The 230,686-nt window shown below is 45.3% G+C and carries 187 protein-coding genes, 2 pseudogenes and 1 riboswitch (1 of these 190 cut by a window edge); of the genes and pseudogenes, 147 read left to right on the forward strand and 42 right to left on the reverse strand.

Annotated elements, in window-relative coordinates; translation table 11 throughout:
• Positions 1–868, reverse strand: partial view of a beta-propeller domain-containing protein gene (locus AC1DLM_RS01930; RefSeq protein ID WP_477568911.1) — the 5' portion only. Its footprint begins 1,481 nt before the window's first position; only the first 868 of its 2,349 coding nucleotides appear in the window; it begins with the start codon at positions 866–868; its stop codon lies off the left edge, out of view.
• A 190-nt stretch (positions 869–1,058) separates the two neighbouring features.
• Here AC1DLM_RS01930 and AC1DLM_RS01935 point away from each other — a divergent pair, with 190 nt between their 5' ends.
• The 5 genes from AC1DLM_RS01935 (at position 1,059) to AC1DLM_RS01955 (ending at position 7,824) form a co-directional block, all read left to right on the forward strand.
• A complete protein-coding gene (locus AC1DLM_RS01935) occupies positions 1,059–1,904 on the forward strand; it encodes a metallophosphoesterase (protein WP_477568912.1) in 846 nt (281 codons plus the stop codon).
• A 319-nt stretch (positions 1,905–2,223) separates the two neighbouring features.
• Complete coding sequence (locus AC1DLM_RS01940) at positions 2,224–3,081, forward strand: SDR family NAD(P)-dependent oxidoreductase (protein ID WP_477568913.1); 858 nt, start codon at positions 2,224–2,226, stop codon at positions 3,079–3,081.
• Complete coding sequence (locus AC1DLM_RS01945; RefSeq protein WP_477568914.1) at positions 3,068–4,609, forward strand: AMP-binding protein; 1,542 nt, start codon at positions 3,068–3,070, stop codon at positions 4,607–4,609. Before AC1DLM_RS01940 ends, AC1DLM_RS01945 begins: the two co-directional genes overlap by 14 nt.
• Before the next feature lie 446 nt (positions 4,610–5,055).
• Positions 5,056–5,757 carry a DUF421 domain-containing protein gene (locus AC1DLM_RS01950; protein ID WP_477568915.1) on the forward strand — a complete coding sequence of 234 codons (702 nt, stop codon included), beginning with the start codon at positions 5,056–5,058 and terminating at the stop codon, positions 5,755–5,757.
• 525 nt (positions 5,758–6,282) lie between these two features.
• On the forward strand, positions 6,283–7,824 hold the full coding sequence (locus tag AC1DLM_RS01955; RefSeq protein ID WP_477568916.1) for a peptidoglycan-binding domain-containing protein: 1,542 nt from the start codon (positions 6,283–6,285) through the stop codon (positions 7,822–7,824).
• Positions 7,825–8,116: 292 nt separating this feature from the next.
• On the opposite strand, the gene AC1DLM_RS01960 is transcribed toward AC1DLM_RS01955, so the two are convergent.
• The gene (locus AC1DLM_RS01960) at positions 8,117–9,427 is read right to left on the reverse strand and encodes an amidohydrolase family protein (RefSeq protein WP_477568917.1); all 1,311 of its coding nucleotides are present in this window, start codon (positions 9,425–9,427) and stop codon (positions 8,117–8,119) included.
• A 158-nt stretch (positions 9,428–9,585) separates the two neighbouring features.
• On the opposite strand from AC1DLM_RS01960, the gene AC1DLM_RS01965 reads away from it, so the two are divergent.
• From AC1DLM_RS01965 to AC1DLM_RS02005, 9 genes are all read left to right on the forward strand, one after another.
• Positions 9,586–10,014, forward strand: coding sequence for a MarR family winged helix-turn-helix transcriptional regulator (locus AC1DLM_RS01965; protein WP_057313981.1), 429 nt, complete (start codon positions 9,586–9,588; stop codon positions 10,012–10,014).
• A gap of 201 nt (positions 10,015–10,215) precedes the next feature.
• Positions 10,216–11,316, forward strand: a complete 1,101-nt coding sequence (locus AC1DLM_RS01970; protein WP_477568918.1) for a WD40/YVTN/BNR-like repeat-containing protein — start codon at positions 10,216–10,218, stop codon at positions 11,314–11,316.
• Between the two features lie 268 nt (positions 11,317–11,584).
• On the forward strand, positions 11,585–11,689 hold the full coding sequence (locus AC1DLM_RS01975; protein ID WP_441987817.1) for a YjcZ family sporulation protein: 105 nt from the start codon (positions 11,585–11,587) through the stop codon (positions 11,687–11,689).
• Between the two features lie 166 nt (positions 11,690–11,855).
• On the forward strand, positions 11,856–11,954 hold the full coding sequence (locus tag AC1DLM_RS01980; protein ID WP_441987818.1) for a YjcZ family sporulation protein: 99 nt from the start codon (positions 11,856–11,858) through the stop codon (positions 11,952–11,954).
• A gap of 437 nt (positions 11,955–12,391) precedes the next feature.
• On the forward strand, positions 12,392–13,249 hold the full coding sequence (locus AC1DLM_RS01985) for an AraC family transcriptional regulator (protein ID WP_441987819.1): 858 nt from the start codon (positions 12,392–12,394) through the stop codon (positions 13,247–13,249).
• Positions 13,250–13,397: 148 nt separating this feature from the next.
• Positions 13,398–13,883: a hypothetical protein gene (locus AC1DLM_RS01990; RefSeq protein WP_477568919.1), complete on the forward strand. Its 486-nt coding sequence runs from the start codon at positions 13,398–13,400 to the stop codon at positions 13,881–13,883.
• Between the two features lie 371 nt (positions 13,884–14,254).
• Positions 14,255–14,851: a hypothetical protein gene (locus AC1DLM_RS01995; RefSeq protein WP_477568920.1), complete on the forward strand. Its 597-nt coding sequence runs from the start codon at positions 14,255–14,257 to the stop codon at positions 14,849–14,851.
• 198 nt (positions 14,852–15,049) lie between these two features.
• Positions 15,050–15,280 carry a hypothetical protein gene (locus AC1DLM_RS02000; protein ID WP_477568921.1) on the forward strand — a complete coding sequence of 77 codons (231 nt, stop codon included), beginning with the start codon at positions 15,050–15,052 and terminating at the stop codon, positions 15,278–15,280.
• An 83-nt stretch (positions 15,281–15,363) separates the two neighbouring features.
• Positions 15,364–15,909 carry a nucleotidyltransferase domain-containing protein gene (locus AC1DLM_RS02005; protein ID WP_441987823.1) on the forward strand — a complete coding sequence of 182 codons (546 nt, stop codon included), beginning with the start codon at positions 15,364–15,366 and terminating at the stop codon, positions 15,907–15,909.
• Between the two features lie 258 nt (positions 15,910–16,167).
• Here the strand turns inward: AC1DLM_RS02005 and AC1DLM_RS02010 are convergent, their stop codons facing one another.
• From AC1DLM_RS02010 to AC1DLM_RS02030, 5 genes are all read right to left on the reverse strand, one after another.
• Positions 16,168–17,016: a MetQ/NlpA family ABC transporter substrate-binding protein gene (locus tag AC1DLM_RS02010; RefSeq protein ID WP_477568922.1), complete on the reverse strand. Its 849-nt coding sequence runs from the start codon at positions 17,014–17,016 to the stop codon at positions 16,168–16,170.
• 28 nt (positions 17,017–17,044) lie between these two features.
• Positions 17,045–17,707 (reverse strand): methionine ABC transporter permease, encoded by a 663-nt coding sequence (locus AC1DLM_RS02015; RefSeq protein ID WP_477568923.1) that lies wholly within the window; start codon positions 17,705–17,707, stop codon positions 17,045–17,047.
• Positions 17,698–18,729 carry a methionine ABC transporter ATP-binding protein gene (locus AC1DLM_RS02020; RefSeq protein ID WP_441987850.1) on the reverse strand — a complete coding sequence of 344 codons (1,032 nt, stop codon included), beginning with the start codon at positions 18,727–18,729 and terminating at the stop codon, positions 17,698–17,700. Before AC1DLM_RS02020 ends, AC1DLM_RS02015 begins: the two co-directional genes overlap by 10 nt.
• A 686-nt stretch (positions 18,730–19,415) precedes the next feature.
• Positions 19,416–20,339 (reverse strand): response regulator, encoded by a 924-nt coding sequence (locus AC1DLM_RS02025; protein ID WP_441987826.1) that lies wholly within the window; start codon positions 20,337–20,339, stop codon positions 19,416–19,418.
• 4 nt (positions 20,340–20,343) lie between these two features.
• Entirely contained in the window at positions 20,344–21,615 is a 1,272-nt protein-coding gene (locus AC1DLM_RS02030) for an ATP-binding protein (RefSeq protein ID WP_477568924.1), read from the reverse strand.
• 264 nt (positions 21,616–21,879) lie between these two features.
• Here AC1DLM_RS02030 and AC1DLM_RS02035 point away from each other — a divergent pair, with 264 nt between their 5' ends.
• From AC1DLM_RS02035 to AC1DLM_RS02050, 4 genes are all read left to right on the forward strand, one after another.
• A complete protein-coding gene (locus AC1DLM_RS02035) occupies positions 21,880–23,145 on the forward strand; it encodes a cation:dicarboxylate symporter family transporter (RefSeq protein WP_477568925.1) in 1,266 nt (421 codons plus the stop codon).
• Positions 23,146–23,169: 24 nt separating this feature from the next.
• On the forward strand, positions 23,170–24,594 hold the full coding sequence (gene aspA / locus AC1DLM_RS02040; protein WP_477568926.1) for an aspartate ammonia-lyase: 1,425 nt from the start codon (positions 23,170–23,172) through the stop codon (positions 24,592–24,594).
• 84 nt (positions 24,595–24,678) lie between these two features.
• On the forward strand, positions 24,679–26,256 hold the full coding sequence (gene pckA / locus AC1DLM_RS02045) for a phosphoenolpyruvate carboxykinase (ATP) (protein ID WP_477568927.1): 1,578 nt from the start codon (positions 24,679–24,681) through the stop codon (positions 26,254–26,256).
• A 301-nt stretch (positions 26,257–26,557) separates the two neighbouring features.
• On the forward strand, positions 26,558–26,815 hold the full coding sequence (locus tag AC1DLM_RS02050; protein ID WP_477568928.1) for a hypothetical protein: 258 nt from the start codon (positions 26,558–26,560) through the stop codon (positions 26,813–26,815).
• Between the two features lie 98 nt (positions 26,816–26,913).
• On the opposite strand, the gene AC1DLM_RS02055 is transcribed toward AC1DLM_RS02050, so the two are convergent.
• Positions 26,914–27,156 carry a hypothetical protein gene (locus tag AC1DLM_RS02055; protein ID WP_477568929.1) on the reverse strand — a complete coding sequence of 81 codons (243 nt, stop codon included), beginning with the start codon at positions 27,154–27,156 and terminating at the stop codon, positions 26,914–26,916.
• Between the two features lie 143 nt (positions 27,157–27,299).
• Positions 27,300–27,659, reverse strand: a complete 360-nt coding sequence (locus AC1DLM_RS02060) for a winged helix-turn-helix transcriptional regulator (RefSeq protein WP_171644879.1) — start codon at positions 27,657–27,659, stop codon at positions 27,300–27,302.
• Between the two features lie 153 nt (positions 27,660–27,812).
• Here AC1DLM_RS02060 and AC1DLM_RS02065 point away from each other — a divergent pair, with 153 nt between their 5' ends.
• The 18 genes from AC1DLM_RS02065 to AC1DLM_RS02150 all read left to right on the forward strand — a co-directional run bounded on the left by AC1DLM_RS02065 (position 27,813) and on the right by AC1DLM_RS02150 (position 49,434).
• Complete coding sequence (locus AC1DLM_RS02065) at positions 27,813–28,544, forward strand: NADPH-dependent F420 reductase (protein ID WP_477568930.1); 732 nt, start codon at positions 27,813–27,815, stop codon at positions 28,542–28,544.
• An 80-nt stretch (positions 28,545–28,624) separates the two neighbouring features.
• Entirely contained in the window at positions 28,625–29,185 is a 561-nt protein-coding gene (locus AC1DLM_RS02070) for a sigma-70 family RNA polymerase sigma factor (RefSeq protein WP_441992278.1), read from the forward strand.
• A 240-nt stretch (positions 29,186–29,425) separates the two neighbouring features.
• Positions 29,426–29,851, forward strand: coding sequence for an SRPBCC family protein (locus tag AC1DLM_RS02075; RefSeq protein WP_441992279.1), 426 nt, complete (start codon positions 29,426–29,428; stop codon positions 29,849–29,851).
• A 208-nt stretch (positions 29,852–30,059) separates the two neighbouring features.
• Entirely contained in the window at positions 30,060–30,587 is a 528-nt protein-coding gene (locus AC1DLM_RS02080) for a methyltransferase domain-containing protein (RefSeq protein WP_441992280.1), read from the forward strand.
• A 392-nt stretch (positions 30,588–30,979) separates the two neighbouring features.
• Positions 30,980–31,540 (forward strand): hypothetical protein, encoded by a 561-nt coding sequence (locus tag AC1DLM_RS02085; protein ID WP_477568931.1) that lies wholly within the window; start codon positions 30,980–30,982, stop codon positions 31,538–31,540.
• Between the two features lie 767 nt (positions 31,541–32,307).
• Entirely contained in the window at positions 32,308–33,321 is a 1,014-nt protein-coding gene (locus AC1DLM_RS02090; protein WP_441992304.1) for a response regulator transcription factor, read from the forward strand.
• Positions 33,318–35,102, forward strand: coding sequence for a sensor histidine kinase (locus AC1DLM_RS02095; protein ID WP_171633617.1), 1,785 nt, complete (start codon positions 33,318–33,320; stop codon positions 35,100–35,102). The genes AC1DLM_RS02090 and AC1DLM_RS02095 overlap by 4 nt, the downstream gene beginning before the upstream one ends.
• A gap of 82 nt (positions 35,103–35,184) precedes the next feature.
• Entirely contained in the window at positions 35,185–36,651 is a 1,467-nt protein-coding gene (locus tag AC1DLM_RS02100; RefSeq protein WP_477568932.1) for a sulfatase family protein, read from the forward strand.
• A gap of 102 nt (positions 36,652–36,753) precedes the next feature.
• Complete coding sequence (locus AC1DLM_RS02105; protein WP_441992283.1) at positions 36,754–38,271, forward strand: type 2 periplasmic-binding domain-containing protein; 1,518 nt, start codon at positions 36,754–36,756, stop codon at positions 38,269–38,271.
• Between the two features lie 22 nt (positions 38,272–38,293).
• Complete coding sequence (locus AC1DLM_RS02110; RefSeq protein ID WP_441992284.1) at positions 38,294–39,190, forward strand: ABC transporter permease; 897 nt, start codon at positions 38,294–38,296, stop codon at positions 39,188–39,190.
• Position 39,191: 1 nt separating this feature from the next.
• Positions 39,192–40,046: a carbohydrate ABC transporter permease gene (locus AC1DLM_RS02115; protein ID WP_477568933.1), complete on the forward strand. Its 855-nt coding sequence runs from the start codon at positions 39,192–39,194 to the stop codon at positions 40,044–40,046.
• Between the two features lie 22 nt (positions 40,047–40,068).
• On the forward strand, positions 40,069–41,391 hold the full coding sequence (locus AC1DLM_RS02120; protein ID WP_477568934.1) for a sulfatase family protein: 1,323 nt from the start codon (positions 40,069–40,071) through the stop codon (positions 41,389–41,391).
• 23 nt (positions 41,392–41,414) lie between these two features.
• Positions 41,415–42,962, forward strand: coding sequence for a sulfatase family protein (locus AC1DLM_RS02125; protein ID WP_477568935.1), 1,548 nt, complete (start codon positions 41,415–41,417; stop codon positions 42,960–42,962).
• Complete coding sequence (locus AC1DLM_RS02130; protein ID WP_477568936.1) at positions 42,959–43,210, forward strand: hypothetical protein; 252 nt, start codon at positions 42,959–42,961, stop codon at positions 43,208–43,210. Before AC1DLM_RS02125 ends, AC1DLM_RS02130 begins: the two co-directional genes overlap by 4 nt.
• Before the next feature lie 9 nt (positions 43,211–43,219).
• Positions 43,220–45,205 carry a glycoside hydrolase family 3 C-terminal domain-containing protein gene (locus AC1DLM_RS02135; RefSeq protein ID WP_477568937.1) on the forward strand — a complete coding sequence of 662 codons (1,986 nt, stop codon included), beginning with the start codon at positions 43,220–43,222 and terminating at the stop codon, positions 45,203–45,205.
• A 75-nt stretch (positions 45,206–45,280) separates the two neighbouring features.
• Positions 45,281–46,912 (forward strand): sulfatase family protein, encoded by a 1,632-nt coding sequence (locus AC1DLM_RS02140; protein WP_477568938.1) that lies wholly within the window; start codon positions 45,281–45,283, stop codon positions 46,910–46,912.
• A 133-nt stretch (positions 46,913–47,045) separates the two neighbouring features.
• The gene (locus AC1DLM_RS02145) at positions 47,046–48,023 is read left to right on the forward strand and encodes a formylglycine-generating enzyme family protein (RefSeq protein WP_477568939.1); all 978 of its coding nucleotides are present in this window, start codon (positions 47,046–47,048) and stop codon (positions 48,021–48,023) included.
• A gap of 802 nt (positions 48,024–48,825) precedes the next feature.
• Entirely contained in the window at positions 48,826–49,434 is a 609-nt protein-coding gene (locus AC1DLM_RS02150) for a DUF1349 domain-containing protein (protein ID WP_477568940.1), read from the forward strand.
• Between the two features lie 94 nt (positions 49,435–49,528).
• On the opposite strand, the gene AC1DLM_RS02155 is transcribed toward AC1DLM_RS02150, so the two are convergent.
• Positions 49,529–50,617, reverse strand: a complete 1,089-nt coding sequence (locus AC1DLM_RS02155; RefSeq protein WP_477568941.1) for a Gfo/Idh/MocA family protein — start codon at positions 50,615–50,617, stop codon at positions 49,529–49,531.
• A gap of 63 nt (positions 50,618–50,680) precedes the next feature.
• Complete coding sequence (locus tag AC1DLM_RS02160) at positions 50,681–50,971, reverse strand: hypothetical protein (protein WP_441992293.1); 291 nt, start codon at positions 50,969–50,971, stop codon at positions 50,681–50,683.
• Between the two features lie 140 nt (positions 50,972–51,111).
• Here AC1DLM_RS02160 and AC1DLM_RS02165 point away from each other — a divergent pair, with 140 nt between their 5' ends.
• The 3 genes from AC1DLM_RS02165 (at position 51,112) to AC1DLM_RS02175 (ending at position 54,015) form a co-directional block, all read left to right on the forward strand.
• Entirely contained in the window at positions 51,112–51,381 is a 270-nt protein-coding gene (locus tag AC1DLM_RS02165; protein WP_441992294.1) for a hypothetical protein, read from the forward strand.
• A 126-nt stretch (positions 51,382–51,507) separates the two neighbouring features.
• Positions 51,508–51,963 carry a VOC family protein gene (locus AC1DLM_RS02170; protein ID WP_441992295.1) on the forward strand — a complete coding sequence of 152 codons (456 nt, stop codon included), beginning with the start codon at positions 51,508–51,510 and terminating at the stop codon, positions 51,961–51,963.
• A gap of 615 nt (positions 51,964–52,578) precedes the next feature.
• Positions 52,579–54,015, forward strand: a complete 1,437-nt coding sequence (locus AC1DLM_RS02175; protein WP_441992296.1) for a PAS domain S-box protein — start codon at positions 52,579–52,581, stop codon at positions 54,013–54,015.
• A gap of 50 nt (positions 54,016–54,065) precedes the next feature.
• On the opposite strand, the gene AC1DLM_RS02180 is transcribed toward AC1DLM_RS02175, so the two are convergent.
• Both AC1DLM_RS02180 and AC1DLM_RS02185 read right to left on the reverse strand, forming a co-directional pair.
• The gene (locus AC1DLM_RS02180; protein ID WP_441992297.1) at positions 54,066–54,650 is read right to left on the reverse strand and encodes a TetR/AcrR family transcriptional regulator; all 585 of its coding nucleotides are present in this window, start codon (positions 54,648–54,650) and stop codon (positions 54,066–54,068) included.
• A 4-nt stretch (positions 54,651–54,654) separates the two neighbouring features.
• A complete protein-coding gene (locus AC1DLM_RS02185) occupies positions 54,655–55,242 on the reverse strand; it encodes an alpha/beta hydrolase (RefSeq protein WP_477569063.1) in 588 nt (195 codons plus the stop codon).
• A 496-nt stretch (positions 55,243–55,738) separates the two neighbouring features.
• Here AC1DLM_RS02185 and AC1DLM_RS02190 point away from each other — a divergent pair, with 496 nt between their 5' ends.
• Positions 55,739–55,969, forward strand: a complete 231-nt coding sequence (locus AC1DLM_RS02190; RefSeq protein ID WP_441992299.1) for a hypothetical protein — start codon at positions 55,739–55,741, stop codon at positions 55,967–55,969.
• A 40-nt stretch (positions 55,970–56,009) separates the two neighbouring features.
• Positions 56,010–56,450 (forward strand): SDR family NAD(P)-dependent oxidoreductase, encoded by a 441-nt coding sequence (locus AC1DLM_RS02195; protein ID WP_477568942.1) that lies wholly within the window; start codon positions 56,010–56,012, stop codon positions 56,448–56,450.
• A gap of 49 nt (positions 56,451–56,499) precedes the next feature.
• Here the strand turns inward: AC1DLM_RS02195 and AC1DLM_RS02200 are convergent, their stop codons facing one another.
• Positions 56,500–57,303 carry a hypothetical protein gene (locus tag AC1DLM_RS02200; RefSeq protein ID WP_477568943.1) on the reverse strand — a complete coding sequence of 268 codons (804 nt, stop codon included), beginning with the start codon at positions 57,301–57,303 and terminating at the stop codon, positions 56,500–56,502.
• 492 nt (positions 57,304–57,795) lie between these two features.
• Here AC1DLM_RS02200 and AC1DLM_RS02205 point away from each other — a divergent pair, with 492 nt between their 5' ends.
• Complete coding sequence (locus AC1DLM_RS02205; protein WP_477568944.1) at positions 57,796–58,380, forward strand: phosphotransferase enzyme family protein; 585 nt, start codon at positions 57,796–57,798, stop codon at positions 58,378–58,380.
• 294 nt (positions 58,381–58,674) lie between these two features.
• On the opposite strand, the gene AC1DLM_RS02210 is transcribed toward AC1DLM_RS02205, so the two are convergent.
• Positions 58,675–59,583 (reverse strand): helix-turn-helix domain-containing protein, encoded by a 909-nt coding sequence (locus tag AC1DLM_RS02210; RefSeq protein WP_477568945.1) that lies wholly within the window; start codon positions 59,581–59,583, stop codon positions 58,675–58,677.
• A 146-nt stretch (positions 59,584–59,729) separates the two neighbouring features.
• On the opposite strand from AC1DLM_RS02210, the gene AC1DLM_RS02215 reads away from it, so the two are divergent.
• From AC1DLM_RS02215 to AC1DLM_RS02230, 4 genes are all read left to right on the forward strand, one after another.
• A complete protein-coding gene (locus tag AC1DLM_RS02215; protein ID WP_477568946.1) occupies positions 59,730–60,638 on the forward strand; it encodes a DMT family transporter in 909 nt (302 codons plus the stop codon).
• A gap of 39 nt (positions 60,639–60,677) precedes the next feature.
• Complete coding sequence (csaA, locus tag AC1DLM_RS02220; RefSeq protein ID WP_171634731.1) at positions 60,678–61,010, forward strand: chaperone CsaA; 333 nt, start codon at positions 60,678–60,680, stop codon at positions 61,008–61,010.
• A gap of 312 nt (positions 61,011–61,322) precedes the next feature.
• On the forward strand, positions 61,323–61,985 hold the full coding sequence (locus tag AC1DLM_RS02225) for a FusB/FusC family EF-G-binding protein (protein WP_477568947.1): 663 nt from the start codon (positions 61,323–61,325) through the stop codon (positions 61,983–61,985).
• 439 nt (positions 61,986–62,424) lie between these two features.
• Positions 62,425–62,919 (forward strand): hypothetical protein, encoded by a 495-nt coding sequence (locus tag AC1DLM_RS02230; RefSeq protein WP_477568948.1) that lies wholly within the window; start codon positions 62,425–62,427, stop codon positions 62,917–62,919.
• A 223-nt stretch (positions 62,920–63,142) separates the two neighbouring features.
• Here AC1DLM_RS02230 and AC1DLM_RS02235 read toward each other — a convergent pair whose 3' ends face one another.
• The 4 genes from AC1DLM_RS02235 to AC1DLM_RS02250 form a co-directional block, all read right to left on the reverse strand.
• The gene (locus tag AC1DLM_RS02235; protein WP_477568949.1) at positions 63,143–64,297 is read right to left on the reverse strand and encodes a DUF4179 domain-containing protein; all 1,155 of its coding nucleotides are present in this window, start codon (positions 64,295–64,297) and stop codon (positions 63,143–63,145) included.
• Positions 64,294–64,821 (reverse strand): RNA polymerase sigma factor, encoded by a 528-nt coding sequence (locus AC1DLM_RS02240; RefSeq protein ID WP_477568950.1) that lies wholly within the window; start codon positions 64,819–64,821, stop codon positions 64,294–64,296. The genes AC1DLM_RS02235 and AC1DLM_RS02240 overlap by 4 nt, the downstream gene beginning before the upstream one ends.
• Positions 64,822–65,076: 255 nt before the next feature.
• Complete coding sequence (locus AC1DLM_RS02245) at positions 65,077–68,139, reverse strand: amino acid adenylation domain-containing protein (protein ID WP_477568951.1); 3,063 nt, start codon at positions 68,137–68,139, stop codon at positions 65,077–65,079.
• An 84-nt stretch (positions 68,140–68,223) separates the two neighbouring features.
• Positions 68,224–69,966 carry a methyl-accepting chemotaxis protein gene (locus AC1DLM_RS02250; protein WP_477568952.1) on the reverse strand — a complete coding sequence of 581 codons (1,743 nt, stop codon included), beginning with the start codon at positions 69,964–69,966 and terminating at the stop codon, positions 68,224–68,226.
• A gap of 154 nt (positions 69,967–70,120) precedes the next feature.
• Positions 70,121–70,205: riboswitch (cyclic di-GMP riboswitch) on the reverse strand.
• A 429-nt stretch (positions 70,206–70,634) separates the two neighbouring features.
• Here AC1DLM_RS02250 and AC1DLM_RS02255 point away from each other — a divergent pair.
• From AC1DLM_RS02255 to AC1DLM_RS02265, 3 genes and pseudogenes are all read left to right on the forward strand, one after another.
• The gene (locus AC1DLM_RS02255; RefSeq protein ID WP_477568953.1) at positions 70,635–70,985 is read left to right on the forward strand and encodes a YciI family protein; all 351 of its coding nucleotides are present in this window, start codon (positions 70,635–70,637) and stop codon (positions 70,983–70,985) included.
• Positions 70,986–71,005: 20 nt separating this feature from the next.
• Positions 71,006–71,203: pseudogene (locus AC1DLM_RS02260) on the forward strand (sigma factor); the annotation flags it as partial.
• A 111-nt stretch (positions 71,204–71,314) separates the two neighbouring features.
• Complete coding sequence (locus AC1DLM_RS02265) at positions 71,315–72,214, forward strand: RNA polymerase sigma factor (protein ID WP_477569064.1); 900 nt, start codon at positions 71,315–71,317, stop codon at positions 72,212–72,214.
• On the opposite strand, the gene AC1DLM_RS02270 is transcribed toward AC1DLM_RS02265, so the two are convergent.
• Positions 72,211–72,354, reverse strand: coding sequence for a hypothetical protein (locus AC1DLM_RS02270; protein WP_477568954.1), 144 nt, complete (start codon positions 72,352–72,354; stop codon positions 72,211–72,213). The genes AC1DLM_RS02265 and AC1DLM_RS02270 overlap by 4 nt on opposite strands.
• A gap of 112 nt (positions 72,355–72,466) precedes the next feature.
• Positions 72,467–73,216, reverse strand: coding sequence for an SDR family NAD(P)-dependent oxidoreductase (locus tag AC1DLM_RS02275; RefSeq protein ID WP_477568955.1), 750 nt, complete (start codon positions 73,214–73,216; stop codon positions 72,467–72,469).
• Between the two features lie 147 nt (positions 73,217–73,363).
• On the opposite strand from AC1DLM_RS02275, the gene AC1DLM_RS02280 reads away from it, so the two are divergent.
• The 3 genes from AC1DLM_RS02280 (at position 73,364) to AC1DLM_RS02290 (ending at position 76,385) form a co-directional block, all read left to right on the forward strand.
• Positions 73,364–73,567: a hypothetical protein gene (locus AC1DLM_RS02280; RefSeq protein WP_441991399.1), complete on the forward strand. Its 204-nt coding sequence runs from the start codon at positions 73,364–73,366 to the stop codon at positions 73,565–73,567.
• 205 nt (positions 73,568–73,772) lie between these two features.
• Complete coding sequence (locus AC1DLM_RS02285) at positions 73,773–74,039, forward strand: hypothetical protein (RefSeq protein ID WP_477568956.1); 267 nt, start codon at positions 73,773–73,775, stop codon at positions 74,037–74,039.
• 219 nt (positions 74,040–74,258) lie between these two features.
• On the forward strand, positions 74,259–76,385 hold the full coding sequence (locus AC1DLM_RS02290) for a pectate lyase family protein (protein ID WP_477568957.1): 2,127 nt from the start codon (positions 74,259–74,261) through the stop codon (positions 76,383–76,385).
• Positions 76,386–77,296: 911 nt separating this feature from the next.
• On the opposite strand, the gene AC1DLM_RS02295 is transcribed toward AC1DLM_RS02290, so the two are convergent.
• The gene (locus AC1DLM_RS02295; RefSeq protein ID WP_477568958.1) at positions 77,297–77,581 is read right to left on the reverse strand and encodes a hypothetical protein; all 285 of its coding nucleotides are present in this window, start codon (positions 77,579–77,581) and stop codon (positions 77,297–77,299) included.
• Between the two features lie 80 nt (positions 77,582–77,661).
• Here AC1DLM_RS02295 and AC1DLM_RS02300 point away from each other — a divergent pair, with 80 nt between their 5' ends.
• The 10 genes from AC1DLM_RS02300 to AC1DLM_RS02345 all read left to right on the forward strand — a co-directional run bounded on the left by AC1DLM_RS02300 (position 77,662) and on the right by AC1DLM_RS02345 (position 85,646).
• Positions 77,662–78,105, forward strand: a complete 444-nt coding sequence (locus AC1DLM_RS02300) for a hypothetical protein (protein WP_477568959.1) — start codon at positions 77,662–77,664, stop codon at positions 78,103–78,105.
• Between the two features lie 233 nt (positions 78,106–78,338).
• On the forward strand, positions 78,339–78,821 hold the full coding sequence (locus AC1DLM_RS02305) for a spore coat protein (RefSeq protein WP_477568960.1): 483 nt from the start codon (positions 78,339–78,341) through the stop codon (positions 78,819–78,821).
• A gap of 153 nt (positions 78,822–78,974) precedes the next feature.
• Complete coding sequence (locus tag AC1DLM_RS02310; protein ID WP_477568961.1) at positions 78,975–80,339, forward strand: arsenic transporter; 1,365 nt, start codon at positions 78,975–78,977, stop codon at positions 80,337–80,339.
• 15 nt (positions 80,340–80,354) lie between these two features.
• Positions 80,355–81,023, forward strand: coding sequence for a DUF2642 domain-containing protein (locus AC1DLM_RS02315; protein ID WP_441991405.1), 669 nt, complete (start codon positions 80,355–80,357; stop codon positions 81,021–81,023).
• 24 nt (positions 81,024–81,047) lie between these two features.
• Positions 81,048–81,371, forward strand: a complete 324-nt coding sequence (locus tag AC1DLM_RS02320) for a hypothetical protein (RefSeq protein WP_477568962.1) — start codon at positions 81,048–81,050, stop codon at positions 81,369–81,371.
• A gap of 204 nt (positions 81,372–81,575) precedes the next feature.
• The gene (locus tag AC1DLM_RS02325) at positions 81,576–82,490 is read left to right on the forward strand and encodes an aminoglycoside phosphotransferase family protein (RefSeq protein ID WP_477568963.1); all 915 of its coding nucleotides are present in this window, start codon (positions 81,576–81,578) and stop codon (positions 82,488–82,490) included.
• A 100-nt stretch (positions 82,491–82,590) separates the two neighbouring features.
• Entirely contained in the window at positions 82,591–83,637 is a 1,047-nt protein-coding gene (locus AC1DLM_RS02330) for a YkvI family membrane protein (protein ID WP_477568964.1), read from the forward strand.
• 29 nt (positions 83,638–83,666) lie between these two features.
• Entirely contained in the window at positions 83,667–84,203 is a 537-nt protein-coding gene (locus AC1DLM_RS02335) for a GNAT family N-acetyltransferase (RefSeq protein WP_477568965.1), read from the forward strand.
• Between the two features lie 88 nt (positions 84,204–84,291).
• Positions 84,292–84,669: a VOC family protein gene (locus AC1DLM_RS02340; protein WP_477568966.1), complete on the forward strand. Its 378-nt coding sequence runs from the start codon at positions 84,292–84,294 to the stop codon at positions 84,667–84,669.
• Between the two features lie 431 nt (positions 84,670–85,100).
• Entirely contained in the window at positions 85,101–85,646 is a 546-nt protein-coding gene (locus AC1DLM_RS02345) for a Rieske (2Fe-2S) protein (protein ID WP_477568967.1), read from the forward strand.
• Positions 85,647–85,727: 81 nt separating this feature from the next.
• On the opposite strand, the gene AC1DLM_RS02350 is transcribed toward AC1DLM_RS02345, so the two are convergent.
• Positions 85,728–86,174, reverse strand: a complete 447-nt coding sequence (locus AC1DLM_RS02350; RefSeq protein ID WP_477568968.1) for a DUF4395 domain-containing protein — start codon at positions 86,172–86,174, stop codon at positions 85,728–85,730.
• Between the two features lie 85 nt (positions 86,175–86,259).
• Complete coding sequence (locus tag AC1DLM_RS02355; protein ID WP_477568969.1) at positions 86,260–87,033, reverse strand: helix-turn-helix domain-containing protein; 774 nt, start codon at positions 87,031–87,033, stop codon at positions 86,260–86,262.
• Positions 87,034–87,190: 157 nt separating this feature from the next.
• On the opposite strand from AC1DLM_RS02355, the gene AC1DLM_RS02360 reads away from it, so the two are divergent.
• Together AC1DLM_RS02360 and AC1DLM_RS02365 are read left to right on the forward strand one after the other, a co-directional pair.
• A complete protein-coding gene (locus tag AC1DLM_RS02360; RefSeq protein ID WP_477568970.1) occupies positions 87,191–88,000 on the forward strand; it encodes a phytanoyl-CoA dioxygenase family protein in 810 nt (269 codons plus the stop codon).
• Between the two features lie 63 nt (positions 88,001–88,063).
• Complete coding sequence (locus AC1DLM_RS02365; RefSeq protein WP_477568971.1) at positions 88,064–89,191, forward strand: LacI family DNA-binding transcriptional regulator; 1,128 nt, start codon at positions 88,064–88,066, stop codon at positions 89,189–89,191.
• A gap of 87 nt (positions 89,192–89,278) precedes the next feature.
• Here the strand turns inward: AC1DLM_RS02365 and AC1DLM_RS02370 are convergent, their stop codons facing one another.
• Entirely contained in the window at positions 89,279–89,458 is a 180-nt protein-coding gene (locus tag AC1DLM_RS02370; protein WP_441991416.1) for an SGNH/GDSL hydrolase family protein, read from the reverse strand.
• Positions 89,459–89,690: 232 nt separating this feature from the next.
• Between AC1DLM_RS02370 and AC1DLM_RS02375 the strand changes: the two genes are divergently transcribed.
• From AC1DLM_RS02375 to AC1DLM_RS02405, 7 genes are all read left to right on the forward strand, one after another.
• Entirely contained in the window at positions 89,691–91,292 is a 1,602-nt protein-coding gene (locus tag AC1DLM_RS02375; RefSeq protein WP_477568972.1) for a type 2 periplasmic-binding domain-containing protein, read from the forward strand.
• An 88-nt stretch (positions 91,293–91,380) separates the two neighbouring features.
• The gene (locus tag AC1DLM_RS02380; RefSeq protein WP_477568973.1) at positions 91,381–92,337 is read left to right on the forward strand and encodes an ABC transporter permease; all 957 of its coding nucleotides are present in this window, start codon (positions 91,381–91,383) and stop codon (positions 92,335–92,337) included.
• A gap of 36 nt (positions 92,338–92,373) precedes the next feature.
• Positions 92,374–93,261 carry a carbohydrate ABC transporter permease gene (locus tag AC1DLM_RS02385; protein WP_171634674.1) on the forward strand — a complete coding sequence of 296 codons (888 nt, stop codon included), beginning with the start codon at positions 92,374–92,376 and terminating at the stop codon, positions 93,259–93,261.
• 18 nt (positions 93,262–93,279) lie between these two features.
• On the forward strand, positions 93,280–94,290 hold the full coding sequence (locus AC1DLM_RS02390; RefSeq protein WP_477568974.1) for a zinc-dependent alcohol dehydrogenase: 1,011 nt from the start codon (positions 93,280–93,282) through the stop codon (positions 94,288–94,290).
• 142 nt (positions 94,291–94,432) lie between these two features.
• The gene (locus AC1DLM_RS02395) at positions 94,433–96,169 is read left to right on the forward strand and encodes a sensor histidine kinase (RefSeq protein WP_477568975.1); all 1,737 of its coding nucleotides are present in this window, start codon (positions 94,433–94,435) and stop codon (positions 96,167–96,169) included.
• Between the two features lie 26 nt (positions 96,170–96,195).
• Positions 96,196–97,848, forward strand: coding sequence for a response regulator transcription factor (locus tag AC1DLM_RS02400; protein ID WP_477568976.1), 1,653 nt, complete (start codon positions 96,196–96,198; stop codon positions 97,846–97,848).
• Positions 97,849–98,548: 700 nt separating this feature from the next.
• Positions 98,549–100,915 (forward strand): helix-turn-helix domain-containing protein, encoded by a 2,367-nt coding sequence (locus AC1DLM_RS02405; protein WP_477568977.1) that lies wholly within the window; start codon positions 98,549–98,551, stop codon positions 100,913–100,915.
• A 56-nt stretch (positions 100,916–100,971) separates the two neighbouring features.
• Here AC1DLM_RS02405 and AC1DLM_RS02410 read toward each other — a convergent pair whose 3' ends face one another.
• Positions 100,972–102,429, reverse strand: coding sequence for an esterase-like activity of phytase family protein (locus AC1DLM_RS02410; protein WP_477568978.1), 1,458 nt, complete (start codon positions 102,427–102,429; stop codon positions 100,972–100,974).
• A gap of 215 nt (positions 102,430–102,644) precedes the next feature.
• Here AC1DLM_RS02410 and AC1DLM_RS02415 point away from each other — a divergent pair, with 215 nt between their 5' ends.
• Positions 102,645–103,430, forward strand: a complete 786-nt coding sequence (locus AC1DLM_RS02415; RefSeq protein WP_441991424.1) for a TetR/AcrR family transcriptional regulator — start codon at positions 102,645–102,647, stop codon at positions 103,428–103,430.
• Positions 103,431–103,609: 179 nt separating this feature from the next.
• Here AC1DLM_RS02415 and AC1DLM_RS02420 read toward each other — a convergent pair whose 3' ends face one another.
• Entirely contained in the window at positions 103,610–103,909 is a 300-nt protein-coding gene (locus tag AC1DLM_RS02420) for a hypothetical protein (protein WP_477568979.1), read from the reverse strand.
• A gap of 395 nt (positions 103,910–104,304) precedes the next feature.
• Between AC1DLM_RS02420 and AC1DLM_RS02425 the strand changes: the two genes are divergently transcribed.
• Both AC1DLM_RS02425 and AC1DLM_RS02430 read left to right on the forward strand, forming a co-directional pair.
• The gene (locus tag AC1DLM_RS02425) at positions 104,305–106,215 is read left to right on the forward strand and encodes a leucine-rich repeat domain-containing protein (protein WP_477568980.1); all 1,911 of its coding nucleotides are present in this window, start codon (positions 104,305–104,307) and stop codon (positions 106,213–106,215) included.
• A gap of 21 nt (positions 106,216–106,236) precedes the next feature.
• A complete protein-coding gene (locus AC1DLM_RS02430) occupies positions 106,237–108,345 on the forward strand; it encodes a stalk domain-containing protein (RefSeq protein ID WP_441991427.1) in 2,109 nt (702 codons plus the stop codon).
• A 56-nt stretch (positions 108,346–108,401) separates the two neighbouring features.
• Here the strand turns inward: AC1DLM_RS02430 and AC1DLM_RS02435 are convergent, their stop codons facing one another.
• The 3 genes from AC1DLM_RS02435 to AC1DLM_RS02445 form a co-directional block, all read right to left on the reverse strand.
• Positions 108,402–109,940: a stalk domain-containing protein gene (locus AC1DLM_RS02435; protein WP_477568981.1), complete on the reverse strand. Its 1,539-nt coding sequence runs from the start codon at positions 109,938–109,940 to the stop codon at positions 108,402–108,404.
• Between the two features lie 795 nt (positions 109,941–110,735).
• Positions 110,736–111,521 (reverse strand): ABC transporter permease, encoded by a 786-nt coding sequence (locus AC1DLM_RS02440; RefSeq protein WP_441991448.1) that lies wholly within the window; start codon positions 111,519–111,521, stop codon positions 110,736–110,738.
• 62 nt (positions 111,522–111,583) lie between these two features.
• A complete protein-coding gene (locus tag AC1DLM_RS02445) occupies positions 111,584–112,474 on the reverse strand; it encodes an ATP-binding cassette domain-containing protein (protein WP_477568982.1) in 891 nt (296 codons plus the stop codon).
• 343 nt (positions 112,475–112,817) lie between these two features.
• Between AC1DLM_RS02445 and AC1DLM_RS02450 the strand changes: the two genes are divergently transcribed.
• From AC1DLM_RS02450 to AC1DLM_RS02535, 18 genes and pseudogenes are all read left to right on the forward strand, one after another.
• The gene (locus tag AC1DLM_RS02450; RefSeq protein ID WP_477568983.1) at positions 112,818–113,747 is read left to right on the forward strand and encodes an ABC transporter permease; all 930 of its coding nucleotides are present in this window, start codon (positions 112,818–112,820) and stop codon (positions 113,745–113,747) included.
• 14 nt (positions 113,748–113,761) lie between these two features.
• Positions 113,762–114,649 carry a carbohydrate ABC transporter permease gene (locus AC1DLM_RS02455; RefSeq protein ID WP_312886353.1) on the forward strand — a complete coding sequence of 296 codons (888 nt, stop codon included), beginning with the start codon at positions 113,762–113,764 and terminating at the stop codon, positions 114,647–114,649.
• A gap of 104 nt (positions 114,650–114,753) precedes the next feature.
• The gene (locus tag AC1DLM_RS02460; RefSeq protein ID WP_477568984.1) at positions 114,754–116,319 is read left to right on the forward strand and encodes a DUF3502 domain-containing protein; all 1,566 of its coding nucleotides are present in this window, start codon (positions 114,754–114,756) and stop codon (positions 116,317–116,319) included.
• 270 nt (positions 116,320–116,589) lie between these two features.
• Positions 116,590–117,567, forward strand: a complete 978-nt coding sequence (locus AC1DLM_RS02465) for an ABC transporter permease (protein ID WP_477568985.1) — start codon at positions 116,590–116,592, stop codon at positions 117,565–117,567.
• Between the two features lie 3 nt (positions 117,568–117,570).
• Positions 117,571–118,467 carry a carbohydrate ABC transporter permease gene (locus AC1DLM_RS02470; protein ID WP_477568986.1) on the forward strand — a complete coding sequence of 299 codons (897 nt, stop codon included), beginning with the start codon at positions 117,571–117,573 and terminating at the stop codon, positions 118,465–118,467.
• A gap of 56 nt (positions 118,468–118,523) precedes the next feature.
• Entirely contained in the window at positions 118,524–120,128 is a 1,605-nt protein-coding gene (locus AC1DLM_RS02475; RefSeq protein ID WP_441991435.1) for an extracellular solute-binding protein, read from the forward strand.
• A gap of 91 nt (positions 120,129–120,219) precedes the next feature.
• Complete coding sequence (locus AC1DLM_RS02480; RefSeq protein ID WP_477568987.1) at positions 120,220–121,980, forward strand: hypothetical protein; 1,761 nt, start codon at positions 120,220–120,222, stop codon at positions 121,978–121,980.
• Positions 121,981–122,304: 324 nt separating this feature from the next.
• Positions 122,305–127,731: an S-layer homology domain-containing protein gene (locus AC1DLM_RS02485; RefSeq protein ID WP_477568988.1), complete on the forward strand. Its 5,427-nt coding sequence runs from the start codon at positions 122,305–122,307 to the stop codon at positions 127,729–127,731.
• A gap of 77 nt (positions 127,732–127,808) precedes the next feature.
• The gene (locus tag AC1DLM_RS02490) at positions 127,809–130,538 is read left to right on the forward strand and encodes a hypothetical protein (protein WP_477568989.1); all 2,730 of its coding nucleotides are present in this window, start codon (positions 127,809–127,811) and stop codon (positions 130,536–130,538) included.
• A 74-nt stretch (positions 130,539–130,612) separates the two neighbouring features.
• Entirely contained in the window at positions 130,613–132,925 is a 2,313-nt protein-coding gene (locus AC1DLM_RS02495) for a helix-turn-helix domain-containing protein (RefSeq protein WP_477568990.1), read from the forward strand.
• A 422-nt stretch (positions 132,926–133,347) separates the two neighbouring features.
• On the forward strand, positions 133,348–133,524 hold the full coding sequence (locus tag AC1DLM_RS02500) for a TerD family protein (protein WP_477568991.1): 177 nt from the start codon (positions 133,348–133,350) through the stop codon (positions 133,522–133,524).
• Positions 133,514–133,720, forward strand: a pseudogene (locus AC1DLM_RS02505) (TerD family protein); the annotation flags it as partial. The gene AC1DLM_RS02500 and the pseudogene AC1DLM_RS02505, both read left to right, overlap by 11 nt.
• A 102-nt stretch (positions 133,721–133,822) precedes the next feature.
• Positions 133,823–134,437: a vWA domain-containing protein gene (locus AC1DLM_RS02510; RefSeq protein WP_441991449.1), complete on the forward strand. Its 615-nt coding sequence runs from the start codon at positions 133,823–133,825 to the stop codon at positions 134,435–134,437.
• 182 nt (positions 134,438–134,619) lie between these two features.
• Complete coding sequence (locus AC1DLM_RS02515; protein ID WP_477568992.1) at positions 134,620–136,986, forward strand: bifunctional diguanylate cyclase/phosphodiesterase; 2,367 nt, start codon at positions 134,620–134,622, stop codon at positions 136,984–136,986.
• A gap of 24 nt (positions 136,987–137,010) precedes the next feature.
• Positions 137,011–138,360, forward strand: a complete 1,350-nt coding sequence (locus AC1DLM_RS02520) for an ABC transporter substrate-binding protein (RefSeq protein WP_477568993.1) — start codon at positions 137,011–137,013, stop codon at positions 138,358–138,360.
• 54 nt (positions 138,361–138,414) lie between these two features.
• Complete coding sequence (locus AC1DLM_RS02525; RefSeq protein ID WP_477568994.1) at positions 138,415–138,942, forward strand: hypothetical protein; 528 nt, start codon at positions 138,415–138,417, stop codon at positions 138,940–138,942.
• Between the two features lie 13 nt (positions 138,943–138,955).
• Positions 138,956–139,471, forward strand: a complete 516-nt coding sequence (locus AC1DLM_RS02530; RefSeq protein WP_477568995.1) for a DUF402 domain-containing protein — start codon at positions 138,956–138,958, stop codon at positions 139,469–139,471.
• 33 nt (positions 139,472–139,504) lie between these two features.
• Positions 139,505–140,296 carry a Nif3-like dinuclear metal center hexameric protein gene (locus AC1DLM_RS02535; RefSeq protein WP_477568996.1) on the forward strand — a complete coding sequence of 264 codons (792 nt, stop codon included), beginning with the start codon at positions 139,505–139,507 and terminating at the stop codon, positions 140,294–140,296.
• Here the strand turns inward: AC1DLM_RS02535 and AC1DLM_RS02540 are convergent.
• The 4 genes from AC1DLM_RS02540 to AC1DLM_RS02555 all read right to left on the reverse strand — a co-directional run bounded on the left by AC1DLM_RS02540 (position 140,284) and on the right by AC1DLM_RS02555 (position 143,949).
• On the reverse strand, positions 140,284–140,475 hold the full coding sequence (locus tag AC1DLM_RS02540) for a hypothetical protein (RefSeq protein WP_477568997.1): 192 nt from the start codon (positions 140,473–140,475) through the stop codon (positions 140,284–140,286). The two genes, AC1DLM_RS02535 and AC1DLM_RS02540, sit on opposite strands and share 13 nt — an antisense overlap.
• A 1,174-nt stretch (positions 140,476–141,649) precedes the next feature.
• The gene (locus AC1DLM_RS02545; RefSeq protein ID WP_477569065.1) at positions 141,650–142,177 is read right to left on the reverse strand and encodes a hypothetical protein; all 528 of its coding nucleotides are present in this window, start codon (positions 142,175–142,177) and stop codon (positions 141,650–141,652) included.
• 108 nt (positions 142,178–142,285) lie between these two features.
• Positions 142,286–143,620: an FtsW/RodA/SpoVE family cell cycle protein gene (locus AC1DLM_RS02550; RefSeq protein WP_477568998.1), complete on the reverse strand. Its 1,335-nt coding sequence runs from the start codon at positions 143,618–143,620 to the stop codon at positions 142,286–142,288.
• Positions 143,617–143,949, reverse strand: coding sequence for a PadR family transcriptional regulator (locus AC1DLM_RS02555; RefSeq protein WP_477568999.1), 333 nt, complete (start codon positions 143,947–143,949; stop codon positions 143,617–143,619). Before AC1DLM_RS02555 ends, AC1DLM_RS02550 begins: the two co-directional genes overlap by 4 nt.
• A 210-nt stretch (positions 143,950–144,159) precedes the next feature.
• On the opposite strand from AC1DLM_RS02555, the gene AC1DLM_RS02560 reads away from it, so the two are divergent.
• The 31 genes from AC1DLM_RS02560 to AC1DLM_RS02710 all read left to right on the forward strand — a co-directional run bounded on the left by AC1DLM_RS02560 (position 144,160) and on the right by AC1DLM_RS02710 (position 188,062).
• A complete protein-coding gene (locus AC1DLM_RS02560; RefSeq protein ID WP_477569000.1) occupies positions 144,160–145,008 on the forward strand; it encodes a DUF2935 domain-containing protein in 849 nt (282 codons plus the stop codon).
• A 170-nt stretch (positions 145,009–145,178) separates the two neighbouring features.
• A complete protein-coding gene (locus tag AC1DLM_RS02565; protein WP_056623312.1) occupies positions 145,179–145,955 on the forward strand; it encodes an ABC transporter ATP-binding protein in 777 nt (258 codons plus the stop codon).
• Positions 145,956–145,975: 20 nt separating this feature from the next.
• Positions 145,976–146,788 (forward strand): ABC transporter permease, encoded by an 813-nt coding sequence (locus tag AC1DLM_RS02570; protein ID WP_477569001.1) that lies wholly within the window; start codon positions 145,976–145,978, stop codon positions 146,786–146,788.
• 43 nt (positions 146,789–146,831) lie between these two features.
• Positions 146,832–147,689 (forward strand): ABC transporter permease, encoded by an 858-nt coding sequence (locus tag AC1DLM_RS02575; protein ID WP_441991011.1) that lies wholly within the window; start codon positions 146,832–146,834, stop codon positions 147,687–147,689.
• A 22-nt stretch (positions 147,690–147,711) separates the two neighbouring features.
• On the forward strand, positions 147,712–149,307 hold the full coding sequence (locus AC1DLM_RS02580; RefSeq protein ID WP_477569002.1) for an FAD-dependent oxidoreductase: 1,596 nt from the start codon (positions 147,712–147,714) through the stop codon (positions 149,305–149,307).
• Positions 149,304–149,645: a 4Fe-4S binding protein gene (locus tag AC1DLM_RS02585; RefSeq protein ID WP_477569003.1), complete on the forward strand. Its 342-nt coding sequence runs from the start codon at positions 149,304–149,306 to the stop codon at positions 149,643–149,645. The genes AC1DLM_RS02580 and AC1DLM_RS02585 overlap by 4 nt, the downstream gene beginning before the upstream one ends.
• Before the next feature lie 180 nt (positions 149,646–149,825).
• Entirely contained in the window at positions 149,826–151,430 is a 1,605-nt protein-coding gene (locus tag AC1DLM_RS02590) for an FAD-dependent oxidoreductase (protein ID WP_477569004.1), read from the forward strand.
• Complete coding sequence (locus AC1DLM_RS02595; RefSeq protein WP_477569005.1) at positions 151,427–151,762, forward strand: 4Fe-4S binding protein; 336 nt, start codon at positions 151,427–151,429, stop codon at positions 151,760–151,762. Before AC1DLM_RS02590 ends, AC1DLM_RS02595 begins: the two co-directional genes overlap by 4 nt.
• A gap of 45 nt (positions 151,763–151,807) precedes the next feature.
• Positions 151,808–152,860 (forward strand): ABC transporter substrate-binding protein, encoded by a 1,053-nt coding sequence (locus AC1DLM_RS02600; RefSeq protein ID WP_477569006.1) that lies wholly within the window; start codon positions 151,808–151,810, stop codon positions 152,858–152,860.
• A gap of 34 nt (positions 152,861–152,894) precedes the next feature.
• On the forward strand, positions 152,895–153,509 hold the full coding sequence (locus AC1DLM_RS02605; RefSeq protein WP_477569007.1) for a nitroreductase family protein: 615 nt from the start codon (positions 152,895–152,897) through the stop codon (positions 153,507–153,509).
• 4 nt (positions 153,510–153,513) lie between these two features.
• Entirely contained in the window at positions 153,514–154,767 is a 1,254-nt protein-coding gene (locus AC1DLM_RS02610) for an MFS transporter (RefSeq protein ID WP_477569008.1), read from the forward strand.
• 320 nt (positions 154,768–155,087) lie between these two features.
• Complete coding sequence (locus AC1DLM_RS02615) at positions 155,088–156,443, forward strand: ABC transporter substrate-binding protein (protein WP_477569009.1); 1,356 nt, start codon at positions 155,088–155,090, stop codon at positions 156,441–156,443.
• A 137-nt stretch (positions 156,444–156,580) separates the two neighbouring features.
• Entirely contained in the window at positions 156,581–158,335 is a 1,755-nt protein-coding gene (locus tag AC1DLM_RS02620) for a sensor histidine kinase (protein ID WP_477569010.1), read from the forward strand.
• A gap of 8 nt (positions 158,336–158,343) precedes the next feature.
• Complete coding sequence (locus tag AC1DLM_RS02625) at positions 158,344–159,975, forward strand: response regulator transcription factor (RefSeq protein ID WP_477569011.1); 1,632 nt, start codon at positions 158,344–158,346, stop codon at positions 159,973–159,975.
• A gap of 434 nt (positions 159,976–160,409) precedes the next feature.
• Positions 160,410–162,257, forward strand: a complete 1,848-nt coding sequence (locus AC1DLM_RS02630) for a GH32 C-terminal domain-containing protein (protein ID WP_477569012.1) — start codon at positions 160,410–160,412, stop codon at positions 162,255–162,257.
• Positions 162,258–162,281: 24 nt separating this feature from the next.
• Positions 162,282–163,214 (forward strand): carbohydrate ABC transporter permease, encoded by a 933-nt coding sequence (locus tag AC1DLM_RS02635; RefSeq protein WP_477569013.1) that lies wholly within the window; start codon positions 162,282–162,284, stop codon positions 163,212–163,214.
• A 19-nt stretch (positions 163,215–163,233) separates the two neighbouring features.
• On the forward strand, positions 163,234–164,070 hold the full coding sequence (locus AC1DLM_RS02640; RefSeq protein WP_441991024.1) for a carbohydrate ABC transporter permease: 837 nt from the start codon (positions 163,234–163,236) through the stop codon (positions 164,068–164,070).
• 33 nt (positions 164,071–164,103) lie between these two features.
• Entirely contained in the window at positions 164,104–165,087 is a 984-nt protein-coding gene (locus tag AC1DLM_RS02645; RefSeq protein WP_477569014.1) for a carbohydrate kinase family protein, read from the forward strand.
• Complete coding sequence (locus tag AC1DLM_RS02650; RefSeq protein ID WP_477569015.1) at positions 165,084–166,583, forward strand: glycoside hydrolase family 32 protein; 1,500 nt, start codon at positions 165,084–165,086, stop codon at positions 166,581–166,583. The genes AC1DLM_RS02645 and AC1DLM_RS02650 overlap by 4 nt, the downstream gene beginning before the upstream one ends.
• Positions 166,584–166,682: 99 nt before the next feature.
• Positions 166,683–167,813 (forward strand): glycoside hydrolase family 88 protein, encoded by a 1,131-nt coding sequence (locus tag AC1DLM_RS02655; protein ID WP_477569016.1) that lies wholly within the window; start codon positions 166,683–166,685, stop codon positions 167,811–167,813.
• Positions 167,814–168,494: 681 nt separating this feature from the next.
• Positions 168,495–169,454 carry an ABC transporter permease gene (locus tag AC1DLM_RS02660; protein ID WP_056623360.1) on the forward strand — a complete coding sequence of 320 codons (960 nt, stop codon included), beginning with the start codon at positions 168,495–168,497 and terminating at the stop codon, positions 169,452–169,454.
• A gap of 18 nt (positions 169,455–169,472) precedes the next feature.
• Entirely contained in the window at positions 169,473–170,354 is an 882-nt protein-coding gene (locus AC1DLM_RS02665; protein ID WP_441991028.1) for a carbohydrate ABC transporter permease, read from the forward strand.
• Positions 170,355–170,478: 124 nt separating this feature from the next.
• The gene (locus tag AC1DLM_RS02670) at positions 170,479–172,050 is read left to right on the forward strand and encodes an extracellular solute-binding protein (protein WP_477569017.1); all 1,572 of its coding nucleotides are present in this window, start codon (positions 170,479–170,481) and stop codon (positions 172,048–172,050) included.
• A 101-nt stretch (positions 172,051–172,151) separates the two neighbouring features.
• Positions 172,152–178,436 (forward strand): fibronectin type III domain-containing protein, encoded by a 6,285-nt coding sequence (locus AC1DLM_RS02675; protein ID WP_477569018.1) that lies wholly within the window; start codon positions 172,152–172,154, stop codon positions 178,434–178,436.
• Between the two features lie 178 nt (positions 178,437–178,614).
• Positions 178,615–180,414: a sensor histidine kinase gene (locus AC1DLM_RS02680; RefSeq protein ID WP_477569019.1), complete on the forward strand. Its 1,800-nt coding sequence runs from the start codon at positions 178,615–178,617 to the stop codon at positions 180,412–180,414.
• A gap of 18 nt (positions 180,415–180,432) precedes the next feature.
• Complete coding sequence (locus AC1DLM_RS02685) at positions 180,433–181,521, forward strand: response regulator transcription factor (RefSeq protein WP_477569020.1); 1,089 nt, start codon at positions 180,433–180,435, stop codon at positions 181,519–181,521.
• Between the two features lie 197 nt (positions 181,522–181,718).
• Positions 181,719–183,059, forward strand: coding sequence for a glycoside hydrolase (locus AC1DLM_RS02690; RefSeq protein WP_477569021.1), 1,341 nt, complete (start codon positions 181,719–181,721; stop codon positions 183,057–183,059).
• Positions 183,060–183,144: 85 nt separating this feature from the next.
• On the forward strand, positions 183,145–183,384 hold the full coding sequence (locus AC1DLM_RS02695; protein ID WP_441991034.1) for a hypothetical protein: 240 nt from the start codon (positions 183,145–183,147) through the stop codon (positions 183,382–183,384).
• A 553-nt stretch (positions 183,385–183,937) separates the two neighbouring features.
• Positions 183,938–184,651, forward strand: a complete 714-nt coding sequence (locus AC1DLM_RS02700; protein WP_057308850.1) for an ABC transporter ATP-binding protein — start codon at positions 183,938–183,940, stop codon at positions 184,649–184,651.
• A 17-nt stretch (positions 184,652–184,668) separates the two neighbouring features.
• Complete coding sequence (locus tag AC1DLM_RS02705; protein WP_477569022.1) at positions 184,669–185,889, forward strand: ABC transporter permease; 1,221 nt, start codon at positions 184,669–184,671, stop codon at positions 185,887–185,889.
• Positions 185,890–186,028: 139 nt separating this feature from the next.
• Positions 186,029–188,062: a Na+/H+ antiporter gene (locus AC1DLM_RS02710; RefSeq protein WP_477569023.1), complete on the forward strand. Its 2,034-nt coding sequence runs from the start codon at positions 186,029–186,031 to the stop codon at positions 188,060–188,062.
• 63 nt (positions 188,063–188,125) lie between these two features.
• Here AC1DLM_RS02710 and AC1DLM_RS02715 read toward each other — a convergent pair whose 3' ends face one another.
• Positions 188,126–188,758 (reverse strand): DUF2306 domain-containing protein, encoded by a 633-nt coding sequence (locus tag AC1DLM_RS02715; protein ID WP_477569024.1) that lies wholly within the window; start codon positions 188,756–188,758, stop codon positions 188,126–188,128.
• Positions 188,759–189,012: 254 nt separating this feature from the next.
• Here AC1DLM_RS02715 and AC1DLM_RS02720 point away from each other — a divergent pair, with 254 nt between their 5' ends.
• The 6 genes from AC1DLM_RS02720 to AC1DLM_RS02745 all read left to right on the forward strand — a co-directional run bounded on the left by AC1DLM_RS02720 (position 189,013) and on the right by AC1DLM_RS02745 (position 194,599).
• Complete coding sequence (locus tag AC1DLM_RS02720; RefSeq protein WP_477569025.1) at positions 189,013–189,231, forward strand: hypothetical protein; 219 nt, start codon at positions 189,013–189,015, stop codon at positions 189,229–189,231.
• A 298-nt stretch (positions 189,232–189,529) separates the two neighbouring features.
• Complete coding sequence (locus AC1DLM_RS02725; RefSeq protein ID WP_477569026.1) at positions 189,530–190,225, forward strand: hypothetical protein; 696 nt, start codon at positions 189,530–189,532, stop codon at positions 190,223–190,225.
• Positions 190,226–190,349: 124 nt separating this feature from the next.
• Positions 190,350–191,636, forward strand: a complete 1,287-nt coding sequence (locus AC1DLM_RS02730) for a hypothetical protein (RefSeq protein ID WP_477569027.1) — start codon at positions 190,350–190,352, stop codon at positions 191,634–191,636.
• A 5-nt stretch (positions 191,637–191,641) separates the two neighbouring features.
• Entirely contained in the window at positions 191,642–192,508 is an 867-nt protein-coding gene (locus AC1DLM_RS02735) for a sugar phosphate isomerase/epimerase family protein (RefSeq protein WP_477569028.1), read from the forward strand.
• A gap of 17 nt (positions 192,509–192,525) precedes the next feature.
• Positions 192,526–193,005: a DinB family protein gene (locus AC1DLM_RS02740; protein ID WP_477569029.1), complete on the forward strand. Its 480-nt coding sequence runs from the start codon at positions 192,526–192,528 to the stop codon at positions 193,003–193,005.
• 106 nt (positions 193,006–193,111) lie between these two features.
• Positions 193,112–194,599, forward strand: a complete 1,488-nt coding sequence (locus AC1DLM_RS02745) for a protein adenylyltransferase SelO (protein ID WP_477569030.1) — start codon at positions 193,112–193,114, stop codon at positions 194,597–194,599.
• 553 nt (positions 194,600–195,152) lie between these two features.
• On the opposite strand, the gene AC1DLM_RS02750 is transcribed toward AC1DLM_RS02745, so the two are convergent.
• The 3 genes from AC1DLM_RS02750 to AC1DLM_RS02760 all read right to left on the reverse strand — a co-directional run bounded on the left by AC1DLM_RS02750 (position 195,153) and on the right by AC1DLM_RS02760 (position 200,277).
• Positions 195,153–196,631, reverse strand: a complete 1,479-nt coding sequence (locus tag AC1DLM_RS02750) for an oligosaccharide flippase family protein (protein ID WP_477569031.1) — start codon at positions 196,629–196,631, stop codon at positions 195,153–195,155.
• A 222-nt stretch (positions 196,632–196,853) separates the two neighbouring features.
• A complete protein-coding gene (locus AC1DLM_RS02755; protein ID WP_477569032.1) occupies positions 196,854–198,470 on the reverse strand; it encodes a response regulator transcription factor in 1,617 nt (538 codons plus the stop codon).
• A complete protein-coding gene (locus AC1DLM_RS02760; RefSeq protein ID WP_477569033.1) occupies positions 198,463–200,277 on the reverse strand; it encodes a sensor histidine kinase in 1,815 nt (604 codons plus the stop codon). The genes AC1DLM_RS02755 and AC1DLM_RS02760 overlap by 8 nt, the downstream gene beginning before the upstream one ends.
• A 183-nt stretch (positions 200,278–200,460) precedes the next feature.
• Between AC1DLM_RS02760 and AC1DLM_RS02765 the strand changes: the two genes are divergently transcribed.
• From AC1DLM_RS02765 to AC1DLM_RS02780, 4 genes are all read left to right on the forward strand, one after another.
• Complete coding sequence (locus AC1DLM_RS02765) at positions 200,461–201,804, forward strand: ABC transporter substrate-binding protein (RefSeq protein WP_477569034.1); 1,344 nt, start codon at positions 200,461–200,463, stop codon at positions 201,802–201,804.
• Positions 201,805–201,893: 89 nt separating this feature from the next.
• Positions 201,894–202,775 carry a carbohydrate ABC transporter permease gene (locus AC1DLM_RS02770; RefSeq protein WP_441991049.1) on the forward strand — a complete coding sequence of 294 codons (882 nt, stop codon included), beginning with the start codon at positions 201,894–201,896 and terminating at the stop codon, positions 202,773–202,775.
• Positions 202,776–202,785: 10 nt separating this feature from the next.
• Entirely contained in the window at positions 202,786–203,610 is an 825-nt protein-coding gene (locus AC1DLM_RS02775; RefSeq protein WP_441991050.1) for a carbohydrate ABC transporter permease, read from the forward strand.
• Positions 203,607–205,328: a glycoside hydrolase family 66 protein gene (locus AC1DLM_RS02780; RefSeq protein WP_477569035.1), complete on the forward strand. Its 1,722-nt coding sequence runs from the start codon at positions 203,607–203,609 to the stop codon at positions 205,326–205,328. The genes AC1DLM_RS02775 and AC1DLM_RS02780 overlap by 4 nt, the downstream gene beginning before the upstream one ends.
• Before the next feature lie 80 nt (positions 205,329–205,408).
• Here the strand turns inward: AC1DLM_RS02780 and AC1DLM_RS02785 are convergent, their stop codons facing one another.
• Positions 205,409–207,769, reverse strand: a complete 2,361-nt coding sequence (locus AC1DLM_RS02785) for an immune inhibitor A domain-containing protein (protein ID WP_477569066.1) — start codon at positions 207,767–207,769, stop codon at positions 205,409–205,411.
• A 584-nt stretch (positions 207,770–208,353) separates the two neighbouring features.
• On the opposite strand from AC1DLM_RS02785, the gene AC1DLM_RS02790 reads away from it, so the two are divergent.
• Complete coding sequence (locus AC1DLM_RS02790) at positions 208,354–208,839, forward strand: GNAT family N-acetyltransferase (RefSeq protein WP_477569036.1); 486 nt, start codon at positions 208,354–208,356, stop codon at positions 208,837–208,839.
• Positions 208,840–208,863: 24 nt separating this feature from the next.
• Positions 208,864–209,355 (forward strand): dihydrofolate reductase, encoded by a 492-nt coding sequence (locus tag AC1DLM_RS02795; RefSeq protein ID WP_477569037.1) that lies wholly within the window; start codon positions 208,864–208,866, stop codon positions 209,353–209,355.
• Between the two features lie 34 nt (positions 209,356–209,389).
• Here the strand turns inward: AC1DLM_RS02795 and AC1DLM_RS02800 are convergent, their stop codons facing one another.
• Positions 209,390–209,695, reverse strand: a complete 306-nt coding sequence (locus tag AC1DLM_RS02800) for a magnetosome magnetite crystal formation protein family (protein ID WP_477569038.1) — start codon at positions 209,693–209,695, stop codon at positions 209,390–209,392.
• Positions 209,696–209,895: 200 nt separating this feature from the next.
• Positions 209,896–210,870, reverse strand: a complete 975-nt coding sequence (locus AC1DLM_RS02805) for an aldo/keto reductase family protein (protein WP_477569039.1) — start codon at positions 210,868–210,870, stop codon at positions 209,896–209,898.
• A 724-nt stretch (positions 210,871–211,594) separates the two neighbouring features.
• On the opposite strand from AC1DLM_RS02805, the gene AC1DLM_RS02810 reads away from it, so the two are divergent.
• The 10 genes from AC1DLM_RS02810 (at position 211,595) to AC1DLM_RS02855 (ending at position 227,745) form a co-directional block, all read left to right on the forward strand.
• On the forward strand, positions 211,595–212,557 hold the full coding sequence (locus AC1DLM_RS02810; RefSeq protein WP_477569040.1) for an ABC transporter permease: 963 nt from the start codon (positions 211,595–211,597) through the stop codon (positions 212,555–212,557).
• Between the two features lie 27 nt (positions 212,558–212,584).
• Positions 212,585–213,463, forward strand: a complete 879-nt coding sequence (locus AC1DLM_RS02815; protein WP_477569041.1) for a carbohydrate ABC transporter permease — start codon at positions 212,585–212,587, stop codon at positions 213,461–213,463.
• 108 nt (positions 213,464–213,571) lie between these two features.
• A complete protein-coding gene (locus tag AC1DLM_RS02820; protein WP_477569042.1) occupies positions 213,572–215,170 on the forward strand; it encodes an extracellular solute-binding protein in 1,599 nt (532 codons plus the stop codon).
• 82 nt (positions 215,171–215,252) lie between these two features.
• Positions 215,253–216,266 carry a response regulator transcription factor gene (locus AC1DLM_RS02825; RefSeq protein ID WP_477569043.1) on the forward strand — a complete coding sequence of 338 codons (1,014 nt, stop codon included), beginning with the start codon at positions 215,253–215,255 and terminating at the stop codon, positions 216,264–216,266.
• Positions 216,266–218,071 carry a sensor histidine kinase gene (locus AC1DLM_RS02830; protein WP_477569044.1) on the forward strand — a complete coding sequence of 602 codons (1,806 nt, stop codon included), beginning with the start codon at positions 216,266–216,268 and terminating at the stop codon, positions 218,069–218,071. Before AC1DLM_RS02825 ends, AC1DLM_RS02830 begins: the two co-directional genes overlap by 1 nt.
• A gap of 1,104 nt (positions 218,072–219,175) precedes the next feature.
• Positions 219,176–222,829: a chondroitinase-B domain-containing protein gene (locus AC1DLM_RS02835; protein WP_477569045.1), complete on the forward strand. Its 3,654-nt coding sequence runs from the start codon at positions 219,176–219,178 to the stop codon at positions 222,827–222,829.
• A gap of 33 nt (positions 222,830–222,862) precedes the next feature.
• Positions 222,863–223,900 (forward strand): SGNH/GDSL hydrolase family protein, encoded by a 1,038-nt coding sequence (locus AC1DLM_RS02840; RefSeq protein ID WP_477569046.1) that lies wholly within the window; start codon positions 222,863–222,865, stop codon positions 223,898–223,900.
• Positions 223,901–223,940: 40 nt separating this feature from the next.
• Entirely contained in the window at positions 223,941–224,711 is a 771-nt protein-coding gene (locus tag AC1DLM_RS02845) for an SDR family NAD(P)-dependent oxidoreductase (protein ID WP_477569047.1), read from the forward strand.
• Positions 224,708–226,768: a heparinase II/III domain-containing protein gene (locus AC1DLM_RS02850; protein ID WP_477569048.1), complete on the forward strand. Its 2,061-nt coding sequence runs from the start codon at positions 224,708–224,710 to the stop codon at positions 226,766–226,768. The genes AC1DLM_RS02845 and AC1DLM_RS02850 overlap by 4 nt, the downstream gene beginning before the upstream one ends.
• Before the next feature lie 95 nt (positions 226,769–226,863).
• Positions 226,864–227,745, forward strand: coding sequence for a TolB family protein (locus AC1DLM_RS02855; protein WP_477569049.1), 882 nt, complete (start codon positions 226,864–226,866; stop codon positions 227,743–227,745).
• Between the two features lie 10 nt (positions 227,746–227,755).
• On the opposite strand, the gene AC1DLM_RS02860 is transcribed toward AC1DLM_RS02855, so the two are convergent.
• On the reverse strand, positions 227,756–228,472 hold the full coding sequence (locus AC1DLM_RS02860) for a helix-turn-helix domain-containing protein (protein ID WP_477569050.1): 717 nt from the start codon (positions 228,470–228,472) through the stop codon (positions 227,756–227,758).
• Between the two features lie 197 nt (positions 228,473–228,669).
• Here AC1DLM_RS02860 and AC1DLM_RS02865 point away from each other — a divergent pair, with 197 nt between their 5' ends.
• Together AC1DLM_RS02865 and AC1DLM_RS02870 are read left to right on the forward strand one after the other, a co-directional pair.
• Positions 228,670–229,437 (forward strand): phytanoyl-CoA dioxygenase family protein, encoded by a 768-nt coding sequence (locus AC1DLM_RS02865; protein ID WP_477569051.1) that lies wholly within the window; start codon positions 228,670–228,672, stop codon positions 229,435–229,437.
• Positions 229,438–229,918: 481 nt separating this feature from the next.
• Positions 229,919–230,593 (forward strand): PDDEXK family nuclease, encoded by a 675-nt coding sequence (locus AC1DLM_RS02870; protein ID WP_477569052.1) that lies wholly within the window; start codon positions 229,919–229,921, stop codon positions 230,591–230,593.
• Positions 230,594–230,686 lie beyond the last annotated feature (93 nt).

A 230,686-nucleotide genomic window follows, 5' to 3' on the forward strand; every position in this document is an offset into this window, starting at 1 on the left:
GCCCCAACACGATCAGATGCGTATCGTCCACGTAGATTTCACTCGGTTGGAACTGCGTGTTTGCAGTGTTCGCCGCTTGGGGGAAATCAAGGATACTCAGCACTTTCATCTGATCTGCCGGATACGCTTGGGTGACGATGATCCGCTGCTTATTCACGGTATAAATGTACGTTCCATCTGACTTGACGACATCCGATTCATCCACACCTTGCACTTGCACATTCGTTCCAGAGTACTCGGGTGACACGGATTTGGCCGAGTCCTGGACGGCGACACCAGCACTGCCGGGGGGAGCTGGCGCAGAGGATGTCGTGGAAGATTCAGCGATGGCAGATTTCATCATGACAACATTTGTGCGCATCCCGTTGCTTTCATTCTGCGTTAATAGGGTAACTAAGTGATCATAAGTACCGACAACCGGCAAGCTGTCAGCTTGCTTGGTGATGTTAACGGAGCTGCTTGCTGAATCCCAGCGGACAATCTGATTTGCGCTTTCCATGAAGAAACGCAGAGGTACGTAGAGGGAGTCATCAACGATTTGTGTGACGCCGTTCATGGTAGTTGCTTGCCCATTAACATCGKCATAGTCGGAATTTAGGGGCAGCTTCAGCTCGTACCCATCGCGTGTAACAACGGCAGCTCGTTCAGCTTCAAGCCACGTTACTTCCATGTCTAAAGCGGTTGCAAGATCGCGAACAGGCGCCATTAGAATGCCATCCATCATACGTGGCTGCTGGGAGAAAGCGATCGGTTGACCTTCAAGCTTGACAATCGTTTCCTGACCAGCCTGCGTAGAGACAGGTGTAAAAGCGGATGTTAAGAGGATCGCGGTCGTTAGGAGGCCTGCGGCCAAAACCTTTTTCTTCATTTAGCTCATCCTTTGCTTCGTTATTGTAGGTTTCCATTATTTTTATCTGTATCCACTAAACGGATGGCATTAAAAATTTGTTGCATACTTTTGGAAATATTTTTATGGCGTCTGACAATGGTAGGTGGAGTTAAAATAGCAAGATAGCCCCCATTTGTTATATGATTGAGATATGGAAAATAAAGAGAAAATGAGTCGTCGTTCCTTTTTGAAAAAGGGTTTGCTGCTGGGTGGAGGTCTGTTATCAGTCCCCCCGTTAAGTTATGGGTACGCCACGTGGGTTGAGCCCCGTTGGTTGCAAGTGGAGCGTATTTCATTGGCTTTTTCTACACTGCCAGAAGCCTTCAAGGGATTGCGGGTAGTGCAATTCAGTGATTTACATTTTGGGTTTCATCTGGATATTCAGCAATTAACTAAGGTTATCGAGGTCATTCAGGCGGAAAAACCAGACATCGTATGCTTCACCAGTGATCTCGTCGATTATGAGATTGGTGGGCAGGGTCAAGAAATACGCGATGTTTTGAAGACGATCACAGCAACTTACGGCTGTTATGCCGTGCTCGGCAATCACGATTATTATGGCGATGTTGACGAAGTGGCGGATGTGTTAGAGGGTGGTGGGTTTCACTGCCTGCGTAATCGGGGACTACGCATTCAGAAAGACGGCCAATCCATATGGATCGCCGGCGTAGAGGATATGTGGGAGGGCGTTCCTAATCTTAAAGCGGCGATGCAGTCTGCAAAAAAAGAAGAGTGGGTACTCCTATTATCCCATGCACCGGATTATGCCGATGTTGTTGCGGCTGCGGGAGCCGTCCATTTGCAGCTTTCGGGGCATTCCCACGGTGGTCAAGTAAGACTCCCGATCATTGGGCCACTGGCCTCTGTGCCGTATGGCGTCAAATATCCCTCAGGACTCTATCGTGTAGGGAACAAGCAAGCCCTTACGCTTTACACGAATCGAGGGATTGGCGTGTCGGTTCGTCCGATACGATTCATGTGTCGTCCTGAGATTACGGTGTTGACGTTGGGGTAAGGCTTGGTCGGGCAGCTAGATCGCGCCATGCCCTGTGTGCGAAATAACGGGAGAACCTACAGTTAATTCCGTGAGATTCTTCGAATTTATGGGAATAACTGTAAAAAATACAATTAATTTCAAACGATTGCTTCAGAAACAGCAGAAACACGAAAATTAGCTACATATTTTACAGTTAAATCTGAAATTCAAGTTGAAATCTGAAAAATAACTGGAGGTTATCCAGTTATTGATGTGTGTAGTTGATGCGGCGGGGGAACTTACTCCAAGTACATCCCCTCATCCGATTTAAGCCCCAATTAAAGAAGGTAGTGAAATCATGCCAAGAGCTAGCCTACACAGTCTTCTCTCAAATCTCCTATTCCCACCGACGAAATTAAACAAACAGAAGCTAGAGCGCCAGCTAGCAGGCAAAACGGTCCTAATCACCGGTGCCAGTTCCGGAATCGGAGAGCAACTTGCGTATCTGCTATCCGAGATGCAGGTTCATCTGATCTTGGTAGCCAGACGAGAGGCGAAGCTCCTAGCCATGAAGAGTGAAATCGAAGTGAAAGCGGCAGCCCACGTAAGTGTGTTCCCTGCGGATCTTCGAGATCCGAAAGACATGGAGGGATTGCTGACCTTTCTCCATCAACTGCCAGATGGGCTCGATATCGTCATCAGCAATGCGGGGCATTCAATCAAGCGTTCCATTCGGGAGTCGTTGGACCGTTATCACGATTTCACGCGTACGATGGCGATTAACTATTTCGTGCCGGTTCAACTATTGCTCTCTATTATACCGCTGCTTGAGCAAAATCAAGGACATATCATTAACATTTCGACGGTCAATGTGATGCTTATTCCTATGCCTCATTGGGCGGCGTATCAGGCATCAAAGTCAGCTTTTGACACGTGGTTTCGATCCGCCGCACCTGAGCTGAACACGATGGGGATCGCCACGACCTCGATCTATCTCCCGCTTGTAAGAACGCCTATGATTCTGCCAACCGCAGCGTATCACAAATTACCCGCCATGTCCCCAGAACATGTCGCTAAGATGATCGGTAACGCCATCTATACCAGAAGGCAAACGTTCAAGCCGTGGTGGTTGATTTTCGGAGGGCTAGCTTCCTTACTTTTCAGAACAATGCCTAGATTATCGAGGAAAAAGGGTAACGGCCATGAGGATGTTTAAACTAATCTATGTGTTGGTTCAAATTAGGCTGTTCTCGCTGGTTGCGGTGTTCCGGTTAGCCTCCGCCATCTACGCATCGGGTACGAATCTGATGGCTCTGCTGCAATTTGCAGCTAAAACCTACGGTGATAGAATCGCGTTAGCGGATGAGCAGGAGACCTTGACGTATAGTCAATTGTTTGCACAATCCAAACAGCTTTCGGCCCAATTGGCGAGGGAATACCAACTTACTGGTGGTAAGAGAGTGGGTTTCTTGTGCAAGAACCATGCCTCTTTGGTGAAAGCCATCTATGCGGTTTCTTTTACAGGGGCGGATATCTATCTACTGAATGCGGAAATGAGTAAGGATCAATTGCAGGGGATTCTGGCGAGGAAAGATTTTCACCTTGTGGTCTATGACGACGAACTAAGCGCTTTGCTAGAGAAAACAACGTACACGAATGCCAAATTACCCAGTTATCATCCGATCTCATCTGCGATCAATAACTTAGCTGTTACAACTAGTTTTGAAAAAAGAAAACAACGCCGAGCGTCTTCCGGGAAATTAGTGCTGCTGACAGGTGGAACAACAGGCAAAGCCAAAGAAGCGGCACATCAACCATCGCTATTCAATTATTTGGATCCTTTTGCGGGATTCCTGACCCGATTGCAAATCCTGAACAAGCATACTGCCTATATTGCGACGCCGATTTATCATGGTTATGGGGTAGCGGTGTTGCTCCTTTTCTGCGCTTTGGGCAAAAAAGTAGTCATTCAACGCGGATTTGATGCAGAGAGAGCCTGTCGATTGATTCGGGAGCATCAGGTTGATATCGTAACGGTAGTTCCTTTAATGGTTCATAAAATGTTGAAAACCAACGCAGACGATTTGAAATCGCTTTCTTGTATAGCTTCAGGCGGAGCTGAGCTCAATCCGAAATTGGTTCAAGAGACGCTAAGTCAATTGGGAGAAGTACTGTACAATCTGTACGGCACGTCGGAAGCGGGTTTGAATATCATTGCAGTTCCGAAGGATTTGACCTACTCCGCCCACACGATTGGCAGGAAGATTAGCGGTGTTCATGTAAAAGTCATGGATGATCAGAAAGTAGAAACTCCAGTCGGCGGCGTTGGTCAAATATGTATTCGAAACAAATGGTCGATGCGAAACAAAGTTAGTAGATGGATCGAAACCGGCGATTTGGGCTATCGGGATGAGAAAGGGTATTACTTTTTGCGTGGAAGAGTAGACAGTATGATTGTTTCAGCGGGGGAAAATGTGTTTCCGTTCGAGGTGGAACAAATCTTGCTCACTCACCCTCTCGTCGAGGATGCAGCCGTTATTGGGGTTGCGGATGAGCTTTTTGGGCAGAGGTTAAAAGCGTGGGTCCAGTTGGTACCTGGTGCAGATACGACAAAAGAGGAACTCCTAGATTGGCTGCGCGCTAGAGTAGCACGATTTCAGTTGCCCAAAGAGATCAGCTTCGTCGAGCATTTGCCCTATACACCTTTAGGGAAGTTGGATAAAAAAGCGTTGAATAAGAAATGACCACCACAGGATGTTGTTGTGATGGTCATTTTTTTAGAGAAATGGTCTGAACGGAGAACATGGCCTAGATTCCACCAGGAAAATGGCTAAGAGATCAAACAGAACTAATGGGAGAAGAAATGGTAGGAACGAGATATGTGCTTTCTTTCCATTGCGTGTTTGTTTCAAATAAACCTTGTTCCCGTCAACTTTCACAATCGTGCCACGGTAAGTGCCGTGTGTCGTTTTTATCGTAACTTCTCGATTGAGGTACTTTTTACAAATCAAATAAGAGTCGGATCGCGTCAAAGGAATACCCCCTTTCTAGCTGTATTACTCTAGTATATGCCCGTCCCATAGAACTAGTGTGTGTGTTTAGATATTCAGCATACTTTAATAAGGTTAATTCTCAATATGTGGTATTATTTGTTATACAAATCTATTGAATTTATATTCCGAAGGGAAAGATGAAGGTGGATACCACTCTTTATGTAAGTATCGGTGTCAAGCTTACGGTCGCTTTGATAGGACTGTTGATCATGACCAGGCTGCTGGGAAAAAAAGAGATCTCCCAATTGACCGCCTTTGATTTCGTTTCCTCTTTAATGCTCAGTGAACTGGTCGGCAATACGATTTATGATGATGACATTCATCTTAGCCATCTACTATTTGCTCTGATTATCTGGACGCTTCTAGCGCTAGGGTTGGAAAAGTTTATCGCACGATTCCCCAGACTTTCCCGGTATGCTGCGGGAACGCCGGATCTGATTATCCGGGACGGTGTGATTGACTTCAAGGCCATGAAGCGCAACAATCTCGATTTCGCCCAATTGGGCATGCTGCTTCGGGAAAATAATATTTTCTCGCTGCGCGAAGTGGCCTACGCCTTGTTCGAGACGAACGGCAGCATCAGCGTGCTGCTCCAGAAGGACCCAGAAAAGATCAGCGGCAATGCCAAAAACCAGCAGAGCACCGTCAGCCTTCCCGCCYACATCATTGAAAACGGCAGCATCAATGAAGATACATTGAAGCGCCTCGGGCGAGACAAGAATTGGGTGGAGCAGCTTTTGCAGCTAAGTGGAATTACGGATCATGAGCGCGTGCTTTTCGCGGAATGGTCGGATTCGAGTGGTTTGTATTATCAGCTAAAGGAAGATAAAAAAGCGTAAAAACAAGTGAGTGAAGGACACAAGTTGCAACGTTTGAATTTGGTCCTACGAGCAATAACCCGAATGTTCCATTAGGTAAGTACACTACTCTCGTTGATTACAATAAAGCTACGAATGCTATTACTCTGACAGGAGTCAAATGGATTATCCAACCATCCAACTATGAATTTGTTAATTTTGTAGGTAGCATTTCCGGCGACTATATCAATGGCTCAGTAAATTCGGTCAATAAACAAGCAGTTGGTACTTTCAGTATTAAACTTGTGAAATAGATCACGCATCATTCTAAAGAACGAGTTAAAATCAAGTGTGGCAGTCTAGAGTTTTGGACTGCTATTTTGTATTTTATGAGACTCAGTCTACTCTACTTATTTATATACAGTTGACGATTTTCCGTACGACTGACGGTTTATGATCAAAAATAAATAGATTTGGCAATATGTAATATAAAACAACGAGCAGCATAGCGTAATTGGAATCATACCCAAACTAATGGCCAAGTCATAATGCAAAGGGGTACACATCATGTTCTTCTCGGTAAAACAAAAAGCGGCTGCTATCCTCGCAACTGCAGCGCTTATTATGACAGCATGCAGTGAGAGCGAGCCAATAAAGCCTCCTCAAGATGCAGAAAAGGATAAGGCATCGGAGCAGATTCGTCTGGCTTTGAGAAATCACCCCGATTTTCACGTTTTCAAGACAACCTATGGAGATTATTTGGGCTGTCCCAGCAGCGGTTTCGGGCCAAGTGTGGTCCACCTGAAATCTTCCGGAAGTGTATATACGATGAACGGCATAGCCCGGGGCAATTACAAGAATCTCCCTAATTACGAGGGCGAACATCTTAGCGAGTATCTTTCCGCATGCTCTAGCTCACCTGAGGAAATGGAGCAGCATCCGGTTATTGTAAAAGCTTCGTCTGAACAATCAGATCAACCTTCCGAACAGGTCAAGCTGGCTATCGCAACACCTGTTGCAACCGATGAAGATATGGAGAAGGCTAAAGAGTTGATACCACCTGGAACTAAGCACGAACAGCTTGTTTTGGATGAGGTTTCGAAAGGGTATATCACTCCTAAAGAAATAGAAATCTACTTATTTATGAAAAACCGTTTTGAAAATTATATCGAGAAGGACGGAAAATACGATATCGATAAGCATGATCCTTTGGTTTATAAAGATGCGGAAGCGGCATTCGGTCTACCTATGGAAAAAACTAGTGACATCTATTGGCGAGCCGACAACGTCTTCGGTGGTAGGAAGCCCAAGGAAAGCATACTCTTGGACTCCAAGAACATTCCAGTCGAAATCTCAGTAGACAGAATCGAACTTACGCCTAAAAAGGAGTTAGAGGTAACTGTTTCGAATCAAACGAAAATTACTGGAACATTACCGAACATTAATTTGACATTCGATCTTTATAAAAATGGCAAAAAAGTTGGATTTGAAATCGTTTGGTTAGAAGAATTAGGTACTGGTAAGAAGATGTATACGAGTCTACCTATCCGTCATGATTTCRATACGGTTGARGGCAGGCTGTATATGAACGTAGATGAGATGAAAAAGCGCGGACTAAGATCTAACATTGAGATTGGCAATAAACGAGGTGACCCGGTCGTTCAATTGTTGCAATTAAAGCCCTTTAATGTCTTAACCAGTAAGGAGGTCGTTCTTCCCAGGGAAGAGGCCATTCCCGTTCAGGTTACAGCGGAGGAAAAGAAGCCGATCGAGAGCTCAAAAACAGCTGAGAGAACCAAACCTGCAGAGAGTGCAAAGCCAGCCGTCACTCCAAAGCCGTCAGAACATCCACAGGTTCCGGTATTGCCTGAGGGAGTGCTGAAGCCCGGATCATCGGGTGCTAAAGTGAAACAATTACAGGAAGCGCTCTTGCTAGTCGGAGAGCAGCTTCCTGTCAGCGGTGCGGACAGTTTCTATGGAAAAGAAACGGTCGAAGCAATCAAATCAGTGCAAACAAAGATGCAAAAGAAGGCGGACGGTATATATGGAGAGGAGACAAGAAAAGCTCTTCTTGCACTTTTGATAGCTGGAAAAGCTCAAGCACGCTGACAAGTATTGAATTATTTAAATCATAACCTTCCCACTCTAAAATAAAGGGGCTGCTGTTTAGGCTGCCCCTTTCATCATAATGTCCAATAAAATTAGAGATCTTGACTGAAAAAATGGCGTGTGACAAGAATATGATCCGTTTGCCGAACCAGGCCAAGAATATCGTCCGATTGCAGACAAAGAGACATAATAAATATACGGTGGGTCATTCCACTAACGGGCAGTTTAATTACAAAGTCGAATAGCAAGGCACTCTTCGAAGTAGAGTGCCCGCACAAAAAAGTAGAAATAATTACCTTTGTTTTTGTACACCTTTGAACCATATAGCTTTAATAGATAGGGTATCCGAGATATTGGTAGTCGGGTCGCCATTGACCAGCACTAGGTCAGCGCGCGCACCTTCGGCAATACGGCCACGATCATTAAGACCGAATCTGCGGGCCGGTTTCGAGGTAGCCGATTGAAGTGCTTCTATTGGAGTGAACCCGGCTGTAACCAGTAATTGCAATTCATGATGTACGCTGGCTCCATGAGCAAGGCCGCCAAGATTCGGAACGGGGACGGGGGCGACATCCGTCCCGACCAGAATATCCACACCGGCCCTGTGAAGATCCATCACATTTTTAAAGCTATTTTCTATTTTGCCTTGCGGGAAAGTATTAAAGCTAGAGTTCAAAATATCGATCCAATCCGGACTTAATTTGGAATGAACACGTGGGTCATTCGCCAATTGCGATGCTGGGTTCCCAAGAATGGATGAGTTCAAAACCAAGCACGGTGTAACAAACGCGCCAGAATCGACGATGGATTGCACTAGCTCCGGCGTGTAATCGGGCCTGTCGATAAACAGGTGGCCCAATCCGTCTACGCCAAGATCGATGGCGGTTTGGGAAGAATGAGCAGTCAAGACGTGGGCGATGACGACTTTATCGAACTTATGGGCTTCTTCCACCGCTGCTTTTAGAATTTCGTCGCTTAAAACAGGCAGTCCAGGAGCGCCCATGACAGTTCCTTCTTCAATCATAATTTTTACATAGTCGGCTCCATTCTCCACCTGGGTATGTACATGTTTAATCGCTTCTTCCACCGTTGTTACTTGCGGCACTTCCTCGTGATCGTGGGCGTAAGCGGCTAGCATAGCTTCCCGGTCTTCCTTCGATAACTTCTCCAATTCCTTTAATACGAATTCTGGAATCTCATCCCCATCTGGCAGCAATTCATCCGGGTGACCACCAGGAGCGGTGACTGCCGTACCTGCAGAACGGACATCAGCGATATCTTCCGTATTTTTCAGTTGGATCGCACGTCCTCTTTCTGTAAAGTCACCGTTCATTTCGAGTTCTGTCGTCACACCGAAGTTTAATGCATCCCGTAATCCACCGATGGAAGTATGAACATGCGCATCAATTAAGCCGGGCAGTAATGTTGCATCCTTAGCATCGATGATTGTTGCATTCGCCGGAATGTCTCCACCTACTGCAACAATGGTTTCCCCATTGATGACAATACTCCTTGATTCTATTACTTTTTCTCCATCGAAAATACGCACATTCGTAATAGCAGTAATTTTTTCTGCAGATGAGCTTTGGACTACATTCTTCATATTGTTATTCCTCCTTGGATAAGCCTAGAAACAATTTGAAGTATAACTGTTAGGAAACTAACTGTCAATAAACTAATATTTAATTGACATGAAAGCTCGATGTTTGTATAGTTTACTTACTAACAGTTAGTTTTCTAATAATACGAGGAGGAACGTTCATGAAGCCTCACAAGAATACGCCTTATCTGGATTTGTTTCAGGTTATTGGCCTTAAGTTAAAGAAAAAAGCGGACGAGAGCATAAAAGAGCTAGGGTTAAACGCTCAACAAGGAAAAATAATTGGCTATATCTACGAGAACCAAGAAACTGAATTAATTCAGAGGGATCTTGCTGATCGGTTTCATCTACGCGGGGCTAGTATCACAGGTATGCTTCAAGGTCTTGAGCAAAGAGGATTCATCGAGCGGAAAATCCCAGTCAATAATGAACGACAAAAAAATATTTATGTTTTGCCAAAGGCCGTTGAATTGATCGAGGACTTTAATGAATCCTTTCAAAAAGTGGAGGACGAAATCGTTCAAGTCCTTTCTGAAGAGGAGAAACAAATCTTAAAGGAATTGTTGATTAAAATTAATGAACGCTTATAATCGCGCTTGGAATCTACCCGATAGATTGGGTACTTAATTGAACTAACGTGTAACGTTACTACAAACAAACCCAGGAGCAGATTGCCGTGGCAGCTGCTCCTTTTGTCATTAGCGTGCATGGAAAATGAAACCTTTCTTAGGTATTAAAACGTCTAAATATACAACAAGTGTATCAGGGTTGGTATTAAAGGAGAGTGATGAATGAGTTTGAAAAAGTTTATTTTAGGTGCTTTGGTTTGTGTTGTTCTTGTTGGGCTATCGGCATGTTCTAAAGATAACGTTCAGCAGCAATCACTAAATATAACCCAACCACAGTCGCCAACGACAAATACTCCCGCAACAGTACCTATCGTGGTAGGGACTTCATCATCATGCGATATTGCTCCGAAACAACTAACTCTGGCCGGGAAAACGTATCTTCTATCGAATAACGCCAAAGCGGATGAAGGACCAATGAAACTAGCGTACATCAAGTGCGAAAAAGGGACATTTACGATGGGCGATGCAGATAATGGTTACGTTATATTTAGCGCGGGTAAAACTAATGATATCTACTTGGCGGGAGGACGCACTGAAAAGGGGCTTCATCAATTTTATTCCTTAGAGGAAGCAGCTCAATCCCCAGGCTCTAACAAAGCTAATGCAAATCCTACACCACTGTCTACAACATCTAAAGTTGCTGCCTCGGATTCGATGCAACTCATTGGCACCTACTCAAATCAGTCCGAGCAAGTATCGCTTTATAATTCCACAGATGGCATAGTCGTGAAAAGCAGTTCAGATAAAGGGAAAACATGGAGCGACGCTGTACCATTACCGTTCAAGCAAGATTGGGAGAAGCAAATCCAAGCTGGTAATGTGTATACTTCGCTTCTATCCAGTTCATCACCAAGCAGGATCTTATTAACTTCGGACCCAGCCTTAGGACTCATGAATAAGTCGTTATATGAGTCGAGTGACAACGGTAAGACATGGATTTTCATTAATGAAGTTTCTCTAGTTATCGATGGATATGTTACGGGAATCTCCTTTCGCTCACCGACCGATGGATGGATTTCAGCTACCTATCACCAAGATACAGCCATGGTCCCTCTATATCGCACGAAAGATGGGGGAAAGACATGGTTACTCCAAAATATCCCGATACCGAAAGGATATAAATATGGAAATACCTATGCTCCAGTATTTGATATAAATAACGCTCAATCGGGAACGTTGAAAATCGAGTTTGTCAGCGATACAAATAAGGATGTATTTGAATTTATAACGAAAGATGGCGGGGAAACTTGGGTTAAAAAATAAACACTTACTTTTAGGATCAATACCGTAAACAAAGCGAGCAGGAAGCCGTGGCAACCTGGCTCGCTTTGTTGCGCTAACGGCGAACGATAGTAATTGTTCCACGAATACCTCCGCTTTCCTAAACAAAAAACCGTCCTTTAGAGGAACGGATTATTTTGTGTTTTTTTACCTTCCAGCAAGGAAGCCCTGGCATATGTCCAATCAATCACTATGTACCGAGCGTATGATTATACCGTAATGAAAATTTACTTGAGGGGAATGAGTAAATATGAGTGGTGCAAGTTGTGCAGGTTATGGTGGAGGTAGCAGCGCAGCAGCTGTTTTGGTTCTTTATGTTCTTTTGGTAATTATCTTAATGACTTTTGCAATTTAAACCAACATCACAAAAATACACAAACGGTCTTTTCGCGAAATAGATGCGATTACAGACCGTTTTTTTCTCGTTGTTTAAATGAGGGTGACGTATGTCCAATCAAAAACTATGTACCGAGCGTATGATTATACCGTAATGAAAATTCACTTGAGGGGAATGAGTAAACATGAGTGGAGTAGACGGTTTTCATCATCATCGTACAAGCGCATTTGTCTTGGTTCTTTTTATTCTTTTGGTTATCATCACATCAGCTTTTGTATGGTAATGCCTTAACCAACATCACAAAAAAACAAAAACGGTCTTATCGCGAAATAGATGCGAATACAGACCGTTTTTTTCTCGTTGTTTAACCGAGGGTGATGAATGAGTTGTTGAGTGGGTTGGCAATATCAATATATGGTCAAGTGAATGATTCCGCACTAGGTCTATACCGCCACTTCGATACCCATTTCAATTGCTCCTTCCAACAATCAGCTGTGTACACTAACTGCAAGCGATTTCTGGAACACAAGTTTGTTACGCTAACGGTGAACTGTAGTTGAAAGGGATCATCGGCTGCCACGCAGTCAGAGGACCTTTTTTTAGTTGAAGGGATAGTTTTTGGTAACTGAATTTTTCGCAAAAAAAATCAAAAAATGCGATTGATTTTTGTATATAATCTGCTTAGATATATCAGGGATATACGAGAAAGGAAAACATTTAATGGATTATTTTACTCAGATCCGGCAAGTAGTCGCCTATTTGGAGAATAAGTTGACTGATGAGATTACGTTAGCAGAGGCAGCAGAAGTGGCAGGTTTTTCGCAGTATCATTTTCATCGGATTTTCCAGACATGGGTCGGTCAATCGTTAGCAGAATACGTAAGGAGACGCAGGCTTACGCAAGCTTCTTATGATTTGTTAAGGACAAAGTATTCCATTCTCGATGTAGCGGTAAAGTATCAGTTCGAATCTCAGGCTTCTTTTTCACGTGCGTTTCGAAAAATGTTCGACGTAAATCCGGGTGGGTACAGAAAAGTAGGCAAACGGCTTCAGAATAAAGAGGAACCAATTATCTCTGCAGAAAGGCTTAAACATCTATATGGAGGTATGCCGATGGAGATCAGAATCGTTGAAAAGGCAGCTTTTAAAGTGGTTGGGATGAAAGTGGAAACAAGAATGTCAGAAAACAAAATACCAGGGTTATGGGCACAATTTCTAGAACGGATTCATGAGGTGAAACACCGTTCGAACGTGCACGATACGTACGGGATTAGTGAGTACAGTGACAATTATGTTGATGAGTGGTCTAATTATTGGGCTTGTGTTCCTGTCCACTGCATTGAGGAAATACCTGAAGGAATGGTCGCTAAGACTGTATCCGCCGCCATCTATGTTGTAGTTACCCATAAAGGCAAACTTCAGACGATGGGTAATGTGTTTGATTATATTTACACAACATGGCTGCCAAAGTCAGGCTACGAGCTTGATGAAAAGGATAGTTTTGAATTATACAGTGAGCGTTTTTTAGGTGGTGACAATGAGGAGTCGGAGATAGATCTGTACATTGCAATAAAATAATGTCTGAAAAATTTAAATAGCCCTGTTCATTCAACAAACGGGCAGAATAGTTACAAAAAAAGGTAATAACTTATTGATAGCGAATGTATTGAGTAAGATTTCTATTCAATTACTAAAAATCGATTGCAAAAAAGAGGAGAAGAGTAAAATGAAGAGTCTTTTCTTAAATCAAGCAATTGAAAATATAAACACCATTAATTGGATGAATAATCATGAAAGAACCGAAGAAGAGTGTAAAATAGACGTTTTTTTTGTCAAGGAGTTTTTCAAGCGATTGTCTCTTTTTCTTGATTTTCTTTCGGTGGAATCAAAATACCCATATATCGATCCAGTTAAATTGATCAATAAGGAAAGTAAGATTGATTATGATAAGGTTTTTGAGTTATGTCCCAATCTCATTAAAGCACCAAATGGAGTAACTCAAGCGTTATGCGTGAATCATGTTATTTGGAGTTCATTAGCAGATGAAGGAGATCCAATTGTAATTCAATTTAATGATCTATTCAAACCGTTAATTGATCTTTTTAATGGTGGAGGATCTTGGAGAACTCATCATGGCATGTTAGATATAAGCAATAAATTTCTTTGTTTCCTCTCAGATTGGAAGGAATATAAGACGATTGAGTTACACTAACGGAAGACGATAGCTCAATAAACATCAGGAGAAGGCTGCCGACAGCAATGATCGGCGGCCTTCTCCGCTAACTGACAGGATATCAAAAAAGGTTTTCTTCAATTTTTCGGGAAATTATTACCTATTGTATTTATCTTAGATGCATAACGGAAGGGGTTATAAATTTGGAAAGTCTATTACTCCCCCAAGAAAAGTTTAACGAAAAAAGAGCAGGCAGCCTAGTCGGTACAATAACAGCTGTGTCGGAATATCTTAGATTGCTTTATGCACTGATTGGGAAGTGTAGAGACAGCAGTGGGTCATGGACTTCTCAGAATTTTTCMGCGAACAGTCCATACGGGATTTGTACTTCATGTAATGGAACCGAAACCGTGATTGATATTGATCCCGCCCGAATGATCGCATCCGAACTATCCCTAAAACATGGTGCCGTGCTTCTTTGGGCAGGTACGATTTGTGCGCCGGTGTTCAAAATCAAAGCATTGGCCAAGATGATCGGGATTGACTATGAAAAGCCGCTTGCCGAGCAGGATAGGCGATTTATGGATATTTTACTTTACGGTTACAAGAATGACCCTGTTTCCTATGTTTACAAAAAGAAACAAGCGACAAGTTTCTACCGCGGATGCGTTGCCGATTTGCGATATATGCGAGATGCGGGAACGAAGAGTAAGGGGAACCTTAGGGTGATCCGTTTCTTCTCCAAGCAAGTCCAATGCGCCGGATGTAACGGAAGCAAGATGGCACCTGAATTAATAGCTACAACGATACAAGGTCAATCGATTGTAGATACTCTAAGATTGCCGATACAGGAATTGTTGCTGTTTATTCGAGGTTTACCCCATTCACTCGACGTGCATGAGTTGAAGGTTTCTAGCCAGGTGAAGGATGAAATTGAATTACGGTTGGTCTACTTAAATAAAATTGGGCTTAAATCTCTGATGATTCACGAAGGAGACAATGCGTGACTCATTCACTCAACTAACGGGACACTATAGCTCCATGACAACAGGCTACCGAATTTATCGGTAGCCTGTTCAACTATCGGGCAGGATAGCAGAAAAGTTATAAAATGGAAACTTTTCACTCGTTCCCTTCGTCTTATTTCTAGAACTAAATGATGGGATGCGTTTTTGCGGTAAACATTAGTTTGGAGGGTATTGGAGATGGTTATGAGAAGAGTTTCATACTTTTTCTTTTTTATTATTGGAACGGCTCTGATTGTTATGGGAGCATTACCGTCTGTCTTTGCATTTCCATACAGCGATGGACCCAATTCAGGACCATCAAACACATGGGAACTTGCTCTAATGATTTCTTACGATGGATGGATATGGTTTTTAGTTATTGGACTTGTCTTATCAGTTTTTTCACTTCTTAAAATAAGAAGGCAATAACAGAAGCATCTGTTTACAAAATTGGTTATTTTGTGATGTTCGTAAATAATGAAATCCCTGCCAATTAAAATCGAGGTGTTTTTGTGAGCGACCTGATAAATCCACATTTCGGAACTCAAACAGAGTCACAATTACAGGTGTTAAACGAAATCAGTGCAATATGTGCATCGATCGAATGTAAGTTCTGGTTGCGTGGCGGGTGGGCAATCGATTTTTTACTTGGTAAGGTCACCCGTCCACATGACGATATAGACTTGATAACATGGATACAGAACCGAGAGCAGTTAGAACAGGCTCTTGCCGAAGCTGGCTTTGAACAGACACCTGTGAATGAGCAGTTTCGTGGTAGGCAGTCCGATTTCCGTAAGGATGACGTAGACATTACTTTTGGCTATATAACCAGTACCAATGATGGAAGTCTTATTATGAATGGCTTACCCGAGTGGGTATGGCGTTCTGATTCCTTGTTACTACAAAGTCTTATGTTGAAGGGCATAACGGCTCTTGTCTTAAGCCCAAGACAACTTTTGGAAGAAAAAGAGGTATACGAACAAATTGGTAGGAAGCCTAGACCAAAAGACGAAGATAGCAAAAAGATATTGCATCGAATAATAGCAGAGTTAAATTGACAGTTTATCTTATGGTCAAATTGTACTTTGTGTTTAGATACATTTGCGGTGAACCGTACCAAAGATGACAGGTCAGGATTACGCTAACGAAAGCTATAGTTTAATAGCAGAGGCGCTGCCGCGTGGCAGCGACTACTTTCTCTTTCATAAAATCTTTGATCAAAAAACATTCTTTAAGCATAAAAAACTAACAAAAAAGCTGTTCCTTAGGCTTTTAAGACCATAAGGAACAGCTTTATGTTTGGATCGAAAGGTTGCTTAGAACGCAGGCACGATTGCGCCTTTGTATTTATCTTCAATGAATTTTTTCGTGTCAGCGGAGTTCAATTCCTTAGTAAGCTTTTGCATCGCTTCGGAATCCTTATTGTCCGGACGGGAAACGACGATGTTCACGTAAGGTGAATTTTTGTCCTCGATGAATAAAGCATCTTTCGCCGGATTTAGATTCGCTTGAAGTGCGTAGTTCGTATTGATCAGAGCCAAATCAAACTCACCGATTGTACGTGGCAGCATCGCAGGGTCTAATTCTTTGATCTGAATTTTCATTTTGTTTTCTACGATATCTTTAACCGTACCTTTGATGCCAACGCCGTCCTTCAGTTTAATCAACCCGTTTTTCTCCATCAGTGAAAGCGCACGGCCGGCATTAGAAGGATCGTTAGGAATAGCGACTGAAGCGCCATCTTTCAATTCTGTTGCTGACTTCACCTTTTGGGAGTAAGCGCCGAACGGTTCGATGTGCACGCCAACTACTTTCACGAGGTTTTGCTTTTTATCAAGGTTATATTGATCTAGGTAAGGCTGATGTTGGAAAAAGTTAGCGTCCAATTGTTTTTCAAACACTTGTACGTTTGGTTGAACATAATCGTTGAACTCAATAACTTCAAGATTAACGCCTTGTGCTTTCAATTTCTCTTTCACACTATTCAAAATTTCGGCATGAGGGACTGAAGATGCACCGACTTTAAGTGTAACTTCTTTTGCAGCCGCTGGAGCAGCAGATGCCGCTGGGGCTGAACTTGCAGGCGTTTCAGTGGCTTTCTGTCCGCATGCTGCAAGTGCAAGCACAACGAATAGAGCCATTAAAGATAATGAAAGTTTCTTCATGATAAAATTACCTCCATATTAATGTGTTTTATTTGCGGTTAAATTTGGCTACCAAACGGTCTCMTATCATTTGCAGGAGCTGAACGAATAGAACGAGAATGACGACGGTCACGATCATGATATCGGTACGGAACCGCATGTAGCCGTAGCGAAGTGAGAGATCCCCAAGCCCGCCGCCACCTACGACACCTGACATGGCCGAGTAGGAGAGCAGGGCAACAGCCGTCACGGTAACGGCTGAAATCAGACCCGGGCGCGCTTCCGGCATCAGGACGCGCCAGACGATTTGCCACGGCGTAGCGCCCATGGACTGCGCGGCTTCAATGACGCCGCTGTCGATCTCGCGCAGCGCGGTTTCAACCAGCCGCGCGAGAAACGGCGCGGCTGCGATAACGAGAGGCGGGATCGCGCCCTGCACGCCGATGGTTGTGTGCACGATGGCCTTTGTGATCGGAAAAACCGAAATCATCAGAATCACGAAAGGAACAGAACGAAGAATGTTTACGATCAGCGAGAGCACTCCATAAAGCGGCAGATTTTCCAGTAGCTGCTCTTTGGAGGTAAGAAATAATATGATGCCCAGTGCCATACCGATGATAACTGTGAATAAGAGAGACCATCCGAGCATTACGAGTGTATCGCCAGTTGCTTTCGTAATTTCGGACCAGTTAATGTTCCAGGTCATATCCATGCGTTGAGCACCTCCACGTCGATTCCTTCTTGCTCAAGTTTGGCAATTACTGAATCGATTTCTTCTTGGTGTCCGCCTGTCAATTCCACAACCAATTGACCATAAGGGACACTTTTCATGGAAGAAATAGTACCCTGAAGGATGGCAAAGGAAACATTCGTCGACTTGACAGTTTCGAATAAGATAGGCTCGTATGTTTTGGCACCGATGTAGGTAATCCGGATTACCGTTCCGTGCTTTTCTCCCTGACTCTCCATCTGATCCTGATCTGAATGTTGTGCGAAATCCGAAACTTGTCCTACGAACTCCTTCGTAACTGCATGCTTAGGCTTCAGGAATACATCAAGCACTTTCCCGGTTTCTACGATCAAACCTTTCTCCATAACAGCAACACGGTCGCAGATCGCACGAATAACCTGCATCTCATGTGTGATGAGAAGAATCGTGATACCAAGCTTTCGATTGATATCAAGCAGCAGTGCAAGAATGGCATTCGTTGTCTGAGGATCGAGCGCTGATGTCGCTTCATCACAGAGTAGAATATCCGGTTGATTGGCCAAGGCTCTTGCAATGCCGACACGCTGCTTCTGTCCACCTGAGAGCTGGCTTGGATACTTATGTGAGTGTTCCTGCAAACCGACTAAATCGAGAAGCTCAATAATTCGGGACTGAATCGCTACTTGCCCTATCCCAGCCAATTTCAGAGGAAAGGCAATATTTTCAGCAACGGTCGATGAAGAGAGGAGATTGAAATGTTGGAATATCATCCCGATTTTGCGTCGTTTCGTTTGCAGCTGGCGAGAATCCAACTTTGTCATTTCTTCACCATCTATACGAATGCTGCCAGAGGATGGTCTTTCCAGTAGATTTACACAACGCAGCAATGTACTCTTCCCTGCACCGGAATGTCCGATAATGCCGAATATTTCTCCGCGATCGATATGTAATTGGATCCGCTGGATGGCCGGTATACGTCCCGGAATATCCTCATATACTTTTTGTAAATTTTCGATATGAATCAGGATGAATACCCCCTATTCCATGCAAATATTGGTGATTTTATATTTTGACCAACGGTAGATCATTTTATAAGAAATTGCAAGAGGATACAACGTCTAAAATATGGAAGACAAATGTTCACTACTTTATAAAATAGACAAGAAAAGGAGATGAAGGGGACATGATCCGGAAATTGACAAAATTGAAATCATCGATAAAGAATTAGATGGATACTCAAGGATAAAAGGCAACAGAAACATGCAGCGATCTCCTAATGGAGAAAATGCTGCATGTTTTTTTATTATCTTTTTATTCGGCTGTTGCACAATGTGCTTCAACCCATTTAAAGGAAGACTAGACAACATTCAGATCAATCATACTAGGATCAAATTCTTTTCAGGGGATGTGCTCATGTATAAGATGTTCTTTCACTTCAAGGCAATCCAATTGCATGAGCTGGAGATCCGCTGTCTACCAAACCAGATACTGAGTTCAATCAAGGTGGATATATCGAGCGTGGGACTTCGGGGAGAATATGCATGGCAACGAAACAAAACGATGTGGGTAACGAGGCGGCGAAGGAAGAACAAAAGGTATAATTGGTTTGAAAAGGGTACCCTGCCGAGAAGTGGAGGGTATCCTGTCTATCAATTGGGCTCGCACCGCGATTGCTGAGTTCTCCATTCTGACCCTTTGGCGTCCAATTTCATCAGCTCATTAATTTTCTTGATTCTAAATAAAGGACCTGAATAAACTTTTTTGTGTTCTGCCGGATCAAACTGAGCGCTGGAGATTCCTCATTTTCTAGTGCTCTCATTTTTTTGCGGATATCACTCAAGTCAAAAAACTTTGTAGAGTACTGCTCGAACTTAGGATTCGAATAATCAATTAATCCTAGGGATGCTAAGTGGGTTAGTGCTTGGTTTACCGCTCGCCTCACCCGTTGTTCGGCCGCTTTGATCTCTTTTTTCAAGTCGGTGTTGGAAGCGGAGTGGCCTAGTTTTTTCAAGGCGATTTGATGGTAGATGTCATGAAGCTGAGGAAAGCCTTGCTCCTGTGGATGATTAGACTCATAACGGTACAAATAATCGAGCATTTCCAGCAAGTCTTTGCTGCCTGCTTCTCCAATAAGTCCTAGGTCAGATAACATGTAGTTACCGCATGTTGTGATGTTCTTATCGTTAGAAGACGGCTCTTTCCCCGTTAATGCGCCACTAAAGCCGACAGCACTGAGCGATTTTTGGATATTTCGAAGGGATTGGTGCATGCGAAGCAAATCAGAAACCTTGCGAATAACGGCGATAACTTCCAAACGGTTTAAAGGCTTAGTGATATAATATTCAATTCCGCAGGCATATGCCTTGACTATCATTTCTTTCGACTCTATTTGAGAAATCATAATGATTTTTCCTTCGAAGCCGCCGGATAGCTTACGAACGGTCTCAATGCCATCGCGAACGGGCATAAGTAAATCAATAAGCACGATATCTACTTGCTTGAGTTCGAGCAAAGTATTATCAACATCAGCCCCGTCAGGAGCTTCGCCTACAATACTTCCTAAATCCTCATCTTCGATAATTTGTTCAAGCATGGAACGTATAGCCGGATCGTCATCGATAATAAAATAACGCATTGCGCTACACCTCCTTTCCTATTTGGCTAATCGGCAAAGTGATGGTGAAAACAGTGCCTGCGCCCTCGCTGTTGTCTTGAATTTGGACGTTTCCAAGTAAACGCTCTGTTTCCTGCTTCACATATACTAAACCGATACCCGTCGAGGGATTGCCTGCCTTATCGAATTTGGTAGTAAAGCCGGGCATAAAGATTTTCTCCCGATACTTTGGCTTTATTCCCGGACCATTATCTGCGACACGGAAAACGATCACGTCCTTGTTACGTTTAACCCCTATTCGGATAATACCCTGTTCCTCCAACGCTTCAACGGCATTGGCAACCAAGTTATTGAACAAAGACAAAGTGGTGTACACATGGCACAAAGGAAAGATACCCTCGGATTGCATTGTGAAATCGATCTTTTTGCCAAGTGACTGGGCATATTTCTGATTGGAGCGCAGGACGATATCGGCCAGTTCTTCCATCGGCATATATTCGCTATCGTGCGATATCAGACTGGATAGACCTGCATATATCCGTTGATTGTCCTTTTTGATTTCATGAACTTCACCGGCGATCCGGAGAGCTTTCTGAGCTAGATCTTCAGGGAAAACATGCTGCGCATCTTGTAACAATTGATACAGCTCGTAGCTGTCACGGGCGATATTTTCTGCGTTGTGCATCGTTTTCTTCAATTGAATGGTTTCCTCGTAAAGCTCGGTTATAACCATGAGCATCTTCTCGTTTTCTTTACGTTTCTGTTCTTCGGCCGCTTTCGACTGTCTCAATTTAACCAAATTGAAAAAACCGAGAACGAAAAAACTCCGGAAAAAAGCTATGAGAATAATTTGATTCCAGGTTGCGAAGGTGGTCGGTTGTTCTGTTGCCGAATAACGCAGCAAAAGTTCCACCGACGTCGCGGCGAGTTCACACGCCACCCCAAGTGCTCCAACCAGAAGTGGTCGGTTATGACGACGATTCATTCGAACTGCCGCGAAGGTAATAGCATAGGTCAAATAGTAAAAGAATACCGGATAATGATGCTGAAAAGCAGCTCCCCAGTTCCAATGTGGTTCCATTGCCAACATAAGTCCCATGCGAAAGATTGTAACCGAACTGCCGACAAGTAATCCGGAGATAAGCGGTGAGGGAGAACGGAGCCAGAGTAGGAATAGAAAAAAGGCGGGGGTCCCCAAGCTTACCCGAAAATCAGTATGGAACGGGTAAAAATTCAATTCGCCCATGATCGGAACCGAAATAACCATCAGTGTTACAAGAAGCCATTTTTCTTTCAAAGCGGTTTATCAGCCTCCTTTCTTCACAACTTRACAGATTTTCGACATCATTTGTATTATTCCTCCATGGTGTAGATACTCCCTCTTTTCATTATTCCAAAAACAAGATGAATAATTCGATAAAGGATGGACCAAAGAATTTTTGCTCAACATGTAGATTTATATAGTTTGCTGTAGGTTCCCCGTACAATAAACTCATTCAAGACATTATAAATTTACGAATAAAAGAAAGCGCTTTACATTTTTCGGAAAAGGGGAGTAATTATGAAAAAATTTGGTTTGGCTTTTCAAATCTTGCTTGGCCTTCTATTAGGGATTATTGTCGGGGCCATTTTCTATGGTAACCCGAGCATTGAAAGTTATTTGAAACCCGCGGGAGATATTTTCATTCGTTTGATTAAAATGATTGTCGTACCTATCGTCGTTTCTTCTCTAATTGTCGGAGTAGCGGGAGTGGGAGATATTAAAAAGCTTGGAAGAATTGGTGGGAAAACGCTTCTTTATTTTGAAATCGTGACGACGGTTGCTATTATTTTCGGCTTGGTCATAGCGAATATCTTTCACCCTGGAGCCGGAATCAATATGGCTGGTCTAGCTAAGTCAGATATTACGAAATATGTTGAAGCGACCAAACAGGTGACTAGTCACAGCTTCGCTGACACATTTGTCAATGTCGTTCCGAAAAACATCTTCGAATCATTAGTAGCCGGAGATATGCTGGCCATTATTTTCTTCTCTGTATTGTTTGGTTTGGGCGTTGCCGCGATTGGCGATAAAGGAAAACCGGTGTTATCTTTTTTCCAGGGTGTTGCCGAAGCGATGTTCTGGGTGACGAACCAAATTATGAAATTTGCGCCAATCGGTGTTTTTGGTTTGATTGGTGTAACCGTATCCAAATTCGGTGTCGGCTCTTTGATTCCACTGGGGAAATTAGTGTTTGCCGTGTATATCGGCATGATCCTGTTTGTAGTTCTCGTGCTTGGTTTAATTGCTAAGCTTTGCGGTACCAGTCTTATTGCAATTATTCGCATATTAAAAGATGAACTCATTCTGGCTTACTCTACAGCAAGCTCCGAAACGGMACTTCCTAAGATGATGGAAAAAATGGAGAATTTCGGCGTACCGAAAGCAATTACATCATTTGTTATCCCGATTGGATATTCGTTTAATTTGGACGGGTCCACATTATATCAAGCGATAGCGGCATTATTTATTGCACAAATGTATGGGATCCATATGTCGATTAGCTCTCAAATCATGTTGATGCTTGTCTTGATGCTCACTTCAAAGGGAATTGCTGGTGTGCCAGGCGCTTCGTTCGTCGTCCTCCTTGCCACACTCGGATCTGTTGGGATTCCCCTTGAAGGTCTTGCTTTTATCGCAGGTATCGATCGTATTCTGGATATGGCCCGGACAGTAGTCAATGTCATTGGTAATTCAATGGCCGCGGTGGTCATGGCTAAATGGGAAGGCCAGTACGACAAGAACAAAGGCAAGAACTATTTAGAGTCCGTCAAAAAGGCTGCGTAAGAAAATAACAAGGGGGAAACGACAATGACAACAGCCCAGCAAAGAGTAGAAAAAGACTTTCTTGGATCTAAAGAAGTTCCGCTCAGCGCCTATTACGGCATTCAAACATTGCGTGCAGTAGAAAATTTTCCGATTACAGGCTACCGCATACATGAAGAATTGATAGTTGCGATGGCAACCGTTAAACATGCGGCCGCTGCAGCAAACATGGAAATTAGGCAGTTGAATCCACAGATTGGGCAAGCGGTTGTGCAAGCGGCACAGGAAATTATGGACGGTAAATGGCATGATCAATTTATTGTCGATCCGATACAAGGCGGAGCAGGAACGTCTATCAACATGAACACCAATGAGGTCATCGCCAACCGGGCGATCGAGATTCTCGGGGGAATCAAAGGCGATTATTTCAAAGTTAGTCCCAATTCGCATGTGAATATGGCCCAATCGACCAACGATGCTTTCCCGACGGCGATTCATATTGCAACACTTTCTTTGATTGAAAAGCTGCTAGTGACGATGGAGGAGATGCTCACAGCATTTCGTAAAAAAGCCGTACAATTCGACGGGGTTATCAAAATGGGGCGGACACATCTCCAAGATGGCGTGCCGATCCGACTCGGACAGGAATTTGAGGCCTACAGCAGAGTCCTCGAACGAGATATTAAGCGAATAAAACAAACTCGCGGCCATCTATATGAAGTCAACATGGGTGCAACAGCCGTCGGAACCGGCCTGAATGCCGATCCCCGCTACATTAAGCGGGTTGTGGAATTGCTCGCTGAACTCAGCGGGCTGCCCCTTACTAATGCAGATCACCTAGTGGACGCAACTCAAAATACAGATGCCTATACCGAGGTGTCAGCCGCATTGAAAGTTTGCATGATCAACATGTCTAAGATTGCCAACGACTTACGATTACTCGCCTCCGGACCGCGTGCTGGGCTCGGGGAGCTGAATCTGCCTGCAAGGCAACCTGGTTCGTCCATCATGCCAGGCAAGGTCAATCCAGTCATGGCTGAGGTCGTCAATCAGGTAGCGTTCCAGGTCATCGGGAATGACCATACGATTTGTCTTGCTTCTGAAGCGGGGCAGCTCGAGCTTAATGTGATGGAGCCTGTTCTCGTGTTCAATTTGCTTCAATCGCTCAGTATGATGAATCAAGCCTTCAAAGTTTTCCGTGTACATTGTTTGGAAGAAATCGAAGCAAACGTAGAGCGCTGCAAAGAGTATGTGGAGAAAAGTGTTGGGGTCATTACCGCGCTCAACCCGCATCTGGGCTATGAAGTCGTAGCAAGGATCGCGCGTGAAGCGATTCTGACCGGCCGTCCGGTTCGAGAGCTATGCCTCCTATATAATGTCTTAACGGAAGAAGAGCTCCAAATCATTCTTGATCCTTATGAAATGACGAACCCGGGTATCGCAGGAGCGGAGTTATTGGGCAAGAACTAAAAGGATATGAAATCGATAAAGAACTAACCACTCTAGGCCTATAGCCGCAATGATTGGATAACACAACGAAGGGAATTGATAAATATGGATGACAAGCTGCCGCAGTTGAAAATAGGTATAACATCTAATAATTTGTCCGTATCCGAGCTAGTCGAAACAGCATTGGAACGGAAGGAAGGGGTTCTTGCTTCCACAGGAGCCTTGCAAGTTTACACAGGGAAATATACCGGACGTTCTCCCAAAGACAAGTTCATTGTGGAGGAGCCTTCTGTCATGGATCACATAGATTGGGGGGCTGTGAATCAACCTATCTCACAGTTTCAGTTCGAGCGGCTCTACCAAAGAGCGCAAGACTATATGGCAGATAAGGATTTGTTCGTATTCGACGGCTATGCCGGGGCGGATTCAGAGAATCAGTTACCCATTCGCATCGTGAATGAATATGCTTGGCATAATTTATTTGTCCGGCAGCTTTTTGTTCGTCCGACAGAGGAAGAACTGCTTACCCATCATGCGGAGTTCACCGTGATCGCACTGCCAGGCCTAAAAGCTGATCCAGAGGTAGACGGTACGCATTCTGAAACATTTATCTGTCTTTCCTTTGAAAAGAAATTGGTTCTCATCGGAGGGACCAAGTATGCGGGAGAGATGAAAAAATCGATTTTTAGCGTTTTGAATTATTTGCTCCCTTTCCGCGGCGTTCTTCCAATGCATTGTTCAGCAAATGTGGGCGAGAAAGGCGATGTGGCTTTATTCTTTGGGTTATCCGGTACAGGGAAAACGACGCTTTCTGCCGATCCAAACCGCCGGTTGATTGGGGACGATGAGCATGGCTGGACCGATCAAGGGGTCTATAACTTCGAAGGCGGATGCTATGCCAAGTGTGCCAACCTATCCGAAGAAAAGGAACCGCAAATTTGGCAGGCTATTCGTTACGGTACGGTTTTAGAAAATGTCGTACTGGACCCAGGGACAGGCAGGGCAGATTATAACGATACTCAGATAACCGAAAATACGCGTGCCGCTTATCCAATCGAGGTCATTCCTGGTGCAGTCATCCCAGGGAAGGCGGGTCATCCGAACGTCATCATTTTCTTAACAGCTGATGCTTTCGGGGTGCTGCCTCCTATTTCCAAACTAACGAAGGAACAGGCGATGTATCACTTTTTGTCAGGGTATACGTCGAAGCTAGCAGGTACCGAAAGAGGAGTAACGGAACCGGAGGCGACATTTTCCACTTGCTTTGGGGCGCCTTTTCTTCCGCTCCATCCAACTGTGTACGCAAGGCTATTGGGAGATAAAATTGAGGAGCACCAAGTTAAAGTGTATTTGGTTAACACGGGATGGTCCGGTGGTCCCTATGGTGTAGGTAATCGGATGAATTTAACTTTCACTCGTGCGATGATAACTGCTGCTTTGAATGGAAGTATCGAGCAAGCGATGTTTACTGCTGATCCGATCTTTGGTGTGCTCTGTCCCGATTTCGTAGAAGGGGTTCCAAGCAAAGTTCTTGTTCCCCGTCATACTTGGGAGGATCAAGAGGCGTATGAGAAGGCCGCTTTGGATTTGGCTGAACGGTTCACTCGCAATTTCGAGAAATTTTCCGATATCGAAAAAGATATTAGTAGAGCTGGTCCAAAGTTTCTATCTAAATGGAGGTAACTGACTCAAAACAGCTAAATTTCTCCATAAACGGCTACGCTGTCCTTAGAGGACGGCGTAGCCGTTTATTTTATTTATGGGATCAAGTGCTAGTCACGAGCAAATGACAAGAACTTGATCTCATTCCCGACAGATTTTTGTTGGCCAATGAATCGATTGCCATTACTCAACTATCGGGCAGTTTAATTCAATCGTTACTAAAATAACTAACGAAATTCATTCCAAAAAAGTAAAATAATAGAACGGAATTTATTGTTGTTGTATAATTAAATTAGAACATCGAAGAGGAGGGTGATAAGATATGCTACAACAAACTTCGGATTATTTATTTATGGGTTCATTAATTTTTTTGGTAATTACCGTCCTGCTATTTTCCTCTGGGAGTAACTATTTCAACACTTGGAATGCGACAGGTGCAGCAACCGACTTACAAATGAATCACGACCATAAAAAAATGGTAAATGCACAGCACAGCCGGTTAGTAAAACTTTTAAAATCATATCTCTTATGGATTCCTGTTGCTGGAATGATTGCTTCTGTTGTGCTCTCTAAAATTTAATGAAATAAAAAATGCACAAGCTTGGTTGCCAATTTGGTACCAAGTTTTTAATTTCACTTATATTATTGATGTCTCTTCAAGTCGCATATGTGCTCCCACTAAATACTTGCATTATTATTAAATGATGAGAGCCGCGATGAGCTTGCACCCTTATTTCCAATTTTTAATGCCGCACTTGATTCATTCGAAAATAGAATAGGGCGCTTGGTGAGGACAACACCTCGAAAATTAATGGCTTGTGCTGCGTGTTTCTCCTTGGCAATGTCGATGCCTATGACCAGAGTGGTAGTGGAGATTCGTTCTACACGTTGATTTTGGGAATTAATTGGATTAGACTTCATAATAACGCCTCCTAAGGTGAGTTCTGAGGGCTGCAACCCAGTACATACTCATCCTAGCGAGGCGTCCTTTTTTCTGCAAGTTCAATCTACTAACACCTACAGGAATGTTAACGGGCAGTTTAAATTAAAAATATCCAATATGATTAATCTATTTTGTCTCCAAACTTCTTTCCGAATTCCTCCATTAGATCAATAATTGGAATCAATTGCTCCCCTTTTGATGTTAACGAATACTCAACACGCGGAGGTACCTCGGGATAAACTTTGCGATTAATTAAGCCATCCGCTTCTAATTCTCGGAGTTGCTTGGTTAGAGACCCTTGTGAAATTCCCCATAAAAGAGTCTTGATTTCATTGTATCGATGCGATTTTAACTTTAAAAACCAAAGAATCAGATACTTCCAACGCCCTGAAAGCATGTTTTGGGTATAGGCAATGCCATATATTTCTCTGTGATCTTTCTTGCATTCTTCATTAAATCCATCTTTGCTTATTCTAGACACCTTTCCACCTCATTCTGCTGTTAGGTACAAAAAAGAGTACTATGGCATTATTTATTGCCTTCTTCAAAAATGCGAGCAATGCATTTATATTAGTGCATGTATACAAATTACTCAATCGACTCAATATTAAAATAGAAAATAGGAGGAATAAAAATGAGGTTTGGAATTATAGGTGCAGGACCAATTGGGTCAAATATTGCGGAAAAATTGGTTAGGACTGGACATGTTGTCAAGATTGCAGATGCTCGTGGGATTGAACGCTTGGAAGGGAAAAAACTTACAGGAATACCTGTGAACGTAGAAGATGTAATTAAAAATATAGATGTTCTTATAACATCTATCCCTTTCCACGCGTTGCCAAGCATTCGCAACTTTGTAGATAAAGCTGGAGAGGATGTAATCATTGTAGACACTTCAAATTATTACCCTTTTAGAGACAATAAAATTGAAGAAATTGAAAACGGGATCGTTGAAAGTGTTTGGGTATCCAATCATTTAGGTAGACCTATCATTAAAGCTTTCAACAACTTCTTAGCCTATACGTTAGAACATCATGGAACTCCCGAAGGGACTATTGGACGCATTGCCATAGCGATTGCTGGAGATGACCTATCCCATAAACAAATAATAATGGGTGTAGCAAACGATCTAGGCTTCGACTCTGTAGATAGTGGCTCTTTAAGCGATTCGTGGAAACAACAGCCAGGAACCCCTGCGTACTGCACAGAACTTACAAAAGAGGAACTAATCATAGCCTTAAATAAAGCGAATAAAGAAAAAGCTCCATTTCTGCGTGATAAGGTGATGGAAAAGCTGTCAGCTTCTCCAGGTGCATTATTAATTCAAGATGTTATTAAAGCAAATAGAGAAATATTCAATTCTTAATCTAGAAACCCTTATTGACGTTATTGACGTTAAATGATGTTAGGAGGACGTTTCAAGTAGATCGACCTAAGGAGGCGAAGATGAACGAAGCCGCTTTTGATATGAAGTTATTTGAGAGCTACAAGCCGGGGTTAACCTCGTATTGTTATCGAATGTTGGGATCCATTGATGATGCGGACGATGCTGTACAGGAAACCTATATTCGGGCATGGCAGAGCTGGGATCGATTCAGGCAGGATTCATCCATTAAAACATGGGTCTACCGCATAGCGTCGAACTTATGCCTGGACAAGCTGAGGCAAGCGAAGCGCCGTACGCTTCCGGTTGACCTGTCTGACCCAGATGCTCTCGTTCGCAAGGATACCCTTCAGCTCTGCTTTATCGCACTCTTGCAAACCTTGCCGCCTCGTCAACGCGCGGTTCTTATTCTTAAGGATGTCTTTGAATGGTCTTCGAAACAAATTGCGGAAACGTTGGGAATGTCGCCGGCAGCGGCGAATAGCGCCCTACAACGAGCAAGGGAGACGATGGACCGAACGCGGCTTCGCTCCGACGAATTTAGTAAGATGAATGTCAATCCCGACCAGAATCTTCTATTGCGGTATGTGGAAGCATTTGAGCAATTCGATATCCATGCGTGAATGGCGGTTATCCCGCTCTGGCACAGTATGTGCCGGGTAAGGAGGCATCCATCCTGGTGCCTTGGGGTATTCACGTGATTGAAGTGAAAGATAATCGGATATTCCATGTTCAAAATTTTATAAATGCAAAATTTATTTTCCCGATTAGGGCTTCCGGAACAAATAGACCGATGAATTCGGAGATTGGCATTCGTCTATATGAATGAGAAACAAAATTCCCGTAAAGAGGTGTCCTTCACAATGGAAACAAGCAATTCAACGAAAGTAACCGTAGAGACTGTCGTTCAAGCCCCTGTAGCAAAAGTATGGAGCTATTGGACCGAGCCGGACCACATTACAAAATGGAATCAACCTTCCGAGGAATGGCATGCGCCAAGAGCGGTGAATGATTTGCGAGTAGGCGGCGAATTCCTGACAAGAATGGAAGCGAAGGATGGCAGCATGGGTTTTGATTTTAGCGGAATTTACGACGAAGTGAAGCTGCATGAGACGATTGCCTACACATTAGGAGACGGACGGAAAGTGGATATTGCGTTCGTTGATCAAGGGGAGACCACGAAGGTCATTGAAATCTTTGATCCGGAGAGCACTCACCCCGTTGAATTCCAGCAGGCGGGTTGGCAAGCGATTATGGATAGTTTCAAACGATATACGGAAGCATCATAAGAATAACGAAACGCGTTCTGCCTCCAAAAGACGGCAGAGCGCGTTTTGTTTTGAAATGATATGTAGTTCAGCCTGTTCAAGTAACGGCAGCATAGTTAAAAGACCATTGTTCAAGTATGGGTGCATCACAAGTTACGGGCGTAGACTATTCTGAAGAAATGTTAAAGGTGCTTCACAGAACTGTAAGGACTGGAAAAACGTAACGTTTATGCAAGGAGATGCTTATGATACGAAACTTCCTGAGAGTGAGTACGATATAATTTTAGAGAGAGCGTTAATTCACCATCTAGTTGACTTGAATAAATGTTTTAAGGAAGCAAATCGTATTATGAAGAATAAAGGCATTTTTATAGTTCAAGATCGGACAGTTAAGGATTGCTTAATGCCTGGAAACGAAAACCATCTTAGAGGTTATTTTTTCGAGAAATATCCCGAGTTAGTTAATAAAGAAATTGCTCGTCGACATGAATCTATTCATGTACGAAATGCACTAGAATCTAATGGATTTAGACTGCTTAGCGAAAATCAGATATGGGAGACTAGACGTAAATACAATGATGTTAAATCATTACACCGAGATCTTCATGAAAGAACAGGTCGTTCAATTTTGCACGAGCTAACGGACAATGAACTTAATGAACTAGTATTGTATATTGAAAGTAAAATTGATGGAACACAACTTCCGATAATTGAAAAAGACTCTTGGACGGTGTGGTTTGCTGTAAAAATAAGTTAAGATGTGAATGTTAGCTTTTATAAGCGATTATGCTGCATGCACTGCTAAGCTAACGACGAGAAAGATTCAACTAACTGGAAATGTTAACGCTGCGATGGAACCGATCCATCGCTTGTTTTCGTTTCTGGCTCCACTTAACTAACGGGCAGGATGTCGTCGCTTAGTGAGGTCCTACTGGTATCTTGTCTTAAATCCATAAATAGGAGAGAAGTGTAGTCGTTCTGATTCACGTAGCAAGTAAGTTAAACATTTCATGAACGATTCAAAACAGGATGGCAGTGTTTTGGCATATTGAATCCTACTATCACCGCAAAAAATTATACGCAGTAAATAGCCATATGATGTCTAAAGAGATTGTGACACAATCAAAAAAATAAAAAAGGGTGTGAAATATGAGAAAAATATTATTGGTTTGTATTATGATAATGTTGATGCTAGCATCGGCTTGTGAAAATGTTGAAATGACATCAAATCAAAATACTTCTAGTAAGCCTAAACTTTCCGAATATTGTAATCAAGAAATTATAAATTTGGATAGTGAAACTGAAAAATATTTCTATGGAACTTGGAAAGTTGAGAAGCTTTTAGGATTTKCAAATTCATATAATGATGCTTCTGAATATCCAACAGGGCAAAAATTTATTGGAGATGAAATTATAATCAAAAAAGACTTTTTTTCATCAAAAGGACTTAAAAACTATAATATTTATCAATATGAATTAAAAAATCCATTAAATAAGATTACAGCGGCATGCGATAACTCTGACTCTTTTTATAGATTATATAAAGTAGTTATCCCAGACTTAAATATAAATGATGTAGTAAAAGTAATAAATATAAGTGACCCTTCTACAAAAGTTAACATAACTCTAACTTTTTTTGTTGTTAATAACAACAGGCTTATCATGTTATCAGAGGCAACTATTTTTGAGCTCAAAAAAATTACTGATTAAATAAATTAAGGTTATGTAATAAGTTCTGTGATAATAGAATAGAAAAATATTTTTTTAAAAAGGCGGGTGCTTTTTTGTTGAAACAACAATCTTATTTTTAAATTACGGAAAAGAAAGAATATATGGTTTATGATACTTCAGGTTGTTTACGTTGGTCCTTTTGATGGACTTAATAGCTGGCAGAAGAATTTATCTCAATGGAACAATTACGTTATCGACAAATAAAATAAGTCAATAAATAAAAAAATAGAGTAAGGCAGTAGACCTGAAACAGGCGTATAGTAAGATACGATTCGGACGTAAATGGAGGGGAAGTATCCAACTGAGTTTCCGTTAATCCGGTTTATACTCCTGCTAGGGCTGCACTGTTAACCGGAAAGTTTACACATCAAATTGGAATGGCTTCGATGTCGACTCACAAATTCACTCGGGCCGTTAGCAGCTCGGCTTTATCAGGTAAGATTGTATGTTTAGATGATTGCCATCTTTTCGGGCTGGATGAATTACGTCGTCTTGATGAAAATGGATTAAATCCTGGTTATGATGAAAATTTATCATAGCCTTTTTTAAATTCTATTAAGACTTTACTTGCAAATATCCTGCCTCACCACTTTAGTACTACTATATATGTAAAACAGTCAATGATTGTAGTATATTATGACGGCAAAGCATGAATATTCCTTAGCAGAAATAGAGACCCCCTGAATAGGGTATTACTAAACGCAAACGCTATCAAAGGAATCGGCAGGAAGGAATGGGTGACATTTATGTATCAAGTACTTGTTGCGGAAGATGAATTCTGGATCCGAAATCAGGTCATTGAGTTGATTGAAAGGGTTGAAGGATTTAAAGTGATTGGCGAAGCCAGAGACGGCGAAGAAGCGTGGAACCTAATGAATGAGTTGTGGCCACACGTGTTGATAACCGACATTATGATGCCGAAGATGGATGGGCTCTCACTGCTGCAAAGAGTGTATGAATATCAAGTATCTGTTGTACCGATTATTATCAGCGGGTATGACAACTTTTCCTATGCCCAAGAAGCGATGAGGTATGGGGTTGCAGAGTATGTCCTTAAGCCGATTTCAGAAGAGAAAATAAAGAAAGCCCTTACAAACTCCGTGGAAATTATGCAGCGTACGCACCGACACCGGGAACATTGGCTTCACATACACGAATTTATTCATAAGCTGGATACGTTTGATCAGCCAAAAGCTTGGCGGGAATTATCTGAGTTAATTAAATCCGTGTTAACTGTCAAGAATGCAGCACATGGTGAAAAAATGGGAATGCTGCGTATCTTATCGGACAAGTTATATGAACAAACCGGCCATACAGCGGAAAGACCGGAATGGGCTTCCTTAGACGGACAAGATAAAGAAGCGGTTCTGAAATATTTTTATTCCTTATTAGAGAATTGGTTTCGGTATATGGAAACGGCTCCGACTCAAACAACGAATCTGATTATGAAGAGAGTTCAAGAGTTCGTACAGAAAAATTATATGAAGGAAATTACGCTGTCTCAAATTGCTGAAATTGCGGATTTAAGTGTTTCGAGGTTTTGCGTCATATTCAAAAAGAATACCGGAGATTCGTTCGTCAACTATTTGAACCAATATCGAATCGATAAGGCGAAACAACTGCTGCTGCTTGAGACGGATTTGAAAATATATGAAATTGCCGATATGGTGGGCTTTTCGACGCTTCCGTATTTCAACCGCCTGTTTAAAACGGTAACAGGGCTATCGCCGAACGAATATAAAAGGAGTCTGGGACTATGAGGCTGGGGTTGTTTCGCATTTCCTCCCTTGCAGCAAGAATGTTCACCATTTTCATGTGCTTGTCCATTCTGGTCGTTGTCTTAATGACCAGCTTTTCTTATTTTTTCTACAACAAAGCGGTGAAGCAGGATTTCAAGACGATCACGGGAGAAGCCTCTGAGCGCCTTAGCCATCACCTCGAGTTTTATTTGAAGTTAATGTCGCAATCGTCAACCACCCTAATCTCGACGGAGCTGATTCAGAGGTGGCTGGAAGGAGCCTCGCCCTTATCCCGGGATGAAGTCGCCGATATGCAAAAGGAAATGGAATTATATACGTCTTTTCATTTTTCGGAGATCGTCAACCTCTACTTGGTTTCGGCTGACAAGCGAGTGGTTGCGCTGAATAAAATCGACACTTCGTTTACCGATGCGCCATGGTATCAGGAGATTCCGGCAAACCATACGAAAACACTGCCTACGTATAAAGTTTCCAGAAACGAATTGCCAGTTATGAGCATGCTCATTCCCGTATACAGTTCTCAAAGTGTAACCTTCCTAGGAAACCTAGTTATCGAGTTCACTTTGGCCGAAATCAACGCTACGTTCCAAAAATCTACATTAGGCAAAAGCGGCTTCTTCTTCATCCTTTCGCCGGAAGACGACGTTATCTATTATCCGGACGAAAGGTGGGTCGGCTTTCCTCGCAGCAAAACGGATTTGGCTAAGCTTTCCCTGAAGCCGGACGGCCAATCCAGCATTCAGGAATGGAATGGCAAACGATCGCTCGTTCATGTGACGAAATCCGAACAAACCGGCTGGTATATCGTTGCGATCGTCCCGTATCAGGAAATCGCGAGCGGATTGAATACGGCTATCAACTCTTCCATCGTCACCGTTGCCATTATGATTCTCTGTCTTATCCTGATTATTCCACTAGTGCTGAGGCAGTTTGTCAGCCCAGTCAAAAAAATGAAGTCCGCTATAGAGAAAGTAGCCAGAGGAGATTTAAGCGTGCGCTTGGAGCCGATCTCCGACATCAGTGAGTTTCAAATATTAAGTCACAGCTTTAACAAGATGACGGAGCAACTGAACGATACGATGCGTATGGTAGCCGAACTGGAAATGAAGGAAATGAAGCTGCAATTGCATCAGCAGGAGGCCACCATCCAGGCGCTGCAAAACCAGATCAATCCCCATTTACTCTATAATACGCTGAACATCATCAGCGGCATTGCATGCCTAGAGGGAAATCCGTTAACGGAAAAGCTTTCCCAGAATTTGGCCGATGTATATCGCTACGCGGCGAGCTTCGCCAATATGGAGGTAAGGCTAAAAGACGAGCTTTCCATTCTGACGAAATATTTGGAAATTATCCATATCCGGTTTCCCAAAAACTTTGAAAGCAAAGTCGTGATCAACGAAAAGTTTTTAGACTGCCGAATCTTGAAGCTGACGCTGCAGCCAATTGTGGAGAATGCCGTAAAATACGGGGTCGAGCCGCGCGGAGGGAACGGGGCGATCATCGTCACCGCCTATGCCGAAGGCAATGATTTGATCATCGAAATCGCCGATAACGGCCCCGGCATTGACGAAAGCAAGCAGCAAAGCTTTGAACATTTGCTCGCGATGAAATTGTCCGAAGATTCGGAGCTTCAACGTGAGTCACTCGGTCTGCCCAATGTCCATAACCGCATTCAGCTCAAATATGGCCGTTCCTACGGAGTCTCGATTCACTCTTTTCCGGGTAGAGGCACTGTGATCGGCATTCGAATTCCTTTGGAGAAAAAAATAAGTCAATAAATAAAAAAAACGGGTAAAGAAATAGGCCGGGCAGAGCGGGTATCGTAGGTAGCGGGATACCTATGAACCTAGGAGGGAACGTATGCCGCAGACTATGAAAAACATCATTTTGCTTATGACCGATCAGCATCGGCTCGACCACGTCAGTTATCACGGATTGGGCCGGATGGCAACGCCAAATATCGATCGTATCGCCGAAAGCGTCGGGTTTACGAATTGCGTCTCCGTCAATCCGGTCTGCACGCCGGCCCGTTGCGCTCTGTTGACAGGCAAATACACGCATCAAATCGGCATGACCGCGATGTCGGGCGATTTATCGCTGCAGCATCCGACCTACCCGCGTGCGCTGCAGACCACCGGCTATAAAACGTACGGAATTGGTAAATTCCACTGGCTGCAGGGGTGGAAATTCGGCTGTCCTATCGGACAAGGTCATCCGCTCACCAGCATCAAGGAGGAGATTCGCGGGTACGGCTTTGACGAGGTTTGGGAAGCTTCTGGCAAGCAACTCGTGAGTCGCAACTACTGCGATTATGCGGAGCACCTGGATCGTCAAGGCTTGCTGGAATCGTATCGGGCGTTCAACGACAGGAGCGGCAAAAACGGCAACGACGCCGAAACCCAAAATTTCAGCGGAGAACCGTTCCCGTTTGGCGAGCACAATTACATGGATATCGTCATCGGCGACAAGATCGTGGAAGCGATCGAGCATCGGCCTAAGGATATCCCGTTTTTTGTTTTTGGATCGTTCGTCGGACCGCATCCGCCTTATGATCCGCCGCAATCGTATCTGGATCAAGTTCCTTACGAAGAGATCGCCGATTTTCTTCCCGGCCCGAAGGGGCAACTTACCGTTGAAGCCAAGAAACGGCTGTACAACATGCGTCGGGCCTACAAGGCGATGATCGCGGTCATCGACGAGCAGATCGGACGTATCTTCGCGAAGCTGGAGGAAGCCGGCATTTTGGGCGAAACCGTCATATTGTTTACGGCCGACCATGGCGAAATGATGGGGGATCACGGCCGCGTGCAGAAGCAGTCTCCTTACCATGCTTCCGCAGTTGTGCCTACGGCGATCCGCCATCCAGACTATTTGTACAGGAAGCTGAATGCTTCACCGGTAGAGCTGACGGATCTGACGGCAACGATTCTCGACATCGCTGGCATCGACTCGAAAGCGGCGCTCACTAAAGACTGGCCAGCTTTTCACGATCGGGTGCCTTGCCGCTCGCTGCTGCCGATCGTCACCGGGCAAGCCGAACGCGTTCGCGACTATGCTTTCTCGGAATGCGCTGGGGAGTGGCAAATGATTCAGTCGGACCGCTATAAGTATGTCCGCATGCTTCAGTACGACGATCCCGACCACGTGCCGGAGCAATTGTACGATCTCCAGGAAGATCCGCAGGAGCTGGTCAATGTGATCGGTCATCCGGCTTATGCGAAAGCAGCGGACTGGTGCCGCAGKCGCCGGGATTTCGTGCTCGACCGTACGCCCRCCGCCCAGCTGCAATGGGCTCCAATAATCGGGGATCACGGTGCAATAAAATGAGACAATAAATAAAAAAATCGGATAACGTTAATTCGATAAGATGCTTGTATAGTAAGTGGTGTGATCAAGATCACATCGATACCTTCAAGGGGGAATGAATAAATGAAGAAACTCGCCGTAATCGCCTTATCTTCATTACTGGCAGTAAGTGTTGTCGGCTGCGGGAAAGCAAGCGATACAACTGAGCCAAAATCGTCGGGAGAAGCCAAGGGGGCGGATACTTCCAAGAAATTGACGATCAGCCTCCTTGCGCCAAGCTTTGCCGGCGGCGGATGGCCGAGTGATAATGCCATTATACAAAAGCTGGATGAGAAGCTGAATATCGAATTGCAAATTCAGTGGGTACCCGCCGATACAGTGGCCCAAAAATTAAACGTTATGGCTGCTTCCAACAGCTTCCCTGACGCATATTGGGTTCAGCAAAACGAATTTATCAAATGGCGGGATAAGAATATTTTCATGGATATCAAGCCGGTCTTGAGCCAGTATCCGAATCTTTCCAAGCAAATTACTGCGGAAGCGTTGCAGCTCAATAATCCGAAGGATAAATACTACGGACTGCCCTATTATATCCAGGATACCCGGGATTCACTAGCTATCCGGCAGGATTGGCTGGACAAGCTGGGATTGAAAATGCCGACGACCGTCGATGAGTTTGCGGAAGTAGCCACAGCCTTTGCAACCAAAGACCCAGACGGTAACGGTCAACAAGATACAAGCGGATTTTCGTTCGGTTTCTTGAACAACAAATTTACCGGGGCAGGGCCAATCATGGCAGCATTTGGTCTCGGCAACGAGTGGATCAAAAGCGGCGATCAGCTGGTCAACTTCAAAACACAAAACAAGGAAATGAAGCAGTTTGTTACCTATTTAAACAAGATGTACCAAAGTGGAGCTTTGGATAAAGACTTCGCTACCAATAAAGTCGCTGATCACAAGGACAAATTTGTAGCCAACAAGGTAGGGATCGCGGAATTTGTCCCTGGCGAGTTGTTAACTACTTCGTTCCAGACGTTGAAAAAAGCGCAGCCTAACGCCGCGATCGCGCAAGTGATTCCGCCAAAAGGTCCTGATGGAAAGCAAGGTACCACGACAAACTCGATGACTACGGCAAAAGTTGTAATCAACAATGCCATCGACAAAGACAAGCAGCAGCGCATCCTCAAGATGTTGGATTATATGGTATCCGACGAAGGTTACGACTTGATCAAGAACGGTATTGAGAATGTGCACTATAAGTCGGATAACGGAAAAATCGTCAAGCTGGACGCTTATGACAAGGAACGCCCGCAACTGCTGTCGATATGGTTCTTCCGACGTTTCGACCCGCTTATTCAAATGCACAAATGGGAGGATCCGAATCTTGTGAAGCAGCTGGAGGCCTGGAACGCGAATAATGCCAAGTATCCTTGGCAGAACCAAGGAGCCGAAGTACTTACGGAATCCCAGTCTAAACTCGGCCCGAATATCGATCAGAAGTGGATCGCGGCCATAACCAAGATCATTATGGGTCAAGCGCCAGTGGACAGCGTCGACCAAGCGGCAGCCGATTGGCTCAAGAATGGCGGCGAGCAAATTACGAAGGACGTTAATGAAGAGTACAAGAAGCTGAAAAATTAACGGTTGGAGTTGATTCGTTCTTATGCGTAACATTGGGAATCGCAGTATACCGCTCTACCTCATGATTCTGCCCGGACTGCTATTTTTCTTGTTGTTTCGCTATATTCCGATGGGGGGGCTAGTCCTTGCATTCAAGGACTACGACCCGCTTAGCGGATTTGCAAGCAGTCCGTGGGTTGGCTTTGATAATTTTCGCAAGCTGCTCGTCGATCCGGATTTCTGGATTATTCTGCGCAATACGTTTGTGTTAAGCGGCATTAATTTGATTTTCTTCTTCCCGGTTCCGATTATTATGGCGCTTATCTTGAACGAAGCTAGATTGCCGTGGGTGAAGAAAATCGTGCAGACGACGATTTACATCCCGCACTTTGTTTCTTGGGTCGTTGTCGCCGGCATTACCATCGTTTTATTTGCCACACAGGATGGCGGCATCAACAAGCTGTTGGTGCAGAACGGACTACCGCGATTTGAGCTTTTGACCGATCCGTCTTACTTCCGTGGCTTGTTCTTATTTCAAAATATTTGGAAGGAAATGGGCTGGAGCACCATCATATTTCTTGCCTCTTTAGCCTCTGTTGATCCAGGGCTATATGAAGCGGCTTATGTCGATGGTGCAGGTCGCTGGCGACAAATGTGGCATATCACGCTTCCGAGCTTACGTTCTATTGCCGTCATTTTGTTTATTCTTCGATTGGGACAAGTGATGGATGTTGGCTTTGAACAAATTTTGCTTTTGCAAAACTCTTTGAATCTGCAAGTGTCTGATGTTTTCGATACGTTTGTGTTCCGGAACGGGGTTCAACAAGGAGAGTTCAGTTTTACGACAGCAGTAGGATTGTTTAAATCGGTTGTCGGCTTGATTCTTGTGCTGTCGTTCAATTGGATTGCCAGGAAGTTCGGGGAGGAGGGGGTTTACTAATATGAAAAAGGCAAACTTTTTGTTTGATGGTTTCATCTATCTGTTACTGATTGTCTGTTTTCTCTTTATCGCTTTTCCATTTGCCTATGTATTATTCAGCTCCTTCTCCTCGAACAGCGAATATTTGACGCGCGGATTTTTTATCCTCCCGCATAAGTGGACGATTAATGCGTACGGGTATTTGCTGATGAATAAAAATTTCCTTCAATCTTACCGAAATACGTTTGTGATCACGATTTGCGGAACGGCCATCAGCCTGCTGTTCACGGTATTAATGGCTTACGGCCTGTCTAAAAGCTGGCTCAAGGGACGCAAAGTGCTGAATATGATGGTGTTGTTCACGATGATCTTCAACGGCGGCATGATTCCGACTTACTTGATCGTGCGGCAATTGCACCTGCTCAATACGTACTGGGCCCTATTTTTGCCAGCAGCGATCTTTCCGTTTCTCTTGATTATTATGCGCAGCTTCTTTGCCAGCGTTCCCCTTGAGCTGGAAGAAGCGGCAAGAATGGACGGTTGCGKGGAGTGGCTGCTTCTATTCCGCATTATTTTGCCGCTGTCGCTGCCTTCGGTCGTGACAATCGGGCTTATGTACGGGGTCGCTCATTGGAACAATTATTTCCAAGCCATTTTGTATTTGAATGATTCCAACAAATGGCCGGTACAAGCATTCCTGCGTCAATTTTTGCTCGACTCCGATACCGGGATGCTGACCGACATCGGCGGGTTCGAATATGGGCCGCCGGTCAAGATGGCCGCCGTTATTGCGACAGCTTTGCCGCTCATCCTGATCTATCCGTTCGTACAAAAGTATTTTAATAAGGGCATGATGGTAGGATCTGTGAAAGGATAAGAAATTCAATGAGGAGCCCACTATGCGAAATATAATCATGATTGCAACAGATCAGCAGCAAATGCAGGCCATGAGCTGCGCCGACCCGAGCTATCGCACGCCCAACCTGGATCGTCTCGCCCGCATGGGCGTCAGGTTTACGGGGGCAATCAGCACGTCAGCCCAATGCTCGCCTTCAAGAGCGACATGGATGACAGGTAAATATCCTCATCAGGTAGGCGTTAACAATATCGGCCATATGTTGGATCCGAACGAGTGGGGAATCGCCAAAGAATTCAACGCTCACGGATTTGAAACGAGTTATTTCGGCAAATGGCATCTTGGCCTGACGCCAGCCGATCACGATTTTCAGATTACCAATTACCGGGTTGACGGACTGGAGCTGGACGGCGCGAACGAAGATCCGCGGTTTCACAGCTACAAGGATTCCGTTACGACGATACAAGCGATCAATTATTTGGCGGACTACCAGAGCGAGAAGCCGTTCTTTATGACGGTATGCTGGTACATGCCTCATCCGAATGCTCCGGAGGATTACCCGTTTGAATACCTCCCGCAGGATGCTGCCGCATTCTCGAAAGAGCTGATGCCGGTGCCGGAAAGCTTTTACAAAGACGATTTATCTACGAAGCCGGCATTCCAAAGAGAGCGGGCTACAAAAAACGAGTCAGTGCTAACTGAGGAGATCGTAAAACGCGATGCGTGGCGCTATCGCGCCATGCTGAGTTTAATGGACCGTAATTTGGGTCGTTTACTGAACCAACTCGAAAGCAAAGGACTGCTGGACAATACAGTGATCTTATTTACCAGCGATCATGGAGATATGCAGGGTGCGCACAGGCTGCGCTTAAAAGGAGTCATTCCTTATAAAGAGCTGTACAATGTACCAATGATTCTTTATGTCCCGGGAATGAAGCCGCCTAGGAAAGTGGTTCCAGATCTCTTTTCCACAGCAGCGGTTCCAGGAACGCTGCTGGAAGCGGCAGGACTTCCGGTTTCCGAGCATTTTGAAGGCGGATCGTTTCTACATCTACTACAGAGGGTGGAACGTCCTTCGGAGGAAAAAGTGTTTTTCGAGCACTACAAGGCATATTGGGGATACCATCCGTTCCGGGGCATACAGACGGCGAAGTGGAAGTATGTGTTTTATTACGAAGAAGGCTTTGAGGAAATGTATGACCTAGTAGAAGACCCGGACGAGAACGTCAATATAGCGGACAGACTTGATGTCGATGAGATTCGACGAGAGCTCAAGAACGCGGTAGACCGCTGGTGGGATGAGACAGGAGCACTGTCCCGGGAGCCGATTATCGACGAAAACAATCCGTGGGGTAAAGATATTTAAGGACGATGGGAGAGGTTGGGAAAATGAGAATCTTATTTTTGGATTTGGATTCACTGAGCCCGGATCATATGGGCTGTTACGGATACGAACGGAATACGACGCCGAATATTGACAAAATCGCAGCCGAAGGCGTGCGGTTTACGAACTATTACACGTCCGACGCCCCGTGCGCCCCTTCCCGGACCGCGCTTATGAGCGGCAAGTTCGGCATCATTAATGGTCTTGTTGGCCACGGCGGAACCGCGGGTGACATGAAGCTGGAAGGAACGGAACGCGAGCTAATGGGCAAGCTGTCGCGCGGAGGCGCGCTTCCGACTTACTTGGGAGTGGGGGCCGACCTGAACACAGTGCTCATTAGTCCATTTGCACAAAGACATTCGACTTTCCATTTTTACGCCGGTTTCAATGAAATTCTGAATACAGGCAGATACGGCAACGAATCGGCCGAGCATGTAACGCCGGTCGCTCTGGATTGGATTGACCGGAACGCCAAGAAGGACGACTGGTTCCTGTATATCAATTACTGGGATCCGCATACGCCATACCGCGCGCCTTCGGAGTTCGGCAATCCGTTCGAGAACGAGCCGCTGCCAGCATGGCTTACGGAGGAAGTGCTCGAGAGGCACAAGCAAATGGTCGGTTCCCATAGCGTGAATGAATTGAACATCGATTACCGCAACAAAACCTACGATAACCAAACGAGTCCGGTATTCCCAAGGCACCCAGGGGACATTCAAGACATGGACGGCATGAGAACGATGATCGACGGCTACGATTGCGGCATCCGTTATATGGATGAGCATCTGGGCCGGTTGTTCGCCTCTTTGGAAGAGCAGGGCGTCATGGACGATCTAATTATTATCATTTCCGCCGATCACGGCGAGAATATGGGGCAATTGGGCATTTACGGGGAGCATGCAACCGCTGATCAGGGTACCTGCCACATTCCAATGATTATTCGTTGGCCGGGCATGAAGCAGGGAATCGTGGATGACGGGCTGCATTACCATCTCGACCTGCTGCCGACGCTGGCGGACATGCTGGGGACTCCGGTCGTGCCCGACTGGTGTGGTGCCAGCTACGCTCCTGTCCTGAAAGAAGGAACGGACTGCGGACGCGAGTATTTGGTCGTCTCACAATGCGCGCATGTCGTTCAGCGAAGCGTTCGCTTCCGGAATTGGATATACATTCGATCCTATCATGACGGATTCCATCTGTTCGATGAAGAGATGCTGTTTAATCTGGACGAAGACCCGAAGGAACAGTTCAATGTTGCGTCCGAACATCGCAATGTTTGTATGGAAGCAGTCTATTATTTGAACCAATGGCATGACGAGGCGATGCGCCGGAATAGCGACGCCGTAGACCCACTGTGGACCGTGATGAAAGAAGGCGGGCCGTTCCATGCCAGGGGCTATCTGCCTGGGTATGCCAAGCGGTTAGAAGAGACAGGCCGAGGTCATCTTGTGCCTGAGCTCGTGCGCAGGCATCCCGGCGAGTTCCCGCAAGAGCCGAATACAGTCATGGCGCAGTTCCAAGCAAAAATTGGCGCCAAAATGGCGGGGAAATGAGGAGCAGACTGACAATGGACATTGATCATATCATCCGCAAGCTGACGGTTGAGGAGAAGATCAGCCTGCTCGCCGGAGCATCGTTTTGGACCACACAAGCAATCGAACGGTTGGGGATTCCTTCCGTCACTTTGACTGACGGCCCCCACGGGCTCAGACTTTCGACCGGTTCGGACGTAGGAGATATGTTATCCAATACGAAGCCAGCCACTGCCTTTCCAAACGAAGCAGCGATGGCGGCTACGTAGAACGAGCAGTTGGTCTGTGAGCTCGGCGCCGTGATCGCTGAGGAATGCCAACACTACGGCGTAGGCATTCTCCTCGGCCCCGGCATGAACGGCAAGCGTTCTCCGCTCGGCGGGCGCAACTTTGAGTATTTCTCCGAGGATCCGTACCTAACGGGGAAAATGGGAACTGCCTTCGTACAAGGCGTGCAAAGCGGCGGCGTTGGAACGTCCGTGAAGCACTTTGTCGCCAACGAACAAGAAATGAACCGGATGGTCGTCAGTTCGGAAGTGGACGAGCGCACCTTAAGGGAGATGTATTTGCTGCCTTTTGAAATGGCGGTAGAAGAGGCGAAGCCTTGGACGGTCATGTGTGCTTACAACAAAGTAAACGGCACCCACATGGCAAACAATGACAAGTATCTGAACGGTGTTCTGAAGCAGGAATGGGGCTTTGATGGGCTGGTGATGTCCGATTGGGGCGCTGTTGTGGACAAGGTACCGTCCGTACAGTACGGTCTGGATTTGGAAATGCCGGGACCCGGCCTTCGCAGTGAAGAAGTGATGGAGGCGTACCTCAGTGGAAAGGTGACGGACGCGCAGCTTGACGATCACGTCCGCCGGGTTCTTACGGTCGTGCAGAAGGTACTGGATAACAAGCGAAACGTCCCATCAATCGATGCGACACGCCATCATGCGGTTGCCCGCAAGGTGGCGGAAGAAGCGATCGTACTGCTGAAGAACCAAGACGCAATGCTACCTATTACCAAGCATGCCAAAGTGGCGGTACTGGGCAAGTTTGCAGAAGAGCCCCGTTTCCAAGGCGGCGGCAGCTCCCATATGAACCCGGCAAAGCTCGATATTCCGCTTCAAGAAATCTCCAAATATGCCCAGGTTACATATGGAGCGGGTTATGACGAAACGGATGACAACGAAGCGCTTATCAAAGAAGCTGGCAAGCTGGCAGCTGGGCAGGACGCCGCGATCGTTTTCGTCGGAACAACGGAGAAAATCGAAAGCGAAGGATATGACCGTACGGACTTGAACATTCCGCGCAGTCATACGCGGCTGATCGAAGAGGTTTCGAAGGTCAATCCTAACGTTATTGTCGTAGTCAATAGTGGCTCGGCAACCAATATTGGTGCGTATGATTCACAGGCAAAAGCAATCGTTCAGGCGTGGCTGCCAGGCCAGGCGGGAGGTTCGGCGATCGCAAACGTTTTGTTCGGCGAAGTAAACCCGTCAGGGAAGCTGACGGAAACGTTCCCGATCGCTGTGGAGCATAATCCGTCCTATCTTACTTTTCCAGGTAATATTAACCGGGTGAATTACTCGGAAGGCATCTTTGTCGGGTACCGTTACTACGATACGAAGAAGCTGGAGGTGAAATATCCATTCGGATACGGTCTTTCCTATACGGAGTTCGAGTATTCGAATTTGCGTCTGTCAAATGGCAGCTTGAAGAACGGCGATGTGTTGAAGGTAACAGTGGATGTGAAAAACGTAGGCGGGCGCGCCGGCAAAGAGGTCGTTCAGGTGTATGTGAACGACGTGAAGTCGTCCGTGAAGAAAGCTGATAAGGAGCTGAAGGGCTTTGCGAAGGTTGAGTTGGCCCCAGATGAAACCCAGTCCGTTCAGATTGAATTGAATGAGCGCGCTTTCTCCCATTGGGTGGAGCATTTCGGCAAATTTGCCGTCGAAACCGGCGAGTTTCACATTCTCGTAGGCTCCTCTTCTCGCGATATCCGCCTTGCTGAGACGATCGAGTTCACCGCTTCCGAAGATACGAGAGAGCCGCTAACTGTTCTGCACTCCCTTCATGAATGGATGATCGACGACCGTCATACGGATAAAGTCCAGTACGTGATGGATCAAATGAATCTGACGGAAGAGAGCCCTATGTTCCCTATCTTCCTTGGTATGCCGATCCGGACCCTGATCGCTTTTCTTCCACGGCGTTTCGCTGCGGAGCAGGATGCGGTCGATAGGATCTGCACAATGTTCGGAGTGAATCAGTAAAAGTAACAAATCGTTCGTCGCGCAACCCTTTGTCAAAAAGGGTTGCGTTCCTATTCTCAGTAAAAGAGGGATGTTATGGACAGACCCAATATTTTGTGGATCTCGCTCGAAGACACTAGCCCGCGATTCGGCTGTTACGGCGATTCTTTAGCAAGAACTCCCAACATCGACAGCCTTGCACAGCATGGGACTCTGTACTCTCATGCGTATGCGGTTGCCGGTGTGTGCTCCCCTAGCCGGTCGGCTGTCATCACAAGCATGTATCCGACATCGATCGGAACGCATCATATGCGGACCGAGCATACGAATCCTTATATGCCGGAGCTTCCGACCCCGTATTTTGCGGTTCCTCCGGCCCATGTCAAGACGTTTACGGAGTATTTGCGCGCGGACGGCTATTTTTGTACAAATAATTTTAAGACGGATTATCAATTCGCTTCGCCTTTAACGGCATGGGACCAAGACGGGAAGGAAGGCCATTGGCGCCATCGGGAGCCGGGCCAGCCGTTCTTTGCCGTGTTCAACCATATGCTAACGCACGAAAGCAGTATGTGGGGAAATATGATGCGGAAATATGTTCACCCTGATCAGGATAACGATGTGACGCTTGCTACCGACCCTGATCAAGTTCAGATTCCACCTTACTTGCCCGACACGCCGAAGTCGCGTGAGTCACTCGCCAAGTACTATGACCTCATTGCCGAGGCGGACGATTATGTCGGTGAGCTGTTACGGCAGTTGGAGGAAGACGGGCTCGCGGACAATACTGTCGTATTTTTGTGGAGCGACCACGGCGAAGGTCTGGCCCGCGCCAAACGCTGGCCTTACGATGCGGGAATCCGCGTTCCGCTTATTGTCCGCTRGCCGGGCGTGGTGGAAGCGGGGCGGGTCAGTGATCAATTGGTTAGTATGATCGATTTGGGAGCGACKGTGCTTTCGCTGGCGGGAGTAATCCTTCCCTGCCATTTGCAAGGGCAGCCTTTCTTAGGTCTCAAGCAGGACAAACCGCGAGATTATGTATTCGCCACCCGCGACCGGTATGACGAATCGTACGACATGGTGCGCGCCATTCGTGACAAGCGGTTCAAATACATCCGGAATTATTACCCGGAGAAGCCTTATCTGCAGTGGATCAAGTTCAGCCACCAGCATCCGATGTTCCAGGAGCTGTGGAGGTTGCATCTTTCTGGTAAGCTGGAAGGGGATACGAAGCTCTTCATGCAGAACAATCGGCCTGCCGAAGAGCTATACGATTGCATGGAAGATCCTTACGAAATCCGCAACCTGGCGGACGACCCGAAGTACAAGGATGACTTGGAACGGCTGCGGAGCGCGCTGGACGAATGGCGKAGCAAATACGACGTATGGGGCGACGTGCCGGAAGAGCGGATGGTGGCACAAATGTGGCCGGGCGGCGTGCAGCCGGTTACTGCGGTGCCGATCTTCATCCCGATTAACGGTCATATACCAGGGATAGTTCCTTGTTCTCAAGGAACCTTTGATGAACAAACGGCAGTTATGCTGCATAACGCAACCCAGGGCGCATCCATAACTTTTACGACGGAGGAAGGTCCGAATCCGCGCTGGAAGCTGTATACCGGCCCCATTATATTGAATCAAGGAGCTATCACCATTCGTGCGAAGGCGGTTCGAATCGGCTATAAAGATAGTGAAGAAGCGATCGCTTCTTATGAGATCGCGTACTGAAAGCAATGAATGTGCAATCGAAATCAAATGCGTGTATGTGATTTCGATTGCAATAAGAGGAATATACATCCACCGCATTGAATTTGGGAAAGCATAATGATGATTCCACTCGATAGAAAGTGAGGCTTTAACTATGAAAGATCCGAATAAGCCTTCCTGCTGCTCTGCTTCCAGAAGTCAGGCTTCCTTGAAGTTCATCCCTGATGTGAGGGGAAAAGAAATTGAAGCGAATCAGGCTTGCCCACCAACTCGACCTGCCAAAGAAGATATGATTTACTTACCGGGCGGGGAGTTTCTGATGGGGACAGACGATAGGGAGGGCTTTCCCTCGGATGGGGAAGGTCCTGTTCGAGCCGTCACCATTGATCCGTTCTATATCGATTCGTATACGGTAACGAATTCGGAATTCAAGAAGTTTGTAGACGCTACAGGGTATGTAACAGAGGCGGAGAAATTCGGATGGTCGTACGTCTTTCATCTGTTTGTACCCGGAACTGGAGTCAACATTATCGGTTCGCCTAGACAAACGCCGTGGTGGCTGGGAGTCGAAAGTGCCAGCTGGCGTGCTCCGGAAGGGCCTGGCTCTGGCATCGAAGAAAGGCTCGACCACCCGGTGATTCATATTTCATGGAATGACGCGGAAGCTTACTGCAGATGGGCTGGCAAACGACTGCCGACAGAAGCAGAATGGGAATTCGCAGCCCGCGGAGGACTCGTTCAGAAACGATATCCTTGGGGAGATGAGATCAAACCTGGCGGCAAACATATGTGCAATATTTGGCAGGGGAAATTCCCAGAAAAAAATAACGCTAGTGATGGATTTGCCGGGACGGCGCCAGTAAAGTCCTTTGAGGCGAATGGATTCGGCCTATATCAAGTGGCCGGCAATGTGTGGGAATGGTGCGCGGATTGGTTCAGCACAAACTTTCATGTGAACGCTCCGCGGGTTAACCCTTCAGGTCCCCCGAAGGGGACGGGCCGTGTCATGCGCGGCGGTTCCTATTTATGCCATAGATCCTACTGCAACCGCTACCGCGTAGGGGCCCGCAGCAAAAATACACCGGATAGTTCGACAGGCAATATTGGCTTTCGCTGTGCTGTTGATGTTTAGGTTGTGATTAGATGGCGTAATCGAACTTGATTTATTTAAGTTGAAAAGCGGTGAAATACCTGGAGATACTCCTATCAATGATGTTGTTAAGTTAATCAACGGTTGCTTCGGCAGCCGTTTTTGTTTGCTCAGTTAATGGGTAGGTTAATGCAACTTAACAAATAATGGTAACGTATAAATGATAAACGATTACGGAGGTGTAGTATGTTTTTTATACTTGTTTGTTTAATATTCGTCGCTGTTTCAATTGCCGTTCTAAGTAAAACGGGAGTACCTTACCCTTTTTCTAAGGGAATCGCGATAGCTACTGGTTTATCCCTGTTAGCAGTTGTTTGTCTTGCCCAAAACTATACTCAAAGCTTAATTCCTGTGGCTAACGATGGGATCGCAATATCAAACCAGATAGCTTATTTGATAATAGGTGAAGACGGCTGGTCACTGGACTTGTTTAGGAGGACGTTTAAACAATCCATTTACTTTACTCTGATATTATTTGTAACGTATCCGTTGATTCTTGTGGTTGAGTCAAAATCCATATCACGACGAGCTATGGGATTGTGATTACGCTCCCTCGAAACGGACAGGGAAGTAATAACGGTTGGATTATCTTAACGGCTGCTATTTCTGTCTCCATTTTCACCGGAAGCAGTAATTACTTTAAAATATTGTCTGCAGCTCCTAGATAATCACGGAGAAATGTAATAAGAGATTTGAACAAAATAGTTTTCCCCTCTGTTATAATAATCACACTAGATATACACTATGGTATATATATGATATGGATGGGTGGCGATGGTTAGGTATGAGTCTTTTTAATAACTGTGTAGGGAAGAGTCTAAATGCTTCTCTTAAATGGATGAACGAACCACATGAATGGGAATTTTCTGAACAAAATTCACTTATGATTACCGCTCCACCTCGTGCAGACTTCTTCCATAACCCAACACAGGAAAGTAGAAAAAATTCTGCTCCATTCCTATATACCACAACAGATTCAAATTTCATTTTAACCACACKGGTTAGCGTAGACATACGTGACCGGAATGACTCGGGCTGCCTTATGGTAATGGCAGACGAGAATAACTGGGCTAAGTTATGTTATGAGGATTTTAGAGGTCGACCTTCCATTGTTAGTGTTGTAACTAAAGATATGTCGGATGATTGTATCGGCGACTATGTCGGGAATACAAACCCTTTCTTAAGAGTATCTCGATATGATAATTGTATAGCTTTTCATTACTCTCTTGATGGTAATGAATGGGCATTAGTGCGGTATTTTGGAATGAGTAATATCCATAGTTTAAAAGTCGGTGTAGTTGCCCAGAGTCCAGTTGGTGATGGATGTGTAGTACAGTTCGATTACTTACATCTTCTTCCTAATACGAATGTGGATGTAAGAAATATAAATTAATCTAATACGATTAAAAAGTAATTCGTTATGTTAAGGCTCACCTTATCACTCTAATGGAGAAAAGAAATGGCACCCGAATGGGTGCCATTTCTTATTATTCGTTATCAGCCCACGGTTGTCGAGTCGACACTACTGTCTCTCCGGTTCTAATCGCTTGCTCAATCAGCATGCCGATATAGTGGTCCTGAGAAGCTTCCGGAAGACCATAAAATCCGGGTCCGCCCTCGGCATAAACCGCCATCTTCTTTAAACAGGCTGCAATAGCAATTTCATCGTCATATAACCGTGCAGGCATGAAGGGATTTTCATATACCCATTGTTCTCCCGCCATAATTCCTTTAAGGAAATAGCCTTCCGCGTTCTCATACTCACCTTTATTGATGCGCTTTAATTCCATTTGAATCTGTGTACAGGATGGGTCTTGTATGCTAATCCGATTATCAAATATTTCCCCTCGTTCCCCCCTAATACATAAGTGGTTTGAACGGGTCCATGAGCGATGTTGATCCTTAGTGAAATCGTAAATCCCCAGCTTTCCACCAAAATCCAACCAAGCTATATCTCTCTCTGACTTGATTAATTTATCTTCTGTTGGCGGACCACTTCGGTTCGGCCCAGCGACCCAATCGGATTCAAATCGCATTCCCTTAATACGGACATCTTCATAGCGCACACCTAACATTTTCCGTATTAAGCTTACTGCATGATAGAACTGAGATATGGACACTGTCACTTGATTAACATTGCCTAATTGTCCAGACTTAATAATCTTATGTCGGGCTTCTTGGATAGGATGGAATTGGTATTGTTCTGCAATTTGAATTCGCGCGCCTTGACGGGTAAGCTTGTTGTGCAGCTGCAGCAACCCATCCAGATCAGGTGCAGGAGGTGTTTCTGCAAGTACAGGAATTCCCCGTTCCGCCAACTGCAGCATGTAATCGATTGCGGCCGATACGTTAATAGATAGTACAACAAAATCTGGTTGTTCATTTTCCAAGAGCTGATCCAGTGTCCGATAAGTAGTCACTTTCCATAAGTCTTCCATCCCTCTTCCCTTGGATTCGTCACGAATAACCATTCCGCTAATACAAAATTGTTCTGGAAGAGCCTGTGCAATTCTTAGAAAATACTGTGAGCGAAAGCCTGCACCGCCGATAATGCTGAATGTTATTGGTTTCCMCATCCATTACACCGCCTTCTTAAGTCGTAGCTTCGTTGTATCAAATATAAATTTCATAGTCAAGCTTTAGAATCTAGCAACGAGCGGCTTATCCGGCTGCACCCACATATCTCCGGCCCAAGTATGAAGATGGTACCACCGTTCGCTTTGCGTATCTGTCCATTGTTCGAATGCATCTACAGTTTGAGCCGATAGCACCCCGAAGGTTGGGAAAGGCATTGTTGGAAACAGATAGAGCCTTACGTCCTTCAATAGATGGAGCCGTTGATTGATTGGCTCAGCCCCTAGAGGCTGTGCAAAATCCGGCTGAATCCAGAAAGTGTTGCCATCTTGAGACCAAAAGTAAAAAAGTTCCATCAATTATCTTGATGATCTCGATACCCATTTTTATTATTATTCAATGTTACTTTTGGAATGTAAACTATAATGACTATGTAAAAAGTTATTTGTTCCCAAGTAAAATATTTGAATGTGAATATGAAGATGAACTTATAAACATGGCAATTCCTCTTCCTAAAAGAACTGTATTTAAAGGAAAACAAAATGTTTGTTCTCCGTTTTATTTGACCTATGTAGATGAACGTGATTTTAAATCCTTCTATCAGGAAGAGTTAAACAAGCTAAAAGAAAAAGGTACAATTCAAGACTATAGTGATATGGAAAACAACAAATTTGCAGTGAAATTGTTATCAGGTTCAAGTATAGAAATTATACACGAAACTGAAAATTCTAATCTCATTATCATAAAATATGAAAAACAGAGGTAATGCAACTGCTCAAATCAACGATATATAAATCTGGGAATTTAATTATTCGGAGGGAATTGGTAATATTGATAGAATAAATATGAAGATGATCAGGAAATAAATTTGTACACATAAGGAGATAAAACTATGGAAAAAAACAAATTACTAAGAATGGACAATGTTGGCATCGTTGTAGAATCCCTTGATGACGCAATCTCTTTCTTCGAAGAGATTGGCTTGAAGCTCGAAGGGCGAGCTACTATCGAAGGTGAATGGGCTGGTCGCGTAACCGGGCTGGGTTCACAGTATGTAGAGATTGCTATGATGGTTACCCCAGATGGCCACAGCCGAATTGAACTTTCGCGATTTCTCACCCCACCTACGATATCAGATCACCGAACTGCTCCTGTAAATGCCCTCGGTTATCTACGCGTCATGTTCGCTGTTGAAGACATTGACGAAATGGTATCCAGACTCGTCACTAAGCATGGTGCTCAGCTTGTTGGCGAAGTGGTTCAGTACGAGAACTCGTATCGGCTCTGCTATATTCGTGGAAATGAAGGAATTCTAATAGGTTTAGCGGAACAACTAAGTAATAAATAAGTGACGTTTAAAAGAAGACTTAACTGAAATGAATATATTAGATGTCGTCGTTATGCTAGTTGACAAAATACCTGTGGTAGGTTTAACTGAATAAAAATCAATACACGAATTGTGCCTATGATGAGAATCCAACTCGGAGGCGTTTCCGTCAAGAGCATCATGCAAATGATGTTCCTAAGTTAGCCGGTCACGACCGTTATCGCGGAACCAAGAGGATCGAACAGCTATGTTCGATCAAGTTGGGTGGCACCGCGAGCAAACGCTCCTCGTCCCAATAAGACGAGGGGCGTTTTTGCGTTTTCACAAATTAAAGGAGGTTCGTAACAATGTATCGTATTAACAACTTCAATCCGGCTCCGGCAGCTCTTCCTCTTGAGGTCCTGAACCAAGCACAATGCTGTTCCTTATCAAGCTTGTAAAGATCTCGCTGAGTTCATGATAGATTTTCAAAAGCGTAAAGGGTAAAGTGCAGTACTTTGTTTGGGGCTTGCTTCGCGGCAGGTCCTTTTTTGTTTATTAAAGTGCCGGAAGTTTAATGTTACCTTATCAAGTGATAGAATGAATGCAAAAGCATTGCAATTCCTTGTAATGTAACTGCTTAATCGGAGGACCCAGATGTTATCTCATTTCAATGACCATAGTCTTTTTTTTCGTGCATTTGAGAAATCTTCAATTGGAATGGCTTTGATATCTTGTGACGGAAGTTTTTTACAGACGAATCCATCTCTATGCAAAATGCTAGGATATAGCGAAAGTGAATTCATAAATCTCGTTGTTACGGCTGTCAGCCATCCTGAAGATGTAGAAGCTGATCTGGAAATATGGCGTAAATTGGTGCAGGGCGAAATAGATGGTTATCACATAGAAAAAAGGTATGTTCATAAATCGGGGAGTCTATTGTGGGGGCTTCTAAATGTTACTACAGAAAGGAATGAACAGGGAATTAAGGGTAATGACATATTCATTTGTCAAATTGTAGATATAACCGAACAAAAAGAGAAGGAAGAAGAGTTCAAGAAGATTGAAGAACTGCACAACCTTATTTCTGAACATTCACAGGACGTTATTTTGCGTTTAACTCCAGACGGAATGATCTCATATGCCTCGCCAGCTATCCGCCACCAGATCGGATATGCTCCAGATGAACTTATCGGAAAATATGCCTATGATTATTGGCATCCAGATGATATGAACGGTGGCTGGTTACGGCGAGGTAATTCCGATCATTCGGATAGCAGAATATTTATATATCGTCTTCGGCATAAAAATGGCCATTATATTTGGCAAGAATCACACTCCAAAAAAATTAGAAATGCTGCTGGAGATGTTCAACATGTTATCAGTATGGGGCGTGATATAACAGAACGGATACATTCCGAAGAATTAATCCGCAGATCAGAGAAACTTTCCTTAGTTGGCGAACTTGCAGCTGGGATTGCCCATGAAATTAGAAATCCTTTGACCAGTTTACGAGGTTTTATGCAAATGTATGTGAAAGAAGATATGGATGGTACAAAGAAATTACGTAATGAAGTCATGTTATCAGAAATTGATCGCATCAATGAAATTGTAAGTGAGCTTTTAGTGTTAGCGAAACCTTCAAATGAGGCATTTGAATTAAGGGACTTGGTTCATATATTAAATCACGTTACCAGATTATTTGAAGGACAAGCAAACCTACATAACGTTCAAATAAAGATAGAGTTAGATGACAATTTATCATTCATTCAGTGCCAACGCAGTATCAATCAAGTATTTATCAATGTTTTAAAGAATGCCGTTGAATCCATGCCTAAAGGTGGAGAAGTGTCCATACAGGCCAATCAAATGAACGATAAAATATATATTCGAATTAAAGATAAGGGTTATGGAATCCCGCAAGAAGAAATAACCAAGATTGGAAATCCATTTTTTACTACAAAAGAAACAGGAACAGGGTTAGGATTAATGGTTTCAATGAGAATCATCCAAAATCATAATGGGACTTTGCGAATCGAAAGTGAAGTTGGGAAAGGAACGATGGTAGAAGTTGTTTTGCCAATCGTTAGATAGCAATATGCTAGTGAGGGATTAGGCCTTGACGATGTTTGACGATGTTTCTATCATCTCTTTTCAACAAATCTCAACAGCGTATCCACTTGGGGAGTCACATATCCGTTGCCTAAAACCATCACACCGGAAAGGATTGTCAAGTAGCTTGCGATCAATTCCTCTAGATCCCCATCCACGACTTCCCCTTTTTGTTGCCCTTCCTCAAACAAGGGAAGCAAACGTTTGACGTAGACATCTACAGGGTATTTTTGAATTAGTTGGCTGACTTCTTCAGGAACCTCTTCAAAATTCCGTGCCCGATGGAGCAGCATAAAATACGGAGCGCCGCTCTCATCGAGCATGCCTTGTGTGAAGATTTTTATTTTTTCGATCGGAGATCCCGTCAATTGGCTCAAATTGTCCATTTCTTGCATCGATGTTTCAACTGCTTCGCGGACTAGAGAGGTGAATAGTTCTTCTTTCGTTTTAAAATAATGGTAGAACAGCCCGTGGCTCACGCCTGCTTCTGCGGTTATCATGCTAATTTTCGTACCAGGAAGGCCGCGCTGGGCAAAAACTTTGACTGCAGCCGACGTAATCTGCTGTTTGCGTTCTTCGTAAATTTTTTGAAGTTGATCTTCCTTTAAGCGCGGCATGTAGTTAAACTCCTTTGGGAATATGAAAAAAGTGGGTGAGCAGGTTCACGATTTGGTCAGGCCCGCCGTCATTCTCAGGACCGAAATGGTCCAGTTTGTTCACAGTTTCCAATGTCGATCGGGCAATTGTTCGGTTTAATTCATTCATCATTTCTTTCGTAGAATCTGAGCTCTTGCCCCCTTGAATCAACAATACATCCGCATGGATACTGTTGTAATTCGGATAAGAAGAAGAGAACCGCTGCACTTCACGATGCTCAAGTAAATTTTGCTGAAGTAATTGAGCGGTTTTACGCCAATGGTCTCCGCGTACCATGAGCCTCAAGATGAGTTTGGCATACCAATAGGGGAACCGCGTTAAAGGGGTATGGCCCATCTCTCTCACGAAATGTGCAAATGCGCCAAGTCGATCATTCTTGAGCATCGCCTGCTCATAACGCAGCATCCAAGCATCGTCCATCGGATTAATCAGCACGCCAGGTTCGTACAAAGCTACTTTGGTGAATGAAGCGTCCATTCTAGCCAGTTCCAGAGAGACAAGCCCACCATAACTATGTCCAATCAAATAGTCGGCGCCTGTCGCTTCGCGGATGGCTTGAACATCTTCTCATTCTTTATTCATAGCATACTCTAAACCCTGAGGACCACTCAAGCCCCTGCCTCTTCGATCCATGAGGTGAACGGTAAAAGAGTGAGAGAGCGCAATCGCTAAGCGGGTATAGTCATTAGAATCCCTTAATGCAGCATGGACAAGTATGATCCCAGGACCCTTGCCGATCGATTTGTACCCAATCCGTGTTCGGTCACTCGATAGGATCTCGTATTGGAGAAACATGCCTTGCTTATTGGGAAAATTCTTTTGAGGTGGACATATTATTTGACCTCCTTTTATTGAATGACTGTATCAGTCAATTAAATACTCCTCCTCTAAAAAGCCATTGTCTGTCAATGGCTTTTTAGAGGAGGAGTATGCGTCAGCTGTTATTATAAAAGTATACAATCTGATGTATGCGATATAAAATGGTATTAATCCCTAAATATGGGTGGGACAAAATAAAAGGTGATCATCATGTTAAAAGGAGCTTCTTATGGATCATAAAAAAAATTTGCTCTACGGAGTATTTGCGGGAGTTGTACTTCTTTTGTTAAATAATTCTATTGCCAAAAGTACAATACAAAATCTCTTTGATAGCATGCCAATCGCTTATATTACAGTTAGATGCATGCTCAATATTTTGTCTTTTATTGGTATTTTAACGGTGGCTTTTTGTTCAATAGAATTGATATTAGAAGTACATAAATTCAGAAAGCAACGATGACCTTAATCCACGTCGTCGTCAACAAACCGTTGGTGGAGGCATGTTTATCAATATTAGTTCTTTCATGGGATTCACAACGGCAGTTCCACTTGGCTCCTTGTATAACATGTCTAAATTTGCACTAGAAGGCTTGACGGAAGGGCTGTATTACGAGCTCAAACCGTTGAATATCGAGCTTCGTCTCATCGAACAAGGCGGCTCTACTGGCAACAATTTTAAGAATAACATCCGATGGAACAAAGACGAGAGTATCACGGCTTATGACGACCTAATGAATAAAATTACCACGTTGATGAATAGTACGGATAGCAGCAATTTGGATGATCCGCAAATCATCGTCGATGCCATCGCCGCTCAAGCAATCGGAGAAAGCAAACAATTCCGTACGGTCATTGGTGAGGCAGGTAATAACTTGTTGGCGCTGCGGAAGTCGCTTCCCATTGAGGAATACCTGGAAACGATGTTGCAAAGCTATAAATAATATTTGATAAGTAGCGGCCGATCCTAGTGGATCGGTCGCTTTTTTAAGATTAAGCTGCCTCTTTAGGTTTTCTCCAGTACCAAAGGGTGCTAAAGATGAGATAGAGCGCCATGACTGCCGCAAGCAGTATTAAAGCGAATTCCGACATGTTCGCCATGGAATCAAGCCAACCGATTTTTTTCATGACGAACAGACTAATGTTAAACACGATCCCAATCAGCAGTATCGACCATATGGATGAAAGACGTACATAGATGGATCCATAAATGAATCCTAACGCTGCACCCAGAAGCTGCATCGCGATTCCACCCGGCTGCAACGCCGCAATAATCAAAGCGATGACTAGAATTGGCCAGAATACGGGAACCTGTTTCCGGGCTTCGTTGAACATGATACCGATGAACAGGATCAGCTCAAGTGCAGTGGTGAGGACAGAGGAAAGTATCATGTAAACGAAAGGAACAGAGGCGAAATATTCTTCTGTAAAATCATTGAACGTTGGAAGGTTGTAGGAAAGAAGTAGTTTCATGGAGGCAGCATTCAATAAAGTGAACGCCAGCCCCATTGTTATCATGTGAATCGAAAAGCTCAGTTTGATTGGCGAAAAGCTGCTAAGACTCCAAAAGTTCACCGGTGTCTGTTTCAAAATCCGATATTTAATGGCATAAACAATTGCGGAAAGAACGATCGTAACTACAAGTACCATGAATACCTGGATGGGGATGTTTTTTCCTTGTCCGAACTGCCCCCATCCTAATACAGGATCAATGACGATATTGTAGAGGCAGATGACTAAAATGATGACCATCACATAGAGCAAGTAATTTCCCAGCATCGATACATATCTCTTCATGAGAATCGCCGTCCTTTCAAATATGGTAAATAACGCTATGCCATAACGCTAATCGAATATATTTCGAATATTTCCAAGGTATAGGATGATAGCATAACGTTATCTATAACTTGAAATGAGCATGGTGATGCGCTTCGGATTTCGAGCTCGCTGTATGTGCCATTATTCTAATTGTATTTACGACCCTTATTTTAATGAGAGTAATTCAAAAATTTCCGAGATAGCAGAGAAGTTGAAGTATAATACGCCTGCCAATTTCATTCGTTATTTCCGCARGTTGGAGGGAACGACGCCAGGTCAGTATCGTGATCGCTTTTTACAGAAATAGAGGGATAGAGAAGGGCTTGCCTTGCGGCGGCTCTTTTTTTGTCCATTCAAGTAATTGGATAATTTAGTAATAATTATTTTCAATCATTTTTTATCAAGCAATTCATTATTAATTTGTTATTATTTAATATGGGTATGTAATATACATGCTCCGGAATTATTTAATTGGAGGAGATTCATATAGAAAGTTCTATTAAAGATAAATTTACAAAAGAAATTTTTTTAGAGGCAGCAGGTCGGTTTGGCATTAACTTTGCAGATACTATAGAACTTGACGGTTTTCAAAATTTTGTGTTTTTAGGGAAACGTAAATCTATAGAAGTAATATTAAGGATTGCTCATAGCTCACATAGGAGTAAGGATATGACTCTTGCTGAGATTGAGTTTATTTCATATCTAGCGGATTCCGGATTGATGGTATCGAAAGCTTTACTTTCTAATCAAGGTGAATATGTTGAAGTTATTGAAAATGTTGAAAACTCTTTTTTAGTGACTGCCTTTGAATTCGCTCCAGGCAGAAGGGCTGAAATCTGCGTCGAAAGTGATATCTTTTATGAACGAATTGGGAGGTTTACCGGTAAGATGCATAAGCTATCTAAAAAGTTTTCTCCTATTCAAAAAAGGTATGATTGGAATGACAATCCAGCTATTACAGAATTTCAAAAATATGTACCTAATGAGATGCTTCAAAAGAAACTTGAGTTATATATAAGTCAAATTCAATCATTATCAAGAGACAGTGATTCGTAAAAACTAGAAAAGCAATATCAAAACGTTTTTATTCAAACTTTTTTCAAGGATACACCAAGGAAAATACATTAAGCCGTAGTTCACTAGAAACTATTCCGTTATTTATTAATTTAAGGCAAGCTATCATTATTGGTCTTAAATACCGTAGTCTTGATATGGGGAACTTTGTTAATTGGAATGATTATAATAAAGAAGCATTAACGTTTAATGTCAATAATTTAATCAATGATATTCCGTTTATTGACTTGGATTTTACAAGTCTTTGATGATCACCTGCCAAACTTGTGATTCCCGTCATTCTTTTTCGATTGTATAAGTCTGTTCATTTCTAATTTTTCTGAACTCCTTAGGAGTTAGGTTATGATGCTTTTTAAAAGACTGAATAAAGTGATTGGGATTATTGAAACCAACTCGCAGTGCGATTTCAGTTATTGTATAGTCAGTTGATAGTAACAACTCGCAGCTTTTTTTTATACGATAGGTAACCAAGTAGGAATACGGAGTCATATGGATGCTTTTTTTGAAACCGCGCGTGCACTCCGATACACTTAAATGCGCTACATCAGCTATTTCCTTCAATGTCAAATTGTTAGAATAGTTTTGGTGAATAAAGCTAAGCATCAATTGCAGTCGCTCTTGTTGGAGTCTGTTGTATTTAGACGACTCCTCTGAGGATAGAGGAAAATTTGATATAAGAATTAACCATAACTGAACCGTTTTAATGGAAACCTCATACTCCCATCCCCAGCTTTTTTTCGACTCAAATTCTTTTTTCATACCCCAAAGAATTTGTAGAATTTGATTATGCCATTCCATATCCCCTTTGATTTCTAAACTTAACAAGAAAGATTTGGTATACGGAAGTACATATTTTTTTTCCATGGCACTATCGGAATAAAAGGCGAGCAACTTTTCTGGGAAGTTAAAACTAACATATTCACCATCTTGGTTAAGGTTTGTAACAATGTGAAGAACGCTCTTATTAATAAAGATGGCCTGACCCGTTTCTAAATCATAATTGATTCCGTTGACTTGTATCGTTAGTTTCCCCTTGGTCACTAAAGTAATTTGTAGTTCTTCATGCCAATGTAGATCGTTAACGCCTCTGCCTTTGGGAATCGATCCATGATTGGTATGCGTATACATGATGTATGGAAATGCATCGTCAGGATACTGAATGGTTTCGTGTAATTGTTTTTTCAAAGTGAACCTCCGTATTAGACGATATTTCGATATAAATCAAGGATTTAATTGCACAAAATAGACGTTGGTGATGATATTATTATATCCAGCTAAGGCTTATCATACAATTCTGTGCACAGGGATTGTCTCTACATCCTGGAGGATATATGGTTAATCCAAATAATTCACCTTTACTATTTCATCCGTTTATTTTGTTAATTATCAGTATATTATCCGTTTCGATCTCTTCCATCCTGATAAAATTTTCAGATACACCTACTTCTGTGGCTGGGATGTACAGATTGTTTATTTCCGTCATCATCATGCTCTTTTTTGTACCTTGGAAGAGGGTTCGCTCTACTGAGATGAATAAAAAAGATTGGACTATCGTTATTTTAGCTGGCATTTTTCTAGGGTTACACTTCTTATTCTGGATGGAATCATTGGTCTATACCGCAGTTGCAAGCTCCATGGTCATCTTGGCATTACAGCCGTTATTTGTTATGATAGGTTCCTACTTTTTGTTCAAAGAACATGTTAATCTGCTAACCGTTTTTTGCTTGATCGTTGCTCTTATGGGTTCAATCGTTATTGCATGGGGAGACATAGGGATTTCGAAAAATGCGCTAATTGGCGACGGATTATCGTTAATAGGCACATTCTTCGCTTCAGCCTATCTATTGGCGGGGCAGAAAGTAAGCCGAAAAATCGATACAAATGTATACAGTATTTTCGTCTTTTTTATTGGTGGTACCGTCATGCTCGTCTACAATTTGATAAATAATTTCTCATTAATTGATTACGACACATCAGATTGGACTTATTTTTTGTTGCTTGCAATAATCCCAACTATTTTTGGACAATACATTTTTAATTTTTTGTTAAAGTCAATTGGAGCAACGACTGTCTCGGTAGGGATTATTGGAGAACCGGTTCTTGCCATAATTCTTGCGTATGTATTACTAGGTGAAACAATATCTTCATTTCAGTTCTTAGGCGGCATGATGACCTTACTCGGTATGGGAATGTATTTTTGGTTAAAATCTTTAAAGTACAATGTTCAAAATAGTAAATGAATAGTTAAAAATTCTTTTAGTTGAGTAGGGGGATGAACGATGGCAACGATTGATGATTTTTTGAAACTCGATATTCGTGTTGGAACGATTACTGAAGCGGAGTTTTTTGCAGAAGCAAAAATACCTGCGATTAAACTCCAAATTGATTTTGGACCAGATATCGGAATCAAAACGTCGAGTGCTCAAATCACTAAACGTTATAAAGCTGAAGAGATTATAGGGGAACAAATCATTGGAGTAGTTAACTTTCCCGCTCGATCTATTGCGGGTTTCCGATCAGAAGTATTAATTCTTGGAGGAGTACCGGAAAAGGGGGATGTAACTCTCTTGAAACCAGATATTAAATTGCCTAATGGGACACCTATCGGTTAATTAGGGGATTTTACTAGAGGAATATATTTCAAAAATATAAAGCGCGCTCGTAAGCAGTATATTGGGATTTATTCCATTGGGCGCAACACTTGCGGTAGAGTAGGACCTCCCTTATAATTTAAATCTATAAGGGAGGCGGTAAATATGGCAAATCATTTTGCCGGAATAAGAAGCGACTCATGCAGAGCCTTTCATTAGGGCGATCTTTGCATGGGGTGATTCGTTTATGGTGATCGCCCGAGAAAAAATCGTTTCTAATCATGGGGCTTTGCAGCTTATTTTATTTTCATCAAAAATAAGGGGCTGAAAGCTATGAGTCAACCATTCATTAGAAACCATCAATACAACGAGATTAAGAAACTGATCGGTCAGTTACAAAATGCCTGTAATTCCGTTACCAATTTGAAAGTGGTCGAAGCGGTTCGCAATGATACAGAAGTCAAGATAGGCGGATTGTTTTCGGATCTAACTGATTTGCAAAAACAATTGCTTGTGAACCTGAAACAGCTACAAACCACTGCGGACTTTCAGCGATATCTGCATGCCTTGGAGCCTTATTTAGCGGAGGAATATGCGCATGTGACGGAGAATCAAATAAAGAAACTTTTCCCTAAGCACAAGAAACTGAAAATACCTGATCTTAAAGGTATCACTTATAGATTCGCGACATACCTGGGCTGGACCGATATTGCAACGAATAAATTATTCATTGTTTATGATTTGAACGGAAAGCTAATCGGCATTGAAGGGAAGTATACGCCGACTAATAAGAAAGGCGTTTGCTTTGTGTGCAATCGGCATACGGAGATCGCGCTTTTCACTGCTGTGACGAAGTGGAAACCGGAAGGTGCATCGCCAGATTATTACAGGGCCATAGGTAATTATTTGTGCGTGAATAGCGAGGTTTGCAACAAGAACATAACGGATGTCGAAGTATTAGAGAAATTCATTCATGGCGTGTTGGTCGGCCCGTAACAGCCGCGAAGCATGAATATTATGTATGTTATTCAAAGGAATATAGCAGCATATAAAGACAAAGCCACTCCTGTCAATGGAGTGGCTTCTTTGGATAGAAATGCTATGTCGGCAAACAGCTAATGAGGCAAACTGTCTGCGCGCTCAAGCAACTTCTTGCTTGGATTTTATACTTGCTGTTGCAAAAAGGGTGGTCGTTCCTTTGACTGTCCGTAGCATTCCGGGCATAGCTATCACTCCCTCAATTCGATTGGTCTGTTCTCACAATATATGTGGGACCAAAAGACTCGGTGTGGGTGAATAGCTAGAAGGCCAAGCTATTCATAGCCATAGGATCAGACTTGCCAATGAAAGTATGAACCTCCAATACGCTAACATACATACACTGTACTAAGTTGGAATACATTACATTAATCAGCGGTGTTGAGGAGGGGTAGCGTTGAGATATACTGTGCAATATATACCTCTAAGTAAGATTAAGCAGGAAAGTACCGATACGAAGACCTCGCCACGTAAGAAGGAGTTAAAAAAAGTGGCACAGGACCTTATGCAATTGTTAATTGTGCAAAAAAGCAAGAAAGATGGTGGATATATTATTCAAGACGGACACCATCATTTCGCTTTCCTCCAAAAGCACACAAATAAAAATCGGGCTGTGTGTCTTGTAGATGAAAGTAAGATTTCAGCTAACTTTGGAAATCTTGTCAATCGATTTCGAAAACGACAAATGCCTTATGAAGTTCCTTACCTAAAACCAAACCGGTTTGAAATCAACAGTTGGACGATTATTCGTAAATTTTTAAAGCAAGAACCACGTTTCCGAACGCTATCCCGAAGACAGCAATTGAAGGTCATCCGGCTAGGTATTCAATATAGGAAAACAACGATTCAATCTATGAAAGCCAAAGTAGAAGACATCTTAAAAAGGCGCTAGCCAATTCAAATTCGTATAAAAAAGTAAATATTTGTTACATGATTGAAATCTTATTTTCATCTTGCATTAATCATTCGGGATTATAATAAAAGACGACCCCCTTTTAAAATATAAAACTTAGACCCGCGGCCCGTTGCTGTGGGTCTCTTTTTTGCTTTTAAAAGTAAAGGGAGGATTGCGTGCTCCGTCTTTAGTAGGTTTGCATACCCTTTTTACAGATGAACTATTGCACCGAAAGTACAGTCTCTAGCTCAGGGATGTATTCCTTGACTATATTTTTGTCTTCCCACCGACCTATAACCCCAGCTGGGGCTTGACCTTCGGATACGACTAAGTACGGTTTGATGGTTACGGTACGCGGTAGAGTCTTGAAAGGTTCAAAGAGAATAGTATAAGATTCGCTAATGTGGTGAGAACCGATGGGCTTCAGTTGAACGCCATGTTCATCCACAATGTCATACTGAAGAGCGATGATGCCCCCGTTAGCACCCTTGTATTTCGAAGGGATAGAAGCGAGCATTTCTTCTATGCTCTGGCCCGGTTTGGTTCTGTACGCAACGGATAACTGCGTTGTGATTGGGGTGATTTCCAGCTTACTGTTCTGCAAGTTAATGTTATCATGATGCTTGATCTCCTCTGAAGTTAGAACGGTAGCAGGCGTTGATTTTGCAACAGGCAGAACGAATTGGAACGGGACATCGTAACCCTTTAACGTTACATTTACAGTCAAGTCAAACTGATCAGGGAACTGGACAGTCTGGTTAGTGCTAGTAGCGCTGGTAACTTGAACGACTAGGCTGGAAGCAGTCTCACCGTCCATGAATTCGTAACCCCAGTTCAGAGGTTGGCCTTTATAAAGGACCTCAAACTTATCTAACGCCCCTTTATTGGCATCAGAAGGCGGTGAATTGGGCTCTAAAGCTAGAAGGTTTCCAGGAGTGGTTACGTTCATAAGAATTCGAGTCCCGTCAAATAATAAAGTTGGAATATTCATAGTCACCTTGCCATGGGTTACGCTTTGGTTTACGTTTGTTATGAAATCTTCTGCTTGTTGAAGACCGGGATCTCCGTTTTTTTCGCCCCATAATGAATAGATTTGTCCTAGAACCGGAATTTGCTTGAGTGCATCAGCCATTGCGGGCGATACAAAGCCGGAAGCAAGGAGTGTAACTCCCAGGATTGCAGCGGCTGTAGTGGAAACCCACCATTTATTAAAAGTTCTTGATACATCTCTCTTTCTCTGAATGGGGAAAATGGAATTATCGGTTTCCCTGATGATTTGGTAAGTCTCATTCAGCTTGGAGCGGGCAATATCAGATAACTGATCGGGAAGTAGGCTTTGGCAGTTCCTTAATTGTTCTTCTAACTTAGTGTTCACGATGTCGCAACTCCCTTTTCTTGATTGATTTGAGATGAATGCTTTAGCTTTTTACGGGCGCGATGCAGCCGGGTCTTCACCGCTACCGTAGAAATTTCGAGAATGTTGGAAATTTCACTGATCGGCATGTCCTGTAGGTAATGAAGGAGAATGACAATCCGTAGGTTCTCCTCAAGATGTTGAACGGCATCCCATAATTCGATTTTCTCATAATCCTTGGAAGTGGAAGGGACGTCGGGAAGCTCTCCGGAAGGGAGGGCTCTTGAGCTGCTTTTGACCATTTTGTTGCATTCATTAATCAGAATTCGGAAGATCCACGTTTTGAAAAAAGCGGGCTCTCTGAGTGTATGGATGGACTTAAAGGCTTTAAGCATCGTCTCCTGCAGGGCATCTGCACAATCTTCGTCTTTGTTGACGATGGACCTTGCAGTTCTATATAAAGGTAATTCTATCTCTTGCATCAACTGCATGAATGCTTCAGGGTCCCCAGCTTTGGCTTTGATGACAATAGGATCTAATTGCAAAGGTTTACCTGCTTTCTTGACTAGTAATTGTAGTATGTTCGTAACGTTACGTATATATTAGATCGGTTAGGTAGCAAGAAGGTTACATGGTAATAAATAACGGATTCAAGTATAGCACCTTTATAATAAAAGTCGCTCCCCCTTTTATGAAATAAACGTAGACCCTCAGCACGTTGCTGAGGGTCTGCATGGTAAATAGATTGGATTTCATTCAATTAGGAATAGGAAGGGCTGAGCACAATTTGATGTTAGTTGCTACGGTTTGGGGAAATATCCACGATCAACTCCATGCTCTACCAATGCGGCTACCAAATTCCTCAAGCTTGGCAGGGGAGTTAAGGAACCAGCTCTCTGAATGGAGCTCTCGCAGCCATAAACGTACGGTGAGGTTCTAACTCCGTCGCCTTCCAGTAAAGGAATGGCTAATTGAACGGCTTCCTTACTGATGTTGTTGCCTGTTGTGATGACCCACTTTTCGAACTCTTTTTGCGGTAAGAGGTCAATGGCATACCCTAGTTCTCTCAGCGCTTCAATGAATGCATCATAATGTGCTTGAACCGGATTACAAATGTGATAGATTTCAGCGAATGTACGCTGCTTCATTAAGGAAACCATAAAGCTGCTTGCAAAGTCGATGGGGGAAATATCCATATGTGCGTCTACGACAGGTGCTTTACCTAAAAGCAGGAATGCCTTGATCATACGATAGAAATAGTTTTCGTGGATATTTTTTTGAAAGCGACCGGTCACGCTGTGGCACGACAAATTGCCTGCTCGATATATCGAACATGGCAGCCCCCCACTAATGGCTTCAATGACACATTTTTCTGCTAAAAGTTTACTGTTTGTATATACATTTTCCAATTTTAAGCTATAAAACTCCTGGAAATTTTGCGATACCGTTTCCCAATATCCTGATGATGCCATATCTTCTGGTATTCCTATTGTAGAAATGAAGTGGAAGGGGACAGTCGGCCTATCGTATACCAATTTCAGCAGGTTTTGAGTGCCAATCACATTGGTTGCATGAAAATCATCCATACTGCCAAAATGTCTAACATCCGCACCAGCATGGATAATAGAAGTAATTTTAGTAGAAACAAACTTGCGTTCTTCGGCGCCTAAGCCTAAGTCAGCATTCACCAAATCACCCTCGAGTACGAAAATCCTGTTCGTATACTTGGCAAAAAACGTTTGACCCCAATAGGAGTCCAAGGTTTCCCAAACCCGGGAAATTCCGTTATGGCCAAATTTGGGGCGAACCAGCAGGTGGAGGTTGGCTTCAGTGGTTGTTAACAACTCATATATCAGATGTGAACCCAAATACCCTGTTGCCCCAGTTAGCAAGATGTCCGAACCTAAACCGTCTTGGCCATTCATCTCCACCTTTGGAAGAAGCGGCAGCTCCCTAAGTGTTTTGTACTCGGTGACAGGCGTTTCTTTAGCTTCGTCAGTATCGGTGGATAACGTAGAAATATAGGCAGCCAAATCTTTCACCGTTGGATGTTCATACAAATTGTTCATCCGCAAGTTGAGGTAATCCAGCTTTAGACTCGATAAAACCGCCATAACCCCTAGAGAGTCTCCACCGATCTCGAAGAAACTTTCGTTGCGACTGACTCGCGCAAGTCCTAAAATTTCAGACCACACGGATGCAATGGCACACTCTAATTCGCCAACCGGCTCTTCATAAGGAATATTCGTCTCCGCAAGATCGATGTTATCCATGGCGAGCAGCTTTTTTCTGTCTACTTTGCCTGTTGGCGAGAGCGGTATTTCCTTCAGGCTATAAAAAAAGCTAGGAATCATATAATAGGGAACGTACGATTTTAAATGCTCGCGCAACTCAGCGCTGGATACACGGGATTTTGAGGAGTAGAAGCAAGAAAGATGCTTTACTGTATTGTTATCTTGGATAGCAACTACGGCTGCATCGAGAACGGAAGGGTGCTTGGACAAAGCGTTCTCAATTTCTCCAATTTCAATGCGGAAGCCACGTAGTTTTAATTGTCCGTCTTTACGGTATTGAAATTCGAGATTGCCATCGGATAGCACTTTGACGATATCGCCCGATTTATAAACTTTGGAGTTAGGAGCGCTGCTGAACGGGTTAGGAATGAAAACTTCGTTCGTTTTGTCAGGGAGATTCAAATATCCTTTGGCGAGGGCAAAGGTTTCAATGAAAAGCTCTCCTTCTTCGCCGACTTCGGCAAGCGTCCCGTCAGCTTTAACTACATAAATTTTGTAATTGCCGATTGGGGAGCCAATAGGGACAGTTATCGAATTGCTGTTCCAATAGTCCGTTATCTTGAAGGTCGTTGTAACGACGGTGCACTCTGTTGGTCCATAAGCGTTAAAAATGACGATATCCATGCCAAACTTGTCTTGGAACTTGCGTACATGGTCGGAGAGTAGTGCTTCCCCGCCTACGGTAATGTTTCTTACAGTCTGCCACATAGATTTGGGGCTGGAAATAGTTGTTTCGGATAGGCGATTAAATACAGATGTGGGAATACAACCAATGATAGTAATTTTTTTGCTTTCAAGAAGCGACAAAAAAAGCTCAGGCGTCAATTGCTCTTCCTTCGTTAAAATGACGAGAGTTGCACCATTGAGCAAGCAGTTAAACGTATCCAAAATGGAAGCGTCAAAACTAAATGTAGAAAACTGAGTGAGTACGTCTACGCTTGAAATTTCCAATTGTTTGGTGAACGTATTCCAGAGATTCACGACTCCTCGGTGAGCGATCAGTGTACCTTTTGGATTCCMGGTGGAACCTGAAGTGTAAATCACATACGCCAAATCATCCGGAGTGATGTTTGCATCCTCGAAACTGGTCTCGTCTTTCTCCAAACAATTCTCTATCGAAATGGGGGTATCGACACCTAACGTAAGACATAACTCTGCAGCGCTTTCGAGGTGGCTCATCTTCATAATGAGTTGTTTGCAACTAGCATTTTGTACAATATACCGATTGCGTTCGATAGGATGTTCCGGGTCAATGGGGACATAAATGCCGCCCATTCGCAATATCCCAAGAATGGAAATGACGGTTTCGGGACTGCGCTCCATATAAATACCGACAAAATCACCTTTGCGGCAGCCGGCATTGGTCAATGCGTTCGCAACCTGAGCGCTCTTTTTGAACAAATCTGCGTAAAGAATTTCATTGTTACCGTGAGAGATTGCTGATTTACTTGCATACCTCGTTGCTACGCGCCGAAAGATGGATGATATCGTTTCTGTTGCTGGGTAGGCTTCGTACGTATTGTTGATTTGGCTGTAAATGGACGGTATTTCTGTGACGAAATTAAGCATAGTCTCTCTCCTCTATGTTTGAACTATGTTATTGGAACGGATTACACAACGACAAACGTTGTGTAATCCGGAATTCCTAACCATTTATTTCATCTCTATTTCAAATTTACCTACCATATCGCTCAATTCCTCTGCAACCGTGGAGAGCTTGCTAGCGAAAGTTGAAATGCTTTGTAAGGAAGATTCCTGAGTCAGAACCGAATCCATAATTTTGTTTGTACTTTGTGCTGTTTTTCTGGAAATACCACCCAATTCGCCCATCATGGCAGTCACCTGCTCTGTACTAGCAGACATTTCTTGTGTAGCGGATGAAATATCTAGAACCTGATTAGATACGACCTGCGATGCGTCGAGAATATTAGTAAAGGATTCACCTGTGCTTTTGGCAATTTCCATCCCTTTTTGGGTTTCATTTGTACCTTGCGTCACGAACGTAACTGTGTTTTGTGTTTCCGATTGAATGTCGGCAACAAGAGTTTCAATCTGACTTGTCGAATTTTTCGATTGATCAGCAAGCTTACGAACCTCAGCGGCTACAATTGCAAAACCTCTGCCATGTTCGCCAGCTCGAGCGGCCTCAATACTTGCGTTTAAAGCAAGTAGATTGGTTTGCGCAGTTAGGTCTTTAATGAGATTGAGAATATTACCTATCTCCTCCGATTTCGATTCAAGGAGCTTGATCGTGCCTGCGGTAGAAATCGAGTTCGTATTGATGCGACCCATTTGATCCGATATCGTCTGAGCGGCCATATTGCCTTCTTCGGATAGATTTTTCATAGCATGAGAAGCATTGGCAACTTCGGTCGCGTTTTGAGCGATGACTTGCAAAGAAGCTGCAATTTCTTCAACTGATCGTCCGCATTCTTCTGTAGAATTTTTTTGCTGGTCGACATGCGTATTCATGTCTCTGATTTCTGTTGTGATCAGCTCAATGCTGTGACGATTGTCTTCAGTGATGCTGAACAGTTCGTTGGAAGCGTCGGATACACTGGAAGCTGTTTGTTTAATACTTGATAATATTTCACGAATATTAGAAAGCATCATATTGAATTTTTGATTTAATTCGCCGAAACCGCCGTTTTCCTCCAATGTGAAATTGAACTTTCCGATAGAGGCTTGTTCAATTCCACGCATTAATTGGTTGATCGGCATAAGCGTTCTTCTTGCCACCCAATATTGCGCCCCGTTGCAAATCACCAAGGCGATTAAGAGTAAAATGATCGAACTCAGGAGGAACGACTTTTGAGCATCGGGAATCACTTTTGCGTCTACATCCACGCCAAAGTAAGCTGCAACATTGCCACTATCGTCAATAATTGGGTAAAGAACGCTGACCCAAGTGCCGTAATCATCTTTATAGTAAGAAGTGAAGGTCTCGGTTTTGGTTTTCAACATGTCTTTCAAACCGTTGACGATCCCTTTCGGTTGCTCATACATATCTCCGATGTTCAAACCTGCTTCTTTAAAAGCTTTAACAACGTGACTCGGGAACGAAATCAACGATGTTTTATTCCCATCCGCTAACTCAACCCCAAATATGTAAGCTTGCGCTACATTGGCATTGAAGGCAGTGTAACTATCAAATAGCTTGGTTAATCGTTGCTGCTCGCTTGCTTCATAGCTTTTATCACGTAGTGCACCCTGGACGTCTTTATAGGATATACCTTGTGCCCACACGGATGTCATATTATGGGTCTGCGTTCTCAAAGTATCTGTTAAAATTTGATTCTGAAAATAAGCGCTGATGGAAATAAGCACTACCCCGATGACTAGCAAATTCAACATCGAGAATAAAAGATTTTTGCCGAAATAGTTCTTGGTCTTCAATTTAACTGCACTCCTTAGATGCTATTTGTATTGACATAAAACGCTATAATCTGTGAATATCCCCCCATTCTTCGACATTTTTTGATAATTTCAGTAGGGATAGAGGCATAAAAAAGCCTATCCCAAGGTGTTCGGGATAGGCTTACTATCACAAACTGGCGGTTTGGCAGCCATAGCTTCGAAGCTTTAGGCCCATAACTTTGCGCCCTTACCTTTCGATAAGTTTGCCATTTACAGTTAAAATATCTGACAATTTATGACTATTATAAATTATTGATACATTACTGTAAATACCATGTGTATATATGTATTGTAAACAAATTGTGACATATGCGACTTTCAGGTGATACATAAGGATCATAAGACGACTTGTCACATAGGAAAATTGCATCAGGTGTTTCAACTGTAGAAGCGGCCTTCGCCACTCGTAGCCCGTTGTTGATTCGAATTATGGATACATACGAGACTGTAATCACCTACGGAACTATCCTAATATGTGGTATTATTTTTTTACATAAGTAGGAAGAAGAAAGATTTATTACATAAGGAGAACGATTAGTGATAGTGCAAAAATATTTTTGCATGATGTAGAAATTCATCGATCTGGATCGTCATTATAGTGAAGTCATGAAACAACCCCATTATGAATGTTGAGAGGAGCAATAACCATGAACTACACACTGCTTATGTATGAAACGACAGAGGATTTCGCCAAACGAAATGATCCGATTCACAAGGAGGCATATGCCGCAAGCTGGGCCCATTATGTTAAAGCAATGCTCGATTCCGGCATTGTTGTAAACGGTGCAGGTCTGCAGGCACCGGAGACCGCGACTACGCTTACCTTCAGGGGTGGTGAAATGTTGGTTCAGGATGGGCCGATCACCGAAACCAAGGAGCATATTGGCGGTTTGATGGTTATCGACGTGCCGGATATGGATACCGCATTGGAATGGGCGGCACGGTGTCCCGGCAGCTCGGTTGAAGTCCGCCCTAACTTGCACCCGGTTACGCTATGAGCGCTATGCATGCTGAGCAAATGATTGAACAGACGGCCCGTGATTCCTACGGCCGTCTGGTTGCTTTTCTGGCTATGCGCTGGCGTGACCTAGCCGCAGCGGAGGATGCGCTTGCCGACGCTTTTCTGGCCGCGCTAGAATCATGGCCTGCGACCGGAGTACCAGATAAGCCGGAGGCCTGGTTGCTAACGGCTGCGCAGCGCCGACTGATCGACGGTACCCGGCATGCCCGTGTGCATGCCGGTGCGGAGCAGACTTTGATCGCGATGGCGAATACTACGCAGCAATGGCCCGAACTCGAAGCGTCTTTTCCTGATGAACGGCTCAAGATGCTGTTTATTTGCGCCCATCCCGAAATTGATCCAGCCGTGCGCACACCGCTCATGCTCCAGTCCGTCCTTGGCCTTGACGCAGCCCGCATTGCTTCTGCTTTCGTTGTTAAGCCTGCGACGATGGGGCAGCGGCTTACTCGTGCGAAAGCGAAACTGAAGAGCGACGCTATTATTTTCGACATGCCCGGAAAGGACGAATGGCCAGAGCGTCTTAAATCTGTGCTTGAAGCTGTCTATGCAGCTTATGGAAGTGGCTGGGATGATGTGGTCGGCGTAGATCCACGTCGGAAAGGACTGGCCGAAGAAGCAATTTTCATGGGAAGATTGGTCTTACAGTTTATGCCAGGGGAACCGGAAGCGTTGGGGTTGATGGCGCTTATGCTGCACTGCGAAGCACGCCGCCATGTGCGGCGCAATGAGGCAGGTGACTATGTTCCGATAACCGAACAGGATTATTCCCGTTGGTCAATCACGATGATTGAGGAAGCGGAGCATTGCCTTCGTGTTGCCGCGCAAGGGAACCGCATCGGGCGGTTCCAGCTTGAAGCGGCGATTCAATCCGTGCATGCCCAGCGTGCCTGGACGGGCCGAACGGAATGGGAAGCAATCGCGTTGCTGTACGAGGGGCTCGTGGGTATCGCTCCAACGATCGGCGCAATCGTCGGCCGAGCGGCAGCCGTTGCTGAGGCGCGTGGGGCCGAAGTGGGGATGGCACTGCTGGAAAAAATGCCGACCGAAGCAGTCAAGAGCTATCAACCTTATTGGGCACTGAGCGCCCATTTGCTCAAGCGGATGAAGAGGTTCGAAGAAGCTCGAACCGCATACGGCAGTTCCATCGGACTGTGTATGGATCCTTCCATTCGCGCGTACCTGGAGAAGCAAGCTGGAGAATGTTAGTCAAGTCTATCTTCTCTAGCTTCGACTTCGCCATTCATTTGATCGGCATAGGCACGCATCAAATCGTAATCGTGATTAAACTCGGATTCTGCCGTGCGTGAGTCTTCTTGCTCTTGAGGGAATGTTGTCTCATCCTTCAAATTGCTCCCCCCTTCCTTTATTAGGGATTAGGATTACCTATATCCAATTTGTTATCCATTCCCTGTCATGGAGCGATTTAGAAAGCAGATAGACAGTTAGGCATTTAGGCAGTTATTCCTCTATGTACATCATTTTAACGGTCATACCGCCATCTATCGTCAAGTTCTGGCCCGTAATGAATCCAGCCTTCTCGCTAGCCAAATAAAGACAAGCCTCTGCAACATCTTCTGGCCTGCCTACTCGGCCTACTGGATGCTGGCTTTTATCCACTTCCGTGTGGGAAAAGGTGCCCTCATCCCTTACTTCAATCCACCCTGGAGATATCGCGTTGACACGAATACCGTAGCCGCCTAAACTGATGGCCATCGCATGGGTCAGTGCAGAGATGCCTCCCTTGGAGGCTGAATATGCCTCGGTATTAGGCTCAGACATAACAGCTCTAGTCGACGAGAGATTAATGATGGCGCCGCCACTTTCTTGTGATTTCATGATGCGGGCTGCAGCCTGTGAGCAGTGAAAAGTACCTCCCAGATTTACGGAAATGACCCGCTGAAACTGCTCAGCGCTAAGCTCCAATACATCGGTATTGTGCATGATCCCTGCATTATTCACCAACACATCGATGCTTCCCAAAACGGAAGACGTACGTTCCATCCATTGCTCAACCTCCTCAATCTTGGAAACGTCGACCTTCATGAAGAGGGCATCATCCGTAAAATGGCGCAGAAGCTCTATTGTCTCTAATCCTCGATCTTGATGAATATCCGCTATGGATATGCCATACCCTTTTTGTGCAAAAGAAAGTGCAATGGCTCGTCCGATGCCCTGACCTCCACCGGTAATGACAGCGATTTTTCGCATATGAATCACCTCTATCTCTATTTTCCAACAGTGTAACACAACTGCTGCTTTAACATACCTGTCTCCTCTTGACTCTGACACTAATGTTAACGTTTATACTGAGATTATCTCGAGTAGAAATCTGCCTGAAAGGAAGTAGGATACGTTATGACGATTACGCAACAAGAAGAAATCATGATTAAAGCTCTTCGTGAAGCAGCATTGCCTCCATTATTTGTGCTCATACGAATTAGAAATGAGATTGCAAATGACACTATCAATGTCGAGGAGAGCCGTAGAGATGACGTGGTGAAAACATTAGAACAATACATCGCTCCACTTTGGGAAGATTATCATAAAGATCGAAAATGAAAGCCGCTGAAGGATGACGGTAGATAACAAGGATATTGTGAACGTCGCTCCGGAAGGATGCGGTGGCAAGTCGATCTTTTGGATCTTATTGCTATTGCACAGAGACCCTCAGCCTATTGTTGGGGTCTTCTTTGTCATTTAAGGAAAAATATGGTATGTTGTGAATGATTGGAATACCGTATTGACCAATAGGAGTGTGGTGACAATGCAACAGACTTCTGATTATCTGTTTATGGGTTCTTTAATTTTTTTGGTAATAAGCGTCCTCATATTTTTTGTGGGAAGTGGAGGCATGTCTAGTTATAACAATGTTTCCAATGCCACAGGTGCTTTAACCGATTTACAAATGAATCATGATCACAAAAAAATGTTGGATACGCAAAACAATCGGTTAGTTAGACTTTTAAAATCCTATCTATTTTGGATTCCTGTCGCAGGAATCATTGTTTCTATTGTGTTATCTAAAATGTAGGGGGCACGGATCCCAGTATTTTGAAGAATTGTAGGAAGTATCATATTTCTCTCCAATAATCATTAGCTCAGAAAAATGGAAAATATGAGCAAATGATTGTTTCGGAACCTCTTTCCAAACTGATAAGCTGAGTCTGAGCTTGGATGAGGCAAGGGGGGATGCGTAAACTTGTAAGCGGTTTCTGATACGTTATAACAATATTACGTGGGAGGAATTACATTGAAAAAAAGTGTTTCAAAGGTAACGAGTTATGTTTTATTGTTTGCTTTGGCGCTATCTATTATCGCAAGTGGAGTGGCGAGTAAAGCCGTACATGCTATCGGTGTTTCGATTACGGGCAGTGGAGGCTGGAATGAGACGGCCTTTGTAGAATGGTCACCTGTAAGCAATGCTCAAGGCTATAATGTATATGTTAAACCTGCAAGTGCTGCAGATTCGCAATATAAACAAATGGACACGCAATTAATCCGACAATACCCTTCCAAATGGAGAGCTGATGCTGTAGGGCTTGCAGCTGGAAATTATGTAATGAAAGTGGAAGCCGTACTGTCAGATGGTTCAAAAGAAAGTACGGTTACAAATACGCTATCCGTAACGGCACATGACAGATCTGGTTTTGCTTTTTCAAATGACTCACCATTCGGCACAGGTTCAGGTGCTTATAATGATGATGGAACACTTAAGAATGGTGCTCAAGTTATTTATATAACATCTGCGACTGCGCAGACAGTAACACTTGATGTGATAACAAGCAGCTCAGGTACAAAAACAACAGGTGTTGGTCTAGGTGCAATTATGGCACTAAGACAAAAAGGGTATGATAAGACACCACTTGCCATCCGATTTATTGGAAAAGTGACAGATGCCAACATGAGTGGACAGCTTAACAGCAGTGGATTTCTTCAAGTAAAAGGTAACGCCAATTATGCGGAAATGAATATTACCTTAGAAGGTATTGGGCAGGATGCTTATGCGTATGGATGGGGATTCTTACTTAGAGCTGTTGGTAATGTAGAAGTAAGAAACTTTGGTATAGCGTTATTTCCTGACGATGGCGTTTCACTTGATACAGGTAATGTGAATGTTTKGGTGCATAATAATGATATTTTATATGGAAAAGCAGGCGGAGATGCTGACCAAGCAAAAGGCGATGGTTCAACTGACCTGAAAAAAGGATCAACGTATCTTACAATCTCATACAATCACTATTGGGATTCTGGAAAAGCAGCGCTAGTCGGTTTTGATGATTCGGCAGAATTCTTTGCAACATTCCATCATAACTGGTTTGATCATTCAGACTCTCGTCATCCACGTATACGAACAGGATCTATTCATATCTATAATAACTTCTTTGATGGCGTCTCCAAATATGGTACGGGTGCTACAACAGCAAGTAATGCCTTTGTAGAATCAAATTATTGGAGAAATGCTCATAACCCAATCATGATTTCTTTACAAGGAACGGATATTAAAGATGGTGTTGCTAATGGCACATTCTCCGGTGAAGCAGGAGGCATGATAAAAGCCTACAATAATACAATTGATAATCCGAATAGTCTCATTTATGCAAATTCCAACGCAGGAACAGCTCCAGCTAATGCAACATCATTTGATGCCTACTTAGCTTCATCTAGAAATGAAACAGTTCCCAGTTCATACAAAACATTAGTAGGTGGAACAGCTTATAATAACTTTGATACATTGAAAGATACGGGAGTAACTGTAGCGAATATTGATGCTGTAAGCACTGTTGAACAAGTGGTTACCGCAGAAGCTGGACGCCTAAATAAGGGAGACTTCACATGGGATTTTGTTGATTCCGTTGATGACATTTCGTCCACCCTAAATTCACCACTGATGACCAAAATACTAAATTACACATCTCAACTTGTATCAGTAGGTGGTAATTCAACACCGCCAACGGGTACTCCAGCACCAACGTCTACACCAACAACTACACCAACAACTACACCAGCGCCAACAACTACACCAACACCAACGTCTACACCGGGAACATCCCTTGTTCATAACTTTACGACAGATGGCAAAACAAGCAGCTACTTCACAATTGTAGGGAACCTCTCCACAAGTAAGGGAACAGTGGTATATAATGGTTTAACACTAACGCAATGTTTAAAAATGGAAAGCTCAACCAGTGTTGGGTTTACCACAACAACGGCTAAAACTTTAACATTAGTGTTTAATCCAGCAAACGGACTCAAAGTTAAGATAGACGGAACAAGTTATGCAATGACCAATGGCATTGTCAGTGTTTCACTTGCGCCAGGCGCACATACCATTATCAAAGAGGATGTTACAAATCTTTATTACATGAAGCTAGAATAGAAGCTTATAAGTGCTGCCGACAGTATCGCGATATTCGCATATTGTTGGTAGTTTTTTTTATTTAACCAACGGACCAGATTTAATTAAAATTGTCCCTGATAAAAAATCCCCTATGTAGGGGATTTTTTATTTCAATTGCCAAATCAACAAGACTAGGTCATCTAGTCAAAGTCATTAGTACCCGTCTCCCTAAAAGGTTGTGCCTTCAAAAAGCTAGGATTCTGGGCACTATTCCTATTAAGTTCTGGAATTATATCATTTTTAAACGACCTAGCATAAAGCGCCGTCGGAGGCTTTAATATACCATACAAGCCAATTCCCGAAAGAATAAGTATACAGATGATAAACATGGGATACCTCCTGTTCGTCGAATCGTAACTAATCACACTTCACGTATATTACCTGACAAATGACATGAATCGATATTTATACTGCATGTATATGTCACGTCATTGAGAGCGATCTAGGGTATGGCCCGTATTTCTTCTAAATATCAATTATAATTCTTAAATTGTATCAAAATGTGCTATTTCACTAGAACAGGCTATTTTATAGGTTCATACACTGTTATTGCAAACACCCACATAGATAAATGTTCTCTAGTAACTAATGCCTAATTTTCTGGAAGGAGAGGTACGTCATGATTAATCGATCACAAGTATTTTTTAATCCTAAAGCTTTTGGTACGAAACCGTTTCGTATTGAAAAAGTTGTTGCTAAACTTAGTCCATCCAAAGTTAATGAAAAGGCAGACATCTCCCAATCGCAAGATAGTGGCTTGGAAGAACTTTGTATATTAGGCAAACGAAAAGACCCAGGTCATTGTACAAAGCATAAGAGAAAGAATAAAAAAGCATGCCACAAAGCAAAAAGAAGGCATAAATGCAAAAAACATCATTGTAAGCGATGCCCTAGGGGAGAAAGGGGATCAGCAGGACCAGCAGGACCAGCAGGGCCACCAGGGCCAGCGGGGCCACCAGGGCCACCAGGGCCAGCGGGGCAGCCAGGACCAGCAGGACCAGCAGGGCCAGAAGGGCCAAAAGGACCGAGGGGACCAGAAGGACCAAAAGGACCGAAGGGACCAGAAGGACCGAAGGGACCAGAAGGACCAGAAGGACCGAAAGGGCCAGAAGGGCCAGCAGGACCTCCAGGATCCTCAGGGCCGCCAGGACCACCAAAGCCACCAGGACCACCAAAACCTAAACCGCCAGGACCAGGTAAACAGGATGACAGGTCTAACAACGGGGGTTGCAAATGCTGTCATGGTGCGGATGGCATGCAAAACCTTCTAAGTCAACTCAAGGACAAACAATTGAAAGAATTGCACACATTAGACTACTCTAATGGGAAATATTCGAATGCGAAGATTATTTCTGCCGAAAACCACCTATTAAATTTCACAAGTAACGGAATAGAATACTTCGTACCTACACATCTTATTGCTGGCCTAGAGATATGGACGGGGGATTTCGACAGTAAGTTGATGAATGATCAAGAAAGCAGCGATAACAGTGAAAGCTCAGCTATGATGGGCCTGTTCAAGCCATTAGTCGGTAAGGCTAAAGTTGATTTCAATACGTTAGCTGAACAGTTAAATGATGTATCCAATGCGGCTGTTATCGGACTTATCGAAGGAATCGTCGTATTGTCCACGCGAGATACCGTATATGTCGTTGCCTTAAGCAGTATTTCCGACGTTTCTAATATCAAAAATATGTAATTCTAAGAAAATAATAATCCCCTCAGTTACTTATGAGACACGTTTATTTAAGTGTAAACGTGTCTCTATTGATTGGAGGGGTCTATGTTTATATCCACGTACAAATACCCTCTAGTGATATACGTGGAGTTTATCAGAGGCGGGGCATTCGTTTAGTACAAACCATTGCTAGGTGCGTATATATACATCATGCAAGAACAACTAACCACTACCTGAAGGGGGAAATGATTACCATGGCATTTGATTATTCTGTATTGATGGGAAAACAAGTAAGACTTGATCGTGGGGGCCCTGAGTCTCGGCAAGGTGAGATTGTTGCAGTAGGGTTTGATTATGTTGGTATCTATAATGAGAAGGATGGACTTATTTATTACAACACAAGTCATCTGAAGAGTCTTACAGTAAATACGAAGGACGCTGTGGAGTACTTGACAGCTACACCGACTAGTCCTGCAACATTGAAAATTATGGAAGCAGACAATTTTGTTAGCTTATTAAAAGGTATGAAGAATCTTTGGTGCCAAGTTAACCGTGGAGGGCATGAAAGTATTCAGGGTGTTATGGCTGATGCGAGTGATGATTTTATTACCATGGTTGTAAATCATGAATTGGTCACTATTTTTAACTTTCATATTAAAAGCATATCTTATGGTGTTAAAAAAGAAAATCAAGAGGAAAAAAAGGAACAAAAGCAAGATAGCAGCGAAAAAAAATAATCCATTTCTGAATTTTATAGTAGGTGGGAGGAGGGGGAAATTTGCTGACCATTGTAATCCTAGCTGGATCGACATTATATAAAATTCTCACCCTCCCTGTCATTGTTCTGAATCTTGGACCATCATCTGCCAGCCCTTGTGAGGTGCAAGCACATGTTTGATATTACAACTGCGGTAATCTTCATTGTTTTTTTTACCGTTACGTTGTTGATAATTTGGAGGCCATTCGGTATTAACGAATCTATTCCAACAACCCTTGGTGCTTTGATTTTCCTGGCATTAGGAATTGTTCCTCTTACAGGTGTATACCACATCGCTTCCATTGTGAGTGGGGCTAGCATAACCATTATATCAACAATTGTAATGTCTATTGTTTTGGAGAGCATTGGGATTTTTCGGTGGGCAGCTATTAATTTGGCTGTTCGGGCCAAAGGGTCAGGTCGAGCACTCTTCTGGTACATTAATATATTATGTTTTCTAATGACCATGTTTTTTAATAATGACGGAAGCATCCTAATTACAACCCCGATTATCATCCAAACCTTATCTATACTGAACTTAAAAACTAGGCAAAAAATTCCTTATCTCGTATCTGGCGCATTAGTTGCTACTGGAGCAAGCGCACCTATCGGCGTTAGTAATCTAGCAAATCTGATTGCGTTAAAAACAGTTGGTTTAGATCTTAACACATATACAACAATGATGTTCATACCTGCCATGACAGGGATTATTACAATTACCTATCTGCTTTTTTTATATTTTAAGCGCGAGATTCCTGTGAAAATTATGACCTTGCAGTCCAACTCAATAAGCACGATTGTACACAATAATTCTTCGACATTTCACCCCCTAAAGGTAGATCCAGAGGAAAAAGGATATATTGATTGGGGACTGTTTCGTATTTGCATCCTTGTTGTTATTCTAATTCGTTGCAGCTTTTTCTTGCTGACCCCCTTTGGGGTTGCAACGGAATGGCCAGCAATTATTGGTGCAATTGTTCTAATTATAGTTAGGTGGATACGTAAAGGGATTGGCCCCAAGGATATTATTGTAAAAACGCCCTGGCACATTCTAATTTTCGCTTTCAGTATTTATGTCATCATTTACGGGCTTCATAATTCAGGTCTGACGGATTTTCTCGTACAGTGGCTTGGCGGAGCGGTTGCCCAAAATCACTTTAATGCCATTTTTGTTATGGGTATTTTGCTTACTGCTATGTCCAATTTGTTTAATAACCTACCTTCAATTATGATTGGTACCTTATCTTTGCAAAATATGGGTTTAGACACATTTACTATGCATACTGCCTATTTGGCGACAGTCATTGGTGCAGATATCGGTTCATTATTGTTACCGATGGGGACGCTAGCTTCACTGATATGGATGCATATTCTGAGAAAACATCAGATAAGGTTTACTTGGAGCCAATATATCAAAGTGACGATTATGATCATTCCTATTGGTCTTTTTATAAGTCTTCTATGTTTATATGCATGGACGGGCTGGTTATTTAAGTGAAAGGAGGTGACATTGATGGACCTTTTTCAGAAGAAGATAGGAGCGGTAATTGACGTTGAACTGCTAGGTGATAAATGGCACACTGGCATTTTGGTGGATGCGGGGCAAGACATCCTAGTTATATATAATGGAGAACGCTATATTTATATTCCTTCTTTTCATATTCTAAATGTCAGTATGAATACCAAAAAAAGTTCAACGGACTTCTCCGCTCTTACTGAAAAACCAATCAATAGTGACAAAATTTCATATAGAAAAATGTTGATGAATTCCAAGGGTGTATTTACAGAAATTTTTGTTTCGGGGTTTCAGCCTGTACATGGTTACATTACCCATATCATGACAAATTACTTCGAATTCTATTCCCCCGTGTACAAAACGATGTTTATCCCATTAATCCATTTGAAATGGCTTATTCCGTATAGTGACTACCATACACCTTACCTTCTAGATAAAAATTGTTTTCCTGTAAATCCTTCCGATTTGCCTCTATCACGCTCCTTCGAGGAACAACTAAGAAAGTTGGAAGGCAAAATAGTCGTTTTTGACTTGGGGAGAACCCCCAATAAGATAGGATTACTTAAAGAAATTGAAAACAATATCGTTCACATGATTACAGCGGAAGGCAAGACCTTTTATACGAATATACAACATATTAAAAGCGTCCATTCGCCGACCATGTAACTATAAAATTAGGAGGTAATGCATATGCCTGGAGGGAAAGGTCCTGGTAAACACGGCCATGAGCACGGTGAACACAAGAATGAGAATGGTAATAAAGAACAAGAAGTAAAAGAAACAAAGGAAACGAAAGAAACAAAGGAAACGAAAGAAACGAAAGAAACGAAAGAAACAAAGGGAAAAGAACAAAAAGAGGGAAAAGGCGGTAAAGAAGGTAAAGAAGGTAAAGAAGGTAAAGAAGGTAAAGAAGGTAAAGAAGGCAAAGAAGGCAAAGAGGGCAAAGAGGGCAAAGAAGGCAAAGAGGCAAAGGGCAAAGGTAAGGAAGAAAAAGAAGGTAAAGGCAAAAAGTAGGAATGGTGTTAGCATAATTTTAAGAAAACCACTCTCTGACTCTGATGAGGGTGGTTTTTTACTCGTATAATAGTCTCAGCTAATTCCCCCGTAGAACTTGCTGGCATAAAAGGTAGTGGCTATCTTTATATCGTATTGTGTAATTTTTGGAAACCGAATAAAATTGTCTTATTGTGAAATTTTCTCAACCAAAGGAGCGTTTCAATGAATTTATCTGATCTTCAGAAGCATCTACCATCCCTGCAAAACGTGACTGAAATTACACGGATTACGAAAGGATTCTCCTTTGACAGCAAGTATTTCATATATGAAAATAGCGAAACGCCTCAATATGTATTACGCACGGCACCACTGAAGCAGCTGCAAAAAAAACGATCAGAACTTGAAGTTATTGCTAACGTATTTGATCGCGGGGTAAAAACTTCGAAACCCATACAATTCGGTGCGATCGAGTCACTAGATATTTGTTACATGCTGCTGAGCTATGTGGAAGGGGAGGATGCTTTTGATATTTTGCCTTCCTTGTCGGATGATGAACAATACCAAATTGGCCTACAAGCTGGGGAAGAGCTGCGTATCATGCATGACATACCTGCCCCTCACATAGTTGAAGACTGGTATAAACATAGATTCTCAAAACATATGCGTCAATATGAAACTTATCGCAATTGCGGAGTTAAGCTTGCCGAAGAGGATGCGATCATCTCTTTTATTAATCAGAATGCGCACTACATGGTCAATCGCCCCAATCGCTTTCAGCATGATGATTTTCACACGAGCAATCTACTCATTCACAATCGCAGCTACGCGGGGGTCATTGATTTTAACCGATACGACTGGGGGGACCCATACCATGATTTTTTGAAAATCGCCTACTTTAGCCGCGAGGTTAGTATCCCGTTCTGCAGGGGGCAAATACGAGGTTACTTTAATGGCACTGTTCCAGATGAGTTCTGGCATTTGTATGCGCTGTACACGGCTATGATCATTTTCCCCACAGTAACTTGGACGCTGCAGGTGGTTCCCGAGCAACTTGAATCCATGTTGGGTAGAATTCGGGTTGTGTTAGATGATCATCAAAACTTCAAAAAGTGTATGCCCAAATGGTTTACTTCGTGAGTTAGTAAATAGCAACAGTTAGCTCCTGTCAACTGGCATATACAAGCTCTTCTTACATACAATGGAGATGTACAAGATACCGCTTGACTATGGGGGAGCTATGAAGCCAAAAACGCTCATGATTTTACAAATCGCCGCAACGTATATGGGGACTGTGGTGGGGGCGGGATTTGCCTCGGGGCAGTCCATTATGCATTTCTTCACCATCTACGGAGCCTACGGCGGAGTTGGCATAGGGATTGCAACGGCTTTTTTTATATGGATTGGGACGAAAATGATGGTCCTCGCGCATCGACTTAAGGCATCTTCTTATCAGGAGTTGAACGATTATTTATTTGGCAAGTTATTTGGCAGAGTCGCGAATACCTTGACGTTTATCATCTTATTCGGCGTGACCGCTGTGATGATGTCGGGGACTGGCTCTATTTTCGAGGAGCAGCTGAGACTGCCCTATCAATTTGGGGTCATCATTAGTATGTTGCTATGCTACTTGATCATGAACAAAGACATGCATGGGATTCTAGCAATTAATTCGTTTGTGATGCCGTTGATGCTTTTTTTCATGGTGCTTGTGATCATCCGAGTTGTTGGCATAGATGGGATTGGGGAAGCGACGAATTGGCAAGAACAAGAAGTAAGCTCCCATTTGAAATGGATCATGAGTCCACTTACGTATGTCGCCTTAAATTTTGCCTTTGCTCAAGCGGTCTTGGTGCCGTTAGGTAGTGAGGTGCAGGATGAGAGCATACTGAAGTGGGGCGGTCTGTGGGGTGGCATTGGGCTTGGTGTTATGCTATTGATCAGTCATTTTGCGATACATTCGCGGATGCCGGAGATTTTGAATTTTGAAATTCCGATGGCAGAAATTATACGAGGTTTTGGACGGTTCTTCCATGTCCTATTCATCGTCGTTATTTACGGGGAAATCGTTACGACGTTAATTGGAAATGTGTTCGGCATCACCCGACATATTGGGCGTAAATATCCCTTGCCGCGTAATTGGGTAGTTCTGGCTATTTTGCTGATCTGTTTATTAATCAGTCAGGTTGGTTTTACTTCGCTTCTTACGTATTTATACCCACTCTTTGGTTATATGGGGATGATTCTGCTTATTTTTCTAATAGTAAGGCCTATGCCTAGTAAATAATTAACATCATAGATGAAGGAGCTTTCCTAATGTTGGTTCAAAATATAGCTAATTTGGAAATCCGCCGTTTAGGGCACAGGGATGTTCCAGCTATTCATGCCCTTATGGTTGATGTTGTGTCTCGTCTTGCTTCACAAGAACATTTCGCGATGGGCGATGAACAGTACTTAAACACGCATATCGAGGAGAAAGGTGAAACCTACGGTGCTTTTCTAATTGGGGAGCTTATGGCTTATTCCATTCTGGCGTTCCCTGGTTCGAGTGAAAGCAATTTGGGCAGGGAGTTTGGGGTACCTGAGTCAGATTTATCTTACGTAGCGATTCTCGATGCAACGATTGTCCACGAAACCGTTCGTGGCCGGGGATTGCAACGCTATTTCCATGAATTACGGGAACAACGTGCCCGAGAATGCGGCAGCCGATACCTCTATTCCACTGTTCATCCCGACAATGTGGTGAGCAAACATAATTTAGAAGCGGCAGGGTTCCTCCTTCAATTTACCCGCCCGATGTACAATGGGAAGCCAAGGCACTGTTATGCCAAATGGTTAAATGGGACAGGTTAGTTGAAGTGAAGGGTAATATTCTGTACAATTAACGTGTCAGTGAAGTAGACATAAAATTACCAAATCTATTTGAGACGGAGAATGGACAATGATTACTAAAGTCGGTCAAATTATGCTGTATGTGAATGATCAAGACGCATCATTGAAATTTTGGACGGAAAAATTGGGGTTCATCTTTGTTTCTGAAGAAAATCATGGGCCTATGAAATGGTTCGAAATTGCTCCAAAGAATGATGCCCAAACGAGTATCATACTCCACAATAAAGAGCTTATTGCCCAAATGCAGCCGCAACTAAACCTGAACACGCCTTCGCTATTGTTTTTCTCTGATGATCTTGAAAGCCTATATGCCGAATTCAAAGAGAAAGACATTACCGTTGGTGACCTTGTAACAATGCCTACGGGAAGAGTGTTTAACTTCGCGGATGACGAAGGAAATTACTTTGCAATTCTGGAAAAGAAATAATTTTTCCTATCATGTATAAATGGCATTCATTTGGGCAATACTAGCTTTTATTGCGTAAAATGAAATTAGAAGTAAACCTGTTTACCGGATAATGTTCGAATTATAAAATGTATCCATATTGGAATGAAAATTGTTGAAGTATTGCCTGCAATATGTTTAATTTCTCCTTTCGGATAAACGCAAGAATGAAGAAGCTGTGATCATAGATCCAGCTTTTTTTTGTGCTTTCCAAGGATTGAATGGGAAGAGTCAGACAAAACCTCTTGTCATATGTTAAAATAAGGAAAAGTTAGAAGCGAATAGAACGTCAATCGGAGGTGTGCAATGATTTCCAGTTTATTAAAATGTTCACCAGAAGGTAGAGTTGGATAGCCCTTTGTGTAGACATGTTTTGTTTCACATAAGTCACAAGTGAAGGAGTTGACCTTCGTATGATGACCCATTTACCGCGAAAGATCACAAGAAGAGCTTTTTTGAGCACATCAAGTAAAGTTGTCCTGGGCGTATCTGGCGTGTTGCTTGGGGATACAGCGTTGTTTTATTACGGAGCGGTTCATGGGAAAAAGCTGGATGATCCAGCCACACGGAAGATTCCGTCTAGTTTCGTAAAGGTTGGCGCAGTAGAGCAGCTGCAAGCGATGACTGGCTATGAGAAGGTTTTTTATACCGCTACGATTGAAGATGCCTGGGTAAAGACGCCTAAGCAGGGCTTCGTCTATGTGACCAAAGATGAGCGCGGCGCACTTGTCATCCTTTCACCGGCATGCACGCATCTGGGATGTTCGGTGGAACCAGCTACAGAAGCGCAGCGAAGTCGGAAAAAGGAGCTCTTCTTCTGGTGCCCCTGTCACGGAGCCGAATTCGATATCGTGGGAACGTCTGTCGGCATGGGGCTGCCGGAATTAGAAAGGTATAAACCAATTCTCATCGAAGGTGATGTGTATGTGGATATTTCGACCCCTGAGAAGCGAGGATGATTGTATGTATAAAAAAAGGAGCTTTGCGCAGCCGCGCCAGCTCCTTTTCCACTTCTGAAACAGCCTCTTCAGTATGACTGCTTATGCATTTCTTCTTCGTGCCCAAAACCGCTTCCATTGAAAATAGATGAAGCATCCGAAGCAGAATCCACATAAAGCCAGCACAACGGCTAGGGTAAGCATACTTAGTGCGATATAAGCGAGTGTCGTGATATTTAAAAGCAAAGCCGTAAGGGTAACGATGAGAAATAGGATAGCCAACAAGTTGTTGAAACGAAGCAATTCGCGGCTTTCTGTTCGTGTGCTAACTGGAAAAAGTGGAGAGAACAGCCGCACGAATACATTGTATTTCACGCCATAAGTACGACTAATCAGCTGAACAAGTAACGGTAGGACGAGAATCCATAACTGCTGACTGAGAACACTGACCAGTATACTTAGCAAAATTCCTAGTTGATTACCCCGCACCCGATGCAAGGGAACTTCATCTACACAATCGTAATCGCCACGCCAAAGTTGGGTTGTCATCGTCATCCCTCCATTCACTATGAATAGTTATTATGATCATTATACATTAATTCATAGTAATCTGATAGGAATAAATTGAATTGTTTTATCGCGGACTTTTCATAAACATACTCGGGGTCATGCCTTGCCATTTACGAAATTGATTCGTGAAATGGTTATAGTTTTGAAAACCAACGTCGTAACAAACGTCCGAAGCTCTGCGTCCCGTATGGGCTAGCATCATAACGGCTTGTTGGATCCGCATGCGATTCAGTGTATCAATAATGGAGTAGCCTGTGCTCTCTTTGAAAAGGTGAGATAATCTCGACGGGGAGAGACCGACGGTCTGCGCAAGATCTTCAAGCCGAATCTGTTCGCGCATCTGCTGGGAGAGTAGATGGAGAACTTCTTCAATGCGGGGATCCATTTTGCTGATGTTTTTCTGCGCCATGATCAGCAGGATTTCCCGCAAGGAGCTGCAACAGAGCTCGAACCAATACTCGCCGCGTTCCCGCGAATCCGCCAAAATGCGGGAGAAAGCTAGGTAAATGCGCTCTTGGATGGACTCGTTCTCGATCATGACGAGGAGCTGATTCTCCTGAGGAAGCAAGTTGGTTTCAGAAAGTGTGGAGGGGAAATGCGCCCATACGAATTGCCAGGTATGGTTTGTCAAAGTGCCATAGTGTTGGGGAGTTCCAGGGGCTAATAAAAGGAGGGCCCCCTTCTTACAGATATGTTCTGTACCTTGGTAATTTACAAAGCCAGCTCCTTCTAGTGTGAAAATTAATAACCAATCATCCCGACCTTGAGGACGTTTAGTCACATACGAATCTGATTCTATGTAATGGCCGGCGAACAACCCATTTGCATCCAATATCATGTTGGATAATCCCTTCTTTACCTGTTTAAGATAGATTTCAGTATAACATGAAATAGCAGGATTGTAGGAATCATTAGCAAGATTAATACTTCTATGTAACCGGTTATTTCGATATGCTAAAGACAAAGAAATAAAGGTTCACTTGGAGGGAATAAGGATGATACAATCACTAAATAAATTGACAACGGCACAAAAACAGCATTTTGAGACCGAGGGTTACGTGATCGTGAAAGGGTTATTTTCAGAAGCAGATTTGGCTAAAATTGATGAAACCTTCGAAGCGATTAGCGATCAGACGGTTCCAGGATATTTTGAACCTGATCGATCGACGGAGGTCGCCGACCCGCTGAAACGCTATCCGCGTGTCATGCACCCGCATCGGTTTAATGAGACTGCGAAAGCGTACATGCTGCATCAGCCCGTGTTAGATGTTCTAGCAGATTTGTATGAAGAAGAAGCACTAGCTGCGCAAAGTATGTTTTATTACAAACCGCCAGGCTCCCGGGGGCAGGCGCTTCATCAGGATAACTTTTATTTGCAGGTGGAGCCAGGCAACTGTATTGCGGCATGGACAGCTATTGACGCGGCTGATGAGGAAAATGGCGGATTGCTCGTTGTTCCGAAAACGAATGCCMTCGAAATCTCATGTCCCGACATCGCAGATTCGAAGGAATCTTTTACGACCCACTACGTGAAGCCGCCGAAGGACGAGAAGGCTATGCCGGTCATCATGGACCGGGGGGATGTCCTCTTTTTCAATGGCAATCTGATTCATGGTTCTTATCGAAATAAGAGCAAGGATCGCTTCCGCCGCGCGTTCATCTGCCATTATGCCAATGCCTCCGCGACGCATATTAGCAATCATTATCGACCTTTGTATCGAGCCAATGGGGAAGCTGTCTCTTTGGAGATTAACCCGAGTGGCGGTCCTTGCGGCGATGAATTTGAGACGGTATACCCACATTAATTAAGATTAACGGATGACAGGAATCGTTCTTAGGACATAGTTTATGTCCTGGGAGCGATTTTTTTGCAGAGGCGCGGGGATTCCATTGGATTTCGCTTGACAGGCTTATTAGATCACTTTAATCTAAAGGAGCAAGTTAAACGTTTAACCGATGGAGCTGAAACACATATGAGCAGACCCAAACAAGTCACAATTGTAGAAGTGGCAGCAGCAGCTGGGGTATCGATTGCCACGGTCTCCAATGTGCTGAATAGAGGAGGAATCCGTTCGTCGAAAGAGACGATTCGCAAAGTCGAATTGGCGGCCGAGCAATTGGGATATCGACGCAATACCATGGCAGCAGGGTTAAGTCGGAACAAAACTTTTGAAATTGGCCTCATCGTTCCTGGGTTGACGAGCTATTACGGACGGTTAGCGGAGTATTTACAATTGGAAGCCCACCATGCGGGCTATCATTTATCCGTTTTTTCTTCAGGAGGATTCGATCCGACCATTGAACGAAGAAATCTAGAAGTGTTACTACAGCGAAGAGTGGATGGACTCATCTGTCATGGTTTAGCGATGGGAAAGGATTCCACACGCGCAATCGTCAACAGCGGAACGCCTCTGGTGCTCATTAATGGCTGGGGTTGGCCCGAGGATATTGCCGTTGGTGCTGTAAATTTAGGCTTTGCCGAGGCATGCAGACAATCAACGAAATTGCTTGTGGATCGTGGCTGCGATGAACTCATCTACGCGGGCAGTAAGATCTCGAATGTGATTGATGAACAGCGTCGGCATGGATTTCATCTGGGTTTACAGCAACTGTCCGTGGAGATTCCTCATCGCATCGTCGAAATGAAGGGACTGGACGTGGACGCATTTCTCCAAGAGGTGGTAGCGGGGCCAGCGCAGCGAACGGGGATCATCGCTTTTGATGATCATGTTGCATTAAAACTGCTTTCGGCTGCCAATAGACAGAAGATCAACTTCCCGAACCGACTACAAATGATCGGCATTAATAACGACTACATGGCTATGCATAGTTACCCTGGCATCTCTAGCTGGGACATTCCTTATGAGCTACAGGCGCAACAGGCTATCCATAAATTGCTTCATAAGTTTGGACATACCGTAGAAGCCAGCGAGGAGCGAGAATTTGAAGTTCCGCTTGTTTTTATAGAACGAGAAACAACTCGCATCCAAGCATAAGGAAGAGACCTGACATGTGGACTACCCACGTGCCAGGTCTTTTTGTTATAAGTATTCCTTCAGCAACGCTTGGAACACGGGATCAAGTCACTTCGCCATGCGTTGGAAGCCAAGGTCTGTCGGATGAACACCGTCAACCGTACAATCACTATAATCGTCGCCAAGCAGTGACATGCCATTAAAGAAGTGAAGCTGGGCGTCACCTTTTTGTTGCAATCGAGCAATGATGTCTTGTTGGACCTTTTTAGTTGCATGAGCGATTTCCAAACACCCTTACTTGCAGTAATGCCAGCGTAAGGGTGTTTCTTATTATGTAGCATAAGGTTAAAATTGTAGTATAAATTTTCCAATAAAGATCTGTATTTTAACCACTATTTCTTGAATGCGTCTGCTAGTTTCACTAATGGGTTGGTTCTATACTAAGAACAAGTAAACGCTATCATGAAAATAAAGTGAGATAAGAGTTTACGGAACGTATATAAATAGGAGGGGTAATGAAATGAAGAAATTAGTAGTTATTGGTCTCGCTGCTACAATCGTTACGCTTACAGGTTGTTCAGATAGCAAAACGACAACATCGACAAGCACGCCGACAGGATCGACCAATGCGTCTGCTACGGCTAAACCTGAGAAGCTGACGTTGAACTGGTCCGTCATTAGCGGAAATCTTGCGAATGTGAATTTGCCTGCCGCAGACAAAGATTTTGTTAAGAAGGCCATTGAAGAAAAGTTTAATGTTGATCTCAAGATAGATTATATGATGAACGGTAAAGAATACTATGACAAGTTGAATGCAACGATGGCTGGCGGCAATGTGCCAGATATGTTCATCTCTGGTGGTGCAGAGTCCCAAAAGTATATTTCGGATGGAATCACTGGTAACCTTGCCCCATTCTTAACGAAAGCAGCTGTACCGAACTATTTCAAATGGGTATCTGAGGATGAAGTCAATGCCTACCAGATTAAACAAGGTGAATTCTTCCGCGGTATGAATATATTCCCACGTAATACGTATGCAGCTTGGCATATTCGGCAGGATTGGTTAGATAAGCTTGGATTGAAAGCGCCAAAAACATACGACGAATTAACGAAAGTCATGGTAGCCTTCACGAAGAATGATCCAGACGGTAATGGTAAGAATGATACGTTTGGTTTCTCAGCAGCAGGAAATGGTGCTAACTTGCCGTTTGATTTCCCGCAATGGTTGAATAACGGTCTTGTAGCTGACTTCATGATTGCGAACAATACGTATATCGATAACCGGACGGATCTTAAAGTAGAGAAAGTCATTGATCAAGTCGTGGATTGGATTAATCAAGGCGTTGTAGATCCGGACTGGTTCTTGAATAAACCGGGTGCACAATTGGATAAAGCGTCACAAGGTAAAGTAGGTATGTTCTTCTCTGGAGATAAGACTACCATCCTAGATAGCAATCCGACAAGCGTGGCGAATCGTTCTAAAGCATTAGATCCTAAAGCGAATTGGGTACCGATCTTCCCGCTAGATCAGCCGATTATTTGGAAAAATAACGTTGCAGTTGACACGATTTTGATCAGTAAAACAACAGCTCAGAAAACACCTGATAAAATTAAACGTTCCATGGAAATTCTGAACTGGTTGACAGGCGATGAAGGCTTCTTATTAACACATTATGGTCAAGAAGGCAAACATTACACGAAAGATGGTAAGAAAATTACGTTGAATGTTGCTAATTTCGAAGCTGATATTGCGAAAGCTGGCAACTGGTTAAATGTGTACAATGCTTTTGTACCTGATGAGCCGAAGGTGCTAGGATACGAGCTAGTAGATCCACGTATTAATGATCACGACCGTGCTATTCTGAAGACAGTTGAGTCTTACCCTAAGCATGATGCATTGCCTCCGGTTAGCTTGGTTCCGCCAGCTGGCATTAACATTGGTGATTTCCGTAAAGAGATGAGTAAATACCATATCAAAGGTGTTCTTGAAGATAAGAGTGGCAAGAACTGGCCGCAGTACCGTGAAGAGCTCATGACCAAATTCAAAGGTAGAGATATATTCACGGAGTACACGAAAATTTTGAATACAGCATTGAAGAATAAGCTTAACGATTTTAAATAAGAGAGTGAAGGCATCGAAGGGAACCCGGCGTTGTTCGTGGGTTTCCTTCTGTCTTCGGTCTGATAGAGACAGCTAGGAGGAGATGGCGATGGCGGAAACCATAGCTGCTAAGAACGATATAACGATAGCTCCACGCACGAGAGAAAGTAAATGGAAAAGTGTGTATCGCAGTAGATGGTTCTATCTCATGATGATACCAGGCCTTCTCTATTATGTCATATTTCATTATGCCCCAATGGCAGGCACGCTAATTGCTTTCCAGAACTACAATATTATGAAGGGCATTTGGGGAAGCCCTTGGGTTGGTTTCGATAATTTTCGAGTGATCTTTGATAGTCCTGATTTCAAGAGAATCCTCAGAAATACATTGGAAATTAGTATTCTCAAAATTATTGGCAGCATGATACCCGACGTGATCTTGGCAATAATGTTAAATGAAGTTAGAGTTCGCTGGTTCAAGAGATGGGTACAAACGATTACCTATGGTCCTTACTTCTTGTCATGGGTCATCATTTACGGCTTAGTGTTTTCTTTCCTTGCACCGAGTTCAGGGTTAATCAGTACGTTTGTGCGTGATATGGGTTGGGGACAAATTGATTTATTAACGAATAAAGACTTCTTCAGGCCACTACTAATTATCACTGAAATATGGAAAAATACTGGATTCGGAGCCATTATTTACATGGCTGCGCTGGCTACTATTAATCAAGAACTTTATGAGGCTGCCGTGGTCGATGGTGCCGGACGCGGACGACAGCTGTGGCATATTACATTGCCGGGTATCCGAGATGTATTTGTACTCCTGCTAATCATTCGAATTGGCGGGATCTTGGATGCAGGCTTTGATCAGATTTTCATATTCTTGAACGCACGTGTCTATGACACAGGAGACATCATCGATACGTGGGTTTATCGCTACGGTTTTGAACGGTTGGAGTTCGGTGTAGCGGCGGCGATGGGTGTTTTCAAATCCTTGGTCGGATTGATATTGGTACTCAGTGCGAATAAGGTAGCTAAGAAAATGGGAGGATCAGGCATATGGTAATGTCTTGCGTGATCCTTGAAGGGGAGTGGAGCTCTGATGTCATTCATCATTCATAAAACGAAAAAAGATAAAGTTATTGACGCGTGCATCTATACGGTACTTACCGTAGCCGCTTTGGTTACGTTATTCCCCTTGTACTATGTCATCATTGTATCCTTAACTCCTTATATTGAGGTTTTGAAAAACGGGGGCTTCGTCATATGGCCAGAGCATTGGACCTTGCAAGCCTATAAGGAAGTGTTCCAGTCGGCTCGTATCCCGCAAGCCTTGAAAATCACAGTTTTCATTACGATTGTGGGGACAACACTGAACCTTGTTGTGACTACGCTGCTTGCGTATCCACTAGCCAAGAAATCAGTTCCAGGACGCAATTTTATTCTCATGGCGATTTTCTTCACGATGATCTTTAGCGGTGGTATTATTCCGCTTTACATGGTGGTGCGCAGTATAGGGTTATATGATTCCGTCTGGGCACTCATCGTGCCAGGCATGGTATCAACCTTCAATCTACTGATCGTGAAGACGTACTTCGAGAATCTTCCCGTTGAAGTAGAAGAAGCGGCTAGAGTAGACGGTTGTGGCGAATTAGCAACGTTATGGCGAATCGTTCTCCCCTTATCCGCTCCGATTATGGCGACCATTGGACTATTCTATGGGGTTACGCATTGGAACGAGTATTTCAAAGGGATTTTCTATATCTCAGACAAAACGTTAATGCCGATGCAGGTTGTACTTCGAAGTATGATTCAAACGCCGAATATTAGTACCGAGCTATCGCTGAATTCCTTAGTCTTGGATGCTTTGCCGCCAGAAACGATTAAGATGGCGGTTGTCGTTGTTGCTACATTACCAATGCTAATTATTTATCCATTCCTGCAAAAATACTTTGTAAAAGGTACGATGCTGGGCTCCATTAAGGGATAGAAAAAGAGGGAATATCCAATGAGAGTTGTCTATACAGTGAAGGGCCATATCGAACTTCTAGATCAGGAGGCTCCAACCATAGAGGACAATTATGTTATAGTGGAAACCATTTGCTCAGCGATTAGTCCTGGCACGGAAATCATGCTGAAAGACACGACGACCGTACCCAGTACACTTGGCTATAGTGCAATGGGCAAGGTGGTTGAAGTCGGAGAAGGTGTAACACATGTACAAGTGGGGGATCGCGTTGCTTGTTATGGTTCCCCTTTTGTCCGTCACGCCGAGCTCCTGAAAGTACCTAAGAATCTTGTCATTCTTTTGCAGGATCAGGTTAGCGATCAAGAAGCCGCTTATGTTGGCCCTGGGGCGATTGCGATACATGCGCTGCGCCAAGCGGATTTGCGCTTCGGTGAATCTGTTCTCGTCGTAGGATTAGGTATACTGGGGCAGATCATTTGCCAAGTTGCTGAATCGTCAGCATATGAAGTGTTCGGATTAGATCTAATGAAGGAACGTGTAGAAAAGTTGATCGAATTCGGTTCACCCAATATGTATAACAACGAGGATGAGATGACTCGTCACATGACGCAACTGACAGGTGGCATTGGTGTGGATGTTGTCATTCTATGTGTCGGTGGTGGTCTCAGTGGGATGATCGACAAAGCACTTGGTTGGATTCGTGACAGAGGCAAAATCATTATAGTTGGCGATGTAGCGATGTCGTTCAATCGTGAACAGATGTTTCAGAAGGAAGCTCAACTGCTCATCTCTCGTGCAGGCGGGCCAGGTCGATATATAGTTGATTATGAGCAGAGAGGGATTGATTATCCCATTGGTTATGTACGTTGGACAGAAGGTCGCAATATGGCCGAATATATGCGATTGTTGACGCAAGGGAAGATTAATATTGCTCCACTCATTACGCATCGTCTGCCACTGGCGCGAATAGCGGAAGCCTATGATCTGTACAGTCATTCACCGCGCGAGGTGCTTGGCGTCGTTGTTACTTATATAGGGGAAATGGCATAGTTTTTTAAAGCCCTCGTTGATCGAGGGCTTTAAGTATCTTGATATGGGCCAATTCGTTCTCTGCTACTAGTTAATTAGCTGGGAATTTTTTATACTTAGAGAGTGGTAAGAGAATGAGGACTATGCGGAGGAGAAGACTAGCATGATTCGTCGCTTAAAAGGGAGAAACTTGATTTCCAGCGTCAGTACGAAGCTCTTCATTCTTACCTTTATGTCCGTTATTGTTCTATTCCTGATTATTGGGATTTTCGGTTACCAACGATTGTTTGAGCCCATTAAGCAGAATAATGAGAAAGCGCTGCAAAGCTCTGTTGTCCAAGTGGAGAACTATATTAAGACGTTAATGAATAACATCCAGAGTCAGTTGATTTTCTTATCCACTCCTGCTTTATATGAAGTAGGTGAGCCGGATTTCACGAAGCTTATTGAAACCATTTTATCGTACCAAATGGATCTGCTTCATAGTATTTATGTAATTGATGAGGATAAGGTCCGAGTTAGCGCTCCCTATGGTTATCAGTTCTATATCGATGGGCCAAGTATTGCCGAAATCAAATATCAGACGAGTACGACAGGTTTCTGGTGGAGTGCACCGCATTTGATTAATGATCATTATGTCATTACCGTGTCTAAGCGCATTGATAGTGGTCGTTTCGTTGCGATGGATATTAACCTAGGTGCGTTGATCGGACCCAAAATKCTGCAAGCAGAGCAAGGCACGGATCGACGCATTTATATATTTACTAGTGATGGGGAATTTCTCTCTACCAATACGAATCTGGTCTACCCCAAAGTGTATGTGAATCATTTGGAAATGAAGGATGCTTTACAGAAGATCACGCAATCTGCTAGGAATTCCTTCGACACCGTGAAGACTTCCACTGGGAACTATATGGTACTAAGCTCGAATCAGAATCAGTGGGATTGGTACGTATTCTCGGTTATCGAGGAGTCTCAAGCCTATCCGTTAATTAATTCGTTGAAGCAGCAGTTTGTATTTGTGGTATTCATCGCGATTATCCTTGCGTTTATTCTATCTGTATGGATAACAAGCTATATTCGGAAACCTGTGACGGCGATTACACGGCAATTAAAAGCTGCTGCGCGTGGTGAACTGGAAGCTCGCATTACACTGAATCGTAATGATGAGTTTATGCACATCGGTAATAGCTTTAATGGCATGATGGACAATATTCAAACGTTATTCAATGAATTACGCGTCTCTGAGGAGAAGAAACGACATCATGAACTCAAGGTACTCCAGTCGCAAATTCATCCTCATTTCCTGAATAATACGCTCAATGCAATCTATTGCTTAGGTGAGACGGGACAAACACAGGAAATGTGCGAGATGATCCGCTCATTGATGGGCTTGCTGCAATATTCGACGGATAAAGTTGGCGATGTTGTAACGGTCGCAGATGAATTAACGCAATTGGACAATTATGTGCAGATTATGAATCTTAGGTATGGGGACGTTTTTGAGGTGGATATTGCCGTACCTGAGATATACAACATGACACCGATCCCTAAGCTAACGCTAATTACGTTGGTCGAGAACAGTATTTTCTACGGACTCAGTAAGGATGGGGTTAATCATATTATTGTTTGTGGCAAAGAGCATGAGGGAGCTGGCGTAGTGCTGGAGGTCTCCGATACAGGTCCGGGGATTGCGCCGGATAAGCTGAAGCTGCTGCTAGAGGATACAGGTGCTGCCAATGCGAATAAAGGGTTAAACAATTTGGGCATGCGGAATGTCCAAGAGCGATTGCGGATGACATTCGGGTATCAGTATGGGCTGCATTTCCATAATGAACCGGATGAGGGGTTAACGGTAACGATTCATCTGCCGGCCGGAGAGCCGAGAGAGCAAGGATAGCGTCGGGGAGAGGGGACGAGACGATCATGCTGAAAATACTGATGGTGGATGACGAGAAATGGGTAAGGGAACGCTTTGCTCAGCGTATTCCTTGGTCAGACGGGGGATTTACGTTCATGGGCGCGGCTTCAAGTGCCAAGGAAGCAATCAGCATGATCGAGCGGGAAGTGCCCCATCTGCTGCTCACGGACATAACGATGCCGAATATGAACGGACTAGAGTTAGCTGCCTATGTGCGGAAAAGGTGGCCGCGCGTCCGAATCGTTATTTTGACGGCTTACGGTGAGTTTGAGTATGCGAGGCAGGCGATTGAGTTAGGTGTGGATAACTACTTAATTAAGCTCGCGCAAACCCCTGAGCAAATCCTTGAAGCTTGCCGCAAGGTGGCTGAGGACCTGGAGCAAGAGATTGATATTGATCACAAGCTGGAGATGCAGCTTAAGCTCGAACGGGAGAAAGAGTGGGCGCGGAAACGCCAATGGACAGAACGGCTGCTGGAGGGCGAGGGAAGTATGCATGAGCTTCCAGTGCCGAGTGAGTGGCTTGCGGGTTTGGAATCCGCGAGTTATGTGACGAGTATTACGATGGGTTGGCGTGTGACGGGGGATGCGGGGACAAGTGCAGAGGGGAGTATGGAGACAAGTGCGAAGATAGCTGCTGGGCAAGCCGGCCCATCTGTGGAGGAACTCGTGCATCTGCAAAGCCAGCTAGCCGAAGTACTTGAAGCTAAACTGGATGCACAGATGTTAGGCGATGGTAATGGCGTGGCTATCCTACCCTTGCAACATAGCCAATTACTACTGCTAATCGGGTCGAAGCGCGAGGTGCCTGCCTTTCATTTGAATCAGCTAGCAAGAATAGTGCAAGAGACGGTAAGTAGCTATGCTCCTGTGAAAAGCCTCGTTCACATCGGATCTGTTGAAGAATTAGAGAAGCCAAAATGGACAGGGAAACAACTAGCTGACCTTATGTGCAAAGGCAGGGATGGACTGGCTGCGTATTTCTATTCTGAGGGTGAGAAATCATCGATCGTCGTGCTTCGACGACTCGATGCGCAGCAGACGAGGGAGTGGACGGCGGCTGTCGTCAAGACTCTACAGCGTGAGAATGTAGAGGCCTTCCGGGAAGCTGTATCCGTGATGATCACGCTCGGCGTGCCACCGGTTCATCCGGGGGATTTGCTCCGTCTGACGAGACAAATGCTGCAACCTGAACTTGTGCGGCTGCCAGACGCAGTCGTTGCTAGGTTAAGTGGCATCGATCGGCTGACGACGTGGAACACGTACTGTGAGTGGTGGTTGGCAACCATTGATGCCATCTGCGAATGGTGGAATCAGCAAGCCCAGCCTCCTGTGACTGTACGCAAAGAGATCCAATGGATGTGCCGCTACATTCGCGAGCACTATCAAGCGGATTTGCAGCTGGCAGAGCTTGCCAAACTCGTTCATATGCATCCCTCGTACGCGGGTCAGATGTTCAAACAGGAGATCGGCGAGAACTTTTTGGAATACGTGAATCGGGTTCGTATGGAGAAAGCAAGCGAGATGCTGGAGCGGACCACGATGAAAATATATGAAGTATCCGGCGCAGTCGGCATCTCCGACTATCGCTATTTCTGTAAATTGTTCAAGAGCTATACGGGGGTTACCCCGACGCAGTATAAGAGTAAGATGGGGTGAGTGGTGGAGGGGCGCTTGCGCCCCTGAGCACCTGGCATGCCTCGGCCTCGTTCACGTAAACACCTCAGTCCCACGGTTACTATAACAACGCCCGTTCCACAGTAACAATAACAACCTACGTCCCGCGGTCGCCATAGCACCGCACTCTACGTTCACCATAGCATCACCCCGTCCCCGTTCACACCTTCTACCCAGTAATAAATGTATTTCATGTAGCTAATTTAGCCATTTTAGTGGAAATATGAGGAATAGATGGATTTTATGTAGCTAAATATCCTCTTTAGTGGCATATTGGTCAGATTGATAGAAATTAGCTGTATGTTTTCCAGTTTTACTGAATTTGGAGCGAAATTGTTGAAATTTAGATGTAGTTTTTCCAGTTATTTCAACTCTCTCTCGAAGCACAATGGGGGAGTATTTTCGGAGCACGACGAAGAGCCAATTAGACTGGTAGTTTGGATGCTCAGCAGTGATATATTCGTGTTAAAGTGCACGGAAAGCTGCAATGGTGGTGTTTAAGTTAGGTGAGTCGGTGGAGCATGTGTGGTCGGTGAAAGTGTTTAAATAGGATGAGCTAGGCGTATAAAATGAGACAGTCCCTATGATGCAAATCAGTAGGGACTGTTTTTGTTGAAAGCGTTATAATAAGGTACATGGGATTCGTGCCTAATATTGTTTAGACATAAGGGGGGGAACTGGCATGAAACTTTGGAGATTCGTTCAGGAGAAGAAGTATTTGCTGCGCATTTTTCTATGGATCAACTGCATTATCCTGCTCATTTTACTTTCATTTTCTAGCTTGATCTATGTAAATGTGGAGAAAAATGTGTTTCAAAGCGAATACGAAGGAAGTCAAAAGCTCTTGTCCCAAATGAAGTACAATATCGATTATTTGGACACGATGATCAGTAAGCTTACCTTCTCTACATACGGCAATAATGATGTGAAGGCGCTCATGTATTTGAATGACGAAGAAACGTATGATCATATGAATACGATTAATAAACTGAATGCGACCGTCGTTGCCAACTATCCATTCGTTCAATCGGTTTATGTCTATAACAACCATAAGAAGCTGTATTACTCCACATTTGGTGAGCTGTACCATAAGGATGCTGAATTAGATAAGGTTCTCGCGGAGAGTCCTCATATTACGCCATTGAAAGCGATTGTGCGGAAAATGCAAACCGGTGGCAGTAGCGCCAAACCTACCTACGATACGGTGCTGAGTTACGTCATGTTTGAAAATGTGGATGAAAAAGGTGTGATGGACGGCGCCATCATTCTCAACGTGAAATTGGACTGGCTCGTCGATAACATTCGAACGATTAACCAGTTTGATTCGCGAACGCAAAGCGATTTATACATTTTAGACAACAAGAATCAATTTATTGAAACCGATACCACCCCTTTGATCGCGGACAAGGCCTCGGCCGTTACGATTAAGCAAGCCTTTGAAACGTCAGTTTCCCAAGATCGGATGCATGCGGGAGAGCCGGCTGGATTTTACGAATCCAAAGTGAATGGTGAGAAGTTCATCGTCTCTTATATCTACTTGGAAAATACGGGATGGACGCTGTTGGAAGCGAAGCCGTATAAAGAAGTGTACGCCAATCTGAGGCAGCTGTTGGATACGATTTTGTTTATTACGGTAGCTGTTTTTGTCGGGGCGCTGCTMTTAACGTTATCTGTCTCTCGTGGCATATATCGACCAGTGAGAAGACTGATGGAACAGACATCGCTCGGTGGATCGGGACGAGATGGTTTCCTAAAGCCTGGAGTGAAAGACGAGTTCTCCTATTTGACCGAGGTGTATCGGAAGTCGAGAGAACAGCTCTATGAATACAACCTCGAGAAGAATAATAATACGAGCATCATGAAGATTTACTTTTTGAAAAAGCTGATGTCAGATAGCTACAGTATGAATGCAGCTGAATTTGAAGATGTACTGAGGCTGTTGAATGATGCCCTAACGAAAGATAAACCGTTCTTAATCTGTGTGTTGCGCATCGATGAGTACAAGAAATTCCTAAGCCATAAAAGTTTGGCAGAAAGGGAGTTGCTGCGCTTCGCGATCGCCAATGTCACGACGGATGCCATATCTCAAATAGGGATGGTTGCCCAAACTGTGGATATGAAAGACGACTCATTCACGATTCTTTTGAACACGGCTGAAGGTCAAATGGATTCCGTGGAACAAGTGGAACAAGCGCTGCGGGAAGCGCAGAACTACATTGAGAAGCACTACCATATCTCTTTTTCGGCAACGGTCAGCAACGTCATTACGGAATATACAGCGATTGCCGCCGCCTATAACGAGACCTTGGCTAACAGTTCTTATCGGTATGTGTTTGGAACGAAATCTGTGATTACACAGGTACGTATTGACGAGAATACGGGGAGTGTGGATGTAGAGCAAGTATTGGCGTTGGTGAGCAAATTTACAGATGCAGTGCCTAAGGGGCATGCAATCAAAACAGAAGAAAGACTGCGCGATGTATTCGCTCATATTCGCAAACTGGACTATGGCAGCATCATGCTGGTCAGTATGCAGGTAGTGCACCATTTGAAGAAGACGATTTTTGAGATGAACCGTACGAGTAAGGAGCCAATTGCTGTTCCCGCTAGGCTGATGAGTCGCGAGCTGTATGRGGAGGAAACGATTGAGCAATTCGAGGGACTTCTGTTGGAAGCGGTACGCGCCATTCATAGTGAAGGTGAGGAGAAAGGCATCCAAGGCAACCAAGTTGTCGCCGACACGATCAAGGAAATCATCGATTCCAACTATTTCGACTCTTCTCTCTCCGCTGCAAGTATTTCTGAAATGATGAGACTGCCTGCTTACAAGTTGAGCAAAATATCCAAGATTCACCTCGGGATGTCGATTCCCGAATATATTAATCAGGTGAAGCTGCATAAAGCGGTGGAATGGATGGAGAACTCCAAGCTAAGCATTCAGGAGATCATGCAACGAGTAGGCGTAGAGAATGAGAGTTATTTCTATAAGCTATTCAAGGCAAAGTTTGGGATGACGCCAAGGGAGTATATGGCAAAGCGCATGCGATGAAAGAAGAAGACCCGGAAGTCCATGATTGGATTTTCGGGTCTTTTCGTTGATGTAACCTATTTAATTGTGTATGGCAGTTTAAATGTCCAAAGAAGTGTACCATTTTCTGGTGTCGTGCTGTCAATGCCGAAATCGTTATCGTTCGTAATGGCAAGCGTATCACCATTAATGAGCGAAACACCTTCGATTTTTTCATAAGGGAACTTGAATGCTACTGCATCCAATACGGTACGCTTCGTCGTAGGCAGAATGTTATTGGCTTTCAGATCTGCAATCGTCATTTGCTCAAGCGTTTTACCTGCTGCTGTCGCACTGTCGTACTTGCCAATAACATTGGTTGCTGTTGAAAGGTCAATGGCATAAATGCGCTTCAACTGTGCTTTATCGCCAGAGAATTTATCCCGCTCATCGATTAACAGTGTGTTCTCGTTCACGACAACCATATCGGAGATGACGATATCGCCTTGAACAAGATCTTTAAATTGCTTCGCATCMTCTAGGACGTATACAAACTCAGCAACAGGGTTAAGAGTTGCGAGGTCAAACTTAATAATCCGAACCTGACGTGAATTGTCCATGGCTTTATCTGGATTACGAAGCGCGTTTTGCATAGCCATGAACATGTATTTGCCATCAGGTGTTATGCCAACAGCTTCAGCTCCACGGTTCTGGCGAAGTTTGTTGTACACTTCTGGCAGCGTCTCACGGGAAGGCACAAGCGGAGCAGATGCCTGACTTGCCCAACCTTTCGGCACAATACGCTCAATGATCGTACCGTCACGTTTCACATGGACAATGGATGGACCATATTCGTCGGAAATCCAGAAAGAATCATCCTTTGGATTGTAAGCTAAGCCTTCGATATCAAGGCCGTACGGGTCGTAAGCTAATACTTTCTCGCCTTTTGCATCGTAAGGCTCTTCATCGCGACCTTTAATATTTGGCAGCCCAGTAATCGTAACTTTACCAGACACAGGGTCAGTACCTGCTAGCTTCAAAGGGAACTTGTCTAAAATATTGATTTCACCTTTACTTACTTCGATTTTATAAATCGTTGGTGTATAGTCTGGCATTGGGAATGTTCGCACTGTTTTACCATTGATTGTAGGTTGACCGTTAGGCCCGCGATCGGCCGTCGTATAGAATACATTATCAGGGTCTCCTGGAAGGTGCGTTAATGATGATCCCACGCCCATTTTAATACCTTCTGCAAGATTGGCTGCCTTCAGCTCGTATTTACCAGTCAAGACAGGCTTGTCCGTTAAAGATACACTGTTACGGAACTCATCCCAATCCACATATTTACCCATGGCTTCCGATAGTGCGCGAACTGGCATGTACAAACTGCCGTCCAAATTTACAGCTGGTGCTGATGGTTGAATGACTTGTCCATTACTCGAATAGGTTACATTTTCAGAGGTTACGCCGTTCACTTGCTGAGCAGTTACTGTTCCCGAAACTGCCACTGGAAGAGTAAGCAGTAAAGATGTTAATACGATCCATTTACGTTTCATTAGTAGTAATTCTCCCCTCGGTATTATCCGCATTTCTCTTAACTTCTTACTTATACCAAAACTATGTAAGGGTCGTGTAAATTACATATTACGGAATTGTAAATTTTTAGATTGTTGTCTTAGGTGCATCGACTAATCAATCTAGATGCGATTGTGATATACTGTATACGATGTATACATTTTCGGAATGCAAGGATAATGGAGGCTTGAACAACATGGAGATCGGTGACGAGATCGATGATGAAATTATACAGAGCTTACCGTCAGGTGTAGCTCTTAGCTGGGGAATCGTGAAGCCGTCCCGTAGAGGGCCCAAAGGTGAACTCAGCATCAAAAAAATCGTTGACGCGGCGATTGCCATTGCTGACAGCGATGGACTTGCGGCAGTGTCGATGAGCAGGGTAGCCCAATCGTTGGGATACACAACGATGTCTTTGTATCGCTACATCACAAGTAAGGAAGATTTGCTCGTGCTGATGCAGGATGCGGTGTGTGACATCCCGATTCCACCGGAGGTGCCAGGTAAGCCGTGGCGCGAGGAAATGGGGGAATACGTCTGGGCTTGTGTAGATGTGTTCCGCAAACATGCGTGGTATGGCGATATTCCTATTACGAGTGTTCCCCTCGCGCCAAACAATCTTCAGGTGATCGACTGGATGTTGAGAATCATGCGGGATTTTCCGCTGAACGATTTTGAGAAGATGTCATTTCTACTGCTCATCAGCAGTTATTCTAGAGCATGCGGTCTGATCGCGCGGGATATGGATAAGGCGATCCGTGATGGCGCGAGTCCGGAAGCATTTAGTGGGGTCAATTACGGCGCAGCACTGAAGCAATTGGTCAAGCCAGATCGTTTCCCCCATCTGCATCCCATCTTGATGGCAGGTGCTTACACGGATGAGGTGGAGAACCCGATCGGCAACGATCTGGATTTCGGACTTGAGCGGATCTTGGATGGGATTGAGTGTTATTTGAGGCAGAAAAGAGTGGGGCAGGGGTAACCTGTCCTCGACCCCGGAGCCACCCCACCCCAACCCGCAAGCCTGTTAGGTTACTCATTTAAGCGAATAGATGGATTTCCTGTAGTTAATTCTTCGTAAAATTGATACAAATGGAGAATAGATGGATTATGTACAGCTAATTTCCGGAAATTTCGCCCATACGCTTAGTTGGGGGAGAATTAGCTGCGTGTTTTCCATCTATTACGATTTTTCAGGTGAATTGTTCTGAAATAGCTGTACAATTTCCAGTAAACACCACAGCCACCACCACCACCAATACCAGCACGATCACCAGCACCAGCACCAGCACAAATACCACCACCAACACCAATACCAGCACAAATACCAGCCCCAGCACCAACATCAACACCAATCACAATCACAGCCCCACCACCAGCCCCAGCACCACCACCACCAGCACCAGCAACCACCAGCACCACCACCAGCACCACCACCAGCCCCAGCACCAGCCCCAGCAACCAACACCAATCACAGCCCCCATCACCCACTCATAGTCGAGGCGCTGTTTTTTTTGGGTAAAGGCTGTTCCTGCGAATAGCGTTATGCGATAACGTTATTTCGGTTAATAGCACATTTTCAAGGAAAATAGAATGATGGCATAACGCTATTTCTACTTTAAAGTAGTAAATGAGCAGTAAAGGGACAATAACGTTATGCGATAACGTTAAATGGGTATATTCAGCCATTTTCTACGAGATAAGGCGATGGCATAACGTTATCTACCTGAACGGCTTATTGATGTGTCTACATTTAATAGATTGGATAATTTGTAATATTTAGTATACTGATGGGGTTTCGCTCTACTATAATGGGGAGAGGTTTTAAGGTGAATTTTAAATAGGAGGATAAGATCTTGAAACTAATAAAGAAATATATGTGGCTTGTTGCAGTTGTTCTATTTCTTATATCCATAGGGCAATTCATGGGGGGTTCTAGAACAGTCCATGCGGAATCGATAACTGTTGTAACGATTGAGGATCCCGCTTTAGATGCGTTAATTCGGAAACAGTTGAAACTTTCAGACGCGTCTATTACAGAGAAGGATATGTTGTCACTACAGTCGATTTCGGGAGCAAGTTGGTTAGGTATCAAAAGCCTAAACGGTCTGGAATATGCCAAAAATCTAACCTCTATTCGTATGGGAGAAAATAAGATTTCCGATTTAACGCCGATTGCTAACTTAACACATCTCGAATCTCTTGATTTTAATCATAATGAATTAACTGATATTAGCGTTTTAAGTGGATTGGTTAATTTAAAAGATGTAACCTTGTACGATAATAAAATACGCAATCTGGAGCCTCTAAGAGGACTAACTAAACTCGAAATATTAACTCTTTACGGTAACGATATCTATGACTTATCTCCTTTACAAGGTTTGGTGAACCTAACTTCGTTGCAAGTTTCTTTTAACCACATTAAAGAAGTTTCCTCTCTGTCGCGCTTGATCAATTTAACTTCGCTATACATAGGCAGTAATGAGATCGAAGATATTAGCATGCTGAACAAATTGACGAAACTAACCTCACTTTCAATCAGTCGTAATCACATTTCAGATATCCAAGTTATCCAAAACATGCCGGGGCTTACCATCCTAAGTTTTGATGACAACCCAGTTAAGGATTTTACCGTTCTCCAAAATCTAAAAAAACTGTATTGGCTCAATCTTTCCAACTTTGGAATCGAAGATCTGACTTTCTTGCAGGACATGCATAGTTTAACTAGGCTCGATCTGTCTAAAAATCATATTCGAGATATTAGACCGCTAACGAAGTTGACTTCATTAGAACATCTGAACGTAATGAATAACCAAATCACTGAATTGAATCCGTTGTTACTTATGACGAACTTGTCGGACTTACAACTCAGCTATAATCCAATTACCGATATTACGCCATTAGTGCAATTGCATAAACTATCAACGCTATTTCTGGATAGGGTTCCGGTGCAAGACTTTTCAAGGCTTGGGCAATTGACATCTCTTACTTTTTTAACATTGGGATACAATGGTCTCTCTGATATCTCTTATTTATCTAACCTGGAGCGATTAAACTACATTTCTCTTAACGGAAATAACATCCAGAATCTAACATCTTTAAAGAATCTTCGTCGATTGGTGAGTTTACATGTATCCAATAGTAATGTCACTGATATTTCGGGAATTAAGGAGTTTTCAACCTTATCGGATCTAGACGTGAGCTTCAATCAGATTAAGGACATTTCGGCTTTAACAAAGCTTGTGAACTTAACGGAGGTATACCTGGCTAACAATCAGATCACCAATATTGAAGCACTGAATGACCATCCAAAACTGTGGGAGATTCACGTTGGGAACAATCCACTTGATGATAGATCGCTAGAATTTATAGAGACTGCTAAGAATCGTGGTGTTGTCATTTCACATGGCAATGAGCTTACCGTCATGATCAATACGAATATTCAAAGCTTTTCTAACGATGAGAAACCTCTGCGTGAAGAGGGGAGTGTCTTACTTCCGATGCGTCGAATTTTCAACGCTCTAGGCGCAAGTGTGACGTGGGACGAGCAAACGCGTACGGTCAAAGCGACGAAAGGAGATAAGGAGGTACAATTAACGATTGATTCGAAAGAAGCATTCGTTAATGGCCGTGTCATTCAGCTAGACATTGCCCCTAAGATACAGAATGGAACGACGTTCGTGCCAGTCCGTTTTGTCAGCGAAACGCTCGGCGCTAAGGTAGAGTGGGATGAGAAGAATCAAACGGTCGTAATTGTAAGCAAGTAGAATGAAATGGAGGTATGAACAGTGACATATAAAATTATTGCTATTGCTTTAATCGGGATATTATCATGGAGCAGCTTGGTCCCAACTCAGACATATGCTGCATCGCCAGAGGTTAAAATCGAGGATGCTGTTCTCGAAAAGGAAATTCGGGCAGAGCTGAAACTAGAAGAAGGTACGGCACTGGATTATACAAATTTACAAAAACTAACGTCCCTATATCCGAAGGGGAAAGAGAAAATTAAGAGTTTAAAAGGTCTGAATATGGCACGTAATCTGGAACAATTATACTTGCCTAATCAGGAAATTACTGATATCAGTCCGCTAAGTAGTTTGTATAATTTAACGTTTCTTGCTATTAATAATAATCAAATTCAAAATGCTTGTCCGATCGCGAATCTGTCTGACTTACAAAAGTTAGTCATTTCTAATAATCAAATTGAGGAAATTGGGTGTTTTTCTCGCCTGACTGGTCTGACCGACTTACTGGCCAGTAACAATAAAATTAAGACTATTCAACCACTTACCAAACTTAAGCTTGGATGGCTGGATGTCTCAAATAACCCAGTAACAGATATCTCATCGATCGGCGTAATGAATAAACTACGTCAAATCTATGTTACCAAAGATTCTCTTAATGAAAAGTCTAACGCGCTGTTGGAGCAATTGGAACAATCAGGAGTTGCGGTAAATCGGGCTTCTGCTTCATCGGACAAGGTATCAGGCATATCCGTATTAGTGAACGACGACCGCGTTCTGTTTGATCTTGCTCCATTGGTAGATGCGGGGACGACTTTGGTACAGTTCCGACCTCTTTTTGAAAAGTTAGGTTTCGTTATTCAGTGGGATGGGACAACACGAACGATCCAAGCGGAGAAGCAAGGAGCGAAGATTGCTCTACAGGTGGATAATCCAAAGGCTACTTTAAACGGCGATTCCAATACGTTAACTGTTGCGCCGAGAAATATCGAAGGCAGTATTTTTGTGCCAATCCGGTTTGTAGGAGAAGCCTCCAAATTTGTTGTGACTTGGGAAAGCAGTTCGAAAACGATTTATCTTCAATCTACTCGAGATATAGTTACCCCTGATAAGAAGTTAAAAGCAACATTAGGTGGGAATTGGCTGAGTCTAACGCCTCCAGCTAACGTTAAATACCAACTATACGCGGGAAGCGGTAATAACGCTTTGTTATCTTCATCAGAATCAAAGTCACTATTCGAAGAGACTCTGACACTAGATGATTATGAAGCGGGTATAAAAAAAATGTTGGAAGATCAGAAGATCACTAAATTTTACGAGGAAAAAACATTGAAAACGAATGGGTTGAATGCACGGCAATTTGCCTATTCAAAGAGAGGAACGAAGGGTGAAGATCTTACAGTTACCCATACAATAGTCGACGGGACGTATAGTTTTTTCAATGTTATTCTCGTTTCAGGAGAACTCGTTTACTCAGAAGTAAACAAAGACTATCAAAATATCTTACAATCTTTAGAAGAAATAAAAACACCCTATCAGTTAAGCAAGGAGAAGTTTGGTCAGCTTAAGCCTACTGAACGACTATTAGATGCAGGGCAATATTATCGGAAATTAGGTTTTTTTGAAAGTGTTAAGGGACTGTCAAGTCAAGAGTTTGATAACAAAATGCTGGAACTACAAAAGAAGTTTACAGATTGGAATCCTTTCGATTCTAGCGAGTATTACAATGATTTAGCAGAACTCTCTCTTTTAATAGCAGATGAAGACCGTGTTTGGGTAGAGGATTGGGATTTAGATGTCGGTAAGGGAAAAGATGCTTACGTAACTACGTTAGGGCAGTGGAGCAAGATATCACGTGGGGCATTTCAGCCGACTGATATAAAGGAAACATGGGAAGCAGAAGAAGGGCCAATTACCGTTAGCTTTAGGTTGAATGGTCAAGAGCGAGTCATTCATCCTGAGCATGTGGGTAGTTATATGAATACCTATGGTTTACTCAAGGAAATAAATGACATGATTAAAGCAAGTGGATATCAGTTCGCTGCGGTGGAGAATGATGATGAAGAGGTTATGGTGATAGCCTTAAAGGCGGAAGAGAAAATGAAACTGCAACAGGATCGGTACATTGATTTCGATTTCATCACGTTTGACTAATACAAAAGTTAATACACCAAAAAGGCCATCCTCCAATAAGAAGGAATGGCCTTTTTTCATTTCGTGACGATGTTTACTGTATGTGTTTCAGGAACCCAATCAACTTTGGTACCAAGTGACTCTGCAATAAAACGAACAGGTACTAGGGTGCTGCCATTGATAATGGTAGGAGGAGCGTCAAGCGAAATCGACTTTCCATTCAAGGAACCTGTCGTGTTTCCGACAATCAGTGTTAGTACGTTGTTACCTTTCGTTGCTGTAATCGTTGAGGTATTGGCATCCCATGTTACATGGGTTCCAAATGTTTCGAATATTTTACGCAAGGGAACCAGTGTGCTTCCATTGATGATCGTGGGTTGCTGCTCGAACGAGAGCAAAGTCCCATCTAGACGTACAGAGATCAACGTAGTTTGAGGTGCAGCTTCGTCATCCGTACTTTTAATCCAAACGGGTTCAGTCCGATACCACTCCGTACCATCACCGGAATAACCGCCGCCCCACGACCAGAGTGTGCCATCTTCTCTAAGTGCTAAGGAACGAAACCCAGTCCCATGTGCTCCGATTTTAGAAACTTTCATTAAACCTTTTACTTGTACAGGGACATCACTACTATTATAGGAACCTATACCTAATTGACCGCCTAGGTTATCTCCACTTGCCCAAACGGTACCATCCTTCTTCAAATAAAGGGGACCGCCAGCGGTAGCACGGATATCGATAATGTCCTGGATGCCTTGTACCTTCTGGGGAGCGGATTTGTTAGCTGTGTCTTTTCCCGCGACAACGCCTTGGCCATTTGAACCAAATGCCCAAACGGTGCCATCTTTTTGTAGGGCATAGGAGTTGACTCCACCTGCCGCAATAGCAGTAATATCACTGAGTCCGTCAATCTTCACGATGGCTCCTCGGTCAAGCGTCCATACGGTTCCGTCTTTTTCAAGAACTAATAGGTTATCGCCATATCCGGTTGAAATGCTACTCACATTTTGAAATCTTAATTGGACAGGGTACGTATAAGTGCCAGTAGATCCATCGGGTTTCTTATAATAGATGCCTCCCCAGGCCCATAAAGTACCATCATCTTTAATTGCATAGCTTTTCCCCCGAGCTCCCCAAACGGAAACGACATGTGTTAATCCTTCGACCTGATGTGGAAGAGCACGGTTATTATCTGTAACCATTTTTCCTGATCCTGTCTCAAGAGTCGTCTGCATACCGTCACCGACTTGTCCGCCTAAATTATCACCCCATACCCACACTGTACCGTCCTTTTTAACGGCGAGTGCGTGCTCGGAACCAGCAGCGATGGAGATGACATCATTCAATTCTTTCACCTGAGTAGGAAATTTCGTGTTCGTAGCACTTGGACCCTTTTCTCCATTGCCAAAAACACCATTACGGTTCGTTTCTCCMCATGCCCAAACGCTGCCATCGTTTTTCATTCCCAGGCTAACGCGCCCTCCAACAGCGATATCCTTCCAACCCACATTGTTTTCCTCGGCGTGGATAGGTGGAATAGAAGCTGTAATGGCGAGGCTCAGCATTAATCCTAACGCTAATGTAGTTTTGACTAAAATCTTAGACTGAATAACCATGTAAAGGTATCAAACTCCTTATTTTCAAAAGATTTACATACTCATTCTTCATCGGAGTATCGTATCCCTTCGTTAATATGGATTATTGCGCGAAATGTCGCTCAGTCAGAGGTCAAGGGAGTACTATAAGCCACTTATGTCGCTACGAAAAATGCAAAAGCGCAACCTTTGTATCGAAGGGAAGCCCGCCTATCTGAAATGCTTGCGAAAAGGCAACAATTTTTCCGAAAAGCATCCTTTGGACACCTTTTCAGTGAAAAAGGATGCCTTTTCGAACTTATTCATCTAGTTTGAGGCGTTTCACCCAAAAATAAGTGTACTTGTGCATCTTTCGCCGATTGTTCCGGGGAATGAACCTGAGCTGCAGCTTCAGAAGTTCCTCCTTGCTTACCGCCCTTTCTACCGAACGCAAGGTTGGACCATCCAATGGCAATCTTCAGTAGTCCAATGTACCAATCGATGTCCCGCTAGGCGTAATTCAGTACGTGATCATTATTTGTGTGGCTGTTCCTGCGACTAGCGTTATGCGATAACGTTATTTGGGTTACGAGCCGACATCTGAGGAAAATAGAATGATGGCATAACGCTATTCCTACTAGTCAGTTGAAAATGAGCTAGTAGAAGTAGAATAGCGTTACGCCATAACGTTATGTGGGGTTAATTAGAGTTTTTCGTCGAGATAAGGTGATGGTGTAACGTTATCTATCTGAACATGCCGTTCGTTGGTTCGGTCCAACTCTACGAACCGCACGCTGGAAGTTGCACGTGGTGCGTAAAAGTTTGTGTTAACCMCACTCACTTCCCACTTTTCCGACGGAACGCAAGGAGACACCAACCAATGGACATCACCAGCAAGACTGAACACCAGCCGATAGCCCACCAACCGTTATGCAGTACCGGCGTACCCATTAGCAAGCCGCGGATCGTTTCGATTACCGGTGTAATGGGCTGATGATTCGCAAAACCCTGTATCCAAGATGGCATGGTATTCGTTGGGACGAATGCGCTGGACAGATAAGGGAGGAACAGCAGGGCAAAGCCGTAACCGCTAGCAGCGGAAGGGCTGCCCGTGACGAGGCCAATCGCGGCGAACAGCCAGGTAAAGGTCAGAATGAACAAGATGATGAGGCCAATGGCTCCAAGCCATTCGATGAATGTCGCGTTTGGACGAAAACCAACAAGCAGCGCAACCCCGATAACCATACAAGTAGCAAGTAAGTTTCGAGCAAGGCTTGCGGCGACATGACCCGTAATGACGCTGATGCTGCTGATCGGCATGGTCCGGAAACGGTTGATAATGCCATTGGTCATGTCGCTTGCCACATCAACAGCCGTGCTGGATGAGCCGAAGCCTGCACACAATAGGATGATGCCTGGAACGACATAGTTCACATAATTGCCGCTCGGATCAAGGGCGCCGCCGAATATATAGGTAAACAGCAGCATGAGCATAATGGGTAGCATGATGGCCATCATCAGCGACTCGATGTTACGCAAGCTGTGACGGATGCTGCGTCCGACGAAGACAGCATTGGTTGCTGCGAAAGAAGCTGGCTTGGGCATAGGTTGAAGATTATTCATGTTTAAGGGGTGAGGGTTGTTCGAGTTCACCGGCTGTAGGTTCTTCAGAGATTGAAAATCACTCATACGAGGAAAGCCTCCTTGTTATCAGTTGTCGTCAGCGCAAGAAAGACATCGTCCATGCTTGGTTTGCGAATGAAGATGCGCGTACCGGGCGGGCATGAGCCCGCGATCTCGTTCAACGTTTGGCAAACATCCTGAACAGTGCCGCTCGTCGGTATGGATAGGATGACCTCATCCAAGGCATTCCTGAGCTCAATGACTTCGCCGCCAACGCGAGCTTTCAAGGACTCTGCTGAGCCGGATGCGACGATGCGTCCATGATTCAGCACGGCGATTTCGTCAGCAAGCTGATCGGCTTCTTCCAAATATTGCGTCGTCAACAGAATCGTCATGCCTTGCTGCTTCAACCGCAGAATCGTCTCCCACAGGGAGCGGCGACTGACCGTATCTAAGCCCGTCGTCGGCTCGTCGAGGAAGAGAACTGGACGACTAACGACAAGGCTGACCGCCAGATCCAGCCTGCGGCGCATACCGCCAGAGTAGGATTTCACACGCTTAGTAGCCGCGGCTTCCAGCTCGAATTGCTTCAGCAGCTCCGCTGCACGAATGCGGGACTCGCCAGCAGATAAGCCAGCTAGCCGGCACATCATGATGATATTCTCGTGTCCCGTCAGCACTTCATCCACCGCTGCGAATTGCCCTGTGAGCGAAATCGACCCCCGCACGATCTTGCGGTCAGCGATGACATCATACCCTTCGATTCGTGCATAGCCCGCATCCGGCTCAGATAACGTTGATAGAATGTTTATCAGCGTCGTTTTTCCTGCTCCATTTGGCCCAAGTAACGCAAATATGGACCCCTTTGCCACCTGTAAATCGATACCATCCAATACGGTTTGTTTGCCAAAGCTTTTGCGCAAGCCGCTTACTTCAATCGAATTCGTTGTCATTCGTTATCTCCCCGTTMTTTGAATTGTGGATCATGTAAACAGTATATTGCATACTCAGTTGTTTATGATCGTTCTCAAGACCGATATTGTACTCCGTCGTCCGCATTATTTCACCTGCCTCGCATATGCTCACATTTCCACAAAAGCCTGAATCTATCAGGGTTTTACCTATCTTTAACCACCTCCATCACAAAAAAGTACAGTGAAAACCCCTCCGATTTTCAATTCGTACAGTACATTTTGACCCCAGCAAAAATGAGCAGTATCCAATTTATTACCGAATTTCGTATGATGAAATCGCAAAGAGGACACATGGTAACTCAGACAGAAGGAGGCAGCATACTTGGGAATCTTCTCAGCTATACGCAAAGAATCGAAGCATTTCTGGAAGGCAAGAAGTTTGTTTTTGATCGGATTGCCGGCCATCATTGTGGTGTTCATCTTTTACTACTTACCTATGTACGGTATCGTGATCGCATTCAAAGATATCAACTACGCCAAAGGCATTTGGGGAAGCGATTGGGTTGGGTTGCATAACTTTAAGTTTTTCTTCAACTCACAAGATGCGCTAAGGATTACACGAAACACGCTGCTATTAAATGGATTGTTTATTGTGGTGGGCATGTCCTGCGCTTTAGTCATTGGATTATTGCTGGCGGAGTTGGGCCGGAGATGGGTGAAGCTGTTCCAGACGATCTTGTTCTTTCCTTACTTTCTTTCGTGGGTCGTCGTTGGTTTCGTCAGCTACATTTTGCTGAATCCATCCTTTGGCGTGATCAATAAGGTATTAGATCAGTTCCATGTCGCCCCAATCGACTGGTACAGTAAGCCAGGCTATTGGCCCCTCATTTTAACACTCACCTATTTATGGAAAAATGTCGGCTACACCGCCATCATCTTCTTCACTGGCTTGCTGTCCATCGACAACAGTTATTATGAGGCTGCTTCCATAGACGGAGCTTCGCGCTTACAGCAAATTCGGAAGATCTCAATCCCGCTCATTATGCCGCTGATAACGATGTTGTTCATGCTCAATGTGGGTCGGATATTCTACTCGGATTTCGGATTATTCTACTTCGTTCCCCGAGATGCAGGGATGTTATACCCGACGACAGATGTCGTAGATACGTATGTCTTTCGCTCGTTGCGAGTCGTTGGTGACCTAGGCATGGCGTCCGCCGCTAGCTTGTACCAAGCAGTGGTTGGCTTAATTCTAGTCGTATCGACGAACTTATTCGTCAGAAAATTTAGTAAAGATCATGCGTTGTTCTAAGGAGGAGGGTGGCGGTGCGTTCATCTATCAAGAAAAAGTCAGAAAATAACTGGCTGATCATTCTATTTTTTGTGGTTTTATCCATCCTGTTCATCTATCCGATGCTGTACGTTATTTCGGTCTCACTCTCGTTCGATGGGGACATCGCCAAATTCGGCTACCAGCTGATCCCGGAGCGCATTACGTTTGTCGCGTATTCGTATATTTTTCAAACGCCAAAGGCACTGCTTCAATCCTATATGGTGACGATTTTTGTGACAGTCGTAGGAACCGTGTTAAGCTTGATACTCACTTCTTCTCTGGCATATATCATGACTCGGAAGGATTATCGGTATAGTAAAATTACAGGCTACTTCGTCTTCTTCACGTTGCTCTTCAATGCCGGATTAGTTCCTTCGTATATCGTAATGACGAGTGTTCTACATTTGCAGGATACGATTTGGGCCTTAATTCTTCCGTATGGGGTCAGCGCGTGGTTTACGATGCTCATGAAGGGTTTTATGGATGGGTTGCCTTTTGAAATTATTGAGTCGGCCAAAATCGATGGATCTTCCGAACTGAGCACCTTCGTGCGAATTGTTCTTCCACTTTCGAAGCCGGCACTAGCGACCGTAGGATTGTTCTATGCCTTGGCTTATTGGAATGACTGGTGGCTTGCCATGCTGTACATTCAAAATGAGAATCTGATTCCGCTTCAATACTACTTGCAGCGAATCATGTCTAATATCGAGTTTTTGACGAAAAATATGCAAGCTGGCATCAGCATTGATATGAGTGCGATTCCAGCTGAATCTTCCCGTATGGGGATTGCCATTCTGGCAGCAGGCCCGATGTTGTTCGCTTTCCCGTTCTTTCAGAAATACTTGATCAAAGGATTGACAGTTGGTGCCGTTAAAGGCTAACTGAGTGTAAGTTCAAAAACGTTTGTCAATCCGAATCCGGATCGGATGATAATACATGACTTCATTTGTACATGTTGACCATGAAATCAGGAGGGTTCGATCATATGAAAAATAGAACAATCAAAGCGTTATCTCCCGTTATTGTAAGCTGCGTGTCCCTCTCTATGCTGCTCAGCGCTTGCGGTTCCAGCACGAATAGCTCTTCACCATCCCCAGCAGCCAGCGCAGCACCTGCATCTCCAGCGTCAGCGACAGTGTCATCAGTACCAGCGGCAACGGAGCTTAAGCCATATGAAATCACTTGGTATTTGCCGCAAAGCGTATTCCCTGATGCGAAGTTGGTTCAAGATGCGATGAGCAAAATTACCAAAGAGAAGATCAACGCAACATTGAACATTCAATTGGTTGATTGGGGGACGTACGATCAGAAAATGCAAGCGATTGCAGCTTCTGGCGAGAAAGCGGATCTGATTTTCACATCCAACTGGACGAATGACTATTTGCAAAACGTAAATAAAGGAGCATTCCTCGACATCACCGACTTGCTGCCGAAATACGGCCAAGATATTTTGAAACAAGTTCCTCCGGCTGCTTGGGATGCGGCGAAAGTGAAGGGCAAGCTGTACGGGATTATTAATACCCAAGTTCTGGCTCGTACACCAGGCTTACTGATGAACAAAACGACCTTAGACAAATATGGCTATAAAGCCGAGCAGTTTAAAACATTGGCCGATTTGACGCCATTTTTCGAAAAAGTGAAAGCGTCGGAGCCAGACAAATATCCATTCAGCCTGAAGGGTGATACAGATGTTATGGGGAACTACGGCAGTGCCATCGGTCTTGAGTATTTCTCACAAAAGAACCCGGGTGTAGTTCGCATCGACGATGCATCCTCCAAAGTTGTGAATTTGTATGAGACGAAGGAATTCACGGCCTTTTTGAAACAAATGCGCGAATGGTACTCCAAAGGCATTATTCGTAAAGATGCAGCAACGATTAAAGATACGAACTCGGATGAATTGGCAGGCAAATATGTATCCTCCACGTTCACGGTCATTAATCCGGACTCGGCAGCCAACCAAGCACAACGCTTTGGTGGTGGGGATGCAGCGAATGTAGCAGCCATCGAATTCTCTAAACCCTATATGAGCACAGGCTCCATTATCGCGACCATGACGGCGATCTCTCGCACATCCAAAGATCCTGCCAGAGCGATGATGTTCTACAACTTGATGTATTCCAATGCGGAGCTATTCAATTTGATGAGCTATGGGATTGAAGGTAAGCACTATACGAAGGTTTCAGATGGTCTGATCAAAAAGATGGACAATGCCGGATACTGGGTGGATTCCGGTTGGGAGTATGGCAACATGTTCAATTCGTTCCGAACTAGTGCAACGCAGCCGAAATGGTTCCCAGCAGGTCCGGATAAGAATGCCGCAGCGATTCCTTCCAAAATTCTTGGCTTCTCCTTTGACCCAAGTAACGTGAAGAGTGAATTGGCACAAACCGCTTCCGTCGTAGATGAATTCTATGCGGGATTGATCACGGGGATTGCTGATCCAGACACGACACTGCCAGCGATGAATGCGAAGCTGAAAAAAGCCGGACTAGACAATATCCTAGCTGAAATGCAGAAGCAAATTGATGCTTGGAAAGCTTCGAAATAAGAAAGTGTTGCCTCAGTGAACTAGATCGAATAATCAGCAGTCTCTCCATTAGGGGGAGGCTGCTATTTGTTTACCAAGAGAGAACCCGCATAGCAACAGGGAATGTCTATGGTCACCTTAACAAAATGAACTATGTGTAAGAAAGGTGACAGGATGATTTGTAAGAAAGGTCAACTGGGYAAAACATGTCTATTTCCAATCTCTTCACCACAGGATACGATCGAATTGCCAGCACAACAGCAGGCTCAATTTCGAAAGGGTGAACACAACATGGAGGAAAGAGCGACCGGTTTCAATACAGTTAGAAACCAAAGGAAGCCAATGTGGACCAAACCGACGCAATCCACATTCAGAAACCGAATGATAAGGGATCGACATCTGTATCTGATGCTACTGCCTGTGATCGGATTTTATCTGTTATTTAAATACGCCCCGATGGTTGGTGAAATTATTGCCTTTAAGGATTATCGATTTGCAGATGGTATTTTTGGGAGTAATTGGGTGGGGTTTAAACACTTCACTAGCTTATTCCAAAGTATTGATTTTTGGAGAGTTCTCAGGAATACCTTGCTGCTCAATGTCTACAGTCTTGTTTTAGGATTCCCAGTACCTATTCTTCTTGCGCTTCTCCTCAATGAAGTGCGCAAAGAGTGGTATAAAAGGACTGTGCAGAATCTGCTCTACCTACCTCATTTTATTTCATGGGTTGTTCTAGGGGGGATCTTTATAGCTATGCTTTCCCCGAGCACAGGGGTTGTGAATTTGGTGCTGACGAAAGTGTTTGGCATCGAGCCCATCTACTTCATGGCCAGTTCCGGCTGGTGGCCAGTCGCATATACATTATCCGGTATTTGGCGTGAAGCGGGTTGGGGCACTATTTTATACCTAGCAGCTATGGCATCCATTGATCCTCAGCAGTATGAAGCGGCGAAGATGGATGGAGCATCGAAACTGCGCCAGATATGGCATATTACGTTACCAGGAATTCGCAGCACAATTGCTATTTTGCTCGTCCTTCGGATGGGGCACATGATGGATGTGGGTCTCGAGCAGACGCTGGTCCTCCAGAATATGTCTGTATTGGATGTAGCGGATGTCATCAGCACCTACGTGTATCGTGTGGGCTTACAAAATATGAACTATAGCTATACGACAGCATTAGGCTTGTTCCAATCTGCGGTTGGTTTGATTCTAGTCGTGGGTGTGAATCGAGTAACCCGAGTTTTCGGAGAACGGGGGCTTTGGTAATCGATGAAAACCTACAATAGCAATCAACCCTTATTTACTCGTTTGGGAACAGCGGCGAATTACACGGTGCTCGCTATCTGTTCACTAATTGCTTTGTACCCTTTTTGGTATGAGATCGCAGCTTCTTTCAGCAGCAGTAGAGCCATTACAGCGGGGGAGGTGTCCTTATGGCCAATTGAATTCAATACGGAAGCCTACCAGCGGCTTTTCCAGGATGGGCAGCTTTTCGTAGCCATGCGCAACACTGTACTGGTAACCATTGTGGGAACAGCGCTCAATATGGCACTTACTTTATTGGCCGCGTATCCGCTTTCTAGACGAAGACTGATGGGACGCACATCCATCCTCATGTTCATCACATTTACGATGCTGTTCGTTTCGGGTGTAATTCCGAATTTTATACTCGTAAAATCCTTAGGACTTATGGATACGTACTGGGCATTATGGCTGCCTTCTTTAATAAGTACGTATAACATGTTCGTGATGAAAACGTTCATGGAGGGMTTACCAGAGGAAGTTGAGGAGTCTGCGGCTATCGACGGCGCAGGTGATTGGCGAATTTTGGTTCAGATCATCGTACCTTTATGCAAGCCGATTCTAGCTGCTCTTTCCCTGTTTTATGCTGTGGGCTGGTGGAACTCGTATTTCAACGTATTGCTTTATGTGACCAAAACGACCATGCAGACGCTGACGCTCAAGCTCTACCAAATGATTCTGCAGGTGGATCAGAGTTTGCTCGACAATGCTTCTGGAAGTGAAGGCGTGGCTAATGTAGTCCTGACGCCAGAAGGCATCAAAGCGGCTGCCATCGTCATCGCAGTTACGCCAATTCTGATTGTCTATCCGTTCCTTCAGAAACATTTCGTTAAAGGAGTCTTGATTGGATCAGTTAAAGGCTGATATCATGGGGCAAATAGCCCTTGGTATAGATACCAAACTATAAGGGGATGAATGCATTGAACAAGTCGAAACATGTTTGGAAACCAGTTCTTGCTGTAAGCTTGTCTTTGGCGGTACTGGCTGCCTGTAGTTCGAATACGACAACGACCGAAAGCAGCTCGACTGCGCCACATGGCAGTGCACCAGCTGCGGCAACACCGGTAGGACCGAAGAAAGAAATCAGCATTTCCGCGTTTGATAGAGGTACAGTAGCCGCAGAAGAAGGCAGCTATGAGGATAACCGCTGGACGAAATGGATCAATGAAAATTCACCTGCGAAAGTGAATTGGGTTCCAGTTCCCCGAGCGCAGGCTCAACAGAAGTTAAGCACACTGGTTGCTTCTGGCAGTGCGCCAGATCTCATCTGGGAGTATGATCGCAACTATATTGCTCAATTAGCAAACCAAGGTGCCATTCAGCCCATTGACAGCTACATTGAGAAGTACAGTACGACATTGAAAAAGTATCTGCAAGAACATCCTGAGCTGAAGTCTGCAATGACCATTAATGGTAAAATGTATGCAATTACCAGCAGTAGAAGTATTGATGGTATTGCCAACCATGCCATGTGGATCCGTCAGGATTGGTTGGATAAACTCGGATTAAAGGCACCAACGACAACGGAAGAATTGATTGAAGTGGCTAAAAAATTCAAAGATGAGGACCCTGACGGCAATGGTAAAGCAGATACCGTACCGATTGCGTTCAATGGTAATGCTGTGCAAATTATCAGAGCCCTCTTTTCGGTGAATGAGAATCAATGGTATTTGGAAGACGGCAAAATGAAATTTGGTAGAACGTTGGATCGATACAAGGATTCCATCGCTTATCAGAAATCGTTATTCGACCAAGGTTTGTTGGATAAAGAATATATTACGGATAGCAACTTCCAGCGAGCGCGTCAATTGTGGACGACGGGCAAATCAGGTATTTATATGAGTTCTTGGAATATGCAAAATGAATTTTTAGATCTAAAGAAAAATGTGCCGGATGCGAAGATGGTTCCGTTAGAGCCGGTAGCTAGTAAATATGGGAAAAATGGGTTGTATCAGGAGCTACCGGCGAATATTCTTGTCGCTTTTAACAGCAAGATGAAAGAAGATAAAATCGAAACAGCTGTTAAATTCCTAGATTGGATGATGGAAAAAGGGGATATGTCACTGAAGTACGGCGAGGAAAACGTTCATTACAAACTGTTGGATGGGAAGATTCCTCAAGTTCTTAATGCTGATAAATCCCGTAAGGAAGTATCTTACGCGAATGAATACGCAATCGTATCTGATTTTAGCTTAGTACCTGAGTGGTTCCCGGTCATGGCTGCGCAAGATGCTGTATCCCAAGAATATGCCAAAATAAAGACACAATCTTTGAATGTGGCCCTCAAAAATAAATATCGCAGAGACATTGCCTTTAATCCGGATCTTCCAGAAGTCAGTCAATTAATCGCAACATTCCATCCGATTGCAACGCAAATTGAGGTGAAAGCCGTAACTGGCGGCAATGCTTCAACCCCAGAAACTGCGATGGAAGAAGTTCGCAAAGAATGGAAGCGACTTGGCGGGGAAAATGTGGAGAAGCTGGCCCAAGAATGGTATGAGAAAAACAAAGAGTTTTTGAAATAATACACGTGTAGTAATGAATCTTTGGGAAGGCTGCTTGCTTATGCAGGCTGACCTTCCCATTGTTATTCTATTAAAGGAGGGACTTCCCAACATGAACGTACATGTGCAGAATTCTGATTATAAAGAGTTATTGATAAAGGCCATTAGCGCGAAAGAAAGTGACTATGATCCCCAGATCTGTATGCTTCGCCGCCCCTTTCATAGTCCAGGGTATCATACCTCATTAACAGCTCAGGATCACCCGACAATTCATCCGACTTATCATTCACTGATCTATGCGGTTGGCTTGTTAAATACGGAAATAGCGGAATATGAGGAGAGAGCCTGCGATATTATAGGTCGTGTGCTAACCTTACAAGATCGTGAGAGGAGTCATGATACCTACGGAATCTGGCCTTGGTTTTACGAAGAACCACTGGCACAGATGGCTCCGCCTGATTGGAATTGGGCTGACTTTTGCGGAAAAGAACTGCTACTAGCGATGCTGCGCCATGGTCATAAGCTGCCTGAATTGTTGAAGAGACAAATCCATGAAGCGGTCTGTTGTGCCTGTGATGCCATTATCAAACGGGACGTGGGTCCTCATTATACGAATATTGCGATCATGGGAGCATTTGTGACTTTAATCGCGGGGGAGTTGTATGGACGGAAGGATTTTGCCGATTATGGGCTGGATCGATTGGAAAAGCTTCAGCGCTATACAGCAAAGTTAGGGACATTTCAAGAATTCAACAGTCCAGCGTATTCCATTATTGCCATTGTAGAGCTGTCAAAAATTCATACATATGCAACCCATTCTCGCGCAAAGTCCATCGCCACTGAATTATTGGATTTGGTATGGCGAATGGTTGCGGAGCACTATCATCCGAACTCTAGGCAATGGGCAGGTCCACACAGCCGCAGCTATAGTACTTTGCTAAATAATAGAGCGCTTTCATTCCTGCAGATAGCTACAAGCGACCAAATTGTTTTTTTAAACCAATGGGATTTAGAATATGATTCAGAATGGTTTGGCAACGGAATTCAATGCCCAGAACCTTATGTGCAGCTATTTACTCGGAAAAAGAAAAGTGATCTCAGTCAGATTTATTATCGAAATGAGGAGACTGGCTTTGTGAAGTGGGCAGACACTTTTCTTACTCCAACGTATACAATCGGCGTGTTTCGTCATGAAATCATGTGGAATCAAACAAGAGGGATGGTGGCGTACTTCGATAATGGCGAACAGAGCACCTATCTGCAAATGCGTTGTTTGCATGACGGATATGATTATTGCTCAGCAGTACTCCAAACGGCAGCAAGCAGCAGTCAACTGCTGCTCGGAGTGAATTTCCTAACGAATGGCGGGGATACACATCCCAATTTGGATCGTATCCAAGGGAACATAGCGGCGACTGATTTCCGGATTCGTATGGAATTTGGCGGTTGCTTGGAACGCGTAAGGCTAGAGAAGCAAGGTGCCAAAGCGCTGGTGATCATTGATGAAACGGTATTGCGGTTCGAAAGTGTGTATGCCGTCTTTGAGGAGTCGGAAGAAACTCGATCACCATGTGAGGAAGAGATGTCCAGCTCGTTGGCAGGTTGGGATTGGGAAATAACCAAAGAAGGAGACATATATGGGCTTGACTTGATCATTCATCATGGAGAGAAACGCACGATAGACTTTATGGCTTTGAACAAAGCAGCATTTCTTTTCTCCCTATCCATTGGCGATTTGGATGGGTTACATCCTCAAATAACATTATTGGAAGAAGCTGACCAAGTGACGGCGAGATATGTTGACGATATTGCCGATCGTGCAACACAGCAGTTGTCGATTTCATTGAAGCCGAACGATAAACATCCGAATTAGGCTATTAAGCATTTTAAGCAGGGGTTTCTCCCTGCTCGGAATGCTTTTTTATGTTGAATGGAGTGACCTCATCATGCTTCAGGTTACATCTTTTAAGGTGATCATAAGCAATCTGCTAAATGATAGTCGATTCAACAGGATCGAAAGAAATGCCACGTCATATAAAAAGTGTCTCTTGTGATTTTGTCCGTATTTGACTAAGTTAATTTCAGCATCCAGTTGTGATCATTGACGAGAGAGGACGTGTGAGAACGTGGGTTGATATAACTGTTCGATCAAATGACATGTCGGTCAGGCCAATCGTTCGAGAAAGGGAGTTCTGTGATGAAACGTCTAAAAAAAATAAGTTCCATCCTTTTCGCTATGATCGTTTTCATACAAGGTTTGGGTATTGCTTCGATGAGTCCTATGACCGCACAAGCGGCTGACTCCATTTCACCGAAGTTGCTGAGCGGTAATAGGCTGGGTGAATTGTTCCCTGCGAATACAATTGTCATGAATACAGGAGCCTCATATACCTGGCAGCAAGATGGGCCTTATGCAACGGAATCCAATCTTGTCGCTTTAGATCCTTTGGGTGCGCGTAAAATGATGGACGGTTCTGTAAGCGTTGTCAGTTCGGCTAGTCAATCTGGAGAAGCTTATGGAACAGTGGTCTATGACCTGCAAACTGTAAACCGTCTAACATCCTTGCAGGTGTGGTCAGAATTTTCAGCTGCAAGCGGATTGAAACAGGTAGAGATTCATGCAAGTCTCGATGGCATCAATTACAATCGTGTTGCGGTAACGGAGACTGTATATGGGAATGATGCAGGCATTGTGCCTGTGAGCAGCGATATGAAACCTGCCCCATATGCTAGATATGTAAAGGTTGTGCTTCATAAAGATCCAGCCAAGCTTACGATGAGCATCGGAGAAATTGCCATTTGGGGTGATGCTGTTCAGGAGCCGGCGATTCTAAGTAATAATCAATTAAAGACCGGTGGTTACTACCCAATGGGGACGCCGAAGTTGGATACGAAAGCAACGTATAGATGGAATACGGAGCAGCCTTTTGTGACACAGGCAGGACTAATTGCAACGGATAATGAGGCTGGTGCGAAGAATGACGGGAGTGCAGGCGGCTTGCCTGATTTGATTGATGGTTCGAGCACAGAGGGGACAGCGGATACAACAGCCAGCATGACTGCAGGTTCGCAAGGACAATACGGAACCGTCACATTTACATTGAATGACGTATACCAGATCGGTTCGATTGATGTCTGGTCCAAAGCGAGCAGCGGAAATTTCATGGATGGTTATGAGGTTCTGTTAAGCCTGGATAACATCAACTATTTCTCCAGCGGTTATACGGCCAATCCGAACAATCGATACTCCGATGCGATGGTCAATACGCCCTCCTACGGCATCCCTGGCAAGCACGCCAAATATGTCAGAATCGTCATGCATAACACCAACGATTCCGATCGGTTAATTGCTGGAGAGATTGCGATTAAGGGTTGGAGACTTTATGATGCGACACTTGTCAAGAAAGACATGCCGGATCTAGTTGAACTCACCACTACGATCAAAAATTACAACACGTTGTATCTAGATTGGTCAGCCTACAATTCGGTGGTCAATAAGGTAAATAAATACAGTATCTATATACAGAAGAATGACTTTACATCGACGAATGGGCTAGCCGCTCGGGTGACAGCCGAAAATGGGTCAGCCGAACAGAAGGGGAAATTCCTTCTCGTTTCATCCTTAGAGCCAGAGACGACTTATTACATAGCTGTAACGCCAACGAGCTCAACTTCGGGAGAACGTAAGGATGTCAGCACAATGAAAATAACGACGCCTAGTGTCCTTGGCGGGGAGAAGATTGGGGACATTTTCGCCATTAATGATACACCCTACGGTGGAGGAAACTATGTTCATCACGGGGATAAAGAGGAAGAGAATATCATCCGTAAGCTTATGCTCATGCGAAGCATTGAAGGGATTAATTTAAATCGGTGGTGGATCCATGATTCTTGGGTTAAAGCATTCTCTAATACATACGGAATCGGGTTCCACACGTTTTACCACGGACCTCAAGATGTACCCATAGAAAATAAGCAAGGGACCTGGACCTTCTCTACCGTCAATGAGCCCGATCTGAAAGGGACGAATCCCTCTGCACTAGCCTTACAGTTTAAACAAAACCACGAGAGCCTGAAGGCAGTGGACAACCGAAATTTACTTATTGAGCCTGCTTTAGGCGGGACAGAGCCAGCAAGTATGACTTGGCTTGAGAATTTGTACAAATCCGATGGCCAAAATGGCGCTTTAGTAAAAACGTACTTTGATGTTCTTGATGTGCATCCTTATGTGAAAAATCATGAAGGTAGTCTGCCAGGTCTCGTTCCAGGCGCCCCGGAAATGCTAATCGGGAAAATGAATGAAATCAATGCGCTGAAAGCTAAATATGGCGATCAGCATAAGCCCGTCATATTCAGTGAACTTGGATGGAGCACCTATACAGGAAGCGGCTATCTTCGACCTGTGGATCAGATAACTCAACGTAATTACTTAGCTAGAGCCTATATGCATGCAATTGCTGGCGGTATTAAGCGCATGCATTGGTACGATTTCCAAGATGACGGAGTCGATCCGACGAATCTGGAACATAATCTGGGCTTAATCGATTGGTATGGCGTTCCGAAGCCAAGCTATTATGCTTACTATACGATGGCAAAAGTGTTGAAAGACGCCAAGTTTATTGGACCCAAAGCGAATGTTGATMATCCGTATTATGGATATGAATATTGGCATGAAGGGAAAAATCAGTACATTACATCGCTGTGGGCCGCCGATGAATCGACCAAAACAGCCACTTTCCAAACGAAGGATGACAGCCTTACCGTTGTGGGTATTGATGGGAGTTACGCCTACTTACCAGTTAATGATGGGATTGCCAGTTTAACAATTAGTGGTGCTCCTGTTTTCATATACTCGAGCACGGGCTTGGAAATCTCTTCGATTGATGATTCCTTTGTATTAAAAAACACTTCGGTGGATGTAAGACGTGGCGATACGCTCCATACGGTTATTCAACGTTCTGGCTTGGGAGCGGAACTGAATGGAAAGATTCAACTCATGGGTCCATCCGGTGATTGGAAACTCGAAGGTGAAGCAAGCTTTACTGCAGGAACAACGGCGATTCCGGTTGCTATCCCCATCCCTTTTAACGCGGAAGAGAAGGTCCACGAGGTTACGATTCAAGTTATCTCGGGTACGTCACTCGTTGCAGCCATGAAATTGAAGGTCAACGTACTAGAGACCGTCAAAGTTCGTATTGTGCCTGAGGTTGCAGTGCCTGGAAGATGGAATGAATGGAATGCGGCAATCTATGTAGAGAATGCGACTGCTGACAAAGAGCTAAACGGTACCGTTCGAGTTACGGAGGCGGTATATCTAGCCCTAGGTCAAGGAAGCCCAATTACTTTCAATCACTTATTGCCAGGTGAAATTACGAAGATCACCATGCCCATTACCGCTCTTCCGGAACAAGCAAGAGCTAAATTGAAATTATCCATTGATTTGGATAGCGGATTTACGAAGATTGTGGAAAGACCGTTTAATTTTATTGCAGCTGTAAATGACCAGACAGCGCCAATTATCGATGGCAAGCTATCTGAGGAAAGCTGGAGCAATAGCATGCCCATCGTCATTAACAGACCAGATCAAATTAAAAACATAGCCAACTGGGGCGGTGAGGCTGATTTAAGCGGCAGGGGTTTCCTGAAGTGGGATATGAATCAGCTTTACTTTGGCATGGAAGTTCAAGATGACAAGCATTATCAAGTTGGAGCTGGCGGGGATCTGTGGCAAGGGGATAGCATCCAATTTGCCATTGATACGGGAAGAGAAGGCGGAGTCGGTAGCTCAGCTAACAATGAGTTCGGCATTGCACTTGGAGAACAAGGTCCGATGGTTTGGAGATGGCTCGCGGCTAACGGCAAACCTATAGGGGAAGTGACGACTGTGCAGTCAGCTGTTTATCGAAGCGCCATCTCTACGACCTATGAGCTCGCGATTCCTTGGACAGAGCTGCTGTCTCMAGGCCGTACGGTGACAGACAAAGACATTTTTGGCTTTTCCATGCTCATCAATGAGAATGATGGAACAACCCGCCGAGGTTGGCTTGAATACATGAGCGGTATTGGTTCCAGTAAGAACACGCAGTTATTTGAGGATCTGATATTCAGCCAAATCAATGCGCCAGAAGTAAATGTTACTGGCGTGAAGCTTGACCAACCGACAGCGATTTTGAACAAAGGGCAATCCATGGTTCTGAATGCAACTGTACTTCCGAGCGATGCAACCAACAAACAGGTTCGGTTTACATCCAGCGATCCAGCGGTGGTCAGCGTATCGCAAGAGGTCTATGGCTTGCAAGCAACGGTGACAGGGGTCTCAGCTGGAACGGCAACGGTTCGTGTGACGACCGTCGATGGCAGCTATTCGGCGACTAGTCGAGTAACTGTTCAGTTACCTTCAGGTGAAAGTAATGTGCCTTCAGGCGGGGGAACATGGATGCCAGCGCCAGATCTTCCTGAGGTTCAGGCTGGAACGATCCGCTTTATAAATCCAGTGCTGAAACAAGACGGAACGGTGGAGATCGAAGTACCTATGGCTTCCTTGGAGAAAGCGATAGAAGGAGCATTATCTTCGGATCGAACGCTTATCATCGATATTGCGAAAGTGACAGGTGCCAAGAAATTTCAGCTTAAGCTCCCTGCATCCGTCCTTGACATAGCTCACAAGAATGATATCGAAAACATCCAATTCCGAACAGGTTTGGCGACGATAGCGTTGACTCCTGATGCGCTGTCTGACCAAGTGAAGCTGAACTCAGCTATTTTGGAGATTGTAGTGGAGGCGGTTCGTTCAGATGCTCTTACTGGAGCAGCGGGTTCCCGCATAGGAAACCAAGCTGTATATGATTTTAATGTCATTCTTGACGGGATTAACATTCATTCGTTTTCCCGCAGAGATGCGGTTCAGATCTCGATGGATTATACGCTTGCACCTGACGAGAACGGCGATCAAGTCATTGTGTATCACATCCAAGATGGTCAGACGCTTGAAGTGGTGAAGAATGGGAACTATGATGCCGCAACAGGTCAAGTAACTTTTAAGACAAATCATCTTAGCTCATATACAGCCTTGTATACGCATGTGACCTTCGCCGATCTTCAGGATGCCAAGTGGGCGCAAAACAGCATTGAAGCACTGGCAGCAAGAGAAATTGTAAATGGTATTGAAAGTGATCGGTTTGCTCCGAATGAACAGGTTACGAGGACCCAGTTTATTCAGATGCTGATGAATGCCTTCGATCTTACAGAATCGGATGCTACAACGAGTTTCAGCGACGTGAATAAAGACGATTGGTTCTTCAAAGCAGTAGCAAGCGCTCAGAAGTTGGGAATCATCCAAGGGTATGAGGATGGGTCCTTTGGTGTCAATCAACCCATATCAAGACAAGATATGGCGGTTATGGCATCTAGAGTAATTACGTTAGCAGAGATTGAGCTGCGGACATTGATCAATCCTGTGAGTTTCGATGATCAGCTAGACATTGACTCTTATGCTCAGGAAGCGGTTAAGTCGATGCAAGAGGCTGGTATCATTAACGGATTAGTTGAAAATCGATTCGCCCCGGATATGAATGCGACACGTGCACAAGCTGTAAAAATCATTTATGGGCTGTTATTTATGTAATTTTGAATGGGGTCGGTAACCATCGTTTTCAGAGGTATACCGACCCACTATGTAACCATCCAGAAAGGAGCTTTGCCATGCGTATTACGAAGAAGAGTTGTGCTCTGATAAGTGCTTTTGTGATTCTTCTTGGATCGATTTCCGCAGTGATCCCCGCTAGTCAAACCGTACAGGCGGCAGTCAATCAAAAGCTGCTAAGTGGGAATACAATTGGAAGTGAATTGTTTCCGGCAGATACGCCAGCCATTGCAACAGGTGCGTCCTATACGTGGCTGTCCGAAGGGACCCATGCGACAGATCCAGGTCTCCTTGCCTCGGATGAATTAGCATCACCAGATATGTCGGATGGTGTTAACGGCCCAGATGAGAATGCCAGCAATTCAACTGTGAGTGTTGTAGGAGCAGCGGTTTACGGAACGCTGATATATGATTTGAAATCCGTATTTAAAGTATCCTCAGTTACCGTATGGGCGGACACGAACAATCAAAGTTATATGGATCAGTTCGAGGTATACGCCAGCTATGACGGTTTAACTTACAATCGGGTCGGGATTCAGGAGAACACGAATGCGCAAGATTCTGGTTTTGCTCCTGTTTCACTTGCCATTAAGCCTATAGTCAATGCGCAATATATCAAAGTTATTATGCATAAAAATCCGAACAAGCAAGTCATGAGGTTAGGTGAAGTGGCGGTTTATGGAGATGCACTTGAGCCTATGGCGATACTCAGCAATAACTATTTGAGAGCTTCCGGCACCTACAATACGTCCAAGCCGAAAATTGCAACAGGTGCTTCTTACACGTGGTTAACCGAGTATCCATTCATTACAGATGGCGATTTAATCAAGTTTGATAACGATGGATCCAAGAATGACACGGTAGGGGGACAGCCGGATTTAATCGACGGCTCTAGCACGGAATCCGATGCAGCTTCAACGACCAACTCGACCTGGGGCTCCAAAGGGAAATTCGGTGCGGTTGTATTTAACTTGAACGATGTGTATCAAATCGGAAAAATTGACGTATGGACCTTGGCATCGGGAGGAAATAAGTTCATGGACGGGTATGAAGTTCTCGTCAGCACAGACGGTGTGAATTACACCTCCCTCAGTTACACTACGAATACAAGCAGCCGTACGGCCAATGTGTTCGTGAATACACCAAGCTACGGCGTTCCTGGTCAGTTTGCCAAATATGTCAAAATCATTATGCATAACGCGAATAATTCGGAAATCCTGACGGTAGGAGAAATCGCCATTTGGGGGTGGAAGCTTTATGATGCGTCACTTCCTAAGCAGGCAACACTGGATCAAGTAGAGTTCACGGCTAATCTCAAAAATTACAGCACGATGTATCTCGATTGGTCGAGTTACAACAGTGTGGTTAATAATGTGAACAAATATGGTGTCTACGTGGAGACCTCACCTTTTACTAGTACATTGGGATTAAAGCCTAAGTTTACGGCTGAAGCAAAGTCCATTGAACAATTAGGCAAATTTCTACCTTATTTCGCTTTGAAGCCCGAGACGACTTATTATGTAGCAGTGACCCCCTTCCAATCGACGGGCGTTGAAAGGCGTGATGTGCAGACGTTGAAAATAACAACACCATCTGTGCTTGGAGGTGACAAAGTCGGAGATATATTCGCCATCAATGATGCTCCCTATGGGGGAGGAAACTATATGCACCATGGTGAGACGGAAGATCTCTTTTTGATGACGAAATTGCGTTTGCTTAGAGATCTTGGAGGTATCAACAAGAACAGATGGTGGGATCACAGTGCTGCGATGAAAACCTTGTATGGAAAAAGTGGATTGAATTTCCACTACTTTTATCATGGACCGAGCTATGTTGAGGCGGATAATAATGGAGGAGTCTATACATTCTCGACCTATAATGAACCTGATCTTGCCAATCGAAATCCGGCTTCTGTAGCAAATCAACTCAAAATAAACCATGAGAGCTTGAAAGCTATAAGCAGCAAGAGCTTACTTGTAGAGCCTGCACTTGCGGGTCTCGATCGTTTAGATGCCACCAAAGGTTTGAATTGGCTGGACGATTTCTATAATTCCGATGGGCAGAATGGTGCTTTAGTGAAGACCTATTTCGATGTCATGGATGTCCATCCGTATGTCAAATATGAATATCCAGCTGTACCTGGACTTGATCAAGGTACTCCGGAGAAGCTTCTCGACACGCTGAAGCAATTGAAAGACACGATGACGAGCCACGGTGATGGAGACAAACCGATTGTTATTACGGAGTTAGGGTGGAGCACTTACACAGGCGGAAGCTACTTGAAAAAAGTAGATCGTGCGACCCAACGTAATTATTTGGCTAGAGCTTATATGCATGCCATTGCAAACGGCATTCGCACCATGCACTGGTACGATTTTGCCGATGATGGCACGGAGACGAATAACTTGGAGCACAACTTAGGGTTGATCGACTGGAATGGTAAGCCTAAGGAGAGTTATTACGGTTACTATACACTGATTAGAGTGTTGAAAGATGCAAACTATTTAGGTGTGGTACCGGGCATTGCTAATCCTTACTATGGCTATCAATTCTGGGATGAGAATAAGAATAGATACATCACATCTTTATGGGATGCCAGTTGGCAAACAACAAGTACCAGTTCACGAACAGCCGCTATTGAGACGACTGAACCAGGAGTAACAATGATTGGCATTGATGGAAGCTATAAATATGTCGCTGCAGTTTCGGGAGTTGTAAGCGTACCTCTTACAGGGGCACCTTTGTTTATCTACTCTCTGGCGAACGTAACTGTGAATTCCATCAATTAATGGATGATTATCCCTCCTAAAGGTCGTGTTAATGATACAATAAGAACAAGTGCACGACCGAATGGAGGCCTGCCATGAGAAACAGTATTTCTGCAAAGGCCATGATGATTTATGGCATCGTATTCCTCTTTATTATCAGCCTAACGTTCTGGCTGTCCTATACGGGGACAGTGGGGAGGCTGCAAAAGGATTTGAAAGATACGAATCTGGCACTATTGAAACAAGTCGACTCTAAGATCGAGGGTGCCTTCCGTCAGACGGAAAAGGATTTGCTCTCCATGGCCGAGGGGTTGGAGTTTATTTATTTTATGAATAATAGCTATAGTGATGATGCACAAAGATACAGTATCCATTACACACTGACGACAAGGCTGAAGGATTTTATCGCGAATAATCCGAATTACTCCTCAGTTTTTGCTTATTCTCATGTCAGCGGAGACTTAATGACCKAAGCAACCTTTTTAAAACAAGCCTCGACAGAGTTTAATTGGTTAGCGCAATATTTGGATATGCCGGAATATTTCAAGTGGTTGTCGACGCAGAAAGTATGGGATGGTCAAAAAACAAAGGATGTAATTACTTTGGTCCGCAGTTTCCCTGCTCTCAGCAGTCCCGGATTTAGGAAGGGTCTCATGGCCATTAGTATTCAAGAGAATGAATTGTTCCAAATGATTAAGACGATCTATGAGGATGGTCATCCTGGTCATTTCTTCATTCTGGATGCAGAAGGGAACGTCGTTACGCATGACGATAAAACTCAGCTTTACCGCAATATGAAGTCGTTACCCTATATCACTACGATACTAACAGATTCAGATAGCGGTTCGTTTAATGTTAAATTGGATGGCGTGAAGCAGTCTGTTTTTTATCGGACAAGTGCATATACGGGATGGAAAGTTGTCAGCATTATGCCGGAAACGAAGGTATTTGAACCCCTTAAAGTTACACGCAATCTGTTGCTCATTTGTGCCGTTATCATGTTCAGCCTCGCGTTGTCTGCCTTATTCTATGTGAATCGCTGGACCTTTAAGCCGATAGACCGATTAGCAGGCAAGATGTCCGGTATGAAGAAGGGAAGAGGACAGGGGACCGAGAGCATTGGACTCAGCAGCTTAGAGCATATTTTCGATGAAATCCTAACAGACCGTGAGCACTTGGAGCAGCATGTAAGGGATTCGAAGCCAATGCTCAAATGGAAGATCATGATGGAGCTATTGAATGGCAGTCGTTCTGATTTCCATGCGGTGTATCATCATTTGGAGTTTCAGGGGATACGCATGTACCCGGAGCGCTTCCTTGTGTGTACAGCAGAAATTAGCAAAGATGGTGAACAACTGTCACCGCGTGACGAAGCTTTGTACACCTATATGTTCTGTAATGTTACGGAAGAGCTGATTCGATCAGAGCATGCGGGAGCAGCTATTGACTTAGGAGGCGGCAGGGCGGCTGTCTTGCTAAGCTTTGCTGAAGGTGATCCAGAGCAAAATCATTTGCGGACATTGGTCATTCTTGAATTGATTCTCGATATTATGAAAAAACAATTCGGTTTGTCAGTGACGGTTGGTGTAGGCACATGCCGTATGGATATGCAGGAGATACCACGTTCGTTCGATGAATCACAAAAGGCATTACTCTATAAAATGATTTTCGGTAAGCACTCGGTGATATCTGTAGACGATTTACAGCCACCAGACCGACAAGATTATTACAAGCTCAGCCGAATGTCTGATCCAGTCATGGAAGCCTTAAAGCAGACCGATCGCGGTAAGATGCTTGCGTACTTGTCAGATACCTTCCGTGCAGCTGTCGAAAGTAATCTTCCACCGGAGCTGATTAGGCAGCTGTGTTACGATCTCATGATGAAGTCACTGCAAACCGTAAGTGCGATTGGGATTGAACCGGAAATATCGATGGGGCCATTGAGCAGCATTTATGAGCGTATCGCAAAGTGTGAAAACTGGAAGGAAGCGGAACAGCTCGTCGGCGATATTCTCGAGGGCTTGGCCTCACAAATAGAGGAAAAGCGCAACCAACGCGGGAAGAATGAGACGATTGAGCAAATGCTAGCGTATATTCGTACGCATTATCAAGAGCATGATCTATCTTTGGAACGACTAGCCAGCATGTTTCATCTGACTCCTCCTTATATCAGCAGATTGTTTAAGGATCATACGGAGAGCAATTTTATCGATTATATGATTGAGATTCGCATCAAGGCTGCCATGGAGCTGTTGAAAGACAAGTCGATTAAAGTAAATGATGTATCGGATGCAGTGGGTTATGCGAATACGAGGAGCTTCCTGCGGACGTTTAAAAAATACACGGGTTTAACACCAACCGAGTATCGAGAACACATGTTGAAGCGAGAACCGTCGCAAATTGTTTAATGAAGTGGCCGCGATGATAGCATCGTGGCTTCTTTGTTCACCATACGATACCCGCTCACCTCCGTCTCCCGCCCTGTGCTATTTCCTCACCCTCGTTAACTCAACCTCTCTCCCACAAACTAGATGGATTTTATGTTGTTAATTCAGCCGAATTACGGCGAATTTACCAAATAAATGGATTTCCTACAGCTAATTTATTCCGTATTGTGCGAATGGAGTCGAATGAGAAGAATTAGCTACATTTTTTCCATTTAAATCGAATTATGAGTAAAATGCGCCGAAAATAGCTGGAGGTTTTCCAGTTAATCTATCTAGCGTCTGTAATGCTACCCTAGCACGGAATAAATAGTATTTGAGAGTTCACCATTGTATGGTACTGTTGAAAATATGACTACATTCTTCAGTGTGAAGGAGATACATACATGCTTCTGTCAAAAGGACAAAAGATCGATGTAACCAAGGGAAAAGGGTTATCAAACTTAACATTGCAATTTGGATGGTCAGCAGATTCGAAATTGAGCATAGATTCTTCCTGCTTTGTACTTTCGGCAAATAATCGGTGCGAAAAAGATGAAGATTTTATGAGATGTCTCCAATAGGTATGTAAGACTCATGGATGTCGATCGTAATGAGGAATTATTTCGGTATGAATATGGATCAGACTTGTCCAAAGAAACAGCAATAGTCGTTGGGGAGTTATATAGGCACAATGGGGAATGGAAGTTTAATGCGATTGGCAGTGGTTTTTTTGGCGGATTAGCGGCGTTATGTACGAACTTTGGCTTAGTGATCGAGGAGGAGGTAGTAAAAGAAACGGTTGAAATAGAAAAGAAACCTGCCCTCTCAACTATCGATCTACGTAAGAAGCTTGTTCAAATCACATTAGAGAAGAAAAAGATGAGCAATGTTGCAGCTAGAGTTGGCTTAGTGCTCGACATTTCGGGATCCATGCAACTCTTGTATAAGAACGGAACAGTTCAGGAGGTTGTAGAACGGATACTGGCGGTAGCATGTAAATTTGATGATAATGCGGCTCTGGACATTTGGGTGTATGACAACGAATTTAGTCGATTGTCTGCTGCAACGGAGCGGGATTTTGATCAATATGTGTTAAAAAATATTTTGAATAACAGAGATATCCATAAGTTTGGTCGTAATAACGAACCTCCTGTCATGGAAGATGTTATTCGTAAATATACCGTCGAAGAGGATTCGCCGCTTCCAGCATTTGTTATCTTTATTAATGATGGCGGCGTTGTAAAATCAATTAAAAAAGTAATTGTGGAAGCCTCTCTCAAACCACTGTTTTGGCAATTCGTCGGAATTGGAGATTCCGATTTCGAAGTCTTGAAGAAGCTGGATACGATGGAAGGTCGAATTGTAGACAATGCAAATTTTATTCACATCAAGGATATTGCTAAGATATCGGATGAAGATTTGTACAATCAGCTGCTGAATGAATTTCCGTTATGGCTTAAGGCAGCGAAGGATAAAAGGGTTATTCGGAGTTGATGGAACCGGACCCTAACAACGCAATTTCAAGGACTACCCCAACACAGGGTAGTCCTTTTTGCATGTAGCTAATACATTATTAATGATTTTCTATATAGATATTAAACATTTATAGGTTATGATAGGTTCTAGTTAAGGTTCTCGTTCAGTAACGGTAGAGTAGACAGGAGTTGACTTTCCTTTTGATACAATTATTATCCAGACTCGCTAGACAATGGCGGCGTAATTTTAACTTGTTCCGCAAGGCCCCGGGCGTACAGTCGGTGGGTCTGAAGCTGTTAGTCTGGGCAGTTGGCGGTACAGCGATTCTCTTTGTTGGATTCAGTTTTTTTTCGTACTCCCATTCGCAGCAAATTGTCATAGACAAGGTGACCTCAACCACCAAGCAAACGGTTGCGCAATCCAGAGACACGTTAAATATCATTTTTCGAAATTACGAGGATTTAACTTTTAATATTTTGACCGATGAGGATATGTTGAATCAACTGGGTATATATGGGAGTGCGGCAACAAGTCAGAACGAGAAATTCGTGGCTAAGAATAAAATTATTGAGAGCTTCGCCATTCGATTCTTTAGCAAGAGTGATATTACGAATATTCACGTGATCCCAGTGGATCCGAAGCTGAAAGAAATTACAACGGATACGCTGCATGCGGAATTAATCGAGTATAGTAAGGAAGCGTGGTTTCAGAGGGCAGTAATTGCCAATGGCGAAATTGGATGGCTTCCTACAAAAAGATATGGCTACTCGGATTTAGGACAACCCTCATTTGCCATCAATCGGCTTATTAAATTGAGTTCGGGAATGAAATATGTGCTTCTCATTGAGATCAGCTCTGAGGTATTGAAGCGTTCCATAGGTGATATACCAAGTGGAGAAATGGTCATCCTGAATCCGGATAATCAATTATTGACGAGGACGAACTCAGAAATAGAAGGAGACTTCTATCGCATTCCTAACGTGTTCGAAGCGAATCCCATTCATGCAGGGCATCCTTCCGAAAGTAGGACGGTCAAGGTAAACGGCGAGATGCAACTAGTTGTTGCGGAGAAATTAGCAGCCAGTGATTGGGCTGTACAAGCTGTGATCCCAGGCTCGGAATTGTTTAAAGATGCGAACACCATTGGCAATAGTATGTTGATTAGTATGATCGGAATTGCGATCATTACCTACTTGTTTAACTACTACTTGCAGAGGCGGCGGAATGCGAAGAAAATCCGATATATGGCTTACCACGATCACTTGACGGACTTAGCAAACCGGAAGTTGTTTATGGAGATTATTGAGAAGGAAATTCAGTTAGCTCGGCAACATAAGCTGGAATTTACCGTTCTTTTTCTTGATTTGGACAGGTTCAAAATTATTAATGATACATTTGGTCATGAAGCTGGCGACAAATTGCTCATCGAAACAGCGCGCCGACTAGAAGTTACGCTGGATAAATCATGCACTATCGCTCGTTTTGGCGGGGACGAGTTTCTGGTGCTGATACCGAACTCTGGGGATCCAGATGCGATATTGACCATCATCCAAGAGATCACCTTTCAGATTCAGAAGCCTGTATTTTATGAAGAGAAAGAGCTTCATGTGTCTGTTAGTATAGGGGTTAGTATGTATCCGCAGGATGGAAAAGATATCCAAAGTCTAACCAAGCACGCGGATACTGCGATGTACAGTGCGAAGGAAAGCGGCAGAAATAATCATAAGTTTTATAACACCACAATGGAAAAAAATACATATGAGAAACTATCTTTAGAAAGAGATTTACGCCATGCGATAGAACGGGATGAGCTGTCACTCTATTATCAGCCTCAAATCGAACTGGATTCGGGGTGTATCATCGGGGTTGAAACGCTAGCCAGATGGAAGCATCCGAAGCATGGTATCATTCCACCATCGGAGTTTATTCCAATTGCTGAGTACTCACGGCTCATCGTGCCCATCGGCAAATGGATTCTATACACAGCGTGTAAGCAAAACAAAGCCTGGCAGGATGCAGGGCTACCCAAGGTGCATGTAGCTGTCAACTTATCGATTCACCAGTTTCAGAATTCAGAGATTATCCAAACCGTTGCACAGATCCTGGAGGAAACAGGCTTGGAGCCGCAATATTTGGAATTGGAAATTACGGAATCTATAGCGATGCAAGATGTGGAGCAGGTTATTTTAACCTTGCAGGGCTTATATGCCTTAGAGGTGAAAATTTCAATCGATGATTTCGGTACAGGCTTTTCTTCCTTAAATTATTTAAAAAACTTCCCGATTCAACGGTTGAAAATTGATAAATCTTTTCTGGATGACATTGTAAGCAATGAGAAAGAACGTGCTATCGTCGGAGCGATCATCATTATGGCGCACAGTTTGAATTTGCGAGTGATAGCCGAGGGCGTTGAGTCTATGGAACAAGTAGCTTTATTACAAGCCTGCAATTGCGATGAGATTCAGGGTTACATATACAGCCGTCCCATACCGACAAGCGAATGTGCAGAACTGCTGGCAGAGAGAAAGGTGTTTGACACAACTGGGGAATTATTACATAATGGCTAACCATTTGAGCGTGAGGGGGAAACCATGATGAGAATGAAACAACGGGAAAGGAAGAATGGGTTAATCGCCATGAGTTGGATTGTACTTATGATCACCATAATGGGGTGTTCCGGTCAGGAGCATCCCTTGCCAACTTCATCACCATCGGGCGACACGAAAGTAACGCTGCGCATGATCGAGAGTTTGACGAATCCGAATCGAACGGTGATTTTAAAAAGTTTACTTACACAATTCGAGAGCCAAAACCCCAATATCCATGTGGAATTAATCTCACCTCCTTATTCGCAGGCGGATATTACCATCAAGACGATGCTGAATGTGAAGCAAGACCTCGACGTTATGGAAGTCAGAGATATCAATGTCGCTGATCTGGCGAGCCAAGGCTATATTGATCCATTAAACACATACATGTCCTCTTGGGATGAACTCCATACGCTGTCGAATGCAGCCAAGTCGATCTCAGTCGTGGGACGTAAGAATTACTTTATAGCGAACGGCTTGTATCAACGTCAAATGTTTTACAGAAAGGATTGGCTGGAGGCTGCAGGCCTTAAACCACCTTCTTCATGGGAAGAGATGTATGAAACGAGTAAAAAATTAACAGACCCTGCTAAGAATCAGTATGGCTTTTCTTTTCGTGGCGCTAAAGGTTCAATTTCGAACTCGGATACGTTGATACGGGCTTATAATAGCGATCGCGTAAATCTGGAGGATGGTCAATTTCTGAATGACGGGTCGACGATTTACACCACACCTGAATCGGTGAAAGCGATGGAATTATATCTGAACCTGTATAAGGAAGCTTCGCCACCCGATTCGATTTATTGGGGATTCCAAGAACAGGTGGAGGCGTTCACCTCAGGTGTGACAGGGATATTGCTGCAGGATCCGGATGTTATTCAAACAATACAGGATAACATGCAACCAGGAACGTGGGCGACAGCCCCCCTGCCAACGGGCCCCAAAGGGAATGCGCTTGTAAGTGTTGGCGGAGCCGGCTGGGGGATTGCCTCGTATTCCAAGCATAAAGCTGAAGCATGGAAGCTGATCGCTTTTCTTTCCGGAGCTAAGCAAAATACGGAATTATCAAAAAAATACGGCCTGATACCGATTCACACTTCCGCGGTTTCTGATCCATTTTTCCAAACAGGACCCTATAAAACCTTGCTAGATATGACGCTCAAGCCAGATACCTTCCTTCTCTTCAAACCACCTTTTCAATATCCAGGCAACAGCAACTGGGACAAGGTAGCGATGGAATCAGGGCAGGCGATGCTGTTAGGGAATGCCACGATCCAGGAAACGTTAAGCAAGTGGGATGCTTTTTGGAAGGAACAGAAGCGAACTACGGGGATTGAATTGAACAAGAAGTGAAACGTGGTAGAATAGAAGAAAGTGTATTCGGTTTTTTGAAAAGGAGAGCCACAAGTGATTCCAGATATAGGGAACCTAGTTGCTGTAACTCAAACCTTAGATCAATACGGCATTCGTTACTCGTTGGGTGGCAGTGGTTTAATGCTTAGCCTTGGTTTAACCAACACGGTGGGTGACTGGGATGTCATGGTTGATGCCCCGAAAGATCAGGTTAAGCATGCGTTGCAGCACGAGCAAGTTGAAGAAATAACGAGTGGGGATTACCCATTCGGCACGGATTATAAGCTAGTCGTACAGAGTGATGCACAACAGGTAGAGATTATAGGAGGACTCTCGATCTACTCGGATTTAGGTCTATGCAGACTTCCCTCCATTCCGAGCGCTACGTGGAACGGTATTGGAGTTGGCAGCCCTGAAGTCTGGTACGTGGCCTATGCGCTGATGAATAGGAGTGCGAAGGCGGCGATATTGCTATCCTATTTGAAAGAAGTCGGTGCTAATAAAGACATTCTTATCAGACTGATGAATGAACCGCTCCCTGATCCGATCATGGGGGAAATCAGATTGCTGATCGAAACGTAAAAAGGATGAAACAATGGCAAATCAAATCACGATTCAGGCATTAAAATATGGAAATCGTCTCCATTACGAATGGAACACAACCTTACTAGAAAAGACAGATTCGCATATTGTTGTTCTCGGTGAGTACGGAAGACAGCTGCATCATTACACGAAGCAAAGAGTATTTACGATTGATAATTGGTCTATTGAATTTTTCTCTTTTGATTCTTGGTTTACAGTTAGTGCTGAAGTTGTTGACGGCAGGTTAGAACAGTTTTATTGTAATATCAATCAGCCGGCAGTGATGGAGGGGAACAACGTTTCTTTTGTTGATTTGGATTTAGATTATGTGAGAAGAAATGGTGTCTGGCAGGTAGTTGATGAAGATGAATTCGCAGCCCATGCGATTCAATTCGGGTATCCCGTTGATCTGATTCAGCAAGCTGAGCAAGAGATAGTGGCATTGAAGGAAAAGGTTACGAAAAAGGAATTTCCGTTTGATGGTTATCTCGAAAAGTTCATGAATTGTATTCCTAGGTCATGCAGGTAAGGATTACGAAACGATGGGGAGGTTTCACTTATCATGATTACGGTGCAAATGGTGTTAGATCGCCTTATTGAACCCGTTGGACAACTAGAGAAGACAGTAGATACGCTGAAAAGCGGACGGATGGACGCGGAAGTTCGGAAAGTCGCTGTTGTATTTATGACGACGTATGCGGCAATTAAGCAAGCTGTTGAATCAGGTGTCGATCTCATCATCACGCACGAACCGACGTATTACAACCACTTCGATGAAGGCGAGTGGTTAAGCGAGGATCCTGTGTATGAAAAGAAGCGCGCGCTCATTGAGGAATCGGGTATTGCGATTTTTCGCTTGCACGATTACGTACATAGCTATAAACCAGATGGTATTCTGACGGGCATGTTGAAGCAGCTAGAATGGGAATCGTATGCAAGTCCTGAGAATATGAGGTTGCTGACGCTGCGTCCTGATGAAGTGCATACCGTACGCACCGTTGTTGCTCATCTGAAAAGTAAACTGGGCATAGAACATATGCTTGTAGCCGGGAATCCCGATCTGCCCGTGAAGCGTATGGGCTTAATGCCAGGAGCGTCCGGTGGCCGTTCTCATATTAAATTCCTCGGAAGTCAGGATATTGACTTGCTGATTGTTGGCGAGACGAGTGAGTGGGAAACGAATGAATATGTGAGGGACGCCGCGGATATGGGACTTGCGAAGGCACTGATCGTAACGGGGCATCAGAAGAGCGAAGAAGCAGGGATGCAGACCGTCGTAGAGATGGTACGCGAGGCGTTTCCTGAGGTTCAAGTTACTTTCATGGAATGCCCGCTTGCGGTTCAGCGGATTTGAAAATGATGAAAAAGAAGCCAGTCGCGTTGCGCGGCGGCTTCTTTTTGCTTTGTGAGGTTCGCTCCCCAGCCTTTTACACTCCTGCACCCTTGCACCTCCACCTTCTTCATCATCCCACCATCCCACCATCCACCATCCCACCATCCACCATCCACCATCCACCATCCACCATCCACCATCCATCATCCATCATCCATCATCCATCATCCATCATCCATCATCCATCATCCCACCATCCCACCATCCATCATCCCGCCATCCATCATCCACCCCTCAACCCCTCCCCTTGGTGGCAATGTGGGAAATAAATGGAAAACCTACAGTTAATTTTGCCGAATTTCCTGAGATTCCGTGAATAGATGGAAAATGTACAGTTAATATAAGCAGAACTGGCGGTATACGGGCTTTTGGCGGAAATTAACTGTATGAAATCCATCTATTACGTCTAAATGAGTAGAAACAGCGAAAATAGCTACATAAAATCCATTTAATTTGTTGGCTGAGGTAAAATTGGGCAGAGAATGGATTGCGGTAGCTCAGTTTTTAGTTGCCTTAGGGGGTACAGTAGAAGTAGAAGTAGAAGTAGAAGTAGAAGTAGAAGTAGAAGTAGAAGTAGAAGTAGAAGTAGTACTAGTAGAGTAGCAAATTCTTGCAGTAATTGTAGCTTTCATCCTTGAGGTAATGGCATAATTAGGTAAATGGATGATGCCTAGTAAGTTGAGTCCCATGTGAGGAAGGAGATTTGCGATTATGCAGCGCTTTAAGTTTATGTATAAGCAATTTTTGAAAGAGCCACTATGGTTTAAAATACTTGTCCTAACCACCTTGGTGATATCGATTGTCTTTAGTGGTTCTGGGTTTTCGCCTAATGTCCAAAGTGTAGCTAAACTCGCTGCGGCGATCTTTTTTTGCACATATGCGATAAAATTACGAAGGCTAGTGAAGGTTTCCGTTACGTTTTATGTGCTTGCAGGGTTATGTCTGTATGTGGCTTGGGATCAGATATAAACTATAGGAAGATTTGAGGTATGGAGCTATGGGCCCGAAAGAAGTAGCATTAGTCCGATATCACCGAATTAAAACGAGGATTACTTGTAAAAAGAGACCAATAGTCCGAATTTGCCGAACTAACTAGCTATTTTCTTCGCGTGAGAGTTGTTTGGGGCGGTTTAGTTGGGTTTTTTCGGACTAATTCATATGTAAAGTCGTGGGCAGTGTGTTTAGTTCGGCAAATTCGGACTACTAAGTGCGGGGGGAGTAACTCGAGCGCGCCAAGGGCCCTTAGAGTATCCCGCTCTAGCAGCACATGTCAAAGGAGCTAAGCGCATAAATCGCTTAGCTCCTTTTTATAAGCTACTTCTTCTTCCTGCGCTTGCTAGCCAATGTGTTAGAAGCCTTCCCGTTCCCACCGACGGCATCCTGCTGCTTCGTACCCGGACTTTCGATGGCGGAGTTAGTCCCACTCGTGCTGTACTTGCCAGCGCCGCTTGCCACTTGGGTGGCTGATGCATTTGCCGCATGTTTGGGGAGTTTAACAATTTGATCGTTAATGACAACGATAATTTCTTTGCCTTTACGACGGATTTCGGCGAGGCTTCTGCTGCTGGATAACTTGCCTTTGGCGCCTTTCCCTATTCGGTTCCTCGCTTTGCCACCCGCCCCTACGCTTTGCTGCTGTTGACTGTGCGGTGATTTAATAGCGGCGTTACTGCCAGCAGCGCTGMTGCGGCCTGCACCACTTGCGAGTTGTGTCGTGTTCGGGGCATTCGTGAATTGATGGTTAATAACGAATACCAGTCTATCGATACCATGAATCGGCGATTGCGTAATGATACGTTTTTTCCCTTTTTCAATAATGATGGTGAGACGGTCTGATTTCATAGTCACACAGAACCCCCCCATAGGTTATTCTCTTAAGTATATGTATGTAGGACAAATTGGTAAGGGATAGTTGCTGAGTGGGTGAAAAAAGAGGTGCGAGCTGCACGCCTATGTCATCTGGCAAGTGCCGAGGTCTTTACGTCGATACACACTAAGCATGAGACCGACAGCAATAAATTGAAAAATAACGAGCGACCCGCTATAGCTTATAAAAGGAAGATGGAAGGAGCTAAACGGTGCTAGACCGATCCACATGAGCATATTCCATACATATTGTATGACAAACAAGGTCAATAACCCGGATACCAAAGCTTTTCCATAAGGATCTCTCGCCTTCCGAGAGACGCCAACCATTTGCTGGACGAACAAAGTTACCATAATCACTATTGCTATCCCGGCTCCCCAGCCGAAACAGTAGATGAGAAAAGGAAACATCATTTCGGCTTGAAGATCTGGCAAAGCGTTAAGGGAAGAGCCAAACCCATGTCCCGTCCAACCAGCGGATTGCATCGCTATTTTGGACTGAGTTAACAGAAAATTCATGCCTCGCCGATCTTCAGTTGGATGTATAAAAGCAAAAATGCGTTTTAGTTTATAGGACTGACTAAGCAAGAACCAACCAAGGGCAACTGCAAATAGACTACAATGCGCAACGAGTATGGTGCGTTTCATTTTCAAAACGAGTAACAAAGTCAAACATCCAATAAAGAAAAGAACGAAATTGTCTATAGCATGTATACTCAAAATAAGCAAAACTGCCAGCCAAACAGTTCCCACATGGGTCCAACTTTTACGCATAAATGCGTTCATGGAGGATTCGTTGGCGACGGCTCTTTGTGGCGCACTCCAAATACCAGCTAGCGCAATGAGCAGCAGATAGGGGGTGAGCGCTGGAATATTCATTTGGAAAGGGTACCAATTGACATAACCTCTAGCTCCATTCACCTCATTCCCGAATAGGTAGACATAGATGAGCAACGCAATCATAACCAGATAAAGTCCCCATGAGAACTTGGCTAACTTCTTATAATTACTAAAGCCAATGATCAACATTAAGGATGAACCAACGCACAGATAAACGATTTGTTTGAGCCCGATAGAAGTGAAACCTAGACGACTGACTAGCGCAGTTTGAGCAGAAAATATGGCAACTAACCCGATCGTTATAAAAAGCACAACGATAGCAAGAAGCCCCCAGTTAAAACGAGGCCGATGCGCAAGATGAAACTGCTGCCCGATCACATCAGGCGTCCCCATTTGAGAAATGGATTCCTTAACGGCCGTATCCAAATCGACTCCATTACTTAGTTTGTCCTCAATTAATTCCTGCAAATGACTCTCAAGCTCCAGACGAACTTCTGAGTGGACCTCTTTTGCTTTAATTTCGCGACAAACCTGTTTCAAGAACGAAGTGATCTCCTCATGCTGACGATAGCTACTCATACGCCGCCCTCCCCAAGTACACGATCTACCGTATTGCGAAAAAGCGACCATTCCTGCTTCTTGACTTTGAGCTCACCTTTACCTTGCTTTGTTAGGCGATAATACTTCCGCTTACGTCCTTCTTTCTCATCCCAGTAGGCTTCAACAAAGCCTTCAGATTCCAACGTGTGCAGAATCGGATAGAGTGTGCCTTCTTTTAATGTGAATACGCCATCCGAATGTTTCTCCATCTCTTTGGTCATCTCGTAGCCGTACATGTCTTTGCGATCCAAAAGGGTAAGAATCAGAATGACGGTGCTTCCTTTCATGAGCTCTTTACTGATTTTCATGGATGACTCCTTTCCTGAGTATAGTATTACGATGCATCGGATATCTATGTATAAGTATAAAATAAAAATTAGATTTTGGCAAAGATGATCTGCTGCAATGGCATGCCTGAAGGTATATCCACCAATGAATACCGCACTTGTGTTGTCCTAATTGAGGTGAAGTAGCATATGTACAACATTCGCTTATTATACATGGGATAGGAGAACATCATGGTGAGGAGAGTGCCTGAATTGTCAAATGAGTTCGTGATGCGTTCATTAGATGAGATCCGGTTCTGGTCGCGTATTATGAAGGAGCATTCCTTGTTTCTCAAACTGGGTTTTCGATGTGAGGATACGACGTTGATTCAAGAAGCGAATCATTATTATCATATTTTTGAGCATATCGAGGGCCGATCCCACGCATATAATGAGTTGACAGACCCCGAACAAATTCGACGATTCAATACGGAAGTGTCTTCGGCTGCTGCACATATTTGGGCATTCAAACGAAAAGTTCTCGGGCTCATCATTCAATGCAAGCTGCCTGGTGGTAACAACTTCCCCTTGCTAGTCGACCATACGAGCCGTGAGGCTAACTATTTTCGGAATCGTTTACACGAATTAAACACAGGACGCTTAGAACCGTTACCCGACGCGATTATTGATGAAAATATATTCTTCTTGCGCATCATGGCGGATCACGCCAAATTTATTGGTCATCTGTTGGACCCATCCGAACGTCAGTTAGTGGAACAAGCGCGGAGTTTTAGTCATGATTTTGACCAACTCCTCTTTCAAGCTATTGATTTAAGCGGGATGAGGCCGCAATCCCAAACCGATCCGCTGTTGGATCAGTTCCTTGATCAGAATCGTGTATCCGTCGTTGCCCTGCGTGATTTCAAAAAGACTGCCCGCGATTTAATAGAAGCCTGCAAAATCAAGAGCATTATCCATCCCTTGCTGGCTGATCACGTATTCCGTGAGGCGGAACGCTTCCTAGCGATCATTGATATGTTCGAGCAGTGCTTAACGGGCAAACCAGTCATGGGGATGCGAGAGGAGCATGCGGGTCTTTAATTGTGACAGAACATTTAAATCCGATAAAACTTATAGGAATATAATAATTTATGGTTGACGAAGTTTCATCCGGAGTGGTACTCTAGAAATGTGACCACCGTATGAACGGAGACGCTATTCTCTTTAGGGAGAAAAGTGTCTTTTTTTTATTAAAAGAGGAGTTGAATGGGATGAGCCAACCGTTGTTGAAACTCGAGCATGTGAACAAAACTTTTCAGTCCAGCAAAGGGTCTGTTCAAGCCTTGCACAATATTCAGCTGCAAGTGAAAGAGGGAGAATTTATTACAGTCATAGGACCCAGCGGCTGCGGCAAAAGCACGCTGCTCAAGATCATCGCTGGACTGGATGTTACGCATACCGGCGAAGTTCAACTGGGCGGTCAGGTGATCCAAGGACCAGGCATTGACAAGGGCTTCATTTTCCAAGAGCCAAGGCTGTTTCCATGGTTGAACGTCGAGAAGAATATCGCCGCTGACCTTTCGCTGAGAGACCCTGAAGTGCGCAAGAAAGTGGATGAACTGATTAAACTCGTTCGCCTGGAAGGCTTTCAGAAGTCGTTCCCGAAAGAGCTTTCTGGTGGAATGGCGCAACGTGTAGCCATAGCGAGAGCCTTACTCCGCAATCCGAAAGTGCTGCTGCTTGACGAGCCGTTCGGCGCACTGGATGCTTTTACGCGAACGCACATGCAGGAAGTGTTGATTGATATTTGGCAAAAAAATAAAACGACGATGATTTTCGTCACGCATGATATTGATGAAGCGATCTATTTGGCCAATCGTGTCGTGATCCTCAAACCGCGGCCTGGCGCCATCAGGAACATCGTGCCCATCGATCTGCCGATTCCGAGAAAGAAGACGACGACGTCTTTTCAGGAGCTGCGACTTAAGGTACTTAGTGAATTCGAGAAAATCGAAGAGCTGGAATTAATAGATAGTTCGGGCATTTAAGGAGAAAGGGGGAGATCTCAATGAGCCAACAAGGACAATTGGCAGGTGTTGATCAACAGAGATACAAGCAACGATTACATCGCGTGCTTCTTGGTGCTTCGGTACCTTTACTCGTGCTGCTTACTTGGCAGCTTCTAGGCCATTTGGGTGTGATTTCATCCTTGCTATTTCCAACGCCGCTTCGCATTATGAACGCGGGCATTCGACTCATTCAAACGGGTGAGCTCTATGACAATATTAAAATTAGTGTCCTCCGAGCACTTTCAGGTTTCCTGCTTGGCGGTTCTTTGGGTCTTGCCTTCGGCATTCTCGTTGGTTTATTTCGTAGAACGGAGAAAGCGCTAGATCCTACGGTCCAAATGCTCCGCATGGTGCCTCATTTGGCGATCGCGCCCTTATTTATTTTGTGGTTTGGAATTGGTGAAACGGCAAAGGTACTTCTCATTGCCAAAGGGGCTTTTTTTCCACTTTATATTAATGCTTTCTTGGGTATTCGAGGCGTGGACAACAAACTTTTCGATGTGACACGAGTGTTAGGGTTTAGCAAATGGAAGCAAATCATCCGATTAACGATTCCCGGAGCGCTGCCTCATATTTTACTAGGCGTTCGGATCTCATTAGGTGTGTCATGGCTTGGACTTGTTGTAGCTGAATTAATGGGATCGACCGCAGGGATCGGGTATATGATGTCGGATGCGCGGCAATTTTCCAAAACACCAGTCGTGTTCGTTGGTATTCTCATATTTGCCGTTTTCGGTATCGTTGCGGACACTGCTGTGAGGCTGCTTGAACGCAAGTGGCTTAGCTGGCAAGACAGCTATAAAGGGCACTGATCACTAAAAGGGATATACCGCACAAAGCTAAGGGGGAGAAGGGATGAGCAATCGTGTCGAGGCGCTAAGCCAAGCTACGCAGGGCATCGGGAAATCGAAAAGTCAGAAACTAGAGTTTGTTCGGTTCAAATGGTTGTGGGAGAGAGTGAACAATTTCGTCATCGGCGCGGTCGTGCCCGTATTACTCCTTGTCATTTGGCAAGTGTCAGGGGATTTGGGGCTGTTTTCGCCATCTTTTTTACCCACACCGTTACAAATTGCTGCGGAATTCCGTTCATTAATCGCTTCAGGCGAGCTGTCCCAGCATCTGTCGATTTCGTTGCAACGAGCGGTCATAGGTTTTCTAATTGGAGGATCCATCGGGCTGCTCTTCGGGTTTCTCGTTGGTTTTGTTCAAAAGCTAGAGTTCATGCTGGATCCTTCCTTTCAGATGCTGCGCATGATTCCGCATCTCGCGATTGCACCGTTAATCATACTTTGGTTCGGTTTTGGCGAAGTTTCCAAAATCGTGATCATTGCGAATGGTGCCTTTTTCCCTATGTATATCTATACCTTTCTCGGCATTCGAAATGTGGACCACAAATTATTCGAGGTCGCGAAAGTGCTGAATTTTAGCAAGTCCAAGCAAATTTTCCGCTTGATCCTCCCTGCCGCTTTACCTGGCATTCTGCTAGGTGTACGCCTATCTGTCGCTATTTCTTGGCTGGGTCTCGTCGTAGCAGAGCTGATCGGTTCGCAGGAAGGGATAGGCTTCCTCATTAACTATGGCAAACAAAATTCAAGCGCTGAGCTTATTTTCGTAGGGGTCATCATTTTTGCGGTGATCGGGAAACTTGTGGATTCACTTGTACGTTGGTTAGAAAGAAGATGGCTAAGCTGGCGTGACAGCTTCCAAGGTTAGGATACATCAAGGAGGGATTGCGATGAGCTCGGGCAAAATTACGAAATTAGAAGCCGATGTCTTAGTCATCGGCGGAGGTCCTGCTGGGGCATGGGCAGCTTGGAGCGCAGCCCAACAGCATGCGAAGGTCATCCTAGTAGACAAAGGATTCCTAGGATCCAGCGGAGCTACCGCACCAGGAGGCACCAATTTATTGTATCTGCCACCAGATCCTGAATTAAGAGAGAAGGCTGTCCAACAGCGGTACAAAGAGAGCGGGTATTTGGCAGAGCCTGCCTGGATTCACCGTGTGCTTGATCAAGTGTATGAAAGCTTACTGTTAGTAGAGAAGTGGGGCTATCCGTTTCGCCGTGATGAGCAGGGTGTTCCTTTGCGCGATCACTTGCAAGGACCAGAGTACATGAAGCTAATGCGTCGTCAGGTCAGTCGGGCAGGTGTGAAGATTCTTGATCAATCGCCAGCCCTAGAGCTGCTCGTTGATGAGCATGGGGTTGGAGGAGCGCGTGGCCTTTCACGCTTGGATGATTCGGAATGGGAAATTCGAGCGAATGCCGTCGTGATTGCAACGGGCGGATGTGCTTTTCTAAGCAAAGGGTTGGGTTGTAACGTCCTAACTGGAGAGGGTGTTCTGATGGCGACTGAGCTCGGAGCAGAGCTTTCCGGCATGGAATTCACGCGTCAGTATGCGCCAAGCGCAGCCTTTGGCACGGTGACTCGGGGCCGCTTGCTGAACTGGGCGACCTATACCTCGGAGGATGGCACGGTGTTGCAAGGCGGTGGCCCTAGAGCAGGCGATTTTCTGCCCAAAATGCTGAGCAAAGGCCCAGTCTACGCGGTTCTTAACCACGCTGACACGGAAGAAAAGCAGCAAATCCTGCGAAAATCGCACGCGATTTTCTTCGTGCCCTTGGATCGCGCAGGCATCGATCCCTTCACAGAGCGGTTCCCGCTCACGCTTCGCTATGAGGGAACCGTCCGCGGAACGGGCGGCATCCGCCTTACCGATGAGAGCTGCGCCTCAACGGTCCCGGGCCTTTATGCCGCCGGCGATGCGGCCACCCGTGAGCGCGTCACGGGTGCGAAGTCAGGCGGAGGCGCGTTCAACGCCTCCTGGGCGATCTCCTCCGGCACGTGGGCCGGTGCCGGTGCTGCGAAGCATGCGCTGGCGCTTGGGCGCAGCGCAAGAGATTTGCGACCAGCAGGCCGCTACGGCCTGGTCGATCCTGAAGCAGCCCCCGATCGCACCTTGGATGCGGGGGGCTTGGTAGAGGCAGTCCAGCGGGAGGTCTTCCCGCTGGACATCAATTATTTCCGCAGTGAGCCCGTGATCCGTCAATCGCTGGCGCGATTGGACGATCTGTGGGCGAGCTTGCGGGGGACGGCTGTGAACCCGACGGTGCAGGGTCGGGTTCGCGCACGCGAAGTCGCTGGGATGATTGCGACGGCGAGATGGATGTACACCGCTGCGCTAGCACGCAAGGAGACGCGGGGCTTGCATTCGCTTCTGGAGTATCCGGATACAGACCCAGCGCAGCAGTACCGCCTGATTGTCTCTGGTATTGATGAGATTGAGCTGTGCAAAGAACTGACGGCGGATCAGGGGGTTGCGACACGATGATTGAATTCGTAAGTACGGAACGGTGTGTGGGTTGCACGCTATGCGTGAAGGTGTGTCCGACCAACGTGTTTGATAAAGGGTTAGATGGCATTCCGAGCATCGCAAGGCAGGAAGATTGCCAGACTTGTTTTATTTGTGAGGCGTATTGTCCCGTAGATGCTCTGTATGTATCTCCGTTTGAATCACCTTTGGCGGAAGTGCCGACAGAAGCGGAGTTGGTAGAGGCTAATCTACTGGGCAGTTGGCGAGAAACGCTCGGCTGGGGCAAGGGGCGAACGACATTGGCGGAGTTGGACACAACACCGTTTATAGATCGTATTTTACCTTCAAGACGATAGATTGATTGTAATAAATAGTGTTGACGCCATTGAAATACGGTGCTACTATGTGTTTAATCATAGTAAACAACTTGGTTTTGTCGACATACAATTGCATATCCTGTCCAACCGTACACACGGAGGCGTTCCTTTACATAAGGGATGCCTCTTTTTATTTTCATATTAGAGGAGGTCACGTAGATGGCAAAGGTTTTGGAAGAGAATGATTTACGTCTCATTGCGGATGTGTTGGTAATTGGTGGAGGTCCTGCGGGAACGTGGGCGGCCTTAACCGCTGCAACAAATGGCTCCAAGGTAATCTTGGTGGATAAAGGCTATTGTGGAACGAGTGGAGCAACAGCGCCCTCGGGTACAGGGGTTTGGTACATCAAGCCCGACGAGAAGCTGAGAGAAGAAGCCAGAGCGAGTCGCTATTTGTTGGGCGGTAAGCTGGCGGAGGTTCCTTGGATGAACCGAGTGCTCGATCGGACTTATGAGAACATGAATAAGCTAGGCTCCTTGGGGTATCCGTTTCCGAAGGATGAAATCGGCGATCCGTATAAGCGTGGTTTGCAAGGGCCTGAATATATGAAGCTGATGCGCAAATTGGTTCAAAAAGCTGGCGTGCGCATCCTCGATCACAGTCCTGTGCTCGAATTGCTTGCCGATGAGCATGGCGTTGGCGGTGCAACTGGCGTGAGAACGCAGAGCGAGCAGACCTGGACGGTGCGTGCAGGAGCGGTTGTGATTGCGACAGGCGGTTGTGCATTTTTGAGCAAAGCATTAGGTACGAACGTGTTGACCGGGGATGGTTATCTATTGGCTGCTGAAGCAGGAGCCGATTTCTCCGGGATGGAGTTCTCGAATGCCTATGCGATCTGCCCGACTTTCTCTTCCGTTACCAAAACAGCCTACTACCGCTACGCATCCTTCTACCACGAAGATGGCTCCATCGTAGAAGGTGCAGGGTCACAACGTGGCCGCTCGATCATTGCACGGAATTTGCTGCAAGGCCGTCAGGTTTACGCCAGCTTGGATCAAGCACCGGAAGAGATTCGTCCTTTACTGCGTGTGAATCAAACGAATTTCTTCCTGCCTTTCGACCGACTTGGCATCGATCCGTTCAAAGATAAGTTCCCTGTTACCCTTCGCTTAGAAGGCACGGTGCGTGGAACTGGCGGTATTCGCATTGTGGATGAGCAATGTTCAACCATTGTTCCAGGTTTATATGCGGCTGGCGATGCTGCAACGCGTGAGCTGATCTGTGGAGGTTTCACAGGAGGTGGCAGCCATAATGCGGCTTGGGCGATGTCTTCCGGTTCATTTGCCGGGGAAGGTGCTGCGAAATTTGCTAAGGATCTTGGAGATAAAGTGGATAACCGTACACTTAAAAGCGTCTCAACGACAACCTTCACGAAGTCGGGATCGGGTCAGATTTTAAGCAAAACAGGCGAAGCCATTCAAGCGGTACAAGAGGAAGTCATGCCGTATGACCGCAATTTGTTCCGTACGCAGAAAGGGTTGGAAGGCTCAATCAATCGTCTGGATGGGCTTTGGAACGACTTGCGTGAACGTGTAACGACACTTGATATAGCAGGTGTTCGTCATCGTGAAGCAGCGGCCATGACAGCTACGGCACGCCTTATGTACAACACGGCACGCGAGCGTACTGAAACGAGAGGCATGCACAAGCGTGAGGATTTCCCAGAGATTGATGCTGCGCAAGGGTACCGTTTAATTAGCGGAGGGCTGGATCAGGTATGGACGCAAAAGGCTGAAGTGAACAAGGAGGCTGTTACCCCATGATTGAGTTAGTCAGCGAGTCCAAATGTGTAGAATGCAACCTCTGCGTGTCGGTATGCCCGACGAATGTATTTGATCGTGTGGAAAATGGGATTCCTGTCATTGCTCGGCAAAGCGACTGTCAGACCTGTTTCATGTGCGAGCTGTATTGCCCAGCGGATGCGCTCTATGTGGCGCCGGATGCTGAAGGACCAATGCATGTGAGCGAAGAGATCTTAGATGAACAAGGATTCTTTGGTGGATATCGCGAGAAAGTTGGCTGGGGGAAAGGGCGTAAACCCGTTGCCGAGCATCCTTATATATATGAATTAACGAAACTAACTTCTATTGGGTAAGACAGTGGAGACCCTCTTGTGGTCAATTTGAAAGGAGAATGAAAGATGATAGAGAGACAGAAGATGAGTAAAAGGGGATTCGGACTTTTCCGTACCACACATTTCGTTATGATTTTAGCAGCCATGGTCGCCTTTTTAGCGGCCTGCGGCAATTCCGATGGAGGCACCAAGACAGCTGGTGCTAGTGCAGCAGCGACAAGTGGAGGAGCAGCCAAGGTCCAACCACCAGCAGTAATCAATTACGGATACATTGGCACGAACAAGCTGAATTTTCCAGGGGGCGCAGAGGGCTGGGGCTTCTACAAAGGGATTATCCAAGAGGAGCTCAAAAAGTACGGCATTACGGATGTCAAACTCGTTGCTTTCCCGAACGGACCTGACCAAAGTGAGTCGCTGATTAGCGGTCGATTGGATTTCGGAAGCTTGGGTGATACACCAGCGTTGCTTGCTCGTTCAACAGGGGCAAAAACGAGAGCCATTACGCAAGGTGCCACGGATAGCATAGGGTACTTGATTGGTAAAAAAGGCGGGCCGACAACGATAGCTGATCTAAAAGGCAAAACAGTCGCAATTCAAAAAGGCTCCTTCATGCACCGCTATATTGCCGGCCTTGTGAAGGAACAGAATGTACCAGACGTTAAGTTCATCCACATGCTGCGCCCTGACGGCGAAGCGGCACTGGCTCGTGGCGAAGTGGATGCGATGACGAACAGCGCGATCTTTGCTTTGAAACAAATCGATAATGGCTTCCCACTGATTGATGATGCCTCCAAGCATCCGAATTTGATCGGAACTAGCATCACGGTTGCCTCTGAGGATTATCTCAAGAAATTCCCTGATTTCCAGAAGGTTTGGAATGAAGCGAGGGGGAAAGCCCTCAAAGATTTGCAATCCAAACCAGATGAATATTACAAATTTTTATCTGAGCTGAATGGGTTCACCCCGGAATTGAACAAGAAGGTTACGCCGATCGAGACAATCAAGGATGTTAATTTTACAGACGATGGTGTGAAGCTCCTCAATGGTACAAAGAAATTTCTAGTGGATGAGAAGTTGGCGGAGAAGGATTTTGATCTCAATCAGTGGCTTTTAAAATAAAGGCGATAGGCCTGTCCGGAAAGGGAATGATGACATGACTGTATCCCCACAAGTAGATAATCAAGCTGTTTTAACCCCTGAAGTGGAGGCCAATCGTAAGGCTGATTATCCTGTACACGCGCTGTTTCTGAATCGTTGGTCGTCGCGTGCTTTTGATGAGAAGGAAGTAACACGAGAGACATTATATACGGTGCTTGAGGCTGCTCGCTGGGCGCCTTCCAGCTCGAATCTGCAGCCGTGGCGATTCGTCGTCGCCCAAACAGAGGAACAGAAACAGAAGTTTCAATTGTTTATTAAGCCAAACAATCGTTTGTGGACGGATCATGCTCCTGTTCTGTTGCTGATCTTGTCTAACAAGTTCCGTCAGGATGGTGAGCCAAATGGAGCACATGCGTTTGATGCAGGTGCAGCTTGGGCATCCATTGCCTTTCAAGCGCACTTGTTAGGTCTGGCAACGCGGGCTGTTGGCGGCTATCACAGAGAAATAGCACGTGAAGTGCTTCAAGTTCCGGCGGAGTATGAGCTTCATGCCGTGATTGCATTAGGTTACCGTGGAGCACGTGAAACGTTGGCCGAGGACTTTCAGCAGCGTGAGCTGCCGAATGGACGACGCGCCTTGAACGAGAGTATCATCGAAGGCTCTTTCTAATTCGATGGACTCGTGGAACCGGCAGTTTGCAGCGTTACTTTCTGTACAATTGCTTGTATCGACCGCGCACGGCATGTTCGTTCCCCTCTTGCCTAGCTTCCTTCAGGAGATTGGGCATGTGAGTGGGGATTCGCTTTACATATGGTCAGGTGCGATATTTTCGGCCAATTTCATGATCATGATGCTGCTCATGCCTTTCCTCGGTCGCATCGGAGATCGCTATGGGCGTAAGCCTGTGATGCTATGGTCCGGATTTGGGATGACCCTCGTTACGGCTTGCATGTCATTGGCCACAGAGCCTTGGCAGTTGGCGCTGCTGCGATTGGCACAGGGCTGCTTCACTGGCATCCTGCCATTCACGATGGTGCTGATCTTGATTGGAGCTGCCAAGAATAAGGTTGGCGTTTCGGCTGGCACCATGCAAATGATGGGCGAGACCGGTTCGCTAATCGGACCACTAATTGCGTCCTCTTTACTTACATTTTACTCGGTGCGAGGCGCGTATCCGGCTATGAGTGTATGCATTTTGCTTGCGACCGTCAGCGTACTTTGCTTTGTCAAAGAAGGCCCGCGTGCACCTGTCGTTTCTAAAATGGAACGGAGCACATTGCTCTCGGACTGGAAGCGAATTTGGCAGATGAAGCCGCTCCCCTCGCTGCTGCTTAGTAGCCTATGCATTAATTTCGCGCTAGTCGGGACGAATCCGATTATCCCCTACTACGTGCGGCAATCCACACATACGCTCACCTTTCTCAATGATCAGTGGCTGCTCGGCATCACCTTATCGGCGACCTCTCTCGCCGTTATCGTATTCTCCCCGTTGCTGGGCATGCTCTCCGATCGCGTAGGACCATTGTTGTTGCTCAAAATAGCGACTAGCACCGCGTTTCTCCTCTGCATCGTGCAAGCTGTGACGCACTTTTATCCGCTTATCCTTGCATGTCGGTTTACGCTCGGACTGTGCGTAGCGGGCATGATGCCCAACATTCAAGCACAGGTACGAGGCTTAGTCCGCAAAGGGATGGAGGGGCAGACCTTCGCCATGGTGAACTCATGGATGTTCCTTGGCTGCCTAACCGGGCCTCTGCTCGGCGGCGTTATCGTCGCTCATTTCGGCATACGTGGATGGTTTATTACGGCTATGCTCGTCTTTGGCGTCAGCTGTTGGCAAGCTTTCCATATTGGAAGCTACCAATCGCGGAAGGCGGAGTTGGACGTGACTCAAGCCGTGACACGCGTGTCCACAACTACAAATTAAAACGAAGCGAGCCCTTTGGGGCTCGTTTCGTTGCGTTCGTTCCCTCAGTTGAGGGGGGACTGTTGTAGCTACAACAGAATTAATGGCCAATCATAGTTACATGCTTTGGCGAAACGGAACGAGGATCCGCTATTTTCGCCAAAATGGCAAATTTCCAAGTTTCCCATATCCCCCAACTCTTCCTACATCCCTTTTACTTTCTCCTCTAGGCATGATAATTTTATAAGTTAGAAGCAGAGCATTTTGAATTTAATGTTTCGTCCCCTTTGATAAGATGATGACAAGAACAACAACAGAGTAATGAGAGGGGCAACAATCGAATGAAAAAACTTAGTCAAACAGTCGTAAGCGCTATCGTAATTGGTGGATTGCTGGCGGGATGTTCTTCCCAAAGCGATAGTGGAAGCACATCTTCGCCATCAGCACCAAGCCAAACAGATGCAGCCGTGAAAAAAGATGAAAAAGTAAAACTCACGTTCTGGAGAAACTCGGGGAATGATACGGAGAATGCAGCTTACGACAAGTTAGTAGCCTCTTTTATGCAAAAGTATCCGAATATTTCCGTGGAAATGACACCGATTCCATACTCGGATTATGATACGAAATTGCGTGTATCCATCGCTTCCGGAAGTCCACCAGACATCATGGCATTAGATGCACCAACCGTCGGTTCGTATGCAAACGCGGGAGCACTTAAACCATTAACCGCCTACTTCAAAGCAGACGGCAATATGGAGGATGTTCCGAAATCAACACTTGCGACCTACACGTATCAAAATGAAATTTATATGGCACCGCTGACAGAATCCTCTATTGCGATGTTCTATAATAAAAAACTTTTCCAAGCGAAAGGCATACCGCTTCCTTCCAAAAACCCTGATGAGCCGTGGACATGGGATCAAGTATTGGATGCAGCTAAGAAAGTGAATGATCCTTCGAACGGCATCTTTGGTATCGATCCTGCACAAGGCTTTGGCAACGCAGGTGCAACAGCCTACTTTAAATATCCTATCATTTGGCAGTTCGGCGGTGAGATCATGAGCCCAGACGGTAAAACGTCCAAAGGCTACCTAGATTCCCCACAAACGAAGAAAGCCGTTCAGTTCTTCTCCGATCTGTATAACAAAGATAAAGTATCTGCGCTGGAGTATCCACCAGATCCGTTCCCGAACGGTAAGTTGGCCATTACGATTGACGGCTCGTGGTCTTTGGCTAATTTGAAGGAGAAATTCCCTAATTTCAAGTTGGGCGAAGACTATGATATTGCACCATTGCCAAAAGGAACAGCACAAGCGGTAGCCAATGGCAGTTGGGCGCTGGGTATTTCGGGGAAAAGCAAGCGTCCAGATGAAGCTTGGAAGTTCATTAACTGGGTTACTGGGGAAGAAGGACAGAAAACCTATGCAGGTATGACGAAGGATATCCCATCTCGTTATTCTTCTGCGAAGGCGTTCCCAGAGCTGAATGAGTATCCGAAGAACATCTTCGTTATTCAAAATCAGAAGTACGGCAGACCGCGTCCAATCACGCCGATCTTCCCGCAAATGTCAGATGCTGTGAACAAAATGTTTGAGGATGTCACGATCGGCAAAAGAAACATGGATGCGTCCATCGCAGAAGCCGTTACGACAATTGATAAAGCGTACGCAGATGTTCTAGCTCAACAGAAGAAGTAAGCAACTCTAGATAAGTGAGACGAATCATTTCGATGATCGTCTCTTTGTCGTTGTTTCCTCAGACAGCAAAGAGGTATGATACAAAGAATCAGACATCACGGGGGGATATTATGTTTTTCTCATTGAGGAGCCGTTTGATGGCGGTTTTCTCGGTTCTGCTGCTTCTCCCTTTTGCCACTTTGGCCTATATCCTTAGTGAGGAAGCGACCAAAACAATCAAGTCGTCGATCGAAGCTTCAACATCTCAAACGATCGAGCAGTTCGCCTCGCACGTGGGGACGTTGCTCGCGCAGGTCGAGGATACGGGCAATCAGGTGGTGAGCGCCCGAACGACGCAGGATTGGTTGACCGTACATTTGAATCCAGACAGTACGATTCAGGAACGCGTTCTCACGAAGCAGCGATTGCGCGAGTATTTCTCCTCCTATGGGGTGAACAACTCCAGCGGCATTTCCATTAGTGCGTTCACCGAGGATGCTGGCGGTGTGTGGACGCAGGACAGATCCTACAAGAACAGCGCGTGGTTTCAGGATTTTATGAATGAAAATAACCGTTGGACGATTGCACACAAGGATGTCGATCAGTCGGACGAATTTATGAGGGCGCGTTCGATTAATAGCTTCCTTTTTCCACTCGTACAGCTGCAATCGCTAAGAAATATGGGCTTCATCAAGGTGAATTATCCAACAACCCTGCTTCGCAATGCGATTGAAAAGATTCATGTGGGGAAGACAGGCAAGGTTGTTTTGCTGACACATGAAGGCAACAGTGTGCTGGATCAGAATCTGTCTGAAGACAAGGACATGCTGGGGAAGGGGCTTCAGCAGATTGATGAACGTTTTGACGGGGAAGCGAGTGGAATTTTCCCAATGGAGGCGAAAGGAGAGACGAATCTGCTCTTTTTCCGCAAGCTGCCTGCTCAGAATTGGACGATTATCGGGAGTGTGCCTGAGGCTGAATTGTATGAAAAAATCACACACATTCGCCAAACGATGCTTGTCGTTAGCATTTTGTTGCTGATCGTTGCGATATTAACAGCCTTTTGGCTGTCCGCAGGCATTACCAAGCCGCTGAGTGTGATGGGGAGAGCAATGAGGCATGTAGAGCGCGGGGAGTTTCATCAGGCGCTGCATGTGATGCCGAAGGTTGGCCAGGGCCATAGTGAAGTGAACTATGTGACAAGGGTGTTCGAGCAGATGACTCATCGGCTTCGCTATTTAATCGAGACGGAGTTCGAGACGAATTTGCGGAGGAAAAATGCTGAGTACAAAGCACTGCTGCTGCAGATCAATCCGCATTTTTATAATAATACGCTTGAAATCATTAGCGGTCTGGCGGCGATGAAGCGGGAAGACCTTGTGATGGATACGACGGAAGCTTTGGGCAAAATGATGAGATACTCGCTCAACCTGGGTAGTGATTTGGTTCGAGTAGCAGAAGAAATGGCGTATATTCGGGATTATTTGTTCATCCTCCATTTGAGGCATGAGKAGCGATTGCAAATTGTGATCGAAGAAGATCCCGCGGCAGCTAATCTCTTGATCGCCAAATTCATCATTCAACCTCTGGTAGAAAATGCGGTGAAGTATAGCTTAGAGAAGGATGGCATCGCGCAGATAACCCTAAGGACGAAGCAGCAGGAGAATAAATTGCTGATCTCCGTGAAGGATAATGGCATTGGCATGTCTCCGGAATTGGTTCGAAATCTACGGGAAGAGATCAAAACGGGTGATCCTGTAGCGATTCTCAGTACGGAGGGGCAAAGTATCGGGCTTCGCAATGTGTTATCCCGATGTCGGCTGAATTATGGCGAACAATTTCAATTAGAGCTGCATGCCAAGCTGGGCGAGGGGACGGAACTGAACTTAATCCTGCCGTTGATAAGGAGCTGACAACTGAGATGTACAGAATCATGCTGATTGATGATGAGGTCGGCGTTCGTAATAGTATTAAAGCCAAAATCGATTGGACATCCGCCGGGTTCGAAATTGCTCTGGAAGCGGCAAATGGCCTGGAGGCTCTGCAGCTTCTGGAGGAGTATCCTCTGCCGGATGTGGTTATTACCGATGTGCGTATGCCACAAATGGACGGGATTGCTTTGGTCAGCGCATGCAAGGAAAAGTACCCAGCGCTTCGCATCATTGTGCTCTCGGGCTACTCGGATTTTGAATATATGAAGGCTGCTATTCAGCTTGGGGTGAAGGATTATCTGCTCAAACCTGTGGTTCGCAGTGAGCTAACCGCACTTCTCGGCAAGCTAGCCGAGGAGTTGGAAGAGGATCGCAATCGCTTGAGGGAGCAAGATCAAGAGGAAATGAAAAATCACCAACAGCTTCAGTTGATGCAGGAGCAGCTTCTTTGGCAGCTGGTGAAGGATGAATGGTTCAGTGTGTCCGCCATGAAAGAACGGATGGAGCAACTTCAATTATCAGCGTTAGCTGTTGATGATGTTCATGCTCAGTTTGTCACTGTAGAGATGCGTATTCCGCCAGGGCGATTGGACGATTGGAGTGAGCGCAAAGATTTGCTCTACTTAGCTTTTCAGATGTTGTGTCGGGAGTCTGCGCAGAAATGGGAGCACATCTATCCGTTCTACGCGATGAGTCACCCTGCGATGATACATTTTGTCATTCGGATTCAAAATGCCGAGCATGACCGCTTCTTGGCTGACTTCGTGCGTAAGCTGAAGCGGGATATCCAAAGCTTTCTCAAAGTAGACAGTGTGCTCGGTATTGGCGAGCCTATCAACGGTTTGAGGCAGCTCAAAGATGGCTACGCATCTAGCATGCTTGCCTGGAGTCAGGGCACGATCCATTCCGATAAGGCAGAACYGGATCGGAATATGCTCGCCATGACGCACGCCTTTTCACCGGAGGTGGAGAGAAAACTGATGCAAACCATCGAAAATCTCGATATGTCTGCTTTTACAAAGCAGCTGCACGCTATTTTTTCTTCGGATCGAGATACGCCAATGTTTGTATTCACCTTTTTGACGCTGCGTATTATTCTCTTGTTTAATGCCATTGCCAAGAAATTCGAACTTGGAGATATGTCTCTGCAGAGCTATCTCTGGAACTGCCAGATGAGTGTGAGGGATTACTCCTCTCGGGAGCAAGTGCTCGATCAGCTGCACGACTTGGCCCGGCTCGTCATGGAAGAAGTAAGGAAAACCAGATTCTCCAGTGGTCAGCAAATGATGGAAGCCATTCGAAATTATGTGAATGAGAACTTTTCCTATGAGCTTACGTTGGCCTCCTTGGCCGAGATGTTTCATATTAATGAAACCTACTTATCTGGGTTGTTTAAGATGAGTGTGGGTGTGACTTTTAGTGACTATGTCACGAGGTTGCGTTTGAGTCGGGCGGCGGATTTGCTCCAAGAAAGTGAGCTTAAGCTAACGGATATTGCTACGTTGGTGGGGTACTCTAGTTCGAGCTATTTTAGTACGGCTTTTAAGAAGTTTTATGGGAGGGGACCGAAGGAGTATCGGGAGGAGATGCGAGTGAGTAAGCCCTCAAAGCCATGTAAGTGAATGGTTTTGGGGGCTTTTTGTTGTCTAGCTAAGTCAAGAGCCGCCTTGTACGAAATAACAGGAGAACATACAGCAAATTCCGCGAGAATCCATGATTTTATAGATGTAACTGTAAAAAATACAGTTAATTTCAAGCGATTGTTTCAGAACCAGCAGAAACGCCAAAATTACCTACCTATTTTCCAGTTAATCTTCAAAATCGAGCTGAAATCGGAAAATTAACGGGAGGTTTTCCAGTTAGTTAGTAATGGGGGACGTCTTGGAGGATGCGCCCAGCCGCCTGAAGGCAGCGCTAAGCAGCCGGCACGCGAGGACGGGGCACTCTCCTGCAAATCATTTTAAAACACAACTCCCAATGATATTGAAATYTTTCTATTCGCTGGCTCGGTACAATAACCATACATCATAATAGACAGCGATTAGAAGGAGGAACCATGCGGAAGAAATTAGGGTTATGGGTGGCGGGTAGCGCCGCGATCGTACTTCTGGGGTGGGGGGTGACGGCATTGGTAGCAAGTGAAGGCAAATCGAAGGACTCAGCGGATGAATCGGCTTTCTCCTATGCGAAGGATCCGACTTATTATACGGAAAAGTTTCGCCCACAGTATCATCTATCACCAGAGTCAGGCAATCTGAGTGACCCGAATGGGATGGTGTATTTTGAAGGGGAGTATCATCAATTCTATCAAAATAGCGGCCAATGGGGTCACGCGGTTAGTCGGGATTTGATCCATTGGGAGCACCTGCCTGTCGCGCTAGCTAGGGATTCACTTGGTGAGATTTGGTCAGGCAGCGCGGTTGTGGATGCGAAGGATACAAGTGGATTCTTTGGGGGGAAGGCGGGTCTAGTCGCGATTTTTACGCATTTCAAAGGCGGCCTGCAATCGCAAAGTATCGCATATAGCACAGATAAAGGCCGCACCTGGACCAAATATGAAGGGAATCCAGTAATTCCTAATCCAGGCCTGAAGGATTTTCGCGACCCCAAAGTGATTTGGCATGAGCCTACGAAATCGTGGGTGATGGTGGTGTCGGTCGACAATCGTGTTCAATTCTACACATCGCCTGACCTGAAAGCATGGAAGCTCGCAAGTGAGTTTGGGAAAGATCAAGGCTCCCATGCGGCGGTTTGGGAATGTCCGGATTTGTTTGAGCTACCTGTAGAGGGCACCAAAACGAAGAAATGGGTGTTAGCCGTCAGCATCGGCAGCAACAGCACGACCAAAGGCTCCACAGCTCAATACTTCGTTGGCACGTTTGACGGTCACACGTTTAAGAACGATAACCCAGCTTCCGATGTCTTGTGGACGGATTATGGGAAGGATTTCTATGCGGCTGTGTCTTATTCGGATATTCCAGCAAAAGATGGACGTCGCATATGGCTGGGCTGGATGTCCAACTGGCGTTACCCGTTCGCGATGCCGACAGGAGCTTGGAAGGGCAATATGTCGATCCCGCGTGAGCTGCGGTTGAGGAATATTCCCGATCAAGGCATACGTTTGATTCAAGAGCCAATCCAAGAATTGCAGACGCAGCGCGGCAAAGAAGTTCTCGTAACGAAACAGCAGTTAGCGGCAGGAGTTAATCCCTTTTACCGTTTAAAAGGAACATCTTATGAGTTAATTTCGGAGCTTACTGTTCAGCCGAATAGTAAGGTCGAATTCCAGTTGCGTAAAGGAACTGATCAAGCAACGAACGTCATCTATGACGCTAACGCTGAAAAACTATCGATTGATCGAACTCACTCTGGCATCACCTCATTCGAGAAAGGCTTCGCTGAACAAGTATCGGCTCCACTGAAGCTGAAGGATGGCAAGCTTAAGCTTCAATTTTTTATGGATGAGGCTAGTTTGGAGGTATTCGCCAATGATGGTGAGGTGGTTGTCTCTAACCTGATCTTCCCTGATCCCACGAGCAATCTACTTGAACTGACTGTGTTAGAGGGCTCTGCCACGCTGGAAAAAGCGCAGTTTTATCCAATGGAGACGGTTTGGCGTAAGGAAGATGTGAACGGTACAACGCCTAGGAGAGTAGTATTGAACAATACTACGTTTGATGTAGCGGTGAATAGCAGCCAACGTATCGCAGCATCCGTTATTCCACTGAGCGCACCCCAGGAGCTGAAGTGGACTTCTAGCGATGAAGGAATCGCGTCCGTTTCAGTGGATGACGGAGGGGCAACGGTGAAAGGTGTCAAGACTGGGCAGGCTGAAATCAAGGCGACTAGCCAGGATGGGACTGTCATGTCGAGTCTCCAAGTGTTTGTTTATGATGGCAAATGACAGATGAGAATGGAGAGGTGAGTTATGGCTACTGCAGAAACGATGGAAACAATGAAAACGGTTAGTCCAAGCAAGAAAAAAACGCAAAGCTTTCGCAAGCATGAGCAAGCTACGGCCTTCTGGTTTATATTCCCGGCGATAGCCTTGCTGCTTGTGTTCGTATTCTATCCTATGTTGCAAGCTTTTCTAATCAGTTTCAAAAACTATTCCTTAGTCGGCGCCGGTGATGTGTTCGTCGGCATGGACAATTATGTGCATCTGATGAAGGATCGCGCCTTTTTTAATAGCTTGAAGCATTCGTTTTATTTCGCACTGATTGTGATTCCGATTCAAACGAGCATCGCGTTAGGGCTAGCCCTATTGATTCAGAAGAAAACTGCGACAGCAGGGTTGTTTCGTACACTTTATTTTATCCCAGTTATTATTTCGACGGCTGTGGCGGCTACGGTTTTTAAACTCATTTATAACAAGGAGTTTGGCCTCCTGAACAGTGTGCTCAAAGCGCTGCACTTGCCAGTTACAAGCTTTCTTTCCGATCCGAAAACGGCGATGAACGGTATCATTGTGCTCGGCATTTGGAAGGGCGCCGGGTTTTTCATGATTATTTTTTTAGCAGGCTTGAACAATATCTCGCCCGATCTCTATGAAGCAGCCAGAGTGGATGGCGCATCACGGATTCAGCAGTTTTTCAAAATCACACTTCCATTATTGAATCGGACGATGGCCTTCGTGGTCATCATGACGACGATCGATGCGATCAAGCTCTCGGGCTTAGTCTTCGTATTGACAAATGGTGGACCTAATAGCTCAACGGAAACGGTTGTTTTCTATATTTATAAGCAGGCTTTCACGCAAATGAGGATGGGGTATGCGACGGCGGCGGCGTTTGTGCTGTTCGCGATTGTATTAACCATTTCGCTGATCCAAATGAAGCTTTTTAACAAAGACACAGACTAACAACGTGGAGGGATTCGCTGTGAAGAGGCTAACTAACGTCATAACAATGATCGTCATGATCTTGATTGCTCTGATTTCTGTCGCTCCTATCCTATGGATGGTTACAGGTGCTTTTCGACCCTATCAGGAGCTTTTCAAATATACATCGTTGAATATTCACTTAATAGTTCCCGTAGAATGGACGTGGAAGAACTTCCATAATGTCATTTTCAATACGCGAAATCCGTTCTTGCGCTATATCTGGAATACATTGCTCGTGGCATCCATCGTAACGGTGCTGGTGCTGATCATTAACTCAATGGCGGCATTTGCGTTTGCGAAGCTGAGATTTCCATTTAAAACGGCTATATTTGCCTTATTTATGTCAGCGATGATCATCCCAGGTGAAGTAACACTCGTGCCTAACTATTTGCTGATGCATGATTTGGGCTGGCTCAATTCTTATAAAGCACTTATTATTCCTTCGATGTTGTCCGTGTTTGGCATCTTTATGCTGCGGCAATTTTTCGCGGAAGTTCCTAACGAAATGATGGAAGCAGCGCGGATTGATGGAGCGAGCTTGCCACGTACTTTTGTAGCGATCGTACTGCCAGCAGCCGTGCCTGCGCTAATAACGCTCGGACTGATGACTTTCCTAGGAAACTGGGACTCTTATCTGTGGCCGCTCATTGTGATCAATGATCAGAAAATGCAGATGATTCAAGTCGGGATCTCCACGTTTTCCTCGAATGAGGGGACAGATTGGTCGAAGGTTTTGGCGGCGAATACGTTATCTACCGTGCCCATTCTCCTACTGTTTCTATTTTTGCAGCGTTACTATATTCAGGGAATTACGATGTCGGGCATTAAGGGTTAAATGGTTTAGGGTAAAAAGAAAGGAGCAGATGGCATGAACTACGATGTAGTAGCGCTTGGGGAATACTTGATTGATTTTACACCGTATGGTCGTTCCGAAGCGGGACACCCGTTGTTTGAACGCAATCCAGGCGGAGCGCCAGTGAATGTGGTAGCTGCTTTGGCGAAGCTCGGMAAGAAAACGGGATTCATCGGGAAGGTGGGCAGTGACCCCTTCGGTGCTTATTTGCGTGAAGCACTGCTGGACGTTGGTGTGTCGGATGGTGGTTTGGTCGAGACGGATGAGGCTCATACGACGATGGCTTTCGTTCAGCTGGATGCAGATGGAGATAGATCATTTCATTTTGCTAGAAATCCGGGTGCTGACCAGTTGTTGAGTGTGGATGAAGTGAATCTCGGCATGCTAGCAGAGACGCGGATTTTTCACTTTGGCTCGATTTCGATGACAGCGGAACCTGCATACACAGCTACACTACGGGCCGTGCAGTTTGCGAAGGAACATGGTGCTCTTATTTCCTATGATCCGAACTGGCGCCCTTCGTTGTGGCGGAATGAGGAACACGCGTTGGAAGCGATTCGTGCGGGGTTAAGTTTGGCTGATCTGGTTAAGGTTTCCGAAGAGGAACTTGTCTTCTTGGCGGAAGAGCAGGATTTGCAAAAAGCAGCGAAACAACTGGTTGAGCAGTATGGGATCGCTTTGCTATTCGTTACAGCAGGAGGGACAGGCTCCTTTTATCAGATGAAGGATTGGTGKGGCAAAGTTGATAGCTACTCCGTTCAAACGATAGATACAACTGGTGCTGGGGATGCGTTTTTCGGGGCAATGTTATATGGAGTGCTGGAAAAGGGGAAGGCGTTGCAGTTGTGGGAAGAAGAAGAGCTTCAGCTAGCATTGCGCTTTGCGAATGCGGCGGGAGCTTTGGCGACGACTCGAAAAGGTGCGATTCCGTCGCTGGGTACATTGGAGGAGATTCGCGCGTTGATGCGAGATAGTGAGAGGGAGGATGTTCTAGGATGAATCAGCGGACAGAAAGTGAAATGAATCAGCGCCACATGGAACGAGTGGAACAAGCGAATCAAGCGTTGGGGCAAGCCGTAAAATCAATCACGGAGGATGGGTATAGGCTTGGTTATCACCTTATGCCACCAGCGGGCTGGATGAATGATCCGAATGGGCTTCTTTATTGGAACGAAGAGTATCATGTGTTCTATCAGCATTATCCGTATGAGCCGAAATGGGGGCCGATGCATTGGGGGCATGCCAAAAGCAAGGATTTGGTTCACTGGGAGCACTTGCCTATCGCGTTGGCGCCTTCGGAAGATTATGATAGCGGGGAAACGGGCGGTTATGGCTGTTGGTCGGGCAGTGCAGTCGATGATAACGGCGTTCTGACATTGCTATATACGGGGCATGTAGATGGTCGTACGCCGATGGAAGTACAGTGTCTCGCGACCAGCACGGATGGGGTTGCTTTTAACAAATCAGGGGCTAATCCTATTATTGGTGCCGCACCGGAGGAGGGTGGTTTCGGCTTCCGTGATCCGAAGGTTTGGCAGCGTGACGGTCAGTGGTACATGGTTGTTGGTTATGGGAAGGGCGGCTTGGGCAAAGCGCTGATGTACACGTCTTCTGATTTGCTCACATGGCGCTATTTAGGTGTTGCAGCAGAGAGTGACGGTACTATGGGAGATATGTGGGAGTGTCCTGATGTTTTTCCACTCGGTGATGGGGATGATCATGTGCTTGTTATTTCCCCGATGAACATGGGGTCTACAAAGACGATGTACCTCACTGGCAAATTAAACTATGAGATAGGCAAATTCGATTACCGTTATGCGGAACGATTGGATTATGGTTTCGATTTCTATGCGCCGCAAACGTTGGTGGACGGACAGGGACGGCGCATCCTGATGGGATGGATGAACATGTGGGGGGCTCAAATGCCAGAGCAAGTAGATGGTTGGATGGGGGCATTTACCTTGCCGCGCGAGTTGACGCTGGCAGTGGATGGCACGTTGCGGATGCAGCCTGTGGCGGAACTGGCGGCGCTACGGAAGGGCAGGCAGTTCGTCGATCGACAGGTGATACCTGCGGAATCGATCGTTGCATTGGCAGATATTCAAGGCGACCAGCTAGAACTGATTGCCGTGTTTAACACGAAGGAATCTGGCGTGGAGGCCGTGTTTGGACTTCTCGTTCGATGCTCAGAGGATGGATCTGAGTACACGGAAGTTTCGTACTCGGTAGCGGAGCATACACTCCGCGTTGATCGGACGTGCGCCGGTTCAGGTGAAGCAGGTGTGAGCGAAGTACAAGTGGAACCGATGGAGGATGGGAACATCAGGCTGCATCTGTTCGTGGATCGCTCTTCGTTGGAGTTGTTTGTGAATAACGGAGTGAAAACGATAACGAATCGGATTTATCCGAATGGTGACAGTCTGGGAGTTAAGCTTTTTACAAGGCAAGGTGAAGCTTGTTTAGAAAGTTTGGACGCATGGAAAATGTCATTGTAGATACAACAGAATAGCCAATTTTAAACAAGCGAGCATTCCGCGAAGCCAGGTGGTATAATAGGTTAAACGTTTCAACAAACCTGGTGAGGAGTGTTTCAGATGACAACAATTCAGAAGGGTTGGGCTCAAGAAGCATGGGCACAAACCGTAGTTAAAGTAGATAAAACAAGTAAACGCATTGGTGATGGGTTCCCACATGCAAGTATAGACGGAGAGTATAAACTGGAGCCTGCTTATTGGTGGACAGCGGGCTTCTGGCCTGGATTGCTATGGTTATTATATCGTGACACGAAGGATGAGGGCTTAAAGCAATTAGCCGAATCCTGTGAACAGCAGCTCGATCAAGTTGTTACTGACTACTATCGACTGGATCATGATATCGGATTCATGTGGACTCTGACGAGTGTTGCACGCTACAAGTTAACTGGTGCAGATGATTCCAAGCGCCGCGCTTTGCTCGCGGCGAATCTGCTCGCAGCGCGTTTCAATGTGAAGGGCAGCTACATTCGTGCGTGGAATCCTTGGCGCGAAGGCGAAGACAATGCAGGCTGGGCGATTATCGATTGCATGATGAACCTGCCGTTGCTGCACTGGGCTACGCTGACTACAGGCGACCCGCGATTCAAAGAAATCGCCGTAAGGCATGCGGATATGGCGGTCGAGCACTTTATTCGTCCCGATGGATCGGTGAATCATATCGTGATTTTTGATCCTGCCACCGGCGAAAAGCTCGAAGTGAACGGTGGGCAAGGGTTTGCGCCGGAATCGGCCTGGTCGCGTGGAACCGCGTGGGCGATTTACGGTATGAGCCTCAGCTACAAGTACACTGGCGATGAGAAGTATTTGCATGCGGCCAAGCGTGCTGCGCATTTCTTCCTGGCGAACCTGCCGGAAGATCATGTGCCGCATTGGGATTTCCGCTTGCCAGACGGTATTCCAGCGTACCGCGACTCCTCGGCAGGCGCGTGTGCGGCTTGCGGTTTGCTCCTGATCGCGGAGCAAGTGAACGGCCAAGAGGCATCCCTCTACCGCGAAGCGGGGGAGCGTATCTTGCACTCGCTGTACACGAACTACGGTGCGTGGGATTCCGAAACCGAAGAAGGGTTAGTCACCCACGGTACAAGCCACTATCCAGAGGGGAAAAACATCGACGTGCCGCTCATCTACGGCGACTACTATTTCGTAGAGGGGCTTTCCCGGTTGCTCGGGCATGGCGAGTTGTTCTGGTAGGTTGGGTTAATTTGATAAAAGAGTTGTCTTTCAGCAGCTACAACTGCTGGGGGACTGCTCTTTTTTGCGTTGTGCCTACGTCGCCTCACCTCTTCAGGAACAATAACTGGATTTCCTACATCTAATTTCACGCCAAACACGCCTTTTAAGCGAATAGCTGTATTTCCTCCAGTTAATTCGAGCCATTCCGGCGGGAACTATCGATTTTGGCGAAATTAGCTACATAATTTCCATCTATATGCAATAAACAGATGAATCAGCCAAAATTAGCTGTATAATTTCCATTTATTTTCCACTGGGAGGCGAGGGATGGAATGTGCGCGGCAGGGAATTTCTGGGTTGTGGTGGTAAGTGTGTGGCAGGAGTTGCTGAGTTGCGGCTGTAGGGTGTGTTAATTTGTGGAGTCTGGGAATTTCTGGGTTATGGTGGTGAGGTGTGTGGCAGGAGTTGCTGTGTTGCGGCTGTAGGTGTTATTAATTTGTGGTGGCAGGGAGTTGCTAATATGTTGTTATGTTGCAGTTGTAGAGGTGGAATTAAGTTATGACGTTGTTAAAGTGTGGCTACGAGCCCCCACAAAAAGACTTTTACTACAGTAAATCGACATCCGCCCTCATTGTTGGTCCCATGCCCTGAAACCTATAATTAACACATAAGACAAATAGATAGTGTAGGTGAGAGCAGATGAAATCCGCTACTGTGAATGAGGTTGTTCAGCGGTCAACCCAAGCAAAAAAGAAAAAAGGTTGGTGGAAATACGTCCTGCAGCATCGGGCATTTTATATCATGCTGATTCCTGGACTGCTGTATTTCCTCGTGTTCAAGTATGTACCCCTGATGGCGAGCTTCATTGCCTTTCAGGATTACAACATTTTCAAAGGCTTCACAGGAAGTGAATGGGTTGGATTCAAGTGGTTCCATCAACTATTCACGTACGACAAGTTCGGACGACTGCTCCGAAATACGCTGTTAATCAGCTTATATCAAATTGTGTTTGCCTTTCCGTTGCCGATTTTACTGGCAATTATGCTCAATGAAGTGCGAACGATGGCTTTCAAGCGGATTACGCAAACGGTGCTGTATTTACCACATTTTTTATCATGGACGATCGTTTTCGGACTTACGTATATGTTGCTTTCGCCAACGCAGGGTCTTGTGAATCATTTGATTACGGCTTTCGGTGGTGATACCGTCGCGTTTCTTCAGAAGTCGGAGTACTTCCGATCCATCATTATCATTTCAGGTATTTGGAAGGAAATGGGCTGGAATGCCATCATTTTTATCGCAGCGTTAGCAGGAATTAATCCTTCGTTGTATGAGGCAGCCAAAATGGATGGGGCCAATCGTTGGAAACAGTTTCTACATATATCGGTACCAGGCATGCTGCCTGCGATCATGATTCTATTGATGCTGAAAACAGGTCATATCCTAGATTCAGGTTTTGAGCAAATTTATCAGTTCCTTAATCCAGCTACGCAGGAGACGGGTGATGTCCTGGATACCTACACCTATCGGGCAGGGATTCTACAAGGTCAATACAGCATAACGACAGCCGTTGGGTTGTTCAAATCGGTCATTGGTTTTCTGTTGCTAGTTATTGCTAACCGCGTGAGCAAATGGACAACAGGAGAAGGGCTTTACTAAAGGGGTGAAATATACACGATGAAAATTAAACGATCTATTGGAGAAGTAATATTTGATTCTGCAAATGCTGTGCTATTGTTGCTCTTTTGTGCGGCTGTAGCAGTTCCGTTATTAAATGTCATTGCAGGCTCGTTAAGCTCAAATGAAGCCATTATTCATTCCGAAGTGGCACTATGGCCCGTAGGTTTCAATCTGCACAACTATGAATTTGTTATCAAGAATGCTGTGTTTTGGAGGTCGTTTGGCGTTACGGTCCAAATTGTATTGATAGGCACAGCGATCAATATGCTCCTCACGATTCTCACATCCTATCCACTTTCGAAAGGGTGGTTAGGTGGCCGTAAAGTGATTCTCCTTTTTATCATCTTCACGATGATCTTCCAGGCACCATTGGTTCCGATGTATATCTTAGTCAAAAGCTTTGGCATGCTCAACACGATCTGGTCATTAATCATTCCAGGTGCGCTTAGCGCCTTCAATATGATGCTGTGCATCACCTTTATGAGGTCACTTCCGGAAGAAATGTTTGAAGCGGCGAGGGTGGATGGTATGTCGGAGTACCGAATCGTGTGGCGCATTGTGGCTCCGTTATCGATGCCAATCAATGTGACATTGATTCTCTTCTATGCCGTGGGACATTGGAATAATTACCTCGGTCCATTGCTCTATATTACAGACCGGGAATTACAGCCCTTGCAGTTGTATTTGTATAAATTGATCTCGCAATTTGATATGGATTCTGCCGGCGGACAGTCGGTAATGGAGCTATCCAGCGCAATAACGCCACAAGGATTGCAAATGGCGACGATTGTGATCGCAACGATCCCGATTATTATTGTCTATCCGTTCCTGCAAAAGCATTTTATCAAAGGTGCCTTGTTAGGCTCGGTTAAAGAATAAGGAATTGACGTGCTAACTTCATATTCTGATCAGGAGGTGGGATAGGTCCAGCCAGTATTACCCAGATGATGTATGCGAACTATCTAATTTATAATGAAGAAGCCTACTAGGGAGGGTCTAAAAAATGAAAGTAAATTTTAAACAAATGGTTACGCTTGCATGTGTTGTATGTTTATCCACGGCGGTGGCCGCATGTTCATCCGATAAAGGTTCCACGACAACAGCTTCAACAGCACCAGCAGCGAGTGCAAGTGCAACGGCAAGTACAAAGCCTGCTGCGCCTGAGAAAATCACGATGTTCGTATCCAATAACGCACAACAAATTCCTTCTGGTAAATCGATGGACCTAGCTACTGTGAAATATTTGGCACAAAAAACAAATACAGATTTGGATATTACTTTCTTGCCTCATGAAAACTACGCAGATCAGCTGAAGCTGAAATTCGCTTCTGGTGATATCCCGAATGTACATATGGTCTGGGGAATCGAAACTTCGGATATTGTTACCAATGGATTAGCGCTGGATTTGAAGCCGTTAATTGATAAGTATGGCCCTAATTTGAAGAAAAATATCCCGCAATCTGCCTGGGACGCTGTGACGATCAATGGTAAAATCTTAGCCATTCCACAGCCTGCGGCAGGAAATGCGCCATCTGAACGTGTGATTTATGTACGTAAAGATTGGATGGATAAATTGGGCATCAAGGAGCCGAAAACGTCGGCAGAATTTCTTGATATGCTAAGAGCCTTCCGCGATAAGGATCCGAACGGTAATGGCAAAAAAGATGAAATTCCTTTCTCCTCCCGTGAGAAATTTGAGTGGGCGGATAACGTTTTCGGTATGTACGGCGTTAACTTGGATTCCAACAGCCTATACAATGGTGAAGTTATGCCTGGCTATGTGAATCCGAATATGAAGAAGGCATTAGGCATGCTCAACACGATGTATAAAGAAAAATTGATTGATACGGAATTCCTGACGAACACTAGGGCAATTTGGGATCAAAAAATTAAGTCCGACCTTGTTGGCTCATGGGACCACGTCGTATTAGGTATTTGGGATTCATGGCAAAAGGATCTAACCAAATTATTGCCAGACAAAAAGCCTAACGTAATCGGCATCGCTACTCCAAGAGGAGAAGGCTATACAGGTCAACTAGGACGTGTTGAGAAACCAGTACTTAAAACTTTCATTGTACACAAGGATACGAAAAATCCAGAAGCGGTTGTAAAAATGTTTGATTGGCTCGTCTCAGATGAAGGTCAATTGTTCTCAGAGTTAGGTATTGAGGGGCAATCTTACACCAAAGAAGGCGGCGCGATTAAATATTTGGCAGATAAAGATACAGATTTGAAATGGCGTTCTGCTGTGTTCCAAATGCATGGATTTAATGAGCAAGCTCAGAAGTTGTTGATTAACAACGATGAGGCTTACAACAAGCTTCTTCAAACGATCGATACGTCCCGTAAAGAGGGTATTGCCAACCCAACTGCAGGAATGCCGCCAATTGATACGCTGACGAAGAATGCTGACTTGCAGTACAGAGGTTCTTTCCAAGAAGCAGCAGCGAAAATTATTCTCGGCGAGAAGCCGGTGGATTACTTCGATGAGTACGTGGCTAATTGGAAGAAACAAGGTGGAGACAAAGCGATCAAGGAATTGACTGATTGGTATAACGCAAACCGTAAGAAATAAGGTAGTTGCTAGAGACACGCCCATCTGAAGCTGGTAAGACACTCGCTCAGGTGGGTCCTCTTTTATCGATAATGGATGTGAATAAAGGAAGGAAGAGATTGATGATGATGAGAATGGGGAAAATGGGAAGACTACTTGCTCTCCTGTTAATCGGCACGATGCTGGTTGTACCGTTCCAACCGAATATGTCCATGGCGCAAGCACTGACGGAAGAGGAACTGGCGGCATTGCCTGGCAGTGAAGTGCTGATTTCTGATCTTAAACAGCAGGGAGCAGCGCTCAATCCGGAGGCAGCGTTGTACGGAACGGTTGCAAGCTCAACGGTTGAAGGGCAGTCGTTTACAGAAGCATTACGTTTTACGACGAACGTGCAGCCAGCTAGTACTTATCTTTTACAATATGTACTCCCAATTGAAGCGAGCATCGAGAAAGACGATGTTATTTTGGCGACATTTTACGCAAGAACGCTGCGATCTACGGTTGAAACAGCTGAAGGTACAGTCGCATTGGTCATGGAGAAAAGAGGGAATTTCGAAAAGTCGATTACCGAGACGTTAACGGTTCCTACGCAGTGGAAGAAATTTCTTGTGCCGATTAAAGCGGCATTGTTGATGGAAGCGAACACACCACAGATTGCTTTCCGTCTTGGCTATAAGCCCCAGGAGATCGAAATCGCCAATCTTAAAGTGGTGAATTATAAGAAAGCGGTTACATTTGATGATTTACCAAGCACTCCGGTCATATACGAAGGAATGGAAGAGGACGCGCCATGGCGTGCAGAAGCCAATCAACGTATCGAGCAGATTCGCAAAGGGGATATGCAAGTCGAAGTGAAGGACGCTGACGGCCATCCTATCCAAGGCGCAGCTGTTCAAGTGAAGATGACGAAGCATGACTTCAAGTTTGGTACGGCTGTCAATAGCGCGATGATTAATGGTACGGATGCGAATGCAGAAACGTATCGAACCAAGCTTAAGGAAAATTTCAATTCTGTCGTCATGGAAAATGAGATGAAATGGCCTAAGTGGGAGGAGAACCGTAGCAAAACCGTAGATCTCTACAATTGGTTGGGTGCCAATCATTTTGATATTCGTGGACATGCCTTGCTATGGGATGGAGCGACTCGCTTACCGGCAGATATTCCAGGTCTTGTGAGCAATAAGACGGCGCTTGAGAAGCGTATTCAGGATCATTTTCATGAACTGGCCGGTTTATTCAGAGGCAGATTGTATAACTGGGACGTGCTGAATGAGCCTGTTCTGAACAGCATGATCCGAAGTACGTACTCAGACCAAGGCGCACTGATGGCGAATTGGTTCAAAATGGCCAAAGAAGCTGACCCTGCGGCTAAGCTTTATGTCAATGAAACGCAAATTCTTGGCGTAGATGCGCCGGTGATTTCGAATTTCTCAGGTATTTTGCAATCGATGAAAGATAATGGCGCTCCTATAGATGGTATCGGAATTCAGGCGCACTTCGGCAGTACGCCGGTGAGTCCGATGGCTTTCTACAATCAGCTTACTCATTTCACGCAGTACGCGCCTGAAATCGCGATTACGGAATTTGATGTAAACTCACCTAAAGAAGATATCCAAGGGAAGTTTACAAGAGATATTCTGCTTGCTTCATTTAGCCATCCCAATGTGAAATCGTTTACGATGTGGGGGTTCTGGGATGGCGCTCATTGGCAGAATAATGCCCCGCTTTTCCGATCAGATTGGACATTAAAGCCTTCAGGCGAGCAATGGCGCAATTTGATCTACGGAACATGGTGGACGAACGAGATGGGTACAACGGATGCGAATGGTCAGTTTCAAACACGTGGATTTTATGGGGACTATGACATTATCGTAACGCGTGGCGGCGTAAGCCAGACGGTAAAAGCTTCCTTATTGCAGGGGCAAGATCATAAAGTGTCAGTTGTATGGGGAGCACCCTCGCAAGGTGGGACGACAAAATCCTTCGTACCAGTAGTATTACCTGCTCAAAATACAGATATCACAGCGCCAATATGGCCGTATGGCAGCACTTTCGGTGCTTCCAATACATCTCCAACGTCGGTTAGCTTAACATGGCCAAGTGCGCATGACAATTTAGCGATTAGCGGTTATCGGGTATACAAGGATGGCGAGTTCGTGAAGCAGGTACCAGCGAATGTGACCAGCTATGACATCACGGGCTTAACGCCGGGCCACAGCTACTCGTTCACGGTGCAAGCGTTGGACGCCCAAGGCAACACGTCCGTAATTAGTCAGCAGATCGAGACATCCACAACTTCTGGTGTAGACAGTGAACTGCCGGGTTGGAATAAAGGCTCTGCGATTGAGGTTGCCGATCTCGGTCAAACCGGTGCACAGCTCTCCTGGCCAAATGGCGTGGATAATGACGGTGCGGATGGCTATCGGATTTATGTGAACGGGCAAATCTGGGCAGATGTGAGCGGAACGAGCTATGCCCTCGTAGGATTGGACCCGAACAAGCTGTACACGATTCGCGTGGAGTCGAAAGACAGCGATGGTAATTTGTCGGTTGGCGGGCCGATCGTGACTTTCCGTACGCTGGGCGTAGAAGACACGACAGCACCGACGTGGGACCTTGCCGCAAGCTTGACCGCTTCTGATGTGACGACGACAGGGCTGCAATTGAATTGGAACACTGCGCAAGATAGCGGTGGAGTGACCGCATACCGAGTGTTCCAAGACGGTAAGCAGGTTGTGACGCTGCCAGCTTTGGTGAAAAGCTTTACCATCACTGGCTTAACACCGAATACGACGCATGTATTTAGGGTTGAAGCGGGGGATGGCAAAGATAACTGGTCAATAACAGGTCCTGGGTTGTCGGTGAAAACCCATGCAGGACCAGATGAAGTCCGTCCGACATGGCCGGCTAATCGGAGCTTAACATACAGCGGGCTGGCCGACCATGGCGTGAATTTGAACTGGACGGCAGCTTTTGATCAGATTGGTGTTACAGGCTATAAGGTTTTTGCGAATAATACGTTAATTGCAACTGTCGCTGGCAACATACAAACCTTTGCGGTGACGAACTTGACTGCCGGTACGGCATACACGTTCCGTGTCGAAGCAGAAGATGCCGCTGGAAACAGGTCGACGAACGGGCCATCGGTTTCGGTTACGACGTACCAAGGCGTGGTTCGTAAGTCAACGGTTATTTATCCGAGCGCTGATGCGTTCATCCAAGCGCCTAGCACGCTAGGCGAAGCGGGAACTACAAACAATTTGGATTATTTGCGCTTCAAGAATGCGGGCGGTGTATCGGGTAGCGATGCGAATAAAAATACAGGTAACAACCGACGTGCGTATTTAAAATTCCCGCTAACTTCGGTCACAGGTAATGTATACGATGCTTCCTTGAATCTCTACGTTTTTGCAGTTCAGACGGCTAATATGGACATTAGCATGGATCTGTACAACACAGGCGACAACTGGAGAGAAGTAAGCGATGCAGGTGGGGCGTCAATCAATTGGCAGAACAAGCCTGTAGATGGCTCGCTGATCGGCAGTACAATTGTGCGGAATGCTGGATATTGGAAGAAATTCAATGTGACCAGTCAAGCTGCTGCAGAGAAGAGCGGCGACGGGACGATCAGCTTCAAGCTGCAAAACGATAGTTGGCTTGATCAGAACGTCGATTTCTATTCGAAGGAAGCGGCGGGAGCGAATGTCGCATTTAGACCTTATCTAACGCTCGGAACGGAAGAACTTCCAACGGATACGACTGCACCGACATGGACAGGCGCGAATTTGGCGGTTACACAAGTTGCCCCGCATACGGCGACCCTAACATGGCCAAGTGCGCAAGATCTTTCCGGTATTAACCGCTATAAGGTGTACCAGAATGGTACGGCAATTGCGACCGTTGCATCGGATGTATACAGCTATCAGGTGAATGGCTTAACGCCTGCGACGGCTTATACCTTTAAGGTGGAGGCTGTAGATATCGCGTTAGAATCAACCAACGGGCCATCTGCCTCATTCACGACGCCTGCCATCGATACGGTCAGTCCAGTATGGCCGACAAGTGCAGGTTTGACTGCACAAAGTGTGGGTCGCAAAGCGCTCAACCTGCATTGGTCGGCCGCTGAAGACAATTACGGTGTAACGGCCTACGATGTTTACCAGGGTGCTGCGCTGCTGGGTACCGTGACCGATACAACGTATGCGGTGACCGCTCTGACCCCAGGAACTAATTACTCGTTCCATGTTGTGGCACGCGATGCGGCAGGCAACACGGTGAGCAGCCCGGTACTCTCCACGGCGACACTTGCTGGAGATGTGACGCTGCCAACTTGGAGCATCGGAAGTAAGCTGGATCCCACGCTTATTAGTGCATCAGGCCTACAGTTGAACTGGCCTGCGGCAGTGGATGATTCAGGCGTCACAAGCTATCGGATCGAGCAAGGCGATTCAATGGTCATCGAAGTGTCGAATGATATTCGAAGTTATTTCATCAACGGATTACAGGCACAAACCGCTTATATGTTTAAGGTCCGAGCTGTGGACGAAGCTGGGAACGTCTCCGAACCGCTGCAAGTTTATGAAGGTACGATGATAGCTGATACAATTACGCCGCAATGGCCGACAGGCTCGCGCATAACATCGACAAGGGTAGGTAATCAAATCACCTTAGAGTGGGATGCCGCCGTGGACAATGTTGGGATTATGCAGTATAACTTATACCGCAATGGCGGGTTTGCGACTTCCGTTGCGGGAGCAACAAGCATTGTGCTGCAGGATACCGAGGCAGCCGTTTACAAAGTAGAAGCACAGGACTTCTTAGGCAACACGACAGTCTTCGGACCGAGCACAAATGATCCGCAAATCCCTGTTCCAACGGACACAACAGCGCCAGGATGGCCAGCTGGCAGCGCGTTGACAGAAGACGCAGTGACATCGAATTCGGTTCAACTCTCATGGAGCCAAGCGATTGACCGCGTGGGCGTAACCCAATATAAACTGCTGATGAATGGCAACGCAGTTACCACTACGCCAAACACGACGTGGCAAGTAACGGGATTGACCGCTGATACCGCTTATGATTTCAAGGTTAAAGCGGCAGATGCTGCGAACAACTGGTCAACAAGCGGTCCAAGTTTAAACATTAGAACACAAGCTGTTCCTGCTCCAACTGGGCCATCTACAGGGACAGGGACGCAGCCAGAACCTGAGAAGCCGACGATTACAGTCAGCGACGGGGAAGCGAAAATTACTTTCCCAGCATCCAGCGTAACAACAAAAGATGGGAAAGCCATTGCAACTATTGATAAAACAACACTGGAAGAAGCTTTTAAGAAGATGGATGCACAAGCTGGTGGCACGAATTCGAAGGTAACTCTGCAAGTTCCGCAGGTCGCAGGAGCGAACAGCTACGCACTTGTACTGCCAACGGAGTATCTGACACAGCAAGCCTCAAAGCATGGGCTTGAAATTTCAACGGTACTTGGCACAGTTGTTCTACCTAGCAACATGTTTGCTAATAACGCAGCAGCGGCAGGGCAGTCTACGCTTACGATCAACATTTCGATCGATAAGCTGCCGGTACAAACAGATCTGAAGGGTAAAACAGGAATCGTCGTCGACCTACAAGTCACGGCATCCGGCCAACCGGTGAAATACGAGAACAGGGATGCTCTCGTATCCGTCAGCATTCCATACGTTCTATCTGCAGAAGAGAAAGCTCATCCTGAGTTGCTAAATGTCTGGTACGTGAACGCACAGGGTGAAGCGCAGCTTGTACCGACAGGCAGCTACAACGCTGCTACTGGCATGATTCAGTTCAGCACGAATCATTTCAGTAGGTACGCAGTTTCCTACAACAAGCCAGCTTTCCAGGATCTCGCTTCCACTATGTGGGCGCAGAAAGCCATTGAAACACTTGCTGCCAAAGGGATTATTCAAGGGGTTACGGCTCAAGCGTTCAATCCGACGGCTACGATCACACGAGCAGACTTCACGAAATTACTAGTCGAAACCTTTGGGTTACAAGCGGCGTCTGAGGCGCATTTCACGGACGTTCAGAAAGGTGCTTATTATGAGAAAGCTATTGGCATCGCGAATAAACTCGGCATTGCCAATGGTGTAGACGATCAACACTTTAACCCGCAAGCGAATATCACTCGTCAGGATATGTTCGTTATGATTACGAGAGCCTTGGCTCAAGTGAACCAATCATTACCTACGGCGAATAAGGCAAGTCAATTCGCGGACGGAGCCGACATCGCTCCTTATGCGATCCAGTCCATTAATTCCCTCGTTCAGCAAGGTTTAGTCGAAGGCAACGCCGGCAAAGTGAATCCACTGGGGAATACGACCAGAGCTGAAACTGCCGTTATGTTGTACAGATTATTCCAATTTATCTACCAATAAATTGCAGTACGTCAACCGTGCCTATTCGTAGGCGCGGTTTTTGTCGTATTTTAAATAAAAAAGTACGATTCCTGCAGTGAATAAAACGCTTACCTCATTGCTCAGGACTGAAATTGGGCATATTATTTAACTACCAGACTCTAGGCACATTACTGTCTGTCTACAAGGGGAGATCAATTTGATTAACTATATGGTCAAAAGCCTGAAACGTTCCCTGAAATGGAGGCTCATCTCCATCATTGTCACCATTCTTATTTTTACAGTATCAACCATTGGTATTTCTAGTTATATCCAGACGAAAAGTTCTGTCCGTAAGGATATTGATCATCTAAGTATGCAGATTCTCAAACAAGCAAATATGAACTTAAACCGTTACTACTCCGAGTATGAGCTGGCTTTCCTTATGCTAAGCAACAGCCTTGAAGTTCGGGATTGGATGCGTGTCTCTTCACCAAATGTGTCTTCTGAGCTCATTCGGACCTATGAGAGGATTAAGGATAATTATTTGAATCGCTTGTTTTTGCAATACCCAGAGGTATTATCCGTCTCTTTATATAACCCTAACGGGAATGAGCAGCATTTCGTCAATACATACGCCCTTCCTTTGAAATACTCGATCAAAAATGAACCTTATTTCGCCCAAAGCGGCAATTATGAGAAGGTTAAATTTATAACCGGCATTTCTGAGAATTACATCGATGCGGCGAATCAGAAAATGAAGATCCCCGTGTTGACTCTTTTCAAGCAACTGAGCAACGGTTATGTCAAAATCGATATTTCACTGAAACCGTCGCAGAGTGTCATGTCACAAATTGATATTGCAAACTCGGGCGTTGCTGTCGTCATGGATCAGAACGGTACGATTATTCATCATTCTCATTCCTCAGAGGTGATGGGGCATATGGATGATCATATTGTGCAAGCGGTGAAAGACCAGCAGGAGGGTTCCGTTTTCGACAAGACGGGAAAAGAGCTCATCATTTTTCAAACGATTCAGATGACGGGCTGGAAAATTATTGCGATTCTTCCCTATCAAGAAATTGCCCAAAGTATTAACTACACGAGAAATGTCACGATTGTTATTGCGATATCTGCCTTAATTATTTCGGTTTTGCTCACCTATTTTGCAGCTTCGTCCATTACAAGACGGATTCTAGGTCTGCGTAAAATGATGAAAGCGATGCAAGTGACGAGCTCCTTCCATTTGCGGGCTGAGGTGGATGGGGTTGATGAGGTCGCTGATTTGAGCATCTCCTTTAACAATCTGCTCGGTCATCTGGAGCAATCCATTCATGATCACGCGGAGACGCGCGTTCTGCAGCATCGGGCTGTGATTTCGGCGCTTCAGTCGCAAATTAATTCGCATTTTTTATACAACACGCTCGAAACGATCAATTCCATGGCAGTCATTGCGAAGCAATCGCATATTGGTCATGTAGCTGTTAATCTCTCCAATATGCTGCGCTACACGTCGGATTTTAAGAATATGCAAGTGATTCTCAAAGAAGAGATCAAGCACTTGGAGAATTATTTGACCATTATGAAAGTCAGATTCAAAGATGAAGTCACTTATAGCATTGAGGTGCCTGAGGAGCATTTGGAGGCGATCTGTACGAAAGCACTTCTGCAGCCGCTGGTGGAAAACAGTATTAAGCATGGGAGAGAAACGACGGGAGAATCCGTACATATTCATATTCGCGGGGAAGTCGTGCAGGGGGACAAGGGGGACAAGTTGCTTCTCACAGTTGCTGATAATGGACCTGGATTCTCGGCGGAGACGTTAGTCAGATTAACGCAAGAGCAAGCAGATTCACACGCCCATCAGTACAGACACAATCAAGTCGGACTATCGAATCTGATTTACCGTTTGCATATGTTTTATGGGGCGGAAGCTAAGATTACATTCTTTAATGATCCCGTTGCTGGGGGAGCGGTTGTTGAAGTCTTATTGCCATTACAAGATAGTTTGGATACGTAGAAAGGGGAGCGCAATCAGATGAACAGATTAATTATTGTAGACGATGAAGATCTCATTCGTGAAAGCCTGTCGATACAAGTGTCAGAAATGGAAGGAGTTACCGTATCCGGAACGCTTCCTAATGGCAAAAAAGCGCTGGATTGGCTCAAGGATCATTACGCAGACATTTGCATGACGGATGTTCGGATGCCACTCGTAGATGGGCTGCAATTAATGAAAGAGATTAATCAGCTGTATCCTTGGATGATCTGTATTGTGATTTCAAGCTATGATGATTTCCAATATGCCAAAAAGAGTATTGAGCTTGGCGCCGTCGATTATGTGCTAAAGCCTACGGATAGCACCCTCTTGCAAGAGGCTGTCCAGAAGGCCAATGCTCGCATCCGCAGCAGCCGGCGTAATGAGGCGAATCAGCTTCTGCTGCACAAGCTGCCCGTCTACAAGCCGATGCTGGACAGCTGGCTGGAGATGGTGTTATCCGTTTATTTGCACGGGCAACCGCTGATTATCGTCGACACCTTGGCGATGTTGGAGTCGTGGGTGGAAGGACGCTATGAGATTCTAAACGAGCTATCCATGGCATGGACATCACTTGTCATCGAAGAGTTGAAGAAGCAGGATATCCACGTGAAGTATGAGGAAGGTGAGGACGTCGAACTTGGCGAGCATAGCCTGAAGCACTCCGACGTGCGGCAGTATTTCCGACTATGTGCGGTAAGAAGGTTGGAACAAGCGGCGAACATTCTGATGGATCGCGCACGCAAGGCGAAGAACCTGCAGAAGGAGAGCGTCGTCGACCAAGTCAAACGGTATATCGAAGAACATTATGCAGAGAATTGGGGTTTACAAGAACTAGCAGATCATGTTGCGATGAGTCGTTCGTATTTAGCGAAGCTTTTTAAAGAGCAGGCAGGGATGACGATCTGGACGTATTGCGTCAATGTTCGAATGCGCAAAGCACGGGATTTGCTGCTCACTTCCTCCTTGAAGAGTTACGAAATTGCCCTGCAGGTTGGGTACGAAAACAGCATTCATTTCTCGCGTATCTTCAAACAATATCATGGCTTGAACCCGATGGAATATAAGGACCGGTTTAAAGGGGATTAAGGTGAGGGGTGGGCGTGGAGCAAGGACGCAGTAGGCACAGAGCAAGCACGAATCGGGAGCAGAGTAAGCACCTTGCCGTATTTGCATCGCATTCGTGCAGTAAATAACCTTTTTACCTCAGTGTGTTGAAAGCGATTTCAGTATAAATTTAKGGAGGTTGAACGTGGGCCAAATTTGAGAAATGAGGTGCATGCAGAATGATTTCACGCAGAAAGAAGGTTTATGGTGTAATTGGGTTAGCGATTTCGATGTTGGTGAGCGTGGCTCCCCCAGCATTGGCAGCAAGTACGGTGACGCTGTACAAAGACACGACGTACCAAACGATTTGGGGATTCGGTGCTGCAGCCAATCACCCGGTGAATGAGTTGAAAACGAATTACAATGCAACAACACAAGGGCAAATTCTAGATAAACTGTTCCGCACGGATGCTTCTAACGCAGGGTTGTCAATCGTCAGGATGGAGATCAACCCCTATACGGCTGCGCAGGATGCTGTGCAAACGACGTTCATGCCTTCTTCAGGTGTAACGGATTGGAACACGGATCTGCATCAAAGATGGTTCGCCCAAGAGGCGAAGAATCGCGGGATGAATCAGTTCTATGCGGTGCCTTGGAGTCCCCCCGGCTGGATGAAAACGAATGGTTCGCCCAACAACGGCGGCCATCTGAGCACCTCGCAATACGATAATTTCGCCAATTACATGAAGACGTATGTGAATCAATATCGGAATGTATTCGGGTTCAATATCAAATGGGTCAGTGTGCAAAATGAACCCGATTTAGCGACGCCGTATGCGTCGGCGCAGTATACGACCAGTGAACTGGATCAAGTATCTGCGAAGGTTGCTGATGCGGTTCACAGCTTGAATCAAGGCGTGTTGGTTGGGGCGCCAGAGGGCACAAATCGAACCGCTTCGAACAACTATATGAACGGTTTCAGTGAGGCGACGCGGGCGAAGCTGGATTTTGTCTCGGTCCACGATTATAGTACGTATGTTGATGTGAACCATTATGGTAAACCGTTGATCGCGACGGAGGTTAGCAATTTCCAAACCGCCAACGATCCGAGCATCACGGATGGGTTGAAGTGGGCGAATATGATTGCCGCTGATTTGAAGCGAGGCGAGAGAGGCTGGCTGTACTGGTGGGCGGTCAATCCGGCTGCAAGTACCTCCGGTGAAGGTCTCATTAATCTAGGGGCTAATAATACGTACACAGTGAATAAAAGACTCTATGTCATGGGGCAATTCAGCCGTTACCTGCGTCCGGACGATACCCGCATTCTGGCATCCTCGAGCGACAGCAACCTTGTTGCTATTGGTGGGAAGAATGGGACGGGGCGCGCATCTGTTGTGCTGATCAATAACAGCACGTCGGCGATTACAACAACGATTAGCGGTTTGACGTTGGCTAATGTGTCCGGAAGACGCACCAGTGCCACGGAGGATTTGGCCAAATTAACGGATATTGCCGTGACAGGCGGTGCCATTACGGTTACGCTGCCGGGTAAATCCGTGACGAGCTATGTGGAGTTTTAAGTGGGGAAGCTAGTTTAGGTTGTGCTAGAGTTGGGTATCCTTTTACTAGAGTGTGAGAAATCTAGTGAAAAGGTGGAGTGTTTCGATGTCAACGATTCTAAAGCCAATCATTCCTAGTAAAATTGCTGAGTCCATTGAGAGTTTGCGTGGCGAAGGTTGGACGGCGGATGATTTTTTGAACTTTCCACGATATGACGAAGAGTGTCCCGAGGCACGTGTGTTGTATCATTTTTTTCAGAACAACCGCGTAACGTTTGCGGCGGCCATCATTAATAGTTATCAGGTGCAGGAGATAAGGGACGTTCAGCGAGATGCGATGCTTTAGAGCGGAATAATGAAGCGACATCTACAGCTTGCATACCCATCATACTCATCATACCCATTGTACCCACCGTGCCCATCATCCTCATACCAGTCCTAGTACTGCCACCGCCGATCCTGACTCAACTAGCCTAAGTAGCTTCAATGGTGAAATAAATGTATTCTCTACAGGTAATAAAAGCTGATTTTCGTATTTTTGAAGAATAACAGGATTTCCTACAGCTAATTGAACTCATTTGGTTCGAAAGTAGGGAATTTGGCTAAATTAGCTGTACATTTTACATATAATTACTTATTTATATTTAATTACCAAAAAATAAATGTAGTTTATACAGTTAGTGATCGGCGAGAGGGGTACAAGTGGTTAAGTGAGGGAACATTGTGTAAGCTCCATTTGTTATAAACTTTTAACGCGGTCGCTCGTCTAAGGGTGACCGCGCTTAAAGGTTTTTTCTTGTTTTTATCTAAATTTCATACTTTGGGCAAACTTTCATGATACGATGATGGCAAAGCAATGTGAATAGGTTGCATGATGAGGATGGAAGGGAAGTCGCGGAATGTCAGATGAACAATTAGCGGTATTAGATGTATACATTGAACAGGCCGGCTACGATGAGGTGCCGGATATTATTAAGGGGATTCATTTTACAGTGAGGCAAGGGGAGCTCGTGGGATTGTTAGGTCCGAACGGTGCCGGCAAAAGCACGACAATCAAGAGCCTACTCGGGTTGTTGAAGGATTTTAAGGGAAAAATCTCCTTCATGGGTGAAAACAAAAGCTACGCCTATATTCCCGAGCATCCTATTCTGTATGATGAGTTGACGTTGTGGGAGCATATGGAGTTCGCGGCATCGGTATATGAGTTGGACCGCACCGTGTTCTTAGAGCGTGCTGACGATCTCTTGCATCGGTTCCGCCTATTAGATGAGAAGCATCAATTGCCTGGGAAATTTTCCAAAGGGATGCAGCAGAAGATCATGCTCATTCTTGGGTTTTTGAATAAACCCGATGTGTATATCGTGGACGAGCCCTTCATTGGACTAGATCCGAAGGCGATCAAGGATTTCTTGGGGATGCTAGAAGAGGAACGGCAGCGAGGGGCAGGCATTCTGATGAGTACCCATGTACTAGATACAGCGGAGCGGATTTGCAGTTCATTTGTGCTGCTTTCGGGTGGCAGATTGGTAGCGAACGGAACCCTGCAAGACATCCAAAAACAATGCGACATGCCGGATGCTACGTTATTCGACTGCTTCCATTCCTTGCTATGAGAGGGGGCGAGAGCGGGTTGAACAGCAGTTTTCAGGTATTTACACGCAGAGTACGTTCGGATTTGAAATTCCAGTATCGAGCTTTACGCATGGCTGTGGATTGGGTCATCGCCATTTATTTCGTCATTCCTCTGCTGATCGTGGCGGGCTATCACTATTATGCGTGGTACATGACGCCTCCTGCATGGTTAAGCGGGATATCCATACATACCGTGGCTACACTTTTTTACATGTTCACATGGCTGGGCACGTTGCGTTACTTTGTTGAAGAAGGAGATCAGTTGTTTCTCCGGCAAAATGAAGGCTGGTTTCGACATCTCATGCATCTTGGCTATCGGTATTCGGTGGTGCTGCAAGGGGTTACGTCGTTGCTTGCTACGCTTCTTTTCCTACCACTATTAGTGCCTGTTTACACGTTTAGCATCGCGCAGGTCGTGTGTTTTTGGCTGTTGACCTATGTAGTGAAGCTAAACATCGGCCTCATTCGACAATTGCTAGCGCTTCGCTTCCAACGATTCCTACTATGGTTGCTGCGTATTGTGATTTTTGCAGTCGGTGTATTCGTCTTCCAATGGTTAGTCGTGGAGATCAGGGATCAACTTCTGTACAGTTGGCTTGTCATCTTGGTGCTGATCGGAACATTCTTACTTCTAACTCGGACGCGGCTGCGTGAAAAAGGGACCTTCTTCGCGGATGTCGCGAGAGAACGCGATGCGCGGATGCGAATCGTTTCTCTCATGCTCATCCGTGTGATGGAGCGCAAAAGAAAGCCAACCCGCCGCTACCCGCTCCTGTTCAGCAGGTCACAGCGGTTGCTCAAAGGGAAGGGAGCTGGCACAGGCATTGCGGAGCTGCTAGTGAAATCGTATTTCCGAAATGGTCTGCAATGGCGGCAATCCATTCAGTTTGTAGTCGTCATCAGTGGAGCTCTGTTTATTTTGCCAGGTGCGATTAAAATTCTCGTCTGGGTTCTTGCGGCGGTCATGCTGGTCTTCTGGCGCAAATCGTTCTGCAAGGATGAACTGACGACCCCCTTCCTATCTCTATTCCCGATTAAAGATCCGATGAAACACCAAGCGATTCAGACAGCCATTCCGATCCTAGTGCTGCCGGCGATGATGGTTATTAGCCTAGTAGCGGGCATCTCGATGTTTACTTGGTGGGGACCGATCGTGATGATGGGAGCAGCGGTGCCGCTAGCTTATGGAACTTCTTCGGTGTTTACAAGTTGGTATTGAGTGGTTTTCTATGCAAGGAAAATTAAGGGGGAGTCAGGATGTTCTGACTGCTCCTTTTCTATTAGAATAGAACAAGGGATTATAGCGGATGCTACCCAATAATTCCCTCTACAAGGAAACGAAAGAGAGGCAAGTTTTGATGGAACTTTTGTTGCCTTTATTCATTGTGGCAGCAGTAATCGTAACAGCTACACTGCTCAATAAGCGCTTTCCCGGAATCCCGTTGCCCTTTTACTTAATTGGTTTAGGCGCTTTGGTGTCATGGCTGCCATTCGTTCCTACGGATTTCGATTTCGAACCAGAAGCCTTTATGGTCTGTCTGATCGCACCCATTTTATTTGGAGATGGCCGTGTCATCTCACGCAAAGAATTGCTGGAGTACCGCAAACCCATTTTGCTTATGGCATTATGGCTTGTCGTTTTTACCGTCATAGGTATTGGATATTTTATTCATTATCTGATACCCGCGATGCCGCTACCCGTCGCATTCGCTCTAGCAGCCGTCATGTCTCCAACAGATGCCGTTGCTGTGAAGTCGATGACGAGGGGGCGAACTTTTCCCAAAGGTTTAATGCCGATCCTAGAGGGAGAGTCGCTGCTTAATGATGCGGCAGGTCTTGTTTCCTTCAAAGTAGCTTTGGGCGTTGTGATGACAGGCGTCTTTTCGGTCAGATCAGCAGCTTGGGAATTCCTGCTTGTCGCCATTGGCGGCATCATCGTTGGACTCGTACTAGGGGCACTCTTGGTGAATTTCAGACTATTTTTACGAAGAAAAGGGCTGGAAGAAGTCAACTCACTCGTCACCATTCAGTTGCTGACACCGTTCGTGATTTTTATGGTTGCTGAGGAAATCCATGTTTCAGGCATCTTAGCCGTCGTTGTTGCGGGGATTGTGCACGGGTTAGAACGTGATCGGTTACAGCAAACAACGACCAAACTGCACATCATCTCGACCAATACATGGTCAGTGCTAAGCTTCATTTTGAATGGACTTGTATTTGCCTTGCTTGGCTTATTGCTGCCAGAGGTTATAACAGGTTTAGTGCATAGTGGCGAGGCTTCTATCTTGAAAGAGCTTGGATTAGCCGTTGCGATCTTCGCGGCGCTATTTGCGGCTAGGTACATCTGGGTCTACCTTTTCCACGAGGAGTTCGTTCCTTCTAATCAAGTTACGACAGAGCCGAATACCTATACGAGCAGGAGGAGCTTTGCTCTTGCGGCTAGTTTCTGCGGCGTCCACGGTACGATCACGTTAGCGACAGCTTTATCGATTCCTTTTGAATTATCTGATGGGACGCCATTTCCGCTGCGCCATACCATTTTGTTTATTTCGGCTAGTGTGATCTTGATCAGTATGTTAGCTGCTACCTTCGCAATGCCGTTTATCGGAAAGTCAGTAGCCGCGGCAACCCCCGACCATGAAGCGTTGTCATTGAAAGAAGCAAGTATTCAGCTGGCTAAGAAAACGATTCAAGCGCTCAAATCGGAGAAGAATGAGGAGAATATGGAAGCGACTCTCGCGGTTGTTCAACAGCTGGAAGAGCAAATTCGGATGGACTGTTATGGGACGGTCAAAGTATCGGGGTCTTACATTCGTGAACTTCAACAAATTGGACGAACAGCCGAAGCCGCAAGGCTTGCTGAGTTGATTGCGCAAGGTGTAATTTCACCGCAATTGCAGTCCGTATTTACGTTATTGCATCAGCCGCAGTCGGAATCGTTCTTTCTTGCAAGGCTGCAGTATCTCTGGGTTAGATTAAAGCTGAGCCTGATGAACCGCAAGATTCAACAGCACCGAAGAGAAGGGCTTCCAGAGAAATTTAGATCCGTCACCGAGATGTTTGAAGAGCTGCAATCGATTGAGAAGCAGCTGCAAGAGGCAGCGGTTACGGCCATTCGCAACGTAAAGTCGTCGAAGCATCAGTTAGAGACGCTGCTCGTTATCCAACATTATGCTCGCATGCAGAAGCGCGAAGGCAAGCGGTTCAGCGAGCACTCGGAAGTCGAATTCCTACATCAACTGAAACTTGTTCAATTGCGAAGCGTACAGATTAGGCGGGATGGGATTCAAGAGTTGGAAGAAGCCGATCAACTCTCAAGCGGCACTGTTCTTGGATTATTGCAGGCGATCAATTATGAGGAAATGCTTATTTTGGACAATGCTGAGGAGTAGGATATACGTCTCATAGGAAAGGGCTTTCCACTAGTTACAAGACTAGGTGGAAAGCCCTCTTTTTCATTTCATCCGCTGCAGTAAATACCATTCCACGACAACAAGATTAAGGATCAATCCGAACCACACGTTGATGTTGAGGATCTCGGCAACCATCTGCTCTCGGCCGCCTTCAGGAAGATGGAACCCGTGCATGGCTAGATATAGGAGTATGCATATCGGCACGATAACTCTGGCAGCTACGGCAACGAGTGTGACAGCATAGCTTCGCATCATCCAGATCCGATGCTGGGCGAGCTGCCCTTTGATCGCAAAGCGGAAACCATTCCACGTGGTGAGCAGCCAAAGCACACTTAAGACCAGGAACGCCATGGCTTTCGTGAAGTTTTCTGCGTAGAAGCTTAAGACAAGACCTAGACATCCGCTAAGCATAACGCTAAAGACATAGATCCGTCCGAGCGCTTGGTGCCAGGCAGGATAGTTGGTGCGAAAGCGTGCATGAAATTGAAACAAGCCGCTGATCAGAGCAACCAAAGCAAGTGCGATATGACTCGTCAGCACGATGTAGTGCAACGGGAAATTCGCATGGAGCGTAACGCGACTATTCGGTGGATTTAGGGTGATATAAGGGAATATCGCCACGATCGCAACCGCCATAATGATGATAATCGAGATTATTCCTAGTTTTTTACTCATATATGGCTATAGCCCCCGTTAATTGATTCACTCCTCTCTTTATTGTAAATCGTAGATCTAAACAGGTGCTTATTTATTTCTTAAAAGAATCTAAAGTACCAACTATTAATGAGAATGTTCCATCTCCATGGCCATTTATTTCGTTAGCGTGATGGACCAATCGGATTCATTCCATTTGACATCCCAACCGAGCAGTTCAGTGATAAACCTTTGTGATCGGACTGATCCTATATACAGGGTAGTTGCGTCTAGATGTGAACCAGCTGCAGCAGCAAATTGCGATCAGCACCGGGCCCGTGCAAGGGCTTAAAGTGAATGAAGCCGTCACGCTTAATCCAGCAACAAAGGACATCGTAGCCAAAGGTTTAGCCACGATTGTCGTGGATAAGAGTGGCACTCATCTTGTTGTACAAGCAGAGTTAACCACCGGGCATCCTGGTGGCCAAGCGAATAACTGGATTTTCTGTAGCTAATTTAAGCGAAAAGGCGGCATTTCGCAAACTAACTGGATTTCCTCCMGTTATTTCAGGCCGATTTGGTMAAATGGGACATTTCGAGCAAAATTAGATGTAGGAAATCCAGTTAAACTCCCCAAAGGCTGGTTTTACCCGGAAATAGATGTAGGAAATCCAGTTAATTCTGGCAATTGGAATTTGCCATGGCAATCTGAGGATCATTTGGGAAACGAGGAATCGTTCATACGCTGATCCAACCATATTGTGGTAGTATTATAAAATATAAGCATTTATATCTTCATGGAGGTGCATAGGAATGAGTACAAATAAAATCCCGAAACTACTTTCAATCATCATAGTGGCAGGTCTGATAACTTGGGCCGTTGTGAATGACGTCTCGAACCGCAAAGTTATGAGTGCTCCTGAGTTTCAGGTGGATGATAAAACAGACAGTTCAACGTGGTCAGCTTCTCCTGAACCGCTATTTGATCATAAAAATAACGAAAAGCTAAAGCCCTTTATGGGGCTGATGTCAGGTTCAATTGCGCTTCAATATCAGGGGCCGCAACAGAATCTTGCAGTCAGTTTCGACTATTGGAATGATGGTGTGAAGAAGAATACGTCAACGGGCATGAGTATGAGTATGATGGAGAATAACAAAGACGAGATGGGTAATTACCATTTTGAAGGTGATTTTGTTTATTCGTTTAAGGATCGTCAAGACCCTAACGGTGCAGTCTATAGCGAGCTGGAATATGCAATTATCGAACGTAATGGTTACTATAGCTCGACAGTCAGAGTGGATAAACCAGCGGCAATAGGCATGACAGGTGAAATGAAATTACAACAAAGCGTCAGAGTGCCGCAAAAAGAAAGTATTGTTGTATGGGGTTTGCAAGGAACTGATAAACAATCGATGTTATCGTATTCGACCATAGCTGAAACACTGAAAATTGCCAAATGGGCAATGACAGTCCGACTAGGCTTTATCGGGCCAAATGACGAAATGTAAACTGCGATGTTATGTATTAAAGTGCAAATTTATAGGTGATTCAATGCATGTATTCTTATGGTAAATACCACTATGATAAGTTCATGAGTTCATATTATAGTGCAAAGATACTGGAGGGGTACTTATGTTGCATCCATTCATGGGAATTAAGGATTGGGATCGTATCGGCATGTCCGTAGAGGAATCAGCCAAAACCTTACAACGAATTGCTTATGTCGATCGTCAACTTATGCGGATCGAGGCTGCGCATATGGCGGCTAGACCTGAATATGAAATAAAAGGAGCGCTTGCACGCGTAAGCTCGCAGGATGCGGAGCATCACGATCAATTCCGCAATCGAATTAAGCAGCTGCGCATGAGCACGGTAGCATTCGATAAATGTCCAGACGCATCGCTCAATGAACTTATGCAAACGGTGCTGAATTCAGCAACAACGTTGTGTTTGTTAACTGCACTCTTTGATGTGGTGAAGCCGGCACAGATTGCGGCCATTCATGCCTATAAAAGCAAAGCACAGCCTCTCGTTGATGAACCTACGCATCATATCTTGAAGCATCAGCTCATCGACCGCGAGGAGCAAATGGACTGGGGTCGCGAGGCGCTTCAATATCTGCTGCAATCTGCATCGGACACAGAGAAGGCACAAGCGCAGAGCTGGAGAATGTATGTGGAACAACTGCTAGCAGCAGCGGGCGGTATTACAGGATGGGAGGAACGAGTTCCCGTAGATCCATCTGCGCGAATCGTAACGGAGCCATTCGTCATGCCGCAAATCAGTACACGGGACAGTCGTTTCACCCCACAGGTCGTGAAAATGCAGGGTTTGAACATCCCAGACAATGAAGATGGTCGTTTCATGACGATGATGCTGTCGAGGTATTTCGAGATGTCACCTGCGGAGGGCGTGGCTTATGTCCATGTCACAACGGAGGGCAAACCATGGCATTTCTACCGCGATACGGCTAGGCATATGTGGGATGAGGTTCGTCACAGTTGGTTCGGCGAGGCTGCTCTTCGTACGAAGGGGTACGATGTGTATCAATTCCCGAATTGGACGGGGTGGTACGATATGACAGCACAGCTGTTCGAGGGCACTGAAGCGTATTCGCACCTCACGATTGCCATTGAGAAGGCAGCAATGAAGTATCCGCCAGGCAAGCGCGAGGAGTGGGAGTTCTGCCGCGATATCGCGAAGGATCCGCTTATGACGACGTTTCAAGATTTTGACTGGGCAGATGAGGTTGTGCATGCAGGCTTTGGACAGCKGTGGATGATTGAAGATGTTCATGGCGGCGATGCGCGTGCAGCACAGGAAGAAGCTGAGCGAACGGTGAAGAAACGTGCCGTGTACATGAAGGCGCATGGTGATCTGAATAAAAATAAACCGGCGGGTAGCCTAGGAGGCTATTAATACGAATGATGGGAAATTTCGATATAACCAGGATCAATGATGGCTCTAATCGCCCTCCACGGCTCGAAATTCATCAATCTATGTGGGCCATGATAGAGTTAGAAACTGAGCTTTCGCTAGAGGCAAAGCTTGAGCGCATCGCAGGCGCAGGCTTTACTGGCATCTTGGCAAGAGTGCCGGAGATAGATGCTAGGGATGAGTGGAAAAGGCTGCTGAATCAATACAGTCTGAGCTTTGGCTCACATTGTTTCCCATTCAGCCCAACCGACTTATCAGCACATATTCAGCATGCCGTTGATATGGATATGTTGTATGTGAATGGGCAAGTGGCGGACTCTTTTGTGATTGACGAAGAAGCCATTGATCTGCTAGGTGGACTCGCCGCTGTGTCGRCTGCGAATCGCTTGCCATTTTATGTAGAGACGCATCGTGGCAAAATTACACAAGACTTGATCCGCACCGTCAACTATGCGAATGCGCTGCCTAATCTGCGGTTTACGCTGGATATTTCCCACTATGTGCTGGCAGGGGAAATGACAGAGAAGCAAGAAAAGGCGGAGCTTCTTCTTGATAGGGTGCTCCAACGAACGTCAGCGATTCATAGCCGTATATCGTCTGGCGAGCAAATTCAAGTCGATGTGGGCTATTCGGATGCGATATTGGCGCGTTATGGGCAATGGTGGACCCAAGCGATGCGCTATTGGCTTCAAGGGGCTAAGCCTGGCGATGTGCTTCCTTTCGTCTGCGAGCTGGGTCCTGCACCTTATGCGATCAGGGGGCAAGATGGTCGGGAGCTATCTAGTCGGTGGGAGCAAGCCTTGATTTTGAAAAATGTGGCGCAAGCTTGCTGGAAACGTGCTACAGTAGAGTAAAAAAGCGAGGATAACTTATGGAATCAATCACTCTCAAGCAACTGGATTTTATTCGTCAATCAACGATCAAAGCAGTTGCAGGACTATCGGAAAGCACAATAGACCACATTCCCGAAGGATTTAATAACAACATCCGATGGAATTTGGGGCATATTATTTTCGTGCAAGAGAAGTTTGCCTTTCATTTTGCTGGCGAGCCGATACAAATACCTGAAAACTTTGAGCGATTATTTGCAAAAGGCACCAAACCAGCAGATTGGCATGAGGAACTCCCTTCGCTTGAAGAATTACTTGCGTTGCTTGCTGAGCAGCCCAAACGGATTCAGCAGGAACTGCAAAATCGTTTGGATGAACGCGTGGCTAAGCCTTTTACAACAGGCAGCGGTCTACTCCTAAATACGATTGGAGAATTCCTAAACTTCACCTTATATCACGAGGGCATGCACTTTAATACGATAACCATATTAAAACGATTTGCAACGCAGCATCAGKAATAGATACAATATAAGGAAAACCTCTTCGACTATGCTTATGAAGAGGTTTTTTTGTCGACTATGTTATAATTGAGAAAGTAGCATGTTGGAGTAAGAAAGAGGAGATACGATGACAGATCACATTGCAAAACAAGATACAGGCTGGAACTTTGATAACAGTTATGCACGACTTCCGGAAACTTTCTTTACGAAGGTTGCTCCTACCCCTGGACGCGCACCGAAGTTGATTGTTCTGAATGAGCCATTGGCAGCAACCCTAGGGTTAGATGCTGAAGCGTTGCGAAGCGATGAAGGTGTTGCTACGCTCACTGGCAATCATATACCAGAAGGTTCGATACCGCTTGCACAAGCTTATGCAGCTCACCAGTTCGGACATTTTAACATGTTGGGAGATGGCCGGGCTATCCTGCTGGGTGAACAGATCACTTCCCAAGGGGAGCGGGTAGATGTTCAGCTGAAAGGTTCAGGTAGAACACCCTACTCCCGTAGAGGCGATGGCCGCGCAGCCCTTGGACCGATGCTGCGCGAATATATCATCAGCGAAGCGATGGTCGGTCTTGGTATTCCTACGACGCGAAGCTTAGCAGTTGTAACAACGGGTGATGTTATTTACCGTGAAACCGAGCTGCCTGGCGCCGTTCTGACACGTATAGCGGCAAGCCATATCCGCGTTGGTACTTTCCAATATGCAGCACAATATGGGACGGTGGAGGATGTTCAGACTCTTGCGGACTACACCATACAGAGACATTATCCTGAAGTTGATGCGAGTGAGAACGAGAGTGAGCGACGCTACCTTCACTTCCTTCAGGAAGTGATCAAGCGTCAAGCCAAGCTCATTACGAAATGGCAGCTCGTTGGCTTTATTCACGGTGTGATGAACACCGACAATATGGCCATTAGCGGCGAAACGATTGATTACGGTCCTTGTGCTTTCATGGATGCCTATGACCCAGCGACGGTGTTCAGCTCCATCGACACGCATGGTCGTTACGCCTATGGCAATCAACCACCTATTGCGGTATGGAATCTCGCTAGATTTGCAGAAACCCTTTTGCCGCTGCTGCATGCTGACGAGGAGCAAGCTATTAAACTAGCCGAGGGTGCGCTGTCCGAATTTTCCAAGACATATCAACAAGCGTGGCTCACAGGAATGAGAGCGAAGCTAGGAATCTTTCATGAAGAGCAAGAAGATCTTGCCTTGATCGAAGGCTTGCTAAGCATGATGGAGAAGCATAGTGCGGATTATACGAATACGTTCTTAGCATTGACGTTTAATAAAATAGAGGAATCAGCCTTGTTCAGCGCGCCAGAATTTGCCCCTTGGCAGGAACAATGGCAGGCGAGACTAGGCAGGCAACAGGAAGACCAAACGGCCTCACAGCAACTGATGCGCAGCAGCAATCCTGCAGTCATTCCGCGTAACCATCGAGTAGAAGAAGCGCTAGAAGTCGCGGTCGAACATGGTGACAATAGCGTGATGGAGCGACTGCTTGCTGTGCTAGCGAACCCCTTCGCACATGCACCTGAGCAGGCGGAGTATGCCGCGCTGCCGGAACCTTCGGCTTGTKCGTATCAAACGTTTTGTGGGACTTGAGTAAGAGGCGCTAGCCTTACATCCTTTCGAACCCGAAGTCAAGGTGCCAACTGCTGATTGTGGTGGTTGGCTTTTTTTTCATGTTGGCTTTCCATTTCCGCTAAGGGGCGTATCTAGGTTGGGTGCAGGTAGCTAGGGCTGACTGCTGGCGGCCTTCAGTGGGATGACTAACTGGATTTTCTCCATCTAATTGAGCCGTAATTCGTCTATTTATCAAACTAGCTGTATTTGCTACAGGTATTATTCTTCCTATAGCTCAAATTCTCATATATCGGTTAAAACAACTGGATATTTTCCATCTAATCACCGAAACACAAGGGATTTGCCATTTTTAACTGTAGTTTCTCCATCTAAACTTTAAGCAGGCCTCCCATTTCTTTAGAACAAGGCGTTTCGCCTTAAAGGTTACACAGGGTTCGTAAGACATATACAACAAAAATTTGATATTACAACAAATAACAAATACGCGAATTCAATCTAGTATTTGCAAACAAAAAGCACTCCAAGGCGGCATGACTGCCTTTGAAGTGCTTTTCTGCTTTCCACCCTATATTCAGCGGGCTGCTGTCGTATGTATGTCAGTCCCTGTATGGGGGCGTTTTTCAATCATGATTGTTAAAATGAGCAAACCTACGAGACCAGCGACGATGAAAATGGGATACCAACCCTTCGCAAACGAGCCGGCTTCCATGATGGCCATCATTCCGATCGTAGGCAGAAGAGGCTGTCCATAAGCTTTCCACCAGTCGAGCGGAAACTTTTCGTAGTAGAAAAATCCAATCATCGCGAGCGCCGAGACAGCCCATCCCCCTGTGTAAATACAAACAGCCAAGACGGGACTTTCAGCTGCGATGAAAGGAACAATGGCAATAACGAAAATCCCAGCGACGATCATTACCCAGAAGTTAGCTTTGGTTTTGCCAATTCCCGCTAGAATACTTCCGCCAAGACGACCAACGGAGGAGAATAAGACGCCTAAAGCCATCAGTCGAATATAAGCAGCGGAATCTCCGGATGTGAAGCTCTCCCCGAATAGAAATCCGTTGATCTGATCGGGATATAAACAGATGAGCGCTGTCAGCGGATACAGAAAAATATTGTTATAACGGACACAGCTCGTCCCACGGTGCTTGCTTTCCTTCAAATCCTGCGCACTCTCAGCTACGAATGGGAAGGTGACAATCATAAACGCCCATGTAATGATGCCAATGAAGCCTGTAATACGAAATCCATTGGATAAATAACCAACAGCGATAACTGAACTGGAACCAACCATCATGACCAGGAAAGGTTGTTGAAACGCTTTCGCAATGTTTCCAGCCCAGGACGGGAGACCATACGCCATCATGGTCTTCACCTCTTGCATAGGGATGCCGCCGAACCATTTCGGATTATGCACACGTTCAACTTTCCAGCCAATAAAAAGAGCCGTCAGGATCGCCCCCACGCTCATCCAAAGCGAGATATTTTCGAGTAGGTTCAACGAGCCAATGGGTAATAATACGCCAACAACGGTACCCGAAGTGGCAAGTGTTGTGGTAATGACCATGAAGAAAGCCTGAACACCGAAATCGCGGTTTCCTGAGAAAGAAGCGACGCCAATATTGATGATGGAGTTGAAAATAAACATGATTGAGCTCAGGATCAGGGCTCCTTCTAGCTCAGGTAAATGATAATAATTCGCTAGGATTGGTGCGAGTAGCGCGAGTATGATCCCGAAGATAACCCCGAATAGTGAGCTCCCGAAAAAAGCAACGCGAAAATTGGTTTGTACCGCCTGGGCCGGTTTCCTAGAAAAGGTATAGATTAAGGAGGAGTTGAATCCGACATTGAGAAACAAGGAGGCCATGCCGAAAATTTGCAAAAGGAGATTCACTTGGCCGAATTTGGTTGGATCGTTTAAGACGCGAGCTAGAACGATGCTTCCCACGGTTTGGAGCATTTGGTTAATGAAGAGACCGAGTACAATAATAGACACATTTCGAAGCAAAAATCGCTGCGTATCCGTTAACATGACATTCCGATTCAGCATAGGGGTAGCCCCTTTTCCCGTTTATAGGTATTGTTATCCAAAGAGTAGCAGACCCCTACTAGGTTGACAACCGCAGGAATGGCAGGTAAACGGAGATAAATGGAGGTATTCAGAGATTATATGTTGCCTCGAATGGTTGAAAGAGTAATACGGGGATTGCAAATCCCCTCGTATGTTAAATCTAAAATATGCCGCCAGGAAGAGCTCCCCTGACGGCTTTTCTCATCCTTTTAACGCGGCAGCTTGCTTTTCTTGATACTCTCCAGGAGGCATGTGGAAGTGCTGCTTGAATACATGGGAGAAATGCTTGACACTTACATATCCAACTTTGTCCGATACTTCTACAATCTTCTCAGCAGGTCTTGCTCTCAGAAGCTTGGCGGCTTGCTCCATGCGCACTCTAGTTAAAAATTTTATATAAGATTCATTCACGCTTTTATGAAAAACATTGCTCAAGTAGCTTGCTGAAACGCCTATTTTATCAGCAATAATGGCAAGAGATATGGGCTCCGAATAGTGCGAATAGATGTATTCTTTGGCCTTAGCTACAAGGTCGTGCTCGTTCTCGTTCGTGGGTCTCGGCATCGCATGCAGGTTGAAGGATTTGAGAATTTCATAGAAGATAAGCAGCACATCTTCCTTGGATGGTTCCTGTAGCGTGAAGCTTTCCAGTTTCCTAAGGATCGTTTGAGCCGTTTGTATCCCTTCATCTGTGAAGTTCGGATTCATGTCTGCCATGCATCTAATTAAGTGTACGCCATACCTGTAAACAACGGGAGGATGGTAATTGTCCATAAGCTCGGCATAATGGCGGACGGAAACCATGTAGTTCGTCTCACTACCATCAAGCAATCCAGATTGAATGGCCATCATGGTTTTATCCAGTTCTAGAATGGAAGGCATATCCCTACGCTCACCGCTGAAGGAGAAGCAGGAGTTACCGCCATATAACAGACGGCTCAGCAGCATCTTATGCGCTTTGCGGTAAGAGGAGCTCAAGCGAAGTACATCGTTGACACAAGTACCAATAGCACCAGTGATCGTAATACCCGTACTCCTATAGATCGCGTCAGCTACTTCCGCATGAATGACTCGGCATTGTTCAATCAGGTCATCTTGGTTCTCACCAGTTACAAGTATTATTGTATTTTCCTCTGAGTCGTAGAACACACGTCCTTCCTCCACAATCTCCGTTGCAATTTTTTGCAAAATATATTTAAATACAGGAATATCGGCATATGGAATAGATTTCCGAATGATCTTATCTTCATCCAAAGAGAGGATCATCAGATTACCTTCAGACTCGATTAAGCTCACCTTTAGTCGGAAGAGAAGCGGGTAGAGTACTTTGATCTCAGCATAACTGTCTTCAATGACTGCTTTGAGGAAATTTTTGACCACATGGTTTTTGGAGTCCTCTGAGAGAATATGCATCGAGTGCTGGGTAAGCAGCTGACTTTTTTCTCTATCTAAATCTTTCATAATACGTTCGAGGACGACGCGCAACTCATCCTTAACAATGGGCTTCAGTAAATATTCATTTACACCATAAGTAATGGCTTCCTTAGCAAAGGAAAATTCATCATGGCCTGATAGGATGACTATTCTCGGACGAGGAGACTTTTGCGAGACGATTTTACATAAAGTGAGGCCGTCCATGACGGGCATTTTAATATCGGTGAGGATTAAATCAACGGCATATTGATCGAGAAGCTCGAGCGCTTCCTTGCCATCCGAGGCGACATGTACAACCTCCCACCGGGCATTAATCTGTGGAATAGTTAGCTTCAGATAATCTCTAGTAAGCGACTCATCGTCGACCACGAGCATTTTATACATGCGCCTTCTCCCTTCTAACATCTAATTTGGGTAAAATGATCGTGACGCACGTACCCACTTCTGGCGTACTATCAATCGTAAGCCCATACTCCGCCMCATACTTCAGCTTGATCCGCTTATTCACATTGACAAGACCGACTCCCGTACTTGCCCGATTAGGTAGACTTTGGAGATCCTCGTTATAAACCAACGATTCCACACGTTGCCGTAGTTTTGCCAGCTTATCGGCATCTATGCCTTTCCCATTATCGCGAACATAGAAATAGAGATTAGTATCATCTTCCTCGCTATAAATGTGTATGATCGTCTTCTCTTTCTTCATCTCACACCCATGAATAACTGCATTCTCTACGGCAGGCTGCAGGAGGAGCGCAGGAATATAATAACTGCTCAGCGAATTAGCAATGGTAATAGTGTATTCCAGCCTTCCGTCGAATCTGCTGCTTTGAATACTGAGGTAAGCTTCAAGTAAGTTGATTTCTTGCCCAATCGTGATTTCTTTATCCCAGGTGGTCATACTCCTTAGGAGGGAACTAAGCTTGTTGATTTGGTCTACAGCTTGCTCCTCTTTGCCACTCTGCATAAGTAGGCTAATCATATTGAGTGTGTTGAAAATAAAATGAGGCCTAATCTGGTTAAATAAGGCTTTGATTTGCGCTTCCTTTTGTAGGAAATTAGCCTCATACACTTCGCTGACAAGCTTTGTATTCTCTTCAAGCATCACTTGAATGCGGTGAACCATCTCGTTAAACGAGGACCCCAGGTAGCCTATCTCATCATGCCTGTAGTTAGGAAAGGTGACGGATAAATTACCGCGGTCAATTTCTTTCATCAGCTTTACAATGGTGAGCAAAGGTGTCAGGAATCTTTTGATAAAGAAGAAATAGACARGAATAGCGAGAAAGGAGCTAATAATCGCCATTAAAAAAGCGATGTTTCTTGTTGTGATGGCATTGTGATTGAGCTCGGCAACGGCGTTTACGGCAACAACGGTCCAGTTAGCTCGTGAAATGGGAGTGGCATTAAGCAGATAGTTCTCATTATCCAACCGGATCGTTGTCTTAGAATGGCTGGTTTTCAGCATAGTTTGATAGAGGTCCAGCTCATGACCGCCCTTGACATTGGAAAATATGAGGTTATTATCTGCATCCACAATGAAGAGTCCGCCCTTACTGCCCATGTTCACTTTATTGCCAATGGCTTCAATACCGCTGTAATTAGCATCCACCTTAATAATGCCGATAATTTTCTCCGTATCCTTGGTGCTGCGAAGCTGCCGTACAATTGAGAAGACCTTATTCTTCGGGTTCTTTATAATTTGCTGCATATGCGCGGGGACGAAGATCGATTCTTGAGTTGAAAGCGCTTCCTTATACCAGTTGAAGTTGTGGAAATCGACCTTTGAATCGATGTTGGTCTGCACTCTACCGCTAGAGTATGCCGTATCCGTTAATACAAAAACAGTCAGAATATCATTTCTTGGAATGATCATAATCTCATCCAGAAAATCTTCAATCGTACGAGTCTTCTTGAGTTGTTCGATCTCCGAATCGGGTTGAGTAGTTTCCAGTGCAGCCATAACAGCTGGATTTCGGTAGGGGGCGACCGATAAACGCGATAAATCATCCAGATAATTGTCGATGTTCAGAGAGGCTTGCTCGATAATCTGCTGAACCCTCTCGGTGGACTGATTCTCGAAGTCTTTGGTGTACTGATGATAAGAGACGAAGGAAACTAGGATCACGGAAAATAGAATAAATAGGCCAGTCATGATTAGCAGCTTGAACTTAATGCTCCATTTCTTCATTCCATTACCCCCCTCTATGCCCAATATATCACATCAGGTTCAGTCACATCAGCACTTCTAAAAAAATCGCACTCCAATCAAGAAAATTGAGGTCTTAACGAATGTTTGGATTGAAAGTAAGATGAAATAGAAAGAACTGTTTGCTAAGTTTTCTTATATATAAGCGAAAAGGGAGGAAACATCATGTTGAACAGAGCTCTATCCATGGTCATGTGTTTTTCAGTTATTTTGGGTATTGCCGCAGGATGCGGAACTAAGGAAGAGGTAAAGCCAACAACAGCTATTAGCACTGAATCGGCCAAAGCAACAGAAAAGCCAACAGAGAAACCAAAAGAAGTCGTCACGCTGAAGTTTTTGACAGGTAAAGTAGAAACGGTAGATTTGGTTAATCAAATGATCGCCAAGTTTCAAACCGAGAATCCAGGTATCAAAGTTGAGCAGGAATATCAGAAGGATGCCAGCAATGTGATCAAGATCAAGTTCGCATCCGGCGATGTACCTGATATCACTACGGTCGTTAGCCAAGATTACATTGATCAAGGAAAATACCTCGACTTATCGAACGCTGCCTTCTGGTCGAGAGTGCTGCCGGCTATCAAGGATTTGAATACGGATATTAAAACGGGCAAGCAGTTCTCGGCAGCAGCAACAGTTACAATGGGCGGTATATTTTACAACAAGCAAATTTTCTCTGAATTAGGCTTAAAGGAAGCACTCACATGGGCTGACTTCAAAACAAACTTGAAAACAATCAAAGACAAGAAAAAAGGCGTCGTACCGATGTTCTTACCGGGTAAAGAAGCATGGTCGATGGGGCATTTGATCGAATTTATGGCTCATGGCATCATCAAGCAGCAGTATGGTGTTTATGAATCACGCAAAGCGTTCATTAACAACGATGGGGCAAAACTTGCGTTTGATGCCCCTGGCGGCAGTATGGAGACTTTCGCTGCTCGAATCATGGAGCTTAAAAATGAAGGGTTGATCAATGCGGATGCTTTGACGGCTACCTATGATAATGAAAAAGAGGATTTTGTTGCCGGGAAAGCAGCTATGTTCAGCCAAGGCATGTGGGTGCTGGGTGATCTGCTCAAGATTAATCCGGATTTTGCCAAAAATATTGGCTTCAGCCCATTCCCAGCTTTACAAGATGGAGGTAAGCCAGTCGTATTATCCGCCGAGGATTCCAAATATGCGATCACTTCTGCATCCAAGCATCCGGAAGAGGCTAAGAAATTCCTTGATTTCCTCTTCAAAGCAGAAAATTTAAAGTTATACAGCGAAGCGATTAAATCACCTTCCGCCTTCACCGATGTGAAAGCGGATTGGGGCCCGCTGCAAGATCAAGCAACGCAAGCACTGAAAACCGGTGTAAACATTGCCTTCACAGATACACCTTCTGGCTTTTCAGGCGACGATGTAGGCCGCATGGTGCAAGAGTTGATTGCCGGCAAATATAAGACACCAGCTGAGTTCGCTAAGACGTACAAGGAGACGTGGGATAAAGGCTGGAAAGCTTCTAAGTAAAATAGAATGAACCTGCGAAAAGGGAAGGATCACCGATCTCTTCCCTTTCTCATAGCCGTTCATACATTCGGGTTTAGGAGAGGATTGCAATGTATCTCTTGCGCATCATTAATACCAATCTGCACAAATTTATGGCAGTACCTGCCATCCTATTATTCGCGATGTTCTTCATATACCCACTCACACAGGGGATAGGAATTAGCTTAACGAATTGGAACGGTGTGTCCCAAGCGAAATTTGTCGGGCTGCATAATTTCATCGATTTCTTCCATGATGACAGAGCTAAGCACGATCTGTACAATACGCTGTTTTTTGCGCTCGGAAGTGCGCCGCTGCTCAATATTTTCGGACTCGTATACGCGCTTATTTTGGATCGCAATTTTAAGGGGAAGGGCGTAGTTAGAGCCATCGTATATTTGCCGGCAGTCATTAGTCCATTGATTATGGGGTACGTTTGGTATTTTATTTTACAGCCGAGAAGAGGCTTTCTCTATCATATTTTGGAGAATTTGAACCTAGGATTTATGAACACGAATTGGCTTGGCGATAGTTCATCTGCGTTGAAGGTACTCGTGTTGGTCAACGTCTGGCAGTTCGTAGGTATGACTATGATAATTTATCTGGCTGGGCTTCAATCCATACCGGCAGAGTTATATGAATCCAGTAAAATCGATGGAGCTGGCTACTTTGCCACCTTACGCTCTATCACCATTCCATTGCTTTACCCGGCTATCCAAATCAATGTCGTGACGAATATCATAGGCTCCTTGAGCGTATTTGAAATTATTGTCGCCTTAACAGATGGGGGGCCCGGTTACAGCACAGAATCTTTAAGTATTTATATTTTGCGCATGCTGTATGGCAGTTTCACAGGGTATTCAACGGCAGTGGCGTTGATTTTATTTGTCATCATTGTGATTCCTGTCATCATCTTTATGCGCTTAACGAAATCCAGAGAGATTGAGATGTGAGGAGAAGGCGATGCGAAACTCAACACTTAGGCTAGGGAAATATATCGTCGTAACGCTCATGGTCCTCTTATCGCTCATTCCATTCTACGCACTGCTGTATTTATCGCTGAACACGCCATCCAGCTCCTTCTTCGATGGCAACATCCTCCTGCCGGATTTTCACTTTGCTAATTATGTGAACGCTTGGAAAATATCCAAAATTGGCAACGCCATTGTAAATTCGCTGATCATTACCGTAGGATCTGTGGCTATTATTGTACTGTTTGCAAGTGCAGCAGGCTATTCCATTGCTCGTTTTAACAGTCGATTTAATCGGATTGTATTTCAGCTGCTCTTACTTTGTATGATGATTCCCGCCATTATTATTACGGTTCCCCTGTACACCTTGATGAAATCGATTGGCGGTATAAATACGCATTGGGCGATGATCCTTCTTACCGCAGCTACTGCTTTGCCGTTATCTGTCTTTCTCTATGCTAGCTTTATTAAGCAGCTACCTAGAGAGGTTGAAGAATCTGCAATTATGGATGGGTGCACCTATTTTACTGCATTTTGGCGCATAACCTTTCATTTCGTTAAGCCGGTGACCGCTGCTGTTGTGATTTTATCGGGACTTGGGATATGGAACAATTACGGTCAGGCGGTCTTTTTCTTGCAAAGTCAGACGATGCATACCGTCCCCCTCGCCATCTCCATTTTTTTTCAAAAATATGGGGCACAGTGGAATTTAATGGCCGCCGCAGCAGTGATTGGGCTCACTCCAGCTGTACTTGCGTTTCTTATTTTCCAAAAATATTTTATTAAAGGCATCACGGCAGGTGCATTGAAGGGATGAGAAGAGTGAAGCCAATTGTACATGATGTCTATCCACAAAAAGCACAGTTTCTGAGAAATCAACCGATCTCCATTGCCATTGAGTTAGATCTTCCATTTGCATTGGATGACGGGCAAGTTGAATTGGAAGCGAAAGTTTACGATTTGAACCTGGAGATTGAAGTCTATCGTCACAAGATTGGAAGATCAGGTCCTGGACAGCAAACCATCCAGTTGATGATTAGCCCTAAGGATGTAACGTTTAAAGGCTACGGTGTTGATGTTCATTTGTATCTGGAAGAGGAGTGGCTCCAGGTAAATTCAACGTCCTTCGATGTGGTTACGAACTGGAGACAATCGCCAAGGTATGGATTTCTAAGTGACTTTCACCCGAATGAAGCTGGCGACAGTGAAGATATCAAGCAAATGACCAAGCTTCACATCAACCTCGTACAGTTCTACGATTGGATGTATCGTCATGATGACCTGGTAGCAACGGTGGATGTCTATTCAGATTTAATGGGCAAGGTGTCCAGCCGGAAAGTGATTGAGGAGAAGATTGCCTTGTGTCACAGCGTTGGTATGAAGGCGATTGCTTATGGCGCTGTATATGCGGCAAGTCGAGAGTTTTATGAGCAGCATACCGATTGGGCGCTTTATGGCAGCAATGGAAAGGTTCTCGATTTTATTCGCATTTTTTACTTGATGAACATAGCTGAAGAGTCACCGTGGCATCGCCATATCATTGAGCAGTATAAGCGGACGATTGAGGAGTTGCAATTTGACGGTATTCACATGGATACGTATGGTTCACCGAAAATAGCCATTTCCAAGCTAGCTAATGAGGATAAGATTGTGAGGCTGGATGAGCACTTTCCAGTACTGATCGATAATACGCGTAAACTACTTGAGCAGAGTACAGAGGACTTATGCCTCATTTTCAATAATGTGGGGAATTGGCCGGTCGACACGGTTGCGTGCGCTGAACAGGATGTTATTTATATTGAGGTTTGGAAACCTTATGAGCGGTATCATCATATCGTTCAAATCTTACGCTGGGCGCAGCAATACGGTAAGGGGAAGCCGGTGATATTGGCAGCTTATTTACAGCCCTTCATGGAGACAGGTGATGCATCCATGGACCGAGCAAACCATGCTGCGCTGATTCTAACGGCAGTGATCTCGGCCAGCGGCGGTTACCATTTGCTGTTGGGCGAGAATAAAGGTGTGCTAACCCAAGGCTATTATGTGGATTACTCTGAGTTGTCTGACTCCTTCTTCCGAGACATTCGAGTGTATTACGATTTCATCATCAGGTATGCTACTGTCCTATTTGACCCAGAGTTAAGGGACGTTTCGATGACACATGTGGATGGCGATAATCTTGAATATGTTTTCGAGAATGTTTCATACAGTACTTACGGTGAAGCGAACAAGGTTTGGACACTAATCAAAGAAAAGCCGGGAATGAAAGTGGTGAACCTGATTAACCTTTGTGGTGTATCAGACGATTATTGGAATACAGGGAAGGAAAAACCAACTCCGCAGAATGATTTTTCATTAACTATTTTGCTGGAATCGGATGTGAAATCGGTCTTTATTTCGACTCCAGATGACGAGATGGGGAGGCCACAGCAAGCACAATACGAGATAGAGGAAAGGGATCGCGGCAAAACACTCGTCTTGACAATCCCTCGTCTTGATATATGGACATTAGTGGTTGTTGAGCTAGTAGAATAAAAATACGTACCTTAAGGTTACTAATAACAAGAACCCCTTAGCTGAGTAGGCTAGGGGTTCTTGTCTTGTTCATATTATCCTTACTTATGAATCCAAATCAATCCAGCAGAGTTATCCTTGGCTTCACCAACGACTCGGAACTTTAATCCGAAATTCGGCACTAGGCGCCCGGCATCTGGAATCAATGCGTTCATATAGCTATTGGAATCAGAGAATTCCTCGACGCCTTGCAGAGATTTATACGTATATTCACCACGGGTAGGGTTGTTGATGTACCAGGATGGTGTTTTGTCCAGCGAGAAGGCTGCGTCCGCTACTTGATAACGTGTCGTTTGCGAGACAGAATCTTGTCCATCTTTCTTGAAAATCATCGCATCAGCGTGAGAATCTACGACGCCAAGGAATCCTTCTCCAGGGTGAATACCGGTCCAGTTGTCCAAATAACTATCATCTGCGTACCACACAAGAAGTCCGGTATTGTATTTGACACCACGGCTAAAGGCAAGAGCTTTATCGGACCCCGCGTAATTTCTCCACTCCAGGTAGTAATAGTGCTTTTTAAATTCAATACCGTTCGAGACGACAAAGCCATCAAGGTTAAAATGAGAAGCGCCTTCGGCATCGTCGGAGAATACGACTTGACCGTTCACGGTTAATTTCGCATTATCCATCGCAAAACCATTCAGCGCGAGCCCGCCATCCGTGACGTAGTCGAAGTGGAGAGTTACTTTTTTACCAGCAAAATGGCTTAAATCATAGGACTTGTCTACCCAAGCTCCGTTCGTGGTTTCTGCACGCGCGTCGCCATTCGTGTCATTGTCGCCAATGATATCGAGGGTTACTTGCTCGTTGTAGGTCGAAGCTGTAACTGTTAAATAGTCATATTCAAACTCGACATCATAGAGCGTTTTAAAATCAAATGTAGCTGTTTGTGCTTGGGATAAATCAAACTCGGGCGTGGAAAGCGTCGTATGCAGGTTATCGCCTTTCGTGCTGTAATAATACTTCGTCCCGAACGCTGGCTGGATGCCTGCCACTGCTTTATCTGGCAAAGTCACTTTGACGATACCTGGATTGTTGGACTTCGTTACACTCTGATCAATGATGGCAGCCTTACCTAATTTCGTAATGTTGGAAGAGTCAATTTCAGTCACATTGGCCCAGTTGCCACCCATGGTTTTCTGAAAGAACTCCTTATTTTGAGGTGAAAAAGAGCTTGGTGTTGTCCCCGCAATGTTGCCGTTCCAGCTGCCGCCACTCATGATGGACCAAGAGGCAATCGGCTCACCTTGCCCGGAATACTGGGTATCATATTCATCTGGCAATCCTAAGTCATGACCGTACTCATGAGCAAATACCCCCACAGCGCCATCTTCAGGCTGGATCGTATAATCATATGCAGCCATTCGGCCACCCCAATAGTCAACCCCCGCCGTTGTTCCCGGAATCGCATACACACTGCTTAGCGTCCAACGATGAGACCAGATGGCATTATCGCCTAACTGACCGCCGCCAGCTTCTTGGCCCGTACCTGCATGAATAATCATCAGATGATCGACTAGACCATCGGGTTCATTCTGATCGCCATCGCCATCCAAATCATATAAATCGAACTTGTCATAGTCAGCAAGATTAAGGCCGGTTGCAACTGCAGCATTCAGCGCGTCCTTCACCAGATCTCGAGGCCCTTTGGGGTTGAGGTTATCATGACCTCCTGCTGGGTTGTCATCACCATATTCCCCAGCTTTGCCTGGAACGGTTAGCCAATCGGAGACATAACCGTCCACCGTATAGCTGCCACCGGATTGCTCTTCGTAGTATTGTTTGAAGGTTTTGATCTTAGAACCGTCGAATAAAGTGAAATCTTTATTGCCAAACATGAGATTCTGATAATGGTCACGGTTAAAATCTTTGGCAAACATGAATCCAGGTTCTTGCTTCACATTGTTATGCTTAAAATCCGAGAATTCGGTCAAAAGAACGAGGACTTTATCCTCACGCACGGGGCCGTTGTAGGCAGCTTGTTTGGCGGATGGAATTGGGATGCCACCCGGGAGACCATTCTTCAAATCCTGATGGCCTTTGTTCAGCTGCGATAAAAGCTTATCTTTTTGCTTCGCAATGAACTCCTTCGATCTTCTGTCGATTTCATTATTTTGCTTGTCCATTTTGGTTGTTGGCGCCATTTTATTGTTCTTGGCAGCAACATACGATTTGACAGCTTTGCTGATTTGTTCAGGCGTAGCGCCTTTACTTAACAGCCCTCGGTCCATTAAGCCTTTGGCCAGTCGGTCATCATCGACGATATTCAAATCGATAGGGGGTGCTTCAAGTGCGTCAGCGTAATCAGATTCTGCTGCAAACGCAGATGTTGCAGTTGTGAAAGCGGCTGTTGAGAAAAGTCCTGCGGTTAAACTTGTTGCCAGTAAAACTCTAGTCATCTTCGCGGTGTAGTTTTTCAATAGGAGACCTCCTGCAAAATAGAGTATGGAACTGAAAGAGAAACCGAAAACAAAATCGAAAACAAAATCGAAAACAAAATCAATCTATGTATTTGACCGATGGTCATTTCAATTAAATACTAGATTCGACTAATCTAGTAAGTGCTTATGGTCCTGCTCACATGGACCCACCCATATATTTCCTTATTCGACATAAACTCTCTCATTTTGTCGTTTGATAGCGTCGCGGAGATAAATAAAGGAAACGTGAGCTGCCTCACGAAATTGTATGGCTATGTGCAAGCCCCTTTAACGCCTTTTTGGCGTTAAAGGGCAGCCCACGCCGCCGCGCCAGCGAAATAAGGCCCATTTCGGGCCTTAAAGTGCTCCCGCGGTCGCCTTGCAGCGCGAAAAAGTCCCTTTAGCGCCCATTTTGGGCGTTAACGTGCAGCTCGCGCAGTTGCGCCGGCGAAATAAGGCCCGTTTCGGGCCTTAAAGTGCTCTCGCAGCCGCCGCTACCGCCTAATTCTCAAACCGGGCATAGTCGCTATCATTTTCCGCTTTTTGATAAAGGAGGGATGTCCATGTTCACATGTAGATCAGCAACTAACGAGGATTTTGAGACAATTAGCTCCTTTCCGCGCAACGCGGAAGAGCTGTATTATATGTCACCTTTGCTGCAATACCCGCTTACTTCTGAACAACTCGTGGAGTCAACTAAGAGTAGATTGAAGCAAACCGTCGTGGTGGATGAGAAGGGGCAGATACTGGGGTACGCGAACATATATGGTTTAGAGGTAGATATGCACTGTTGGCTTGGCAACGTCATTGTTTCTCCAGAAGCCAGAGGTACGGGAGCAGCCGAAACCTTAATTCGCACGATGATTGCCAAATCGAAAGATGAGCTGAAGGTGCAAGAGCTGCATCTCGTTTGTCATAATGTGAACATAAGAGGATTGCTATTTTATACCAAGCTAGGGTTTAAGCCCTATTTGGTAGAGAAGAAAACAAATCATATAGGGCAAACCATAGCGGGCATACGGATGAAATTATCTGTTACGGAACCGTAAATTCAAGATAAGGCAGTGATCTATTTGACAATTTCATTCATAGTAGCTATGGACAAGAATCGTGTGATTGGTAAAAATAATGACCTGCCGTGGCGACTGCCCAAAGAGTGGCAGTATGTAAAGAAAACGACGATGGGGCATTCGATCATTTTAGGGAGGAAAAATTTCGAGTCCATCGGCAAAGCGTTGCCTGGTAGACGGAACATCATCCTGACTAGGGATACGAGCTATTCCGCCCAGGGGTGCGAGGTCGCCCATTCCGTTGCAGAAGTACTAGCGATGTGCCATGGCGAAGATGAAATTTTCATTTTTGGCGGCGAAGAAATATATCGTCTATTTTTACCTTATGCAGACAAGCTCTATATGACCAAAATCAATCATGAATTCGATGGAGATACCTATTTTCCTGAGGTAGATTATTCGGAGTGGGATGAAATTTCTGTCGAACAAGGAATTACGGATGAAGCGAATCCGTATACGTACTATTTCTATGTGTATGCAAAGAGGGGGCAGTAACTTTCCCCATGCGCGGATGTGTTAGGTGGTCTTTTCAACGAGCTAACACCTTAATGCCCATCACAATATTCCAGATAAACACCACCAAATAGGCAAGCCCGGTTAGTATCAACGGTATGACGAACTGTGACATGTGACCGCCATTAACTATGCTGTTTAAACCCAATATCCAGGTAAGAATGAAGCCTGCGACGGGCAAGCAATGTGAGAGGAACGCCCATTTGGCGTGATGCTTAACCTCTCGGTCCGAAACAATGAAATAAATAACGATGGGCAAAAGAAAAGGAGCAAAAAATACGCTGAAATAGCTTAAAGCGGATAATATTTGTCGGTTATCCATAAAAACCTCCCTTTTTCTAATTTGTTAGATAAGAAGTAATACGCCTCGTATTGGGTATTTATTACAAGACTATTTATTGGGAAATAAACCCTATTCTACCATAAAAGCCGCTCTTCAGGTCTTCCGACCTTAGGAACGGCTTCTTTGTTTAGCTTATTTGGCAGAAAATAGTTTATTCATATAGTTCCAACCTTTTGACTTTATCGTGCTGGAGAGAAGTCTGCGACACCTTTGAGAATAGCTTCGATTTGCTCTAACGCTGCTGCGTCTAATTCAACATCCACAGCTTTCACATTTTCTTCGATCTGCTCAGGCTTTGTCGCGCCGATTAGTGCCGAACTTACGCCAGGTTGGCGAAGCACCCAGGCGATCGCGAGCTGAGCGATCGAGATATCGAGCCCTTGAGCAACTTGCTCTAGTTCATGAACGGTCTGCAGCACACGGTCATTCAGATAGCTGTTGATGACGCCATTTACGGAATCGTTCGCAGCACGACTATCGGCGGGAAGGGGCTGTCCCAGCTTATATTTACCCGTTAGAATACCTTGCGCAAGCGGTGAAAAGACGACCTGCCCGAGCCCTTTATGCTCGGAGACGGGAAGTACCTCGCGCTCGATATAACGCTCGAACATATTATAGATCGGCTGATTCGAAATCAGCGGACGTAGACGGAGACGCTCAGCGATGCTAGCGGCCTCGGTGATTTGAGCGCCGTTCCATTCGCTGACGGCGGGGTAGATAATCTTGCCTTGCGTGACCAAATCGTCAAGCGCGCGAAGCGTTTCTTCCAGCGGTGTGTGAATGTCATACCGATGGCAGAAATAGATGTCGATGTAGTCGACGCCAAGTCGTTTCAAGCTCGCATCACATTGCTCCAAAATGTGCTTACGGGATAATCCGCGATCGTTCGGGCCATCGCCCATCGGGAAATAGACCTTCGTCGAGAGCACATAGCTCGAGCGATCGTACCCTTTCAGTGCTGCGCCCATCGCTTTCTCGCCTTCGCCACGATTATAAGCATTCGCGGTATCGAAGAAATTAATGCCGCTTTCAAAAGCTTTCGCGATGCAGGCATCCGCGGCTTTTTGCTCGGCAGCTGTTCCGTAGGTAAGCCAGCTTCCTAAGGCGATTTCACTTACTTTTAACCCACTGCGTCCCATATTTCTATATTTCATCTGTTACAATCATCCTCTCATTTACCATTGTGCTGTAAGTATAAGGGAGGCAGGGTTGGCCGACAAGAAGGCACTATTAGTTCACTTAGTTACGTGGAGTTAAGTAGTGGGGGCGAAGTAACGCACCTCCAGTAGTCGCTGCTCAGTGACGCATTCGGGTAACTCTCTGCAGTAGATTTCTTTAGCCCTCCCGAGTATCTATCCTCCATCATGCCTCAGGCAGCCCCCCCTAACAACGAATAAATGGAAAACATACAGCTAATTTCGTCCGAAATCCCTCATTTCACCTATTAGATGTAAAACATGTAGTTAATTCGGCTCATTTAGCTCCATACGGCGCATATGGCCAAATTTAGATGTACTTTATCCAGTTAATCCTGATTACCTAGCGGAATGGGCGAATTTAGCTGGAGAAAATCCAGTTATTTCGGCAGAGAGGCAATGGGGGATCATTTAATGGGGCAGAGCAGTCACTTCAAAATCAAGCTACTCAAATGACTAAGGGTGAAGCAATGGAACTCGGATGGTGGAGATGGTGGAAGGAGTGGGGTCGATGAAATGACAAAGAGGTTTAGTTAGAGTGCTCAAATGGTGGAGATGGTGGAATGGAATGCGTAGAGTGAAATATTAAAAAAAGATAAGTGCCCTTAATTCACGGTATCCCTCTTTCGGCTCGCCTACGGTACACTTCATACATAACAACGACGATAGGGTGATGGAGAACATGAGCTATTCAGAGGTTAAGCAAAAGCTGAGCAGGCCTCAAGAGCAAGCGGCGAGAAAATCAGGGTTTTTGACCTACTACAATCGCTACAAGGTGCTGTACCTGCTGTCGATTCCGGGCATTGTTTACTTTTTAATCTTCAAATATATCCCGCTGACGGGGTCTGTCATGGCCTTTCAGGACTACAGTATTTTCACGGGGATATGGAAAAGCGATTGGGTGGGCTTGGACAATTTCCGGCGCATGTTCGAGTACGCGGATTTCTGGCGCATTTTAAAAAACACGATGGCCATCGGCTTCTACACCTTATTCTTCGCCTTCCCGATTCCGATTCTATTGGCGTTAATGATGAACGAGCTGCGCAACCAGATTTTCAAGCGTTTCGTCCAGACGGCCGTCTACTTGCCTCACTTTCTGTCTTGGGTGGTGGTTGGAGGCATTGTGATCGAAATCTTAAATCCGACAAGCGGGGTCGTCAACTATATCGTGACGCTGTTCGGACATGAACCCATTTATTTCATGGGCGAAGATTCCTTCATCCGGACCATTATCGTCAGCTCAAGCGTTTGGCGCGATGCGGGCTGGAGTACGATTATTTATTTGGCAGCGATGAGCGGGATTAATCCAGACTTGTACGAAGCGGCGCAAATTGATGGGGCAACACGATGGAAACAAACATGGGCCATTACGATTCCGAGTATTTTAACGACGATTACGATCCTCTTTCTTTTGCAAATTGGTAATTTTCTGGATTTAGGCTTTGAACGCGTATTCGTGTTCTTGAATCCTTTGAATAATTCGCAAGGGGACATTTTGGATACGTACATTTATCGCGTGGGGCTCATTCAGCGTGAATACAGTTACACGACAGCCATTGGTCTATTTAAGTCGGTGATTGGGTTCGTGCTGATTGTAACAGCCAACATGTTTAGCAAAAAAGCAACCGGCGAAGGCCTATACTAACCTATCGAAGAAAGGAGGCTCCTAGGTATGTCTAAGAGCAAGTCTGCCCTGCATAAACCAAGCCCTATATCCATATTGAATCCAATCGGGCTCATTCTGATCAGCTTAATCATGGTGCTGCCGATATTAAATATTATTGCTCAGTCTTTCAGTGGACCTGTTGCACTCAGTGCGGGGAAGGTTGTATTATGGCCTGTTCAATTCACGGTGGATAACTACGTAACGGTTCTGAAGCAAATCGCGATATGGCGTGCCTTTAGCGTAAGCGTAATTATTACTGTTTGTGGAACGCTGATCAGTCTTATCATKACGGCAAGCTTAGCGTATCCACTATCCAGAAATGAATATCGAGAGCGCAAATACATTTTGCTGCTTGTGCTGATTACGATGATTTTTCATGCTCCGCTGATCCCGAATTACTTGCTAGTTCGTAATCTTGGCCTGCTGGATAGCTTATGGGCGTTAATGCTGCCTGGAGCGATCAGTGCGTTTAACTTGTTCGTGATGCGCTCTTTCTTTCTCTCCATTCCAGGTGAGCTAATCGAGTCTGCTCGTATTGACGGTGCTGGGGAGATTCGCACGATTTGGAGCATTATTTTGCCGCTTTCGAAGCCAGCGATGGCGACGATGAGTATCATTTATTCGGTGGCGTTGTGGAACAACTATTCGAATGCGCTCTATTTTATCAACAATCGTGCGCTGTTCCCACTCCAAGTAAAATTACGTGAATTTGTCGTAACCGATTCCTCCGATTTAGCCAATACGGCAGGGGATATCGCCAATTTATCGCCCGAGGGACTGAAGATGGCCGTTATCGTCATTGCGACGATTCCGATCATGCTCGTGTACCCATTCCTGCAAAAGCATTTCATCAAAGGGATGTTAATCGGTTCGATAAAATCGTAAAAGCTGTATAATAAAGATCAACTGAGTTTAAAAAACACAATGTTCCAAGTTTTTCTTTCACGATAAGATGATCACGAATCAACAACATATCGATTAGGGGGATATACAATGAAAGCTTGGTTGAAAACGGGTCTCGTCTCAACGCTCATGGTTGCGGTTATCGCGGGTTGCTCCAATTCTTCAACGAGTACGATTGGAACTAGTGCAAGCCCAGCAAATCCTGCAAGCCCTGCAAGTTCCACAAAAGCGCAAGCACCGGTGAAAATCTCCATCTCCTTAAGTGACTCCTTGAATAAATATGCACTCAGCAGCACAGACATCAACAATGATAAATGGGTGAAAAAGCTAGGCGAATTGACGAATACGCAGCTTGATCTTCGTCTTGTGCCGCATGCGGAGTTCAAACCGAAGACAGCCTTGATGTTCGCCAGCACGGATCTGCCGGATGTCATGAACACGATTCAAGGGATGTTCCCGCAGGGTCCAGATATGAGCGGAGCGATCAAAGGCGGATTGTTTATGCCGCTTGATGACCTTCTCAAAGAATATGGCAAAGATTTATTGAAAGCGATTCCCGAGCAAGCGTGGAACGAAGTGAAGTACAACGGCAAGATCTATGCGATTCCTGAATATTTGTCCAACGCAAGCCGTCGCTCCACATTTATCCGAAAAGATTTGCTGGATCAAACAGGGTTGCCAGTTCCCAAGACGGTTGACGATTTCCTCAACGTATTAAGGGCAATGAAGAAGAATGGTGTTGCTGAACCGTATGCCTTCCGGAAAGATTTCGTCTATTCCGATGTGATTTTCGGAGCATATGACGTTATGCCGTATAGCACGATGTTCGAGAAAATTGGCGATCAAGTTGTACCAAAGTTTTTTAAAGTGGAAGCGATGCAAAAAGCACTGACCGTCTACAAAACGATGTACGATGAAGGCTTAATGGCGAAGGATTTCGCAAGTCTTGACGGGAACAAATGGACGAATAACATTAATGCCGGTAAATCCGGGGTATGGAACCACAACGCGAATCTGCTGATGAACTGGATCAGTACGACGAAGCCTGCCAATGCAAAATCAGAAGTGATCATTATTCCGTCCCCAGTCGGTGATGATGGCAAGGGCGGCATGATGAAATACAGCTACACAGGCGGATTGTCCTACATCAATAGCAAGGTCAGCAAGGAGAAAGCCATCGCGATTGTGAAAATGATGAATTACATGGTGACAGAAGCGGGTGATCGATTCTTTAACTTCGGGATTGAAGGCGATACGTACACGATGCAAGATAATAAAGTCGTTTACAAACAACCGACGACACCAGAAGGCTCCCTGGAAGAGCAGTTCCGCTCCGTCATGCTGAGATTGGTGGAAGATACAGCGCTGAATAGAACACTTTTGAACACTACTGAAGATGGTAAAAAGTTAATCACCCAATTTGACACCATCGTGACCAAAGAGGGAAGAAATGGGATCTCCTTCGCACCGGAGCTTACAACGACAGCGAAGTTTACAGATGCGGGTCTGAAGTTCTCCGATATGCCGCCAGTCATTCTAGATCATATGCTGAAAATGGTGTATGGCAAGGAACCGATTTCCGATTGGCCGAAAGCATTGGAAGATTGGAAAGCCAAAGGTGGAAATGAAATCATCAAGGAAGCCACAGAACGTTACAACAAAAAAGACGGCGTCGTGATGGGCGACTAAAAAATAGCTTGTGCATTGGGTGGAAAGCATTTATTCTCGGGTTGAGGATAAATGTTTTTTGCCATAAAAGGGGGGCGGCTGGATGAAGCAAATTCTGATTGTAGACGACGAACCGCTTATTCTAAAAGGTATGGTTATTATGTTGAAACAGCATTCACATACATTTGAATCCATACGCACGGCAAGCAATGGTGTGAAGGCGCTGCAAATGATCGAAGAATCGATGCCGCAGCTGCTTTTTACAGATATTCGGATGCCGAAAATGGATGGACTCGAGCTGTGTAAGCAGGTGCATGAGAAATATCCACTGATCCAGAAAGTCATTATTTCGGGTTATGGTGACTTCGAATATGCCCAGGCGGGTATGTCTTATGGGGTCAAAGAATATGTATTGAAACCGTTTACGCCGGTCAAAATCCATGATTTGCTGACGAAGCTGATTTCACAGAGCGGTCATGCGATGTTATCCATTTCCAAGTATGAGGATTGGATTGAGAAAATTGTAGAGGCCATCTGGACGCTGCGGATTGATGCGGTAGAGGCGCATTTGGAGGAATTGCGGTTGTACTGCAAGTCGGCTTCCTCCTCGGATTCTGAGTTCATTCAGCTGCTGCAGGATTGCCTGCCTATGCTCAAAAAGCGATTATCTCTTCGCAGCTTTCTGCCAAAAACGGAAGAAATAACGGATACAACCGATATGATGGCTTATTTCCTGCAGCTTCAGGAGCAAATCATGAAGATGATCGATGAGCTGGCGCTGCAACGAGGTGGTCAGGATCTTATGCAGAAAGCGAAAATTTATATGGACGCCAATATCACCAATAGTCTCTCCCTAGAGGACGTTGCCGAATATCTGGGCATTACGCCGCCTTACTTGAGCTTGTTGTTCAAGAAGGTGTTCAAGGAAACCTTTGTGCAATATCGCATTACCAAAAGAATTGAGCTGGCGAAGCGGATGCTGGAAATGCCGCACTACCGCACGAACGATATCGCGTATGAGATCGGCTATGAGAACTACCCGCATTTTTCCCGGATGTTCAAAAAAGTCACAGGCCTTTCACCGCTTGAATACCGGCATATGATGGGGATCAAATAATGAAGCCATCGTTAGCTCGCAGCATTTTTGCCTATGTGGCTGCTATTGTTCTGATCACTGTCATGTCGATCGGGTTCTCCTCTTACTATATTTCTTCGAATAAGCTGAAGGAGCAAACGGAGCAGCATTTGACGGAAATTGTATCGAACGCGGTCAATCATACAGATTTATATTTGAAAAATTATGAGCGCGCGCATCTGTCGCTTTTTACCAATAGCTCCGTCAAAAAGTTCCTCGACGACCCGCCAACAGGCGATTACGAGTACTATCAGTTCACGGATAACTTGATGGATAACGTTATTAATCCGCTCTTTATTAAATCACCAGAGATTATGACCGTCTATTTGGCCGATTATTTTGATAATTATGTGTATTACGAGAACCCAGCGCTGAAGCCAATCGTTGATCCAGTGCCCGCTTTTACGATGGAAGAGCTCGACAAAGAGACCGATGCGCTTGGCAACATGACTATCATTAGCAACAGTGTCTTCTCGGAGAGCAATAACCAATTCATAACGTTAGCGCGTAAAATTCATGGCGAAGTGTTCAATGAGTTCAAGGGGATTCTGGCTATCGAGATTAAAGCGGATGAGTTCGCAACCTTGTGGAAGGGGATCAATTTGGGGCCGAGCGGATTTTTTGCCATTGTCGATAATGACGGGCGCATCGTCTATCATCCGGACAAGCAGCGAATCGGTACTACGGTGAACAAGGCGCTGATGGCGAAAATAGAAGGGAATGACTTGAAATCCTTCAAGGATTCGTCGTTTGGGGAAGAACGCATGGTCGTTAGCTCCAAGTCGGCTTATACGGGCTGGAACCTCATGGTGTCGATTCCGACGGCGGATATTAATCGGCCCTTATCGAGCATTCGCTACTCCTCCTTCTGGGTGGGTGGCATTACTTTACTGCTGGCCTTGTTGCTATCCTATCGATTTGGCCGAAACATTACGAAGCCGATTCAAATTTTGAAAAATGGCATGCGCCAAACGGAAAAAGGAAACTGGGTGAAAATCCCCCAGCTGCAAACGAAGAATGAGCTCGATGAGTTGATCCAGCGCTATAATTTGATGGTCGTGTCATTGTCGGAATTAATGGACACCTTGTACCGAACGGAGCTCAGCAAGAAGGACGCTGAATTGGAGCGACAGAAGGCCGAGCTGCAATCGCTGCAGCTGCAAATCAATCCGCATTTTCTATACAATACGTTGGAAAATATTATCGTCTACGCTGTCATTCAACAATCCACCGAAATAACGGAGATTGTGGATGCCATCGCCACGATGTTTCGCTACTCGGTGCAGACACATATCGAAGAGACGGCAATCGTCAACGAGCTTAAGCATGTGCTGAACTACATGACGATCATGAAGCACAGGGTGGGGCGGGAGTTCGAGCTGGACGTAAGAATTCCGCCGGAATTCTTCTTGAAGAAGACTGCCCGGCTTACCTTGCAGCCGTTGATCGAAAATATTTTCCAGCACGGCTTCGCGGATGGGATCGAGGAGCATCACTATATTCGGCTGGATGCGTGGGTGCAGGACGATGATCTGATTATCGTCCTCGAGGATAACGGCGTCGGAATGACGCCGGAGCATCTAGCTTCGCTAAACAAGCAGCTGAGCGCCAATCAATTGGCGGAAGCGAAGCTGCATAAGGGTGCCGGCAACAGTGGCGGCATCGGCATGATGAACGTGCATCGCCGCATCCAGCTGGTGTTCGGCGAGCAGTACGGCCTGAGCATCGCAAGCGAGCTCGGCGTTGGTACGCGGATCTATATTCGGTTTCCGAATATAGGGACGTGAGGGGTGGTGGGGCTTTGTAAAGCTGAGTCAAACCCTGTGTTTCTCGGCATCTTGGCAACGTAGGAACGCAGAAAGACAAGAGCCCAAGAGCCCAAGAGCCCAAGAGCCCAAGAGCCCAAGAGCCCAAGAGCCCAAGAGCCCAAGAGCCCCAGAACCCCAGAACCTCGCAACCCTGTAACCCCGCCCCGCCAGCAACAGCTGTGGGAGCGGGGCTTTTTATATGCTACTCCAAAACACGTTCCCCACCAAAAGTACACTTTTCACACAAACTATGCAGGAATGAGCTATATAAACACCACTAAGGATCCTACCAGTAGCTAGATTGGTCGTGTTCAAATCATAATGGAACGTCATACCTTCCTCCGAGGGGAACGAGGATGCTCTATTTAGGTGAAATATGATTATTTTTAGCCGAAAGGGAACAAGGATGCGCTATTCACCCAAAAATCTCGTATTCACACGTAAATGAGAGAAATAGCGCACTGACATTCCCTTTATCATCGAATAAAGGCAGAAATAATGGAATAGCGCACTGACGTTCCCCTCAGAGGCAACCCAAGAACCTCGCAACCCTGTAACCGCGTCCCGCCAGCGACAGCTGTGGGAGCGGGGCTTTTTATATGCTACTCCAAAACACGCTCCCCACCAAAAGTACACTTTTCACACAAACCCACAGGAATGAGCTACATGAACACCACTAACGATCCTACCAGTAGCTAGATTGGTTGGGTCCAAATCATAATGGAACGTCATACCTACGTCCGAGGGGAACGAGGATGCGCTATTTAGGTGAAATATGATTATTTTTAGCCGAAAGGGAACAAGGATGCGCTATTCACCCAAAAATCTCGTATTCACACGTAAATGAGAGAAATAGCGCACCGACGTTCCCCTAACCATCGAATAAAGGCAGAATTAGTAAAATAGCGCACCAACGTTCCCCTCAGAGGCTGCTCTAGCTTTCAGACTGGTGATCTTCCTGCTAATTCACCTGTACCCCTGTTTAAAAAAACACAATACTGCTTAAATTCGATCATATGTTTCAGCGTCACACCTAACTATAATTGGTCTTAGTTCAATGAAAAGGATGGTGAATTTATATTTATGAATGAAATGATGGTTAGGAAACGGAAGTTTGTGAGTGGCATGTTATCTGTACTATTGCTGTTATCCCTGTGTCTGGCCATCATCCCTACACCTGCAGCCTCAGCAGCAGGATTGCCGCTAACGGAGGATTTCGAAAGCTACGGCAACGCAACAACAGGCTATACTTCACCAGTTGGGAGCACATCAACCAGCACCCAGCCGTGGAAATCTGTCGTTGGCGGCAGCACGACTTGGTCCATGGATGCGGAAGCCGCATCCGGTGGAGCGACACAGAATCACTTTCTAAGACAGACGGATGCAACTACAGGTGTCACGTATGTAATAACGAATGACCAGTGGGGCGCAGCAACACCGGCCATCACGAACAGTGACCTCACGTTATCAGGCAAACTCAAAGTGACTGGCGCGAACAGCACCTATGCTGGACTCGTCGCCAGATACTCAGGCAGCGGAACGACGGCGACGTATTACCGTTTTACGATGAAGAAAAACTCATCCAGCTATCAGTTTTATTTGGAAAAAGTGACAGGCAGCTCGAAGATCAGCGTGCCGCAAACGGCAGGGACCCCGAACGCTAGCGGTGTCTCCGTCACGAACACGATACTGAGCACGTCCTTCGACAGTCTTGGTTACTTGCCTATGAAGCTCCAATCGACTCAAAACACGGATGGCAGCCTGAAGCTCGAAGGCTATTACGGCAGCACGCTTGTCCTTTCAGGGACGGACACAACGCCATACACATCAGGTCAAGTCGGCCTTTACAGTTATGCGGGTGCAACAGCTTTTGACGATATTACAGCAACGGCAACAAGTGGCTCAACGTCTTCTCCGACTGCACCAAGCTCCCCAACGAGCGTAACGACTTCGCTACCTAGCACAGGTGCAGTTAACGTAGCGTGGACAGCATCAGCCACAGCAACTGGCTACAATGTGAAGATGGCGTCCAGTGGGAGTGGACCTTTCACGTCGGTGAACGGATCACCGATCACAGCAACGAATTACACGGTGACTGGTTTAACGGTTGGTCAGACTTACTATTTCGTCGTTAGTGCTGTGAATACAGCGGGTGAAAGTTCGAATAGCGCGCCAGCTATATCAGCGATACCGCAAACTATTGCGAATCCTCCTGTCTCCGTAAGCAACTCAACCCAGCTTGTGCAAGCTATTAATGCAGCGAATCCGGGCACTGTGATCCAATTGGAGAATGGGAATTATGCTACCTTCAGCATCACGGGCAAACATGGCGACGCCATCAATCCGATCGTCATCAAAGCGAAGAACAAAGGAATGGCCGTATTCAACGCAGGTCCGATCAAATTCACAGACAGCTCCTACATCACTATCCAAGATATGACGTTCGTTATGGACAGCACGGCCTCAAATTGGATTCGAATTACAGGTTGTAACCATATGCGGATCACGAACAATTATTTTCATTCACCAAGCTCAGCAACGGATGCAACCAAATCCAGCTGGGTGTACATCGATGGTTGGAGTTCGCATCACAACCAAGTGGACCACAATTTGATGGAAAATAAAAAGGATCGAGGGAAGTTTATTCTTTTCGACGGCAACCGAGACACCGTAGCGGGGACATACGAAATTACCCAGTACGATGTGGTGGAGTACAATATTTTCCGCAATACCCTTCCTCGTCAGGAAAATGAATCCGAAGGCATCCGCCTTGGCGTGACGGATTTGGTGCATCTGAATGCGTATGCGACGATTCAGTACAACATTTTCGACCATGTCGATAGTGACCCTGAATATGTCTCCGTCAAAAGCGGCGGCAATGTCATTCGCTACAACTATTTCATCGAATCCTTAGGCGAAGTGTCCCTTAGATCGGGGAACGGTTCTAGTGTCTATGGCAACATGTTTATTGGAAATGGACGTGAAGTGCTCCCGACAAACCCAGACAGCCGAACGCTAGGTACGGGCGGTGTGCGGGTTTACGGTCAGAATCACAAGGTGTATAACAATTATTTTCAAGGTTTGACAGGGACAGAATGGGACGCGACGATTGCCCTAACGACGGGAGATAACGATAATCTGACTCAGCCGATCCCAAGCAATAATCACTACATTGCCAAGAATATCATGATCGCAAACAACACGCTCGTGGACAATAAAAGCGGTATCGAGCTGGGATTTGTGCGTTACGGCATGGCTCCGCAGAATTTAACTTTTGCCAATAATGTGGTGGTAGGAGGTCAGCAAGAACTTATAAAAATTATGACGCCAATCCCAGGCTTAAGCTGGTCTGGAAATATCATGTTTCCACAGCACGGCGTGCCCCTAATTACGGGGAATTCGGCTGCACTTACTGAAACAGAAGTGAAAGTTGCTTATCCGATGATGAAAGAAGCGGTGCTGAATGTAAGTCAGGCTGACTATGCATGGCTTTGGACCTCAAGTGAGTATGACCGACTGAAATCTATACCTTATAAAAAGCTTGCAGCTAACAGCCTCGCAATCAATAGCTCGATTGGCAACTATGGCAGTGGCGGCGCACTGTCCTTCGTGACGGAAGATGTAGAGCGCGAAGCCAGAGCCGGTGTTCCTGATGTCGGAGCGGATGAGTATACCGCTGATCTTCTAACAGATCTCACGGCACCAAGCTGGAGCTCAGGCACACCTTTATCGCTTGGAACGGTAACTCCGCGACAAGTAACTCTCAGCTGGCCTGCGGCAAATGATGATACGAACATCGTTGGTTATCGCATTTATCGAAACGGAGTTCTGTACGATACTACTTTTGCTAATAAGACTTCGTATACCGCAACTGAGCTTCTGCCAGGCACGTCGTATACGTTCAAAGTTGAAGCGATGGATCAAGCGAATCGCACAACAGCTAGTAATACCATCACTACGGCTACACCAGCTATGACGGGCATTACGATCTCAGGAGTACCTGCGAGTATCGCGCTCGGCGGTGGCGTGAAGCAGCTTCAAGTAACGGCTCATTTCGCAGATTCATCAACGGAAGACGCAACTGCGGCAGGTGCTGCTTTTACAAGTAGTCAGACAAGTGTTGTGTCGGTATCGAGCAGCGGCGGTATTACTGGCGTTGCATTAGGAAGTGCTGCTGTATCGGCATCGTATAACGGATTCACGTCTTCTGCCTTGACCATTACAGTAAAAACACCTACACAAACAACGAAAGTTGTGGATGCAGATACGTATGTGGACAGTGTTACATCGACCAATGCGAATACGAACTACAGTACAACGACCACGATGCTCATTCAGACAGATGGGGGGAAGCAAGTGGGTTACATGAAAGTAGCCGTTCCGACCTTGTCAGGCACCATCGATACGGTTCAGCTGCGTTTGTATGTCGCGAGTGCACAAGCTGGAGCCGATCTCCTGCTCCATGGGATTGCCTCGGATAGTTGGGATCCAACACTCATCACTGCGGCGAATCAGCCAGCTAGAGCATTTACGGATGTGAATGCAGGTGACCTTCCTGTGACTGCCGGCAGCTATGTGACTTTTGATGTGACGAAGTATGTTCAGACCCAAAGTGATGGCACACTCAGCTTCCGTTTATCGATGGTGTCTGTCGATAATCCAGCCACAGTATATACCAGAGAATATACGGACACTAACAAGGCACCAACCTTGATTTTTACAACCATTACCCCGTAATTCAAACATAGAGAGAAAGCGTGGAGAGAAGCGATGCTGGAGAATGTGGTGTTTCATAATGTTGCGGAGTTGGAATCGAGAGCGTATCTACCTGGTCTTAGGCTACAACGGTTTCCCAAGCAGGTTCGTGAATCATTAACCGAAAAAGGCCGAACCAAAGCTGCCGAGTCTAGCGGCTGTGAGATTCGATTTGTGACAGAGGCTACAAATATCAGAGTGACGATGGCTGCGCAAGAAAAGGATGGACGCGTGCTCGTCTTTAAGGGCGATTTTTTTCATGCGGCATATGACTTAAAGGCTGGCGTCATCACCACTTTACAATTGGAATCACCCGAAAGATTTGCTGAGGTACCGCTTGCGTTATTGGATAATGTCGCGTTCTCTTCAAACGTGTGGCGTATCTATTGCGACCGGTTTACAGCGATCTTTGTTGACATAGATGCTTATGGCTTTGCGATTAGGCCTCCTGAGCGTCAGGAAGTACCGCAATTGACCATGCTCGCCTACGGTTCGTCGATTACACAAGGGGCTGGCGCGTTGAGCCACTATAACGGTTATGTCCAGCAGACAGCTCGCCGCCTTGATATTGATGTGTTGAATCTAGGACTCAGCGGGTCTTGCTATTGTGAGCCAGAGTTGGCGGATCATTTGGCGGAGCGGGAGGATTGGGACCTCGCCTATCTGGAGTTAGGTGTCAACATGAGAGGAACCGTAAATGTCGAGGAATTCCAGCATCGCGTCACTTATTTATTGGATGGGATCATTCGCAAACACCCTTCGAAACCGATCTTTGTGACAACGATCTATCCGAATCGGGCAACGTATTTTCATGATACGGCACATCCGTTTAGCGTGGCTGAAAAGCAATTTAATGAGGTGCTAAAACGATACATGGAGAGTCGCCAGCATCCGAATTTGACCCTGTTAGATGGGGCGCAGATTATGATTGATTTTACTTCTTTGACAAGTGATTTGATACATCCCTCGGATTACGGACATAGTCGAATGGGGGGGCAATTGGCTGGGTTTTTACGACCTACTGTGGATAAGTTACGGGCTGCAAAAGGTTGATCAACATATAAAAAACTATTTAATAGGAGGCAGAAATCATATGCATGGAATTAATTTAACTGGGAAAATTGCACTTGTAACAGGATCGAACGCGGGGATTGGACGGGCGATTGCTCAGGCTTTGGCTGCAAATGGGGCAAAAGTTGGTGTGAATTGCCTTTCTAACATAGCTCAGGGCGAGGAAACGGTGGCAGCCATTCGTGCGGCTGGTGGGGAGGCCATTCTTGTCCAAGCGGATGTGACGGATGCTGAGCAAATTAATCGGCTTGTGAACGAGGTTGAGCAAGCTTTTGGCGGTTCCATCGACATTCTGGTGAATAACGCAGGGCATTTGGTGCAGCGAGTGCCGAACGCAGAGATGACCGAGGACATGTACGAGCGCATTCTGAATGTGAATTTGAAAAGCACGGTGTTTATGTGCAAAAGAGTGCTGCCCGGCATGAAAGCCAAGGGCGCCGGTCGTATTATTAATATGTCATCGGTTGCTGCGTATAACGGCGGTGGGCCTGGTTCTAGCGTGTATGCAGCCAGCAAAGCTGCTGTGATGGCGTATTCGAAGGGGCTGGCGAAGGAAGTAGCGGCAAGTGGCATCACTGTTAATAACGTGTCGCCAGGGTTCATTGGCAACACGATGTTCCACGCCACCTTCACGAGTGACGCAGCACGTCAGGCTACCATCGGTGGCATTCCTCTTGGGCGCGAAGGCACACCAGAGGATGTAGCTGGTGCGGTTCTGTATTTAGCATCGGAGCTCGCGGGCTACCTGACGGGAGAGACGATTGAAGTTAACGGCGGGATGATGATGCGATGAGCGATGCCGTTAAGGTGAGCGAAACGATTCGCGCGAAGGTGCAGCGCTTAACTTGGGCGAGTGAGGTGGCGAACTCGCTGAAGGAAGAGATTGATGGGCTGCAGGCTAGCGGCAGTCTGATGATTCCCCTGGAGCCAGGCGGCTGGTGGCACCAGTATGTGTGTCCGCAGCACCACACGGAGCTGCTGTTCGATCCTTTCATAGCCGATGCGACGCAGTTTCATTGTCCGCACGGCTGTGTAGTGGAAGGCGCCGAGTATCGAGGCGCATGGCTGGTGTATAAGCACCAGCAGCTCGCGCGGATCGCGCTGCAGGCTGCTGCGGTTTATGCGGGGCTGCGCGACTACGCCTATGCCGAGCTGAGCAAACAACTGATCGTGGCGTATGCGGCGCAGTTTCCGCTGTACCCTGTGCATCCAGATGCACAGCCTTGGATGCTGAAGGGGCGCGCGTTTCATCAAGCGCTGACGGAATCGATCTGGTCCACGACGCTGATTCGTGCGTATGTCCTGTTGATGGATGAAGGGGTCATCTTTAGCTCAGATGAGCAGCGCAAGGTAGATACATTCCATCATCTGCTTGAAGAGAGCATGCGCGCGTATCGCGGGATTTTGATCCACGAGCGGAACAATGCGGAGAACAATTATACCGCTTGGCTGAACGCATCGCTCGCTTGTGTGTATGCCGCCAGAGGGGAGCGGCATGAGCTAGAGGCATTAGTAGAAGCCGAGGGCGGCTTCCGGCATCATCTATCGATCGGCGTGAAACCCGATCAGCTAGAGTTCGAAGGCAGCACGTATTATCATGTTTTCGTGCTGCGGGCGTATTTGATCTTCGCTGAGATGGCGAAGCGATGCGCGAAGGATCTGTACACGTGCGAGGGATCGCTGGGTCAATCCATGCGCGGCATGGTAGAAGCGCTAGCCGAGCTGGCCGATGACCAAGGCGTGCTGCCAGCGCTGCACGACGGTCCGATGGAGCGGCTGCCTTACGCCCGCGAAATCGCGGAGGTAGCCGAGCTGGGGCTGAGCCACTATGCCGTGGAAGGCCTCATGCCGATTCTGCGCGAGGCCTATCGCCAGATGGGCTCGGCGGACGGCTCGCGCTGCGGGCTTGAAGCGCTGCTGTATGGCGCTACGGCATCCATAGCGATTCACCCTGAGGCTCTTACGAAGCCGCGTGGCTCGAAGCTTTGGCCATCATCCGGTTTTGCTGTCGGGAGACATGCGGATAACCCGCTGTCTTTTCTTGTGGATTTTGGTGAACACGGGGGTGCTCACGGACACCTCGATAAGCTGCACTTGTCGTTGATGCATAAAGATCAAACACTTACGCCAGATTTCGGCGTAGTTCCATATGGATCCACGTTGCGTCCGTGGTTTGGTGAAACCGCCAGTCATAACACGGTTTCACTAGGCGGTAAATCGCAAGCCGAGCATACAGGGCGGTGTCTGCGCTTTGAACAAACGGAAGCGAGCACCTACGCTTGGCTGCAGAGTGATTCGGCCTATGTAGACTGCAAGCTGAATCGCCATCTCTTTTTAACAAGCGACTGGCTGTTGGATTGGTTCGAGGTTACGCTCACGAGTGAGAATCCTCAGTCAATTGAGTGGTGGATGCATCCTATGGTCGCGCCACAGTCGAAAGATCTGAAGGAGCTCTCTTTTGCAGATAAAGTCCAGTATCCACCCATTCTCATCCAAGAAAACTTGCCTGATTTGCCTATCGTGGGGAGCTATACCCCTGTAGCATCCAATGTTCAAATGAAGTATCAGCTTTCATCGGATGGTAGTGCCCAGATTCATCAAACGGCGTTGGTGCTTCCAGACCAAGAGCTGCTGACGGTTCGAACGCCGGGCCATTCCATCGATCCAAGCGTACCGCTGACTGCATTGCTGCATCGCCAAATGGGTAAGCAGGCAAGGTTCATTCATGTGTATCGTGTTGGAGCGGGAGCGACGATAAGCCTTCTGGCTGAGGAACACCTAGGTATTACCGCAGAGGGTCGTTTGACGACCGTTCAACTTTTACCAGAGCAAGGGCTGCTGATTGTTTAGCGGCTCTTTTTTGCTTAAGGTAGGTATGTTTTGGTTAAATTTGACACTACTTTTATGGAGTGAGTATGATGGGACTATAAAGGACGGTGTATCCCATGAATACGTTGCAGCAGCCTCGCAAGCGGGAAGAAAGACATGTCATTAGTACTCTTGAAATTGTGGATGTAGGCACAGGGGAACGTCAGGTATTGGCTGAAGTTGATGATTTGATTGAGGCGCCGAATTGGACGAGTGATGGTGAACGTCTCATTTACAATCAGAGAGGTTTGCTCTACGCCTATGAAATAGCTACAGGTGAAAGCAAAGTGATCGATTCTGGCTATGCGAATTGGTGTAATAACGACCATGTGTTGTCCCCGGATAATAGGCAAATTGCGGTGAGTCATCACACCGAGGAGGACGGGCAGTCGCGTATTTACGTGCTTCCGTTGGCTGGCGGTCAGCCTACATTGATTACAGCGATGGCCCCAAGCTATTTGCATGGGTGGTCTCCGGATGGTCGTGAATTATCGTATTGTGCGGAGCGGAATGGCGTGTACAATATTTATACGATTCCCGTTCAGGGTGGTGTGGAGCGACAACTGACTGATGTTCCTGGACTTGATGATGGTCCTGAGTACTCACCAGACGGTCAGCATATTTGGTTTAATTCCACACGATCCGGCTTGATGCAGGTATGGCGAATGAACGTGGACGGCAGTGAGCAGACACAAATGACAGATGAGCCCAGTAATAATTGGTTTCCACACGTATCCCCAGATGGGAATACGGTTGCCTATATTGTTTATCGCAAGGGAGATGTCGAGCCTAATGCGCATCCCCCGAATAAAGAGGTTGAAATCCGATTAATGGCAAGTACAGGAGGTCCCTCTCGGACCTTAGTATCACTATTTGGAGGACAAGGGACAATTAACGTCAACTCGTGGTCGCCAGATAGCCAGAAATTAGCGTTTGTAAGCTACAAATTGAAGAAGTAGGTAGAGCTTTTTAGAAACGGTAAGTCCTTCGATACGTCGAGGGGCTTATTTTAATTTTGCTTTTAAACATGCGGCTCATATAAAAAGCGTTCTGATACCCGCACTGCTCAGCGATGTCCTCGAGTGTTAGATCGGTGTCGACGAGTAGGGAGCGTACTTTTTGAAGTCGAAGTGTGGTGGCATAGGCTATGGGAGAAAGCTTATACACCTGCTGAAAACGTCTTGTTAACTGAGAAGCGCTGAGGCCAAGCTCCTTCGCGAGGTCTTGCAATTGAAAGTGAGCTCCGAACGCATGCTGCTCGATATAAGCAAGGGCACGGTAGGTAATCGGGTCTGTTTTGTCCTGCTGGTAGGACGGGATATGGTCTTGTTCTTTCTCAATTTGGAACAGAAGATCCGCGATTAAGTGAGTTGCGTAGGCTCCGTTTTTGTCTGAAGGTTCATCGGATAGATGCCGCAAATAAGTGAAGGTAGATGTTAAACGCTGAATATCTCGGATCATAACTTTGCCATGGGGATACGTGTGCTCTGAACTGAATTCTATGAAAATAAAGGAGAAAGGCGACGTTACTTTACGTTTTAACAACGTGTCTGGCGGGCAAATGACAAGCTCTCCAACCGACACATCTTGGAAATCTTCTTCTGCATTGATGCTTAGGTTGTAAGAGAATCCGCCCGATTGTGGGGCAAGCAGGACCCAGTCCTTATATATATCTTCTTCCATCATAAAGCTATCCCTAATTCCGCTGCAATAGTATCGAACCATTTGGATAGGAGGCATCATAATTCACCTTTCATCGTGAAGTTTCAACTGCAAAAAAGTATATGAAATATCATAAACCAGTGCATGTGCAATGTAAATAACTCGGAGTACTATTAGGTCATGGAAGCAAATACAAGCAACACACAAAGGAGATTACACACATGAAAAAAATTAACATTCTTACCACAGATCAGATTCAAAGCTATAACGAGAAAGGCTATCTGGTCCTGCGAAATGTGTTCAGCGAGCAAGAAGCCATCGTGCTTCAAGCAGAATGCGACAAGCTCCTCACGTTAGATGCGTATACTGCACCAAATAATGTTCGGGCAGGGCACAAAGGGTATGCAAACGGTGAAGTGAAAATTGAACGACTGGACCCGGTTCATGATATTTCTGCGGTTTTCGCGGATTTGGTGAGGGATGAGCGTATTCTAACGCCGCTTCGTGATATTTATTTGGATGAGCCGCAACTGTTCAAGGATAAATTGATCTTTAAGCTGCCAGGGGCAAACGGATACAGTATGCATCAGGATGCTGCATGGTGGCAAGGCTTCCCGATCGAGGGGCTGATCAGCGTGATGGTTGCGATTGACGGAGCTACCGTCGTGAATGGTGGTCTGGAGCTGTTCCCCGGGTACCACGAGCGTCTTCGCTCAACACCAGGGGAGCTGCGGAATATGAATGCGGAGGAGATCGCAGAAATCGACCCTAGTACAGGTGAAATCGTTGAGACAAAGCCGGGTGACGTTATTATTTTCCACTCTTTTACACCGCACCAAAGTGGAACGAATACATCGGATAAAAGCCGCAAGCAGCTGTTCCTAACGTACGCACCTGCGAAGGATGGCGACCTGTATAAGGCACATTACCAGCACTACAAGCGCTATGCTTTGAAGGGCAAGGATTTGAGTCAATATTATTTCTTGTAGTCGTGGAACTATTGCACGTACTGGAATACACGTACGCACATACAAGAAAGCCATTCACACGTACGCCAATACAAATATGTCATTCACAAGAACGCCGACATACGCAGCCCCCCCCACTTGCGCAATAGATGGAGAAACTACAGTTAATAATTAGGAATAACGTGGGTTTATCCATTTAAATGGAAAATATACAGCTAATTAGTGTGTTTGAGTGCGATATCTGAGTTTCTGCCATTATTACATGTAGGTTTTCCAGTTATTCCAATTAATTAGGTGAAAAGCTCTGATTTAACTACAGGAAATCCAGTTATTCTAGAAATGCATCGAAGGCTACCTGCTAAGCGGCCGCTGTATCTAGCTAATCAGGACTAGTCATCCACCAATATTTCCCTTATAATGACAAATAAGTGACGAAGAACGTCCCGTTCCATTCCTTTGAGTGGATGCGGGGCGTTTTTCTATTTAGAGGGGGATGAGAACAATGAATGTTGTAGAAGAGCATGAAACGTTTATTCAGATGCATTTGAACAATCGTAGTGGGGAGCGGCGCGGCAGATTGGAGAGGGGACATGGGCATGGGGAGGCGCTTTTTGCGAAACAAATTTGGTGGATTTTACGTGGTGACTTCGAGCATCTTCACCCTGAATATGAGGTGCTCGATTGGCGCGGGCGTTCCTACTTTGCTGATTTTGCTTGGTTGCCAGGCTTTGTGAAGCTGCTTATCGAAATAAAAGGCTACACTTCACACGTTCGTGATCTGGACAGGCAGAAATTTTGCAATGAATTGAATCGCGAAACGTTTCTTCATGCGATGGGGTATCAAGTAATCTCCTTCGCCTATGATGATGTTGAGCAAAGACCGGAGCTATGCATAGCCCTGCTGCGAATGGTGATGGCGAGATATCAAGCAAGTTCAAAACCTGTTCTACGCGCCCACATGGCCGAAAAAGAAGTCCTTCGTCTCGCCGTTCAGCGTGCAGAGCCGATCCGGCCGAAGGATGTGGAGCAGCATTTTGATATCGACCATCGGACTGCGGTCATGATGCTTAAGAAGCTTTGCTCGAAGGGTATGCTCACACCTGCCTATAGCGGAAAGGGGCAGCGCATCGTTAAGTACGCATTAGCCGGGAGTGGATTGCTCGCCAACATAGATTAATGGAAAACATCCAGTTAATTTATCGCAAAATCTTCGATTTATCCAATTAGATGGAAATTATGTAGTTAATTTTWGCGAATACGACTAGATGTG

The organism is Paenibacillus sp. 01T442 (assembly GCF_056398345.1).

Coding starts and splice junctions, on each gene's coding strand:
- AC1DLM_RS02865 (WP_477569051.1), top strand. CDS start 228,670: ATGAAAAAAATTAACATTCTTACCACAGATCAGATTCAAAGCTATAAC.
- AC1DLM_RS02700 (WP_057308850.1), top strand. CDS start 183,938: ATGTCAGATGAACAATTAGCGGTATTAGATGTATACATTGAACAGGCC.
- AC1DLM_RS02025 (WP_441987826.1), bottom strand. CDS start 20,339: ATGCGTTATTTTATTATCGATGACGATCCGGCTATACGTTCCATGCTT.
- AC1DLM_RS02810 (WP_477569040.1), top strand. CDS start 211,595: ATGAGCTATTCAGAGGTTAAGCAAAAGCTGAGCAGGCCTCAAGAGCAA.
- AC1DLM_RS02820 (WP_477569042.1), top strand. CDS start 213,572: ATGAAAGCTTGGTTGAAAACGGGTCTCGTCTCAACGCTCATGGTTGCG.
- AC1DLM_RS02345 (WP_477568967.1), top strand. CDS start 85,101: ATGATGACCCATTTACCGCGAAAGATCACAAGAAGAGCTTTTTTGAGC.
- AC1DLM_RS02490 (WP_477568989.1), top strand. CDS start 127,809: ATGCGTATTACGAAGAAGAGTTGTGCTCTGATAAGTGCTTTTGTGATT.
- AC1DLM_RS02090 (WP_441992304.1), top strand. CDS start 32,308: ATGTATCAAGTACTTGTTGCGGAAGATGAATTCTGGATCCGAAATCAG.
- AC1DLM_RS02340 (WP_477568966.1), top strand. CDS start 84,292: ATGATTACTAAAGTCGGTCAAATTATGCTGTATGTGAATGATCAAGAC.
- AC1DLM_RS02660 (WP_056623360.1), top strand. CDS start 168,495: ATGAAATCCGCTACTGTGAATGAGGTTGTTCAGCGGTCAACCCAAGCA.
- AC1DLM_RS01940 (WP_477568913.1), top strand. CDS start 2,224: ATGCCAAGAGCTAGCCTACACAGTCTTCTCTCAAATCTCCTATTCCCA.
- AC1DLM_RS02130 (WP_477568936.1), top strand. CDS start 42,959: ATGAGGAGCAGACTGACAATGGACATTGATCATATCATCCGCAAGCTG.
- AC1DLM_RS02835 (WP_477569045.1), top strand. CDS start 219,176: ATGAATGAAATGATGGTTAGGAAACGGAAGTTTGTGAGTGGCATGTTA.
- AC1DLM_RS02415 (WP_441991424.1), top strand. CDS start 102,645: ATGGAGATCGGTGACGAGATCGATGATGAAATTATACAGAGCTTACCG.
- AC1DLM_RS02780 (WP_477569035.1), top strand. CDS start 203,607: ATGAGAAGAGTGAAGCCAATTGTACATGATGTCTATCCACAAAAAGCA.
- AC1DLM_RS02190 (WP_441992299.1), top strand. CDS start 55,739: ATGGATCATAAAAAAAATTTGCTCTACGGAGTATTTGCGGGAGTTGTA.
- AC1DLM_RS01985 (WP_441987819.1), top strand. CDS start 12,392: ATGGATTATTTTACTCAGATCCGGCAAGTAGTCGCCTATTTGGAGAAT.
- AC1DLM_RS02840 (WP_477569046.1), top strand. CDS start 222,863: ATGCTGGAGAATGTGGTGTTTCATAATGTTGCGGAGTTGGAATCGAGA.
- AC1DLM_RS01975 (WP_441987817.1), top strand. CDS start 11,585: ATGAGTGGTGCAAGTTGTGCAGGTTATGGTGGAGGTAGCAGCGCAGCA.
- AC1DLM_RS02000 (WP_477568921.1), top strand. CDS start 15,050: ATGGTTATGAGAAGAGTTTCATACTTTTTCTTTTTTATTATTGGAACG.
- AC1DLM_RS02215 (WP_477568946.1), top strand. CDS start 59,730: ATGGTTAATCCAAATAATTCACCTTTACTATTTCATCCGTTTATTTTG.
- AC1DLM_RS02170 (WP_441992295.1), top strand. CDS start 51,508: ATGGAAAAAAACAAATTACTAAGAATGGACAATGTTGGCATCGTTGTA.
- AC1DLM_RS02350 (WP_477568968.1), bottom strand. CDS start 86,174: ATGACAACCCAACTTTGGCGTGGCGATTACGATTGTGTAGATGAAGTT.
- AC1DLM_RS02560 (WP_477569000.1), top strand. CDS start 144,160: ATGGTGAGGAGAGTGCCTGAATTGTCAAATGAGTTCGTGATGCGTTCA.
- AC1DLM_RS02600 (WP_477569006.1), top strand. CDS start 151,808: ATGATAGAGAGACAGAAGATGAGTAAAAGGGGATTCGGACTTTTCCGT.
- AC1DLM_RS02075 (WP_441992279.1), top strand. CDS start 29,426: ATGGAAACAAGCAATTCAACGAAAGTAACCGTAGAGACTGTCGTTCAA.
- AC1DLM_RS02165 (WP_441992294.1), top strand. CDS start 51,112: ATGGCAATTCCTCTTCCTAAAAGAACTGTATTTAAAGGAAAACAAAAT.
- AC1DLM_RS02320 (WP_477568962.1), top strand. CDS start 81,048: ATGCCTGGAGGGAAAGGTCCTGGTAAACACGGCCATGAGCACGGTGAA.
- AC1DLM_RS02325 (WP_477568963.1), top strand. CDS start 81,576: ATGAATTTATCTGATCTTCAGAAGCATCTACCATCCCTGCAAAACGTG.
- AC1DLM_RS02180 (WP_441992297.1), bottom strand. CDS start 54,650: ATGCCGCGCTTAAAGGAAGATCAACTTCAAAAAATTTACGAAGAACGC.
- AC1DLM_RS02770 (WP_441991049.1), top strand. CDS start 201,894: ATGTATCTCTTGCGCATCATTAATACCAATCTGCACAAATTTATGGCA.
- AC1DLM_RS02110 (WP_441992284.1), top strand. CDS start 38,294: ATGCGTAACATTGGGAATCGCAGTATACCGCTCTACCTCATGATTCTG.
- AC1DLM_RS02375 (WP_477568972.1), top strand. CDS start 89,691: ATGAAGAAATTAGTAGTTATTGGTCTCGCTGCTACAATCGTTACGCTT.
- csaA (WP_171634731.1), top strand. CDS start 60,678: ATGGCAACGATTGATGATTTTTTGAAACTCGATATTCGTGTTGGAACG.
- AC1DLM_RS02585 (WP_477569003.1), top strand. CDS start 149,304: ATGATTGAATTCGTAAGTACGGAACGGTGTGTGGGTTGCACGCTATGC.
- AC1DLM_RS02520 (WP_477568993.1), top strand. CDS start 137,011: ATGATGAGAATGAAACAACGGGAAAGGAAGAATGGGTTAATCGCCATG.
- AC1DLM_RS02535 (WP_477568996.1), top strand. CDS start 139,505: ATGATTACGGTGCAAATGGTGTTAGATCGCCTTATTGAACCCGTTGGA.
- AC1DLM_RS02715 (WP_477569024.1), bottom strand. CDS start 188,758: ATGAGTAAAAAACTAGGAATAATCTCGATTATCATCATTATGGCGGTT.
- AC1DLM_RS02750 (WP_477569031.1), bottom strand. CDS start 196,631: ATGCTGAATCGGAATGTCATGTTAACGGATACGCAGCGATTTTTGCTT.
- AC1DLM_RS02355 (WP_477568969.1), bottom strand. CDS start 87,033: ATGATATTGGATGCAAATGGGTTGTTCGCCGGCCATTACATAGAATCA.
- AC1DLM_RS02710 (WP_477569023.1), top strand. CDS start 186,029: ATGGAACTTTTGTTGCCTTTATTCATTGTGGCAGCAGTAATCGTAACA.
- AC1DLM_RS01945 (WP_477568914.1), top strand. CDS start 3,068: ATGAGGATGTTTAAACTAATCTATGTGTTGGTTCAAATTAGGCTGTTC.
- AC1DLM_RS02665 (WP_441991028.1), top strand. CDS start 169,473: ATGAAAATTAAACGATCTATTGGAGAAGTAATATTTGATTCTGCAAAT.
- AC1DLM_RS02330 (WP_477568964.1), top strand. CDS start 82,591: ATGAAGCCAAAAACGCTCATGATTTTACAAATCGCCGCAACGTATATG.
- AC1DLM_RS02125 (WP_477568935.1), top strand. CDS start 41,415: ATGAGAATCTTATTTTTGGATTTGGATTCACTGAGCCCGGATCATATG.
- AC1DLM_RS02310 (WP_477568961.1), top strand. CDS start 78,975: ATGTTTGATATTACAACTGCGGTAATCTTCATTGTTTTTTTTACCGTT.
- AC1DLM_RS02610 (WP_477569008.1), top strand. CDS start 153,514: ATGGACTCGTGGAACCGGCAGTTTGCAGCGTTACTTTCTGTACAATTG.
- AC1DLM_RS02550 (WP_477568998.1), bottom strand. CDS start 143,620: ATGAGTAGCTATCGTCAGCATGAGGAGATCACTTCGTTCTTGAAACAG.
- AC1DLM_RS02380 (WP_477568973.1), top strand. CDS start 91,381: ATGGCGGAAACCATAGCTGCTAAGAACGATATAACGATAGCTCCACGC.
- AC1DLM_RS02195 (WP_477568942.1), top strand. CDS start 56,010: ATGTTTATCAATATTAGTTCTTTCATGGGATTCACAACGGCAGTTCCA.
- AC1DLM_RS02755 (WP_477569032.1), bottom strand. CDS start 198,470: ATGTATAAAATGCTCGTGGTCGACGATGAGTCGCTTACTAGAGATTAT.
- AC1DLM_RS02225 (WP_477568947.1), top strand. CDS start 61,323: ATGAGTCAACCATTCATTAGAAACCATCAATACAACGAGATTAAGAAA.
- pckA (WP_477568927.1), top strand. CDS start 24,679: ATGGATGACAAGCTGCCGCAGTTGAAAATAGGTATAACATCTAATAAT.
- AC1DLM_RS02540 (WP_477568997.1), bottom strand. CDS start 140,475: ATGGTGGATGGTGGATGGTGGATGGTGGATGGTGGATGGTGGGATGGT.
- AC1DLM_RS02630 (WP_477569012.1), top strand. CDS start 160,410: ATGCGGAAGAAATTAGGGTTATGGGTGGCGGGTAGCGCCGCGATCGTA.
- AC1DLM_RS02650 (WP_477569015.1), top strand. CDS start 165,084: ATGAATCAGCGGACAGAAAGTGAAATGAATCAGCGCCACATGGAACGA.
- AC1DLM_RS02555 (WP_477568999.1), bottom strand. CDS start 143,949: ATGAAAATCAGTAAAGAGCTCATGAAAGGAAGCACCGTCATTCTGATT.
- AC1DLM_RS02595 (WP_477569005.1), top strand. CDS start 151,427: ATGATTGAGTTAGTCAGCGAGTCCAAATGTGTAGAATGCAACCTCTGC.
- AC1DLM_RS02200 (WP_477568943.1), bottom strand. CDS start 57,303: ATGAAGAGATATGTATCGATGCTGGGAAATTACTTGCTCTATGTGATG.
- AC1DLM_RS02175 (WP_441992296.1), top strand. CDS start 52,579: ATGTTATCTCATTTCAATGACCATAGTCTTTTTTTTCGTGCATTTGAG.
- AC1DLM_RS02860 (WP_477569050.1), bottom strand. CDS start 228,472: ATGATGGAAGAAGATATATATAAGGACTGGGTCCTGCTTGCCCCACAA.
- AC1DLM_RS02105 (WP_441992283.1), top strand. CDS start 36,754: ATGAAGAAACTCGCCGTAATCGCCTTATCTTCATTACTGGCAGTAAGT.
- AC1DLM_RS02305 (WP_477568960.1), top strand. CDS start 78,339: ATGGCATTTGATTATTCTGTATTGATGGGAAAACAAGTAAGACTTGAT.
- AC1DLM_RS02790 (WP_477569036.1), top strand. CDS start 208,354: ATGTTCACATGTAGATCAGCAACTAACGAGGATTTTGAGACAATTAGC.
- AC1DLM_RS01980 (WP_441987818.1), top strand. CDS start 11,856: ATGAGTGGAGTAGACGGTTTTCATCATCATCGTACAAGCGCATTTGTC.
- AC1DLM_RS02605 (WP_477569007.1), top strand. CDS start 152,895: ATGACTGTATCCCCACAAGTAGATAATCAAGCTGTTTTAACCCCTGAA.
- AC1DLM_RS02830 (WP_477569044.1), top strand. CDS start 216,266: ATGAAGCCATCGTTAGCTCGCAGCATTTTTGCCTATGTGGCTGCTATT.
- AC1DLM_RS02335 (WP_477568965.1), top strand. CDS start 83,667: ATGTTGGTTCAAAATATAGCTAATTTGGAAATCCGCCGTTTAGGGCAC.
- AC1DLM_RS02095 (WP_171633617.1), top strand. CDS start 33,318: ATGAGGCTGGGGTTGTTTCGCATTTCCTCCCTTGCAGCAAGAATGTTC.
- AC1DLM_RS02480 (WP_477568987.1), top strand. CDS start 120,220: ATGAACGTACATGTGCAGAATTCTGATTATAAAGAGTTATTGATAAAG.
- AC1DLM_RS02315 (WP_441991405.1), top strand. CDS start 80,355: ATGGACCTTTTTCAGAAGAAGATAGGAGCGGTAATTGACGTTGAACTG.
- AC1DLM_RS02850 (WP_477569048.1), top strand. CDS start 224,708: ATGAGCGATGCCGTTAAGGTGAGCGAAACGATTCGCGCGAAGGTGCAG.
- AC1DLM_RS02010 (WP_477568922.1), bottom strand. CDS start 17,016: ATGAAGAAACTTTCATTATCTTTAATGGCTCTATTCGTTGTGCTTGCA.
- AC1DLM_RS02065 (WP_477568930.1), top strand. CDS start 27,813: ATGAGGTTTGGAATTATAGGTGCAGGACCAATTGGGTCAAATATTGCG.
- AC1DLM_RS02285 (WP_477568956.1), top strand. CDS start 73,773: ATGCAACAGACTTCTGATTATCTGTTTATGGGTTCTTTAATTTTTTTG.
- AC1DLM_RS02565 (WP_056623312.1), top strand. CDS start 145,179: ATGAGCCAACCGTTGTTGAAACTCGAGCATGTGAACAAAACTTTTCAG.
- AC1DLM_RS02070 (WP_441992278.1), top strand. CDS start 28,625: ATGAACGAAGCCGCTTTTGATATGAAGTTATTTGAGAGCTACAAGCCG.
- AC1DLM_RS02575 (WP_441991011.1), top strand. CDS start 146,832: ATGAGCAATCGTGTCGAGGCGCTAAGCCAAGCTACGCAGGGCATCGGG.
- AC1DLM_RS02400 (WP_477568976.1), top strand. CDS start 96,196: ATGCTGAAAATACTGATGGTGGATGACGAGAAATGGGTAAGGGAACGC.
- AC1DLM_RS02695 (WP_441991034.1), top strand. CDS start 183,145: ATGTCAACGATTCTAAAGCCAATCATTCCTAGTAAAATTGCTGAGTCC.
- AC1DLM_RS02465 (WP_477568985.1), top strand. CDS start 116,590: ATGGAGGAAAGAGCGACCGGTTTCAATACAGTTAGAAACCAAAGGAAG.
- AC1DLM_RS02460 (WP_477568984.1), top strand. CDS start 114,754: ATGAAAAATAGAACAATCAAAGCGTTATCTCCCGTTATTGTAAGCTGC.
- AC1DLM_RS01970 (WP_477568918.1), top strand. CDS start 10,216: ATGAGTTTGAAAAAGTTTATTTTAGGTGCTTTGGTTTGTGTTGTTCTT.
- AC1DLM_RS02080 (WP_441992280.1), top strand. CDS start 30,060: ATGCAAGGAGATGCTTATGATACGAAACTTCCTGAGAGTGAGTACGAT.
- AC1DLM_RS02855 (WP_477569049.1), top strand. CDS start 226,864: ATGAATACGTTGCAGCAGCCTCGCAAGCGGGAAGAAAGACATGTCATT.
- AC1DLM_RS01935 (WP_477568912.1), top strand. CDS start 1,059: ATGAGTCGTCGTTCCTTTTTGAAAAAGGGTTTGCTGCTGGGTGGAGGT.
- AC1DLM_RS02685 (WP_477569020.1), top strand. CDS start 180,433: ATGAACAGATTAATTATTGTAGACGATGAAGATCTCATTCGTGAAAGC.
- AC1DLM_RS02275 (WP_477568955.1), bottom strand. CDS start 73,216: ATGCGAAAAATCGCTGTCATTACCGGTGGAGGTCAGGGCATCGGACGA.
- AC1DLM_RS02655 (WP_477569016.1), top strand. CDS start 166,683: ATGACAACAATTCAGAAGGGTTGGGCTCAAGAAGCATGGGCACAAACC.
- AC1DLM_RS01990 (WP_477568919.1), top strand. CDS start 13,398: ATGAAGAGTCTTTTCTTAAATCAAGCAATTGAAAATATAAACACCATT.
- AC1DLM_RS02500 (WP_477568991.1), top strand. CDS start 133,348: ATGCTTCTGTCAAAAGGACAAAAGATCGATGTAACCAAGGGAAAAGGG.
- AC1DLM_RS02145 (WP_477568939.1), top strand. CDS start 47,046: ATGAAAGATCCGAATAAGCCTTCCTGCTGCTCTGCTTCCAGAAGTCAG.
- AC1DLM_RS02300 (WP_477568959.1), top strand. CDS start 77,662: ATGCAAAACCTTCTAAGTCAACTCAAGGACAAACAATTGAAAGAATTG.
- AC1DLM_RS02050 (WP_477568928.1), top strand. CDS start 26,558: ATGCTACAACAAACTTCGGATTATTTATTTATGGGTTCATTAATTTTT.
- AC1DLM_RS02445 (WP_477568982.1), bottom strand. CDS start 112,474: ATGACAACGAATTCGATTGAAGTAAGCGGCTTGCGCAAAAGCTTTGGC.
- AC1DLM_RS02845 (WP_477569047.1), top strand. CDS start 223,941: ATGCATGGAATTAATTTAACTGGGAAAATTGCACTTGTAACAGGATCG.
- AC1DLM_RS02635 (WP_477569013.1), top strand. CDS start 162,282: ATGGCTACTGCAGAAACGATGGAAACAATGAAAACGGTTAGTCCAAGC.
- AC1DLM_RS02120 (WP_477568934.1), top strand. CDS start 40,069: ATGCGAAATATAATCATGATTGCAACAGATCAGCAGCAAATGCAGGCC.
- AC1DLM_RS02280 (WP_441991399.1), top strand. CDS start 73,364: ATGACGATTACGCAACAAGAAGAAATCATGATTAAAGCTCTTCGTGAA.
- AC1DLM_RS02255 (WP_477568953.1), top strand. CDS start 70,635: ATGAACTACACACTGCTTATGTATGAAACGACAGAGGATTTCGCCAAA.
- AC1DLM_RS02725 (WP_477569026.1), top strand. CDS start 189,530: ATGAGTACAAATAAAATCCCGAAACTACTTTCAATCATCATAGTGGCA.
- AC1DLM_RS02055 (WP_477568929.1), bottom strand. CDS start 27,156: ATGAAGTCTAATCCAATTAATTCCCAAAATCAACGTGTAGAACGAATC.
- AC1DLM_RS02440 (WP_441991448.1), bottom strand. CDS start 111,521: ATGAATAATCTTCAACCTATGCCCAAGCCAGCTTCTTTCGCAGCAACC.
- AC1DLM_RS02670 (WP_477569017.1), top strand. CDS start 170,479: ATGAAAGTAAATTTTAAACAAATGGTTACGCTTGCATGTGTTGTATGT.
- AC1DLM_RS02160 (WP_441992293.1), bottom strand. CDS start 50,971: ATGGAACTTTTTTACTTTTGGTCTCAAGATGGCAACACTTTCTGGATT.
- AC1DLM_RS02265 (WP_477569064.1), top strand. CDS start 71,315: ATGCTGTTTATTTGCGCCCATCCCGAAATTGATCCAGCCGTGCGCACA.
- AC1DLM_RS02390 (WP_477568974.1), top strand. CDS start 93,280: ATGAGAGTTGTCTATACAGTGAAGGGCCATATCGAACTTCTAGATCAG.
- AC1DLM_RS02805 (WP_477569039.1), bottom strand. CDS start 210,870: ATGAAATATAGAAATATGGGACGCAGTGGGTTAAAAGTAAGTGAAATC.
- aspA (WP_477568926.1), top strand. CDS start 23,170: ATGACAACAGCCCAGCAAAGAGTAGAAAAAGACTTTCTTGGATCTAAA.
- AC1DLM_RS01965 (WP_057313981.1), top strand. CDS start 9,586: ATGAAGCCTCACAAGAATACGCCTTATCTGGATTTGTTTCAGGTTATT.
- AC1DLM_RS02385 (WP_171634674.1), top strand. CDS start 92,374: ATGTCATTCATCATTCATAAAACGAAAAAAGATAAAGTTATTGACGCG.
- AC1DLM_RS02690 (WP_477569021.1), top strand. CDS start 181,719: ATGATTTCACGCAGAAAGAAGGTTTATGGTGTAATTGGGTTAGCGATT.
- AC1DLM_RS02510 (WP_441991449.1), top strand. CDS start 133,823: ATGAGCAATGTTGCAGCTAGAGTTGGCTTAGTGCTCGACATTTCGGGA.
- AC1DLM_RS02675 (WP_477569018.1), top strand. CDS start 172,152: ATGATGATGAGAATGGGGAAAATGGGAAGACTACTTGCTCTCCTGTTA.
- AC1DLM_RS02580 (WP_477569002.1), top strand. CDS start 147,712: ATGAGCTCGGGCAAAATTACGAAATTAGAAGCCGATGTCTTAGTCATC.
- AC1DLM_RS02615 (WP_477569009.1), top strand. CDS start 155,088: ATGAAAAAACTTAGTCAAACAGTCGTAAGCGCTATCGTAATTGGTGGA.
- AC1DLM_RS02825 (WP_477569043.1), top strand. CDS start 215,253: ATGAAGCAAATTCTGATTGTAGACGACGAACCGCTTATTCTAAAAGGT.
- AC1DLM_RS02530 (WP_477568995.1), top strand. CDS start 138,956: ATGGCAAATCAAATCACGATTCAGGCATTAAAATATGGAAATCGTCTC.
- AC1DLM_RS02800 (WP_477569038.1), bottom strand. CDS start 209,695: ATGGATAACCGACAAATATTATCCGCTTTAAGCTATTTCAGCGTATTT.
- AC1DLM_RS02785 (WP_477569066.1), bottom strand. CDS start 207,769: ATGACTAGAGTTTTACTGGCAACAAGTTTAACCGCAGGACTTTTCTCA.
- AC1DLM_RS02570 (WP_477569001.1), top strand. CDS start 145,976: ATGAGCCAACAAGGACAATTGGCAGGTGTTGATCAACAGAGATACAAG.
- AC1DLM_RS02765 (WP_477569034.1), top strand. CDS start 200,461: ATGTTGAACAGAGCTCTATCCATGGTCATGTGTTTTTCAGTTATTTTG.
- AC1DLM_RS02590 (WP_477569004.1), top strand. CDS start 149,826: ATGGCAAAGGTTTTGGAAGAGAATGATTTACGTCTCATTGCGGATGTG.
- AC1DLM_RS02870 (WP_477569052.1), top strand. CDS start 229,919: ATGAATGTTGTAGAAGAGCATGAAACGTTTATTCAGATGCATTTGAAC.
- AC1DLM_RS01960 (WP_477568917.1), bottom strand. CDS start 9,427: ATGAAGAATGTAGTCCAAAGCTCATCTGCAGAAAAAATTACTGCTATT.
- AC1DLM_RS02775 (WP_441991050.1), top strand. CDS start 202,786: ATGCGAAACTCAACACTTAGGCTAGGGAAATATATCGTCGTAACGCTC.